At 61.6% G+C, this 229871-nt stretch carries 201 protein-coding genes, 2 tRNA genes and 4 pseudogenes (2 of these 207 cut by a window edge); 108 read left to right on the top strand and 99 right to left on the bottom strand.

All coding sequences use genetic code 11. The features are described 5' to 3' along the window. On the top strand, positions 1-1026 hold the 3' portion of the coding sequence (locus tag EC919_RS02480) for a glycerate kinase (protein WP_133770857.1). The gene continues 123 nt to the left of window position 1, outside the view; 1026 of the gene's 1149 nt are visible here — the last part of the coding sequence; its start codon lies beyond the left edge, outside the window; the stop codon is at positions 1024-1026. A gap of 13 nt (positions 1027-1039) precedes the next feature. Here EC919_RS02480 and EC919_RS02475 read toward each other — a convergent pair whose 3' ends face one another. Continuing rightward, positions 1040-2569: an MFS transporter gene (locus EC919_RS02475; protein ID WP_133770855.1), complete on the bottom strand. Its 1530-nt coding sequence runs from the start codon at positions 2567-2569 to the stop codon at positions 1040-1042. A 150-nt stretch (positions 2570-2719) separates the two neighbouring features. On the opposite strand from EC919_RS02475, the gene EC919_RS02470 reads away from it, so the two are divergent. Then, positions 2720-3595 carry a LysR family transcriptional regulator gene (locus EC919_RS02470; RefSeq protein WP_133770853.1) on the top strand — a complete coding sequence of 292 codons (876 nt, stop codon included), beginning with the start codon at positions 2720-2722 and terminating at the stop codon, positions 3593-3595. 862 nt (positions 3596-4457) lie between these two features. On the opposite strand, the gene EC919_RS02465 is transcribed toward EC919_RS02470, so the two are convergent. Continuing rightward, on the bottom strand, positions 4458-5909 hold the full coding sequence (locus EC919_RS02465; RefSeq protein ID WP_133770851.1) for a mannose-1-phosphate guanylyltransferase/mannose-6-phosphate isomerase: 1452 nt from the start codon (positions 5907-5909) through the stop codon (positions 4458-4460). A gap of 443 nt (positions 5910-6352) precedes the next feature. On the opposite strand from EC919_RS02465, the gene yegS reads away from it, so the two are divergent. Beyond that, positions 6353-7261 carry a lipid kinase YegS gene (yegS, locus tag EC919_RS02460; RefSeq protein WP_133770849.1) on the top strand — a complete coding sequence of 303 codons (909 nt, stop codon included), beginning with the start codon at positions 6353-6355 and terminating at the stop codon, positions 7259-7261. Between the two features lie 49 nt (positions 7262-7310). On the opposite strand, the gene EC919_RS02455 is transcribed toward yegS, so the two are convergent. The 3 genes from EC919_RS02455 to EC919_RS02445 all read right to left on the bottom strand — a co-directional run bounded on the left by EC919_RS02455 (position 7311) and on the right by EC919_RS02445 (position 9666). Next, entirely contained in the window at positions 7311-7967 is a 657-nt protein-coding gene (locus EC919_RS02455) for a response regulator (RefSeq protein ID WP_243842191.1), read from the bottom strand. A 2-nt stretch (positions 7968-7969) separates the two neighbouring features. Next, on the bottom strand, positions 7970-8821 hold the full coding sequence (locus EC919_RS02450; protein WP_243842183.1) for a sensor histidine kinase: 852 nt from the start codon (positions 8819-8821) through the stop codon (positions 7970-7972). Positions 8822-9162: 341 nt separating this feature from the next. Continuing rightward, the gene (locus EC919_RS02445; protein WP_208294939.1) at positions 9163-9666 is read right to left on the bottom strand and encodes a hypothetical protein; all 504 of its coding nucleotides are present in this window, start codon (positions 9664-9666) and stop codon (positions 9163-9165) included. Positions 9667-10239: 573 nt separating this feature from the next. On the opposite strand from EC919_RS02445, the gene EC919_RS02440 reads away from it, so the two are divergent. Beyond that, positions 10240-11166, top strand: coding sequence for a chemotaxis protein CheV (locus EC919_RS02440; protein ID WP_133770845.1), 927 nt, complete (start codon positions 10240-10242; stop codon positions 11164-11166). A gap of 116 nt (positions 11167-11282) precedes the next feature. After that, positions 11283-12089, top strand: coding sequence for an MOSC domain-containing protein (locus EC919_RS02435; protein ID WP_133770843.1), 807 nt, complete (start codon positions 11283-11285; stop codon positions 12087-12089). Positions 12090-12433: 344 nt separating this feature from the next. Here the strand turns inward: EC919_RS02435 and EC919_RS02430 are convergent, their stop codons facing one another. Further along, entirely contained in the window at positions 12434-14362 is a 1929-nt protein-coding gene (locus EC919_RS02430) for a transglycosylase SLT domain-containing protein (protein ID WP_133770841.1), read from the bottom strand. A gap of 214 nt (positions 14363-14576) precedes the next feature. Between EC919_RS02430 and EC919_RS02425 the strand changes: the two genes are divergently transcribed. Next, complete coding sequence (locus EC919_RS02425; protein ID WP_122534495.1) at positions 14577-16487, top strand: ATP-binding cassette domain-containing protein; 1911 nt, start codon at positions 14577-14579, stop codon at positions 16485-16487. A 69-nt stretch (positions 16488-16556) separates the two neighbouring features. Here the strand turns inward: EC919_RS02425 and EC919_RS02420 are convergent, their stop codons facing one another. Continuing rightward, positions 16557-17000 carry a universal stress protein gene (locus tag EC919_RS02420; protein WP_133770839.1) on the bottom strand — a complete coding sequence of 148 codons (444 nt, stop codon included), beginning with the start codon at positions 16998-17000 and terminating at the stop codon, positions 16557-16559. 110 nt (positions 17001-17110) lie between these two features. Between EC919_RS02420 and EC919_RS02415 the strand changes: the two genes are divergently transcribed. The 7 genes from EC919_RS02415 (at position 17111) to EC919_RS02385 (ending at position 25501) form a co-directional block, all read left to right on the top strand. Next, complete coding sequence (locus EC919_RS02415; protein ID WP_133770837.1) at positions 17111-17548, top strand: hypothetical protein; 438 nt, start codon at positions 17111-17113, stop codon at positions 17546-17548. A 572-nt stretch (positions 17549-18120) separates the two neighbouring features. After that, complete coding sequence (gene fadB / locus EC919_RS02410; RefSeq protein ID WP_133770835.1) at positions 18121-20268, top strand: fatty acid oxidation complex subunit alpha FadB; 2148 nt, start codon at positions 18121-18123, stop codon at positions 20266-20268. 23 nt (positions 20269-20291) lie between these two features. Beyond that, positions 20292-21467: an acetyl-CoA C-acyltransferase FadA gene (gene fadA / locus EC919_RS02405; RefSeq protein WP_122534498.1), complete on the top strand. Its 1176-nt coding sequence runs from the start codon at positions 20292-20294 to the stop codon at positions 21465-21467. A gap of 102 nt (positions 21468-21569) precedes the next feature. Beyond that, positions 21570-21806: a DUF1653 domain-containing protein gene (locus tag EC919_RS02400; RefSeq protein WP_065988576.1), complete on the top strand. Its 237-nt coding sequence runs from the start codon at positions 21570-21572 to the stop codon at positions 21804-21806. 108 nt (positions 21807-21914) lie between these two features. Continuing rightward, positions 21915-24518 (top strand): type I DNA topoisomerase, encoded by a 2604-nt coding sequence (topA, locus tag EC919_RS02395; protein WP_133770833.1) that lies wholly within the window; start codon positions 21915-21917, stop codon positions 24516-24518. Positions 24519-24667: 149 nt separating this feature from the next. Then, positions 24668-25189 (top strand): DUF6586 family protein, encoded by a 522-nt coding sequence (locus EC919_RS02390; RefSeq protein WP_133770831.1) that lies wholly within the window; start codon positions 24668-24670, stop codon positions 25187-25189. A 75-nt stretch (positions 25190-25264) separates the two neighbouring features. Then, entirely contained in the window at positions 25265-25501 is a 237-nt protein-coding gene (locus EC919_RS02385) for a hypothetical protein (RefSeq protein WP_037011193.1), read from the top strand. Between the two features lie 99 nt (positions 25502-25600). Here EC919_RS02385 and sulA read toward each other — a convergent pair whose 3' ends face one another. Both sulA and lexA read right to left on the bottom strand, forming a co-directional pair. Further along, the gene (gene sulA / locus EC919_RS02380) at positions 25601-26104 is read right to left on the bottom strand and encodes an SOS-induced cell division inhibitor SulA (RefSeq protein ID WP_133770829.1); all 504 of its coding nucleotides are present in this window, start codon (positions 26102-26104) and stop codon (positions 25601-25603) included. Positions 26105-26115: 11 nt separating this feature from the next. Further along, positions 26116-26724, bottom strand: a complete 609-nt coding sequence (gene lexA, locus EC919_RS02375; RefSeq protein WP_065988571.1) for a transcriptional repressor LexA — start codon at positions 26722-26724, stop codon at positions 26116-26118. Between the two features lie 228 nt (positions 26725-26952). On the opposite strand from lexA, the gene EC919_RS02370 reads away from it, so the two are divergent. From EC919_RS02370 to EC919_RS02360, 3 genes are all read left to right on the top strand, one after another. Next, on the top strand, positions 26953-27663 hold the full coding sequence (locus EC919_RS02370; protein WP_133770827.1) for a TetR/AcrR family transcriptional regulator: 711 nt from the start codon (positions 26953-26955) through the stop codon (positions 27661-27663). Between the two features lie 105 nt (positions 27664-27768). Then, a complete protein-coding gene (nagZ, locus tag EC919_RS02365) occupies positions 27769-28770 on the top strand; it encodes a beta-N-acetylhexosaminidase (protein ID WP_208294942.1) in 1002 nt (333 codons plus the stop codon). A gap of 9 nt (positions 28771-28779) precedes the next feature. Then, the gene (locus EC919_RS02360; protein ID WP_133770824.1) at positions 28780-29520 is read left to right on the top strand and encodes an S-methyl-5'-thioinosine phosphorylase; all 741 of its coding nucleotides are present in this window, start codon (positions 28780-28782) and stop codon (positions 29518-29520) included. Positions 29521-29910: 390 nt separating this feature from the next. Here EC919_RS02360 and EC919_RS02355 read toward each other — a convergent pair whose 3' ends face one another. Both EC919_RS02355 and EC919_RS02350 read right to left on the bottom strand, forming a co-directional pair. Beyond that, the gene (locus EC919_RS02355; protein WP_037011182.1) at positions 29911-30135 is read right to left on the bottom strand and encodes a DUF6555 family protein; all 225 of its coding nucleotides are present in this window, start codon (positions 30133-30135) and stop codon (positions 29911-29913) included. 260 nt (positions 30136-30395) lie between these two features. After that, a complete protein-coding gene (locus EC919_RS02350; protein ID WP_133770822.1) occupies positions 30396-31538 on the bottom strand; it encodes an aldose epimerase family protein in 1143 nt (380 codons plus the stop codon). 334 nt (positions 31539-31872) lie between these two features. Here EC919_RS02350 and EC919_RS02345 point away from each other — a divergent pair, with 334 nt between their 5' ends. From EC919_RS02345 to araH, 5 genes are all read left to right on the top strand, one after another. Continuing rightward, on the top strand, positions 31873-32583 hold the full coding sequence (locus EC919_RS02345; RefSeq protein WP_133770819.1) for a FadR/GntR family transcriptional regulator: 711 nt from the start codon (positions 31873-31875) through the stop codon (positions 32581-32583). A 76-nt stretch (positions 32584-32659) separates the two neighbouring features. Then, a complete protein-coding gene (locus EC919_RS02340; RefSeq protein ID WP_133770817.1) occupies positions 32660-33538 on the top strand; it encodes an SMP-30/gluconolactonase/LRE family protein in 879 nt (292 codons plus the stop codon). Positions 33539-33703: 165 nt separating this feature from the next. After that, positions 33704-34714 carry a substrate-binding domain-containing protein gene (locus EC919_RS02335; protein ID WP_133770815.1) on the top strand — a complete coding sequence of 337 codons (1011 nt, stop codon included), beginning with the start codon at positions 33704-33706 and terminating at the stop codon, positions 34712-34714. A gap of 93 nt (positions 34715-34807) precedes the next feature. Next, on the top strand, positions 34808-36337 hold the full coding sequence (araG, locus tag EC919_RS02330; RefSeq protein ID WP_133770812.1) for an L-arabinose ABC transporter ATP-binding protein AraG: 1530 nt from the start codon (positions 34808-34810) through the stop codon (positions 36335-36337). 45 nt (positions 36338-36382) lie between these two features. Then, positions 36383-37348: an L-arabinose ABC transporter permease AraH gene (gene araH, locus EC919_RS02325; RefSeq protein ID WP_166650464.1), complete on the top strand. Its 966-nt coding sequence runs from the start codon at positions 36383-36385 to the stop codon at positions 37346-37348. 159 nt (positions 37349-37507) lie between these two features. On the opposite strand, the gene EC919_RS02320 is transcribed toward araH, so the two are convergent. The 5 genes from EC919_RS02320 to EC919_RS02300 form a co-directional block, all read right to left on the bottom strand. After that, positions 37508-37978, bottom strand: coding sequence for a helix-turn-helix domain-containing protein (locus tag EC919_RS02320; RefSeq protein ID WP_133770808.1), 471 nt, complete (start codon positions 37976-37978; stop codon positions 37508-37510). A 317-nt stretch (positions 37979-38295) separates the two neighbouring features. Next, on the bottom strand, positions 38296-38916 hold the full coding sequence (locus tag EC919_RS02315; RefSeq protein ID WP_133770917.1) for a PqiC family protein: 621 nt from the start codon (positions 38914-38916) through the stop codon (positions 38296-38298). A gap of 29 nt (positions 38917-38945) precedes the next feature. Then, positions 38946-40622: an intermembrane transport protein PqiB gene (locus EC919_RS02310; protein ID WP_133770806.1), complete on the bottom strand. Its 1677-nt coding sequence runs from the start codon at positions 40620-40622 to the stop codon at positions 38946-38948. After that, entirely contained in the window at positions 40612-41229 is a 618-nt protein-coding gene (locus EC919_RS02305) for a paraquat-inducible protein A (protein WP_133770804.1), read from the bottom strand. The genes EC919_RS02310 and EC919_RS02305 overlap by 11 nt, the downstream gene beginning before the upstream one ends. Further along, the gene (locus EC919_RS02300; protein WP_243842179.1) at positions 41226-41780 is read right to left on the bottom strand and encodes a paraquat-inducible protein A; all 555 of its coding nucleotides are present in this window, start codon (positions 41778-41780) and stop codon (positions 41226-41228) included. The genes EC919_RS02305 and EC919_RS02300 overlap by 4 nt, the downstream gene beginning before the upstream one ends. A gap of 382 nt (positions 41781-42162) precedes the next feature. Here EC919_RS02300 and EC919_RS02295 point away from each other — a divergent pair, with 382 nt between their 5' ends. Then, entirely contained in the window at positions 42163-42609 is a 447-nt protein-coding gene (locus tag EC919_RS02295; RefSeq protein WP_133770801.1) for an SPOR domain-containing protein, read from the top strand. Positions 42610-42683: 74 nt separating this feature from the next. On the opposite strand, the gene EC919_RS02290 is transcribed toward EC919_RS02295, so the two are convergent. Next, complete coding sequence (locus EC919_RS02290) at positions 42684-43004, bottom strand: DUF883 family protein (RefSeq protein WP_074885241.1); 321 nt, start codon at positions 43002-43004, stop codon at positions 42684-42686. 200 nt (positions 43005-43204) lie between these two features. Here EC919_RS02290 and EC919_RS02285 point away from each other — a divergent pair, with 200 nt between their 5' ends. Next, positions 43205-43462, top strand: coding sequence for a hypothetical protein (locus EC919_RS02285; RefSeq protein ID WP_122534790.1), 258 nt, complete (start codon positions 43205-43207; stop codon positions 43460-43462). Positions 43463-43600: 138 nt separating this feature from the next. On the opposite strand, the gene EC919_RS02280 is transcribed toward EC919_RS02285, so the two are convergent. Genes EC919_RS02280 through EC919_RS02270 form a run of 3 tightly spaced genes read right to left on the bottom strand, consistent with a single transcriptional unit; the run spans position 43601 to position 48250 of the window. Next, positions 43601-44545, bottom strand: coding sequence for an aliphatic sulfonate ABC transporter substrate-binding protein (locus tag EC919_RS02280; protein WP_133770799.1), 945 nt, complete (start codon positions 44543-44545; stop codon positions 43601-43603). Further along, positions 44542-45942: an LLM class flavin-dependent oxidoreductase gene (locus tag EC919_RS02275; protein ID WP_133770797.1), complete on the bottom strand. Its 1401-nt coding sequence runs from the start codon at positions 45940-45942 to the stop codon at positions 44542-44544. The genes EC919_RS02280 and EC919_RS02275 overlap by 4 nt, the downstream gene beginning before the upstream one ends. Positions 45943-45988: 46 nt before the next feature. Further along, positions 45989-48250, bottom strand: a complete 2262-nt coding sequence (locus EC919_RS02270) for a TonB-dependent receptor (protein WP_133770795.1) — start codon at positions 48248-48250, stop codon at positions 45989-45991. A 220-nt stretch (positions 48251-48470) separates the two neighbouring features. Between EC919_RS02270 and EC919_RS02265 the strand changes: the two genes are divergently transcribed. Continuing rightward, positions 48471-49517: a LacI family DNA-binding transcriptional regulator gene (locus tag EC919_RS02265; protein WP_243842176.1), complete on the top strand. Its 1047-nt coding sequence runs from the start codon at positions 48471-48473 to the stop codon at positions 49515-49517. A gap of 7 nt (positions 49518-49524) precedes the next feature. Here EC919_RS02265 and EC919_RS02260 read toward each other — a convergent pair whose 3' ends face one another. Both EC919_RS02260 and EC919_RS02255 read right to left on the bottom strand, forming a co-directional pair. After that, positions 49525-50007, bottom strand: coding sequence for an LEA type 2 family protein (locus tag EC919_RS02260; RefSeq protein ID WP_133770793.1), 483 nt, complete (start codon positions 50005-50007; stop codon positions 49525-49527). A gap of 42 nt (positions 50008-50049) precedes the next feature. Next, entirely contained in the window at positions 50050-51507 is a 1458-nt protein-coding gene (locus EC919_RS02255; protein WP_133770791.1) for a nucleobase:cation symporter-2 family protein, read from the bottom strand. A 223-nt stretch (positions 51508-51730) separates the two neighbouring features. Here EC919_RS02255 and EC919_RS02250 point away from each other — a divergent pair, with 223 nt between their 5' ends. From EC919_RS02250 to EC919_RS02235, 4 genes are all read left to right on the top strand, one after another. Continuing rightward, on the top strand, positions 51731-52024 hold the full coding sequence (locus EC919_RS02250; RefSeq protein WP_133770789.1) for an ArsR/SmtB family transcription factor: 294 nt from the start codon (positions 51731-51733) through the stop codon (positions 52022-52024). 480 nt (positions 52025-52504) lie between these two features. Then, the gene (locus EC919_RS02245; RefSeq protein ID WP_133770787.1) at positions 52505-53938 is read left to right on the top strand and encodes an NAD-dependent succinate-semialdehyde dehydrogenase; all 1434 of its coding nucleotides are present in this window, start codon (positions 52505-52507) and stop codon (positions 53936-53938) included. 175 nt (positions 53939-54113) lie between these two features. Next, the gene (locus EC919_RS02240; protein ID WP_133770785.1) at positions 54114-55583 is read left to right on the top strand and encodes an MFS transporter; all 1470 of its coding nucleotides are present in this window, start codon (positions 54114-54116) and stop codon (positions 55581-55583) included. A 98-nt stretch (positions 55584-55681) separates the two neighbouring features. Further along, positions 55682-56269 (top strand): LysE family translocator, encoded by a 588-nt coding sequence (locus tag EC919_RS02235; protein ID WP_133770783.1) that lies wholly within the window; start codon positions 55682-55684, stop codon positions 56267-56269. A 42-nt stretch (positions 56270-56311) separates the two neighbouring features. On the opposite strand, the gene EC919_RS02230 is transcribed toward EC919_RS02235, so the two are convergent. From EC919_RS02230 to EC919_RS02210, 5 genes are all read right to left on the bottom strand, one after another. After that, on the bottom strand, positions 56312-57145 hold the full coding sequence (locus tag EC919_RS02230; protein WP_133770781.1) for an AraC family transcriptional regulator: 834 nt from the start codon (positions 57143-57145) through the stop codon (positions 56312-56314). Between the two features lie 6 nt (positions 57146-57151). Beyond that, positions 57152-58780, bottom strand: coding sequence for a phosphoethanolamine transferase (locus EC919_RS02225; protein ID WP_133770779.1), 1629 nt, complete (start codon positions 58778-58780; stop codon positions 57152-57154). Positions 58781-59010: 230 nt separating this feature from the next. After that, positions 59011-59751 carry a substrate-binding periplasmic protein gene (locus tag EC919_RS02220; RefSeq protein WP_243842174.1) on the bottom strand — a complete coding sequence of 247 codons (741 nt, stop codon included), beginning with the start codon at positions 59749-59751 and terminating at the stop codon, positions 59011-59013. 15 nt (positions 59752-59766) lie between these two features. Further along, positions 59767-61125, bottom strand: coding sequence for a diguanylate cyclase domain-containing protein (locus EC919_RS02215; RefSeq protein ID WP_133770777.1), 1359 nt, complete (start codon positions 61123-61125; stop codon positions 59767-59769). A 2-nt stretch (positions 61126-61127) separates the two neighbouring features. Continuing rightward, positions 61128-61925, bottom strand: a complete 798-nt coding sequence (locus EC919_RS02210) for a substrate-binding periplasmic protein (RefSeq protein WP_133770775.1) — start codon at positions 61923-61925, stop codon at positions 61128-61130. Between the two features lie 751 nt (positions 61926-62676). On the opposite strand from EC919_RS02210, the gene cydP reads away from it, so the two are divergent. From cydP to EC919_RS02185, 5 genes are read left to right on the top strand one after another with little or no spacing between them, the layout of a single operon-like run. Next, complete coding sequence (cydP, locus tag EC919_RS02205) at positions 62677-62874, top strand: cytochrome oxidase putative small subunit CydP (protein WP_133770773.1); 198 nt, start codon at positions 62677-62679, stop codon at positions 62872-62874. Then, complete coding sequence (locus EC919_RS02200) at positions 62871-64463, top strand: cytochrome ubiquinol oxidase subunit I (RefSeq protein ID WP_133770770.1); 1593 nt, start codon at positions 62871-62873, stop codon at positions 64461-64463. Before cydP ends, EC919_RS02200 begins: the two co-directional genes overlap by 4 nt. Before the next feature lie 10 nt (positions 64464-64473). Continuing rightward, positions 64474-65616, top strand: a complete 1143-nt coding sequence (gene cydB, locus EC919_RS02195; protein ID WP_133770768.1) for a cytochrome d ubiquinol oxidase subunit II — start codon at positions 64474-64476, stop codon at positions 65614-65616. A 24-nt stretch (positions 65617-65640) separates the two neighbouring features. Then, a complete protein-coding gene (gene cydX, locus EC919_RS02190; RefSeq protein WP_065988546.1) occupies positions 65641-65757 on the top strand; it encodes a cytochrome bd-I oxidase subunit CydX in 117 nt (38 codons plus the stop codon). Continuing rightward, positions 65747-66049 (top strand): cyd operon YbgE family protein, encoded by a 303-nt coding sequence (locus tag EC919_RS02185; RefSeq protein ID WP_133770766.1) that lies wholly within the window; start codon positions 65747-65749, stop codon positions 66047-66049. The genes cydX and EC919_RS02185 overlap by 11 nt, the downstream gene beginning before the upstream one ends. Positions 66050-66055: 6 nt before the next feature. On the opposite strand, the gene EC919_RS02180 is transcribed toward EC919_RS02185, so the two are convergent. Beyond that, on the bottom strand, positions 66056-67348 hold the full coding sequence (locus EC919_RS02180; RefSeq protein ID WP_133770764.1) for an MFS transporter: 1293 nt from the start codon (positions 67346-67348) through the stop codon (positions 66056-66058). Between the two features lie 303 nt (positions 67349-67651). Between EC919_RS02180 and EC919_RS02175 the strand changes: the two genes are divergently transcribed. The 8 genes from EC919_RS02175 (at position 67652) to pstB (ending at position 75819) form a co-directional block, all read left to right on the top strand. After that, on the top strand, positions 67652-68275 hold the full coding sequence (locus tag EC919_RS02175; RefSeq protein ID WP_133770762.1) for a glutathione S-transferase family protein: 624 nt from the start codon (positions 67652-67654) through the stop codon (positions 68273-68275). A 28-nt stretch (positions 68276-68303) separates the two neighbouring features. Further along, positions 68304-70373 carry a pyridoxamine 5'-phosphate oxidase family protein gene (locus EC919_RS02170; RefSeq protein WP_133770760.1) on the top strand — a complete coding sequence of 690 codons (2070 nt, stop codon included), beginning with the start codon at positions 68304-68306 and terminating at the stop codon, positions 70371-70373. Between the two features lie 29 nt (positions 70374-70402). Beyond that, positions 70403-70606, top strand: coding sequence for a hypothetical protein (locus EC919_RS02165; protein ID WP_133770758.1), 204 nt, complete (start codon positions 70403-70405; stop codon positions 70604-70606). Positions 70607-70785: 179 nt separating this feature from the next. Then, positions 70786-71676: a class A beta-lactamase gene (bla, locus tag EC919_RS02160; protein ID WP_133770756.1), complete on the top strand. Its 891-nt coding sequence runs from the start codon at positions 70786-70788 to the stop codon at positions 71674-71676. A 403-nt stretch (positions 71677-72079) separates the two neighbouring features. Beyond that, complete coding sequence (gene pstS, locus EC919_RS02155; RefSeq protein ID WP_133770755.1) at positions 72080-73099, top strand: phosphate ABC transporter substrate-binding protein PstS; 1020 nt, start codon at positions 72080-72082, stop codon at positions 73097-73099. Positions 73100-73169: 70 nt separating this feature from the next. Beyond that, positions 73170-74165 carry a phosphate ABC transporter permease subunit PstC gene (gene pstC / locus EC919_RS02150; protein ID WP_133770753.1) on the top strand — a complete coding sequence of 332 codons (996 nt, stop codon included), beginning with the start codon at positions 73170-73172 and terminating at the stop codon, positions 74163-74165. Further along, the gene (gene pstA, locus EC919_RS02145) at positions 74162-75040 is read left to right on the top strand and encodes a phosphate ABC transporter permease PstA (RefSeq protein ID WP_133770751.1); all 879 of its coding nucleotides are present in this window, start codon (positions 74162-74164) and stop codon (positions 75038-75040) included. Before pstC ends, pstA begins: the two co-directional genes overlap by 4 nt. After that, positions 75040-75819: a phosphate ABC transporter ATP-binding protein PstB gene (gene pstB / locus EC919_RS02140; RefSeq protein WP_133770749.1), complete on the top strand. Its 780-nt coding sequence runs from the start codon at positions 75040-75042 to the stop codon at positions 75817-75819. The genes pstA and pstB overlap by 1 nt, the downstream gene beginning before the upstream one ends. Before the next feature lie 174 nt (positions 75820-75993). Here the strand turns inward: pstB and EC919_RS02135 are convergent, their stop codons facing one another. Next, on the bottom strand, positions 75994-76917 hold the full coding sequence (locus tag EC919_RS02135) for a LysR family transcriptional regulator (RefSeq protein WP_133770747.1): 924 nt from the start codon (positions 76915-76917) through the stop codon (positions 75994-75996). Positions 76918-77381: 464 nt separating this feature from the next. On the opposite strand from EC919_RS02135, the gene EC919_RS02130 reads away from it, so the two are divergent. The 3 genes from EC919_RS02130 to EC919_RS02120 are packed head-to-tail and all read left to right on the top strand — an operon-like array spanning position 77382 to position 80251. After that, positions 77382-78182, top strand: coding sequence for a glucose 1-dehydrogenase (locus EC919_RS02130; protein ID WP_133770744.1), 801 nt, complete (start codon positions 77382-77384; stop codon positions 78180-78182). Then, entirely contained in the window at positions 78175-80016 is a 1842-nt protein-coding gene (locus EC919_RS02125) for a glycoside hydrolase family 15 protein (RefSeq protein ID WP_133770742.1), read from the top strand. Before EC919_RS02130 ends, EC919_RS02125 begins: the two co-directional genes overlap by 8 nt. A 25-nt stretch (positions 80017-80041) precedes the next feature. Further along, positions 80042-80251, top strand: coding sequence for a DUF2945 domain-containing protein (locus EC919_RS02120; protein ID WP_133770740.1), 210 nt, complete (start codon positions 80042-80044; stop codon positions 80249-80251). A gap of 92 nt (positions 80252-80343) precedes the next feature. On the opposite strand, the gene EC919_RS02115 is transcribed toward EC919_RS02120, so the two are convergent. The 3 genes from EC919_RS02115 to EC919_RS02105 form a co-directional block, all read right to left on the bottom strand. Beyond that, positions 80344-81405 (bottom strand): SDR family oxidoreductase, encoded by a 1062-nt coding sequence (locus tag EC919_RS02115; RefSeq protein ID WP_133770738.1) that lies wholly within the window; start codon positions 81403-81405, stop codon positions 80344-80346. A gap of 123 nt (positions 81406-81528) precedes the next feature. Beyond that, positions 81529-82011 (bottom strand): DUF2938 family protein, encoded by a 483-nt coding sequence (locus EC919_RS02110; protein WP_133770736.1) that lies wholly within the window; start codon positions 82009-82011, stop codon positions 81529-81531. A gap of 246 nt (positions 82012-82257) precedes the next feature. Continuing rightward, positions 82258-82635, bottom strand: coding sequence for a hypothetical protein (locus EC919_RS02105; RefSeq protein ID WP_133770734.1), 378 nt, complete (start codon positions 82633-82635; stop codon positions 82258-82260). Positions 82636-82915: 280 nt separating this feature from the next. Here EC919_RS02105 and EC919_RS02100 point away from each other — a divergent pair, with 280 nt between their 5' ends. Next, the gene (locus EC919_RS02100) at positions 82916-83122 is read left to right on the top strand and encodes a hypothetical protein (protein WP_133770732.1); all 207 of its coding nucleotides are present in this window, start codon (positions 82916-82918) and stop codon (positions 83120-83122) included. Between the two features lie 13 nt (positions 83123-83135). On the opposite strand, the gene EC919_RS02095 is transcribed toward EC919_RS02100, so the two are convergent. Further along, positions 83136-83654 (bottom strand): GNAT family N-acetyltransferase, encoded by a 519-nt coding sequence (locus EC919_RS02095; RefSeq protein WP_133770730.1) that lies wholly within the window; start codon positions 83652-83654, stop codon positions 83136-83138. A gap of 246 nt (positions 83655-83900) precedes the next feature. Between EC919_RS02095 and EC919_RS02090 the strand changes: the two are divergent. Together EC919_RS02090 and greB are read left to right on the top strand one after the other, a co-directional pair. Continuing rightward, positions 83901-84877, top strand: a pseudogene (locus EC919_RS02090) (GlxA family transcriptional regulator). Positions 84878-85014: 137 nt separating this feature from the next. Next, on the top strand, positions 85015-85488 hold the full coding sequence (gene greB, locus EC919_RS02085; protein WP_133770911.1) for a transcription elongation factor GreB: 474 nt from the start codon (positions 85015-85017) through the stop codon (positions 85486-85488). 79 nt (positions 85489-85567) lie between these two features. Here the strand turns inward: greB and EC919_RS02080 are convergent, their stop codons facing one another. Both EC919_RS02080 and EC919_RS02075 read right to left on the bottom strand, forming a co-directional pair. Next, complete coding sequence (locus EC919_RS02080) at positions 85568-88081, bottom strand: ABC transporter permease (protein WP_133770728.1); 2514 nt, start codon at positions 88079-88081, stop codon at positions 85568-85570. Beyond that, the gene (locus EC919_RS02075; protein WP_133770726.1) at positions 88081-88764 is read right to left on the bottom strand and encodes an ABC transporter ATP-binding protein; all 684 of its coding nucleotides are present in this window, start codon (positions 88762-88764) and stop codon (positions 88081-88083) included. Before EC919_RS02075 ends, EC919_RS02080 begins: the two co-directional genes overlap by 1 nt. Before the next feature lie 10 nt (positions 88765-88774). Here EC919_RS02075 and EC919_RS02070 point away from each other — a divergent pair, with 10 nt between their 5' ends. The 4 genes from EC919_RS02070 (at position 88775) to EC919_RS02055 (ending at position 91378) form a co-directional block, all read left to right on the top strand. Continuing rightward, positions 88775-89380, top strand: a complete 606-nt coding sequence (locus tag EC919_RS02070) for an arylesterase (RefSeq protein WP_133770724.1) — start codon at positions 88775-88777, stop codon at positions 89378-89380. 121 nt (positions 89381-89501) lie between these two features. Next, positions 89502-89960 carry a thiol-disulfide oxidoreductase DCC family protein gene (locus tag EC919_RS02065; protein ID WP_133770722.1) on the top strand — a complete coding sequence of 153 codons (459 nt, stop codon included), beginning with the start codon at positions 89502-89504 and terminating at the stop codon, positions 89958-89960. A 71-nt stretch (positions 89961-90031) separates the two neighbouring features. Beyond that, entirely contained in the window at positions 90032-90328 is a 297-nt protein-coding gene (locus EC919_RS02060) for a hypothetical protein (protein ID WP_122534553.1), read from the top strand. A gap of 81 nt (positions 90329-90409) precedes the next feature. Then, positions 90410-91378, top strand: coding sequence for a L,D-transpeptidase family protein (locus EC919_RS02055; protein WP_133770720.1), 969 nt, complete (start codon positions 90410-90412; stop codon positions 91376-91378). A 178-nt stretch (positions 91379-91556) separates the two neighbouring features. On the opposite strand, the gene oprI is transcribed toward EC919_RS02055, so the two are convergent. Further along, positions 91557-91808, bottom strand: a complete 252-nt coding sequence (oprI, locus tag EC919_RS02050; protein ID WP_003199355.1) for an outer membrane lipoprotei OprI — start codon at positions 91806-91808, stop codon at positions 91557-91559. A 647-nt stretch (positions 91809-92455) separates the two neighbouring features. Between oprI and EC919_RS02045 the strand changes: the two genes are divergently transcribed. Continuing rightward, positions 92456-92737, top strand: a complete 282-nt coding sequence (locus tag EC919_RS02045) for a GNAT family N-acetyltransferase (protein WP_065988521.1) — start codon at positions 92456-92458, stop codon at positions 92735-92737. A 65-nt stretch (positions 92738-92802) separates the two neighbouring features. On the opposite strand, the gene EC919_RS02040 is transcribed toward EC919_RS02045, so the two are convergent. Then, on the bottom strand, positions 92803-93879 hold the full coding sequence (locus EC919_RS02040) for a 3-deoxy-7-phosphoheptulonate synthase (protein WP_166650463.1): 1077 nt from the start codon (positions 93877-93879) through the stop codon (positions 92803-92805). Between the two features lie 268 nt (positions 93880-94147). On the opposite strand from EC919_RS02040, the gene EC919_RS02035 reads away from it, so the two are divergent. The 5 genes from EC919_RS02035 to cysB all read left to right on the top strand — a co-directional run bounded on the left by EC919_RS02035 (position 94148) and on the right by cysB (position 98147). Beyond that, positions 94148-94483: a thioredoxin gene (locus EC919_RS02035; protein ID WP_208294938.1), complete on the top strand. Its 336-nt coding sequence runs from the start codon at positions 94148-94150 to the stop codon at positions 94481-94483. A 12-nt stretch (positions 94484-94495) separates the two neighbouring features. Further along, complete coding sequence (locus tag EC919_RS02030) at positions 94496-95464, top strand: putative 2-dehydropantoate 2-reductase (RefSeq protein ID WP_133770716.1); 969 nt, start codon at positions 94496-94498, stop codon at positions 95462-95464. Between the two features lie 46 nt (positions 95465-95510). Next, the gene (locus EC919_RS02025; protein ID WP_133770714.1) at positions 95511-96431 is read left to right on the top strand and encodes a 5'-nucleotidase; all 921 of its coding nucleotides are present in this window, start codon (positions 95511-95513) and stop codon (positions 96429-96431) included. 94 nt (positions 96432-96525) lie between these two features. Then, the gene (locus tag EC919_RS02020; protein WP_133770713.1) at positions 96526-97014 is read left to right on the top strand and encodes a universal stress protein; all 489 of its coding nucleotides are present in this window, start codon (positions 96526-96528) and stop codon (positions 97012-97014) included. Positions 97015-97172: 158 nt separating this feature from the next. Further along, the gene (cysB, locus tag EC919_RS02015) at positions 97173-98147 is read left to right on the top strand and encodes an HTH-type transcriptional regulator CysB (protein ID WP_122534560.1); all 975 of its coding nucleotides are present in this window, start codon (positions 97173-97175) and stop codon (positions 98145-98147) included. 124 nt (positions 98148-98271) lie between these two features. On the opposite strand, the gene EC919_RS02010 is transcribed toward cysB, so the two are convergent. The 9 genes from EC919_RS02010 to EC919_RS01970 all read right to left on the bottom strand — a co-directional run bounded on the left by EC919_RS02010 (position 98272) and on the right by EC919_RS01970 (position 109429). Then, positions 98272-99006: a phosphoadenylyl-sulfate reductase gene (locus tag EC919_RS02010; protein WP_133770711.1), complete on the bottom strand. Its 735-nt coding sequence runs from the start codon at positions 99004-99006 to the stop codon at positions 98272-98274. Between the two features lie 473 nt (positions 99007-99479). Next, positions 99480-100823: an aminodeoxychorismate synthase component I gene (gene pabB, locus EC919_RS02005; protein ID WP_133770709.1), complete on the bottom strand. Its 1344-nt coding sequence runs from the start codon at positions 100821-100823 to the stop codon at positions 99480-99482. Positions 100824-100884: 61 nt separating this feature from the next. Then, positions 100885-101952, bottom strand: coding sequence for an ABC transporter substrate-binding protein (locus EC919_RS02000; RefSeq protein ID WP_133770707.1), 1068 nt, complete (start codon positions 101950-101952; stop codon positions 100885-100887). Between the two features lie 17 nt (positions 101953-101969). Then, complete coding sequence (locus EC919_RS01995; RefSeq protein WP_243842172.1) at positions 101970-104081, bottom strand: TonB-dependent receptor; 2112 nt, start codon at positions 104079-104081, stop codon at positions 101970-101972. An 8-nt stretch (positions 104082-104089) separates the two neighbouring features. Further along, the gene (locus EC919_RS01990) at positions 104090-104854 is read right to left on the bottom strand and encodes an ABC transporter ATP-binding protein (RefSeq protein ID WP_133770705.1); all 765 of its coding nucleotides are present in this window, start codon (positions 104852-104854) and stop codon (positions 104090-104092) included. Next, complete coding sequence (locus tag EC919_RS01985) at positions 104851-105870, bottom strand: FecCD family ABC transporter permease (RefSeq protein WP_133770703.1); 1020 nt, start codon at positions 105868-105870, stop codon at positions 104851-104853. Before EC919_RS01985 ends, EC919_RS01990 begins: the two co-directional genes overlap by 4 nt. A 472-nt stretch (positions 105871-106342) precedes the next feature. Further along, positions 106343-107311, bottom strand: coding sequence for an alpha-L-glutamate ligase-like protein (locus EC919_RS01980; RefSeq protein WP_166650471.1), 969 nt, complete (start codon positions 107309-107311; stop codon positions 106343-106345). Next, positions 107311-108861, bottom strand: coding sequence for an inactive transglutaminase family protein (locus EC919_RS01975; protein ID WP_133770699.1), 1551 nt, complete (start codon positions 108859-108861; stop codon positions 107311-107313). Before EC919_RS01975 ends, EC919_RS01980 begins: the two co-directional genes overlap by 1 nt. Positions 108862-108865: 4 nt before the next feature. After that, a complete protein-coding gene (locus tag EC919_RS01970) occupies positions 108866-109429 on the bottom strand; it encodes an ATP-dependent zinc protease family protein (protein ID WP_133770905.1) in 564 nt (187 codons plus the stop codon). Between the two features lie 297 nt (positions 109430-109726). On the opposite strand from EC919_RS01970, the gene EC919_RS01965 reads away from it, so the two are divergent. From EC919_RS01965 to prpF, 5 genes are all read left to right on the top strand, one after another. Then, positions 109727-110434: a GntR family transcriptional regulator gene (locus EC919_RS01965; protein WP_133770697.1), complete on the top strand. Its 708-nt coding sequence runs from the start codon at positions 109727-109729 to the stop codon at positions 110432-110434. Beyond that, a complete protein-coding gene (gene prpB / locus EC919_RS01960; protein WP_133770695.1) occupies positions 110431-111321 on the top strand; it encodes a methylisocitrate lyase in 891 nt (296 codons plus the stop codon). The genes EC919_RS01965 and prpB overlap by 4 nt, the downstream gene beginning before the upstream one ends. Positions 111322-111487: 166 nt before the next feature. Beyond that, positions 111488-112615 (top strand): bifunctional 2-methylcitrate synthase/citrate synthase, encoded by a 1128-nt coding sequence (gene prpC / locus EC919_RS01955; RefSeq protein WP_133770693.1) that lies wholly within the window; start codon positions 111488-111490, stop codon positions 112613-112615. Between the two features lie 62 nt (positions 112616-112677). After that, complete coding sequence (gene acnD / locus EC919_RS01950; protein WP_133770691.1) at positions 112678-115272, top strand: Fe/S-dependent 2-methylisocitrate dehydratase AcnD; 2595 nt, start codon at positions 112678-112680, stop codon at positions 115270-115272. A gap of 51 nt (positions 115273-115323) precedes the next feature. After that, a complete protein-coding gene (gene prpF / locus EC919_RS01945; protein WP_133770689.1) occupies positions 115324-116505 on the top strand; it encodes a 2-methylaconitate cis-trans isomerase PrpF in 1182 nt (393 codons plus the stop codon). 148 nt (positions 116506-116653) lie between these two features. On the opposite strand, the gene ppsR is transcribed toward prpF, so the two are convergent. Then, positions 116654-117472 (bottom strand): posphoenolpyruvate synthetase regulatory kinase/phosphorylase PpsR, encoded by an 819-nt coding sequence (gene ppsR / locus EC919_RS01940; protein ID WP_074887131.1) that lies wholly within the window; start codon positions 117470-117472, stop codon positions 116654-116656. Between the two features lie 150 nt (positions 117473-117622). On the opposite strand from ppsR, the gene ppsA reads away from it, so the two are divergent. The 8 genes from ppsA (at position 117623) to EC919_RS01900 (ending at position 125942) form a co-directional block, all read left to right on the top strand. Then, complete coding sequence (ppsA, locus tag EC919_RS01935) at positions 117623-119998, top strand: phosphoenolpyruvate synthase (protein ID WP_133770687.1); 2376 nt, start codon at positions 117623-117625, stop codon at positions 119996-119998. A gap of 171 nt (positions 119999-120169) precedes the next feature. Continuing rightward, on the top strand, positions 120170-121162 hold the full coding sequence (locus EC919_RS01930; protein ID WP_133770685.1) for an alpha/beta fold hydrolase: 993 nt from the start codon (positions 120170-120172) through the stop codon (positions 121160-121162). Between the two features lie 238 nt (positions 121163-121400). Further along, positions 121401-121889: a ribonuclease E activity regulator RraA gene (gene rraA / locus EC919_RS01925; protein ID WP_133770683.1), complete on the top strand. Its 489-nt coding sequence runs from the start codon at positions 121401-121403 to the stop codon at positions 121887-121889. A 52-nt stretch (positions 121890-121941) separates the two neighbouring features. Further along, on the top strand, positions 121942-122937 hold the full coding sequence (locus EC919_RS01920; RefSeq protein WP_133770680.1) for a zinc transporter ZntB: 996 nt from the start codon (positions 121942-121944) through the stop codon (positions 122935-122937). Between the two features lie 86 nt (positions 122938-123023). Then, a complete protein-coding gene (locus EC919_RS01915; protein ID WP_133770678.1) occupies positions 123024-123293 on the top strand; it encodes a CrfX protein in 270 nt (89 codons plus the stop codon). Between the two features lie 2 nt (positions 123294-123295). Then, entirely contained in the window at positions 123296-124120 is an 825-nt protein-coding gene (locus tag EC919_RS01910) for a mechanosensitive ion channel family protein (protein ID WP_037011040.1), read from the top strand. A gap of 89 nt (positions 124121-124209) precedes the next feature. Further along, complete coding sequence (gene sigX, locus EC919_RS01905) at positions 124210-124800, top strand: RNA polymerase sigma factor SigX (protein WP_133770676.1); 591 nt, start codon at positions 124210-124212, stop codon at positions 124798-124800. Between the two features lie 107 nt (positions 124801-124907). Continuing rightward, positions 124908-125942, top strand: coding sequence for an OmpA family protein (locus EC919_RS01900; RefSeq protein WP_133770674.1), 1035 nt, complete (start codon positions 124908-124910; stop codon positions 125940-125942). A gap of 160 nt (positions 125943-126102) precedes the next feature. Here the strand turns inward: EC919_RS01900 and EC919_RS01895 are convergent, their stop codons facing one another. From EC919_RS01895 to EC919_RS01880, 4 genes are all read right to left on the bottom strand, one after another. After that, complete coding sequence (locus EC919_RS01895; protein ID WP_133770903.1) at positions 126103-127755, bottom strand: bifunctional protein-serine/threonine kinase/phosphatase; 1653 nt, start codon at positions 127753-127755, stop codon at positions 126103-126105. A 51-nt stretch (positions 127756-127806) separates the two neighbouring features. Further along, positions 127807-129018 (bottom strand): nitrate/nitrite transporter, encoded by a 1212-nt coding sequence (locus EC919_RS01890; RefSeq protein ID WP_133770672.1) that lies wholly within the window; start codon positions 129016-129018, stop codon positions 127807-127809. A gap of 1178 nt (positions 129019-130196) precedes the next feature. Further along, a complete protein-coding gene (locus tag EC919_RS01885) occupies positions 130197-130772 on the bottom strand; it encodes an ANTAR domain-containing response regulator (protein WP_133770670.1) in 576 nt (191 codons plus the stop codon). Between the two features lie 12 nt (positions 130773-130784). Then, on the bottom strand, positions 130785-131993 hold the full coding sequence (locus tag EC919_RS01880) for a CmpA/NrtA family ABC transporter substrate-binding protein (RefSeq protein ID WP_133770668.1): 1209 nt from the start codon (positions 131991-131993) through the stop codon (positions 130785-130787). A gap of 273 nt (positions 131994-132266) precedes the next feature. On the opposite strand from EC919_RS01880, the gene EC919_RS01875 reads away from it, so the two are divergent. Then, entirely contained in the window at positions 132267-133289 is a 1023-nt protein-coding gene (locus tag EC919_RS01875; protein WP_133770666.1) for a quinone-dependent dihydroorotate dehydrogenase, read from the top strand. A 151-nt stretch (positions 133290-133440) separates the two neighbouring features. Here the strand turns inward: EC919_RS01875 and rmf are convergent, their stop codons facing one another. Next, positions 133441-133656, bottom strand: coding sequence for a ribosome modulation factor (gene rmf, locus EC919_RS01870; protein WP_133770664.1), 216 nt, complete (start codon positions 133654-133656; stop codon positions 133441-133443). 571 nt (positions 133657-134227) lie between these two features. Between rmf and rlmKL the strand changes: the two genes are divergently transcribed. Then, positions 134228-136498, top strand: a complete 2271-nt coding sequence (gene rlmKL, locus EC919_RS01865; protein ID WP_133770662.1) for a bifunctional 23S rRNA (guanine(2069)-N(7))-methyltransferase RlmK/23S rRNA (guanine(2445)-N(2))-methyltransferase RlmL — start codon at positions 134228-134230, stop codon at positions 136496-136498. Between the two features lie 100 nt (positions 136499-136598). Here rlmKL and EC919_RS01860 read toward each other — a convergent pair whose 3' ends face one another. Next, positions 136599-136991, bottom strand: a complete 393-nt coding sequence (locus EC919_RS01860) for a RidA family protein (protein WP_133770660.1) — start codon at positions 136989-136991, stop codon at positions 136599-136601. Positions 136992-137215: 224 nt separating this feature from the next. On the opposite strand from EC919_RS01860, the gene EC919_RS01855 reads away from it, so the two are divergent. Both EC919_RS01855 and EC919_RS01850 read left to right on the top strand, forming a co-directional pair. After that, positions 137216-138760: an EAL domain-containing protein gene (locus tag EC919_RS01855; protein WP_133770658.1), complete on the top strand. Its 1545-nt coding sequence runs from the start codon at positions 137216-137218 to the stop codon at positions 138758-138760. Between the two features lie 122 nt (positions 138761-138882). Next, on the top strand, positions 138883-139644 hold the full coding sequence (locus EC919_RS01850; RefSeq protein ID WP_133770657.1) for a carbon-nitrogen hydrolase family protein: 762 nt from the start codon (positions 138883-138885) through the stop codon (positions 139642-139644). A 91-nt stretch (positions 139645-139735) separates the two neighbouring features. Here EC919_RS01850 and EC919_RS01845 read toward each other — a convergent pair whose 3' ends face one another. The 8 genes from EC919_RS01845 to EC919_RS01810 all read right to left on the bottom strand — a co-directional run bounded on the left by EC919_RS01845 (position 139736) and on the right by EC919_RS01810 (position 147320). Next, positions 139736-140002, bottom strand: a complete 267-nt coding sequence (locus EC919_RS01845; RefSeq protein ID WP_065988488.1) for a hypothetical protein — start codon at positions 140000-140002, stop codon at positions 139736-139738. Positions 140003-140297: 295 nt separating this feature from the next. Then, positions 140298-140720 (bottom strand): cupin domain-containing protein, encoded by a 423-nt coding sequence (locus EC919_RS01840; RefSeq protein ID WP_133770655.1) that lies wholly within the window; start codon positions 140718-140720, stop codon positions 140298-140300. A 215-nt stretch (positions 140721-140935) separates the two neighbouring features. Next, the gene (locus tag EC919_RS01835; protein WP_133770653.1) at positions 140936-141250 is read right to left on the bottom strand and encodes a hypothetical protein; all 315 of its coding nucleotides are present in this window, start codon (positions 141248-141250) and stop codon (positions 140936-140938) included. 104 nt (positions 141251-141354) lie between these two features. Beyond that, positions 141355-142785 (bottom strand): DUF2723 domain-containing protein, encoded by a 1431-nt coding sequence (locus EC919_RS01830; protein ID WP_133770651.1) that lies wholly within the window; start codon positions 142783-142785, stop codon positions 141355-141357. A gap of 38 nt (positions 142786-142823) precedes the next feature. Beyond that, positions 142824-143810, bottom strand: coding sequence for a lysylphosphatidylglycerol synthase transmembrane domain-containing protein (locus tag EC919_RS01825; RefSeq protein ID WP_133770649.1), 987 nt, complete (start codon positions 143808-143810; stop codon positions 142824-142826). Then, a complete protein-coding gene (locus EC919_RS01820; RefSeq protein ID WP_133770901.1) occupies positions 143807-144547 on the bottom strand; it encodes an SDR family oxidoreductase in 741 nt (246 codons plus the stop codon). The genes EC919_RS01825 and EC919_RS01820 overlap by 4 nt, the downstream gene beginning before the upstream one ends. Before the next feature lie 8 nt (positions 144548-144555). Further along, entirely contained in the window at positions 144556-145872 is a 1317-nt protein-coding gene (locus EC919_RS01815) for an FAD-binding oxidoreductase (protein ID WP_133770647.1), read from the bottom strand. Further along, a complete protein-coding gene (locus EC919_RS01810) occupies positions 145869-147320 on the bottom strand; it encodes a UbiA family prenyltransferase (protein WP_133770645.1) in 1452 nt (483 codons plus the stop codon). The genes EC919_RS01815 and EC919_RS01810 overlap by 4 nt, the downstream gene beginning before the upstream one ends. 376 nt (positions 147321-147696) lie before the next feature. On the opposite strand from EC919_RS01810, the gene norR reads away from it, so the two are divergent. Further along, the gene (gene norR, locus EC919_RS01805; RefSeq protein ID WP_133770643.1) at positions 147697-149253 is read left to right on the top strand and encodes a nitric oxide reductase transcriptional regulator NorR; all 1557 of its coding nucleotides are present in this window, start codon (positions 147697-147699) and stop codon (positions 149251-149253) included. A 1014-nt stretch (positions 149254-150267) separates the two neighbouring features. Here norR and EC919_RS01795 read toward each other — a convergent pair. Continuing rightward, positions 150268-151700, bottom strand: a pseudogene (locus EC919_RS01795) (MFS transporter). 114 nt (positions 151701-151814) lie between these two features. On the opposite strand from EC919_RS01795, the gene EC919_RS01790 reads away from it, so the two are divergent. Beyond that, on the top strand, positions 151815-153134 hold the full coding sequence (locus EC919_RS01790) for an Nramp family divalent metal transporter (RefSeq protein WP_133770639.1): 1320 nt from the start codon (positions 151815-151817) through the stop codon (positions 153132-153134). A gap of 350 nt (positions 153135-153484) precedes the next feature. Here the strand turns inward: EC919_RS01790 and EC919_RS01785 are convergent, their stop codons facing one another. The 3 genes from EC919_RS01785 to EC919_RS01780 form a co-directional block, all read right to left on the bottom strand. Beyond that, positions 153485-153943, bottom strand: coding sequence for a DUF2214 family protein (locus EC919_RS01785; protein WP_133770637.1), 459 nt, complete (start codon positions 153941-153943; stop codon positions 153485-153487). A gap of 121 nt (positions 153944-154064) precedes the next feature. Next, complete coding sequence (locus EC919_RS27560; RefSeq protein ID WP_279587547.1) at positions 154065-154196, bottom strand: hypothetical protein; 132 nt, start codon at positions 154194-154196, stop codon at positions 154065-154067. A 114-nt stretch (positions 154197-154310) separates the two neighbouring features. After that, on the bottom strand, positions 154311-155441 hold the full coding sequence (locus tag EC919_RS01780; protein ID WP_133770635.1) for a GNAT family N-acetyltransferase/peptidase C39 family protein: 1131 nt from the start codon (positions 155439-155441) through the stop codon (positions 154311-154313). Positions 155442-155530: 89 nt separating this feature from the next. Here EC919_RS01780 and EC919_RS01775 point away from each other — a divergent pair, with 89 nt between their 5' ends. Then, positions 155531-157114 carry a RimK family protein gene (locus tag EC919_RS01775; protein ID WP_133770633.1) on the top strand — a complete coding sequence of 528 codons (1584 nt, stop codon included), beginning with the start codon at positions 155531-155533 and terminating at the stop codon, positions 157112-157114. A 4-nt stretch (positions 157115-157118) separates the two neighbouring features. Next, positions 157119-158051 (top strand): magnesium transporter CorA family protein, encoded by a 933-nt coding sequence (locus EC919_RS01770; RefSeq protein WP_133770631.1) that lies wholly within the window; start codon positions 157119-157121, stop codon positions 158049-158051. Positions 158052-158093: 42 nt separating this feature from the next. Here the strand turns inward: EC919_RS01770 and pbpG are convergent, their stop codons facing one another. The 3 genes from pbpG to EC919_RS01755 all read right to left on the bottom strand — a co-directional run bounded on the left by pbpG (position 158094) and on the right by EC919_RS01755 (position 160140). Next, a complete protein-coding gene (gene pbpG, locus EC919_RS01765) occupies positions 158094-159029 on the bottom strand; it encodes a D-alanyl-D-alanine endopeptidase (RefSeq protein ID WP_166650462.1) in 936 nt (311 codons plus the stop codon). Positions 159030-159367: 338 nt separating this feature from the next. Next, positions 159368-159550: a hypothetical protein gene (locus EC919_RS01760; RefSeq protein ID WP_133770627.1), complete on the bottom strand. Its 183-nt coding sequence runs from the start codon at positions 159548-159550 to the stop codon at positions 159368-159370. Between the two features lie 239 nt (positions 159551-159789). Then, complete coding sequence (locus EC919_RS01755; protein ID WP_133770625.1) at positions 159790-160140, bottom strand: hypothetical protein; 351 nt, start codon at positions 160138-160140, stop codon at positions 159790-159792. Positions 160141-160378: 238 nt separating this feature from the next. Here EC919_RS01755 and EC919_RS01750 point away from each other — a divergent pair, with 238 nt between their 5' ends. Beyond that, positions 160379-161191, top strand: coding sequence for a shikimate 5-dehydrogenase (locus tag EC919_RS01750; RefSeq protein WP_133770623.1), 813 nt, complete (start codon positions 160379-160381; stop codon positions 161189-161191). A 257-nt stretch (positions 161192-161448) separates the two neighbouring features. Here the strand turns inward: EC919_RS01750 and EC919_RS01745 are convergent, their stop codons facing one another. After that, on the bottom strand, positions 161449-162129 hold the full coding sequence (locus EC919_RS01745; protein WP_133770621.1) for a YceH family protein: 681 nt from the start codon (positions 162127-162129) through the stop codon (positions 161449-161451). 109 nt (positions 162130-162238) lie between these two features. On the opposite strand from EC919_RS01745, the gene EC919_RS01740 reads away from it, so the two are divergent. Both EC919_RS01740 and EC919_RS01735 read left to right on the top strand, forming a co-directional pair. Beyond that, entirely contained in the window at positions 162239-162748 is a 510-nt protein-coding gene (locus EC919_RS01740) for a DUF1993 domain-containing protein (RefSeq protein WP_133770619.1), read from the top strand. Between the two features lie 157 nt (positions 162749-162905). Beyond that, positions 162906-164063 (top strand): MFS transporter, encoded by a 1158-nt coding sequence (locus EC919_RS01735; RefSeq protein ID WP_133770617.1) that lies wholly within the window; start codon positions 162906-162908, stop codon positions 164061-164063. On the opposite strand, the gene nhaR is transcribed toward EC919_RS01735, so the two are convergent. Continuing rightward, a complete protein-coding gene (gene nhaR, locus EC919_RS01730; RefSeq protein ID WP_133770615.1) occupies positions 164060-164956 on the bottom strand; it encodes a transcriptional activator NhaR in 897 nt (298 codons plus the stop codon). The two genes, EC919_RS01735 and nhaR, sit on opposite strands and share 4 nt — an antisense overlap. A gap of 118 nt (positions 164957-165074) precedes the next feature. Here nhaR and EC919_RS01725 point away from each other — a divergent pair, with 118 nt between their 5' ends. Beyond that, the gene (locus EC919_RS01725) at positions 165075-165839 is read left to right on the top strand and encodes a TerC family protein (protein ID WP_133770613.1); all 765 of its coding nucleotides are present in this window, start codon (positions 165075-165077) and stop codon (positions 165837-165839) included. A 143-nt stretch (positions 165840-165982) separates the two neighbouring features. Here the strand turns inward: EC919_RS01725 and EC919_RS27065 are convergent, their stop codons facing one another. Next, on the bottom strand, positions 165983-166147 hold the full coding sequence (locus EC919_RS27065) for a hypothetical protein (RefSeq protein WP_166650453.1): 165 nt from the start codon (positions 166145-166147) through the stop codon (positions 165983-165985). A gap of 239 nt (positions 166148-166386) precedes the next feature. Between EC919_RS27065 and EC919_RS01720 the strand changes: the two genes are divergently transcribed. Next, positions 166387-167088 (top strand): peptidase C39 family protein, encoded by a 702-nt coding sequence (locus EC919_RS01720; RefSeq protein ID WP_243842171.1) that lies wholly within the window; start codon positions 166387-166389, stop codon positions 167086-167088. A gap of 170 nt (positions 167089-167258) precedes the next feature. Here EC919_RS01720 and EC919_RS01715 read toward each other — a convergent pair whose 3' ends face one another. Next, positions 167259-168542, bottom strand: coding sequence for an NAD(P)/FAD-dependent oxidoreductase (locus EC919_RS01715; protein ID WP_133770609.1), 1284 nt, complete (start codon positions 168540-168542; stop codon positions 167259-167261). Positions 168543-168789: 247 nt separating this feature from the next. On the opposite strand from EC919_RS01715, the gene EC919_RS01710 reads away from it, so the two are divergent. After that, a tRNA-Val gene (locus EC919_RS01710) sits at positions 168790-168866 on the top strand. 101 nt (positions 168867-168967) lie between these two features. On the opposite strand, the gene EC919_RS01705 is transcribed toward EC919_RS01710, so the two are convergent. Continuing rightward, complete coding sequence (locus tag EC919_RS01705; RefSeq protein ID WP_237253429.1) at positions 168968-169189, bottom strand: hypothetical protein; 222 nt, start codon at positions 169187-169189, stop codon at positions 168968-168970. A gap of 145 nt (positions 169190-169334) precedes the next feature. After that, on the bottom strand, positions 169335-169658 hold the full coding sequence (locus tag EC919_RS01700) for a hypothetical protein (RefSeq protein WP_133770606.1): 324 nt from the start codon (positions 169656-169658) through the stop codon (positions 169335-169337). A gap of 286 nt (positions 169659-169944) precedes the next feature. Between EC919_RS01700 and EC919_RS01695 the strand changes: the two genes are divergently transcribed. The 3 genes from EC919_RS01695 (at position 169945) to EC919_RS01685 (ending at position 171283) form a co-directional block, all read left to right on the top strand. Continuing rightward, a tRNA-Val gene (locus EC919_RS01695) sits at positions 169945-170021 on the top strand. A 254-nt stretch (positions 170022-170275) separates the two neighbouring features. Then, on the top strand, positions 170276-170833 hold the full coding sequence (locus EC919_RS01690) for a DUF4174 domain-containing protein (protein WP_133770604.1): 558 nt from the start codon (positions 170276-170278) through the stop codon (positions 170831-170833). A 78-nt stretch (positions 170834-170911) separates the two neighbouring features. Further along, on the top strand, positions 170912-171283 hold the full coding sequence (locus EC919_RS01685) for a 2-oxoacid ferredoxin oxidoreductase (protein WP_243842170.1): 372 nt from the start codon (positions 170912-170914) through the stop codon (positions 171281-171283). Positions 171284-171410: 127 nt separating this feature from the next. On the opposite strand, the gene EC919_RS01680 is transcribed toward EC919_RS01685, so the two are convergent. From EC919_RS01680 to EC919_RS01670, 3 genes are all read right to left on the bottom strand, one after another. Further along, positions 171411-172043 (bottom strand): DUF5666 domain-containing protein, encoded by a 633-nt coding sequence (locus EC919_RS01680; RefSeq protein WP_133770602.1) that lies wholly within the window; start codon positions 172041-172043, stop codon positions 171411-171413. A 230-nt stretch (positions 172044-172273) separates the two neighbouring features. Next, positions 172274-173740 carry a D-alanyl-D-alanine carboxypeptidase/D-alanyl-D-alanine endopeptidase gene (dacB, locus tag EC919_RS01675; protein ID WP_133770600.1) on the bottom strand — a complete coding sequence of 489 codons (1467 nt, stop codon included), beginning with the start codon at positions 173738-173740 and terminating at the stop codon, positions 172274-172276. Positions 173741-174130: 390 nt separating this feature from the next. Beyond that, positions 174131-174475: a YggL family protein gene (locus tag EC919_RS01670; RefSeq protein ID WP_133770598.1), complete on the bottom strand. Its 345-nt coding sequence runs from the start codon at positions 174473-174475 to the stop codon at positions 174131-174133. A 449-nt stretch (positions 174476-174924) separates the two neighbouring features. On the opposite strand from EC919_RS01670, the gene EC919_RS01665 reads away from it, so the two are divergent. Together EC919_RS01665 and EC919_RS01660 are read left to right on the top strand one after the other, a co-directional pair. Then, positions 174925-179487, top strand: a complete 4563-nt coding sequence (locus EC919_RS01665; RefSeq protein WP_133770596.1) for an RHS repeat-associated core domain-containing protein — start codon at positions 174925-174927, stop codon at positions 179485-179487. Next, complete coding sequence (locus tag EC919_RS01660; protein WP_133770594.1) at positions 179484-179744, top strand: Imm32 family immunity protein; 261 nt, start codon at positions 179484-179486, stop codon at positions 179742-179744. The genes EC919_RS01665 and EC919_RS01660 overlap by 4 nt, the downstream gene beginning before the upstream one ends. 162 nt (positions 179745-179906) lie before the next feature. On the opposite strand, the gene EC919_RS01655 is transcribed toward EC919_RS01660, so the two are convergent. Beyond that, complete coding sequence (locus EC919_RS01655) at positions 179907-181067, bottom strand: cysteine desulfurase family protein (RefSeq protein WP_133770592.1); 1161 nt, start codon at positions 181065-181067, stop codon at positions 179907-179909. Between the two features lie 207 nt (positions 181068-181274). Here EC919_RS01655 and EC919_RS01650 point away from each other — a divergent pair, with 207 nt between their 5' ends. After that, entirely contained in the window at positions 181275-181736 is a 462-nt protein-coding gene (locus EC919_RS01650; protein ID WP_133770590.1) for an Lrp/AsnC family transcriptional regulator, read from the top strand. 95 nt (positions 181737-181831) lie between these two features. Here EC919_RS01650 and pcsA read toward each other — a convergent pair whose 3' ends face one another. Next, positions 181832-182551, bottom strand: a complete 720-nt coding sequence (pcsA, locus tag EC919_RS01645) for a phosphatidylcholine synthase (RefSeq protein WP_133770588.1) — start codon at positions 182549-182551, stop codon at positions 181832-181834. A 286-nt stretch (positions 182552-182837) separates the two neighbouring features. Here pcsA and EC919_RS01640 point away from each other — a divergent pair, with 286 nt between their 5' ends. Next, positions 182838-183167 carry a hypothetical protein gene (locus tag EC919_RS01640; RefSeq protein ID WP_133770586.1) on the top strand — a complete coding sequence of 110 codons (330 nt, stop codon included), beginning with the start codon at positions 182838-182840 and terminating at the stop codon, positions 183165-183167. A gap of 68 nt (positions 183168-183235) precedes the next feature. On the opposite strand, the gene EC919_RS01635 is transcribed toward EC919_RS01640, so the two are convergent. After that, positions 183236-185230 carry a peptidase U32 family protein gene (locus tag EC919_RS01635; RefSeq protein WP_133770584.1) on the bottom strand — a complete coding sequence of 665 codons (1995 nt, stop codon included), beginning with the start codon at positions 185228-185230 and terminating at the stop codon, positions 183236-183238. A 124-nt stretch (positions 185231-185354) separates the two neighbouring features. Then, positions 185355-185735 (bottom strand): RidA family protein, encoded by a 381-nt coding sequence (locus EC919_RS01630; protein WP_133770582.1) that lies wholly within the window; start codon positions 185733-185735, stop codon positions 185355-185357. A 445-nt stretch (positions 185736-186180) separates the two neighbouring features. Between EC919_RS01630 and EC919_RS01625 the strand changes: the two genes are divergently transcribed. Continuing rightward, positions 186181-187038 (top strand): SDR family oxidoreductase, encoded by an 858-nt coding sequence (locus EC919_RS01625; protein WP_133770580.1) that lies wholly within the window; start codon positions 186181-186183, stop codon positions 187036-187038. A gap of 92 nt (positions 187039-187130) precedes the next feature. On the opposite strand, the gene EC919_RS01620 is transcribed toward EC919_RS01625, so the two are convergent. The 11 genes from EC919_RS01620 to EC919_RS01570 all read right to left on the bottom strand — a co-directional run bounded on the left by EC919_RS01620 (position 187131) and on the right by EC919_RS01570 (position 198059). Continuing rightward, on the bottom strand, positions 187131-187970 hold the full coding sequence (locus EC919_RS01620) for a DUF3618 domain-containing protein (protein WP_133770578.1): 840 nt from the start codon (positions 187968-187970) through the stop codon (positions 187131-187133). Beyond that, positions 187967-188398 carry a phage holin family protein gene (locus EC919_RS01615; protein WP_133770576.1) on the bottom strand — a complete coding sequence of 144 codons (432 nt, stop codon included), beginning with the start codon at positions 188396-188398 and terminating at the stop codon, positions 187967-187969. The genes EC919_RS01620 and EC919_RS01615 overlap by 4 nt, the downstream gene beginning before the upstream one ends. Then, positions 188398-189168: a hypothetical protein gene (locus tag EC919_RS01610; protein ID WP_133770574.1), complete on the bottom strand. Its 771-nt coding sequence runs from the start codon at positions 189166-189168 to the stop codon at positions 188398-188400. The genes EC919_RS01615 and EC919_RS01610 overlap by 1 nt, the downstream gene beginning before the upstream one ends. A gap of 290 nt (positions 189169-189458) precedes the next feature. Beyond that, positions 189459-189677: a PLDc N-terminal domain-containing protein gene (locus EC919_RS01605; protein ID WP_133770572.1), complete on the bottom strand. Its 219-nt coding sequence runs from the start codon at positions 189675-189677 to the stop codon at positions 189459-189461. A 25-nt stretch (positions 189678-189702) separates the two neighbouring features. Then, positions 189703-190944 (bottom strand): zinc-dependent alcohol dehydrogenase, encoded by a 1242-nt coding sequence (locus EC919_RS01600; RefSeq protein WP_133770570.1) that lies wholly within the window; start codon positions 190942-190944, stop codon positions 189703-189705. Positions 190945-191413: 469 nt separating this feature from the next. Continuing rightward, a complete protein-coding gene (ligD, locus tag EC919_RS01595; RefSeq protein WP_133770567.1) occupies positions 191414-194131 on the bottom strand; it encodes a DNA ligase D in 2718 nt (905 codons plus the stop codon). A gap of 244 nt (positions 194132-194375) precedes the next feature. Beyond that, the gene (locus EC919_RS01590; RefSeq protein ID WP_133770565.1) at positions 194376-194618 is read right to left on the bottom strand and encodes a hypothetical protein; all 243 of its coding nucleotides are present in this window, start codon (positions 194616-194618) and stop codon (positions 194376-194378) included. A gap of 134 nt (positions 194619-194752) precedes the next feature. After that, the gene (locus EC919_RS01585) at positions 194753-195268 is read right to left on the bottom strand and encodes a DUF4142 domain-containing protein (RefSeq protein ID WP_133770563.1); all 516 of its coding nucleotides are present in this window, start codon (positions 195266-195268) and stop codon (positions 194753-194755) included. A 138-nt stretch (positions 195269-195406) separates the two neighbouring features. Beyond that, complete coding sequence (locus EC919_RS01580; RefSeq protein ID WP_133770561.1) at positions 195407-195724, bottom strand: hypothetical protein; 318 nt, start codon at positions 195722-195724, stop codon at positions 195407-195409. Next, a complete protein-coding gene (locus tag EC919_RS01575) occupies positions 195721-196707 on the bottom strand; it encodes a methyltransferase (RefSeq protein ID WP_133770559.1) in 987 nt (328 codons plus the stop codon). Before EC919_RS01575 ends, EC919_RS01580 begins: the two co-directional genes overlap by 4 nt. Continuing rightward, entirely contained in the window at positions 196704-198059 is a 1356-nt protein-coding gene (locus EC919_RS01570; RefSeq protein ID WP_133770557.1) for an iron-containing redox enzyme family protein, read from the bottom strand. The genes EC919_RS01575 and EC919_RS01570 overlap by 4 nt, the downstream gene beginning before the upstream one ends. Before the next feature lie 292 nt (positions 198060-198351). Here EC919_RS01570 and EC919_RS01565 point away from each other — a divergent pair, with 292 nt between their 5' ends. The 9 genes from EC919_RS01565 (at position 198352) to EC919_RS01525 (ending at position 208034) form a co-directional block, all read left to right on the top strand. After that, positions 198352-199302, top strand: a complete 951-nt coding sequence (locus tag EC919_RS01565; protein WP_133770555.1) for a LysR family transcriptional regulator — start codon at positions 198352-198354, stop codon at positions 199300-199302. A gap of 538 nt (positions 199303-199840) precedes the next feature. Beyond that, complete coding sequence (locus EC919_RS01560) at positions 199841-201301, top strand: NAD(P)-binding domain-containing protein (protein WP_133770553.1); 1461 nt, start codon at positions 199841-199843, stop codon at positions 201299-201301. Continuing rightward, on the top strand, positions 201298-202272 hold the full coding sequence (locus tag EC919_RS01555) for an ABC transporter permease (protein ID WP_133770551.1): 975 nt from the start codon (positions 201298-201300) through the stop codon (positions 202270-202272). Before EC919_RS01560 ends, EC919_RS01555 begins: the two co-directional genes overlap by 4 nt. Continuing rightward, positions 202269-203189: an ABC transporter permease gene (locus EC919_RS01550; RefSeq protein WP_133770549.1), complete on the top strand. Its 921-nt coding sequence runs from the start codon at positions 202269-202271 to the stop codon at positions 203187-203189. Before EC919_RS01555 ends, EC919_RS01550 begins: the two co-directional genes overlap by 4 nt. After that, positions 203186-204211 carry an ABC transporter ATP-binding protein gene (locus tag EC919_RS01545; RefSeq protein WP_133770547.1) on the top strand — a complete coding sequence of 342 codons (1026 nt, stop codon included), beginning with the start codon at positions 203186-203188 and terminating at the stop codon, positions 204209-204211. The genes EC919_RS01550 and EC919_RS01545 overlap by 4 nt, the downstream gene beginning before the upstream one ends. Next, a complete protein-coding gene (locus EC919_RS01540; RefSeq protein WP_133770545.1) occupies positions 204201-205211 on the top strand; it encodes an ABC transporter ATP-binding protein in 1011 nt (336 codons plus the stop codon). The genes EC919_RS01545 and EC919_RS01540 overlap by 11 nt, the downstream gene beginning before the upstream one ends. 55 nt (positions 205212-205266) lie before the next feature. Next, complete coding sequence (locus tag EC919_RS01535) at positions 205267-206832, top strand: ABC transporter substrate-binding protein (protein WP_133770543.1); 1566 nt, start codon at positions 205267-205269, stop codon at positions 206830-206832. 93 nt (positions 206833-206925) lie between these two features. Further along, complete coding sequence (locus EC919_RS01530) at positions 206926-207447, top strand: CMD domain protein (protein ID WP_432213784.1); 522 nt, start codon at positions 206926-206928, stop codon at positions 207445-207447. After that, the gene (locus tag EC919_RS01525; RefSeq protein ID WP_133770539.1) at positions 207447-208034 is read left to right on the top strand and encodes a peroxidase-related enzyme; all 588 of its coding nucleotides are present in this window, start codon (positions 207447-207449) and stop codon (positions 208032-208034) included. The genes EC919_RS01530 and EC919_RS01525 overlap by 1 nt, the downstream gene beginning before the upstream one ends. A 1060-nt stretch (positions 208035-209094) precedes the next feature. Here the strand turns inward: EC919_RS01525 and EC919_RS01520 are convergent. From EC919_RS01520 to EC919_RS27730, 4 genes and pseudogenes are all read right to left on the bottom strand, one after another. Then, on the bottom strand, positions 209095-214710 hold the full coding sequence (locus EC919_RS01520; protein ID WP_133770537.1) for a putative Ig domain-containing protein: 5616 nt from the start codon (positions 214708-214710) through the stop codon (positions 209095-209097). Positions 214711-215177: 467 nt separating this feature from the next. Beyond that, entirely contained in the window at positions 215178-216389 is a 1212-nt protein-coding gene (locus EC919_RS01515) for a GGDEF domain-containing protein (protein WP_133770535.1), read from the bottom strand. A 137-nt stretch (positions 216390-216526) separates the two neighbouring features. Continuing rightward, the gene (locus EC919_RS27735; protein WP_432213783.1) at positions 216527-217291 is read right to left on the bottom strand and encodes a methyl-accepting chemotaxis protein; all 765 of its coding nucleotides are present in this window, start codon (positions 217289-217291) and stop codon (positions 216527-216529) included. Positions 217292-217381: 90 nt separating this feature from the next. Further along, a pseudogene (locus tag EC919_RS27730) lies at positions 217382-218416 on the bottom strand (HAMP domain-containing protein); the annotation flags it as partial. Positions 218417-218830: 414 nt separating this feature from the next. Here EC919_RS27730 and EC919_RS01505 point away from each other — a divergent pair. The 3 genes and pseudogenes from EC919_RS01505 to EC919_RS27720 all read left to right on the top strand — a co-directional run bounded on the left by EC919_RS01505 (position 218831) and on the right by EC919_RS27720 (position 221977). Then, on the top strand, positions 218831-219256 hold the full coding sequence (locus tag EC919_RS01505; RefSeq protein ID WP_133770531.1) for a VOC family protein: 426 nt from the start codon (positions 218831-218833) through the stop codon (positions 219254-219256). A gap of 804 nt (positions 219257-220060) precedes the next feature. After that, positions 220061-221122: pseudogene (locus EC919_RS27725) on the top strand (methyl-accepting chemotaxis protein); the annotation flags it as partial. Continuing rightward, positions 221105-221977 carry a methyl-accepting chemotaxis protein gene (locus tag EC919_RS27720; RefSeq protein ID WP_432213782.1) on the top strand — a complete coding sequence of 291 codons (873 nt, stop codon included), beginning with the start codon at positions 221105-221107 and terminating at the stop codon, positions 221975-221977. The pseudogene EC919_RS27725 and the gene EC919_RS27720, both read left to right, overlap by 18 nt. A 29-nt stretch (positions 221978-222006) precedes the next feature. Here the strand turns inward: EC919_RS27720 and EC919_RS01495 are convergent, their stop codons facing one another. Beyond that, a complete protein-coding gene (locus EC919_RS01495; RefSeq protein ID WP_133770529.1) occupies positions 222007-222882 on the bottom strand; it encodes a LysR family transcriptional regulator in 876 nt (291 codons plus the stop codon). A gap of 127 nt (positions 222883-223009) precedes the next feature. After that, on the bottom strand, positions 223010-224101 hold the full coding sequence (locus EC919_RS01490; RefSeq protein WP_133770527.1) for an NADH:flavin oxidoreductase/NADH oxidase: 1092 nt from the start codon (positions 224099-224101) through the stop codon (positions 223010-223012). A gap of 85 nt (positions 224102-224186) precedes the next feature. Between EC919_RS01490 and EC919_RS01485 the strand changes: the two genes are divergently transcribed. Next, the gene (locus EC919_RS01485; RefSeq protein ID WP_133770895.1) at positions 224187-224486 is read left to right on the top strand and encodes an ArsR/SmtB family transcription factor; all 300 of its coding nucleotides are present in this window, start codon (positions 224187-224189) and stop codon (positions 224484-224486) included. A 107-nt stretch (positions 224487-224593) separates the two neighbouring features. Here EC919_RS01485 and EC919_RS01480 read toward each other — a convergent pair whose 3' ends face one another. Beyond that, positions 224594-225619 (bottom strand): YrzE family protein, encoded by a 1026-nt coding sequence (locus EC919_RS01480; protein ID WP_133770525.1) that lies wholly within the window; start codon positions 225617-225619, stop codon positions 224594-224596. Positions 225620-225883: 264 nt separating this feature from the next. On the opposite strand from EC919_RS01480, the gene EC919_RS01475 reads away from it, so the two are divergent. The 3 genes from EC919_RS01475 to EC919_RS01465 form a co-directional block, all read left to right on the top strand. Continuing rightward, complete coding sequence (locus EC919_RS01475) at positions 225884-226936, top strand: GGDEF domain-containing protein (RefSeq protein ID WP_133770523.1); 1053 nt, start codon at positions 225884-225886, stop codon at positions 226934-226936. Between the two features lie 267 nt (positions 226937-227203). Beyond that, positions 227204-228466, top strand: a complete 1263-nt coding sequence (locus EC919_RS01470; RefSeq protein WP_133770521.1) for an efflux RND transporter periplasmic adaptor subunit — start codon at positions 227204-227206, stop codon at positions 228464-228466. Next, positions 228463-229871 carry the start of an efflux RND transporter permease subunit gene (locus EC919_RS01465; protein ID WP_133770519.1) on the top strand. The gene runs 1810 nt beyond the window's last position, so the window shows 1409 of its 3219 coding nt (coding positions 1-1409); its start codon is at positions 228463-228465; its stop codon lies off the right edge, out of view. Before EC919_RS01470 ends, EC919_RS01465 begins: the two co-directional genes overlap by 4 nt.

Below are 229871 nucleotides of genomic sequence, written 5' to 3'. Positions count from 1 at the left end.
GCCGATGGCGGGGAGGGCACCATTGAAGCCGTATTGGCCGCCTGCGACGGTGAGTGGATGAGCAATCAGGTCAGCGGACCGCTTACTCAGCCCGTGCAGGCACAGTGGGGCTGGCTGGCGGAAACGCGCACGGCGATCATCGAAATGGCCATGGCCAGCGGCTTGCAGCTGCTCAGCCTGGAACAGCGCGACGCGACGGTCACCAGCACCTTCGGCACCGGCGAGCTGATCAAGGCCGCCCTGGACGCTGGCGCCGAGCGCGTGATTCTGGCCATCGGCGGCAGCGCGACCAATGATGCCGGCACCGGCATGCTCTCGGCGCTGGGAGCTCGCTTCCTTGGTCACGACGACCAGCCCCTTGCGCCCGGTGGCCTGGCCCTGGCACAACTGGCGAGCATCGACCTGACCGGGCTCGACCCGCGCTTGAACAGCGTGCAGTTCGAAGTCGCCGCCGACGTCAACAACCCCCTCTGCGGTGTGCAAGGCGCTTCGCATATCTTCGGCCCGCAGAAGGGCGCTTCCCCTGAACAAGTGCTGGCACTGGATGCAGCCCTCGGGCATTTCGCCGAGCACTCGGCTCAGGCGTTGGGCCGCGACGAGAGCGAATACCCGGGAAGCGGTGCAGCAGGCGGGATGGGCTTCGCCGCCAAGGCCTATTTGAACGCGTCGTTCCGCCCCGGTGTGGAGGTGGTGGCCGACCTGACCGGGCTGGCCGACGCACTGGAGGGCGCAGACCTGGTGATCACCGGCGAAGGCCGTTTCGATGCCCAGACCCTGCGCGGCAAAACCCCCTTCGGCGTCGCCCGGATGGCTCAGGGCAAAAATGTGCCGGTCATCGTGCTCGCAGGAACGCTGGGCGAGGGATACGCCGACCTGTATGCCCATGGCATCAGCGCCGCCTTCGCCGTGACCAGCGGGCCGATGACGCTGGAGTTCGCCTGCGCCAATGCGGCGACGTTGCTCCACGACCGCGCGCGGGATCTGGCCCGAGTGTGGGCCCTGGCTGCTCGTCAACGCTCCGCTTGAGTGATCCCCGGGATCAGGCGGTTTTCAGGTGCATCAGTGGAATCGGCTTGCGCATTAACGTGCCCACCAGCACCGCCGCGAACAGGGCGATCAGGCCCGCAACCCACAGCACCGAGCCGAAGCCCGAGACAAAGGCGTCTCGGGCGAGCGGCTGGATCATTCCCCGCGCGCTGGCATCGACGGTTTGCAGCGCAGCGTTCATGTCGCCGGCCACCACCCGTGAGGCGATGTACTCGGCCTGATCGAGAAGGTGGGGGGCGACGGTCGCCAGTGTGCTCTTCAGCGAACCGAGAGTATGGCTGGCGAGCAGCGCGCCGTAGACGCCGATCGCCAGCATGATCGCGCTGAAACGCATGGTCGTGCTCATCCCCGACGCCATGCCGGTACGCTCGCGGGGCACGCAGGCCATGATGTTTTTCTGCGTGTCACCATTGAGTAAACCTGCGCCCGCACCGGTCACCGCCATCGCCGCCGCGAACGCCGGGTAGCCGCCAATCCCTGCGGCCCACGCGCACAGCAGGTTGCCGATGCCCACAAGGGTCAGGCCCAGCGCCATCATGGTGGCCGGCGACAGGTGCCGTGACAGCGTCGGCCCGAAGCGCGGCAACAGCAGCATGGTGATCGCGAACGGCAGCATCCCCAGCCCCGAGTCGATGGCGCTGAAGCCCAGGCCGTTCTGCAGGTAAAACGGCAGCAGCGTCATCATCACCTGGGCGCAGCCGGCGTAGGCGAACATCCCGAGCAGGGCGCCGATGAAGCGCGGGTAGTTGAACAACTGCAAGTCGACCATCGGCCGACGTTGCAGGCGCTCGGCGATGACGAACAGCGCGAGGAGCACCGCCCCCGCTGCCAGGCGCATGGACGTGAGCGGGTGGTCCCAGCCGATTCGGTTGGCTTCGATCAGGCCCCAGATCAGGCTCAGCAGGCTGGCGCTGAAAAACAGGCTGCCCCAAGGGTCTAAACGCGCGGACTGCTCGTTGCGCGACTCGCCGATGTTCCGCAGCACCATCAGCAGCAGCCCCAGACCCACCGGCAGGTTGAGGTAGAAAATCCAGCGCCAGCCGATCAGGTCGGCGATCAGTCCGCCCACCGTAGGCGCTGCGGTCATGGCCACGCCCATGCAGGCGCCCCAGAACGCCCAGGCTTTGGCGCGCTCGGCTTCATCGTGAAAAACGTGGCCGATGGTCGCCAGCGCCGAGGTCAACAGCAAGGCCGCGCCCACGCCCTTGATCCCCCGGGCGATGTCGAGGAACAGAATGTCCGGCGCCGCGCCGCAGCCCAGCGACGCCAGAATGAACAGCACCAGTCCGGTAATCAGCATGCGCTTGCGCCCAAAACGATCGGCCAGGCTGCCCGCTGGCAGCAACAGCGCGGCGAAGGCCAGCATATAGGCGCTGACCACCCATTCGATGTCGGCGAACCCGGCACCCAGATCCCGCGCGATGCTCGGCAGGGTGACGGCGACGATATTGGTATCGAGCACGATCAAGGCACACACGCCGGAGGCCGTGAGCAGTGTCATGCGGGGGCTGGGTTGGGACATGGGTCGGGGCTCCGTCGGTTATTAGGTGCTGGCTAACGCAGATGGGTGAAATACCTGCGTAAACGGTCGGTGTCGCAACAGGGTAAGCGGATATGCCCTATGCTCTATTACCCGCTGCTCGCGTTTTCATTACCTGTCAGGTAACGCTCGATGGAAATCCGTCACTTTCGCTACTTTCTGGCCGTTGCCCGTCATCGGCATTTCACCCGCGCCGCCGAGCAATTGGGCATCGCGCCGCCGACGCTGACGCGGCAGATTCAGGACCTGGAGAACGCGCTGGGCACCCGACTGTTTCTGCGCGAACAGCGGGAGGTGAGGCTGACGGAAGCGGGGCGCGCGCTGCAGGTCGAAGCCGAGCTGGCGGTGCGTCAGTTTGAAACCGCGCAGTACAACGTCCAGCGCGCCGGCCGTGGCGAGGCCGGCAGGATCGAGTTGGGCTACGTCGCCTCAGCGGTTTTTTCGGGGGTGTTGCAGCAACACGTCAGTCAGTTTCGTGAGCGCTATGGGGAGGTTGAGTTCAGCATCAATGAGCATTTGATGCCGACGCTGCCGCGGCTGATCGAGGAGGGGCGACTGGACGTGGGTTTTATCCGCTCTCCCATGCAGCTGCCGGACTCTTTGAGCGCCGTGCAGTTGCTGACCGAGGGGTTTGCCCTGGCGCTGCCGGACAGTTCATGGCTGGGCAAGCTGAAGGTCATCAGTGCGGTGAACCTGCAGAACGAGACGTTCGTTTTGCCCGAGCAGATTTCCGGCACCCTGGAAGTGGCGGCCCACGGAGGTTTCGCGCCGACGCTGGGCCCGCAGCCGGGAGGGCTGGTGTCGGTGATTGCGCTGGTGAGTCTTGGCAAGGGTGTGGCGGTGGTGCCGGAGTCGGTGGTTGATCACATTCGTTTGCCGAATGTGGTGTATCGGCGGATCGAGGATTGCCAGCCGACGTCGTCGTTGTCGCTGATCCACCGACGCCACGAAAAGGCTCCGGCGGTGGTTAGGTTTGTTGAGTACGTCAAAGCTGCCGGGGCGTCGTAAAGTCAATCTCGCCCGGTTGCGCGGTGCTGCTTAGAGAAGATCAAGGGCGTCTGCCTAAGGGCAGACTGTTTCGCCTTCGGCGAGTTACTTGGAAAAGCACCCCAAGTAACCAAGGGTGCCTGCTCTCGGTTGGGCCCGACTTCGTCGGGTTCCTTCACTCCGGTCCCGCTCCGTGGGCCCGCGCCGAACGGACATCCATGTCCTGACGGCGCTCTCGCCGCATCCATGCGGCTCGGCCCACTGCGCGAGACCTGCGTTCAGCCTGCACCCAAGTCGCGATTGGCGGTGACTGAGCCTCTTGTGTATGAAGATCAAGATCAAAGGCTTCCCGGCTGAAGCCGGTCCTACAGTCGAGGTCGCCGCCGCTATTTTTGATCGTTCCCACGCTCCGCGTGGTAACGCCCCTCCGGACGCTCTGCGTCCCGCAGCAGACGCACCTTCAGGCCGGCGAGGTGACGCGGAGCGTCACGGCATGCTTTCCCACGCGGAGCGTGGGGACGATCAAACGGAATGCACGCGGTGTCCTGCAGGACCGGCTTTAGCCGGGAAGCTCTTGATCTGCTTATGCTTTTGATCTTCATGCACAGAAAGTTCAGACGCCACCAATCGCGACTTGGGTGCAGGCCGACCGCAGACGACGCGGAGTGGGCCGAGCGGCATGGATGCCGCGAGAGCGCCGCCAGGACATGGATGTCCGTTCGGCGCGGGCCCACGGAGCGTCGTCGAAGTGAGGGTATCCCGACGAAGGAGGGACCTAGCCAGGAGCAAGCACCCTTGGTTACTTGGGGTGCTTTTCCAAGTAACTCGCCGAAGGCGAAACCGAGGCCGTTAGGCCGACGCTCTTGATCTAATCAGGCCACGCTTAAGCTTTCGCAGCCTCAGGCACCCGCCCATACACATCAGTAAACCGAACAATATCGTCTTCCCCCAGATACTCGCCGCTCTGCACCTCGATCATCACCAGATCAATCACCCCCGGATTGACCAGCCGATGGGTGTGCCCGGGTTTGATGAAGGTCGACTCATTGGTATCGAGCATGAACTCGTCTTCGCCATTGGTAACGCGAGCCATGCCGCTGACCACAATCCAGTGCTCGCTGCGGTGGTGATGCATCTGCAGCGACAACGAGGCCTGCGGCTTCACCACGATCCGCTTGATCTTGAAGCGCTTGCCTTCCTCCAGCACCGTGTAAGTACCCCACGGTCGGGTGACGGTGTTGTGCAACAGGTACGCCGGATGGCCCTGACGCTTGAGCTCCTGGGCGATGACCTTGACCTCCTGACTGCGATCGGCATCGGCGATCAACAAAGCATCCGGCGTGTCGATGATGATCAGGTTATCCAGACCCACCGCACCCACCAGGCGCTTTTTCGAGTCGATGTAGCAGTTGGTCACGTCATGCAACACCACCTCGCCGTTGCATCGGTTACCGTTTTCATCGGCCGGACTCAGCTCGCGAATGGCCTGCCACGAACCGATATCGCTCCAGCCCATCTCGCACGGCACCACCGCGACCTTCCGGGAACGCTCCATCAACGCGTAATCAATGGAGATGTCCGGCGCCAAGGCAAAGGTCGTGCTGTCCAGCTCGATCTGCAACTCGTTGCGGCCTTCCTTGCTGTTGCACTGCGCCAGGCAATGGCGCACGGCGGCCAGGACTTCCGGTGCGTGAATGTCCAGTTCGGCGAGCAGCACGTCGACGCGCATGCAGAACATCCCGGCGTTCCACAAATGCAGACCGCCGGCGAGATAGTCCTGGGCGGTGACGGCATCGGGCTTCTCGACGAAGCGCGCGACCTGATAGGCCTCGCTGCTGAGTGCCTGGCCTTTCTCGATGTAGCCAAAACCGGTTTCGGCGCGGGAGGGGATCAGACCGAACGTCACCAGCCAGCCCTCGTCCGCCAGTTTGCGTGCGCTCTGCACGGCCGTCTCGAAGGCGGCAACGTCATTGATCAATTGGTCCGCCGGCAGAATCAGCAACTGTGCGTCATCCCCGTAACGCGCCTGAACGTGCAGGGCGGCGGCGGCGATGGCGGGAGCGGTGTTGCGGCCGAATGGTTCGAGCAGAAACTCAAGCGCCCGTTGGTGCTTGTTCAGCAGCCGGTAGTCGTCGACGGTGCGGAAATACACCTCCCGATTGGTGACGGTCAGGACGCTTTCCACCCCCTCCAGCTGGCTGGCGCGATTGAACGTCTTCTGCAGCAGGCTTTCGCCGTCCGGCAGGCGCATGAACGGTTTGGGCATCGCCTCTCGTGAAACAGGCCACAGCCGGGTGCCGGCGCCGCCAGCAATAATGCAGGGAATCAGTTGCATGGGGGTTCTCGCCTCTTCGATCCATGAATCAATGACAGGGCTGAATTTCGGGCTATCACGCACAAAGTCAATTTACTGACTTTGTGATGAGATCCGCTCGAATTAGCCAATTATTTGTCGATTAGGCGCTTTTCAGGTGTGCAATTCAAGGGTCTGTAACGCAGAAGTAACGCCTTTCGTCCCCTATTTACGGGACCCAAGGCCACACCAATCTAGCGCTGAAGCCGGGTTGTTGCCGAGCCATCACGCGTAAGTCTCTGCCACCTAAGGCTTTTTGCCATCATCAGGCCCGATACTCGCCCATCCCAAGCCTGTCCGGATGAATGCCTGAGCGTCTCTGATGAATTGATGGGGTTTAAAAGATTTTCCCCCTGACGGGCTTTTTTTGCAGCGCGCGCGGTCAACACATCACGCATCAATTCGTACAGTTAGAAGGAAGGGATATGACAGCGCGCAGGGCATTACTGATTCTTCACGGCAAGCAGGCGCTCAACGAGGATGTCCGCGAGGCGGTGCAGCGCAAGCGCAAGCATGGCTGGGAACTGGACGTGCGTGTGACCTGGGAAGCGGGCGATGCCCAGCGCCTGGTACGTGAGGGTCTGGAGGCCGGGCATCGGCAGATCATCGCCGGTGGCGGCGATGGCACGCTGCGGGACGTGGCGGAGGCGCTGGCGCTGTCTGAAGTCGATGCCAGCCTGGTGATCATGCCGCTGGGTACCGCCAACGATTTCGCCCGGTCGGCGGGCGTGCCGCTGGAACCCGATCAGGCCCTCGACCTGCTGGACGTCCCGGCGCGCCCGGTCGACATGGGGGCCGTGGGCGGGCAGATGTTCCTCAACATGGCCACCGGCGGATTTGGCAGCCAGGTCACCGCCAACACCTCTGAAGACTTGAAAAAGATCCTCGGCGGTGCGGCCTATCTGTTCACCGGCCTGACGCGCTTCAGCGAGTTGAAAGCCGCCTACGGCGAATTCACCGGCCCGGACTTTCACTGGAAGGGCGAGATGCTGGCGTTGGGGATCGGCAACGGTCGTCAGGCGGGCGGCGGTCATCCGTTGTGCCCGGAAGCATTGGCCGATGACGGCCTGCTGGACATCAGTATTCTGCCAGCGCCCCAAGAGGTGGTGAGCACGCTGAGAAGCCTGCTCGAAGGCGGTCTTGGCCTCGACAACATGTTCGTCCGCGCGCGACTGCCGTGGGTCGAGCTGAAATCGGCCCAGGGGCTGAATATCAACCTCGACGGCGAACCGCTGAGCGGCGAAGCAACCCGTTTCGAAGCGCGAGCAGGCGCGTTGCGCGTGCACCTGCCGTCGCATTCGCCGTTGCTGGGGCAGACCCGACAGCTCGCTTGAGCATCGACAACCGCCAGATGAGCCGCGACCGCGTGCTCATCTGACGCCCTCAGTCGTCCAGGCTGATGATTCGCTCTCTCACACAGAACAGCACAAGCCCGGGCACGTCGTAGATGTGCAGCCGTTTCATGATCTGCGCGCGATGGGTTTCCACCGTTTTGACGCTCAGGCCAAGCCCGGCGGCGATGTCACGCGTGGAGGTGCCCCTGACGACCAGCCGCAGGATCTCCAGCTGCCGCGCGGTGAGGTTATGACCCTCGGCGACTTCAGCAGGCGTCGTCTGGCTACCGACCAATGCCTGGCTGATGACCGTGTGAGCGATGGCCGGGCTCAGGTAGCGTGCGCCATCGCGCAGGGCGTTCAGCGCGTGCTCGATCTCGCTGGCGGTTGCATCCTTGAGGAGGTAACCGTGGGCGCCGCACGCCAGCGCGCGCATGATCAGACGCGGTTCGGTGTGCATCGACAGGATCAACACCTTGCTGTGAGGCAGCGTCTGACGCAGACGTTGCAAAGCGTCCAGCCCGTCGCTGTCGCCCATGGAGATGTCGAGCAAAATGATGTCGGGTTCCAGCTGCAGGCTCATTTCCAGCAGCTGATGGCCATTGCTGGCCTCGCCAATGACGGCGTAACCCGGGATGTCCGACACCAGTGCGCGGACACCGGCGCGGATCAGCGCGTGGTCATCGACCAGCAGTACCTTGCACACGCTCACGACGTGCTGCCCCCGGCGCGTCCGCGGACACGCGGGGCCCAGGGGAACAACGCCTGAATGCAAGTGCCTTGCCCGGGCTCGCTGGCGACGCTCAATTCACCGCCCAACAGGCTGGCGCGCTCCGCCATGCCGGCCATACCGCGCTGCCCTTGACCGGCGGGGCTTAGCGCCGGAGCGAATCCTTGACCATCATCGCGAATGCTCAGCGACAACCCTTCCGGGCGGCGCTGCAGTTGCACGCGCAGGTTTTGCGCCTGGGCGTGGCGCAGCATGTTGGTCACGGCTTCCTGCGTGATGCGGAATGCCGCCACCGCGATTTCTTCGGGAATACCGTCCAGGCGCTGCTGGCATTCCAGGCTCCACTGCACGGAAGTGGCCGACAGCGTGCGCAGTAAATGCGCGCGCAGGCTGGCTTCAAGTCCCAGGCTGGTCAGCTGTCGCGGGTTGAGAATGGCGGACAGGTCGCGAACCTTCGCCAGGGTTTCATCGAGGGTGTTGATGAGCATCGTGCACTGTGCGTGCAACTCCTGCGGGGCCCGGCGCTGAAGCCAGTCGCTCTGCATCTTTGCTGCCGTGAGCATCTGGCCGATGTCATCGTGCAGCTCGCGGCTCAGACGATGACGCTCGGTTTCCTGGACCTGCAGCATGTGATCGGCCAGTTCCTTTGGCTGGAACTGGATGGTCCGGTTCGGGCGCATCATGCTGTAGCAGAGGCCTGCAAACGCCAGCCCGTTGATAATCGCCAGCGCCAGCGGCAGAACGCTGCTCGCCAGGTAGGCGATTACATTGCATCCCGTGGTCACCAGGCACAGCAAGGCTACCCAGCGAGCGAGGCTGCCGGGGTTCATTCGCTGAACGCCAGGGAATTTGCTGCTGCCATGCATAGCGAATGAAGCCATCGATAATGGAGGTCTGCACCTGACGGATCTGCCAGGCCATTTGAAAGTGCACTGCGAAAACACAATGCTGAACTTCCTCTGTCGGGGTACAACGTGTCCGAACGGCTCATGGAATGGACAGAAAAAGTGCTGCTTCAAGCGTCCCTTCGAGCGCGCTGATAGTACATTAGTTGCCGGCCTTATTGAGGGCTGAGGTTGAAACCCGACTGACGTCAATAACCAGCCCGATGGTCCGCTCAGTCAGCTTTCAAGTCCGGAATACGAGTGCGTTCCAGGTCATCAACAGGCATTCACCGCGCTTCACTGTGATCGGCGTACGCGGGTGCGGGGACGTCGCACTGCCCGGCACTGACCGACCAGCCCGGCCTTATGGCGACATTGTGTTCGCGTTTGCCGACCCCGCACTGGCAGGCGAATGCGTCCAGCAAGCCGCACTGCTCGCTTTCGTCCAGCGCCAGCGATCCGGTGTGGGGGTCGATGAGCTCAAGCTGCCAGGCCAGCAGCTCGAAACAGCGCTTGAGCGCGTGCAATGCGTCTGGCTGCAATTGTCCGGCCGCGTTGGCGAAGTAAAGGAGATAACGCAAATGGCGAGCGAAACCAGCCACGGTTTCAACGCCATGTGTGTCTGACTTGCCGGCCAGTTGTTGCAATGTGGTGAGCAGACATTCCATCGCGTCACGATCATCGCTGATCAATTCAAGATGACTGAGGCATTCATCGGCGCGGCACATGAGTGTCTGGGTATCGCTGAGAAACTCTGCATGCAGCTGCTGCCATTCATTGCCGTTCAGCATGTGCATTCTCCACTCTTCTCAAATGGCGACGTCAGGTCGCGTGGGGCGAGTGGCCCAAAGTTAATGTTGAAGGCACTGGAAAGTCTGTAGGGCGTTTCTGATTGTTGCGACTGGTCGGGCGGGGCGGGGTGATCGGCATGAACGCGCGAGACGATCATCTGCGCCCAGGCCCCACGAGAACGGGCCTTTTCAAGGATTCGGGCCAGCAGTGGGGGAACTTCCGTGAGCGCAACCGCATAACTGACTCCATTCATTTACGAGAAGGGCGTCACAGTAATGGCTATTGCAAAGGCCGAATATCAGGTTCGCCCCGATTGCCCTTAGGGGTTACCCCTAGTCGCGGTGGCGGGCTCGATCAGGTTCTCATCGGGCCGCGCGTCTGAAAGCCACGCCGTTTGCCGGTCGGCCTGCGCCCAAGTCTGTCGACGGCTCTCGGGTGATGCTAATGTGACATCATTTGCGCGATGCGCATTTCTATTCCGATCAGGCCCGATCAAGCCCGATTAAGGTCTGTCGCGGGGCTGCCGATACAGGGTAGGCGGACTTACTTGAACCCTGCTCCAGGAGCAACAGATGGCTGGCATTCTCGACACAGTAGACCAACGTACACAGCTGGTAGGTGAGAACCGCCTGGAAATCCTCATGTTCCGCCTGGCCGGGCGACAGTTGTTCGCGATCAACGTATTCAAGGTGCAGGAAGTCCTGCAACTGCCCAAGCTGACGTTGATGCCCCAGCGTCATCCGTTCGTGTGCGGCGTGGTCAACCTGCGCGGCCAGACCCTGCCGGTCATCGACCTGTCCCAGGCCATCGGCATGCGTCCGCTTGTGCCGGGGCCTTCGAGCACGATCATCGTGACCGAATACAACCGCTCGGTTCAGGCGTTTCTGGTGGGTGGCGTGGACCGCATCGTCAACATGAACTGGGAGGCGATCCTGCCGCCACCGACCAGCGCCGGGCGTCAGCACTACCTGACCGCCATCAGCAAGGTCGACGACCAGTTGGTGGAAATCATCGACGTGGAGAAAGTCCTCGCCGAGATCGTGCCGTACAGCGCCAAGGTCTCCCGCGACAAGCTGGACGATCCGGTCCTTGCCCGGGCCATTGGCCGCGAAGTGCTGTTGGTGGACGACTCCAACGTGGCGCTTTCGCAATTGCGCGACACCCTGGGTCAGCTTGGCGTGAAGATGCACATCGCCCGTGACGGGTTGAAAGCCCTGAACCTGCTCAAGAGCTGGGCGGACGCTGGCGAGGTCATGACCGAAAAGCTGCTGATGGTCTTCACCGACGCCGAAATGCCGGAAATGGACGGCTACCGCCTGACCACGGAAATCCGCAACGACCCACGTCTGCGCGGCCTCTATGTGGTGCTGCATACCTCGCTGTCCGGCAGCTTCAACGAGTCCATGGTCAAGAAGGTCGGCTGCGATAACTTCCTTTCCAAATTCCAGCCGGACAAGCTCGTCGACGTGGTCCGCGAGCGGCTCATGCTCGACAACTGATCCGGTTCTGTTTCAAGCCCCTTGCTGTATGGAGGGGCTTTTTTGCATCTGTACCGCTTGGTTTTCCGGCGTCTCGTATAGAGTGTGGCTTTCCGCTCTGGCATAAGGACGCGTACATGTTTCACCTCAGCGCACTGTATCGGTACCCCCTCAAATCCTGCATGGCCGAGTCGTTGCAGCAGGCCAGTTTCGATGAATTGGGCATGAGCGGCGATCGACGCTGGATGCTGGTGGATGAAGCCAGTGGGCGCTTTCACAGCCAGCGCGCGCTGCCGCAGATGGCGCAGCTGTCGGTGCTGTGGAAGGGTGACGGCGTCACGCTGTCGGCCCCGGGCCTGGGCAGTCTGGATGTGCCAGTGCCGGTCGATGAAGAGGCCAATCTGCGCGGCATCACGATCTGGCGCGACAGTTTTCGGGTGCCGGACGCGGGCGAGGAAGCGGCGCATTGGGTCAGTGCCCTGGTGGGCAAGCCGACGCGGCTGGTGCATGTGCCGAAAGCCCGCGCTCGCGGGTTGCCTGCAGGCTTCGGGGCGATTGAAGACAGGGTCGGGTTTGCTGACGGGTTCCCGCTGTTGTTGATCGGCCAGTCGTCGCTGGATGATTTGTCGCAGAAGGTGGGCCGCCCGCTGGAGATGCTACGGTTTCGCCCGAATCTGGTGGTGTCCGGCGGCGAGGCATTTGCGGAGGATGGCTGGAAGCGGATTCGGATTGGCAGTGTTGAATTGCGGGTGTTGAAGCCCTGCTCGCGGTGCATCCTGACGACGCAAGATCCGGCAACCGGTGAACGCAGCGCGGATCGCGAACCGATGACCACACTGAAGACGTATCGGGAGCGGGAAGGGGAGATCTGGTTCGGTCAGAATCTGGTCAGCGATGGCCCAGGGCTGGTCGAGGTGGGGATGGAGGTTGAAGTGCTCGAGTGATTGAGCGCTTGCTCTTACGCCTTCCTGGCTAAAGCCTCTCCCGCGGGGGATACGCAATTTCACCGTAGGAGCCGGCGTGCTGGCGAACGTGATTGAACACTCATTGCTGCAGCGCCCGCCCCAACGCCTTCGCCAGCAAGCCGGCGCCTACGGGTTTACATACAGCCCAAACTGGGGTTTAACGCCGACTCATTGTAGGAGCGCGCTTGCCCGCGAATGCGCCGGTTCAGACAACACTGCCGTTGCTGACCCAACGAGTTCGCCAGCAAGCCGGCTCCTACAGGTCCATCTGGCCCGACTGGCCAATGCAATCGGGCTGGCAATCGCAGCCCGATTGCTGTCTTTTACAAATCATCAAAGAACCGCTCATGCCAGTCCACCAGCGGCTGTGGTGAATTGAGCTTCTGGCCGTAGATCACCGCATACGACAGCACGTTCTGCACGTACTGACGGGTCTCGTCGAACGGAATGCTCTCGACCCAGACGTCAAAGGCCAGGTGATTGGCGCCCCTTAGCCACTGACGTACACGACCAGGGCCTGCGTTATAGGCTGCCGAAGCCAGCACCCGGTTGCCGTTGAACTGCGCATGGACCTGGCTCAGGTACGCGGCGCCGAGCTGGATATTCTTGTCCGGATCAAGCACCTGCGCCGGCGAGGCCAGGGGAATACTGAACTTGCGCGCGGTCTCTTTGGCGGTGGCGGGCATCAGTTGCATCAAGCCTGCGGCACCGACGCCAGAGCGGGCGTCGTCCATGAAGGCACTTTCCTGTCGCGTGATCGCAAACACCCAGCTGGAATGCAGCCCGCGAACCTGCGCTTCACGCACCAGGGTGTCGCGGTGGGCCATCGGGAAACGGATGTCGAGATCGTCCCAGTACTGCGCCTGGCTGATGGTGCGAATGGCCGGGAAGTACCAGTGCATGTCGTAGGCCAGTTTGGCTTGGGCAACCATTTCGTCCCGGCTGAAACGACGGGTGACGTGGTACCACTCGCGGCGACCGTCGACGATCTGACCGCGATCATAAAACTCCAGTGCACGGCGCACGCCCGGGGTGTTGCGCACCTTGGTCATGAGCGCCTGGCTCAGCACCAGCGGCTTGTTGTTGAGCATGTACGGCGTCTGGGTGCGGTCGGCGGCGAGGAAGCCATAGAAATCGCGCTCCTTCGCCACCGCCTTGTACAGCCCCGGCAGCAGCGGGCTGTTGGGCTGAGCCAGCTCCAGCGAGCGGGCCTGCCAGTAACGCCAGCGGTTCGTGGTCGCCAGGTCCTGGGGCAGGCGACGTGTCAGCTCGTACGCGTCACTCCAGCGACCCAGTCGCAGCAACAGGCGCAGGCGCCATTCGGTAACGGTGTTGTCGCGCAGGTCCGGGTCGTACCTGGTCATGATCTCAAGAGCCCGACCGTCGAAGCTGCGGGCGAGGGTCAGGCCGATTTCCTTGGCGATCTGCACCTGTTCTTCGTGGGAGAAGTGCAGCACCGGCGCGTAACTGTCGAGCAGTTCCATCGCCCGCTGCGGGTCCTGCTTGGCGAGGCGACGCAGCCCCAGGCCCACCACATCGGACATGGCCTCGTCAGCCGGCATGAACTGCCCCTGGTTGTTGACCATTTCCGGCTTCTGCGCGACGGCAATCAGCAAGCGGCCCTGGGGCGCGAGGGTGGTCATGCTGTTGACCAGTTGATTGGCCAGCGCGTAGTTGCGCACTTGCGCGGCGAGCTTGGCGCGCTGCCAGCGTTTCTGCTCGGTCAACTGACCTTCAACCGCCCACTGGGTGAAAAACGTATCGCAGGCCGCCGGCAGCGTCTTGCCGGTCATCCAAGTCTTCTCGGCGTTGGCATAGCCTTCCGAGCGCTGGTTATGGCTGAGCTGATACGAGCCATACAGGCAGTCAAGCTCGACGAAATTCAGCTTGGGGTCGTAATACTTGACGAAGGGCTGCCAGTCACCGCGCGAAGCCAGCAGTCGCAGCCAGCGCAGCTTCATATAGTTGGCTTGCGGCAGGTCGCCATGCTCGGCGAAGAATTTCTCGACTTCCTCGTCACTCGCGCTGTTCAGGCGGGCGGTGAGTTCGTCGTAGGCCAGATACGGCTCAAGGGGATAATCCGCCAGCGCGGCGGCATACGTGCGATAAGGGCCGCCGTCGCCCTTGGCCAACGCACGTTTGGCTTCATCGTAATACTGACGCTGGGTGGTGAGATCGACCGCTTGGACGGACTGGGCAGCGGTGGCCGACAGAAGCAGGCAGGACAAAAGGCTGAAGAAACGACTGCGCATGAGACTTCCGTGCAGATGCATCGTGAAAAGTGCGGCTAGCTTAGCCTGTTGCCCGCGCGGGTTGAAGCGCTGCCTTGCCCGTCGTGATAGATGGAAACAAACCCCGGCCTGCAGTCGGCCGGCCACCGGGTCCGGACGACGTCCTGTCATCGATTAGCCGCCCCTCTGCCGGGTTATCTCAGGTAGAATGCGCGCCCGGTTTTTGGAGAAGCTCATGACCCTGCTCAAATTCAGCGATGTGTCCCTTGCGTTCGGCGCCATGCCGTTGTTGGACAAGGTGTCCTGGCAGATCGCCCGTGGTGAGCGGGTCTGCATCATCGGCCGCAACGGCACTGGCAAATCCAGCATGTTGAAGCTGGTCAAGGGCATTCAGATGCCCGACGACGGCAATGTCTGGCGCGCGCCCGGCCTGAAGATCGGCGAGCTGCCCCAGGAGCTGCCGGTCGCTGACGGCCGTACCGTGTTCGACGTCGTTGCCGAAGGCCTCGACGGCGTGGGCGAGCTGCTCGCGCAGTATCACCATCTGAGCCAGAACATCGTCACCGCCGAAGACCTCGACAAGCTGATGCACGTGCAGTCGGACCTCGAAGCCCGTGACGGCTGGCGCCTGCAGCAGTTGGTGGACAGCACCCTCAGCCGTCTGCAACTGCCGGCCGACAAGACCCTCGCCGAACTGTCCGGCGGCTGGCGTCGTCGCGTGTTGCTGGCTCAGGCCCTGGTCTCCGAGCCTGATCTGCTGATGCTCGACGAACCGACCAACCACCTCGACATCGGCGCCATCGCCTGGCTTGAAGAAGCGCTGAAGGAATTCCAGGGCGCGGTGTTGTTCATCACCCACGACCGGTCCTTCCTGCAAAACCTTGCCACGCGCATTCTCGAACTCGACCGTGGCGGCCTGATCGACTGGGACGGCGACTACGCCAGCTTCCTGGTGCACAAGGAAGCCATGCTCGCGGCGGAAGAAACCGCCAACGCGCTGTTCGACAAGCGTCTGGCCCAGGAAGAAGTGTGGATCCGTCAGGGCATCAAGGCCCGTCGTACCCGTAACGAAGGCCGCGTGCGCGCCCTGAAGGCACTGCGGGTTGAGCGCAGCGACCGTCGCGAACGCACCGGCAAGGCCAACATCCAGCTCGACACCGCAGACAAATCCGGCAAGCAGGTGATGGTGCTCGACAACGTCAGCTTCGCTCACCCGGGCGGGCCGATGCTGATCAAGGATTTCTCCATGGTCCTGCAGCGCGAAGACCGTATCGGTCTGCTCGGCGCCAACGGTACCGGCAAGACCACGCTGCTCAAGCTGATGCTCGACAACCTTCAGCCCACCAGCGGCAAAGTGGAAGTCGGCACCCGTCTGGACGTCGCTTACTTCGACCAGCTGCGTCACCAGCTCGATCTGGAAAAGACCGTGATCGACAACGTGGCCGAAGGGCGCGACTTCATCGACATCGACGGCCAGAGCCGCCACGTCCTCAGCTACCTGGGCGACTTCCTGTTCAGCCCGCAGCGGGCACGGACGCCGGTCAAGGCGCTGTCAGGAGGCGAGCGGGCGCGTCTGCTGCTGGCCAAACTGTTCAGCAAGCCGGCCAACCTGCTGGTTCTCGACGAACCGACCAACGATCTGGACGTCGAGACTCTCGAACTCCTTGAAGAGGTCCTGTTGACCTTCAAGGGCACCGTGCTGATGGTCAGCCACGACCGGGCATTCCTCGACAACGTCGTCACCAGCACCCTGGTGTTCGAAGGCGAGGGCAAGGTCCGCGAATTCGTCGGTGGCTATCAGGACTGGATTCGTCAGGGCGGCTCGCCGCGTCTGCTGGGCGTCACCGACAGCAAGTCCGGCAAGTCCGAGCTGGCGACTGCCGTGGTTCAGGCAGCACCCGTCGCAGCCGCAGAAATGCCGGTCGCGAAAAAGAAGCTCAGCTATAAACTGCAGCGCGAGCTGGAAGCATTGCCCGCGCAAATTGACGCTGTAGAAGCGCAAATGGCTGCGCTCAGTGCCGAGATGGCCGAGGCCGGTTTCTATCAGCGTCCTGCGGAGCAAACCACTGCCGTCATGGCGCAGCTGGAAAGCCTGCAAGGCGAACTGGACGGGCTGCTTGAGCGTTGGGCCGAGCTGGACGAGTGATCGGGCACCTGGGGCAATAAAAAAGCCCGGTCCTTTTTCAAGGGCCGGGCTTTTGTTTGCAGGCGTGGATCAGTCCGCGCGCTTGACCAGTCGGACGGCCAGAACGTCGCACGGTGCGCCGTGCAGCACGTCATTGGCGGTCGAGCCGAGCAGCAGTGAGAGACCGTGACGGCCGTGGCTGCCGACCACGATCAGGTCGACGTGGTATTCCTTTGCCAGGTTGTGAATTTCCTGACGCGGCTGGCCATAGGTCAGATGGCTGTCGCCGGTTTTCACGTCAGGGTATTTCAGTTTGAGCTTTTCCAGCTTTTCCTTGGCCTGATCGAACTGCTGTTGCTGCAGCTGCGACAGGTCCATGGGAACATCGCCACCAAAGGCCATGGCCATGGGTTCGACGATGTGGACCAGCGAAAGCTTCGAGCCGCCTGCCAGCGCCAGCGCCATGGCTTTTTTGATGACCGGATCGCACTCTTCAGTGAGGTCCACGGCTACCAGGATATGTTCATAGGACATGGGGTGTTCCTTCTGAGGTTTGCGATGGTTTTGATTATGGCTCTTTTCACGCGCCTCTGGCACGCCGATGTGGTCCACCCGCCGCTTGCCGCCGCGGGGGGCGTACAAATATGACGGTGTGGATCATCCTGTCAATCATTGCGGTGGTTTTAAGTCCGCTGGTCTGGCTGCGTCCCTCGCGCTCCCAGAGCGGCAGAATGGCCATGCGCATGCAGGCGCGGCGAATGGGGCTGGCCATGCAGCTGATTCCTCAGGAGTGGCCGCATTGGTTGCCCATCGAGCCACCGAGCCCGTGCCCGCAGTATCACCGGCCACGTACCGCGCGCGAGCCCGATGTCTGGGTGTACTGGCAGATGGAACCGGGTGTGTGGGTCAACCAGTGGCGCGAGCCGTGTGAAGATCCGCGCCTGCTCGAGCAGTTCAAGACGCTGCCGGCAGACGTCTACAAAGTGGACGCTGGCAAGCAACTGATCGCCGTGTACTGGGCCGAGCGTGGCGAGCCCGAAGTATTGCAGCACATTGCGGCAGTGCTGAAGGCCTTGGCGTAACCTGTCCCATGCCCGAATCGCGGGCATTAAAAAGCCCGATAACAACATCGGGCCGGGGTTGGCCAGGCAGGCCGTAATTCATGTGCGATGCGGTGCAATGCCGCTCGCCGGGTTACCTATCACTGCTCGCGACGCTGACAATGACCCGTCTTGATGCGCAGTGCGCTGAATGTAGACCTTAATGGTGCATTTGTCTGCTGCCGCGCCGTTTATTTCATCCTTCGTGCTGAAGCGGAGTCTCGCCGCTGCGGTTGACCCTCGTCAGTTTCAACCTCCTCTGATCATTGCCCTGAATGAGCCCGCATCAGGCGCACGTTTTACCTGCGATTTGCCGGTTTTGCCCGCTGTCTGCTGAATTGACAATTGCTGGAATATGGCAGAAGGTAGCCGCACCCAAATCAAACGGGCGTATGAATTGAGCGTTTGCCGCAAGAACGCTCTGACAGACGCTCGAATCGCGTCGACGGGGTGACTGGCGTTTGGTGTTTCGCCTCGACGGCAACGTCGTGCAGAGCGCCGGATATCAGCGTCTGATGCGTATTGTTCAGCTTCCATATCGTGGAGATCAGTTGATGATTTACGAAGGTAAAGCCATCACGGTTAAGGCTCTTGAAAGTGGCATCGTCGAACTGCAGTTCGACCTCAAGGGTGAGTCCGTCAACAAGTTCAATCGTCTCACCCTCAACGACCTGAGTCAGGCCATTGAAGCCATCAAGGCCGACAGCTCGATCAAGGGCGTCATCGTCACCAGCGGCAAGGACGTGTTCATCGTCGGCGCCGACATCACCGAATTCGTCGATAACTTCAAGCTGCCGGACGCTGAACTCGTCGCCGGCAACCTCGAAGCCAACAAAATCTTCAGCGCCTTCGAAGACCTCAACGTACCGACCCTCGCTGCCATCAACGGCATCGCGCTGGGCGGCGGTCTGGAAATGTGCCTGGCTGCTGACTTCCGCGTGATGTCCGCCACCGCCAAGGTCGGCCTGCCTGAAGTCAAACTCGGCATCTACCCGGGCTTCGGCGGCACCGTCCGCCTGCCGCGCCTGATCGGTGTCGATAACGCCGTCGAGTGGATCGCGTCCGGCAAAGACAACAGCGCTGAAGATGCACTGAAAGTGGGCGCCGTCGATGCAGTGGTTGCCCCGGGCAAACTGCAGGAAGCCGCACTGGACCTGATCAAGCGCGCCATCTCCGGCGAGTTCGATTTCAAGGCCAAACGTCAGCCCAAACTGGACAAGCTCAAGCTCAACGCCATCGAGCAAATGATGGCCTTCGAAACCGCCAAGGGTTTCGTGGCAGGTCAGGCCGGCCCGAACTACCCGGCGCCTGTTGAAGCCATCAAGACCATCCAGAAAGCCGCCAATTTCGGTCGCGACAAAGCCCTGGAAGTGGAAGCGGCCGGTTTCGTGAAGATGGCCAAGACCTCGGCCGCCGCGAGCCTCATCGGTCTGTTCCTGAACGACCAGGAGCTGAAAAAGAAAGCCAAGGTCTACGACGAAGTGGCCAAGGACGTGAAGCAGGCCGCCGTATTGGGCGCCGGCATCATGGGTGGCGGCATCGCCTATCAGTCGGCTGTCAAAGGTACGCCGATCCTGATGAAGGACATCCGCGAAGAAGCCATCGCGCTGGGCCTGGGAGAAGCATCGAAGCTGCTGGGCAAGCGCGTCGAAAAAGGCCGTTTGACCACGGCGAAGATGGCTGAAGCGCTCAATGCGATTCGTCCTACCCTGTCCTACGGCGATTTCGGCACCGTCGACCTCGTGGTCGAAGCGGTTGTCGAGAATCCGAAGGTCAAGCAAGCCGTACTGGCCGAAGTGGAAGGGCAGGTGGGTGAAGACACCATCCTCGCTTCCAACACCTCGACGATCTCCATCAGCTTGCTGGCCAAGGCCCTCAAGCGTCCTGAGAACTTCGTCGGCATGCATTTCTTCAACCCGGTGCACATGATGCCGCTGGTTGAAGTCATCCGTGGCGAGAAGTCCAGCGAAGTCGCCGTGGCGACCACCGTGGCCTACGCCAAGAAGATGGGCAAGAACCCGATCGTGGTCAACGACTGCCCGGGCTTCCTGGTCAACCGCATCCTGTTCCCGTACTTCGGCGGTTTCGCCAAGCTGGTCAGCGCCGGTGTCGACTTCGTGCGCATCGACAAGGTCATGGAAAAATTCGGCTGGCCAATGGGCCCGGCGTACCTGATGGACGTGGTCGGCATCGACACCGGCCACCACGGTCGCGACGTCATGGCTGAAGGCTTCCCGGACCGCATGAAGGATGATCGCCGCACCGCCGTCGACGCCTTGTACGACGCCAATCGCCTGGGCCAGAAGAACGGCAAGGGTTTCTACGTCTACGAGACCGACAAGCAGGGCAAGCCGAAGAAAGTGGTCGACGCTTCCGTGCTGGAAGTGCTCAAGCCGGTGATCTACGAGCAGCGTGAAGTCAGCGACGAAGACATCATCAACTGGATGATGATCCCGCTGTGCCTCGAGACCGTGCGTTGCCTGGAAGACGGCATCGTCGACACGGCCGCCGAGGCCGACATGGGCCTGATCTACGGCATCGGCTTCCCTCCGTTCCGTGGCGGCGCGCTGCGCTACATCGACTCGATCGGTGTCGCTGAATTCGTTGCCCTGGCTGACCAATACGCTGATCTGGGCGCTCTGTACCACCCCACTGCGAAGCTGCGTGAAATGGCCAAGACCGGCCAACGCTTCTTCGGCTAAGTGCCCAACGAACAGGTGAAGATATGAGCTTGAATCCGAGAGACGTCGTGATTGTCGACTTCGGTCGCACACCGATGGGCCGCTCCAAGGGTGGCATGCACCGCAATACCCGCGCCGAAGACATGTCGGCGCACCTGATCAGCAAGCTGCTGGAGCGCAACAACAAGGTCGACCCGGCGGAAGTCGAGGACGTGATCTGGGGCTGCGTCAACCAGACCCTGGAGCAGGGCTGGAACATCGCGCGCATGGCGTCGCTGATGACCCAGATTCCCCACACTTCCGCCGCGCAGACGGTCAGCCGCCTGTGTGGATCGTCCATGAGCGCGTTGCACACGGCGGCTCAGGCGATCATGAGCAACAACGGTGACGTCTTCGTCATCGGCGGTGTCGAGCACATGGGTCACGTCGGCATGATGCACGGTGTCGACCCGAACCCGCACATGTCGCTGTATGCCGCCAAAGCCTCCGGCATGATGGGCCTGACCGCCGAAATGCTGGGCAAGATGCACGGCATCACCCGTGAGGCGCAGGATGCGTTCGGCGTGCGCTCCCACAGGCTTGCTCAGAAGGCCACGCTGGAAGGGAAGTTCAAGGACGAAATCATCCCGATGCAGGGCTATGACGAGAACGGTTTCCTGAAGATGTTCGACTTCGACGAGACCATTCGTCCGGAGACGACGCTGGAAAGCCTGGCCGCCCTCAAGCCTGCGTTCAATCCGAAAGGCGGTACGGTCACGGCCGGCACCTCGTCGCAGATCACCGACGGTGCTTCGTGCATGATCGTCATGTCCGGCCAGCGCGCCATGGACCTCGGCATCCAGCCGCTGGCGGTGATCCGCTCGATGGCGGTGGCCGGCGTCGACCCTGCAATCATGGGTTACGGACCGGTTCCGGCGACCCAGAAAGCGCTCAAGCGCGCAGGGCTGAGCATCGCCGATATCGACTACTTCGAGCTCAACGAAGCTTTCGCCGCACAGGCCCTGCCAGTGCTGAAAGATTTGAAAGTGCTCGACAAGATGGACGAGAAGGTTAACCTGCACGGCGGCGCCATTGCCTTGGGTCACCCGTTCGGTTGCTCGGGGGCGCGGATTTCCGGCACCTTGCTCAACGTGATGAAGCAGAATGGCGGCACCCTGGGTGTTGCCACCATGTGCATCGGTCTGGGTCAGGGCATCACCACCGTATTCGAACGCGTCTAAACGGTGTCAGTGTGCGAGCCGGGGCCTGGTGCCCCGGCTTTTGTTTTTTTCCGGAAATGTATTTTCGCCACTTTTTTTCTTGTCACACCCGAGGTCCCCCGCATGCCGCTACAGCCAGGTCTCTACCGTCACTACAAAGGGCCCGAATACCGTGTTATCGGTGTCGCGCGGCATTCGGAGACCGAAGAAGAAGTGGTGTGCTATCAAGCGCTGTACGGCGAATACGGCCTGTGGGTACGCCCTTTGAGCATGTTTCTGCAGTCAGTTGAGGTTGACGGCGAGCAAGTGCCGCGCTTTGCTTTGGTTCAGGCCGAACCGGATCTTTTTCCCCGGCCCTGAGGCAGGACCTGGCAGCAGCATTGCTTGACCTCACCTTTCAGCCACTATATATAGCGGGGCCTCGACGGCTTCGACGTCTTTTTTCTCGCATTAGGAATTTTCCGATCCATGGGCAAATCGCTGGTCATTGTGGAATCCCCGGCTAAGGCCAAGACCATCAACAAGTACCTGGGCAACCAGTACGTGGTGAAGTCGAGTATCGGCCATATCCGAGACCTGCCCACCAGCGGTTCGGCTAGCGCCTCCAAAGAGCCTGCTGCCAAGCGCGGCAAGACCGCGGCCGAAGCGCCTGCGCTGTCGCCCAAGGAAAAGGCCAAGCGCCAGCTCGTGGCGCGGATGGGTGTCGATCCGGAGCATGGCTGGAAGGCCAAGTACGAAATCCTTCCCGGCAAAGAGAAGGTGATCGACGAATTGCGCCGCCTGGCCAAAGACGCCGACACCATCTATCTCGCGACGGACTTGGACCGCGAAGGGGAAGCCATTGCCTGGCACCTGCGCGAAGCCATTGGTGGCGACGATGCGCGCTACAAGCGCGTGGTCTTCAACGAGATCACCAAAAAAGCCATTCAGGAAGCCTTCTCCAAACCGGGCGAGCTCGACATCGACCGCGTGAATGCCCAGCAGGCCCGGCGTTTTCTCGACCGCGTCGTGGGTTACATGGTGTCGCCGCTGCTGTGGCAGAAGATCGCCCGTGGTCTGTCGGCCGGCCGTGTGCAGTCCGTGGCAGTGAAACTCGTTGTGGAGCGCGAGCGTGAAATCCGCGCGTTCAATCCGGAAGAGTACTGGGAGATCCACGCGGACCTCGGCACCGCCAAAGGCGCCAACGTTCGCTTTGAAGTCGCCCGCGAAAAAGGCGAAGCCTTCAAGCCGCTGAACGAAGCGACCGCCATGGCGGCGCTGGAGAAGCTCAAGGCCTCGGCCTACAGCATCAGCAAGCGTGAAGACAAACCGACCAGCAGCAAGCCGTCGGCGCCCTTTATCACGTCCACGCTGCAACAGGCCGCGAGCAACCGCCTGGGCTATGGCGTGAAGAAAACCATGATGATGGCCCAGCGTCTGTACGAAGCCGGCTACATCACCTACATGCGTACGGACTCGACCAACCTGTCGGCCGACGCAGTGGCCATGGCCCGCACCTACATCGAAACCGAGTTCGGCAAGAAGTACCTGCCGGAATCGCCGATCGTCTACAGCAGCAAGGAAGGCGCGCAAGAAGCTCACGAAGCGATCCGCCCCTCCGATGTCAACACGCACCCAAGCAAGCTGACCGGCATGGAGCGTGACGCCGAGCGTCTGTACGAGCTGATCTGGCGCCAGTTCGTGGCCTGCCAGATGCCGCCTGCGCAATACCTGTCGACCACCGTCAGCGTCGCGGCCGGCGATTTCGAGCTGCGTGCCAAGGGCCGCATCCTTAAGTTCGACGGCTATACCCGCGTGCTGCCACAGATGAGCAAGCCGGGCGATGACGACGTACTGCCGGACATGGCCCAGGGCGACAAGCTGAAGCTGATCAAGCTTGACCCAAGCCAGCATTTCACCAAGCCACCTGCGCGTTATTCGGAAGCGAGCCTGGTCAAGGAAATGGAAAAACGCGGTATCGGCCGTCCATCGACCTATGCCGCGATCATTTCGACCATTCAGGACCGTGGTTACGTGGCCCTGCACAACCGTCGTTTCTATTCGGAAAAGATGGGCGATATCGTTACCGAGCGTCTGTCCGAAAGCTTCTCGAACCTGATGGACTACGGCTTTACTGCCGGCATGGAAGAAAACCTCGACGACGTGGCCCACGGCCAGCGCGACTGGAAGAACGTCCTCGACGAGTTCTACGGTGACTTCAAAAAGAAACTCGAAGTGGCCGAAGCACCTGACAGCGGCATGCGTGCCAACCAGCCGGTGATGACGGACATCCCGTGCAAGGTCTGCGGCCGCCCGATGCAGATTCGTACGGCGTCCACCGGCGTTTTCCTTGGCTGCTCGGGCTACAGCCTGCCGCCGAAAGAGCGCTGCAAGGCTACGGTCAACCTGACGCCGGGCGATGAAATCGCCGACGACGATGAGGGTGAGTCCGAATCCCGCGTTCTGCGTGGCAAGCACCGTTGCCCGATCTGCAGCACCGCGATGGATGCGTACTTGCTGGATGAGAAGCACAAGTTGCACATCTGCGGCAACAACCCGGATTGCTCGGGCTACGAGATCGAAGAGGGCACTTACCGCATCAAGGGCTATGAAGGCCCGAGCGTGGAGTGCGACAAGTGTGGCGGCGAAATGCAGCTCAAGACCGGCCGTTTCGGCAAGTTCTTCGGCTGCACCAACTGCAAGAACACCCGCAAGCTGCTGAAAAGCGGTGAAGCGGCGCCGCCGAAGATGGACCCGGTGAAGATGCCGGAGCTCAAATGCGAGAAGGTCGACGACACCTACATCCTGCGCGATGGCGCTTCGGGGTTGTTCCTGGCGGCCAGCCAGTTCCCGAAAAACCGCGAGACCCGTGCGCCTTTGGTCATGGAGATTGCGCCGCACAAGGACGAGATTGATCCGAAGTATCACTTCCTGTGTGACGCGCCGAAGAAGGACCCCGACGGTCGTCCGGCGGTCATCCGCTACAGCCGCAAGTCCAAGGAGCAATACGTGCAGACCGAAGTGGACGGCAAGCCGACTGGCTGGCGTGCATTCTACGACGGTGGCAAGTGGAAGGTCGAGGACAAGCGTTGATCGTTTGAGCTTGATCCGACTGGTCAGGCCCGACACTTTGCGTTAAAAGAATCCCTCGGCGTGCTCATGCGCACCGAGGGATTTTTTTGTCTGCGGTTGACCGGCCGTAGGCACGCTGCGATTCACTCATCTCTACAGAGGCCGTCTTCATGGCTCACGAACTCTATACCCGCACCAACCAGAAGCTGTTCTTCGCAGGCCTGGCACTTGAAGCGATGGCGAAGGCCAGGGACAGCCGCGCGATGAACGCCCAGGGGCTTGAGCAGGCGGAACGTGAGTCGGCGATCTTCCATCTCTACGGCGCATTGCTCGGGCTGTGCCACGAGATTGCCGGCTATTACCGGCTGCCACAGGCGAGCACCCCGCGTGCCGAGGACCTGCTCTCGCCGAAAGTATTGGAAGCAATCGCTATTCCGGAAATGGGCGAACTGGTCGAGCTCGCCCAGCACCGTGAAACCTGGTTGGCGCAACTGCTGGCTTCCTACCAGGCGCTGTTCATGCCGCCGAGGGCGCCGCGCAAACCCAAGGGCGACGTCACTCAGCCCTTGATCATCGCAGTGGGTGCAGAGGAAGAGCCCGAGCAGGCGTTGACGCGGGAGGAGATGGAAAGCTGGCGTCAGCAGCTCAAAGGCCTGGCCATCCGGTTCAGAGAAGGCCTGAGCGAGTGCTGATACGGAGTGATCGATGGGCTAGGGACTGAGTCATCTGGCTGTTACAATGCGAGCCTTTCGTGGAGAACTGCCCTGATGCCAACTTCGTTTCTGGAAATTGTTGAACTGCCTGACGGTCGCATCGAGCTGCGCCGCGCCGAAGATGAAGGATCGCTGGTCACCCTGAATTTTTCGGAAGACGCCAAGGCGTTCCTGCAGGGTCAGCACGTTGAAGTTGCCAAGGCCATGCTGAGCGTCGGTGTGCAGATGGCAGGCCGTCTCGCCGAAGGTGAGTTGACCAAGGATGAAGAAGGGCCGCGCGTGCTGCATTGATCCTCGGGATTAGCAGCTCGCTAAAAACGCCGTCCCGCTTCTCGATTCGCAAGAAGCGCCAAAACGCTTTACATCCCCTGAATAATTCTGCCGACGTGCTCAGCCCAGACGGATGTTGAGGCTTTGTGCATCGCCGATACGTGCTGCGCTGGCCAGTTGCTGGCGCGCACTGCCTGAGATTGGATTGATCCAGCTGACCACCGTATGACTGCGACCCAAGCGCAAGACCTCACGGGTCAGTTCCAGCGCACTCTGCGTCCCGCGCGGGTGCATCAGGATAATGCGTTCCCGATTCAGGCCCGCGTCACGTAGCCACGCCTGGGTGACGCTGACGGGCGGTGCAACCAGTGTCAGCCAGCGGTCGTTGGTGTCCTCGCTCAACTCACGCAGGATCGGCGCCAGCAGGTTCAGGCAGTTCCCGGCAGCGCCGCGCAATGACAATTCACTAAAGGCTTCTGGTTCGTTGCTCCAGGGCGACTCGGCAATCTCTGCCAGCGTCGGGACCTGCAAAAGCGGAACGTCGAGCATTGGCACGCCGGGCACCATGAATGCTTCGAACAGTGGCAGTTGTGCATGTTGTTGCGGTGTCTGTGGGAACTGCATCTACGTTCTCCTTATCGACGTATCACGCCGACGCTCAAGCCTTCAATGACAAGATCCTGATCTTTGAGATTCACTTCGATCGGTGCGAAGTCGGCGTTCTCGGCCAGCAGCCAGACTTTGTTGCCCTCACGCTTGAAGCGTTTCACCGTGACCTCGTCGCCGATTCGCGCCACGACGATCTGGCCGTTGCGTGCTTCGCGGGTGGTGTGGACGGCCAGCAGGTCGCCGTCGAGAATTCCGACGTCTTTCATGCTCATCCCGTGTACCCGCAGCAGATAATCTGCACTGGGGTGGAAGAAGGCCGGGTTGATGGCGAGGGATTCTTCGATGTGCTGCTGGGCCAGGATCGGCGCACCCGCTGCGACGCGGCCAATGATCGGCAGGCCGCTGTCATCGGGCTTGGCCTCGAAGCCGGGGATACGAATGCCGCGGGAAGCGCCCGGTGTCATTTCGATGGCGCCTTTGCGGGCAAGGGCCTTTAGGTGTTCTTCGGCAGCATTGGGCGATTTGAAGCCCAGCTCCTGAGCGATTTCGGCGCGAGTCGGCGGGTAGCCGTTGTCTTCGAGGCAGCGCTTGATGAAGTCCAGAATCTCGGCTTGGCGTGACGTCAGTTTGATCATGTGCATCGCTCTGGCTTTTTATACAGTGACTGGGATTATATACAGTGCTTGGGTCTTGGCAATGGTCCTTTTTGCCACGCCCTCCGCCAGCCCCCTTCATGAGTGGCTACAGGCCCCGGTTTGTATGGTTAAATGCCCGTGACTGCATGGGCAGAAAGCAGACGTCAGGGTTGACAGTGCGGTGTATGAAACGTATGTTTCAAACACGTGTTTGTCAGGCGTTGAACCATGGCTCAGTCGGAAACAGTTGAACGAATTCTCGATGCAGCGGAGCAGCTCTTTGCCGAGAAAGGTTTTGCCGAAACCTCGCTGCGGCTGATTACCAGCAAGGCGTCGGTCAATCTTGCAGCAGTGAACTACCATTTCGGTTCAAAAAAAGCCCTTATCCAGGCGGTCTTCTCCCGCTTTCTCGGGCCTTTCTGCGTCAGCCTCGACCGCGAGCTGGAACGCCGCCAGGCCAAGCCTGAAAACAAGCCCACCCTTGAAGAGCTGCTCGAAATCCTCGTCGAGCAGGCTATGGTCGTTCAGCCGCGCAGCGGTAATGACCTGTCCATTTTCATGCGCCTGCTCGGCCTTGCGTTCAGCCAGAGCCAGGGCCACCTGCGGCGCTATCTTGAGGACATGTACGGCAAGGTGTTCCGCCGCTACATGCTGCTGGTCAACGAAGCGGCGCCGCGCATTCCCCCCATCGAGCTGTTCTGGCGGGTCCACTTCATGCTGGGCGCTGCGGCCTTCAGCATGTCCGGTATCAAGGCACTGCGTGCCATCGCGGAGACCGATTTCGGCGTCAACACGTCCATCGAGCAGGTCATGCGCCTGATGGTGCCGTTCCTCGCGGCCGGCATGCGCGCCGAAACGGGTGTCACCGACAACGCCATGCTCACCGCGCAACTTCGGCCCCGGACCAAAACCCCGGCACCGGTGCCTGCCAAGGTCTGAGGCGCGCCACCGGTTGGCGGTGGCGTAATTTGCATCACGTCCTTCGATCCCTCACCATGCCGGCCTGAGCATTGGTTGTTGAAGGATCTTCCTATGAGTTCTGGCCTGCAAGGCTCCCTGATGGTGGACGTCGCCGGTACCTGGCTGACCTCCGAAGACCGTCAGTTTCTGCGTCAGCCCGAAGTGGGCGGCCTGATCATTTTCGCGCGCAACATCGAGAGCCCACGGCAAGTTCGTGAGCTCTGCGCGTCCATTCGCGCCATTCGTCCCGAGTTGCTGCTTGCTGTCGATCAAGAAGGTGGCCGGGTGCAGCGCCTGCGCCAGGGTTTCGTGCGGCTGCCGCCGATGCGCGCCATTGCCGATCATCCGAATGCAGAAAGCCTCGCCGAGCATTGCGGCTGGGTGATGGCAACCGAAGTGCTGGCGGTAGGGCTGGACCTCAGCTTTGCGCCGGTGCTGGATCTGGACTATCAACGCAGTGCGGTCGTCGGTACCCGGTCGTTCGAAGGCGACCCCGAGCGCGCGGCGCTACTGGCGGGCGCTTTTATCCGGGGCATGAATGCGGCCGGCATGGCTGCAACAGGCAAGCACTTCCCTGGCCATGGTTGGGCCGAGGCAGACTCCCATGTGGCTATCCCCAACGACGAGCGCAGTCTGGAAACGATCCGCGCCAATGATCTGGTGCCTTTTCAGCGCTTGAGCAAACACCTGGCAGCGGTCATGCCTGCCCACGTGATCTATCCCCAAGTCGATTCGCAGCCGGCGGGCTTTTCCCGCCGCTGGCTGCAGGACATCCTGCGCGGTGAGCTGGGCTTCGATGGCGTGATCTTCAGCGATGACCTGTCGATGGCGGGTGCTCATGTTGTGGGTGATGCCGCCAGCCGCATCGGGGCGGCGCTTACGGCCGGTTGCGACATGGGACTGGTCTGTAACGACCGGGCTGCGGCTGAGCTGGCGTTGAGCGCGGTGCAGCGTTTGAAGGTGACGCCTCCTGCAGCACGACTTCACAGAATGCGCGGCCAGGGCATGGCGTCCACCGAATACCGGCAGCACCCCCGGTGGCTGGCGGCACTGACTGCACTGCGCGCTGCTCAACTGATCGAATAAGGAATCCCCATGACTGTTTACGCGATTATCGGCGGCACCGGCCTGACCCAGCTCGAAGGGCTGACGATCCGTCAGTCACTGGCGGTGAATACCCCATACGGGGCGCCGTCCGGTGAGATCCAGCTCGGCGAATACGCCGGCCGCGAGGTGATGTTCCTGGCCCGCCACGGACACCCGCACCGCTTTCCGCCGCACAAGGTCAACTACCGCGCCAACATCTGGGCGCTGCAGCAGGCCGGGGCTGAAGCGATTCTGGCGGTCAACGCCGTGGGGGGTATTCATCCTGACATGGGCACCGGTCATTTTTGCGTGCCCCACGATCTGGTGGATTACACCAGCGGCCGCGAGCACACCTTCTTTGCTGACGACCTCGAGCACGTGACCCACATCGATTTCAGCTTTCCCTACAGCGCGCCATTGCGGGATCGGCTGATCGCAGCACTGGCGGCCGGAGGGTGCGCCCACAGCGATTTCGGCGTGTATGCCTGCACGCAAGGACCGCGGCTGGAAACCGTGGCCGAGATTACGCGGCTGGAGCGTGACGGCTGCGACATCGTCGGCATGACCGGCATGCCGGAAGCGGCCCTGGCCCGTGAGCTTGAACTGGCATACGCCTGCCTGGCGCTGGTGGTGAATCCGGCAGCCGGCAAGTCGGCGGCGGTCATCACGATGGCGGAAATCGAGCAGGCTTTGCACGACGGAATCGGCAAGGTCAAGGCAACCCTGGCAAGGGTGCTCAGCGCCGCTTGACGCAGGAACTTGTCAGGCTGGCAAAGGCATTTTTCTGGATGCTGGCTAGGCCGGGAAGGGCAACAAAGTCAACGCTATATCGTTGAAAAAGTTGTCCACGGAAAGCGTGAATATCTCTGTGGATAAGTTTCTGTAAGCCTGTATTTGCAAGGCGTTAGCCGTAATGGTCGTTTAATGATCAGGTTTGCCAACGGCGTCGATGCGACGGGTTAATCGTCAGAATTCTCTTCGGATCAGGCTTGAAGGCGGGGGGGAAATCGAAGGACGAATCATGTGTCGGGATGCCCGGCAGCGCGCTGATGATGACGCGCTGCCAAGGCACATTTCCGCAGAGAACACTCAGGTGGGTCAGCGAAGAAGTCCAGTGGATGAGAAGTCCTGATCAGATGATCAGGACTCGGCCCACTCAACGTCGGTCAGACCCAGTTGCTCGGCTTTCGGCTTGGTCACTTTAGGGACCCGGTCCGACCGGTATTTGGGAATCTGACCAAACCCGGCATCCACCGAAGCCCAGTGCCAGGCGGAGGCGTTGTCCATCGCTTCGGCGCTGATGTAGAAGCTTTTGTAGCTGCCATGCAGCAGATAATCGATTCTGAAATGCTTGTACTGTGCCACGCTTGCAAACCTCCCTATCAGTCACTCTCTTTGTAACTGAGTCGTCACCGCCAGGAAAATTCACTCGAAGTTGCCGTTCTAAGCCAAATGGTTAGCTTTAGTACATAACGATGAGCGAGTGGTCAGCCACCCTTACAAACGAATGGCAAACCCCCGGTTTTGAGCGGTTTCAGCGACGCCATGGCGGCATGGGGCACTCTGCGATGCGGCAGTGACGACCTTTGCGGCCGTCCCGCCGAACCGTTTTTACACTCAAATGGTTACTTGTTCAGGAATTTGAACACAGTGGTCTGTGTATAGGCCTTGCCCGGATCCAGACGCGTGGAAGGGAAGGCTGGCTGGTTAGGCGAGTCCGGGTAGTGCTGGGTTTCCAGCGTGAACGCGCCCCAATGCGGGTAGATCTTGCCACCCTTGCCTTTAACGGTGCCGTCGAGGAAGTTGCCCGTGTACAGCTGCACCCCAGGCTCGGTGGTAAACAGCTGCAGGCGGCGCCCTGACTTCGGATCGACCACGTCTGCTGCCAGATTCGACAGCTTGCCCTTGGTGTCCAGCACCCAGTTGTGGTCGTAGCCGCCTTGGGTGGCTTCAGCGAACTTGAGCTGTGCGTTGTCTTCACGGATGCGCTTGCCGAAAGCGACAGGCTTGAGGAAGTCCAGCGGTGTACCGGCCACCGGCGCCAGTTCACCGGTCGGGATCAGCGTCTCGTTGACCGGCGTATAACGTGCTGCGTGCACCACGGCGACCTGATCAAGGATGTCACCGTTGCCAGCGCCGGCCAGGTTGAAGTAGCTGTGGTTGGTGAGATTGAAGACGGTCGGTTTGTCCGTTGTCGCGTGGTACTGAATGCGCAGCTCGTTCTTGTCGTTCAGGCTGTAGGTGACTTCGGTTTTCAGCGTCCCGGGGAAACCCATCTCGCCATCGACCGAAACGTAGGTCAGCTTGACCCCGACAGAGCCTTTGTCCTTGACCTCTTGAGCCTTCCAGATCTGCTTGTCGAAACCTTTCGGGCCGCCATGCAGTGAGTTGGTCTTGTCGTTCAGTGGCACTTGATAGCTCTTGCCATCCAGGGAGAACTTGCCGCCTGCCAGGCGATTGCCGAACCGACCAATCGTGGCGCCGAAAAAGGCGGTGCCATTGACGTAGCCATCCACATCATCGAAGCCCAGGACCACGTCCTCAGCCTTGCCGTGCTTGTCCGGCACCAGCAGCGACTGCAGCGTGCCCCCGTAAGTGATCACTGTAGCCTGCATGCCCTGGCTGTTGCGCAGGGTGTATTTCTCCACCGGGGTGCCATCGGCAAGTTTGCCGAATGCGCCGTGCTCGGTGGACAGCCCGGCGGCGTGGACTTGCAGGGCGGCGGCCATCAGCGACAGTCCCAGGGCAGGTATAAGGGTCTTTCTCATTGCGTCGGTCCTTTTGTTTTTATGGGCATGTGGTTACGAGCATGTTGCTGGCGCGGTGTCACGCGTGTTGCCCGAAAGCAGCACCCCTAATTGCTCGAAGGCGCAGCATCGGTGATTGGTCATACTATTTGAGGCGGGTAGCCCTCATATTTCGAGTTATAGATCAAAAGCACTCGCTTTAAAAATAAATTGTAATACTATTTGGCGAAAGGCAGTGTCTGTCCCGATGCGGGAAGGTCTAGACCAGGATGGCCCGTCTGTACAGGCGTTTGACTCCTAATCGTATGATCATTAGCTTCGATTTGCGGAACACACCGCAAACAGGGGCGGATCAATGAGCAGCAGTTTTCATGCGTCGACGGTAGACCGCCTGGGGGCCTGGATTGCTCAAGGCCATGTAACGCCGGGGCAGTCGCTGAAGGTTGAGGCGGCGTTGGGTGAAGAATTCGGGGTCAGCCGAACGGTGATTCGCGAGGCCATCAAAACACTGGTGGCCAAAGGATTGCTGGAAGTCGGACCCAAGGTGGGCACGCGGGTGTTGCCGGTGCGCAGCTGGAACCTGTTTGACCCGCAAGTCGTGGGCTGGCTGGCAGCGAAAGGCCTGCCGGAAAGTTTTGTGCTGGACCTGCTGGATTTGCGGCGCGCCATAGAACCGATGGCTGTGCGCTGGGCCTGTGAAAGGGCAACACCCGAGCAGATTGCCGGGATTCATACAGCCTACGTGCGGCTTGCGGCGAGCGTCGCAGACCCGGGTGATTACAACGCTGCGGACCAGCGCTTCCATGAGGCGGTGCTGGCAGCGAGTCATAACCAGTTCATCGAGCAGATGTTGCCGGCACTGGGCGCCTTGCTGGCGATCTCGTTCGAAGTGTCCTCGGCGGTGCCCGGAGAGCTGGGCAGAACCTTGCCGTTGCACAAGGATCTGGCGGACGCCATCGCCAACCGGGATTCGGCGCGGGGTGTGTGGGCGTGCATGAGCCTGATTGAAAACGCCGGTGAAGTGATTGCGCGTTCTCGGGAACAACCGTTATCGCGCCACACATGACCGGCCGAGTTTGACGTTTTACAGGTGAGCTTTTTGAGTGGCTCACGGACCTACAATAATAAGCAGGAAGTTTTCCATGAATTGGCTGCCGGTCTGCGACCAGCGTTTCAAATTGGCCGAAGGGCCGTTCTGGGACCATGCCCACCAGGCGTTGTACTGGGTCGATATCGCCGGCTTCCGCGCATTGCGCCTGCGCGAAGGCCAGCTGTCCCACTGGCAGTTCAGCGAGCCGGTTTCTGCCTTCATACCCACCACCCAAGGCGACGCACTGGTCACCCTCGCCAGTGGCGTCCACCGTCTCGACCTTGACTCCCCAGCCGATCAGCCCGCTGTCTCTTTGCTGTGTGCCGCCGATCCCGTAGCGGGCAATCGTGCCAATGAAGCACGTTGCGACAGGCTTGGCCGATTGTGGCTCGGGACCATGCAGAACAACCTGGACGAGGAAGGCGGCGACCTGCCGATCGAGCGTCGCTCGGGCGGGCTGTACCGTGTGAACAGTGATGGTTCAGCCACACCTCTGCTAAGCGGGCAGGGCATCGTCAACACCCTGGTCTGGCCGCACAACGATTCAGCCGTGCTGACCGCCGACACCCTGGACGGCGTGATCTACCGCTACCCCATCAACGACGATCACTCGTTGGGCGACCGCGAAGTCTGGGCCCATGAGCATTCTCGGGGCGCACCCGATGGCTCGGCGATGGACGAAGACGGTTTTGTCTGGAACGCCCGCTGGGGTGGCGGTTGCCTGATCCGCTTTGCCCCCGATGGCAGCGTTGACCGAATCGTCGAACTGCCGGTCAGTCACCCGACCAGCTGCGTGTTCGGCGGGCCGGACATGAGCACATTATTTGTCACCAGCGCACGGCCTGCAGAAGGCGCGCTTGAGCTGGATGGGTCTGTGATTCAGATGGACATCGGCGTCAAGGGTATGGCCTCGCACCGCTTCGCGGGGTGACCGAAAACCCGGTGCCGATGAGGTGTGACACTCGGTTACATAGGCTTCATTGATAATATGATATGACTGTTTTCAGTTGATTGGCCTGCGGTGTTTCTTGCTGCATGCCGCTTCGACACTCACTGCTGAACGCTGTAGCTAGTCAATAAAAATAAGGAGTTAGCTATGTTGAGTCGCCACGGGATTCGTTCCCTGTGCTGTGCTGCTGTTGCCACCGCCATTCTGGGCATGAGCGCCGGTGTATCCGCCGCTGATGCCGAAAAGGTCAAGATCGGTTTTCTGGTGAAGCAGGCTGAAGAGCCCTGGTTCCAGACCGAATGGCAGTTTGCCGAGAAGGCCGGTAAAGACCACGGTTTCGAAGTCATCAAAATCGCCGTTCCCGACGGTGAAAAAACCCTCTCTGCCATCGACAGCCTCGCCGCCAACGGCGCCAAAGGCTTTGTCATCTGCCCGCCTGATGTGTCCCTCGGTCCGTCCATCGTCGCCAAAGCCAAGGCCAACGATTTGAAAGTCATGGCCGTCGATGACCGTTTCGTCGATGCCAAAGGCAAGTTCATGGAAGACGTGCCGTACCTGGGGATGGCCGCATTCGAAGTTGGCCAGAAGCAGGGCGCGGCCATGGCCGACGAGGCGAAGAATCGCAAGTGGGACTGGAAAGAAACCTACGCGATCATCAACACCTACAACGAGCTGGACACCGGCAAGAAGCGCACCGATGGTTCAGTTGATGCGTTGAAGAAAGCCGGTTTGCCTGAGGATCACATCCTCTTCGCTCCGCAGAAAACCCTCGACGTGCCAGGCAGCATGGATTCCACCGGCGCTGCCCTGCCCAAACTGCCAAGCGGGGCGAAAAACCTCATCGTTGGCGGCATGAACGACAACACCGTTCTGGGTGGCGTGCGTGCCACAGCGGGCGCAGGCTTCGCGCCGGCCAACGTGATCGGCATCGGCATCAACGGTACTGATGCCATCGACGAGTTGAAGAAGAAGGAAAGCGGCTTCTTCGGCTCGATGCTGCCCAGCCCTGACAAAGAGGGCTACAACACCGCCCTGCAGATGTACGAGTGGGTTACCACCGGCAAAGAACCTGCGAAATACACCGCGATGGACGACGTGACGCTGATCACCCGCGCCAACTTCAAGGAAGTGCTGACCAAGATCGGTCTGTACAAGTAAGCGCGGCAGTCGAGTCGGGACGCCTGGCAATCAGGCGGATATCTGCGAGGCCCCGCTCCACCCGGCAAGGGTGGGGCGGGGTGGAGGTGGTTCATGCAACAGGCATCGGTTCAGCAACAGGTTCAGCACGGCGGCAGCCTGCGCTTCAACGGGATCGGTAAAACCTTCCCCGGTGTGAAGGCGTTGTCGGACATCAGTTTTGAAGCTCGGCCAGGCAGCGTTCATGCGCTGATGGGCGAGAACGGCGCGGGTAAATCGACGCTGCTGAAGATTCTCGGCGGCTCGTACCAGCCCAACAGCGGCGATCTGCAGATCGGCGATCAGCATCTGGCGTTCAAATCCACTGCCGACAGCATCGCGGCCGGGGTGGCGGTGATTCACCAGGAGTTGCACCTGGTCCCGGAAATGTCGGTGGCAGAAAACCTGCTCCTCGGCCACATGCCCAATCGCTGGGGCATGATCAACCGTCGGGCCATGGTTCGCCGCGCGCGGGAGTTGCTCAAAGGCCTGGCCGACGAAATCGACCCGAACACGCGCCTGGGTGATCTCTCTCTGGGACAGCGGCAACTGGTGGAAATCGCCAAGGCCATGTCGCGCAACGCCCATGTCATCGCGTTCGACGAACCCACCAGCAGCCTGTCGGCGCGGGAGATTGATCGTCTGATGGCGATCATCATTCGGCTGCGTGACGAAGGCCGGGTCATTCTTTACGTTTCCCACCGCATGGAAGAAATCTTCCGCGTGTGTGACGCCGTCACCGTGTTCAAGGATGGTCGCTTCGTGCGCACCTTCGAGGACATGGCCGATCTGGACCATGATCGCCTGGTGACCTGCATGGTCGGCCGCGACATTCAGGACATCTACAATTATCGAACGCGTCAGCATCAAGGGCCGAGCCTTCGCGTGACCGGGCTGATGGGCCCAGGCTTGCAGGAGCCCGCCAGTTTTGCGGTGGAGAAGGGCGAGATCCTCGGCTTCTTCGGCCTGGTCGGCGCCGGCCGGACCGAGATGTTCCGGATGCTGTCGGGGCTGACGCGCAGTCAGGCCGGGACCTTGCAGTTGGAAGGCAAGCCGTTGAACCTGCGTTCGCCCCGGGACGCCATCGACGCCGGCATTCTGCTGTGCCCGGAGGACCGCAAGAAAGAAGGCATCGTGCCGCTCTCCAGTGTCGCCGAGAACATCAACATCGGTGCGCGGCCTCGGCACGTCAGCCTGGGTTGTCTGATTCAGGGACGCTGGGAGCGCGACAACGCCAGGCACCAGATCAAATCGATGAACGTCAAGACGCCTTCGCCGGAGCAGCAGATGCTGTTTCTGTCGGGCGGCAATCAGCAGAAGGCCATTCTCGGCCGCTGGCTGTCGATGCCAATGAAGGTGCTGTTGCTGGACGAACCCACCCGTGGCATCGACATCGGCGCGAAATCCGAGATCTATCAGATCATCCATAACCTCGCCGCCGACGGCATCGCGGTCATTGTGGTGTCCAGCGACCTGATGGAGGTGATGGGTATTTCCGATCGCATTCTGGTCATGAGTGAAGGCGCCATCACCGGCGAATTGTCCCGGGAAGAGGCGAATGAACAGCGTCTTCTGCAACTGGCATTGCCGCGTACGCGCGGTTGAACCTGGCTATGAAAACTGGCTATGAAAAATAAGAACGAGGTGCGTATGTCTACCGAATCCAGCCTGACGGCTCCCCGCCAAGGCATGAACCTGCGTCGATTCGTCGACGACTGGGCCATGCTCATGGCCGCCCTGGGCATTTTTGTGCTCTGTGCGCTGCTGATCGACAACTTCATGTCGCCGTTGAATATGCGCGGCCTGGGCCTGGCGATTTCCACGGTCGGCATCGCCGCCTGCACCATGCTCTACTGCCTGGCGTCCGGGCATTTCGACCTGTCGGTTGGCTCAGTGCTGGCGTGTTCAGGCGTCATTGCCGGTATCGTCATTCGCGACACCGACAGCGTGTTTCTCGGGGTATCGGCGGCGCTGGCCATGGGCTTGCTGGTCGGGCTGATCAACGGCATCGTCATCGCCAAGCTGCGCATCAACGCGCTGATCACCACGCTGGCGACCATGCAGATTGTGCGCGGCCTGGCCTACATCTTCTCCAACGGTAAAGCGGTGGGCGTTGGCGACGAGGCCTTTTTTGTGTTCGGTAACGGTCAGCTGTTCGGCGTGCCGGTGCCGATCCTGATCACGATCGTGTGCTTTGTATTCTTCGGCTGGCTGCTGAACTACACCACCTACGGCCGCAACACCCTGGCCATCGGCGGCAACCAGGAAGCGGCGTTGCTGGCAGGCGTCCACGTTGACCGGACCAAGATCATCATCTTCGCCGTGCACGGCTTGATTGGTGCGCTGGCCGGTGTGGTGCTGGCCTCGCGCATGACCTCGGGTCAGCCAATGATCGGCCAGGGCTTCGAGCTGACGGTGATTTCCGCGTGCGTACTGGGCGGGGTGTCTTTGAGCGGTGGCATCGGCATGATTCGTCATGTCATCGCCGGGGTGTTGATTCTGGCGATCATCGAGAACGCCATGAACCTGAAGAACATCGACACCTTTTACCAGTACGTGATTCGCGGCACGATCCTGCTGCTGGCAGTGATCATCGACCGGTTGAAGCGTCGCTGATTCGCGGTCGTTGAGAGGGCGCTGGGTGGGGCAGGCATCTCCCCACACAGCGCTGCTCCATTCTTGATCCCCCTGTGTACGTTCCGGCTCACTTCCCGAGCAAACCAAGCCCCGCAGGTCGCAAGTGCCGGATGCCTTCCGCTGCCGTAAGAAGCCGCGTCACACGAGTTTCGAGGTCTCGAAAATCAGCTTCATCGTCGCCTGGGCCAGCGACTGCGCTTCAACCCGTATCGTCTCCAGCTGCTCTTTTGCTTCTTTGAAACGGGCGTCGTGGTTACGCACTTCGATGAGCTGTGTCAGCTGCAATGAAGCGTCAATGAGGCCGTACAGATTACGGTGCAGCTGGTGGGTGACTTTCGTGAGATGAGGATACACATCCGGCTTTTCTTCAAGGTCGATCACCCCTGCCATTTTCAGCGCGTCTGCAGATGATCTGGTGCCGCTCATGACGTAGTTCAGGTCGACGCCCGCCTCCGCGATGCGAAGCAGATAATCGGCCTTCGGCGAGCGGGTGCCGTTTTCGTAATTGCCCTGCGCGTTGGTCTCGACGCCGCCGATGGCGCCAAGTGCGCTTTGCGACAGTTTGAGTCTGTTGCGTTCCTGCCTGAGTCTCAGGCCGATGCCGTTCATGTGCTCAACTCCATTTGACCATCCTTTACGATAGGCAGCTGATTGCGAATTCATGAATCGACTCGGCTGGAAATTGAGCAGATCAACGCAAACGGATGCCGCTCTTGAGGCTAAGCCTAGCTATAGCGGGCCAAACAATAGCTTTTTATGCTGCGAATGTGGATCCAAATGTAGCCTTTTGTAGGACTTTTCTCAAACAGTCGTATGACCACTATCCATACGGGTGAGTCTGTTTCGCCTGCTAAACGCTTTGGATGGGGATTGGAGGGCAATGAGGGCCGGTGACCGGGCATAGGGTATGCCCGGTGTGGATCAGGTCAGGAAGGGCAGCGAGCGTCAGGTTGGCGCACCCATTGTGAGGCCGTGCGAGCGATGGTGTCGGCCAGCGTTGAAACGGCTTTCTGGTGCGCGATCACCAGACTTTCCATGCCGATGCCCGCCGGCTGGCGAATGACGCTGCTGCACGTCAGGGTCTGCCGCTGAGTACCGGGACCGGCCCCGGTGCCGCGCAGGCTCAGGTTCCAGACCACGTCGATCAGCGCGTATTGGTCCAGCACCGATTCAAAGCGACGCACGTCGGTGCGCACCGACAGTACGGGCTGGTCGCTTTGTTTCGGCAAGCCCGCCAGGTCCCGGGAACCGAAGCGCTGCTCCAGCTGCCCGGTCAGGGCGTCATGGAATTCATCGCCCAACGGCGCGCCCCAGCGCTCATTCTCCAGAATCGCCAGACTGCCATTGCCCTGGCGAATGACCAGGGGCGGCTGATCGACCTGGACCGCCATGAGCACCGCCTGCATTTCGAACTGAAACGGCGACGGGCTGGCATTCGCCGGAGCCTGGGTCGCCGGTGCGATCAGCGTGTAGTAATGGGTCGGCGTGGAGGCGCAGGCCGTCACGCCGAGCACGCAGGCCAGGGCGAGGAGGGATTTACCCAACATGGATTTACCCAACATAAAGTTACGCAAGGTCATTGAGCAGGCTCCGGAGCGATTTCACGTGAAGAGGATGATCCTTTGTACGAGCCGGGCGCCGCGTCGCCGGTGCGACCGCGGATCAGCGATTCAGGGTGGCGACTGAGGAAGTCGGTCAACACCCGCACAGAACGTGCCGTACGCTGCACTTCGTCCATGGCCTGACCCAATTGCTGACGCGCCGGGGAGTCATCCGACAACGCTTCGTTGGCCGTGCCCAGGGTTTTCTGCGCCTGCTGCAACGCGCCGCGCATCTGCGGCAACACGTCGCTGTTCACCTGCTTCATGGTTTTTTGAAGTTCGATCAGGCTGCCGTTGAGGTTCTTCGCCAGGTCGTCGAGGGGGATTTTGCCGAGCTTGTCGACGAACGCCTGCAACTGCTCCTGCAGTTTATCGAAACTGCCGGGCACCGTCGGGATCTCCATTGGCCGCGCTTTGGCGTTGTAGACAACTTTCGTCGCTTTGGGGTCGAAATCCATGGCGACGTACAACTGGCCGGTGAGCAAGTTACCGGTGCGCACCTGTGCTCGCAGGCCGCGCTCGACGAATTGGCCGAGAATTCGAGACGTCTGCTCTTCCTCGTCACCACCGCCCGCTTGCTGTTTCAGCTTGTCATTCGCTGCACCCAGACGTTGCGGATAGATCACGGCGCCCACGATGCCCGGGAATGTGCCCGTCGCCGGGTCGTAATCGAGGTCCACCGACACGACACGGCCCACATTCACGCCAAGAAAATCCACCGGGGCATTGACCACCAGGCCGCGCAACGACTGGTTGAAGCGCATGCGGATGTATTTGGGCTCGCCATCGGGCGGCGCCAAGGCAGTGGCCTGATCTTCGAACAGTTTGAATTCAGCGTTGCCATTGGCCGGCTTGGCATCCGGGCTGTATTTGGGTTCGCGGAAGGCGATACCGCCTGAGAGGATCGAGGCCATGGACTGGGTGGAGACCTTCAGGCCCGAGGCGCCAAGGGTGACGTCGACGCCGCTGGCGTTCCAGAAGCGCGAATCGTCGAGGACGAACTGATCGTTTGGCGCGCCGACAAAAATTTCGACGTCCACTCCCTTGCCGTCCTTCGCCAGTTCGTAGGCCACCACCTGGCCCACCTGGATGCGGCGGAAGTACACCGGCGAGCCGATGTCCAGTGAGCCGAGGTCGTCAGTGTGCAGGATGAAGCGCTTGCCTTTCTCGCCGAAGGTCACGGCCGGCGGGGTTTCCAGGCCGGTGAAGTCTTTTTTCGTTTCTTCCGAGCTGCCGGCGTCGGCGCCAATGAAGGCGCCCGACAACAAGGTATCGACGCCGGTGACGCCGTGGGCGCCGATGCGTGGACGCACCACCCAATACTGGGTGTCGGCGCGGGTGAACGGAGCCGCCGACTGGTTCAGGTCGATGCTCGCCAGCACATGGGTACGGTCATCGCTGAGTTCGATGTCGGTGACCATGCCGATAACCACGTTCTTGTACTTGACCTGGGTTTTCTTGGCTTCCAGGCCCTCGGCGGTGAGGAAGCTGACCACCACTTTGGGGCCAACGTTGAGGAAGTCATGGATCACCATCGACAGGCCGATCAGGGCCGCGACGATCGGCACCAGCCAGACCAGTGAGACGCGCACCTTGCGGGCCTTGACCTGCGGTCGGGTCGGCGGGGCGGGGGGTAGGGTGTTATCGGACATCTTCAACCTCTGCGTCCCAGATTAGCCGGGGATCGAACGTCATGGCGGCAAGCATGGTCATCACCACCACCAAACCAAAAAACAGAATACCAAGGCGCGGCTCGATGGTGCTGAGCCCGCGGAACTGCACCAGCGCTGCCACCAGCGCGACCACCAGCACATCGAGCATCGACCAGTAGCCGATCAATTCAATGAAGCGGAACAACCGCGAACGTTCGCGCATGGCCCAGGTGCTGCGGCGCTGGCACGTGATCAATAACAGCCCCAGCACCAGAAACTTGATGCAGGGCACCACCACACTGGCGATGAAAATCAGAATGGCGATGTCCCACGAGCCGCCTTCGGCGAACTCGATCACCCCGCTCATGATGGTGTTCTCGCTGCTGCTGCCGAGCATCGTCGTGTACATCACCGGCAACAGGTTGGCCGGGATGTAGAAGATCAGACCGGCGATCAGAAATGCCCAGGTGCGCGTCAGGCTGTTGGGCTTGCGCCGATGCACCGGCGAATCGCAGCGCGGGCATTCGTGGGTGTCTTCCGGGCAGACGTAACTGCAGACGTGGCACAGGGTAACTTTGTACTCGCGGGCGTAGGGGATGCCGTTCATTCAGGGCCGACTCCCAATTCGTCCCACAGCCGGCGGATGTCTTTACCGGCAATCAATACGATCAGCACCATCAGCATGGCCATGGCCCACAGGCCTACGCCCGGATGCACATCCAGCATGCCGGCCAGCTTGACGATGGCCACCAGAATCCCCAGCAGGCATACCTCAAGCATGCTCCAGGGCCGAAGGTGTTCGAGGGTGCGCATGCACAGCTTGAAACCAGGTGCGATATCGCCGCGATTGGCGTGGGCCAGCACCCAGAACAGCAGGGCGATCTGCAGCGCCGGCGCCAGGATGATGGCCAGCCCGGCGACCAGCGCGATCAAGGTGATCTGCCCCTGGGCCAACGCCTGTACCGAGCCCCACAGGGTCACTTCGTTATGCAGACCCTGCATGCTGATGCTGATGACCGGAAATACATTGGCGAAGATGAACAGCACGCACGCGGCGATGCTCAGGGCGAGCAGTTGTTCGATGTTCAGTCGGTGACTGCGACGCAGGATCGCGGCGCAGCGCAGACAATACGCCGCCTCGCCTTTGTTAAGGGGCATGGCCTCATAGACCGAGTCGCAATGCTCACAGATGATCCACTGATCAGCGCGCGTCTGCGTCTGCGCGAGCGCTGGAGCAGGCGGCTGCCCGGATGAATGAACCTGGCGGTGAGAACTGTCGGTCATCGGCGCGTGCGTCGCGGAATTCGTCGGTGTGTTCACGATAGGTTGGCTTTTGTCGGTTGCGCGCCTGAGTGGCAGGCGGGCAACGATACCCTGTCGGCGAAGCGCAGGCTCGCATTTGCTGAAGTGAATGTCATGAAAGGCGCGCCTGCGAAAAGACTTGAGAGATTGACCACAGTGCCATCATCGGGTTCGGTTAATTGTAAGGCGAGCAGCAATCTTTCCGGGCGCTGTGACCGGGAGTGCTGAAGACGGGTTCATGGCTGCCGCCGAGCAGTGTACCGGCTGGACGTTCAACTCGCACTCGCCTGCGGTGGTAGACTCCCGCCACTTCAAACGAGGAGCAACAGACGTGCGCAAGATGGCAATGATGGTGGCGGTGTTGATGCTGGCGGGTTGTGATGGCGGCAAGCCAGCGACGCCCGCCCAGGTTCCGAGCACTGATTCGACCGCAGAAGCGCCGACGCCGGCTTCGCAGCAATGGACCATTCGTGTCCATTTGAAAGAAGCGCTGAGCGACATGGCCTATTGGCTGGTCGAGCACCATTACCCGTCCTACGTGGTGAAGGTCGATGGCAGGGAAGTCGTGATGATCGGGCCGTTCGGGTCTCAGGCAGATGCCGAGAAGGCCAAGACAGAGATCGATGCCGCGATGGTCAAAGGCCATCGCCTGTCACAGCTGGAAGTGATTGCGCCGCGGTCTTGAGGGATCTAAAGCCGGCGGCATTATGCGATGCCCCCGGCCAAGGCCAATCTTGCTACAGAGTCAGACGTCGTTTATCAACGACGGCCCAGCAACAGACCCACCACCAGACCAAAACCTGCGGAGACCGCTACGGTCTGCCATGGGTGGCCGCCGATATAGTTTTCAGTGGCATCGACCGCTGGCTTGGCGCGTTCGCGCACGCTGCCCACGGATTCCAGCGCCTGCTTGAGCTTCTGGCTCAGTTGGGCACGCATGGTGTCGGCTTCTTCGCCCACCAGTGAAGCGCTGTCCTTGAGCAGTTTGTCGGACTCTTCGATGAGGGCGGCCAGTTCGCTGAACGCTTGATCCTTGATCTGTTCGACAGCGGCGTTTTGGGCAGCAGTTTTACGAGCCATGGCAAATTTCCTTTCAATAGTTATGGCAGTGTGCAATGGAGTTATGAGCGTCTGAAAAGTTGCAGCACATTTCCGACAGCGGCCAAAAAGTACAACGATGGAGTCGGGATTCACCCTCGACGGGTGTAAGATGCTGACGTTTTTCGAGCCCTTCACCGGCTCCGTTCAAGCGTTTCGTTTTGCACATCGAGGTACATACCATGAGCTACAACCTGGCCAATAAAACCCTTCCGGAACGTGCCGCCATCGAGGACGAAAAGTCCCGCCTGTTCGATCTGTGGCAGAGCAATCTGGGCAAGGCCAAGGGTGACGCCGCCCGGCTGATGGGCGAGCGGGCCAAGCGCAAGGGCAAATGGTCGGAGTGGGTGCGCGGCGAACTCGACGCCATGTCGCCACCGGAGTACGCCAACATGGTGCGCGCCGAGGTCAATCGTCTGGTGGCAGCGGCGCGGGGTTAAGGGATACGCCTCCGATGTTTTGGTAGGACCGGCTTTAGCCGGGAAGAGGTCAGTTCAGGCGACATTATTCTTGCCCGTTTTTGCGGTGTTGCGCCTGACGCCTTCCCGGCTAAAGCCGGTCCCACTGACAGAGTACGGCTACGGCCCGGCTGCCGCGCTCACGTCGAGGCGCTTGGGCAGCAAATGGTTTTCGAAGAACAGATCGGCTGTCTGCTGCTGCGCCGCAATGATCTGCGGGGTGATCGGCAGGATCGGCGAAGCGGGGCGGTTGTCCATGTAGCGGGCAATCACCGCTTGAGGCAGGCCCATCGAGCGGGTCAGCACGTCCAGGCTCAGCTGCCGCTGGCTGCGGGTCAGCGCCTCGGCATGTGTCAGCTGTTCCAGCACCGCGTTGATGAAGGGTCCGTGCTCACTGGCGTACGAACGTCTGGCCGTATAGACCGGCCCGGACAGTCCCAGGCCTGAGCCGTCCGCCAGCAACCGAGCCCGGCCGCCGCTCAGGGCCAGCGACGAAAACGGTTCCCAGATCGCCCAGGCATCGACGCTGCCTTGTTCGAACGCCGCGCGGGCATCGGCGGGGCTGAGGTAGACCGGCTGGATGTCGGTGTATTTCAGCCCGGCATGGTTCAGGGCGCGGAGGATCAGGTTGTGCGAGCTCGAGCCTTTCTGGAACGCCACCTTCTTGCCCTTCAAATCCGCCACCTGATGCAGCGGGCTGTCGGCCGCGACCAGCAGCGTTTCCGCCTGCGGCTTGGCCGGTTCGGCGCCAATGTAGAGAAGATCGGCGCCGGCGGCCTGGGCGAACAGCGGCGGAATATCGCCGGTGGAGCCCACGTCCAGCGCACCGATGTTCAAGGCCTCCAGCATCTGCGGCCCGGCCGGGAATTCGATCCACTGCACGCGGGTGTCCGGGAAGCGCTTCTCCAGCAGGCCCTGTTCCTTGGCCAGCACCAACGCAATTGAGCCCTTCTGATAGCCAATTCGCAGCTCGGTCGGATCGGCGGCAGCCGCCAGGTTCGCGTACGCCAGGTTGATGCCGATCACGGCCAGTAAAGCGCCGACCACTGTGCGCAATGTCCTCATGCCTTCAAACCCTCTTCGTCCGTTTGTGTCAAGCGATGCCCTGGCGGCGTGCTGAACCGGTTGGCCGGACGCTGCAAACCCAGGTGCTCGCGCAAGGTGATGCCGGTGTAATCCCGCCGGAACAAACCCCGCCGCTGCAGCTCCGGAATCACCTCTTGCGCGACGTCTTCCAGCCCGCCCGGCAAGTGCGGCACGAGCACGTTGAAGCCGTCGGCCGCGCCTTGCTCGAACCAGGCCTGCCACTGATCGGCAATTTGGCTCGCGGTGCCAATGACGCTGAAGTGCCCCCGGCCGCCAGCGATTTTTCGGCCGAGCTGCGCCAGGGTCAGGTGTTCGTCCTGCACCAGTTGCGAAAGCAGGGCCTGGCGGCTTTGCTGACCGCTCTGGGTCAATGGCAGCGGGGGCAAGGGTTCGTCCAGCGGGTAACCCGACAGGTCGAAATTGCCCAGCATTCTCCCCAATAAGGCGACACCGACGCGTGGCTCCACCAACGCCTGGAACGCTTCGAATTTTTCCCGGGCCTGGGCCTCGCTGTCGCCAACCACCACAAACATGCCGGGCATGATCTTGAGCGTTTCGGGATCTCGGCCGAATCCGACGGCGCGGGACTTCAGGTCTTGATAAAACGCCTGGGCGGCGGCCAGCGAAGGCTGTGCGGTGAAGACTACTTCGGCGGTTTGCGCCGCCAGCGCTCGGCCCGCCTCCGACGAGCCGGCCTGAACCACCACTGGCTGACCCTGGGGGGAGCGGGCCACATTGAGCGGCCCTTTCACTTTGAAGTGTTTACCCTGATGATCGAGCACGTGCACGCCGTCTGGGCGGTAATACGCGCCACTGGCCTTGTCTCGGACGAAAGCATCGTCGTCCCAGCTGTCCCACAGGCCGGTCACCACCTGATGAAACTCCCGGGCGCGGCTGTAGCGCTCGGCATGATCAATGTGCTCGTCGCGACCGAAATTAAGGGCCTCGGCAGCGGCGTCCGACGTCACCAGGTTCCAGCCAGCACGGCCTCCGGACAAGTGATCCAGAGAGGCGAATTTACGGGCGATGTGAAAGGGCTCGTTGTAGCTGGTGGTGGCGGTGACGATCAGACCGATGCGCTCGGTCACGGCACTCAGCGCCGAGACCAGCGTCAGGGGTTCAAAGTGGTCCGAACGCGCCATGGAGCTGGCGGCGTCTCCGGTCGCGGCCGCCACGCTGTCGGCGATGAACAGCGTGTCGAACTTCGCCGCTTCGGCCACCTGCGCCAAGTGTTTGTAGTGCTTGAAGTCCAGGCCCGCATCGGCCGGCACGTCCGGGTGACGCCACGCCGCAACGTGGTGCCCGGTGGCCATCAGAAACGCGCCCAGTTTCATTTGCCGGGGCTCAGTGCTTGTTTGCCGGGAATCAGTGCTCATTGCCGATGCCTTTCATGCAGTGTCCTTGTGGAGATTCGCCCATGGTTCAGAAATCCTTGCGCACTTGCACGCCGAAGTAGCGCTCGTCGTCCCGTGGCACGGCGCGGTAGATGTAACCCGTTCCGCTGGCAAGCAGGGGGGAATAGGATTTGTCGGTCAGGTTTTTCGCCAGCACCGCGACGCGCCAGCCATTGCTGTAGTCGGCCACGGCGGCGCTGGCGTTCCACAAGCCATAGGCGCCCTGTTGGGTGTCAGGGTTCTGGCTGATGTCGTACTGCACTTCGCTTTGCCAGCTGTAGTCAGTGCCCAGTTCAATGTCCAGCCCGTTGTCCAGCGGGAGGGTGTAATCGGCGCGCACATAACTTTTCCAGTCCGGCGCGTAGGGCAGCGTCTTGCCGTTCACGTCACAGGACGCCGCCGCGCCCGCCGGGCAGCTGAACTGGTCGATGCGTGCCTTGGTGTAGGCGATGGCGCCGGAGAATTTCAGATTGCGGGTGGCCTGCAAGGCGTAATCGGCCTCGACCCCTTCGGTGCTGACGCTGCCGGCGTTGATCAGGCGGGTCACTACCTGGCCGGCCACGCTGTCGAAGAAATTTGCCTGATAGTTGCTGTACTCGCTGTGGAACACCGCCACGTTGGTGGTCAGGCGGTGGTTCCAAGTGGTGGCCTTGATGCCCAGCTCCCAGTTGTTCGAGGTCTCGGGTTTGAGGGCGCCGGTGTCCCGGGGCTGCATGTTGAAAAACACGTTGTAGGCCGGGCCTTTGTAGCCGCGCGAGTAGGTGAGGTACGCCATGACCGAGTCGCTCAGGTCATATTGCGCGCCCAGCCGCCCGGACCAGCCGTCTTCGTCCACCGAACCGGAGCTGCTGGTGCCGGGCTGGATGCCACTGACCGTGGTGGCGGAAGTCGAGACGCGGCGGTGATCGTATTCCAGGTCGTCGTGGGTCCAGCGCAGCCCGGCGATGCCGCGAAACGCCGAGGTGAAATTCAGCGTGCTTTCGCCGAACACCGCGTAGCTGTCGCTGATGGTGCTGTAGTCGGCGACGCCGGTGTGGGTCGCGGTGGGCGTGATCAGCGTGCGGCGGTAGGTTTCGTCGTCTTTGCCGTGCATGTAATACAGGCCGCCGACGTACTCGAGAAACTGCCCTTTCGGCGAGGCCAGTCGCAGCTCCTGGGAGTACTGGTTGAAATCCAGATCGCCCTTGTCTTCGGTGCCGGGGAAGGCGGCGCTGACGTTGGCCAGTCTGTCGCCATCCTGCCACTGGGTGTTGTTCCAGCCGCGCCAGGCGGTGATCGAGGTCAGTGTGTAATCGCCCAGGTTCCAGTCCAGTTGCGCCGACAGGCCTTTGTTGATGTCGTCGACATGGCTGCGGTAATCGCTGACCAGATCGCGGTTGTCGTTGCCGGCGCGCACCGGGGACAGCGCGTTGGCGAAGGTCGGTGTCAGCGACTGGCTGATGACGCCGTTGGGGGTGTCGTCATGGGACTGCATGTAGTCGCCAATGACGGTCAGTTTGACGTCTTCGTTGGGGGTGAACTCCAGCTTGCCGCGCGCGCCTTTGTGGTTATAGCCGTTGACCTCCTGCCCGTTGGCCTTGTTGTGCACGTTGCCGTCGTAGGTGCCGAACAGGGTGGTGACCGAGGCCTTCAGCGTATCGGGAATCAGGCTGCCGCCAATGCCGAAACGGGTGCGGCTTTCGTTGCCGCTGTAGTACGACTGATCGATGTAACCGTGGGTCTCTGTGGTGGGCGCCTTGCTGACGATGTTCAGGACACCGGCCGAAGCGTTCTTGCCGAACAGCGTGCCTTGAGGGCCGCGCAGGACTTCGATGCGCTCCAGGTCCAGCAGGTCCAGGGTCGCCTGGCCGGGCCGCGCGTAGACCACGCCGTCCACCACCGTCGCGACGGTTGGCTCGACGCCAGGAGAGGTGGAAATCGTGCCGACCCCACGCATGAACAATGAGGTGTCCTTGTTCGAGGCGCCGGTGCGGAAATTCAGCGCAGGGACCTGTTGCGCGATACTGGCGACGCCATTGCGGTTGTCACGCTCCAGCTGTTCACCATCCAGCACGGTGACGGCAACCGGGACCTGCTGCAGCGGTTCTTCCCGGCGTGTCGCGGTGACCGTCACGGCTTGCAGGGTGGCGGTTTCGGGTGATTGCGCCGTGACTGACGCCGCGGTGGACACATCCGCCGCGAAGGCCGGCAGTGCGCACAGCGGCAGTGCCAGTGCCAATGACAAAGGCATGGCTGCCGCAATGGCCTGGCTGAGGTGACTCGGTGAAGGGAACGCCCCTGTTTGTCGCATGATCGTTGCTCGCTGATGAATGCCTGTCGGAAGGTGGCTCTGCGGCCACTGGCTGTGCTGCGCGGCAGAGAGGTGGGCATTCGCTCAAGCGAGTAGCTGATGCTTTCAGTTAGCGCTAACATCGCCAGTATCAGTAATCATTGGATAGACCGTCCAATACTGAAAAATCAGCTTTAAATAATCTCTGGTTATAACCAGTCTTTCGGCAGGAGTGGGCGTTTTGACCGATCCAGCAGATCCGCCACGCAAGCGACGCGGTGCCGGGCGCGTGACCCAGGACGCCGTTGCCCGCCATGTCGGTGTGTCGACGATGACCGTGTCGCGCTATTTCAATCAGCCTGATCAGGTGTCGGACGAGCACCGCCAGCGCATCGCGGCGGCCGTTGCCGAATTGGGTTACGTGCCCAATCTGGTTGCCGGAGGGCTGGCGTCGGCCAAGGGCAGGATCGTGGCGATGGTGGTGCCGAACATCTCCGGGCCGATTTTTGCGGACACCATTCAGGGTTTCAGCGACACCCTGGCGCAGCACGGCTATCAGTTACTGCTGGCGTCGAGCTACTTCTCCACCGAGCAGGAAGAACGGGCAATCCGCGCGTTTCTTGGTTGGTCACCCGCTGCGCTGGTGGTCACCAGCCACTTCCACAGTGAGGCGACGGAGAAGATGCTCGCAGCGGTGGACATTCCGCTGATTGAAACCTGGGACTACCAGCCCGGGCGTGCGCCGATCCAGATCGGCTTTTCCCACCACGAAGTCGGCCTCACCGGTGCGCGTTATCTGCTTGAGCGCGGCTATCAGCGGATCACGTTCGTGCTCAACAGTGCGGCGGGGGACTTCAGCGCGCAAGAACGCTGTGCCGGGTATGTCCAGGCGCTGGAAGAGGCCGGGGTCAGTCCGCAGATTTTCACCCCGGCCGCCGATCTCGCACCGTTCGAAGCCGGCAAGCAGGCGCTCACCGAATTGATGCAGCGCGCCGCGCCTCCCGATGCGATCTTCTTCGCCAACGACAACCTCGCTGCGGGCGGTTTGCTCGCGGCCCAGCGTGCCGGGGTGAACATTCCGGGTGATTGCGCGATGCTGGGTTTCGGTGATTACCCCTTCGCCGAAATGCTCATGCCCAGCCTCAGCACGATCAAGCCGCCCGCATTGCAGATCGGTGTGCTCGCTGCCGAGCGGGTGCTGCAACGGCTTGGTGTGATCGGCGCGGACGAGGTGTTTCAGCGTTTGAATCTGCTGCAGTGCCGGTTGATCGGGCGGGAAAGCAGCTGAGTCGTAATCACCAGGTACCGCTGGCCGGTTTCGGCAGGCTCAGCGTGCCGCTGTCCTCAAAGCGCATCGTGCCGAACAATCCGCCGGCCAGCTTGCCGTGCAGTTCGTAAGGCAGGTTGTCCAGCCGTTGCTGATCGGCGAGGCCCACCGCCTGACGCAGGGCGGCAAAGGCTGACACGGTGACGGGCACCGTCAACACGCCTTCGGAGAACCGGCCGATCGTGCCTTTCTGGTCACTGACGCCTGAGGCCAGCAAGCGGCCGTTGACGTCCAGGTTCAGCGCTACGCCATCGTACTGGATGTCGGTGTCGTTGGGGTTCTGCAGGCGCAGCTTCACGGCGAAGCGGATTTCCAGATCCTGGCCGGGCAGGGGGTCGATACCCACCACGTTGATGTTCAGCGGGTCGCGGTTGGGAAACAGCGCGCAGGCAGTGAGTGCGAGCACCATGGCCAGGCTGGCGAGGAGGGTGCGGATCGGGCGTAGCGGCATCGGTGACTCCCGTGGCAGGTCGCTGGGGCGCAACACGCCCCTTTAAATGTCCTGACCATTCAAGTGTGCGACCTCGCGCGCTGGCAGAGGTTCTGCTTCAGGGCTGGTGGGCGGGTCCTGCAGCACCGTGAAGGTCGCGGCTTCCGGGTCGAACTCGGTGAGCTCCGGCTCCTGGTATTCCTCCGGCAGAAAGATATTGAGGATGATTGCGCAAAACGCGCCGACAGTGATGGGCGATTCGAAAATGTTGTGCAGCGCCTTGGGCAGCTCGCGCAGGACCTCCGGCACGGCCGCGACGCCCAGGCCCATGCCCAGGGAAATCGCCACGATCAGCATGTTGCGCCGATGCAGGCCGGCCTCCGAAAGGATCTTGATGCCCGCCACCGCCACGGTGCCGAACATGATCAGCGTCGCGCCGCCCAGCACCGGCTTGGGCATCAGTTGCAGCACGGCGCCGATGATCGGGAACAGGCCCAGCAACACCAGAATCCCGGCGATGAAAAACGCCACGTAGCGGCTGGCCACGCCGGTCAGCTGAATGACCCCGTTGTTCTGCGCGAAGGTCACCATGGGCAGGCTGTTGAACGTCGCGGCCAGGGCCGAATTCAGCCCGTCCGCCAGCAGCCCTGACTTGATCCGGCGGATGTACACCGGCCCGCTCACCGGCTGCCGGGAAATCATCGAGTTGGCGGTGAGGTCCCCGGCGGCCTCCAGCGGCGACACGAGAAAGATCACCGCAATCGGGATGAACGCCAGCAGATCGAAGGAAAACCCGTATTTGAACGGCACCGGCAGGCTCATCAGCGGGACATGGGGCATCTGCGCAAAATCCACCCGCCCCATGAACCAGGCGACGGCGAAGCCCAGGGTCAGGGCGATGATGATCGCGCTCAGGCGCAGCAACGGAATGTTGAACCGGTTGAGCACCACGATGGTGATCAGCACCAGACCGGCCAGGCCCATGTTCGACGCGGAGCCCAGGTCGCTGGCGCCAAAGCCGCCGGCCATGTCGGTCATTGCCACCTTCAACAGCGACAGGCCCATCAGGGTAATGATCGTGCCCGTGACCACCGGCGTGATCAGCTTGCGCAATTTACCGATGAACTGGCTGAGGGCAACTTCGACGAACGCTGCGCAGAAGCACACGCCGAAGATCGTCGAAAGGATTTCATCGGTGCCGCCGCCGCGACTCTTGACCAGAAACCCGGCGCTGAGAATGACGCTGAGGAAGGAGAAACTGGTGCCTTGCAGGCACAGCAACCCTGAGCCGATCGGGCCGAAGCGCTTGGCCTGAACGAAGGTGCCCAGTCCGGACACGAACAGCGCCATGCTGATCAGGTAGGGCACTTCGCTGTCGAGCCCGAGCACGCTGCCGACGATGAGGGTCGGGGTGATGATGCCGACGAAACTGGCCAGCACGTGCTGCAACGCCGCGAAGATCGCGGCGGTGAAATGCGGCCGGTCTTCAAGCCCGTAGATAAGGTCGGAGGGTGCAGGCATGGCAATCGATCGCAGGGGAAAAGGGCGCGCAGGATGCCAGAAAACCCTTCGCAGGTCAGCGGGGGACGTGGAGTGGTTCGCCGGCAAGTTCTTCCGGCGCTGAACGATCTTTTGTCCTGAGCCTCCATAGTGTTGACCGCCGGTGCTGACCGTCATTAGCCTGTCGATTTAGTTCTGCAGTATCTCTGGACAAGGAGGTTTTTACTGAGGCTTCACGATGATCATGAGCACGGCACAGCAGTTTCCGTTGAGTGAGTCGCAAATCGCGTTGATAGCCCGGGCGCTGGCTGACAGCCGCCGCTTCCGGATTCTGGTCCAGATCGGTGACAGCGAACAGGCGCTGCCTTGCGCCGAGGTGCTGAAGGTTCACCCGGTCAGCGCCGCCACCGTCTCCCACCACACAAAGGAGCTCGAGCGCGCCGGCCTCATCGCCACCCTGCGTGAAGGCAAATACGCCAGCTTCATGATCCAGCGCGAGGTCCTGCACGCCTACGCTCGGCAGTTGATGCAGATCTAGCAGGCTCGTGACCTGCGAGACGCGGAGCGTCCGGGGCAGTGTTACCACGCGGAGCGTGGGAACAATCAGCATTCAGTAGATCGTGATGGCGCCTGTACCGGCCTCTTCCCGGCTGAAGCCGGTCCTACAAGGGCACTGCGCGCAGTCAGTGGGACCGGCTCGGACTGTAGGACCGGCTTCAGCCGGGAAGCTTTTGATCTGCGCAGGGCTTTTGATCTTCGTACGCAAAAAGCCCAGTCACCGCCAATCGCGACTTGGGCCCACGGAGCGAGACCGGAGTGAAGGAACCCTGACGAAGGAAGGGCCCAACCGAGAGCAAGCACCCTTGGTTACTTGGGGTGCTTTTCCAAGTAACTCGCCGAAGGCGAAACAGTCGGCCCCCAGGCCAACGCCCTTGATCTCCTCTGGATCTCGGCAGCCCCATTGAAAATAGCCCTGACCACCCTTATGTCTTCAACAGTCCCGCATCCGGAGTTCCCCATGTACCCAGACGTTCAACTGTTCATCGATGGTCAATGGCGTGCCAGTGAAAACGGCCGCACTATCAACGTCATCAACCCCGCCAACGGCGAAACCCTCGGCACCGTGGCCCATGCCGACATCGCCGACCTGGACCAGGCACTGGCAGCAGCCGAGCGCGGCTTCGACACCTGGCGCAGCACCCCGGCCTACGACCGCTACAAAATCATGCAAAAGGCCGCCAACCTGCTGCGCGACCGCGTCGACCACATCGCCAACATCATGACCCAGGAACAGGGCAAACCCCTGGCCGAAGCGCGCATGGAAACCCTGTCCGCCGCCGACATCATCGACTGGCTGGCCGAAGAAGGCCGCCGTGCCTATGGCCGCCTTGTGCCCTCGCGCCATGTTTCCGTTGAGCAGAAAGTCATTAAAGAGCCGGTCGGCCCGGTGGCGGCATTCACGCCGTGGAATTTCCCGATCAACCAGGTAGTGCGCAAGCTGTCCTCGGCGCTGGCGGCGGGCTGCTCGATCATCGTCAAGGCCCCGGAAGAAACCCCGGCCTCGCCCGCCGAGCTGGTCCGCGCCTTCGTCGATGCCGGCGTTCCGGCGGGCGTCATCGGCCTGGTTTACGGCGATCCGGCGCAGATTTCCAGCTACCTGATCGCCCACCCGACCATCAAGAAAGTCACCTTCACCGGCTCGACCCCGGTCGGCAAGCAGCTGGCGGCGTTGGCAGGGCAGCACATGAAGCGCGCCACCATGGAGCTCGGCGGCCACGCCCCGGCGCTGGTGTTCGACGACGCGGACATCGACCTGGCGGCGCGCACCCTGGCCACTGCCAAGTTCCGCAACGCCGGGCAGGTCTGCGTGTCACCGACGCGCATTCTGGTCCAGCGCGGCGTGTTCGATGAATTCGTCGAGAAGTTCGTCGGCCACACCCACGAGCTGAAGGTCGGCAACGGCCTGGAGCAGGGCGTGACCATGGGCCCGGTGGCCAACGAACGACGCATTCCGGCGTTGAACGCGTTGATCAAGGACGCCAGCGACAAGGGCGCCAAGGTTCATGTCGGCGGCAAGGCCATCGAAGGGCCGGGCTACTTCTTCCAGCCCACCGTTATCAGCGGACTGACCACCGAAATGCGCATCATGAACGAAGAACCCTTCGGCCCTGTGGCGCTGCTGGTGCCGTTCGACACGGTGGAAGATGCGGTCAAGGAGTCCAACCGCGTGCCGTTCGGCCTGGCGTCGTATGCCTTTACCTCGTCGATGAAAACCACCCACATCCTCAGCACCCGCATCGAAGCCGGCATGCTGTCGATCAACCACCAGGGCATCGGTCTGGTGGAAGTGCCGTTCGGCGGCATCAAGGATTCAGGCTACGGATCCGAGGGCGGTACCGAAGCAATCGAGGCGTACCTGAACACCAAGCTGGTGACGGTGTTCAACGTTTAACGCCTACTGTGGGAGCCGGCTTGCTGGCGAACCGTGACTGCCAGCCACCCTTGAGGCGACTGCCCCAGCGCATTCGCCAGCAAGCCGGCTCCCACAGGTATGGAGTGCGGCTGAACTCCCGCGCACCCCGCGAACTCTGAACCCACAGATCACTTCCGATCCACGGGGACGAGTCATGGCGATCAGCAGCGAGCAGGCAGTAGCGGCAGACCCCAAAGGCGCAGTGTTTGAGACGGATCTTCCCGCCCGGCTCGATCGATTGCCGTGGGGGCGGTTTCATACGTTGCTGGTGTTTGCGCTGGGCATCACCTGGCTGCTCGACGGGCTGGAAGTGACCCTGGCCGGCTCGGTGTCCGGGGCGTTGAAAGACAGCCCGGTCCTGCACCTGACCAACGCCGACATTGGTCTGGCCGGCGGCGCCTACATCTGCGGCGCGGTGCTCGGGGCATTGTTCTTCGGTTGGCTGACCGACCGTCTGGGCCGGCGCAAGCTGTTCTTCATCACCCTGGCGCTGTACATCACCGCGACCGCCGCCACGGCGTTTTCCTTCAGTCTCTGGAGTTTCCTGCTGTTCCGGTTTCTCACGGGGATGGGTATCGGCGGCGAGTACACGGCGATCAACTCAACCATCCAGGAATTCACCCCGGCACGGTTTCGCGGCTGGGTGGATCTGACCATCAACGGCACTTTCTGGATCGGCGCGGCCTTGGGCGCAGTCGGCTCCATCGTGTTGCTGGACGCCTCCTGGGTCGGCGCGGACATGGGCTGGCGCCTGTGTTTCGGCATCGGCGCGGTGCTCGGTCTGATCATCCTGTTGATGCGCCTGTGGCTACCGGAAAGTCCGCGCTGGTTGCTGATTCACGGCCAGGGCGAGGAGGCGAGGGTGATTGTGGAAGGCATTGAAGACCGCCTGCGCCGCCAGGGCCACGACCTTTCCGCGCCAACGGGCTCGCCATTACGTTTGCACGCGCGGGGCCACACGCCGCTGAAAGAGATTTTCCACACGCTGTTCAACACCTACCGCTGTCGCGCGCTGGTGGGGCTGACGTTGCTGACCGCCCAGGCGTTCTTCTACAACGCGATCTTCTTCACCTACGCGCTGGTGCTCACCGAGTTCTATCAAGTGCCGTCGGCTTCGATCGGCTGGTACGTGCTGCCGCTGGCCCTGGGCAATTTCTGCGGGCCTTTGCTGTTGGGACGGCTGTTCGATGTGGTGGGGCGGCGGGTGATGATCAGCCTGACCTACGCGGTCTCCGGGGTCCTGCTGACCCTCAGCGGCTATCTGTTTGAGCAGGGTGTTCTGGATGTCACGCAACAGGCCATCGCCTGGATGATCATTTTCTTCTTCGCGTCGGCAGCGGCCAGTTCGGCGTATCTGACCGTCGCCGAAACCTTTCCGCTGGAAATCCGCGCGCTGGCGATTGCTGTGTTCTATGCGTTCGGCACGGCGCTGGGTGGCATCGTCGGCCCGATGCTGTTTGGTGAGCTGATCGACACCCACGAGCGGGGTCCGGTGTTCTTCGGCTATCTGATCGGCGCCGCGTTGATGTTGCTGGCCGCCGTGGTGCAGGCGATCTGGGGCGTGGCCTCCGAAGGCAAATCCCTCGAAGAAGTGGCGAGGCCCTTGTCCCAGGCCCACGACTGACCCAAGCACGCCGTCGGCGATTGGTCAGTTTTGTTCAATCGCCGGCTCGTGTCCCCTTCGTACACTCACCTCACAGTCAATGAAGGGTGAGACGAACAATGAATCTGATGATTTCCATGGCGGCGTTCGCACTCGCCGCGTCCATATCGCCAGGGCCGGTGAACGTCGTGGCGCTCAGCTCGGGCGCGCAGTTCGGCCTCATCGCCAGCTTGCGCCACGTGCTTGGCGCGACGGTGGGCTTTGTCGTGCTGCTGATGTTCACCGGGTTTGGCCTGCATGAAGTGCTGCAGCGTTACCCGATGCTGACCGAAATCATTCGCTGGGCCGGGGTGGCCTTTCTGCTCTATCTGGCGTGGAAGCTGGCGATGGACGACGGCCGCCTCGACGTTGCCAAACCGACCCGCGAGCCGTCGTTTCTGCACGGTGCGGCGATGCAGTGGCTGAACCCGAAGGCGTGGCTGGCGGCGGTGGCGGGGATGGGTGCATTCGTGGCTGACGGTGAGGCGCGACTGATCGGTCTATTTGCGCTGATCTACTTCGTCGTGTGCTACCTGTCAGTGGGCTGCTGGGCCTGTGCCGGCGCCTTTCTCGGCCCGTATCTGCGCAGCCCTCGGCGCATCCGCGTGTTCAACCGCAGCATGGCGGCGCTGTTGGCAGGCTGCGCGGTGTCGCTGTTTTACGTCTGAGCCTTCTCTTGCGAGCAACATCCTGCGAGCAACATCAGGTGATCAAGGCTTGTACTGACCCGGCGTTGCCGCCAGGTGCTTTTTGAACGCCCGCTGAAAGTGCGCCTGATCGGCAAAGCCACTCTGCTGTGCGATGTCGGCGATGGGCTCGCCGCTGCGCAATTGCGCCTGACCGTGCTGGATGCGCCGGTTGACCAGCCAGGCGTGGGGCGTCATGTGGTAATGCTGTTCGAACGCACGAATCAGGTAGGCCTCGGACAGATTCGCCACCGCGCACACGTTTTCCAGCCGAATCGGTTGCAGATAATGCGCATCGATGTAACGCGCCGCACGTTCGACCTTGGGATTGGCCTGTCTTGGCGTCAGCGTCGAGCCGCCCAGACGCTGCTCGACCCGCGTGAAAAACCCGACAGCGGCCTCCTGTTTCGCCAGCGCATCCCGCTGCGAATCCACCAGGTGCCGATGAAGCTCGAGCAGCCCCTCGAACAACAGCGGGTCGCGACTGTGGGTGGCCGGATAACCCCGAAACAGGCCCCCGTTGCTGACCCCGCAATCACGCTGAAGCGCGCCCAGCCACTGCGCGTTGACGTACAGCATCAGGTAGGACCAGGGCTGATCGTCGATGGGATTGCAGGCGTGGACCTCGCCGGGGTTCATCACCACAACGGTGCCGGTGGCGATGGTCTGGGTGGTTTTCTCGTGCAGGTACGTGCTCTGCCCGGCGGTGATCGCGCCGATGGAAAACACGTCGTGGGAATGGCGGGAATAGCAGACCTTGCGGCCGTCCTCGATGGAGCGCGCTTCAATGAACGGCAGTTGCGCGTCCCGCCAGAACACCGGTTGATCAAGAGGTTTAACCGGGTTCTGGCAGGTCATTTCAGCTCATCCCTTATCGCGTTTGCAGCTGTGAAAGAGGTCCAGCGCCGGCTGGTATTCCGTGCTGGTGACGCCGAGCAAGCCTAGCACCGAATGAAACAGGTAGTCATGGCTCAGGTCCGGCTGGTCTTGCCTGGCGGCCAGACAGTGGCGATCGACGTTGGCGTCTTCCAGGGTCGAGTGGCCGAACCACATCACCATCGGCACGTGGGTCTGTGCTGACGGGGCGATGGCGTATGGCGCGGCGTGCAGGTAGATGCCGTTTTCGCCGAGGGATTCGCCGTGGTCCGAGACGTAAATCATCGAGGCATCGACCTTGTCCTGATTGCGCTTGAGCAATTCGATGGTCTGGGACAGGAAGTGGTCGGTGTAGAGAATAGTGTTGTCGTAGACGTTTTTCAGTTCATCGGACGTGCAACTGCCCAGCTGATTGGTGTGACAGACGGGCGTGAAGCGCTCCAGGGTCTTGGGGTAGCGATCGTAGTATTCCGGGCCGTGGCTGCCGTCGGAATGGAGGACGATGATGGCGTTGTCCTTCAGCGAATCGATGTAGTCCTGCAAGCCCACCAGCAGCGATTCGTCCAGGCAGTTCTTGCCATCACAGAACGGGCTCGGCTGGCTTTTCGGGATATCGCTGTGGGGCACGCGCAGGCAGGTGCCTTTGCAATCACTGTTGTTGTCCAGCCACAGCACCTTCAGGCCGGCGCGCTGGAGCATGTCCAGCAGGCCCTCGTAGGTTTTGCCCTTCTTGTCGCTGTAATCGGTACGCGGAAACTTCGAGAACATGCACGGCACCGAGACAGCGGTGGAGGTGCCGCACGAGGCCACGTGGGTGAAATTGAGAATATCCTGCTGCTTCAGTTCCGGGTTGGTCTCCCGCCCATAACCGTTGAGGGAGAAGTGGTCGGCCCGGGCGGTTTCGCCGACGACGAAGATCATCAGGCTCTTTTTCGGCCGCTGTTGCGCTTGCGGGCTGAGCACAGCATCGGCGCCGACGGTCTGGACTTTCAGCGTCTCTTTGATGGCGACGGTCTGCTTGGTCAGCTTGCCGATGGCGTAGAGGTAATTCGTCGGGTTGATGAAGTGGGTGAGCTTGTCTTCATCGCGAAAGATCGGCGCATAGGTCGAGTAGAAGGGCCCGACCGCAGCGGCGATCACCAGCAGACAGCCGATGCAGACGAGCACTTTGTTGACCAGCCCGGGCAGCACGCGGCGGTAGGTCACAGGAACCCACCAGATCAGCGCAATCGGCACTACGCCCAGCAGGCCCAGGTAGATAAACAGCTTGCCGCTCAACAGAGCCTTGGCCTCACCGGGGTTGGTCTCGAGCACGTTCTGCATCATCGTCGTGTCGATGCTGATGCCGTAGGTGTTCATGAAGTACGCGGCGCCGGCCGAGCACAGCGCGACCAGGCTCAGCACCGGTTTGAGCGTGGGACGAAACGAGAAGGGCGTGAGCAGCAGGGTGATCGCGGCCCACAGCAGGAAGGCAAACGACACATAGAACGCAACGGCCTTGACGCCTTGCAATTGCGCCAGATCAACCAGTGCGCGCCAGGTCGCCAGGTTGTAAAACACCACCAGAGACAGGGAAAACAGCATCACCAGACGAGTAGACGTAACCGGTTTGAGCATCGATTCATTTCCGTATAAGGGACCACGCAGCGCCTGGCGTGCGGGTGCAGCAGGCATTTCCATCCTTGGGGCCGAGACGTCAAACACGTCCAGTCATTGGCTGCCGGGAAGGTAGGCGGGGCAGATCGCGCGGAGTTTTCCAAAACGATTGTGAAGGATTTGTGAAAGCGTCAGCTCGGCGGTTCCTCCTGCTTCAAACCCGCTTTTGCGGGGCTGTCGAGTGCTTGTGTTTACTGCCCCGCAATCACTCTGTCGACCGTGCCTTCCTGTTTCAGGCGGGCAAATGCGGCGGCGATTCGCTGCACCGTTTCGTCCGGCGTGGTGGCGCTGAGGGCGATGTAGAGGCCTTTGGACAGTTCGTCGAGGGTGAAAACGCTTTCCAGGTCCTCGAACGCGATGTGCAGATCGGCACATTGCTCGCGGGCCTCGCGCTCGGGCATGGGGATCAGCTCGACCTGGCCGCTGATCAGCTTGCGCAGGTTGTCGAGATTATTGGCCGAGACCACCATCCTGCTGAAACCCTTGCCCTCCAGGTACTGCTGCCGCGAATCGTCACGCACGACCCCGACGGTGTAATGGCTGGCGTCCTGCAAGTCCTTGACCTGCACATCGCGGCGCTCGCGAAGTTTATAAAACGAGGGAGTGACGTGCTCCAGCTCACCGACCCATTTGAACAGCGCCTCCCGTGCGCTGCTGCGAATCATCGGGTAGATCAGCACATTCGCTTCCAGGCGAGCGATGTCGTAGGCCCGCGCCCAGGGGTAGAGCGCCATGTGGTAATCGGTGATGCCCGCATTGGCGAGGGTCATCTCGACCACTTCGCTGGCGACCCCGACCACTTTGTCGCCGTCAAGGGCGCTGTAGGAGGAGTCTTCGGTCACCACTTGCAACGTCGCGGCGTCTGCGCTCAGGCACACGAGCAGCATCAGGAAAGTGACCAGAACGCTGCGCTGACGATGAATTTTTCCCATGGCATTCCTCTCGGTTCAGATCACACAGCGGTCCCGGCCCTGGCTTTTCGCCCGGTACAGCGCCCGGTCGGCACTCTGCAGCAGTTGATCGAAGTGCTCCATGTTCGCCGGGTCGAGCTCGGCCACGCCGATGCTCAAGGTCACGAAAGGCGAGACCGGTGAAGCGCTGTGTACCAGTTGTTGCCGGGCCAGCAGGCCGCGCAGGCGATCGGCCGAGGCCAGCGCCTGGTCCTCGTCCTGCCCCGGCAGCAGCACGGCGAACTCTTCGCCGCCGAGCCGCGCCACCAGTTCGCCGGAGCGCGAAAACAGCGCGCTCATGGCCAGCGCCACGTCGCGCAGGCATTGATCGCCCCGGGCATGGCCATAGGTGTCGTTGTAAAGCTTGAAGAAATCGATGTCGCACATCAGCACCGACAGCGGCTGGCGATGACGCAAGGCGCGGTTGAATTCCAGCTCCTTGAGCTCGTCGAAATGCCGGCGGTTGGCCAGGCCCGTGAGGGGATCGAAGCGGGTCAGCGCTTCCAGTCGCGTGTTGGCGGCCTTGAGCTGCGCGGTGCGCTGCTCGACCAGTTCGGCGAGCTGGTCGCGGCTGGCGGCCAGGGCGATTTCGTCGCGGGCCTGACGTTCCAGGTGCGCGGCCAGTTTGTCCTGCAGGTCATTGACGCCCGCTTCGAGCAGGTCAAGCTCGTCACCGGCCTTGCCGCGGCGCTCCAGGGTCAGATGCTTCTTGAGGTTGAGCGGCGTGAGGTGTTCCAGGTGCCGGGCAATGTGCCGCACGTGCAGGGTCACCGAGCGGTTGAACATGCCCATGATCAGCCCGGCCAGTGCCAGGGACTGGATAATCTGGGTGAGCATAATGACCGCGACTTCTTTCCACAGGCGTTTCCACAGCAGGCTCTCGTCGCCCTCGATGGTCAGTTCGCCGACCACTTCGCTGGCGCCGGGGTAAGGCGAGACGGTCAACTGTCGATGCAGCGCCGGGGCGCGGATCGAGCCGGTGTGGCCGGGGTGTTGGCGTTCCAGAATTTCAGGGGCGCGACCGGGGCGCAGGATTTTCAGCTGGACCCGGCCCACCGGCGCCGCCGTGGCGACGCTGTCGATCTGGGTCTGCAGCGCCTGATCATCCATTTCCCACACCGCTTTGGACAGCGTGCCCTGGAACACCTGATCGATCAGGGTCAGCTCGGCGTTCATGTTCGCCAGATTGGTGTTCCAGGCGAACCAGGTACGCACCAGCACCGTCGCCGCCGTGAACAGCACGCAGAAGGCCAGCGTCGCCAGCACCAGACGCCGCGCCAGCGAACCGGTGCGCTGTCCGGTGCGTGGGGTAGGGCGGGTCTCGCCGGGGGGTTGGGAAGGCGTTTCGAACGGCATGCTCATTGCCACTTGCGCGCAATGGCGTCGTGGGTACCGTTGGCGCGAATGGTCTCCAGGGCCTTCTGAAACCGCTGCACCGTCGCGTCGGGTGTGCCGGCGCTGAACGCCATATTGAAGCCGCCGGCTTCTTCGAGCTCTTTGATGCGCAGGGATTGCACCAGCGTCCGGGTGGGGTCATCGCCGACCTGCCGGGCGAGGTAGTAAGCGTTCAGCTCGTCGGAGATCCACAGGTCGACGTGGCCGGTCTGCAGTTTCTGGTAGTTGAACTCGTAGCGGTTGCTCGATTGCAGCTGATGGCCGATCTGGAATGTGCGCGCCATCAGGTACTGTTCGCCAACGTCTTCGTTGACCGTCGCGGTCTGCCAGTCCCGGGCGTCGTCCAGGCTCAGCAGGGTGACGGGATGACTGGCGGACGAATACAGAAACCAGCGCGACGCAGCGATGGTGCCGACCCACTTGAACAGCCGCTCGCGCTCGGCGGTGCGGGTGATGGAGTAAATCAGCACGTTGGGGGTGTGCAGCGCCAGATCATAAGCCCGCGCCCAGGGCATGGACTGAATAGCGGCCTGCACATTGACCTCCTTCAACACCGCCTGAACCACCTCGGTGCTCATACCGGTGAGCACCCCGTCGCGGGTCATGTTGTAGGGCGGGAGTTCTTCGGTGACGACATGGATCTCGACCCGGGCCGCGTCCGAGTTAATCGATTCAGCTCCCGACGCGTCAGTGCCCACGCACAGCAACAGCGCCACACAGAGTGCGCTGCCCAGTGTGTGAATGAGCGAATGGAGTGTCATCGATAACTACCTCATGGGTGCAAAAGCGACAGATGCCGGGCTCTGAACCATCCGGCACAGCCGTCACCGACTGCCTTGCACACCGGGATATCGGCTGAATAATCCGTCACTTGAGACGGCATCCTGCCGGCCATCCTAACAGCTTGAACAGACGAACCCGGGGTCGCTGACCCTGCGCCCACCCTCCCGTAACCTCGCCGCCCTCCAGACCAGGCACATCGCGCGCCTACCACCGCCTACCGTCCAGAAATGCCGGCGCCTGCGATGGCCTCTTCCCGGCTGAAGCCGGTCCCACTAAAAAACCGTGTGCAGTCAGTGGGACCGGCTTGAGCCGGGAATGAACGCGGAGCGTCCCGGGATGCATACCCACGCAGAGCGTGGGCACGATCATGTGGACTGGCGGTGGCTCAGACCGTAGGACCGGCTTCAGCCGGGAAGCTGTTGGTCTGCTGCGCTCTTGATCTTGATCTTCATACACAAAAGGTCCAGTCACCGCCAATCGCGACTTGGGTGCGGGCCCACGGAGCATCGTCGGAGTGAAGGAACCCCGACGCAGGAGGGACCTAACCAGGAGCACAAGCCCTTGGTTACTTGGGGCTTTATCAAGTAACTCGCCGAAGGCGAAACAATCTGCCGTCAGGCAGAGCTGTGGCGATCTGCCACATCCGAGTAAACGCGCCTTATTGATCTGGATCAACGGTATCGGAAGGCCCTGTAGGAAAAATACCCCGCACCCCGACGAGTCCTCAACATGCCCGGTCCTTTCGACTTCCTCAAACACCCCCTGGCCAAAGACATCAGTCTGATCCTCCTGATCAAACTCGTCCTGCTCATGGGCATCCGCAGCGTCTGCTTCGACGCCCCGGTCGAAGTCAAGGACGACGGCGTGCAAGCCGGCCTGCATCTACTCAGCACCCCACCCGCACCCTCTGAGAAAACCCCAAAATGATATCGGAATCAGTCGTCGACCTCTCCCGGCTGCAGTTCGCGATGACCGCGCTGTACCACTTCCTGTTCGTCCCGCTGACCCTCGGCATGACCTTCCTGCTCGCCATCATGGAATCGGTCTATGTCATGACCGGCAAGCAAGTCTACAAAGACATGACCCAGTTCTGGGGCAAACTGTTCGGCATCAACTTCGCCCTCGGCGTCACCACCGGCCTGACCATGGAATTCCAGTTCGGCACCAACTGGGCCTACTACAGCCACTACGTCGGCGACATTTTCGGCGCACCGCTGGCCATCGAAGGGATGATGGCGTTCTTCCTTGAATCGACCTTCATCGGCCTGTTCTTCTTCGGCTGGGACCGCCTGACCCGTGTCCAGCACCTCAGCGTCACCTGGCTGGTGGCGATCGGCTCCAACCTGTCGGCGCTGTGGATCCTCATCGCCAACGGCTGGATGCAGAACCCCGTCGGCGCCGAGTTCAACTTCACCACCATGCGCATGGAACTCACCAGCTTCAGCGACCTGCTGTTCAACCCCGTCGCTCAGGTCAAGTTCGTTCACACCGTGGCGTCCGGCTACGTCACCGGCGCAATCTTCGTCCTGGCGATTTCCAGCTGGTATTTGCTCAAGGGCCGCGACATCGCCTTCGCCCGGCGTTCGTTCGCCATCGCCTCGGCATTCGGCATGGCCTCGATCCTGTCGGTGATCGTGCTGGGTGACGAATCCGGCTACGAAATCGGCGACGTGCAGAAAACCAAGCTCGCCGCCATCGAAGCCGAATGGGAAACCGAGCCGGCCCCGGCGGCGTTCACCTTGTTCGGCCTGCCCAATCAGGCCGAGCAGCGCACCGATTACGCCGTGAAGATTCCCTACGTGATGGGCCTCATCGCCACCCGCTCGGTGGATAAACAGGTCACCGGGATCAAGGACCTGGTCCGCGAACACGAAGGCCGCATCCGCAACGGCATGACCGCCTACAACTTGCTCGGCCAACTGCGTGGCGGCGACAAGAGCCAGCAGACCCTCGACGCTTTCAATGCGGTGAAGAAGGACCTCGGCTACGGCCTGCTGCTGAAGAAGTACACCGACAAAGTGGTCGACGCCAATGAGCAGCAGATCAAACAGGCGGCGCTGGATTCGATCCCGCAGGTGGCGTCGATCTTCTGGACCTTCCGCCTGATGGTGCTCAGCGGGATGCTCATGGCGCTGTTGTTCGCCTGTGCCTTCTGGGCCTCGGCGCGCAAGAACGAGACCCGCAAGCGCTGGCTACTCAAGTGGGCGCTGTTCAGCCTGCCGCTGCCGTGGATCGCCACCCAGACCGGCTGGTGGGTCGCCGAGCACGGCCGTCAGCCCTGGTCCATCGGTGAAGTGCTGCCCGTGCATCTTTCAGCCTCGACCCTGTCGGCGGGGGATGTGCTGGGTTCGATCGTGGCGCTGGTCGGCTTCTACACCGTGCTGCTGATCATCGAGATGTACCTGATGATCAAGTTCGCCCGACTCGGCCCGAGCAGCCTGCATACCGGCCGCTATCACTTCGAGCAAGGCGCCCACGGCAACGCGGCCCTCGCCAAACAACCGGCCCTGGCCTGAGGAATCACCGATGTTCGATTACGAGACACTGAAAATGATCTGGTGGGTGCTGGTCGGCGTATTGCTGATCGGCTTCGCCCTCACCGATGGCTTCGACCTGGGCGCGGCAATGCTGATGCCCTACGTCGGGCGCAGCGACACCGAGCGACGCGTGGTCATCAACACCATCGCCCCGCACTGGGACGGTAATCAGGTCTGGCTGATCACCGCCGGCGGCGCGTTGTTCGCCGCATGGCCGCTGGTGTACGCCGCTGCGTTTTCGGGTTTGTATTGGGCGCTGCTGCTGGTGCTGTTTGCCCTGTTCGTGCGCCCGGTAGGGTTCGACTACCGCAGCAAACTGGAAAACACCCGCTGGCGGCAGAGCTGGGATTGGGGCCTGTTCGTCGGTGGCGTGGTGCCGTCGCTGGTCTTCGGCGTGGCGTTCGGCAACCTGTTGCTGGGCGTGCCGTTTCAGTTCGACGACACCCTGCGCTCCAGTTATCACGGCAACTTCTGGCAGCTGTTGAGCCCGTTCGGCTTGCTGGCGGGCGTGGTCAGCCTGAGCATGCTTGGCCTGCACGGCGGCAGCTGGCTGATGATGCGCACCGAAGGGGCCATTGCTCAGCGTTCGCGTCGGGCAGCGCAGTGGCTGTCGTTGCTGTTCCTGTTGTCGTTCATCGGCGCCGGCGTGTGGCTGCTGCTCGGCGGCATTCAGGGCCTGGCGATCACTTCAGCGTTCGATCCCGGGTCGGCGCTCAACCCGCTGGCGAAAACCGTCACGGCCAGCAACCACGGCTGGCTGGGGAATTATCAGCAGCACCCGCTGACCGTTATCGTGCCGCTGCTGGGGATTTTCGGTGGCTTGCTGGCCTTGCTCGGAGCCAGTGCGGGGCAGGGCAGAACCGCGTTCCTGGGCAGCAGCCTGGCCATCGTCGGTGCGTTGTGCACCGCAGGTTTCGCGCTGTTCCCGTTTGTGATGCCTTCGAGTCTGGACCCGGCCTCCAGCCTGACCGTGTGGGACGCCGTTTCCAGCCATAAAACCCTGATGATCATGCTGATCGCGGCGTCGATCTTCGTGCCGTTGATCCTCTGCTACACACTTTGGTGCTACGCCAAGATGTGGGGCAAGGTCACCACCGCGCACATCGACCACAACCCCCACGGCCTGTACTGAGCCGGTTTCAGAGGAGAGACAATCATGTGGTATTTCGCCTGGATTCTTGGTGTGTTGCTGGCCTGCAGCTTCGGCATCATCAACGCGCTGTGGCTGGAGTCATCCGACGCCGCCGCGCTGGAGAGCGGCCGTGACCGCTGAAGCGCTCAACGGGCCCTTCAGGCACGCCGTCGGCCGGGCACTGTCCCTGCTGATGGCCGTGCCGCTGAGTCTGGTGCTGCTGATTCACCCGGCGTCGATGCTCGACGCCAACGGCCATTATTCCCACGGCCTGCTGATGCTGATCATGTGGGGCGTTGCCGGGGGGTTCGTCCACGGCGTCGGTTTCGAGCCGCGGGCGATGGCCTGGCGGGTGGTGTTTCACCCGCTGCTGGCCTGGGCGCTGATGGCCTTGGGGTACGGTATGTGGCTGACCGCGCGGCAATGGCTTTAAAGCCGTTTATGTGATAGCAGCCTTTGTCGTCTTCGCCGGCGGCACGATGGACAACGCAATCAACGCGGCAATCGCGCACAGCAGGCCGGAGACGAAAAACGCCGGCAGGTACGTGGCGAAATGCGTGCGTGTCCAGCCGGCGCCGAAGGCGGCAAACGCAGCGCCCAGTTGATGGCCCGCGAACACCCAGCCAAACACGATATTGGCGCGTTCTGCGCCAAATCGCTGGGCGGTCAGCTTCACGGTTGGCGGCACCGTGGCAATCCAGTCCAGCCCGTATAACAAGGCAAACACCGACAGCCCGAACACGGTGAAATCCAGGAACGGCAGCAGCACCAGCGACACGCCGCGAAAGCCGTAGTACCAGAACAGCAGCCAGCGGTTATCGAAGCGGTCCGACAGCCAGCCGGAACCGATGGTGCCGAAGAAATCGAAAATCCCCATCACCGCGAGCATTCCGGCTGCCGTGGTCGCGGCCAGGCCGTAATCGCCGCACAGACTGATGAAGTGCGTCTGGATCAGGCCGTTCGTACTGGCGCCGCAGATGAAGAACGTCATGAACAGCACCCAGAACGTCCAGGTCTTCGACACGTCGCGCAGCACCCGCAGCGGCGTGATCAGCAACTGAACGAAGGTCTGGGTGCTGGCCGCAACCGGTTGAATGTCCTCATCGCCGTAAGGCGGCAGTTGCAGATCAGAAGGACGGTTGCGCATCAGCGCCAGCACCGCAACGCCGGCAATCACGATGGCCGTGCAGACACACGCCAGTGCCGTGCGCCAACCGAAGTGCTCGGTCAGGTTCGCCAGCATCGGCATGAACACCAGTTGTCCCGTGGCGGAGCTCGCCGACAGCAAACCCATCGCCAGCCCGCGACGCTTGGAGAACCAGCGCGTCGCGACCGTTGCGCCGAGCACCATTGCCGTCAGGCCTGTGCCAAAGCCGACTACCACGCCCCACAGCAGCACCAACTGCCAGAACTGCGTCATGAACAGCGACAACACCAGACCGCTGGCGACCAGCGTCAGTGCGGTTAGCACCACTTTGCGTACGCCGAAGTGGTTCATGAACGCGGCGGCAAAAGGCCCGACCAGCCCGAACAAGGCGAAACGTATCGCCAGCGCCGAAGAAATCTCGGCAGTGTCCCAGCCGAATTCCGCTTGCAGCGGGCGGATGAACACACCCGGCGCGCCCACTGCACCGGCCATGACCAGCATGGTCAGGAAGGTGACGGCCAGGATCACCCAGCTGTAGTGAATGCGACGGCGCGACAGCGAAGCCGCCAGAACGGACGAAACCATGGGAATTCACCAGAGAGCAAGGCGGTTGGATGATGGCTGTACTTCAATATGAACCCTCAGCCATCGCGCCTGCGTCAAGGGGATATTTCTGAATGTTGCAGATAGGCAAGTTGCCAGCCGTGCAAGTGGCTTGAGCGGCGGAATGTGAGGCTCGTCATTTCACTAGGTGAAACAGTGGATTGCTTTTTCTGGTCATTCCCCAATCCGGCGGGGAGGCCCACTATCCGTTCCACCAGCGCGGCCCACCGTTACGGCACCGCCGCCCCACGCTGAGTTGATCCACTTGCCCAGGAGCCCACCCCCATGACCGCCATCACGCTCTATCACTTCCCGCTGTCCGGCCACTCCCACCGCGCCGAGCTGATGTTGTCGCTGCTGGGCCTCGACCCGAAGATTCAGTTTGTTGATCTGGCCAAGGGCGAGCAGAAGACACCCGAATTCCTCGCCATCAACGGCTTCGGCCAGGTGCCGGTGATTGATGACGACGGGGTCATCGTCGCCGATTCAACCGCGATCCTGGTGTACCTGGCGAAAAAATACGACCCGTCGGGCCGCTGGTTGCCGAATGATCCCGAGGGTGCCGCGCAGGTGCAGCGCTGGTTGTCTGCCGCGTCCGGCGCGATTTACCTGGGCCCGGCGCGGGCGCGTCTGATCACGGTGTTCAGCGCAGGCTTTGATCCGAAAGACACACTTCAGCGGGCCCATGACGCGCTCCGCGTCATCGATCAGCACCTGAGCGGCCGCGAATTCCTTGTCACCGATCACCCCACCATCGCCGATGTCGCCGCCTACAGCTACATCGCCCACGCGCCAGAGGGCAACGTCTCGCTGGATGATTACGGCAACGTGCAGGCATGGCTTTCGCGCATCGAGAACCTGCCGGGCTTCACGCCCATGCCACGCACGGCGGCAGGGCTGGTCAGGTAACCATCCGGGATTCCAGGGAGTTCGCGCCATGAACGAGATTCGCACTGAAACAGCATCGCCATGGCATTCCGGCGAGCGCGCTTTGCAGGCCAGCGTCGGCGTTGCGGAGCGCATGGAGACCCTGGGCAAGCGCGTCATTCGTGATCACATGCCCGATCAGCACCGAGAGTTCTACGAGCATCTGCCGTACCTGATCATCGGCGCCGTGGACACCGAAGGCTGGCCTTGGGCGAGCCTGCTGGACGCGCAGTCGGGTTTTATCCATTCCCCCGATGCCAGGCGTCTGGACATTACTCGACGCTCCGATGCCGAAGATCCGGCCGGCACCGGATTTGCGCCGGGCGCGGCGGTGGGCATGCTTGGCATCGACCTGCACACCCGCCGTCGCAACCGCCTCAACGGCCGCATCAGCGACGTGTGGGAAGACAGTTTTTCGGTGAGCGTCGAGCAGTCGTACGGCAATTGCCCGCAGTACATTCAGCTGCGGGGGTTGAAACAGCTGCCGTTGCCCCCGCCGTTGCAGGAAGCGCCGCAACGACCTGCCGCGCAACGCTTGACCGCACTGGATGACGCCGCGATTGCCACCATTCGTGGTGCCGACACCTTCTTCGTCGCCAGCTATGTCGACCTTGAGGGCGCCCAGCCCCATCGTTCGGTGGACGTGTCCCACCGTGGCGGTCAGGCCGGCTTCGTGCGGGTAGACGGCGATGTGCTGACCATCCCGGATTTCGCCGGCAATCTCTTTTTCAACACGCTGGGTAACTTCCAGCTCAATCCCAGGGCCGGTCTGCTGTTCGTTGATTTCCAGACCGGCGAGCTGTTGCAGGTGACGGGCACTGTAACGCTGATTCTCGACGGGCCGGAAATCGCGGCGTTTCAGGGCGCCGAGCGGCTCTGGCAGGTGCGCGTGGAACAGGGGGTGCGTCGGCCGGCGGCGTTGCGCTCGCGCTGGGAATTCCAGGGGTGGTCGCCGAACAGCCTGATGACCGGCGACTGGCAGCAGACCGCCGCCCGCTTGCAGGCCGATGCCCTGCGTGATCAATGGCGGCCGATGGGGGTAACGCGGATCGAGGACGAAAGCGACGGCATTCGTTCCTTCTATTTCGAGTCGGCCGACGGCGCTGGTTTGCCCGCGTTCAAGGCCGGTCAGCACCTGCCGCTGCGCCTGGCGCCTGAAGGCCGTACGTCGCCGTTGATTCGTACCTACAGCCTGTCCAGCGCGCCGTCCGACGGATTCTTGCGCATCAGCGTCAAGCGCGACGGCCTGGCCTCGGCGTACCTGCATGATCAGGTCAAGGTCGGCGATGTGCTTGAGGGGCGGGCACCCCAGGGCAGCTTCGTGGTGGACCCGCAGGAGCGCCGGCCGCTGGTGCTGCTGGGTGCGGGCATCGGCGTCACGCCCATGCTGTCGATGCTGCGAGAAGTCATCTACGAAGGCAAACGGGTGCGGGGAGGGCGGGCGACCTGGTTCGTCCAGAGTGCCCGTCGTCTGGCCGACCTGGCGTTTCGCGAAGAAGTGGACACACTCATTGCCAGGGCCGGCGATCAGTTGACGGCGATTCGCGTGCTGAGCCAGCCGGAAGCGTCGGCGCGTGTGGGTGAAGATTTCCACCTGACGGGCCGCATCGACCTCGATCTGCTCAAGGCGCTGCTGCCGTTCAATGACTTCGATTTCTATGTGTGCGGGCCAGCTGCGTTTACCCAGGAAATCTACGATGGCCTGCGCGCCCTGCAAGTTCGCGATGAGCGTATTCATGCCGAAACGTTCGGCCCGTCCGGCCTCAAGCGCAGCAGTGATTCACAGGGGGTTGCCTTTGAGCAACCAGCCGCTGCCACCGAACCGGTGCCGGTGGTGTTCGAACGCTCCGCCAAGGAGGCGCGCTGGCAGCCCGCCGGTGGCAGTCTGCTGGAACTGGCGGAGAGCCGAGGGCTGAACCCCGAATTCAGCTGTCGCGGCGGATCCTGTGGCACCTGCAAGACCCGGCTCATCAGTGGCCAGGTGCATTACCCGGTCCCGCCCCCTGAAAGGCCGGCGCCGGACCACGTGCTGATCTGCTGCGCAGTCCCGGCTTCAGGGCCGTTGGTGCTCGATCTGTAACCATCCACGCGTGTGCGGGAGAGACGGCGATGAACCCATGGCCAGCGTTCGAGAAAGAGGAAACCCCGATGCCCTTTCAGGCAACCGAACAGGAGATTTCCTGGTTGCTGCCGCAATCGCTGGCATCCCTGGCCGGCGAGATGGCGGCAAGCCACGAACAGATCGACACCCCGGCGACCCTGCGGTTGTTCCAGTGGGTACGTTCGGTGTCGGGATTTGACCGGCCGCGATAACGGCAAAGGCGGGGCGAACAGGACGTTCGCTCCGGCAACGGTTGAAATGAGGCAGCGTCTGGTCGGATGATGTGCGCCGATTTGCTCACCCTTCGCAGCGGCTCACCGGCGGCGCCTCCCGGCGGGGTGAGTGGCCATGACCCGTGCGGCACTCGTTGCCCTTCACAAGGACGTTCATCTTGATCACCCGCAGAACCCTCCTCGGCGCATCGTTGCTGGCTGTCCCCTCATTATTGAGTCTTCCCTCACTGGCTGCCGAGCGTCGCTCCGGGGCGTCTTCCGACCCAGTCATCCAGCAGCAGCTGGCCGACCTTGAACGTCGCCACGGTGGCCGGCTGGGTGTCGCCATTCTGGACACGGCCAGTCAGCGCCTGATCAGCCATCGCGGCGATGAACGCTTTGCCCTGTGCAGCACCTTCAAATGCCTGGCCGCCGCCCATGTGCTGGCGCGGGTCGATCAAAAGCAGGAAGACCTGTCGCGGCGCATCGTCTATTCCGCCGAGCAACTGGTGGCGTATTCGCCGACCACCGAGCTGCACGTGGGCGGGCAGGGGCTGAGCGTGGGTTCGCTGTGCGAGGCGGCGATGACGCTGAGCGATAACACCGCCGCGAACCTGCTGCTCGACAGCATGGGCGGCCCGGACGGTCTGACGGCGTGGCTGCGGTCTATCGGTGACACGCAAACCCGACTCGACCGCCGCGAGCCCGATCTGAATGAAAACCGGCCGGGTGATCTGCGCGACACCACCACGCCTGTCGCCATGCTGCAGACATTGAATACGCTGGTGCTGGGCGACGAACTGAGGCTGGCGTCCCGCGATCAGCTGACGGCGTGGCTGGTGAACAACCAGACCGGCGACAAGAAGCTGCGCGCCGGCATCCCCGGCGGCTGGCGTGTAGGGGACAAGACCGGTTCGGGTGCCAACAACGCCAGCAACGACGTAGCGGTGATCTGGCCCGGCGACCGGCCACCGATTCTGGTGACGGTCTATTACACCGGCTCGAAAGCCAGCGGTGATCAGAGCAACGCGCTGATGGCCGACATCGGGCGGCTTGCCGCTGCGGTTTAAGCGTTGGTCGTCGAGGGGATCGTGACAAGCCGCAAAATCTCGATACACATTGCCCGGAATTAATCTGTTCTGCGGCACCGCCGGTGGTTTCTGCTTACGCCCGATGACGGACCTGCGCCTGCTCTGCGGCGCCCGATGCGCCGCTCAATGGCCACACATTCCATCACTCCACGTTGATGTGTGGCGCATTGATATTAAATTCCCTCCGCTAGACAACTTTAGCCTGACTCAACAAAACCGGGCACTTCAGCTTTACACGCTGTAGGAAATGACTGACAGACGCCTCCGTTTTTGCGCGCAGTCTCAAGACTGTCATCAAACAGAAATGTTTCCAGTTTTAAATCTGCCTCGGGTCGTCAACTGTGACCACACACACACAAAATTCTCTTGTTGAGGTATTGCCGTGATTCTGCTGACTAAAAAACGCCTGTCGCTTCTGATGGCTTCGATGTGCCTGTCGGGTATGGCACACGCCGTTGATGTGACTGGCGCTGGTTCGAGTTTCGTATTCCCGGTTATCTCCCAGTGGTCGCAGGAATACAGCAAAACTGCTGACAACCGTATCAACTACCAGTCGATCGGTTCGGGCGGCGGCATCGCTCAGATCAAGGCGGCAACCGTAGACTTCGGCGCTTCCGACGCTCCTATGTCGGCTGACGACCTCAAGGCCGCTGGCCTGGGTCAGTTCCCAAGCGTCATCGGCGGTATCGTGCCGATCGTTAACCTGGAAGGGATCGAAGCCAACGGCGTGAAGCTGAGCGGCCAGGTTCTCGCCGACATCTTCCAGGGCAAGATCACCAAGTGGAACGATCCTGCGATCGTCGCACTGAACTCGGGCGTGAAACTGCCTGAAACCGCTATCACCGTCGTTCACCGTTCGGACGGCTCGGGCACTTCCTTCAACTTCACCAGCTACCTGACCAAAGTCAGCGACGCATGGAAATCGGGCCCAGGCACCGGCTCCGCCGTTCAATGGCCAGTGGGCGTGGGCGGCAAGGGTAACGAAGGTGTGTCTGCTTACGTAAAACAGATCAAGGGTTCGATCGGTTACGTCGAGTATTCCTACGCCACCCAGAACAAAATCGCTTACACCCAACTGCAGAACGCTGCGGGCGAGTTCATCAAGCCTGACGCCAAAGCCTTCGCCGCTGCTGCTGACACGGCTGATTGGGCAAACGCCAAAGACTTCAACCTGATCATGACCAACGCTCCGGGCAAGACCGCATGGCCGATTACGGCGACCACCTGGATCATCATGTACAAGCAGCCGAAGAACGCCGAGAAGAGCAAGGCGGCATTCGACTTCTTCAAATGGTCCCTGGAAAAGGGCCAGAGCTCGGCTGAAAAACTGGAATACGTACCTCTGCCTGCATCGCTGGTTAGCAAGATCGAAGACTACTGGAAAACCGAGTTCACCAAGTAACTCGATGTCATCCGGCTAACCCCTGTCACCGAGCGCTCGGTGGCAGGGTTTCCTTGCGAGTGGACCTACCATGACTGAGAACACCCAATACATGTCCGCTGTGATTCCGGATGCAATATCCGAGAGCGATAAACGCGCGGCCCGCGATCACCGACACGACGCCTGGTTCAGGCGCACGATGCTGGGAGCGGCTCTGTTGGTGCTGCTGTTGTTGGCGAGTATCGCCGGCTCGACACTCTGGGGCGGTGCCCTGGCGTTCAAGACCTTTGGCTTCGAATTTCTTACCAGTACCGAATGGGACGTGGTCAACGGCAAGTTCGGCGCGTTGGTGCCGATCTACGGCACGCTGGTCACTTCCTTTCTCGCCCTGCTGATCGCCGTTCCGGTGAGCTTCGGCATCGCGGTTTTTCTGACTGAAGTCGCACCACCTTGGTTACGCATGCCCATCGCTTCGGCGGTGGAACTGCTGGCGGGCATTCCTTCGATCATCTACGGCATGTGGGGCCTGTTCGTGTTCGGCCCGTTGATGGCGCAATACATGGCCCCGTGGATCAACGACAACCTTGGCGCGCTGCCGCTGATCGGCCCCGTGTTTCAGGGCCCGCCATTGGGCATCGGCATGCTCACTGCCGGCATCGTGCTGGCGATCATGATTATCCCGTTCATCACCTCGGTCATGACCGAAGTGTTCCGCAGCGTGCCCATTGCCCTTAAAGAATCGGCCTACGCGCTGGGCGGCACGACCTGGGAAGTGGTCTGGGACATCGTCCTGCCTTACACCCGCTCAGCGGTGGTCGGCGGTGTGTTCCTGGGCCTGGGTCGTGCGCTCGGTGAAACCATGGCGGTGACCTTCGTGTTGGGCAACGCCCATCAGTTCTCGGCATCGCTGATGATGCCGAGCAGCTCGATTGCCTCGGTGATCGCCAACGAGTTCAGCGAGGCCTACACCGACCTGCACCGTTCTGCGCTGATCGCCCTGGGCTTCCTGCTGTTCGTCGTTACCTTCATCGTGCTGGCGATCGCCCGTCTGATGCTCTCTCGTCTGTCGCGCAAGGAGGGTCTATGAGTAAGGCCGATAACGAAAACCTGTACCGCTCCCGCGCAATCAAGAACAAGATCGCGATGGTCCTCAGTTGCGCCGCGACGGCCTTCGGCCTGTTGTGGCTGGTGTGGATTCTGCTGACCACGATCGTCAACGGGTTCGAGGCGCTGAACCTGCGGCTGTTCACCGAAATGACCCCGCCACCCGGCTCGTCGGGCGGTCTGGCGAACGCCTTCTACGGCAGCATTCTGATGTCCGGCATCGGCCTGCTGATCGGCACGCCGATCGGTTTGATGGCCGGTATCTGGCTGGCAGAGTTTGCGCGCAACACCAAGCTGGGCAATGCGGTGCGCTTCATCAACGACATTCTGCTGTCGGCGCCGTCGATTGTGCTCGGTCTGTTCGTGTACACCGCGGTGATCCTGCCCCTCAGCGCCGTGACCAACCATCAGGTCGGTTTCTCCGCCATCGCCGGCGCCCTGGCCCTGGCACTGCTGGTGATCCCGGTAGTGGTGCGGACCACCGACGAAATGCTTCAGCTGCAGCCGTCGACCATGCGCGAAGCCGCATTGGCGCTCGGTGTGCCGCAATGGAAGCTGACGCTGCAGATCGTCCTGCGTGCGGCCAAGGCCGGCGTGGTGACCGGGATCCTGCTGGCGCTGGCGCGCATCACCGGCGAAACCGCGCCGTTGCTGTTCACCGCATTTGGTAACCAGTTCTGGAGCAGTGACATCCTCAAACCGATCGCAAGCGTGCCTGTGGTGATCTTCCAGTACGCGATGAGTCCGTTCGATGACTGGCATTCTCTGGCCTGGGCCGGCGCCTTGATTATGACCATGTTTGTACTGGTACTGAGCCTCAGTTCCCGTCTTCTCCTTTTGCGCAATAGGGCGTCCTGATGAACAACCTTTCCCTCGCCGACGAAAAAACCAAAATCCAGGTACGCGGTCTCGATTTCTTCTACGGCACTCAGCGCTCGCTGAAGTCGGTCGACATGATCATCCCCGAGAAGCGCATTACCGCGATCATCGGGCCGTCCGGCTGCGGCAAGTCCACGCTGCTGCGGGTGTTCAACCGTATTTATTCGATGTACCCGAAACAGGAAGCCAAAGGCGAAGTGATGCTCAACGGGGAGAATATTCTCGCTCCGGGCTACTCGATGAACCGTCTGCGCAGCAACGTCGGCATGGTGTTCCAGAAGCCGGTGCCGTTCCCGATGTCGATCTACGACAACATCGCCTACGCGGTGCGTCACCACGAAAAACTCTCCCGTCGCGAGATGGAAGAGCGTGTCGAGCAGGCCCTGCGTGGCGCGGCGTTGTGGGATGAAGTCAAAGACAAGCTCAAGCAGAGCGCCCAGAGCCTGTCCGGTGGTCAGCAACAGCGTCTGTGCATCGCCCGCACCATCGCGCTGCGCCCGGAAGTGCTGCTGCTCGACGAACCGACTTCAGCCCTCGACCCGATCTCCACGGGGCGCATCGAACAGCTGATCACCGAGCTCAAAGAGCAATTCACCGTGATCATCGTGACCCACAACATGCAACAGGCCGCGCGCTGCTCGGACTACACCGCGTTCATGTTCATGGGCGAACTGATCGAGCACGGCGACACCGACACCATCTTCACCAAGCCGTCCAAGACTCAGACCGAGGATTACATCACCGGTCGTTTTGGCTGATCGGGAATATTGCTGGGGTTTTCCCGGCTGAAGCCGGTCCCACATTTGATCGCGGATTATCTGTAGGACTGGCTTTAGCCGGGAACGCGTCAGGGGCTACACCGCAAATTCGATGGCGTCCAAACCGGCCTCTTCCCGGCTGAAGCCGGTCCTACTATGGGAACGCGTCGTGCATTACGGCGCGGCATTCGAAGCGCCGGCATCCCCCATGAATTCCTCCAGCCGCTTGCGCAGCCAGCGTTCGGCGGGGTCGGTGTCCATGACGCTCAGCCAGACCATTGACAGGTCCAGATTCGGCGTCACGAACGGCAGCGGCTCGCCGCGCAGACCGGTTCGGGCCATGGCCCGGGTCAGGTGATCCGGCAGATTGCACAGCAGGTCCGTTCCCTCCATCAACGCCGGCAACGTGCTGTATTGCGGCACCGACAGCACGGCAGTGCGCTTGCGCCCGATTGCCGCCAGCCACTCATCGGCAAAGCTCGAAATGTTCGCCACGTGGGACACCACGAAGTGGGGCCGCGTGCAGTACTCATCCAGGGTAATCGGCTCGGGCGAAGCGTCGGCGCGCACCACCATCGGCTTCACGCTGCGCAGCATTTTTCGCTTGGCGTTGGCCGGCAGTTCACGGGTCAGGCAGACGCCGACGGTGATGTCGCCGGACATGAGCAATTCCGAGACATTCCAGAAATTGACCTGCTTGATCACCAGCACAATGCCGGGCGCTTCCTCACGGATCGCGCGCAGCATCGGCGGCAACAGGCTGTACTCGACATCGTCGGACAGCCCGATGCGGAAGGTCATGTCGCTGCTGGCCGGATCGAATTCCCGCGTGAGGCTCAAGGCCACGGACATCGCATCCAGCGCCGGCGACAGGTGACTGATGATCTCGTTGGCCCGCGCCGTGGGTTCCATGCGGTGACCAACACGAATGAACAGCGGGTCGTTGAACAGTGCACGCAGGCGGTTGAGGGCGGCACTGATGGTGGGTTGGCCGAGGAACAGCTTTTCGGCGGCGCGGGTCACGTTACGCTCTTGCATCAAGGTCTCGAACACCACCATCAGGTTGATGTCGGCCTTGCGCAGCTCATTGCGATTCATACATCGTCCCCGTTACCCGACATTCGTCACCCTGCTGTGGAAGGCCTGCGACATGATAAGCGCCAGTTTATGGAGCGCAGTCGTTCGGCGTCCAGCCTTCCCGGCTAAGCCACTTCTGCCGGATGTACGCGTGCTTCGATGGGGATCGGCTGGAGCGCGAATTGTAGGACCGGCTTCAGCCGGGAAGAGGTCAGTTCGGGCACCTTTGATTTTGCGGCATGACTACTGACGCCTTCCCGGCTAAAGCCAGTCCTACTGATAGTCTGCGGTCCAAAGTAGGACCGGCTTCAGCCGGGAAGAGGCCAGTCCGGGCTGCCACGATTTTGCGGCGTGACTATTCAAACCTTGCCTGCCAACGCCAGAGCCTGCCGCGTTTTTGCCACTGGGGTGGACCTTTTCCGGATGAACTTCGGCAGAACCCCATGAGTCAGCATTAAAACGCTCACCATGAGGCTCCACATTCCATGCAGATTTCCTTGAAAGGCCAGGTTGCCCTCGTCACCGGCGCGAGTTCCGGACTGGGTGCCGGCGCGGCCAGAGGGCTGGCGGCGTCTGGCGCGGCAGTGGTCGTCAACTTCCACTCGCAACCCGAACCCGCGCAAAAGCTCGCGCAAGAAATCGTCGATGCCGGCGGCCAGGCCATCGCCATCGGCGCTGATGTGTCCAACGAGCAGGACGTGGAGAAGCTGTTCGCCGAGACCCTCAAGGCGTTTGGCCGCCTGGACATCCTCGTCGCCAACTCCGGGCTGCAGAAAGACGCGGCCATCGCTGACATGACCCTCGAAGACTGGAACACCGTCATCAACGTCAACCTGACGGGGCAGTTCCTCTGCGCGCGCGCCGCATTGCGACAGTTCGGCAAACAGGACATCCGCCCCGAGGTGTCCCGCGCCCGGGGCAAGATCATCCACATGAGCTCGGTGCATCAGGTCATTCCGTGGGCCGGCCACGTCAATTACGCCGCCTCCAAAGGCGGCGTTGATCTGTTGATGCGCAGCATTGCCCAAGAGGTGGGCGAGCAGCGCATTCGCGTCAACAGCATTGCGCCGGGGGCGATTCGCACGGCCATCAACACCAAGGCCACCAGCGGCGACGCCGAGAAAAAATTGCTGGAGCTGATCCCGTACGGCCGCGTGGGCGAGGCCGATGACGTGGCCAACGCCATCGTCTGGCTGGCCTCGGATGCGTCCGACTATGTGCATGGCACGACGCTGTTCATCGACGGTGGGATGAGCCTCTATCCGGAGTTCCGCAACAATGGCTGACCACACCCCGAACCCCGATGAACAGGAACCGCAGAACGCCATCGAAAACCACGGCATCATCGGCGACATGCGCAGCGCCGCCCTAGTGGCGGACACCGGCAGCATCGACTTTTGCTGCTGGCCCGATTTCGACAGCCCCAGCATCTTTACCGCGCTGCTGGACACCCCTGATGCGGGGATTTTCCAACTGGCGCCGATTCTCCCCGACGCCCGTCGCCAGCAGCTGTATCTGCCGGAAACCAACGTGCTGATGACGCGCTGGATCGCCGAAGACGCGGTGGTCGAAGTCACCGACCTGATGCCCATTGCGTCGGAAGTCGACAACCTGCCGCGCCTGATCCGCCGCATTCATGTTCGCCACGGCCAGACCGCCGTGCGCATGCTGTGCCGGGTGCGCCACGATTACAGCCGCGCTGAGACCACTGCGCAGATGGACGGCGAGGACGTTTGTTTTGAAGCCGAAGGCCAGCCTGCCATGCGTCTGGCGGCAACGACCCAGTTAAAGCTCGAGGGCCAGGCTGCGGTGGCCGAGTTCGAGATGAAACAGGGCGATGTGGTCGAGTTCATGCTCGGCGGCGCCGACGATCCGCTGGTCAAGGCGACGAATTGCGACTGCGATCTGAAAAACACCGTCACCTACTGGCAGCACTGGAGTCGTCATTCCAAATACCGCGGGCGCTGGCGTGAAGTGGTCAATCGCTCGGCCCTGGCGCTCAAGCTGCTGACTTCGCGCAAGCATGGCGGGATCGTCGCTGCAGCGACCTTCGGCCTGCCGGAAGAAGAGGGCGGCGAGCGCAACTGGGACTACCGCTATACCTGGATCCGTGACGCATCATTCACCGTCTACGCCTTCATGCGTCTGGGCTACACCGAAGAAGCCAACGCCTTCATGCACTGGGTACGTGAGCGCATGGGCGACTGCTGCGAAGACGCCAACAAGCTCGGGATTCTCTACGCGCTGGACGGCCGCGAAGAATTGCCCGAAGAAGAACTGGATCACCTCAGCGGTTACGGCGGCGCGTCGCCCGTGCGCATCGGCAACGAGGCCTACAAACAGACGCAGCTGGATATCTACGGCGAGCTGCTCGACGCGGTGTACCTGGCCAACAAGTACGGCGAGGCCATTTCCCACGAGGGCTGGAAGCACGTCACCCGGCTGGTGAACGAGCTGTGCGAAACCTGGAACAGCAAGGACGTCGGGATCTGGGAAATGCGTGGCGCCGATCAGCATTTTCTGCATTCACGGTTGATGTGCTGGGTCGCTCTGGACCGGGCCATACGGTTGTCGTTGAAGCGTTCGCTGCCGGCGCCTTTTGATCGCTGGGACAAGGCGCGTCAGGCCATTCATGACGACATCTGGGAGAACTTCTGGGACGCCGAACTGGGCCATTTCGTTCAGTACAAGGGCAGCAAGAACCTGGATGCGTCGATGCTGCTGATGCCGCTGGTGCGCTTCGTTGGCGCCAGTGATCCCAAATGGCTGAAGACCCTGGACGCTATCGAACGAACGCTGGTGCGCGATGGCATGGTGTTCCGCTACCGCAATGACGATGACCATCAGGATGGGCTTGAGGGTGAGGAAGGTGCATTTGTTGCCTGCTCCTTCTGGTACGTCGAGTGCCTGGCCCGCGCCGGGCGGGTTGAGCAGGCGCATCTGGAGTTTGAACAGCTGCTGCGCTACGCCAACCCGCTGGGTCTGTATGCCGAGGAGTTCGATGCCCACGGCCACCATTTGGGCAACACGCCGCAAGCCCTCAGTCATCTGGCGCTGATCAGTGCGGCGAGTTTTCTGGATCGCAAGCTCGAAGGCACCCAGACCCTCTGGCAGCCCTGACGTCCTGAACTCAAGGAGAAAATCGATGGCTCATGCATTCAAGGTAGGCGACCACGTGCGCTGGAATTCCGAAGCCGGGCACGTCGTGGGGAAGGTAACGAAGGTTCACACCAGGGAGGTCGAGTTCATGGGCCGTCATCGCCATGCCTCGCCCGACGCGCCGCAGTACGAGGTCAAAAGCGACAAGACCGGTCACCTGGCGATGCACAAAGAGGACGCGCTGGAGAAGGCCTGAGTCCTGCCGCTTCACCAACAAAAGGTCCGGATACGAAAACGCAGCGATGACGGCAATCATCGCTGCGTTTTTTGTGGCCGTGATCAGCGCCGTTACGGAATCAGGCGCTGCGCCCGCAAGGTGTCGAATACGTCGAAAAAGGCTTGGTCACTGGCTTGAAACTCCTTGAAGCCCAGGGTCCGGCTTTTCGACATGTCGGTCACCACTTCGATCGGCCGGCCCAGGTCGGCGTCGGTGTGCCACGGCGAAATGAGGCGGGTGATATCGGCTTCTTTCAGACCGTGGGCGCGAACGAGTTCATCCCATGCTGCCTGATCGTTGGCCATCTGCTCTTCCAGCGGAGAAACCTTCTCCGGGAATTCTGCAGGGTGCACGCCGAAGTACTCAGCGATCTGGCCCCACATCCACTTCCAGCGAAACACGTCGCCGTTGGTGATGTTGAACGCCTGGTTCGCCGCAGCAGGCGTCGTGGCCGCCCACAGTTGCTGTTTGGCCAGTTGCCGCGCGTCGGTCATGTCGGTGAGGCTGTCCCACTGCACGCGGGAGCCGGGGAATACAAACGGGCGGCCGGTGGCTTTGCAGATCGACGCATACACCGCGAGGGTAGTGGCCATATTCATTGCGTTGCCTACCGCGACGCCGGTGACGGTGTGCGGACGGTGTACGCTCCAGGTGAAACCGTCGCGTTTGGCGGCGGCAAACACTTCATCTTCCTGGGCGTAATAGAAATTCTCGATGTCCAGCCGACCCTGGGATTCGCGGAACGGCGTCTGCGGCAGGGTGCCTTTGCCGTAGGCTTCGAACGGGCCGAGGTAATGCTTCAGGCCAGTGACCAGCGCGACGTGCTTGACGCTCTTCGCCGGCCTCAATGCGTCCAGCACGTTGCGGACCATGGCGGCGTTGACGCGGATGTTTTCAGCTTCAGTGGCCTGACGCGACCAGGTGGTAAGGAAGACATGGCTCGGTTTCAGGTCGGCGAGGGCCTGTTTGACCGATGCCGGGTCTTGCAAGTCCGCTGCAACGGGGATCACGCCTGGCGTTTGGGAGGGACGGCGGGAGAGGGCGGCCACCTGCCAACCGTTATCGAGCAACAGTTGAGTGGTTGCGCTGCCGACGATGCCGCTGGCGCCGACGACCAAGGCCGTTTGAGTCATGGGAATCTCCTGATTGATCGAGTGGAAAGGGCTGGATAACGATGCAGCCCTCAGGTTTCAGAACGGCAGCGGCGCCGATAGGTTCACCGCGATTGGCCGGGTGCGACCCCACACCGCGCCTGATCACCCGACCAGCAGCGCCGTCCCATACATGCCAATGGCAAAAACCACATGCCCGACCACGTTTTGCAGCCGCGCCACGTTTGGCTTCGGTGCCTTGTTGCAGGCCACGCCAACGCCCATTCCGGGCTGCAGAATGAACCAGCCGGCGCCGACGGTGACCAGCCCGACGATCAGTGCCGGCAGAAATGTCGGCGCGTGCGCCCACTGCACGCCCCAGATGAATAACAGCGCGGCAGCGAACAGCACGCCGACGCTGTAATGCATGAACCAGCCAATCGCCCGCTCACTGGGCACGGGAGGAGAATTGCCGATGCCGTCGCGGTGCACGAACTGCCCCTTGGGCATCCCGGCAAACCAACGCCCGACGAGGTGCCAGGGCGGGGTCGGCAAACCCAGCAGCGCCTTGAGCAACAACGCCCAGAGATCCAGCAGCGCGGTGCCGCCCATGCCGATGAGTATTGAAAGGTAGATAAATTCGAACATGTCCGTCCCTGCGTGGTGTCAGTGGTCGATGGGCGATTGATGGCCGGACACGTTAGCAGTTTTGTCAAAGAAAGCGGTGGTGCAGACAATGCGGGCGCTATGGAATGAATGCCCCGCTTTTTGTGGGACCGGCTTCAGCCGGGAAGAGGCCCGCATGCACACCGCTGGATTTGCGGTGTGGCGCCTGCCGCCTTCCCGGCTAAAGCCGGTCCCACATTTGTTTGAGGCCCGCATCAGCTCAAACGCTTACCAGCGGTCATTGCCACGACCGTGATCAAAGGCCCTGCGGTAGCCGCCGTCGTAATAGCCATGGGGCGGAGGTGGCGCGAAACGGCGATATTCGACCCGCTCACGCACCGGCACATAGACAACCTGCTGGTACTGAGGCTGGTACTGAGGCTGGTACTGCGGCTGATAACGCGGCGCATAGCGCGGTTGCGGGCGGTAATCCTGATAGCGATCGTGACAGTCGTTGTTCGACTGACTGATCACCGCGGCCAAAACGGCACCGACAGCGGCTCCGGCGATGACAGGCACAATCACGTTGCGTTCGCTGGCGGACGCCGCACCGGCGCTGGCGAGCAGACCGGACAGGATCAGGGCTTGGGTCATCTTGGACATCATGGTGTCTCCTTTGGCGAAAGAGTGGGTTCGCCATGGACGTATGAAACACCGGATCCGTGTAAACCCACGTCTAGGATCGGTAAAGGTTGGGTAAATCCGGATCGCCCCCGATACCACCCGTGGTGCTGGTCCGGACCTCGGGTTGTACGGCGCGGCGCTTCATATCGCCGGGCCGAACCAGCAAAAAACAATGACCGTCGATCAGCCAGGGGCTCTGCGCAGGAAACCTCCTGCGCCACGTGGAATCAACTGGTTACGTATGTGAGGGTGAGGGGAAGTGATGATGGTGACCGACGATCTGGTCCGGTGGAACAGCCACTGGCGGCTAAATGACCACACAGTATTGTGCAGGACGTGCAAAGCCAGGCAGAGCGAAGCGGAACGCGAAGCCACCTTCGTGCATTTGCCCACCTGCGGCTATGCTCGCGAGGCGGCGCATCCGTGGGATGAACTGGACGCGAGTTGCGGTATGCAGACCGCGCACTGAACAGCACCGCCCTTCACCTTGCAGCCACGGCCTCAAACATCAGGCTCGGCGCCTGGCCCGGTACGTCATCCAGCTCGCCGCAGCGTTGCATACCGACTTTCTCCAGCACGCGGATAGATGCAGTGTGGGCCGGACGCACGTAGCCGTACACCGCGTCCAGCTTCAAGCTGGAAAACCCGAACGCCAGCGCCACTCTGCCCATTTCCGTGGCAAACCCCTGTCCCCATGCCTCAACGGCAAACCGATAGCCCAGATTGACCCGCTGCTCGCCCATAAAATCATGAAGCCCGATGCCGCCGAAGCCGATGATGTGTTCGGGTGTATCCTTTTGCGCGATTGCCCACCAGCCGTAGCCGTGGATCTGCCAGTGCTCGATCCAGCCTTCAAGCATGGCCGCTGCCTGTGCCTCGTCGGTCATCGGCCCGAACGGGTTGAACAGCTGGGTTTGCGGGTCGCTGTAGATAGCGAACAGGCGGGCCAGATCATCGGGATTCGGGGCGCGATAGATCAGATGAGCGCTGCTCATGGGCATGGCGGGTGATCCTTGGAGGTGTGCGCAGCGGATCGCTGTCATTGACGCTCTGATCTACCAGTTGATTGCGGTTTCGTCCACCCCGTTCAGCGCACGCATTGCGCATCAGGCACGAACGCGCAGCGCTTCGCCGTTCCGCTAGAATGGCGCGCATCCCGGTGCAGTCCCGGTGGACAATCGGCAGCACACCAGGCAGGACGCAAAAGCGAGGCGGCAGTGATCGAGCGGCGAGAATTCAGCGCAGGCATGAAAGGCAAGAACCTTCGCTACGTGGATGAGAACAGGCGAAGCCTCTCGGCCCAGACCCGAACCGGCTTCGTGCTGCTGGAGCACTTCTCGTTGCCGGCCTTCACCCAGGCCCTGGACACATTCGTCACCGCCAACCTCCTTCGTCCCGAGCTGTTTACGTCACGGACATTCGGCTTGCACGGGGGCGAAGTGGTCAGCGATCTGGGGCTTGTGATCCGGCCCGACGCGCCGCTCGACGTATCGGCGCTCAAAGACCTGGACCTGCTGGTGATCTGTGGCGGTTATCGCACGGAGCTCAAGGCCAACTGGCGCAGCTGCTGACCACCGCCGCCGAGCATGGCATTTCCCTCGCCGGGCTGTGGAATGGCGCCTGGTTTCTCGGCTCAGCAGGTCTGCTCGATGGCTACCGGTGCGCGATTCACCCTGAGCACCGCGCTGCCCTGGCGGAGATCTGCAAAGTCAGCGAAGTGACCAGCGAAGCTTTCGTCATCGACCGCGATCGCCTCACCGCCGCCAGCCCGGCAGGGGCGTTTCATATGGCGCTGGAATGGATCAGGACGCTGCACGACAAGGCCCTGATCGAAGGCATCGAGGACATTCTGTCTTTCGAGGAATCGCGTTATCGGCGGATCAAGCCGAGCCGGCACATGACGGTCAGCGCGCCGCTCAAGGAAGTGGTCAAGTTGATGGACGCCAATCTGGAGGAGCCCCTTGAGCTTGAGCAACTGGCGGAGTACGCCGGGCGTTCGCGGCGACAGATCGAGCGGCTCTTTCAGGAGCAGTTGGGCACCACCCCGCAACGCTACTACCTGGAGTTGCGCATCACCGAGGCCCGGCGCCTCCTTCAGCACACCGAGCTTTCCCAGGTGGAAGTGCTGGTGGCCTGCGGGTTTGTTTCGCCGAGCCATTTCAGCAAATGCTACAGCGCGTACTTCGGCTATCGGCCTTCAAAGGAAAAGCGTCTGGTCAAATGAGCGCTGCCTTGATTTACCCACCCGTCAGCCCAACCCTGTAGGCTTCGTTTTGATAAAGACAGGGCCGGGCCAGGCAAGTACTGACCGGTACTGCCGGAGCCAGGCTCGCCCGCACAGAGACAGCGTTAATGAGTGAAATCAGTACCAAGATAATCACCGTCGAGGGCCATGCCGCTCTGAAGAAGGAGCTCGACTACCTCTGGCGCGAGCACCGGCCTGACATCACGCAAAAAGTGGCGTGGGCCGCTTCCCTGGGTGATCGCAGCGAGAACGCCGATTATCAGTACAACAAGAAGCTGCTGCGCGAAATCGACCGGCGAGTGCGCTATCTGCGCAAGCGTCTGGAAGACATGCGCGTGGTTGCCTATTCACCTGAGCAGGAAGGCCGGGTGTTCTTCGGCGCCTGGGTTGAAGTCGAGGACGAAGAGGGCGAGAGCAAGCGTTTTCGCGTCGTCGGTTATGACGAGATCTATGGGCGCATGGACTACATCTCCATTGATTCGCCCATGGCTCGGGCGCTATTGAAGAAAGAAGTCGGCGACGAAGTCTCGGTGCCGGTTCCGTCCGGTAGCAAGCAGTGGTGGATCACTAAAATCGAATACCAGCAATAGCCGCAGCGTTGCAGTCGCCGGCCTGGCTATCTGGGTGGATGTAGGACGGTACAGTGCCGTCCTCCGTCATAACCCGCCGCTAACCCTCGCGCAGCACTTGCAGGGGACTGGCGTTCAGCGCCCGCCGCGTGCCGAACACGCCCGCGCCGCCGACCAGCAAGGCGCCGATGAGTGGCAGCACCAGCAGCCAGGCGTGGGGGTGCCATTGCAGGTTGAAGGCGTAGCGGTACAGCGCAAAGCTCACCAGCTCACAGCCAATCGCCGCCAGCACACCGCTGACCGCCCCGAGCAGGCCGAACTCGATGCGCCGGGCCTTGGTCAGCAAGGCGCGGCTGGCGCCCAGTGCCCTGAGCAGGGCGCCCTGTCGAATTCGTTCATCCAGCGTCGCCTGCAAGCCGGAGAACAACACCGCCATTCCCGCCGCCAGCACGAACAGCAGCACGTACTGCACCGCCATCGTCACCTGATCGAGGATGCTGCGCAGTTGCTCCAGCAACGCCTCCACCTGCAGGATCGTCACGGCCGGGAAGGCGCGGGACAGTTCAACGATTTGCTGATCATTGCCCGGCGCCAGATAGAAGCTGGTCAGGTACGTGGCCGGCACGTCCTTGAGGGTGCCGGGCTGGAAGATCATGAAGAAGTTGGGCTGAAAGGTGTCCCAGTTGATGTCACGCAGGCTGGTGATCTTGACCTCGCGTGTCAGCCCGCCGATCACGAAGCCGAGGGTGTCGCCCAGCTTCATGTTCAGGCTGTTGGCCAGCTTGGTTTCAACCGACACACCGGGAACCACGCCTTCCGCAGGCGGCTGATCGCTCGCCCACCACTGGCCGGCGGTGATGCTGTTGCCTTCCGGCAGCGTTGCCGCCCACGTCAGGTTGAGATCGCGCTGTGTCGCGTTTTCACCACGGGAGTCCTTGGTGACGAACTTGCTCACCGGCTCGCCGTTGATCGTCATCAAACGCCCCGGAATCATCGGGTACAACGGCGCGCTGTGGGTCGACAGGCGGCCCATGCGTTCAGCGAAGTTGTCCTTGTCGTTGGGCAGGATATTCAGCGCGAAGTAGTTCGGTGCATCCTTGGGCAGCTGGTTCTGCCAGGTGTCGAGCAGCTCGCCGCGCAGCAGCGCAATCAGCCCCATGGACAGCAGGATCAGACCAAATGCCAGGGACTGGCCCGCTGCGGCCATGGGATGGCGCAACAGCTGACCGAGGCCCAGACGCCATGGCAGCGAGGCCCCGGCCAGCAAGCGCCGCAGGCTTTTCAGGGCCAGCAGCAACACAGCGCCCAGCACCAGCGCTGCGATCAGACCGCCGCCGAGCAGGGCGAAGGTCAGCACCAGGTCCAGACTCAGGCGCCACATGATCAGGCCCAGTGCGAAGAGCGCCGCGCCGTAGACCAGCCTGGTGCTCGCCGGGATTGGCAGCATGTCCCGACGCAGCACCCGCAGCGGCGGCACGCGACCCAGGGCTGCCAGCGGCGGCAGCGCGAAGCCGGCAAGCGCGACGAGCCCGGTGCCGATTCCTGCGACGGCCGGCAGCCAGCCACCCGGCGGCACGGCAGCGGGCAGCAGGTTTTCCAGCAGATGAAACAGCCCGAGTTGGGCAAACCAGCCGAGCAGGGCGCCCGCCGCGCTGGCCGCAACGCCCAGCATGGCCAGTTGCAAACCGAACAGCACCAGCGCTTCATTGCGTGACAGGCCCAGGCAACGAAGCAGCGCACTGGCGTCAAAGCGGCGCACCGCGAAACGCGCCGCCGACAATGCCACCGCCACGCCGGCCAGCAGCACGGCGACCAGACTGGCCATGTTCAGGTAACGCTCGGCCTTGCCCAATGCGCCGCCGATCTGTTGATTGCCATCGCGGGCGTCATCGATTTTTTGATTCGGCGCCAGCCCGGGCTCGACCGCCTTGCGATAGGCGGCGAGGTCCTGCGGCGTGCCGCGCCACAGATCCCGATAACTGACGCGGCTGCCCGGCTGGACGACCTTGGTGGCTTCAAGGTCGGCCATGTTGATCATCACCCGGGGCGTCAGGCTGTAGAAGTTGCCGGCGCGGTCGGGCTCGTAGGTCAGCACCCGGGTCAGTTTCAAGGTCTTGGACCCGACGTCAATGCTGTCGCCGACTTTCAAGTTCAGCGCCACCAGGATCCGCGCTTCCGCCCAGGCTTCTCCGGCTTGGGGCTCACCGCCAACGGTTTCGGCTTCGTAGGGAGCAGGGGCGCTTTTCAGCTCGCCGCGCAACGGATACGCCCCATCGACAGCCTTGACGCTGGCCAGCTGGATGCCGTTATCGGTGGCCACCACGCTGGAGAAAATCACGATCTGCGAGTGATCCAGCTTCAGCGCCTTGCCGGCGTCGATCTGCGCAGGGGTTGCCGGTGCGGAGCCGCCGAGAATGAGGTCAGCGCCGAGAAACTCGGTCGCCCGCAGCAGCATGGCGCTGTTGAGGCGCGCGCCGAAATAACCGATGGCCGTGCTGGCAGCAACCGCCACCACCAATGCGAAGAACAGCACGCGCAGCTCGCCGGCGCGGGCGTCGCGCATGAGTTGCCGGGCCGCAAGGCTTAGCAGGCGTGAAAAAGGCAAACGTGCCATCAAGGCTCCATTGGGGCGACCAGCCGGCCACCCTCGAGACGGATCAGACGCCGGCAACGGTGGGCCAGACGCTCATCGTGGGTGACCAGCACCAGGGTGGTGTTGCGTTCCTGGTTCAGCTCGAACAGCAGGTCGCTGATGCGCTCGCCGGTGTGGCTGTCCAGGTTGCCGGTGGGCTCATCGGCGAACAGCACGTCCGGGTCGGCGGCAAACGCGCGGGCGATGGCGACCCGTTGCTGCTCGCCGCCCGACAGTTGCCGTGGCGTGTGGGTCAGGCGCTGACCCAGGCCAACCCGTTCCAGCAGATGCCGGGCCTGATCACGGGCGTCTTTGCGGCCTTCCAGCTCCATCGGCAGCATGACGTTTTCCAGCGCATTGAGGCTGTCGAGCAGCTGGAAGGACTGGAAGACAAAGCCCACGTGTTCAGCGCGAACCCTGGCGCGCTGATCTTCGTCCAGCTCGCTGAGATTGAGGCCGGAGAGGACGACAGAGCCGGCGCTGGGCAGGTCGAGGCCGGCCAGCAGGCCGAGGAGAGTGGATTTGCCCGAGCCCGATGCGCCGACGATGGCCAGCGTGTCGCCCTTGTTTAGTTCCAGGGAGAGTTCGTGCAGGATGGTCAAGTCACCTTCGGTGCTTGGGACCACTTTGCTGAGGTTCCGAGCACTGAGAATACTTTCGCTCATGGAGAATCCGATGCGTGCGTGGTTTTTAAGTGCTGGCCTGGGTTTGCTGCTGGTATCACAAGGCGCGATGGCAGGCACGGTGCTGATCGTAGGGGATAGTATCAGCGCGGCTTTCGGCCTGGATACCCGGTTGGGCTGGGTCAGTCTGCTGGAACAGCGTCTGGCGAAGGAAGGCTTCAAGGAAAAAGTGGTCAATGCGTCGGTCAGCGGCGACACCAGTGCCGGAGGCCAGGCGCGGCTGCCGTCGCTGCTTGCCGAGCACAAACCGGATCTGGTGATCCTCGAACTGGGGGGTAATGATGGCTTGCGCGGGCAGCCGCCTGCACAATTGCAACAAAACCTTACCGACATGGTTAAGCAATCAAAAGCGGCCGGGGCCAAGGTGCTTTTGCTGGGCATGAAAATCCCGCCCAACTACGGTGAGCGCTACACGACTGCTTTCGCCGCTGTGTACCCGAAAGTCGCCGAAGCCACCCATGTCGCGCTGGTCCCCTTCATGCTGGAAGGCGTAGGCGGCAGGCCGGACATGACGCAGCAAGACGGCATTCACCCCAACGTCCCGGCTCAGCCTTACTTGCTTGATAACGTCTGGCCGGTCCTGAAGCCGTTGCTTTAGTCGCCGCCGCCGGCATCAGGCCGATACAGGCGGGGCGTCGGTCATCAGGTGTGAGGGACCGCTCATTGCCAGCAGTCGGGTTTGCGCCTATGGTGGCCCAAACCTATACAGGACCGAAAAGATGTACAAGAAAGAGCAGTGGCCACTCACGCTGTACTTCGACGGTGACTGCCCGCTTTGCGCGCGGGAGATCAAGCTTCTGCGTTCCCACGCTTCGGCGCATCTGTCCGCAGGCGCAACAACCCCGCGACTTCTGTTGGTCGACATGAGCGAGGAGGGCTTTGATGCACAGGCTCTCGGATTCACCCATGAGCAGATGCAGTCTGTGTTGCATGCCCGTTTCGACGATGGCACCTGGGTCACGGGACTGGACGCCACCCTGTGGAGCTGGCGCGCAGCCGGGCTGGGCGCCTGGGCTGCGCCGCTGTCGTGGCGGCCGCTGAGGCCCTTGCTGAATCTCGGTTATCGGCTGTTCTGCCGCTTTCGTCCCCAGCTGGCGTGGTTACCTCATCCGGATGGCCGCCGCCGATGCCGCGACGGCAGCTGTACGGTTTCCAGACCCTCAGACCAAAACCGCTGATTTAAAGGCCTGCAGGCCTTTTCCGGACCGGGGCTTTCGGCTAATGTGGCGCCCCCGATCTGGAGCCCCCCATGCCGCGCCGTCCTGCCTGGTCCCTTTACGCCTATCAACTGATCGAGCCTGACGAACAGCTCGACCTGTTCGCGTGCCAGGAAATCCTTGTGCATCTGGTCGCCCGCCAGCTCGAACTGGCAGGCTCTGCCGACCGTACGCTGTGCGGCACCTTGCTGCCCGCCCAGCCACGCTGGTCCGAAGTCCAGCAGACGGTTTATCAGGATGAGCGGCTGTGCCCGCTGTGCAGGGCGATCATCGACGCGCAGCGGCGCGGCTGGCACCCGATCTGGCCGGAACTGGAGACCGGCGTTTAAGGGCGCGAGCACTCCCTGACGGGCAGGCGTGCGTGTACAATCGCGCTCAATCAAGCCTTCCGTTTACCAAGGATTCTCCGGATGTTGTCGCGCATTCCAGCTTTCGCCCGCTGTCTGTCGCTCGCCGCGCTGTGCGCGGCCGGCCCTGTCTTTGCCCTGGAGTTTCCGTTGCCGCCGCCGGGTGAGGACATCATCGGCCAGGTGCAGACCGTCACCGCCAAGTACGAAGACACCTTCGCCGACCTGGCGACCCGCTACGATCTGGGCTACCTGGAAATGATCGCCGCCAACCCTGGCGTCGATGCCTGGCTCCCGGGTGCAGGCACCCAGGTGGTGTTGCCGACGCGTTTCATCCTGCCGCCGGGCCCACGCGAAGGCATCGTCATCAACCTTGCCGAGTACCGTTTGTACTACTACCCGAAAGGCCGGAACGTGGTGTACACCTTCCCGCTGGGCATTGGCCGCGAAGGCTGGGGCTCGCCGGTTTCCACCACCAAAGTCACTGCCAAAACGCCGAACCCGACCTGGACACCCCCTGCCTCGGTCAAAGCCGAGCACGCTGCCGACGGCGACATCCTGCCCAACGTGGTCCCGGCCGGCCCGGACAATCCGCTGGGTCCGTTCAAATTCGGCCTCGGTCTGCCGGGCTACCTGATCCACGGTTCGAACAAGAAGTTCGGCATCGGCATGCGCACCAGCCACGGCTGCTTCCGCATGTACAACAACAACGTGCTGGAAATGGCGGACATGGTCCCGGTGGGCACCCCCGTGCGCATCATGAGCGAACCGTACAAATTTGGCGTCAGCGGCGGCAAAGTCTACCTCGAAGCGCACACGCCGCTTGACGAGAGCGGCAAGCCGTCGGTGGTCGACAAGCACACCGCCGTGATCAACGCACTGCTCAAGCGTGAAGACCTGGCCAACAGCCTGCGAATCAATTGGGATGAGGTGCGGGACGTAGTGGCTGCCGAAGACGGCATGCCGGTCGAGATTGCCGTGCCGACCACGCCGGCGCCCGTGGTGGGCGGCGCGCCGATGACGCTGCAATAACCCTCCCGCTGTAAACAGGGTGATGCCGATGCCCGCCCGTCCTGCGACGAGTGCGCAGGGGGGGGCGGGTTTTTTATTGCCTGAATAACGCCTCCTCAAGAGAGACTGCCGGCAAACGCCGGGCAATAAAAAAGCCGACCCGTTAACGGGTCGGCTTATCAATAATCCCGAGGGATTATTACTTGCGGCTAGCCTTGTCCAACATACGCAGAGCGCGCTCGTTGGCTTCGTCAGCAGTTTGCTGAGCTTTTTGAGCTGCAGCCAGAGCTTCATCAGCCTTGCGGTAGGCTTCATCGGCACGTGCTTGCGAACGAGCGGCTGCGTCTTCAGTTGCAGTCAGACGAGCTTCGGTTTCTTTGGATGCGCTGCTGCAACCGGTAGCCAGAACTGCGGCCAGGGCCAGAGCAGAGAATTTCAGAACGTTGTTCATCGTGTTCCCCTTAAAGGACTTCTATCAAATTAGTCATCTCTCGAGAGTGAGAAAATGACCGGCGTACATCTTACTCATTGTTTGTAGTAAGTAAACGGACCGTGCGCAAGATCTGCAGAAAATTCTTGGGTTTGAACGTGTTCCGCGCAACTCCTCACGCTTTTTCTTTGCACAAAAAAAGCCCCGGATGAAGGTGCCTCTCAGGTGACGCCGGTCCAGGCAATTTCACAGTACCGGCGACCTTTTTTGTATAGTCGATTATCGTGACAGGCGCATCACTGGCGGCCGCTTGAAGACCATCAAGTGACTTGACGCCAGGCGTTGCGTCTCAATGGACATTGCTCGGCGACAACAGGTTCCGTGGGTCACGCCGTCAGATGTGCGGCAGTGCAATTAACCGTTGATTCACTTGAGCGCACTTGCTCAGGGCGCCTACTATTTATTTGCCTGTGCTCAACTTGTTTGAGAACAGCGATGCGCTTCGCGGTGTCCAAACGGCACAGGGTAGGCCAGGGTGGCGCAGTCAGCTCTATTGCAGAAGGCTCTATTGCAGAAGCCAATAGTACTCATACTGCCTGTAGAGGTTCCTTCGCCGGGAAAATGTCGATAAGGTAAGGGTCCAATTCCAAGACCCGCGAGGAGTAGTGATGAGCGAGGCGTTGTCCATCCACCATGACGAGACAGGTCACCAGTTCGAAGTCAACATTGACGGTTACCGTGCCTATCTGACGTACATGGACCTGGGTAAAGAGACCCTGGATATCTACCGTACGTTTGTGCCTAACGAGTTGCGCGGACGGGGGATAGCGGCGGCCTTGACCAAGGTGGCCCTCGACTATGCCGACCGGATCGGCTACACCGTGATTCCTTCGTGCTCCTACGTGGAGCGCTATATGGAGCGCAATCAACGGCAGGCCGCGAAGATCTGACCGAATCGCGCCTCACACACTAAAACGCCGAGCATGTGCTCGGCGTTGTCGTTTCTGCGGAACGGTCAGTCGCGTGTGCGCTTGGGCAGTACGTCCTTGAGCTTGGTGTGCATGCTGCGCAGGGTTTTTTCGGTGCTTTCCCAATCGATGCAGGCATCGGTGATGGACACGCCGTATTGCAGGTCGGCGAGGTCTTTGGGAATCGCCTGACAGCCCCAGTTCAGGTGGCTCTCGACCATCAGGCCAATGATCGACTGGTTGCCTTCGAGAATCTGGTTGGCGACGTTCTCCATCACCAGCGGCTGCAGCGCCGGGTCTTTGTTGGAGTTGGCATGGCTGCAATCGACCATGATGTTCGGCTTGATCTTCGCCTTGTTCAGCGCCTGTTCGCACAGGGCAACGCTGACCGAATCGTAGTTGGGCTTGCCGTTGCCGCCGCGTAATACCACGTGACCGTAGGCATTGCCCTTGGTGGTGACGATGGACACGCCGCCTTCCTGGTTGATGCCGAGGAAACGGTGGGGGCTGGACACTGATTGCAAGGCGTTGATGGCCACGGTCAGGCCGCCGTCGGTGCCATTCTTGAAGCCGACCGCCGAGGACAGGCCCGAGGCCATTTCGCGGTGAGTCTGGGATTCAGTGGTGCGCGCGCCGATGGCCGACCAGCTGATCAGGTCCTGCAGGTACTGAGGCGAAATCGGGTCAAGGGCTTCGGTCGCGGTCGGCAGGCCTTTTTCGGCCAGGTCGCGCAGCAACTGACGGCCGATGTGCAGACCGTCCTGGATCTTGAAAGAGTCGTCCAGGTACGGATCGTTGATCAGGCCTTTCCAGCCGACGGTGGTGCGCGGCTTCTCGAAATACACGCGCATGACCAGATACAGGGTGTCGGACACCTCGGCCGCCAATGCTTTCAGGCGATCGGCGTATTCGTGGGCGGCCTTGAGATCGTGGATCGAGCAGGGCCCGATCACGATGAAAAGGCGGTGATCCTTGCCATCGAGGATGTTGCGGATGACTTCGCGGCCCTGGCTGACAGTGGCCTGGGCGGCGGCGGTCAGCGGGATTTCGCGTTTCAGCTGATCCGGGGTGATCAGTGTCTCGTTGGAGGCAACGTTGAGGTCGTCAATCGGTAAATCAGCCATCGTGTTACTCATCAGGTCACGGATGCTGGCCGCCAGCGTCCCCGTGCGGCGGAGCCGAGCATGATTGAGCGCAACGGGGGAGCCGAACCTTAGCGCGTTAGCCGGTGGTTCGACAATGGGTAAACGTGGCTTTCGTCCAACGGTTGCGGCATTGTCTGACCTGTCTCAGGCTGCAGAACCACATGATGGATATTCCCGGCTAAAGCCGGTCCTACTAAAGTCGGCGACTGACACTCAATCACCCGAACATCATTCAGAGGAGAAGTGCGTGGATCAATTGCAACTGACGGACTTCGACCTCGACCAGCAACTTCTCAACCTGCCCGGCGTCTCACTGCTGATTTTCACCAGCCTGGGCTGCTCCAGTTGCCGCTGGGCCCGGCATCATTTGCCCGGGCAATCCCTGCCGCTGGATCGCCTGTGCTGGATCGATGCCGAAGAAAACGGCGGCGCGGTGGAGCGCTACGGCGTGTTTCATCTGCCGACGATGTTTGTGGTACGCGACGGTGCCTTCTTCGGGCCCCTTCGCACGCAGATGTCCGCCGAGGCCATTGCCACGGGCCTGGCACACGCGCTGGCGACGCCGCCAGACGAATTACCCTGAAACGGAGTGTCCATGAGCGAAAGCACAGCGAGCGAAAGCGCAGCTAAACCCCGGATCGGCATCATCGGCACCGGCGCGATCGGCGGCTTCTACGGCGTGATGCTGGCCCGGGCCGGCTTTGATGTGCATTTTCTGCTGCGCAGCGAATTCGATGCCGTCGCCCGCAACGGCCTGCGCGTGGACAGTCAGGTGCATGGTCCGTTAGCGCTGGAAAATGTCCAGGCCTACGCCTCAGCGGCCGACATGCCGCCCTGCGACTGGCTGCTGGTCGGCGCCAAGACCACCGGCAACAGCGGGGTGGCCAACGCTATCGTTCAAGCCGCAGCGCCGGACGCCAAGGTGTTGCTGCTGCAAAACGGCTTGGGTGTCGAGGAAGAACTGCGAGCAGCCTTACCTGATTCCCTTCATCTATTGGGCGGCCTGTGTTTTGTTTGTGTGCATCGCACTGGGCCAGGGCAAATCACCCATCAAGCCTTCGGCGCCGTGAACATCGGCTACCACAGCGGGCCGGCCGATTTGGCAACGCGCGGGCACTGGGTCGAGCAGGGCGCTTCGCTGTTTCACCAAGCGGGCATTGACTCCGTGGCGATGGACAACCTCGACAAGGCGCGCTGGCAGAAACTGGTGTGGAACGTGCCCTATAACGGGCTTTCCGCGCTGCTCAACGCCAGCACCACACCGCTGATGGCCGACGCCGACAGTCACGCGCTGATCCAGGGCCTGATGGCGGAAGTGGTGCAGGGCGCCGAAGCGTGCGGTCACGTGCTGCCGGAAGGTTATGCCGAGCAATTGCTCAAGGTCACCGGCCATATGCCGGATTACCGGCCGAGCATGTACCACGACTTCACCGAAAAACGACCATTGGAACTCGATGCCATTTATGCCCGACCCCTCGCAGCTGCGCTTGCCGCCGGCTGCGACATGCCCAAGGTGCGCGCCCTGTACCACGCGCTGGCGTTTATTGACCGCAGCAATCGTTGACGGCCACTGCCGTGCGCTTGCCCACCTCCTGCGTTAAGGAAACCTGATGAGCACTGAGCTGAACGTTAAAACCCCGGGGAGCAAGCTGGTGCTGGCGATTTCCTCGCGGGCGCTGTTTGACTTGCGGGAAAGCCATGACGTTTATATGGCCAGCGGAGTCGCGGCCTATCGTCAGTACCAGATCGACCACGAAGATGAAATCCTCGAGCCCGGTGACGCGTTCCGTCTGGTGGAAAAACTGCTCAGCCTGAACGCCAGCCTGAATCAGTCCCGAGTGGAAGTGGTGCTGGTCTCGCGCAACAGCGCCGACACCGGCTTGCGCGTGTTCAATTCCATTCAGCATTACGGCCTCGACATTTCCCGCGCCGCGTTCGTCGGCGGGCGCAGTCCGTTTCCCTATCTGGCCGCTTTCGGCAGTCATCTGTTCCTGTCCACCCACGCCGAAGACGTGCGCAGCGCGCTGGATGCGGGGTTCGCCGCCGCGACGATTCTCTCCGGTGGCGCCCGTCGCGCGGCCAGTGCCGAGTTGCGCATCGCGTTCGACGGTGACGCCGTGCTGTTTTCCGATGAGTCCGAGCGTGTGTATCAGTCCGGCGGGCTTGAGGCGTTCCAGGCCAACGAGCGTGAGGCGGCGCGACGGCCATTGCCCGGCGGGCCGTTCAAACCCTTTCTCGCGGCATTGAACGCCCTGCAGCGAGAATTCCCCGAAGAGTCCTGCCCGATTCGCACGGCGCTGGTCACCGCACGTTCGGCCCCGGCTCACGAGCGGGTCATCCGTACGCTGCGCAAGTGGGACATCCGTCTGGATGAGTCGCTGTTTCTCGGCGGCCTGGACAAGTCGGCGTTTCTCGAAGCTTTCGCTGCGGACGTGTTCTTCGACGATCAGCCAGGCCACTGTGAACGCGCGCGCGACGTCGTGGCGACCGGGCATGTGCCCCACGGCATCAGCAACGAGCTAAAACCCTGAGGCGTTAGACCGAAAAGCAGCAGTCGGCCGTCGCAGTGGGCGGCGCGCTGCTACGCTGATTAAGTCTTCATTTCAAAGGCTGGCCGGGGGTCCCATGATCCGCTCGATGCTCTACGCCACGGACCTCGGCGCTTATGCGCCGTATACGCTGCAGCACGCCCTGGTGCTGGCGCGGACCTTCGATGCCGAGCTGCATGTCGTGCATGTGGTGGAACCCATGGGCCTGTTCGCCGAGTCCGTGCTGCAGAGTTACCTGGCCGCCGACGTGCTCAAAGAGCTGCACAGCGAGGGGGTGAACACGGTGATCGACAGCATTGAAGCGCGGGTGCTGGCCAGTTTCCGTGAAGAACTGGGCGAGGGCCATGAGGACCTGGCGCTGATCCGCAGTGTCCGCGTGGTCCAGGGCGACCCCTCCAATGTGATACTCGATCAGGCACGTCTGCTGGGCGTCGACCTGCTGGTGGTGGGCAGTCGCAGCAAGGGCGGGGAGGGCGATACGCCGATTGGCCGGACGGCGGCGCGGGTCCTGCAACTGTCGGACGTGCCGGTGTACATGGTGCCGATGCTGCAACGGCGTACATAAACGTGACCGCGTTCCGGGAATGTGCCAAGCGCGTTAAAAAGCTGCGTGCCATTACCGGGTAAAAGTGATAAAAAGTTCTAGCTTTGCCTTCCTGACCAATAATCCAGTTATATACCGTCGCTGATGCCCGTGGCGTCTTCCGGCTTTGAGGGATACATATGAAGCTTCAACAACTGCGCTACATCTGGGAAGTGGCGCACCACGACCTCAACGTTTCAGCGACGGCGCAAAGCCTCTACACCTCGCAGCCAGGCATCAGCAAGCAAATCCGCCTGCTGGAAGACGAGCTGGGCGTCGAAGTCTTCGCCCGCAGCGGCAAGCACCTGACCCGCGTCACTCCGGCAGGGGAGCGCATCATCACCACCGCCGGCGAGATCCTGCGCAAGGTCGAGAGCATCAAGCAGATCGCCCAGGAATTCTCCAACGAGAAAAAGGGCACGTTGTCCATCGCCACCACCCACACCCAGGCGCGTTATGCGCTGCCGCCGGTGATCAGCAATTTCATCAAGCAGTACCCGGACGTCGCACTGCACATGCACCAGGGTTCGCCGATGCAAATCGCGGAAATGGCCGCCGACGGCACGGTCGATTTCGCCATCGCGACGGAAGCGCTGGAACTGTTCGGTGATCTGGTGATGATGCCGTGCTACACCTGGAACCGCTGTGTGGTTGTGCCCCAAGGCCATCCGCTGACCAAGGTGCCGAAGCTGACCCTTGAGATTCTCGCCGAATACCCGATCGTGACCTACGTGTTCGGCTTCACCGGCCGTTCCAAACTCGACGAAGCGTTCAGCCACCGCGGCCTGACGCCGAAAGTGGTGTTCACTGCCGCCGACGCTGACGTCATCAAGACCTACGTGAGACTGGGATTAGGCGTGGGTATCGTGGCGAAAATGGCCGTCGATCCGAAGCTGGACAGCGATCTGGTGGTGCTCGACGCCAGCGAATTGTTCGAAGCCAGCGTGACCAAGATCGGCTTCCGGCGCGGCACCTTTCTGCGCGGCTTCATGTGCGATTTCATCGAGAAATTCGCCCCGCACCTGACCCGCGACGTCATGGCCAAAGCCATTCAGTGCCACAACAAGCAGGAACTGGAAGAGCTGTTCGCCGGGGTTGAACTGCCGGAGCATTGATAGAGGGCGCATGCCAAACCTGTAGGAGCGCGCTTGCCCGCGATTGCGGTCTGTCAGTCACCTGGATGTGACCGGTGTATCGCATTCGCGGGCAAGCGCGCTCCTACATTGGGTCGGTGTCTGCTCAGGACTTCGCGATCATATTCCCGGCATGCAGCCCGCATTCCTTCTGCGTCGCTTCTTCCCACCACCAGCGGCCTTCGCGTTCGTGCTGATTCGGCAGCACCGGGCGCGTGCAGGGTTCGCAGCCGATGCTGATGAAGCCGCGTTCGTGCAGGGTGTTGAAGGGCAGTTCGAGCATGCGGATGTAATTCCACACATCGGTGCTGCTCATCTGGGCCAGCGGGTTGAATTTGTACAGCGTGCGCTCCGGGGTCGAGAAGGCGCTGTCGATTTCCACCACGGCGACGTTGTTGCGCGTGCTCGGGCTCTGGTCCCGACGCTGACCGGTGGCCCAGGCACTGACGCCTGCCAGCTTGCGGCGCAAGGGCTCGATCTTGCGGATGCCGCAGCACTCGCCATGGCCGTCGCGGTAGAAGCTGAACAAGCCCTTTTCCTTGACCATCGGCTCCAGCTTTTCGCGGTCCGGGCTGACAATGTCGATGTCGATTTTGTACTGCTCGCGGACCTGATCGATGAAGCGATAGGTCTCCGGGTGCAGCCGACCGGTATCCAGGCTGAACACCTTGACGTTCTTGTTGATTTTCCAGGCCATGTCCACCAGCACCACGTCTTCCGCGCCACTGAAGGAAATCCACAGGTCGTCGCCGAAGTGCTGAAAGGCGAATTTGAGGATGTCGGACGGGGATTTGTTGGCGAAGGTGGCGGCGATGTCGTCAACGTCGAAAGGGTGGTTCATCTGGACGGCTTCCTGATCAGGGCTGGCGCTTAGGCGCTCGTAATGGCGCAGATGGTAACAAAAAACCTGACCTCGTTTGCCCGAAAGCAATGGCGCGGAGAGGTACACGCGGCTGCGGCCATTGTCTGTAGGAGCCGGCTTGCTGGCGAACGCATAGGTTTAGCCAGTTTTCCGTCGCCTGACACGACCCATTCGCCAGCAAGCCGGCTCCTACGGATCTCATACCCGAAGTTGACTCCCGGCGGCTGCCTCCGTTGATTGTCGCTGGCATGCTCTCACTGGGCGGACGCATCCCTCTGTAGGAGCCGGCTTGCTGGCGAACGCGTCAGGTCAGGTGGTGAGGTGTTCAATGACCCACCCCATTCGCCAGCAAGCCGGCTCCTACGGATCTGCGCACGCTCACGCCCCATCGGCGGCCCCCAGGCCATGATTTGCGTATGCGCGCTATCCACCGTCGATCGCTGATCAGTCGTTCACATCCCCTCAAGCGTCTCCATCAACACCCGCACTTTGGTGAAGGTCTCCTGATATTCCGCTTCCCACTGCGAATCGGCGACGATGCCGCCGCCGCCCCAGCACGCGATCTGGCCGTCTTTTGCCAGCAAACTGCGGATCGCGATGGAACTGTCCATGCTGCCCCGCACGTCCAGGTACATCAGCGAGCCGCAGTACAACGCCCGGCGGGTAGGCTCCAGTTCGTCGATGATCTGCATCGCGCGGATCTTCGGCGCTCCGGTGATCGAGCCGCCCGGAAAACTGCCGCCAATCAGGTGCAGCGCGTCCTTGCCGTCGGCCAGTTCGCCCGTCACCGCGCTGACCAGATGATGCACGTTGGGATAGCTCTCCAGGCTGAACAGCTCCGGCACCTTCACCGAACCAATCTGGCAGGCGCGGCCCAGGTCGTTGCGCAGCAGGTCGACGATCATCAGGTTCTCGGCGCGATCTTTCGCGCTCGAAAGCAGCTCCTGAGCAAACGCGGCGTCCTCAACGGCATCCCGCCCGCGCGGTCGCGTGCCTTTGATCGGCCGCGTCTCGACCTGACGCTGACTCACTCTGACGAACCGCTCCGGCGATAGACTCAATACCGCATCGCCTTCAGGCAAGGCCAGATACCCGGCGAATGGTGTGGGGCAGGCCATTCGCAGCGCTTGATACGCCGCCCACGGATCACCGAGGTACTGCCCGCGAAAGCGCTGGGCGAAATTGACCTGATAGCAGTCGCCGGCCTGAATGTAGGCGTGAATCCGCTCGATGGCCTGCCGGTACTGCTCGGCATCTATGTCCGGCGCGAAGGGCGCTGTCAGCTTGAACGATGGGTTCGGTTGCGCCACCGGTTGCTCGAACAGCGCGATCAGCCGCTGGCGTTCGGCTTGATCAAGGGCGGGGTGAAACACCAACTGGCTGGTGTGCTTGTGATGGTCGCTGACCAGCGCCCAGGCGTAGAGCCCCAGCCGTGCGGAGGGCAGATGCAAGTCATCGACGGCCTGATCGGGAAGGGGCTCGAACAGGCGGCCGAAGTCATACGCCAGATAACCGATCAATCCACCGGCGAACGGCAGCGCGCAGTGCTCGGGCAGCTCGGCTTCACCCAGGCGGGCCAGTGATTCACGCAAGCGCTGAAGAAAGGCCGGGCCGGATTCGTCCGCCACCGGCTGCAGGGTTTCCAGCGGCCAGGCGCTGAGCAGATCGAAGCGGCCTCGGTCTGCCGTCGGGCGGCCGCTGTCCAGCAGCACGGCGCCCGGGGCAACGCGCACGCGGGCGAAGTAACCGCTGGGGTCGGCGTGATAGGGCAGTGGGTGTACAGAGCAAGTTGGCATGCGAGGCGTGGATCAGTCAGTGCGCGAGGACGGCGATTGTAGTCTTCCCCAAGGGCGAGTCCTAGGGGGAAGGCGCAGTCGCTGGCGGCTCACCGTGCAGAATTCTCCGGGCATCCTCTGGCGTCAGCGGGTAACCAAAAAAGCGCCGGTAGAAGTCCATCGTCTGTGCCGCCATGTCCACATCCGCAAACAACGCCGGATGCAACTGCTGCGCCGCCCACGCCACTTGAAGCGCCACCTCGGTGCCGTATCGATCCCACGGGAAAACCCCGGCCGGATTGCGCAGGACGCGCCCGTTGCGCACCGCCTCAAGCTGGTTCAGCAGTTGCGGCTGCGCCGCGTGATCCAGCCGGCCCGCATTGGCAGCGAGAATGACCACATCCGGCTGCCAGGCCACCAATTGCTCGCTCGACACGATCTGCATATTGCCCTTGAGCCCCGTCGCGGCATTGCGGCCGCCGGCGATCTTGATCCAGTCGTCGATCAGCGTATCGGCGCCATCCACCTTCAACGGATTGACCGACGCGATGTGCAGCACTTTGGGTCGCTGCTCCGGCGGGATAACCGCCACCACGCGATTGACTGCTGCCAATTGCTGATCCAGAAACCCGTTGTAGGCGAGGGCCCGCGTGCGTGGCTCAGCACCGCCCAGGGCCTCGGCCGTGTTGAGCATCGAGCGTTTCAGCCCGGCCAGGTCGGTGTAGCCCATCTGCATGACCGGCAGGCCAAGCTGTCGGTAGGCAATGGCCTGACGATCGCCGAGGGCGGTGAACACCAGGTCGACGTGCTCGGCCAGCAAGGTCTCGGCATTGAACGCCGTGCCTTCGATGGCCGTGGCCTGGTTCAGCGCGGGGAGGACCTTGAACATCCACGGTTGGCTTTCGGGATGGTTGACCGTCGCAACGATGCGCGACCCGGCCCCCAGCGTCATCAGCAGCACGTGATGGGCGTACCAGGCGTCAGCGATGCGCGCGGGTGCCACCGGGACGTTGACCTGATGTCCGCCATCGTCCTGCACCTGTCCGGGTTTCAGCGAGCTGGCCTGAATGTTCTGTCCGACATCACCCGGATCAGCCAAAGCGCTGCCACTCAGCCCGACGAGCAGAAAACTGCTCAGCAAACGGCCCATGCCGACCCGCCGCGCCTTCACAGGTCCACCTGAATCGACGCCTGCACCATGCGCGGCGCGGCTGGCGTGGCGCTGGCTTGCCCGGCACCGGTGTAGCCGTTCAGCCCGCCAGGGACGATGTTGGTCCAGTAGCGTTCGTTGGCCAGGTTGGTGACTTCGAGGCGGTAGACCGTGTCGCGCTTCATCAACCGGGTGCTGTAGCTGGCGCCGGTGTCGAAGGTTGTGTAGCTGCCCACCCAGTGATCGTTGCTGTCGTCGGTGGGGCGGGCGCTGGCGTAACGGGCGTTGAGGTTGACGGCGAGGCCCGGCACCTGGTCGATGCGGTATTCGGTCAGCAGGCTGGCGGTGACCCGCGACAGCCCGACGATGCGCGTGTCTTCCGTGCTGTCGTTGCCGGTGGACAGCAGCTTCGGGTCCAGCCAGGTGATGCCGCCGAACATCTTGAGATTCTGGCTCAGGTCACCGTCGGCCAGGAATTCCACACCGCGATTGCGCTGATCGCCCGCCACGGCATAGACGTTATCCGGCTGGGTGTAGGCGAAGGGGCGCTTGATCTGAAACGCCGCCAGCGACAGGTTGACCCCGCGCGCCACCCATTTGCCGCCCAGCTCCCACATGCGGCTGCGATACGGCGACAGGATCGCCCCGGCGTTGCTGCTGCCCGCCGCCGCGCTGTCGCCCTGTTGCAGGCTGTCGGCGTAGGTCAGGTACAGCGTCAGGTCGTCCACCGGCTTGAACATTACGCTGCTGGCCGTGCTGATGCCCGAGTCCTGCGATGAGGTGTGGACGCCCGCTTGAGAATAATTGTCCGCGTTCAGGCGGCTCTGGCTGCCGCTGAGCATCAGGCTCCATTTCGGCGTGAAGGTCAGGGTGTCGCCCAGCACGAACGAGCGTTGGCGGGCGTTGGCCGAGTGATAGCGGTCGGTGAAGTCCGGGAAGTCCGGCTCGTCGAAGCCGACCGGGTTGCTCAACGACGCGCTGCCGAGGGTTTTCGTGCCACCGGCCACGGGGTTGTAGTTGTCCCAGTCAAACCCGGTGACGCCGACGGTCAGGTCATGCCGAATGCCGGCGGTGTAGACGCTGCCGTTGAGGTTGGCCAGATAGCTGTTGATGGTGAAGCGGCTGGCAGTGGCGCTCGCCACCGAACTGCGATACGTCCCCGCCTTGTTGATCAGGGTGTTGGTGACGGCGGTGGACTCGCGGTCGGCGATCTGCCGAAGCGCGCCGATGTCGAGTTTCCAGTTGCCGTCGAAGTCATGCTTGAAATGCGCGCTGGCGGTGTCCGTGGTGTTGTTGTCACCGGAATAATTCTGCCCGAGGTTGCTGCGGGTCGGGTCCGGCGCGTGGGGGAGCGTCACCCCTGAGGCGACGGCGAACTTGCCCGGCAGGCCCTTGGACAGGTAGTCGTAGTGGCTGAAGTTGGTTTCGATGACGCTGTCATCACTGATCTGAAAGTCAGTGGCAAGGCTCACCAGTTGCCGGCGCAACGTGCTGCCGGGCGCATAACTGTGGCCTTGTTCGTCGACCAGGTTCAGGCGGTATTTGATCTTGCCGTCCGGGTCGAACGGGCCGCTCAGGTCAGCGGCCTTGAGCCAGGTCAGACCGGTGCCCACGCCGACGGTCACCCGATTGCGGGTGAAATCGGTCGGTCGCTTCGACAGCAGGTTGAAGGTGCCGGCCGGATTCGCCGGGCCATACAACGACCCCGACAACCCGCTCAGCACTTCGACGCCGCCCAGTTGCTCGGCCGGGTAATCGGTGGTCGAGACCACGTTGAGGCCGTCCAGCCGGCTGTTCTGCACCACGCTGCCCTGCAGGCCCCGGGTCTGCGGCCGGGCGCCGTCAGCTTGCACGGAGGGCATGTAACTGATGATGTCCTTGAAGCTTTTGAGCTGCTGGCTGTCGATCAGGTCCGAGGACAGCACGCTGATGGAATAGGGCGTGTCCAGCAGCCTGCGTTCACCCATCGGGCCGAGGGTCGCCGACTTCTCCCGCGCCTGATCGGCAATCGACTGTTCGGCGCTGATGTCCAGCGGCGCCAGGGTCATTTCTTGCGCCAGGCTGACCTGGGCGAAGCCGCCAAACAACAGCGGTGCCAACGCCAAGCGCGATGAGAAGGATCGGGTCATGTAAACACTCAGCAAGGAATGAAAAAGCGGTGGCCGTCGGTGTCGATCTGCTCGACGGCGACCTGGTAAAGACGCGCCATCAGGGCGCTGTCGACGACGTCGTGGGGGGCGCCGTCGGCGATGAGTCGGCCTTCGTGCAGGACCAGCACGCGATTGGCCGAAGCGAGCGCGTGTTCAGGGCGGTGGGTGCTGGACAGAATGCTGATGCCTTCGGCGGCGAGGCGCTTGAGCAACGCCAGCAGGCGCAGCTGATGGCCGTAATCGAGACCGGTGACCGGCTCGTCGAGAATGATGGTGTTGGCGCGCTGGACCATGGCCCGGGCGATCAGCACCCGCTGACGCTCACCGCCGGACAGCTCGGTGTACGGCCGGTCACTCAGGTGCAGGATGCCCAGCTCGGTCAGGGCCTGCTGCACCGAGGTGATTTCGTCGCAGCTGGGTGCATGGCCCAGGCCCACGGTCGGCAACCGGCCTTGGCCGACGATGTGGGCGACGCTGAACGGAAAGCTCGGCACGTGACTTTGCGGCACGTAGGCGACCTGCCGGGCCACTGCGCGGCGCTTCATCGAGCGTATCGGCTGGCCGTCGATCAGGACCTCACCTGAGTGGGGCGTCTGCAACCCCAGCAGCAGCCTCATCAACGTGCTTTTTCCGGCGCCGTTCGCCCCCAGCAGGGCAATGTTGTCGCCGGCGGCAATGTCCAGCGAGACGTTGTCGAGGATCACACGGTCGCCGATCCGATAGCTGAGTTGACGGGCCTGCAAGCGCTTCATAACCAGCCCTTGCGCACGCGGTGCAACACCAGCACAAAGGCGATCGCGCCGAACAGCTCGGTGATGATGCCGAGGGGGATTTCTCCCGCCGACACGCTGCGAGCGACGCCGTCGGCGGCCAGCAGGAAGATTCCGCCCAGGCAGGCGCTGAGGGGCAGCAGACGCGTATTGCCGGGGCCGACCAGCAAGCGCGCCAGGTGCGGAATCAGCAGGCCGATCCAGCCGACCATGCCCGCCAGACTGACAGTGAGCGCACAGATCAGCGTAGTCAGGACAATCAGGCCGCCACGGATCTTCTCCACCGGCACGCCCAGGCTCAGGGCCTCGTCATCACTCAGGGAAAGCGCATCGATGGCGCGGCCGGTCAGGCACAGCAGCAGGATGGCCATAGCCAGAGTCGGGCCGATGATCCACAGCGCCTGCACGTCGACGGCACTGAGGCTGCCAAGCAGCCAATAAACGATGCTCGGCAACTGATCCACCGGATCGGCCATGTATTGGGCGATGGACAGCAGCGAGGTGAAGAGGGCGTTCGCGACAATGCCGCCGAGCACCAGCAGCAGAATCGAGGGGGACTCAAACATATGGGCAATGCCCAGACCGACCGCCACGGCGATGAGCCCGGTGACGCACGCCACCAGCGCAACAGCAAGGGGCGGCAGGTGCCCGATGATCCCCAGCGCAGCGCCGAACGCACAGCCGCTCAACACCCCCAGCAAGCCTGGCGACACCAGCGGGTTGCGGAACACGCCCTGATACGCCGCGCCCGAAACAGAAAGCCCGGCGCCCACCAGCACGGCGGCGATGACCCGAGGCAGCCGCGACTCGATGATCAGGCTGTGAAGCAGGTCGTAGCGCTGGGCGGGCATGTCGCTGAGGCCCACCATCGTTGCGATGAATGTGCTGAATTCGTGGATTGAAATTTGATAGCGGCCCAATGACAGCGCACAGACGGTCGTCATGATCAACGCCAACAGGCTGAGCAACAGAGGGGAATAAAGCTTGGAAGGGGACATCTGTTACTCATTGTTTCGGTGTGTAAAAAACTATACAGCGATGGGCGAGGGTTCTCTAGGGACGGGATGCCGCATGGGGTGAATCTTCATTTTCAATGGGGTGGGCTATGAACGGCTACACGCGATCCCGGCGAGATTTGGGATCTTCGATCTTGAACACCTGACTGCTCAACGCACGCACAATTTGTAGGAGCCGGCTTGCTGGCGAATCCGCCGGGTCAGGCGATATCGTCGTTTCTGACTGACCGCGTTCGCCAGCAAGCCGGCTCCTACGAATTTTCATCCGCCGAAGAGCTGGACGTTGCCGATATACCGGGTAGGAGCGCGCTTGCCCGCGAATGCGGTGGGTCAGGCACGTAGGTGTCAGGGCAGATATTTTCGCGGGCAAGCGCGCTCCTGAAGTCGATTCGGCGATCCCCATAGCGCGAGGCTGGAAGGCAAGTGCCGAACAGGGTAACCAACAGGCGAATGCTCAAACGTGCCCGAACAACCCCTGAGCAAACTTGACGCGCTCTTCCGGGCTTTCCTGAACACCGTCCGCCGCCAGCTCTTCGAGCCGCTTCTCCACCGCCACGGTCCGGTGAGTCAGCCCGCAGTCGTTGGCGATCTGGATGTTGAGCCCCGGCCGCGCGTTGAGCTCCAGAATCAGCGGCCCACGGTCCTGGTCCAGCACCATGTCGACGCCGATATAGCCCAGGCCGCACAGCTCGTAGCACTCTGCCGCGAGCTTCATGAAACCGTCCCAGTTCGGCAGTTGCACGCCATCCACCGCATTGGTGGTGTCGGGATGCTTGCTGATGATGTTGTTCAGCCAGGTGCCGCGCAGCGTCAGGCCGGTGGCCAGATCAACGCCGACACCGATGGCGCCCTGGTGCAGGTTGGCCTTGCCGCCGGACTGCCGGGTCGGCAGGCGCAGCATGGCCATCACCGGGTAACCCATCAGCACGATCACGCGGATGTCCGGAACGCCTTCGTAGCTGATGCTCTTGAAGATCTGGTCGGGTGTGACCCGGTATTCGATCAGCGCACGATCGCGATGGCCACCCAACGAATACAGCCCGGTGAGGATGCTGGAAATCTGATGCTCGATTTCGTCGTGGCTGATGATGCGCCCGGAAATCGTGCGGAAACGCTCTTCGAAACGGTCGGCGATGACCAGAATGCCGTCGCCGCCCGCGCCTTTGGCGGGCTTGATGACGAAATCGCTGCGCCCGCCGATAATCGTGTCGAGCGTGTCGATTTCCTTTTCGGTGGAAATGATCCCGTACATCTCGGGCACATGAATGCCCGCCGCGACGGCCCGCTCCTTGGTGATGATCTTGTCATCGACGATGGGGTAGAGGCTGCGCTTGTTGTATTTGAGCACGTAGTCGGCGTTACGCCGGTTGATGCCCATGATCCCCTTGGCTTCCAGCGCCTTCCAGGTTTTCCACCAGCCGATCATTTATGGTGTTCCCGCTCGGCGTCTTCCTTGAGAAAGGCCTTGAAGCGGACCAGCTCGGTCAGCCGATAACCGCGATAACGCCCCATCGCCAGCATGAAGCCCACCAGAATCAGCAGGATGGCCGGGAACGTAAACACGAAGTAGATGAACTCCGGGATGCTCATGATGATGTGCGCCAGAGACGCCGCGAACAGCGTGCCGATGGCGACCTTCATCGCATGGCCGCCGCCGCGTTCTTCCCAGGTGATCGACAGGCGTTCGATGGTCATGGTCAGAATCACCATCGGGAACAGCGCCACCGACAGCCCGCGCTCCAGGCCCAGCTTGTGGCTGAACAGGCTGATGGCGGCGATCAGCACCACCACGAAGGTCAGCACCACCGACAGCCTCGGCAGCATTTGCAGCTTGAGGTGTTCAAGGTACGAACGCAGGGACAGGCCCAGCGCCGTGATGATGGTGAACAACACGATGCCGAATCCCAGCTGGGTCTCGCGGAACGCCAGCGCAATCAGCACCGGGGTGAAGGTCCCGAGCGTCTGCAGGCCTACGAGGTTACGCAGGATCAGGATCACCAGCACGCCGATCGGGATCATCACCATGATCATGAAGGTCTGCTGGGTTTGCAGCGGCAGGCTGTAAAGCGAGTACTCGAGGAAGTCGGCGTCGGTGCTTTCATCGGTCAGCTTGGCCAGACGAATCGCGTTCATCTCGCTGTTGTTCAGGCTGAAGTTGACCGTGGCCTTCTTGCCGCCTTCGACGGAGATCAGGTTGTCGTTACCGATCCACCACAGCAGGCGGTCCTGGGGCAGGCCTGCTTCGCCGGTTTCCGGATTGAAATACAGCCAGTCCTTGCCATTGAAGCTGCGCAGCCACAGTTCGGGCGACTGCGGCTGATCGGCGACCAAACGAATGGTATGGGCTTTCTCCACCGGCACATGGGCGATGGACAGCAGGATCTCGGTGATCCGCGCCTTGTTCGCCACCGACGTATCGCCGGCCAGTAGCAGCTTGACGTTGTCGTCGCTCAGATTGTTGACACGCTTGATGGCTTCGCTGACGAAGGTTTCGACGTCGGCGGAATGCTGCCGGATCGGTGCCAGCAGGGCGTCGGCGGCGATTTTTTCCGGGCCTTCGACAACCACGCTGTCGCGAAAGATCGGCCCCTTGATCTTGGCTTTCTCGCCGCTGTAGCGCTTGGTCAATACCAGTCGGTAGTACAGCGTCTGATTACCGGTGGCCCGTCGCGCGGACCAGGTGACCTTGCGGTTGCCGTCGGCACGGTTGACGTTCACGCCATAGTTATTGGAGATGAAGCTTTCGTTGAGGCTGATGTAATCGCGGGACAGCGGCGGCACGTACATCTGCACCTTGACCGTGTCTTTCGGGTTGGCCACGAACTCGACCTTGGCGTCGATATTCCACAGGTCGTCGGTTTCGTCTTCGGTCACCGGAATGCCGAGCACCAGTATCTGATAAGCCGTGATCGCGATGCCCAGCGTGACGAGGGTCGCGATCAGGATCTTCAGATGGAGGGTAAGAGAGCGCATGTCGTTACTCTGCGGTTTTAGCGTCGGTGACGCAGGCAGGCTTGCCTGCTGCGTATTTCAGGCTTGGATCGACCAGCGCGTCGAAGTGCTTGAGGGCTTCGGAGCCAATCAAAAGCGGGTATTGGAATGCACTGCGGTCGGTCAAGTTCACTTCTATGGTGCGCAGCGCCGCGCCCATGCAGACATCCAGGCTGATGACCGGGCGGGCGGTGTATTTCTTGTCGTCATCGGCGTCGATATCACCCGCGCGGCGCTTGATCTTGCTGACCCGGGCCAGGGGGCGTTCGATGGGGTGTTCGTGGGCGTCGTCGATGGCCAGGTAAAAGCGCACCCAGGATTCGCCATTGCGCTTGAAGCGTTTGATGTCGCGGGCGCTCAGGGAAGCGGTTTTGGCGCCGGTGTCCAGCTTGGCTGCGACCTGCAGGTCGATGTCGGCAAGCTCGGCATATTCGTTCAGGCCGTACACCGTTTTTTCAGCGGCCAGGACGATCCCGGGCAGAAAAAGTCCGGGCATAAAGAAGCCTGGCACGTACAGGGATAAGAGGAAGAGAAGAGGGTGGCGGCTCATAAGTCCAGGCGCGATGAAGAGAGAAAGAGCTGCTTTGACGTCGAAATGGGGATTTGGTTTGACCCAGGGCTGCCGTTCCTGCAAAAGCGGCCTGCTGCCCGCGTCGGCGGTCTGAAGCGGCCGGCATTCTAGCATGAAGCTTTTATGGCGCGAGCGAAGGGCGGTGTGGATAGGCACTGTCTGGCACTTCGTGAAAATGTGTCGCCCTTAGACGATTGTCGACAATCACCCTTTTAGCTTTGACGGATCTGGCTTCTTTCGCTAGATTTGCTGGCATTCAGTCAGTAGGTGTCAACAATGTTGGATGCAGCAGCAATCCTGCCTCCCTCGCCGGTCGATGCCGAGACGCTATCGGAGAATGTTTTTCGCCGTATACAGGCGGCCATCGTCAAGGGCGACATCGCCCCCGGCAGCAAGATCTCCGAGCCCGAACTGGCGCGCACCTACGGCATCAGCCGCGGACCGTTGCGCGAGGCCATTCACCGGCTTGAAGGCCAGCGCCTGTTGGTGCGCGTCCCCCACGTCGGCGCTCGCGTGGTTTCCTTGAGCCATGCCGAGCTGGTCGAGCTGTACGAAATCCGCGAATCCCTCGAAGGCATGGCCTGTCGCCTGGCCGCCGAGCGCATGACCGTTGAAGAAGTCGACGAGCTGCGCCGGGTGCTGGAAACCCACGAATGCGACAGCGCCTTTCAGGCCGGTGTCGGCTATTACCAGCAAGAAGGCGACTTCGACTTTCACTACCGGATCATCCAGGGCGCGCGCAACAGCACCCTGACCCAGATGCTCTGCGATGACCTGTACCAACTGGTGCGCATGTACCGCATCCAGTTCTCGACGACGCCCAACCGCCCGCGCCAGGCGTTCGCCGAGCACCACCGTATTCTCGACGCCATCGCCGAACGTGACGGTGAGCTGGCCGAGCTGCTGATGCGCCGTCACATCGCCGCGTCCAAACGCAATATTGAGCAGCACTTCCACGCTGCCACTGCCCGAGGTGAACAATGACCACAAGAACCACTCCCGGCCAACGCTTCCGTGACGCCGTTGCCAGCGAGCACCCGCTGCAGGTGGTCGGCACGATCAATGCCAACCATGCGCTGCTGGCGCAACGGGCCGGCTTCAAGGCGATTTACCTGTCCGGCGGGGGTGTCGCGGCGGGTTCGCTGGGCGTGCCGGACCTCGGCATTACCGGCCTGGACGACGTGCTCACCGACGTGCGCCGCATCACTGACGTCTGCGACCTGCCGCTGCTGGTGGACGTCGACACCGGTTTCGGTGCCTCGGCGTTCAACGTGGCGCGTACGGTGAAGTCGATGATCAAGTTCGGCGCGGCGGCGATGCACATCGAAGACCAGGTGGGCGCCAAGCGCTGCGGTCATCGGCCCGGCAAGGAAATTGTCTCGCAGCAGGAGATGGTTGATCGGATCAAGGCGGCGGTCGATGCGCGAACCGACGACAGTTTCGTGATCATGGCGCGCACCGATGCGCTGGCGGTGGAAGGGCTGGAATCAGCACTGGACCGTGCCGCCGCGTGCATCGAAGCGGGCGCGGACATGGTCTTCCCGGAAGCGATCACCGAGCTTGAGATGTACAAGCTGTTTGCCTCACGGGTGAAGGCGCCGATTCTCGCCAACATCACCGAATTCGGCTCGACGCCACTGTTCACCACCGACGAGCTGAAGTCCGCCGAAGTCGCGCTGGTGCTGTATCCACTGTCGGCGTTCCGGGCGATGAACAAGGCTGCCGAAAACGTCTACACCGCAATCCGCCGCGACGGCACCCAGAAGAACGTCGTCGACACCATGCAGACGCGCATGGAGCTGTACGAGCGCATCGACTACCACGCCTTCGAGCAGAAGCTCGATGCACTGTTTGCGCAGAAGAAGGGCTGATTTCGCACCTTTGCAGGAGCACGCTGGCCCGCGAATGCATTCAATCAGCTGACCTTGTGGGTGCTGACACGACGCCTTCGCGGGCAAGCGCGCTCCTACAGATGAAGCATCTTGCGAACTGGAAAGAATTGCCGATTCCCACACAACTACAAGACTGGAGACAGCAATGGCTGAAGCAAAAGTATTGAGCGGCGCAGGCCTGCGGGGCCAGGTGGCCGGGCAGACCGCGTTGTCCACCGTCGGCCAGGCCGGCGCCGGATTGACCTACCGCGGCTATGACGTGCGTGAACTCGCCGCCGACGCCCGTTTCGAGGAAGTCGCCTACCTGCTGTTGTACGGCGAACTGCCGACCCAGGCGCAACTCGACGGCTACCTGACAAAACTCCAGGGGCTGCGTGACCTGCCCCTGGCGTTGAAAGAAGTGCTGGAGCGCATTCCCGCCGACACCCACCCCATGGACGTGATGCGCACCGGCTGCTCGATGCTCGGCAATCTCGAGCCCGAAGCCAGCTTCGCCCAGCAGCTCGATTCCACCGACCGGCTGCTCGCCGCGTTCCCGGCGATCATGTGCTACTGGTACCGCTTCAGCCACGAAGGCAAGCGCATCGACTGCGTCACCGACGAGGTGTCCATCGCCGGGCACTTCCTGAAGCTGTTGCTGGACAAGGCGCCGAGCGAACTGCACCGCAAGGTCATGGATGTGTCGCTGATTCTCTACGCCGAGCACGAGTTCAACGCCTCCACGTTCACCGCCCGGGTCTGTGCATCGACCCTGTCCGACCTGTTTTCCTGCATCACGGCGGCCATTGGCACCCTGCGCGGGCCTTTGCATGGCGGCGCCAATGAAGCGGCGATGGAGATGATCCAGAAGTTTTCCTCAGCCGAAGAAGCGACAAAGGGCACTTTGGCGATGCTGGAGCGCAAGGACAAGATCATGGGCTTCGGCCACGCGATCTATAAGGACAACGACCCGCGTAACGAGGTGATCAAGGGTTGGTCGAAAAAGCTTGCGGAGGAAGTGGGCGACACGGTGCTGTTCCCGGTCTCCGAAGCCATCGACAAGACCATGTGGGAGCAGAAGAAACTCTTCCCCAACGCCGACTTCTATCACGCCTCGGCGTACCACTTCATGGGCATCCCGACCCAGCTGTTCACCCCGATCTTCGTCTGCTCGCGCCTGACCGGCTGGGCCTCCCACGTCTTCGAACAGCGCGCCAACAACCGCATCATCCGACCGAGCGCCGAATACATCGGCGTCGAACAGCGCAAATTCGTGCCCATCGAACAGCGCTGATGGGGAAAGGAGAGTTCCACGGGGCTCTCCACCCGTAACTTTTCCGTGATCGAGTCCTGACGATGAACACTGAATACCGCAAAGCCCTGCCCGGCACTGTGCTGGATTACTTCGACGCCCGCGCGGCGGTCGATGCGATCAAGCCCGGCGCCTACGCCACGCTGCCGTACACCTCCCGCGTGCTCGCCGAAAACCTGGTGCGCCGTTGCCATCCGACGACGCTGACGGCCTCGCTCACGCAGTTGATCGAACGCAAGCGCGATCTCGATTTCCCGTGGTTTCCGGCCCGCGTGGTCTGCCACGACATTCTCGGCCAGACCGCGCTGGTTGATCTGGCCGGCTTGCGCGACGCCATCGCCGACATGGGCGGCGACCCCGCCCAGGTCAATCCGGTGGTGCCGGTGCAATTGATCGTCGACCACTCGCTGGCCGTCGAATGCGGGGGCTACGACCCGGACGCGTTCAGCAAGAACCGGGCGATTGAAGACCGTCGCAACGAAGACCGTTTCCACTTCATCAACTGGACCAAGCAAGCCTTCAAGAACGTCGAGGTGATCCCGCCGGGCAACGGCATCATGCATCAGATCAATCTGGAGCGGATGTCACCGGTGATTCAGACGCTGAATGGCGTCGCCTTCCCGGACACCCTGGTCGGCACCGACAGCCACACGCCTCACGTTGATGCGCTGGGCGTCGTCGCCATTGGCGTCGGCGGCCTTGAAGCCGAGAACGTCATGCTCGGCCGCGCCTCGTGGATGCGCCTGCCGGACATCATTGGCGTCGAGCTGTCGGGTCGTCCGCAGCCGGGCATTACCGCCACCGACGTGGTGCTCGCGCTCACCGAATACCTGCGTCAGCAAAAGGTCGTCGGCGCGTACCTTGAGTTCTACGGCGAGGGCGCCCGCGCGCTGACCCTCGGCGACCGCGCGACCATCTCGAACATGGCCCCCGAATACGGCGCCACTGCGGCCATGTTCAGCATCGATCAACAGACCATCGACTACCTCCGGCTGACCGGTCGCGAAGACCAGCAAGTGCAGCTGGTTGAAGCCTTCGCCCGCCACACCGGGCTCTGGGCCGACAGCCTGGTCACCGCCGAATACGAGCGCGTGCTGTATTTCGACCTGTCCAGCGTGGTGCGCAACATGGCCGGGCCGTCCAACCCCCACGCACGTGTAGCCACCGCCGATCTGGCCGCCAAAGGCATCGCGGCGCCGTGGGAAGAAACCCCGGGCGAAATGCCGGACGGCGCGGTGATCATCGCTGCCATCACCAGCTGCACCAACACCAGCAACCCGCGCAACGTCATCGCCGGAGGCCTGCTGGCGCGCAACGCCAATCGCCTAGGGCTGACGCGCAAACCATGGGTCAAATCGTCCCTGGCGCCGGGCTCGAAAACCGTCGCGCTGTACCTGGATGAAGCAGGGCTGACCGGCGAGCTGGAGCAACTGGGTTTCGGCATCGTCGCGTTCGCCTGCACCACCTGCAACGGCATGTCCGGCGCGCTGGACCCCGTGATCCAGCAGGAAATCATCGACCGCGATCTGTACGCCACGGCGGTGTTGTCGGGCAACCGCAACTTTGACGGGCGCATTCACCCTTACGCCAAGCAGGCGTTTCTGGCCTCACCGCCGCTGGTAGTGGCCTACGCCATCGCCGGAACCATCCGCTTCGATATCGAGAAAGACGTGCTGGGCCTCGGCCCCAATGGCGAAGAAATCCGCCTGAAAGACCTCTGGCCGAGCGACGCGGAGATTGACCAGGTGGTGAAAGCCTCGGTCAAGCCGGAGCAGTTCCGTCAGGTGTACATCCCGATGTTCGCCATTCACGAAGACACCGGCCCGAAAGTCGCGCCGCTGTACGACTGGCGCCCGATGAGCACGTACATTCGCCGCCCTCCTTATTGGGAAGGCGCGCTCGCCGGTGAGCGAACCCTCCGTGGCATGCGCCCGCTGGCGGTGCTGCCGGACAACATCACCACCGATCACCTGTCGCCGTCCAACGCGATCATGCTCGACAGTGCCGCCGGCGAATACCTGGAAAAAATGGGCCTGCCGGAGGAGGACTTCAACTCCTACGCCACCCACCGCGGCGATCACCTGACGGCCCAGCGCGCCACGTTCGCCAACCCCAAGCTGTTTAATGAAATGGTGGTGGAGAACGGCAAGGTCAAGCAGGGTTCCTACGCGCGCGTCGAGCCGGAAGGCCAGGTCACGCGGATGTGGGAGGCCATCGAAACCTACATGGCGCGCAAGCAGCCGCTGATCATCATTGCCGGCGCCGATTACGGCCAGGGTTCGTCCCGGGACTGGGCCGCCAAGGGCGTGCGCCTGGCGGGCGTCGAAGTCATCGTCGCCGAAGGCTTCGAGCGCATCCACCGCACCAATCTGGTGGGCATGGGCGTGCTGCCGCTGGAGTTCAAGCCGGGCACCAATCGCCTGACCCTGGGCATCGATGGCAGTGAAACCTACGACGTGATCGGCGAGCGTACGCCGGGCGCCACGCTGACCCTGATCATCCAGCGCAAGAATGGCGAGCGCGTAGAGGTGCCGGTGACCTGCCGTCTGGACACCGGGGAAGAGGTGTTGATCTACGAGGCCGGCGGCGTGTTGCAACGCTTCGCCCAGGACTTCCTCGAATCCTCGGCCGTCGCCTGAGCCGCCGCGCGCTCTGCTCTCTATATAAGAAAGAATTAGAAGGAACAGTTCATGGCTTCCACAGCACAGATCAAGATTCCCGCGACCTATATGCGCGGCGGCACCAGCAAGGGCGTGTTTTTCCTCCGGGACGACCTGCCCGAAGCCGCGCAAGCTCCAGGCCCGGCCCGTGACGCCTTGTTGCTGCGGGTGATCGGCAGTCCCGACCCCTACGCCAAGCAGATCGATGGCATGGGCGGCGCAACGTCGAGCACCAGCAAAACGGTGATCCTGTCGAAGAGCGAGAAAGCCGATCACGACGTCGATTACCTGTTTGGCCAGGTTGCCATCGATAGACCCTTCGTCGACTGGAGCGGCAATTGCGGCAACCTGTCGGCGGCGGTCGGCCCGTTCGCCATCAGCAACGGTCTGGTTGACCCGGCGCGCATTCCCCGGAACGGCGTGGCGGTGGTGCGCATCTGGCAGGCCAACATCGGCAAAACCATCATCGCCCATGTGCCGATGACCGACGGGGCGGTTCAGGAAACCGGCGATTTCGAGCTCGACGGCGTGACCTTTCCGGCGGCGGAAGTGCAGCTGGAATTCATGGACCCGGCGGCGGACGAGGAGGGCGCAGGGGGTTCGATGTTCCCCACCGGCAATCTCGTGGACGAGCTTCAAGTGCCGGGTGTGGGGACGTTCAAGGCGACGATGATCAATGCCGGTATCCCGACGATCTTCGTCAACGCCCGTGATATCGGGTATACGGGCAGCGAATTGCAGGACGCGATCAACAGCGACCCGAAGGCCCTGAGCATGTTCGAAACGATCAGGGCCTACGGCGCCGTGCGCATGGGGCTGATCGGGACGGTTGAGGAGGCAGCCACGCGTCAGCACACGCCCAAAGTGGCGTTCGTGGCCGCGCCCGCCGAGTACCTGTCTTCCAGCGGCAAGCGGGTCGCCCCCGAGGACACCGATTTGCTGGTCCGCGCCATGTCCATGGGCAAGCTGCACCACGCGATGATGGGCACCGCGGCAGTGGCTATCGGCACGGCGGCAGCGATTCCGGGGACGCTGGTCAATCTGGCAGCGGGCGGCGGCGAGCGCTGCGCCGTGCGTTTCGGCCACCCCTCCGGCACCCTGCGCGTTGGCGCTGAGGCGGTGTCGGTCGACGGCGAATGGCAAGTCAAAAAAGCCATCATGAGCCGCAGCGCGCGGGTGTTGATGGAAGGATGGGTGCGCGTGCCGGGCTGAAAGCTCGGTTTCATTGAGCACGGAAATCCGTAGGAGCCGGCTTGCTGCGGGCCGCGTTCGGACGAATGCGGTGTGTCAGGCACTGAAAACAGTGTGTGATGGATCGGTTCGCCAGCAAGCCGGCTCCCACAGTGTTTGAGCTGCGCGCTTATTTAAACCGCCGCTCGACGCCTTTCTCCACCAGCACCTTCGCCGAGATTTCCTCGACCGAAAAATGCGTGGAATTGATGTGCGGGATGTTTTCGCGGCGGAACAGGCCCTCAACTTCGCGTACCTCGAACTCGCACTGGGCGTAGCTGGCGTAACGGCTGTTGGGTTTGCGTTCGTGGCGGATCGCGGTCAGGCGATCGGGGTCGATGGTCAGGCCGAACAGCTTGTCCCGGTGCAGCTTCAGCGCAGCGGGCAACTGCAGGCGCTCCATGTCGTCTTCGGTCAACGGGTAATTGGCCGCGCGGATGCCGAACTGCATGGCCATGTACAGGCAGGTCGGGGTTTTGCCGCAGCGCGACACACCCACCAGAATGATGTCGGCTTTGTCGTAGTAATGGGTTCTGGCGCCGTCGTCGTTGTCCAGCGCGAAGTTCACCGCCTCGATCCGCTCCATGTAATTGGAGTTGTGCCCGATGGAGTGGGATTTCCCCACCGAGTAGGAAGAGTGTGAACTAAGCTCCAGCTCCAGCGGGGCGAGGAAGGTCGAGAAGATGTCGATCATGAAGCCGTCGGAGGTCGCGAGAATCTCGCGGATGTCCTGATTGACGATGGTATCGAAGATGATCGGGCGGGCTTCGTCCTTCTCGGCGGCCTTGTTGATTTGCTGCACCATGGCCCGCGCCTTCTCGACGCTGTCGATGTAGGGCCGCGTGAACTTGTTGAATGTAATGTTCTCAAATTGCGCTAACAGGCTCTGGCCCAGTGTTTCGGCGGTGATGCCGGTGCCATCGGAGATGAAAAAAGCGGATCGTTTCATTTGCGCCCCGGGGCCTTAAGCTAATGACCATTTGTGGATATGATAGGCCGGCTTGTGGGCCATGGCTGGCCGCAGTCTACCCGTTTTCAATCGCCGCGATTCCCGCACCAAAGCGTTTCCCAACAATAACCGGTTAGTGGAGAGATCACCTTGGTAGAGTACGTAGTTTCCCTCGATAAGCTCGGCAAACATGATGTTGAGCACGTGGGGGGCAAGAACGCATCCCTCGGCGAGATGATCAGCAACCTGGCGGGCGCAGGCGTGTCCGTTCCCGGTGGCTTTGCCACTACCGCTCAGGCCTACCGTGATTTCCTTGAGCAGAGTGGCCTGAACGATCAGATCCATCAGGCCCTCGACGCACTGGATGTCGACGACGTCAACGAGCTGGCGAGAACCGGCGCGAAGATCCGTCAGTGGATCATGGAGGCTGAATTTCCCGAGAAGCTCAACGCCGAAATCCGCACCGCCTTCGCCGAACTCTCGGCGGGCAACCCGGACATCGCCGTGGCCGTGCGCTCTTCCGCCACCGCAGAAGATTTACCGGACGCTTCGTTCGCCGGTCAGCAGGAAACCTTCCTGAACATCCGCGGCGTCGAAAACGTGATCCGCGCGGCGAAAGAAGTCTTCGCGTCGCTGTTCAACGACCGCGCCATTTCCTACCGCGTGCACCAGGGCTTCGACCATAAGCTGGTGGCGCTGTCCGCTGGCGTGCAGCGCATGGTGCGTTCTGAAACCGGCACCGCCGGCGTCATGTTCACCCTGGACACCGAATCCGGTTTCCGCGACGTGGTGTTCATTACCGGCGCCTACGGCCTGGGCGAGACCGTCGTTCAGGGCGCGGTCAACCCGGACGAGTTCTACGTTCACAAAAACACCCTTGAAGCCGGTCGCCCGGCGATCCTGCGCCGCAACCTGGGCAGCAAGGCAATCAAGATGATCTACGGCGAAGAGGCCAAGGCCGGCAAATCGGTCAAGACCATCGACGTCGACCTGGCCGATCGCGCGCGTTTCTGCCTCAGCGACGAGGAAGTCAGCAACTTGGCGCGCCAGGCGATGATCATCGAAAAGCATTACCAGTGCCCGATGGACATCGAGTGGGCCAAAGACGGCGACGACGGCAAGCTGTACATCGTGCAGGCGCGTCCCGAGACCGTGAAAAGCCGCACCTCGGCCAACGTCATGGAGCGTTACCTGCTCAAAGAGAAGGGCACCGTGCTGGTGGAAGGCCGCGCCATCGGCCAGCGCATCGGCGCCGGCAAAGTGCGGATCATCAAAGACGTGTCCGAGATGGACAAGGTCCAGCCCGGCGACGTGCTGGTCTCCGACATGACCGACCCGGACTGGGAACCGGTCATGAAGCGCGCCAGCGCCATCGTTACCAACCGCGGCGGGCGTACTTGCCACGCGGCGATCATCGCTCGCGAGTTGGGCATCCCGGCGGTAGTGGGTTGCGGCAACGCCACTGAGCTGTTGCAGGAAGGTCAGGGCGTCACCGTGTCCTGCGCCGAGGGCGACACCGGTTACATCTTCGAGGGCGAGCTGGGCTTCGACATCAAGCAGAACTCCGTCGACGCCATGCCTGATCTGCCGTTCAAGATCATGATGAACGTCGGCAACCCCGATCGCGCTTTTGACTTTGCCCAGCTGCCCAACGCCGGTATCGGCCTGGCGCGTCTGGAATTCATCATCAACCGCATGATCGGCGTGCACCCCAAGGCGCTGCTGAACTACGCCAACCTGCCCCAGGACATCAAGGAAAGCGTCGACAAGCGCATCGCCGGTTACAACGATCCGGTCGGGTTCTACGTCGAGAAGCTGGTCGAAGGCATCAGCACCCTGGCGGCGGCGTTCTCGCCGAAGAAAGTCATCGTGCGCCTGTCGGACTTCAAGTCCAACGAATACGCCAACCTCATTGGCGGCAAGCTCTACGAGCCGGAAGAAGAAAACCCGATGCTGGGCTTCCGTGGCGCGTCGCGTTACATCAGCGAAAACTTCCGCGACTGCTTCGAGCTCGAATGCCGCGCCCTCAAGCGCGTGCGCAACGAGATGGGCCTGACCAACGTCGAAATCATGGTGCCGTTCGTCCGCACCCTGGGCGAAGCAAGCCAGGTCATCGATCTGCTCGCCGAAAACGGTCTGGCCCGTGGCGAGAACGGCCTGCGCGTCATCATGATGTGCGAGCTGCCGTCCAACGCCCTGATGGCCGATGAATTCCTCGAGTTCTTCGACGGTTTCTCCATCGGCTCCAACGACCTGACCCAGCTGACCCTGGGTCTGGACCGTGACTCCGGGATCATCGCCCACCTGTTCGACGAGCGTAATCCTGCGGTCAAGAAGCTGCTGTCCTACGCCATTCAGGCCTGTAACAAGGCCGGCAAGTACATCGGCATCTGCGGCCAAGGCCCGTCCGATCACCCGGATCTGGCGCGCTGGTTGATGGAGCAGGGGATCGAAAGCGTTTCCCTCAATCCTGATTCGGTACTGGAAACCTGGTTCTTCCTGTCTGGAGAGGACGCTCCAACCTGATGCAGATCGAGTAAGATGCCGGCCCGTTTCCATGGGCCGGTTTCCCGAAAGGGCGGTTTTTAACGAATCCGCCCTTTTTTGTGGGTGATTTTCAGCGCGCTGGCAGCGTCAACCTGCTGTCCCAGCCTAATTGCCAGCCCCCATCCATCGAGAGCGTCCAGCAAGAGCACCATGCAAAGCAGCAGTCTTCTCTTCCCCGTGGCCCTGATCAGTGCCGAGCGTCGTGGCGACCTGACCGAGGACGTCTACCGTTTGAAGCCCGGCAATAGCCCGGATTTCACCGTCGAAATCGCCGTCACCCGGCTGGGTCGTGTTTCGGCCCCGGATGCCCGAGGCGTGCCGGTGGTCCTGCTGCACGGCAGCTTTTCCAACCGGCGCTTCTGGTATTCGCCCAAAGGCATCGGCCTGGGTGCCTATCTGGCCCGTGCCGGGTTCGATGTGTGGATCCCGGAAATGCGTGGGCACGGTCTGTCGGCACGCAACAGTGCGTACAAAACCAATTGCGTCGCGGACTACGCGCGCTTTGATCTGCCGGCCATCGCCGCATTCGTGCGTGAGCAGACCGGCGACGCGCCGCACTGGATCGGCCATTCCCTCGGCGGCACGACCCTCGCCGCGGCGTTGGGTGGGCAGTATCTGACCGCCGGCGACGCGGCGTCGGTGGCGCTGTTCGGCAGTCAGGTCACCCGCAGCCACTGGCCGCTCAAAGTGCCGCCGCTGCAATGGGCTGCACGACTGCTGCTCAAGCGCTTCGAGCACGTTTCGGGCTCGCGTTTCAAGCGCGGCCCGGAAGACGAGCCCATGGGCGTCCTTCTGGAAAGCATGCGCTGGCATGGCCTGTTCGGCGGCTTCGGGCACAAGAAGGATGACTGGTGGGGCGGGCTGCAACAGGTCACAGTTCCGCTGCTGTGTGTGGCGGGCGCTGGCGATCATCAGGACCCGGAATGGGCCTGCCGCCAGCTCTTCGAGCGTTTTGGCAGCGATGATCGGACCTTTCTCGTGCTCGGCCGCGAACATGGCTTCAGCGAAGACTTCGGTCACGTGCCCATGCTGGTCAGCAAAGCCGCGCAAACTCAGGTCTGGCCCCGTGTGGCGGACTGGCTGAACCGGCACGGTGCGGTGGTAAAGCCTGAATCAATGCTGAACATGATGGCAACTCCGTGATTGTCACGGGCCTGGCCATTCCTTGCACACAGCGTTGGCGATAAGCTGCATCCATTCTCGACACCGGGGCCGAACGGCTGGTGGCGACTCGTTGGTCAGATTTTCTGTTGTGCCTGAGGTGCTATATAAAGGATGCAATGCGCGTGGAGGGTCGGTCGTTTAGGCCGCCTATTCTCGTAGCCGTCTATCCTAGTGGCTGTCTACCCTCATCACAGAGCTTTCCTGACAGGAGTTACCCATGCATTACATCACCCCGGACTTGTGCGACGCCTACCCTGAGCGGGTTCAGGTGGTAGAGCCGATGTTCAGCAACTTTGGTGGCCGTGATTCATTTGGCGGCGAGATCGTCACGCTCAAGTGCTTCGAAGACAATTCTCACGTGCGCGAGCAAGCCGACCAGCCCGGACACGGCAAAGTCCTGGTAGTGGACGGTGGAGGTTCTCTGCGTTGCGCTCTGCTCGGCGACATGATCGCTGAAAAGGCGGCGAAAAACGGTTGGGAGGGCATGGTGATTTTCGGCTGTGTGCGTGACGTCGATGTCCTGGCACAGACCGACCTCGGTGTGCAGGCATTGGCCAGTCATCCGCTAAAGACCGAAAAACGTGGCCTGGGTGATGTGGGCAAAGTGGTGACCTTCGGCGGTGTGACGTTCAGGCCGGGTGAGTTCATCTATGCCGACAACAACGGCATCATCGTCTCGCCCAGCGCACTGAAGATGCCGGACTGACCGGCCTCAATATTCTTTTACGCCATTAGCGATTCACTCAGCAAGGATAGGAATGTTCGACGATACAAACGCGCAGTGGGGGCTGGTTCATGCCCTCGTTTTGGACGGAAAGGGCGGGGCGCGTTCAATCCCCCGAACTGCACTGGATGGCCTGCAGCTGGAGCCCCACGAAAGTGTGTGGCTCCATTGGGACCGCAGCCACCCGCAGACTCAGACGTGGTTGCGCAAGACCAGCGGTCTTAGCGAATTCGTCTGTGACCTGATGCTCGAAGAGAACACCCGGCCCCGCCTGCTGGCCTTGCCGGACAACGAGTTGCTGCTGTTCCTGCGCGGGATCAACCTGAACCCGGGCGCCGAGCCGGAAGACATGGTCTCGGTGAGGATTTTTGCTGCCGCCCAGCGCGTTATTTCGTTGCGCCTGCGCTCACTGCGGGCAACCGATGAGCTGATTGCGTCATTGAATGAAGGAAAGGGCCCGAAAACGGCGTCCGAATTGCTGCTGTATCTGGCTCAGTTTCTGACCGACAAGGTCCAGGCGGTGGTCAGCGAGCTGACCGAACTGGTCGATGACATGGAAGAACGCATAGATGCCGACGAGCGGTATCTGCCCGAGCACGGCAACATGGTTCACATCCGCCGGCGAGCGGCGGGATTGCGTCGGTTCCTTGCGCCCCAGCGTGAGATCTACGCGCAGATGACGCGCAGCAAAATGCCGTGGTTTGTGGAGGACGATGCCGATTACTGGAACGAATTGAACAACAGCCTGACGCGCTATCTTGAAGAGCTGGAATTAACCAAAGAGCGCGTGGGGCTGGTGCTTGAGGCCGAAGACAGGCGTCGCAACGAGCGCATGAACAGGACCATCTATCGGTTCGGGGTCATCACTGGCATCTTCCTGCCGATGAGCTTCCTGACCGGTTTGCTGGGCATCAATGTGGGCGGCATCCCGGGGTCGGAAAATCCCTACGGATTTGTGTACGCCTGCCTGTTGATACTGGCCGTCGCCGTGGGACAAATGTGGCTGTTCAAGCGATTGCGCTGGGTATGAGGATCAAAAAACGGAAGGCGTTCAGGTGTGTCGTGTGACTCAGGCAGAATTGGCTGCGTCTTTCAGTGACATTGCGTGAGGTGCCTATGCACGACCCGTTTGAAGAATCACTGCGCGACATGCTCAACGCTTCGTCCAGCAGCCGGGACGACGATGCCGTTCTGGGCCGAGTGTTGAAGACCGCCAACCGGCAGGTGGGCGCTGGTGATCTGTTCAGTCTTCTGGGGCGTTGCACGCAGGCTTTGATGATCGCCGTGAACAACGGCTCCGCTCACGTTTCACCCGTTTCTCGCCGCAAGGCGACACGTGCCGGTACCACGTTTACCGGTACCGGTGCACAAGACAAGGCTGATTGAATATGGAATTGGATCTCTGGACGCAGAGCCTGGTTACTGCAATGACTGCGTTGTGGACCAAAGTCGCGAACTTTATTCCGAATCTGTTCGGGGCGCTGGTCGTGGTCCTTCTGGGTTTCGTGGTTGCAAAACTGCTCGACACCCTGCTTTCCAAGTTGTTGGCCAAACTCGGTCTGGATCGCCTGATGGGCGGCACCGGTTTGACCAAGCTGATCAGCCGCGCGGGCATTCAGGTCCCGATTTCGACCTTGATCGGCAAGATCGTCTATTGGTTCGTGCTCTTGATTTTTCTGGTGTCGGCGGCAGAATCGCTGGGGCTGGAGCGGGTTTCCGCAACGCTGGACATGCTGGCGCTGTACCTGCCGAAAGTTTTCGGCGCCGCGCTGGTGTTGCTGGTCGGGGTATTGCTGGCGCAGTTGGTCAACGGTATCGTGCGTGGCGCCGCCGAAGGCGTAGGCCTGGATTACTCGGCCGGCCTGGGGCGAATCGCCCAGTGGCTGGTGATTATCATCAGTATATCGGTGGCGATCAGTCAGCTGGAGGTCAAGACCGACCTGCTGAACCATGTAATCGTTATCGGTTTGATTACCGTTGGTCTGGCCGTTGCACTGGCCATGGGACTGGGAAGCCGCGAAATCGCGAGCCAGATCCTGGCAGGAATTTATGTACGTGAGTTGTATCAGGTAGGGCAACAAGTGCGTGTGGGTGAGGTTGAAGGGCAGATCGAAGAGATTGGCACGGTGAAGACCACCCTGCTGACCGAGGAAGGCGAGTTGGTGTCTTTGTCCAACAGGATACTCCTCGAGCAGCGAGTGAGCAGCCGTTGAGCCGGCGAATCTGCTAATGTATGCCGCCGCAAAACCCGGGCGATTCCCGGGCGCGGCAGACATCTACCCGACTGTCGGCACGACTTGTTTTGAATAACGCTCAAACGCCCTCTCTGCGCTACGACCCACGCGAGCTCTCCGATGAGGAGCTGGTTGCGCGTTCGCACGCCGAACTGTTTCATGTGACGCGGGCCTACGAAGAACTGATGCGTCGTTACCAGCGGACACTTTTTAACGTCTGTGCACGGTATCTGGGGAACGATCGCGATGCTGACGATGTCTGTCAGGAAGTGATGCTTAAGGTGTTGTATGGCTTGAAGAACTTCGAGGGTAAATCGAAGTTCAAAACCTGGCTCTACAGCATCACGTACAACGAATGCATCACGCAGTACAGGAAGGAGCGGCGAAAGCGTCGGTTGCTGGACGCTTTGAGTCTTGACCCCCTCGAGGAAGCGTCGGAAGAAAAGACGCCGAAACCAGAAGAAAAGGGCGGGCTTGATCGTTGGCTTGTGCATGTGAACCCGATCGACAGGGAAATTCTGGTGCTACGATTCGTCGCAGAGCTGGAGTTTCAGGAGATCGCGGACATCATGCACATGGGCCTGAGTGCCACGAAAATGCGTTACAAACGGGCACTTGATAAATTACGTGAGAAATTTGCAGGCTTTACCGAAACTTAACTCGGTGCAAATATCTCTAACGAGCAGGCAAGTTCTGATAGACTTGCCGACGAGTTGTCTCTCGCTGAGGGGGACTGCTTTACAATCACCAGATGGGGATTTAACGGATGAAACTGAAAAACACCTTGGGCTTGGCCATTGGTACTATTGTTGCCGCAACTTCGTTCGGCGCTCTGGCACAAGGCCAAGGCGCAGTCGAAATCGAAGGCTTCGCCAAGAAAGAACAGTACGACAGCGCTCGTAACTTCAAAAACGACGGCAACCTGTTCGGCGGTTCTGTTGGCTACTTCCTGACCGACGACGTTGAATTGCGTCTGGGCTACGACGAAGTGCACAACGTCCGTAGCGACGACGGCAAGAACATCAAGGGCGCTGATACCGCTCTGGACGCTCTGTACCACTTCAACAACCCGGGCGACATGCTGCGTCCGTACGTCTCGGCTGGTTTCTCCGATCAGAGCATCGGTCAGAATGGCAGCGGCGGTCGTAACCGCTCCACCTTCGCCAACATCGGCGGCGGTGCCAAGCTGTACTTCACTGACAACTTCTATGCCCGTGCTGGCGTTGAAGCTCAGTACAACATCGACCAGGGCGACACCGAGTGGGCGCCAAGCGTCGGTATCGGTGTGAACTTCGGCGGCGGTTCGAAGAAAGTTGAAGCAGCACCGGCTCCAGTAGCTGAAGTGTGCTCCGACAGCGACAACGACGGCGTTTGCGACAACGTTGACAAGTGCCCAGACACCCCAGCAAACGTGACTGTCGACGCTAACGGCTGCCCAGCTGTAGCTGAAGTCGTACGTGTTGAGCTGGACGTGAAATTCGACTTCAACAAGTCGGTTGTGAAGCCAAACAGCTACGGCGACATCAAGAACCTGGCTGACTTCATGAAGCAGTACCCACAGACCACCACCACTGTTGAAGGTCACACTGACTCCGTCGGTCCTGACGCTTACAACCAGAAGCTGTCCGAGCGTCGTGCAAACGCCGTTAAGCAAGTCCTGGTTAACCAGTACGGTGTTGGCGCTAACCGCGTAAACTCGGTTGGCTACGGTGAAACCCGCCCAGTTGCTGACAACGCAACTGACGCTGGCCGCGCTGTAAACCGTCGCGTAGAAGCACAAGTAGAAGCCCAAGCTAAGTAATTAGCCTCGCTTCACGAAAAACCCGGCTCAGGCCGGGTTTTTCTTTGCCTGCGATTTGACCCCGGTGATCCTGCTTCATTTGCGGTCTGGCTGTCTAAGCGAAAAAAACGGATGAATCTGGATCCATCTAAGCGAATACCCTTGAACGACTAAGCCCTCATTAGCGTTTCAGTACCAACACCCACAACACCAGATTGAACAGCAGCGACACCAAGGCAACTGCGCGCCAGACTTTAAGCGGCTCACGCTCCAGCAGTGGGATTGTCCGTTTATTCAGCGGCGATAGTTCGCCCTGTTGAAAGTGCACGAGCCAGTGCTCGGCGGTCTCGAAGCGCTTCAGCGGATCAGCCTGCAGGGCACGCTCTAGATGCTGTTCCAGCCAGTCCGGGACATCCGGTCGGTAACGACTCACCGGCAGCGGCTTGCCGAAGCGGCGGCGCTGGAAGGGTTCAATCTCGCCGTAAGGGTAGTGGCCGGTCAGCAGGAAATACAGCGTGACGCTGGCGGCATACAGGTCGAAACCTGGGCTGGGTTCCGCGCCTTCGAAGGCTTCAGGGGCCATAAAGCTGGGCGTGCCGGGCACGTCGCTACTGTGATTCAGTGACAAACCCGGGCTGTAGGCCAGCCCGAAATCCAGGATGCGCAAACTTCCCGCCTGCTCGAGCAGCAGATTCTCCGGCTTGATGTCGCGGTGAATAATGTTGCGCCGGTGCAGCAGACCAATTGCAGCGATCAATTCCCTGGCCAGACTCAGCCAGGGCGACAGTGCCATCGGCCCTTCCTCATCAAAGAGGTCAGCCAGGCTCTGGCCGGCGTACTCACGCATCACGTAGTACAGATGCTGGCGCTGCCCTAGCGGGTGAAGCTCGGGAAAGAAACGACCGGCCACGCGACGCAGGAACCATTCTTCAAGCAACAAGGCCTCCGCCGCGCCGGCCTCGTCAAGGCGCGAGGGCGGCAGTGTCTTCAATAGCCACGGGTGCTGTTGGCTGTCGCGTACGCGATACAGAAGGGATTGTCGCGAGTCGCTCAAACGGGTTTCGACCTGCCAGCCTTCAAAGGTCTGTCCTGCCTTGAGGATCGGTGGGACAGGCCATTGCTGAAGTTGCAGCAGCGTTTCGCCCAGGCTGTCCGAGCCCAACTGTTCCACCTGTAACAGCAAGGCGCTCGCGTTATCGGCGCTGCCCGAGAGATGCGCGGCGTTGACCAGCGTTCGGACAGCCGTATCTAGGTCTGCCTGTTCATTGAGAATCGAGCCGATTCGGTCATCGCCCAATGTTGCCCACACGCCATCGCTGACCAGCAGCAAGCGCTCGCCCTGGCGCAGCTCGCCGTCCAGATAATCCATGACCACGTATTGATCCAGACCCAGCGCGCGCTTCAAGACGTGCTGCATGTCCGGCTGTTCCCAGACGTGGTCCTGGCTGATTCGCTGCAGCTGCCCTGAGTGCCAGCGATACACGCGGCAGTCGCCGACATGGGCGAGGGTGAAGCGACGCCCGCGCAGGACCAGCGCACTGAGGGTGGTCAACAAGCCGTTGGCCAGCAGCCAGCGGTTTTGCGCCAGCAGCAGGCGGTCAAGGGCCTGGGCGACGCTCCAGGTTTCCGGCGTCGCGTAGTAATCCATGGCCAGCGCCTGGAGCGTGGCCCGGGACGCCAGTCCGCCGTCGGCGCATTGACTGACGCCGTCGGCCAGGGCGAACAGGCAACCCTTGCTGGCGGCCAGCGCCGGGGCAGGAGTTACTACGCGTATAGCGTCCTGATTCTCCTTCCGCGGACCGGTCGCGCTGAACTCGGCGACGCGCAGTTGCAAGCCGGTCGCAGTGCTCGCGACCGGCGTCAGCGGCTGATTGACGCTCACGGTCTAGACACGGGCGGCGGTGACAGCGGCCGAGCCCCAGGTGGTTCTCCAGCGACGCTTGACGTTCATCAGGCCGAACCAGGCCAGCACGCCAAGGAACGCGAACAGCCACAAGCCCAGTTGGTACTCGCCGGTGTTCTGCTTGATGGCGCCAAGTCCGGCGGCGAGCAGGAAACCGCCGATGCCACCGGCCATGCCGATCAGGCCGGTCATGACGCCGATCTCTTTGCGAAAGCGTTGTGGCACCAACTGGAATACCGCGCCGTTACCAGCGCCGAGGCCGAGCATGGCCGCGACGAACAGCGCCAGTGCGGCCCAGGAGCTGGGCAGGTTGAAACCGACGGCAGCGATGCAGATCGCAGCGACCGCGTACATGCCGGACAGCGTGCGAATCCCGCCAAAGCGATCGGCAAGGGCGCCGCCCAGTGGCCGCATCATGCTGCCGCCAAAGACGCAGGCGGCGGTGTAGTAGCCTGCGGCCACCGGGCTCAGGCCGTATTGATCGTTGAAATAACCGGGCAGGGCGCTGGCCAGGCCGATGAAACCGCCGAAGGTCACGCTGTAAAAGAACATGAACCACCAGCTGTCGCGGTCGCCCAGGGCTTTGAAATAGTCACTCATGGATTTGGCTTTGGGGCGTTCGGGAGCGTTTTTTGCCATGAGCGAGAAAGCGATGAGGGTCAGCAAAAGCGGCGCTACGGCGAAGCCGAACACGTTGTTCCAGCCGAAACTGGCGGCGAGCACTGGGGCGATCAATGCCGCGAACACCGTTCCGGAGTTGCCGGCCCCGGCGATGCCCATGGCTTTGCCCTGATGCTGCGGCGGGTACCACTGCGAAGCCAGCGGCAGGGCCACAGCGAAGGACGCGCCGGCCATGCCAAGGAATACGCCGAGCAGCAGCGCTTGTTCATAGCTGTGAATGCCCAGTTGCCAGGCGCCCAGCAGCGCGGCGATGACGATGACCTGGCCGATGATCCCGGCGGTCTTCGGTGACAACTGGTCGGCGAGCATGCCCATGATGAAGCGCAGCACCGCTCCCGCCAGAATCGGTGTGGCGACCATCAGGCCGCGTTGCTGGGTGGTCAGGTGCAGGTCGGCGGCAATCTGCACGGCTATCGGGCCGAGCAGGTACCAGACCATGAAGCTCAGGTCGAAATACAGGAACGCTGCGAACAGTGTCGGTTTATGGCCGGCTTTCCAGAAACTCGTGTTCATCTACCACCTCATCTGCAGGGATTCGTGTTCGGTGGAGGTGTTGCTCGCACCGCTACGGGTCAGGTCATGCAGGCGAAGCACCAGACCGGCACTCCACCCACCCCGATGTGTTCAGGGCAAAAACGAAAAAACGCCGCAGCCCTGTGCGCTTTCGCGAAGGGGTGCGACGTCTTTGTCGTGAGTGGGCAACCGCCGTTGGCTACCTTTGGGTTCTACCTAGCAATCCGTGGGCCAAATGCGCGCCAGGCTCCCGGTTGCATGAATCCGGCGGGCCCTGGGCATTTTTCGTAGGAGCCGGCTTGCTGGCGAAGGCAGTGGGTCAGTCGACATGTGAAGAGCTGACCGACCGTGTTCGTCCGATCGCGGCCCGCAGCAAGCCGGCTCCTGCAGTGGGCGTGCGTCAAACGAGCAAATGGCGTCGGCCACTCAACCTGTAGGAGCGCGCTTGCCCGCGAAGGCAGAGTGTCAGGCGATTTCTTCGTCACAGGCACACCGCGTTCGCGGGCAAGCGCGCTCCTACAGTGGATCTCGGCAAGGCACCCTACCTTCGGGATGACCAAAGCCGGCAGATGCTGGCTTGCTGGCGAATACAGCGTGTCAGTCGACATGTGAAGAGCTGACAGACCGTCTTCGTCCGATCGCGGCCCGCAGCAAGCCGGCTCCTGCAGTGGGCGTGCGTCAAACGAGCAAATAGCGTCGGCCACTCAACCTGTAGGAGCGCGCTTGCCCGCGAAGGCAGAGTGTCAGGCGATGGGTTCGTCACAGGCACACCGCGTTCGCGGGCAAGCGCGCTCCTACAGTGGATCTCGGCAAGGCACCCTACCTTCGGGATGACCAACGCCGGCAGATGCTGGCTTGCTGGCGAATGCAGCGTGTCGGTTGACATGTGAAGAGCTGACAGAACGTCTTCGTCCGATCTCCCCGCAGCAAGCCGGCTCTACAGTGGGCATGCGTCAAACGAGCAAATGGCGCCGGCCACTCAACCTGTAGGAGCGCGCTTGCCCGCGAAGGCAGAGTGTCAGGCGATGGGTTCGTCACAGGCACACCGCGTTCGCGGGCAAGCGCGCTCCTACAGTGGATCTCGGCGAGGCACCCAACTTTCGGCGTACCCAAGGCCGGTCTCTACAGAGAGAGTGGGTGTAGCCATTCATACCGAGGTTGTCCGGGCCTGGATGCGCTCAGCCCAACAGCTCACTCATGGCGATGATCTGCTCTGCCACCTGAATCAGCTTCTGCTGCCGGCTCATGGCCTGGCGTCGCATCAGGGTGTAGGCCTCTTCCTCGTTGCACTGCTTCATCTTCATCAGCAGACCCTTGGCCGTCTCGATGCGCTTGCGTTCGGCCAGTTGCTGATCGCGGGCATGCAGTTGCGCGCGCAGGTCCTGATCGCTTTCAAAGCGGGCCATGGCGACGTCCAGAATCGGCTGCAGGCGTTGCGCGTGAATGCCTTCCACGATGTAAGCGCTGACCCCGGACTTGATCGCCTGACGCATTACAGCCGGATCATGCTCGTCGGTGAACATCACGATAGGGCGTGGCAGATCGCGGGTGACCAGCACCACTTGCTCCAGCACGTCACGGCCCGGCGACTCGGTGTCGATGAGGATCACGTCCGGGCGCACGGCCTGGACCCGTGCGGGCAGGTCGATGATCAGCCCGGATTCGTCGATGACCTCAAAGCCGGCTTCGGTCAGCGCCGCTTTCAGGCGACCGACCTTTTTAGGGGTGTCGTTGATCAGCAGGATTCGCAGCATCTTGGCGTCCCCTCAGCGATCAGCATGAGAAAGGGCGGCATCGGCCAGCGCGTGCAGCTTGAAGCTGCGGGCGTAACGCGCCGGTTCGCTGCCGTCCCAGATTTTGCCGTCGATCAGCTGGCTGCTGCGCATGGGCGACGGCGGCACGGCGATGCCCAGTGATTCGGCGGCCTCGCGGTACAGGCCAAGCTGCTGGACGCTGCGGGCGACGCCGAGATAATCCGGGTCTTCGCGCAGCAAACCCCAGCGGCGGAACTGGGTCATGAACCACATGCCGTCAGACAGCCACGGCATGTTCACCTGACCGTCGCCATGGAAGCGGATGGCGTGATGGTCGTGCCATCGGTTGCCGAGCCCGTCGTCGTACTCGCCCAGTAGCCGCGATTCGATGGCGCCGACGGGTGCATTGACGTACTCGGCGGCGCTGAGCAATTGCGCGGTGCTGCGCCGGTTGTCAGCGCTCTCTTCGATGAAGCGACTGGCTTCAAGCACCGCCATTACCAGCGCCCGCGCCGTGTTCGGATATTGCTCGACGAATTCCTGGCTGCACGCCAGCACCTTTTCCGGGTGGTCCGGCCAGATGGCCTGGGACGTCGCGAGGGTGAAGCCCAGATTCTGCTGAACCGCGCTGGCACCCCACGGCTCGCCGACGCAAAAGCCGTCGATGCGCCCGGCCTGCAAGTGCTCGACCATCTGCGGCGGCGGCACCACCACGCTGTCGACATCATGAAGCGGGTGAATGCCTTGGCTCGCAAGCCAGTAATAAAGCCACAGGGCGTGATTGCCGGTGGGAAAGGTCTGGGCGAAGGTCAGTTTTGAGTCGCTTTGGTGCGTGCGCCGATCGAGTGCATCAGGAGTGGTCACGCCGGCATCCTGCAGCGCCCTCGACAGGTTGATGCTCTGGCCGTTCTGGTTCAGCCCCATCAGCACCGCCATGGGCTTCGCCGGCCCGGCCAGCCCCAGTTGCACGGCGTAGACCAGGCCATAGAGGCTGTGGGCCGCGTGCAATTGTCCGCTGACCAGTTTGTCGCGCAGGTTGGCCCACGAGGTCTGACGGTGCAGGTTGATGTGCAGGCCATAGGGCTGGGCGAAGCCCTGGGTCGCGGCGACGATGAGCGAGGCGCTGTCGGTGAGCGCCATGAAACCGAGGTCGACGCTGGCCAGTTCCGGTGCGTCGCTGCCGTTGACCCAGGCCAGCGAGGGGGTGAGCGTGTCATTCATGGTTGCCATTCCGCGTGGAGGCCGAAGCGCGAGTCAGCGCTGCCGATCGTCCAAAAAAAACGCCGCCTCGCCCAGATTGAACCGGGGCGACAGCGACGTCATTGTCCTGTGTCTCGCTCCGCCATTGGATCGAGTCGATACGGGACACTAAGCAAGCCATATGCCAGCGCGAGTCGAGGTTGTAAGCAAAGTTCTCGACATGCCTCGCGCTTCGCCCGCAGCGGCGTTTATAATCCGCCGCTGATCCCAGCCGCAATCGAGCCGCCCCCGCCCATGTATAACCTGGCCCGCCAGTTACTGTTCAAACTCTCCCCGGAAACCTCCCACGATCTGTCCATCGACCTGATCGGAGCGGGCGGGCGTCTGGGGCTCAATGGCCTGTTCAACAAGGCACCGATGCAGCTGCCGGTGACCGTCATGGGCCTGCGCTTCCCCAACCCGGTCGGGCTGGCGGCGGGGCTGGACAAGAACGGCGCGGCCATCGACGGCTTCTCGCAACTGGGCTTCGGTTTCGTCGAGATCGGCACCGTCACGCCGCGCCCTCAGCCGGGCAATCCGAAACCGCGCGTCTTCCGTCTGCCCCACGCCGAAGCCATCATCAACCGGATGGGCTTCAACAACCTGGGCGTCGACCATCTGGTCAGCCGAGTGCAGGCCGCGCAGTACAAAGGCGTGCTGGGCATCAACATCGGCAAGAACGTCGACACGCCCGTTGAGCGCGCCGTGGATGATTACCTCATCTGCCTGGACAAGGTGTACGCCCACGCCAGTTACATCACCGTCAACGTCAGCTCGCCCAACACCCCGGGCCTGCGCAGCCTGCAATTCGGCGATTCACTCAAGCAGTTGCTTGAAGCCTTGCGCTTGCGTCAGGAAGCCTTGACGCAGCTTCACGGCAAGCGCGTGCCGCTGGCGATCAAGATTGCCCCCGACATGAGCGATGAGGAAACGGTATTGGTCGCCAGCGCCCTGCTGGAGTCGGGTATGGACGCGGTGATCGCCACCAACACCACCCTCAGCCGTCAGGGCGTTGAAGGGTTGCCCCACGGCGACGAAGCGGGCGGGCTGTCGGGCGCGCCGGTGCGCGAGCAGAGCACGCACATCGTCAAGGTGCTGGCCGGTGAGTTGGGCGGGCGCTTGCCGATCATTGCTGCCGGCGGCATTACCGAAGGCAGGCACGCAGCCGAGATGATCGCTGCCGGGGCGAGTCTGGTGCAGATTTATTCGGGCTTTATCTACAAGGGGCCGGCGCTGATTCGCGAGTCAGTGGACGCGATCGCGTCGATGTCCCGCTGATCCATCCCGCTTCATCCGGACAAAAAGAGGGGTTCCGACTGGAACCCCTCTTGGGCGTTAGCCCGCCGCCCGGGTGGGGCGTGCGTGGTAATGGTGGAGCGATCAAGAATGTCGAAGAAGCTTTAGGTCAGGCTGTAACGTGAGGGTGGCGTCAGCCGACCGCGTGAAGTTCGTTGAGTCTGTGAATGCCCGCAGTGCCGGTCATACCGTCCCAATTGTCGCCGCGTCCTTCTCGCCAGCCATTGATCCAGGCTTGACGCACTGACGGTAGAGTAAAGGGGCAAAGCTCACGGGATTTACCGGATACGCCAAATTGGTATCCGCGCGAAAATGCTCTTTCCATCGGATCACGCTTAAGTCTTCTCATAGGGTGTTGCCCTCGTTTGTTGACTGTAATGTCCCTGGAGACCTCAGGTTGAGGTCCGGCAGAAAATCTTCTGCCGTTAGCGGCCCGCTGCCGGCGTCGCGGGCTTGATGCCACCGCCGTTGCGGCGATGACCTTGGTTGATTTCTAACCAATGAAAGATGCGCTGTGAATGATCGTTTTGTCATAAGAACGTAACCATTCAGGCATTACGACCATAAGCATCCACTCGTTTGACAAGTGTTTTTCGAGGGGACCCCTTTCTACCGGGGCTTTCCCGTGGCAGTGCAAGTGTTTCGCAATTGAGAGTGCTGGCCGTTTGCAGTCAGCGGAAAAACGACGAAGGGTCAGCGATGTGACTTTTTATTGCAGCCGCCGTCGTGCTGAATAGTGGTTTTTTAACATCAAAACGTCGGCGCTCACGTGCTGGCGGACCGTCGCACTCGAAATGTATCGGTGCGAGGGACAGGCACAAACTGTGTGCCGCGCAGGCGTCCTCCTTGAAAGGCGTCTGTTGGAATCGGGCCGGACAATGCGTTGTCCGGCCGCTATAGCCCAAGGCTCTGGAATACTCATGTCGGACCGTTACGAACTTTTCCTCACGTGCCCCAAAGGCCTAGAAGGCTTGCTGGCTGAGGAAGCCACCGCCCTTGGTCTCGAGGAAACCCGCGAACACACTTCCGCCATCCGCGGCACCGCCGACATGGAAACTGCCTACCGGCTGTGTCTGTGGTCGCGGCTTGCCAACCGGGTGCTGCTGGTGCTCAAGCGTTTCCCGATGAAGGACGCCGAGGACCTGTACCACGGCGTGCACGACATCGAGTGGGCTGACCATCTTGAAGCCGAAGGCACGCTGGCCGTGGAGTTCAGCGGTCACGGTTCGGGCATCGACAACACCCATTTCGGCGCATTGAAGGTCAAGGACGGCATCGTTGACCGCCTGCGCACGGCAGACGGCGTACGTCCGTCGGTCGACAAACTCAACCCGGATCTGCGCGTGCACCTGCGTCTGGACCGAGGCGAAGCGATTCTGTCCCTTGACCTGTCCGGTCACAGCCTGCACCAGCGCGGCTACCGTCTGCAGCAAGGCGCCGCGCCGCTCAAGGAAAACCTGGCCGCCGCGATCCTGATCCGCTCCGGCTGGCCGCGCATTGCCGCAGAAGGCGGCGCGCTCGCCGACCCAATGTGCGGCGTGGGCACTTTCCTGGTTGAAGCAGCGATGATTGCCGCCGACATCGCGCCCAATCTCAAGCGCGAGCGCTGGGGCTTCTCCGCCTGGCTGGGCCACGTTCCGGCGATCTGGCGCAAGCTGCATGACGAAGCACTGGAACGTGCGCAAGCGGGTCTGGCCAAGCCGCCGCTGTGGATTCGTGGTTACGAAGCCGACCCGCGCCTGATTCAGCCAGGCCGCAACAACGTCGAACGCGCCGGCCTGAGCGAGTGGATCAAGATTTACCAGGGTGAAGTGGCAACCTTCGAGCCGCGTCCGGACCAGAACCAGACCGGTCTGGTGATCTGCAACCCGCCGTACGGCGAGCGCCTTGGCGACGAAGCCAGCCTGTTGTACCTCTATCAGAACCTCGGCGAGCGTCTGCGTCAGGCCTGCCTGAACTGGGAGGCGGCGGTGTTCACCGGTGCGCCCGATCTGGGCAAGCGCATGGGCATTCGCAGCCACAAGCAGTACGCATTCTGGAACGGCGCACTGCCGTGCAAGCTGTTGTTGATCAAAGTGCTGCCGGACCAGTTCGTTACCGGCGAGCGTCGCACTCCCGAGCAGCGTCAGGCCGAGCGTGAGCAAGCCGCCTACGATCAGACGCCGGACGAGCCGCAAGAGCGCCAGTACAACAAGAATGGCAATCCGATCAAGCCGACGCCGGCCCCTGCGCCGGTCATCGAGCAGCCGCGCCTGAGCGAAGGCGGGCAGATGTTCGCCAATCGCCTGCAGAAGAACCTCAAGGCGCTGGGTAAGTGGGTCAAGCGCGAAGGCATCGATTGCTACCGCGTCTACGATGCGGACATGCCCGAGTACGCGATGGCCATCGACCTGTACCACGACTGGGTCCACGTTCAAGAGTATGTGGCGCCGAAGTCCATCGACCCGGAAAAGGCCTCGATCCGGATGTTCGACGCCCTGGCGGCCATCCCCCAGGCGCTGGGCATCGACAAGAACCGCGTGGTGGTCAAGCGCCGCGAGCGGCAGAGCGGCACCAAGCAGTACGAGCGCCAAAGCGCCCAGGGTAAATTCAACGAGGTCAACGAAGGCGGCGTGAAGCTGCTGGTCAACCTCACCGATTACCTGGACACCGGTTTGTTTCTCGATCACCGGCCGATGCGCATGCGCATCCAGCGTGAAGCGGCGGGCAAGCGTTTTCTCAATCTCTACTGCTACACCGCGACCGCCAGCGTGCACGCAGCCAAAGGCGGCGCGCGCAGCACCACCAGCGTCGACCTGTCGAAAACCTATCTGGACTGGGCGCGTCGCAACCTGTCGCTGAACGGCTTCTCGGACAAGAACCGTCTGGAGCAGGGCGACGTGATGGTGTGGCTGGAGGCCAGTCGCGAAGAGTACGACCTGATCTTCATCGACCCGCCGACCTTCTCCAACTCCAAGCGCATGGAAGGGGTGTTTGACGTGCAGCGCGATCAGGTTCAGCTGATCGACCTGGCGATGGCGCGCCTGGCGCCGGGCGGCGTGCTGTATTTCTCCAACAACTTCCGCAAATTCCAGCTCGAAGAGACGCTGGTGGAGCGTTATGCCGTAGAGGAAATCACCCAGCACACCGTCGACCCGGACTTTGCCCGTAACGGCAAGATCCACCGGGCGTGGAAAATCACCGCGCGTTGAGGCGATGGCCAGGCTGACGTGTCGGAATACCCGGCGGGTCAGCCTGCGTTGTCCAAGCCCTTTCGCCTTGCGTGTCCCGCGCAAGGCACCCCCTTCATGATCAGCGCTGCACCGCGACGCATTTGATTTCCACCAGCAGGCCAGGCTTTGCAAGATCGCTGACGCCCAGGCACGTCCACGCACAGGTGCCACGAGGGAAGACGCTGTCCTTCACCGCCCTGAACACGGGCATATGCCGGTGCAGATCGATGTGGTAGGTGGTCAGGTCGACGACATCCTCGAAGGTACATCCTCCGGCGGCCAGCACGAGCCGCAGGTTCTCCCACGCCGCCATGAACTGCTGCTCCGGGTCTTCGATGACGGTCAGCTCGTGGTTGCGACCGACTTGCCCGGCGCAGTAGAGGGTTTTGCCGACCTTCACGGCGGGCGCGTAGCCCGCGCGCTCGGCGAGTAAATGCATTTCATCGGGGACGATGAGTTGACGGTCGGTCATGGGGTGGACGCCTTGAGTCGTGTGGGAGGGGCACGCTATCTCAGGTGCCGGACTTCCGTCCAGTGAGTGGCTTTTGGGTTTTCGGGCGGCGACGGGATGTACAGATTGTTTGGGTAGGTGAAAACCTTGCGCGCCTCCTTGCTCGGTAGTCCAGGATAAATCACACTCTGAGCGAAAGGTAACGAGCATCAGTAAAGGATGAGTCCACTTTTCGAGGCAAGGGAATGCGTAAATCCAGAGTCATCTTAATAGCCACCCTGTCAGGGCTGATAGGGGCTGTTTTGCCTATGATAGCGATGGCTTACATTTCTTGGGAAAGGGCCCTTGCCAAAGAAAGAACTCATTTGGCGACCTACTCCGAGCGAGCACTCAAAAACATTAGCCTGTCATTGCAACAAGGACTAAATGTTATATCGGACATGGAGGGCTCGTCTGGAGTGCCGTGTTCTCCCGAGCATATTTCCTTAATGCGAAAAGCGACCGTTAATACCCGTGCGGTGGAGGAAATTGATTATCTCGAACAAGGGTCTATTGCCTGCACATCATGGGGAAGCACGTCGATACTGTCTGGCCCGACGACGTCGACCTATACCGATGCGAGAGGCTATCAAATCAATGTTCGCCTCATCCCCAGAGACCAAGGGATCCAGCCGATTACGATCATGCATCGTGGCGCCTACACCGTCCTTATAAATGCAGGAAGGCTCAGCGACATTATTCTGGATGAGCGAATGCAGCTCGGTGTTTTTTACCAGGGCCAATTGGTGAATATGTCTCAGGGCGCGGATGAAAAGACCATCTCCCGACTCGTGTCAAGTCCAGATCCCAAGCGTAAAGACTATCTGTACGCTGTTTCCACTCAAGACGACTGGTCCGCCCTTGTGGCAGAGCCCATAAAAAGCGTCGATACCAGTTTCTATAGCGAGCTGGCCTGGATGCTGCCCATAGGCCTGGGGATCGGCATCATTGTTGTGTTGTCAGTCATCCGAGTCATGCAAAACCGACTCTCGCCGACTGCGGAGCTGCAGATCGCGATCAATCAACGTGAGTTCACTGTTCACTATCAACCGATCATTGATCTTGAAACGCAAGAATGTTTAGGGGCCGAGGCGTTGGTCCGGTGGGTGAGACCAGACGGAACGGTTGTGGCCCCTGATCAGTTCATTCCGTTGGCTGAAGAAACAGGGCTTATTCTGCCCATAACTGACCAAGTCATCTATGGCGTCGTCAGAGACATGGCACAACTTCTGCGAGATAACCGCAACCTTCATGTGGCGATTAACATCTGTGCGGAGGATCTTAAAACCGGGCGTTTTCTTGACACGCTTGATCATGCGTTGAAAGGCTCGATGATTGACAGCAGTCAAATATGGATAGAGGCCACTGAGCGAGGCTTCATCGATGTTGAGTCGGCCGTTACGACACTTGAAAAAGCTCGGGCGCTAGGATTCAAGATTGCAATCGATGACTTTGGTACGGGGTATTCCAGTTTGCAATATCTTGAGCGGCTTCCTGTCAATGTGCTCAAGATAGATAAGTCTTTCGTGGACGCCATCGATAAGTCCTCAGCGTCCAGCTCGGTGGTGACGCATATTATTGCGATGGCTAAAACCCTGGGTCTTGAAATTGTGGCCGAGGGAATCGAGAGCCCCCATCAGGCCGATTACCTGCGAATGTATAAAGTGGATTACGCTCAAGGGTGGTTATATTCGAAGGCATTGCCTCCCCATGATTTTCTAAACTTCGTCACTTCGAAAAACCACAGCTAGGGAATCTCGGCGATGCAACCCAGGTCGAGGCGCTGTTGCAGGGTAATGACGACGTGCCGCCGCTGCAGGGCAGGTTGCTCGAAGCATTCTCAACTCCCGCACTTTCTGAAAAATGAGCCCTTATGACAACCCTCGTAATGTGCGCTGCGCAGTACTGCTCGGTCGCCGGTGATCTCAACGTTAATATCGACCGGCATTTTCAAATCATGCGCCGCGCGGTCGAGCATGGCGTTCAGTTTCTGCTGTTCCCCGAGTTGTCCTTGACCGGCTACGGGCCGTCCATAGCGCGCGCACTCGCTCAGGCACCTGACGCCGAGTGTTTGCAACCGCTGCGGGAGCTCGCGGCGCAGTCAGGGATGACGACTGTGGTGGGGCTGCCACTGCGCCAACCCGGCAGCGAAATCATCCTGATTGGCGCGCTGGTGATGGCGGCCGATGGATCGCAGTCGGTCTACACCAAGCAGCATCTTCATCCGGGAGAAGAGGCGGTTTTCAGCGGGGGGGAGGGCGGTGCGCCGGTGAACATCGGGGCTGAGCGCGTTGCGCTCTCGGTCTGTGCGGATTTCACCCACGCCAGCCACGCCCGGGCAGCCGCGCGTGGCGGAGCCAGTGTATACGCCAGCAGCGTGCTGATCAGCGAAGAAGGCTATGCGCGAGATGCCGAGGTGCTGCAGGGCTACGCCATCGAGCATTCAATGGGCGTGTTGATGGCCAACCATGGCGGACCGTCGGGAGGCTGGGCCTGCGCGGGACGCAGCGCATTTTGGTCACCCGGAGGTGAGCGGGTGGTGAGCGCGACGGGTACGGGCGACTGCCTGCTGATTGCCCGTCGGCATCAAGGTATCTGGCAGGGGGAGCTCGTCGAGTGGCCGACGATGTTTTGAGTCAGTTCTGCTGACGAGCCAGCGTCGGAAAATCACAAAAAGCGGGGCACCTTGGCGGTGCCCGCTACGTTGAGTTTCTACTCAACAGGGATCAATGCACCGCCCAGGAGCGGGGCGCCGGAGTATGGCTGAATTTGGAAATGCCTTTGACCCAGAACCGACGATGAGCCGTCTGGTCAGGCGGCAGCAATGGCTGGCTTGACCATTGGTGATGACGCTTGGCTTCATCGCGATACGCTTTCCACTCCATGGCCTCGGCGGTGTCCTGCGCGGCGCGTTCGTCATCGAACCAGCCCAAAACAGAAACTTCACCTTGATCGCGGCCATGCTCTACCAGCAGAAAAATGTTTGTGTACATACTTTTGCCTTTCACTGATTCGGTCCGACCCGATATTCGGGCTCTACGAATAGCGTATCGACAGCGGCGGCGGAAAATTTAGCCCCGGCTTTCCATGCCCGGTGTTGCAGTGCTTGGTCTGACGGCTTCCCGGCTAAAGCCGGTCCCACTGACAGCACGCGGTCGTGTAGTGGGACCGGCTTCAGCCGGGAAGAGGCCTGCATGAACATCCACAATATTGCGGCGTAACGCCCAACGCCTTCCCGGCTGAAGCCGGTCCTACGGAGTGCCGCGGCCGGTTTGATCACCCTCAACGTCACTTCGGCAGCGGCGTGAGGATGTCGGCCTTGTCGTCCAGCAAAATGAACACCAGCAGTTTCGCAGGCTTCGTCGCGCTGGCGTTTCGCGATTCGTAGTGCCCGGACCCGGCCGGTTCGTACCATGTCTGGCCTGCCTTATAGGTCATCGCCTTGCCGTCGTTGACTCTCGAAATCACCTCACCCTCCAGCACGTAGGCAATCGCGCTGCCGCTGTGACTGTGGGCGATGGAGGCCTGGCCTGGCGTGTACTCGACGGTCAGGACCATGGCTTCTTTACCCGGCGCGTTGAGCATCGGGTGCTGTTCCAGCACGGTGACCTTTTCCTGCTCGGCATCGTGGGCCTGGGCGCTGCCGAAGGACATCATCCCGGCAAAGGCCAGGCAATAGAGCGGGGCGACGACGTGTACTAGCGGTTTCATGAGTGGCTCATCCGGCAGCGATTGATGACCACCACGCTAAGCTCGCAGCTGCCCGACGCACACGTCCAATTCCGGGGAAGATCAGGGGGCCAATCGCTTTATCCCGGAAACCAGACCGGAAACGAAAAAAGGGCCGAATCAGATTCGGCCCTTCATCGTATTCAGTGCAGCCCTGGCGCTACTCTCGCTCAAGGGCACAAGGTCAGCACAGCGATTTACTTGCTGCCGCTGGAACCGCTCGCGCCACCGCCGGTGCCGCCGCCGCTGCCGCCCATGCCACTGCCGTTGGTCATCCCACCGCCGTCAGCGTCGGTGCGGTTGGTGCCGTTGGTGCTGCCCATGCCTTTGGTGCCTGGGGTCGAAGTGCCTGGCGAGCTGCCGTCACTGCTCTGGCCGCTGGTCGAGGTGCTTGGCTTCGGACCGTTTTTGTCGATCGGGTCGGTTGGGCCGGTGGAGCCAGCGAACGCAGAGCCAGCAGCAACAGCCATCAGGCCAGCGAGTGTCAGGGCAGTCAATTTAGTCTTGATCATGATGTGAATCCCTTTGTTGTCATGGATACCTATTGGTCTACCGGCCAACGCAAGAGGTGCATTCCACCCGACGGACGGTCATTCCATGATCAACACGGTTTTAGCTATTTCGCGCGCAGTTCGTATCCCACCGCCAAGGTCTGCAGATCAAAACGATCTGAAATGCTCGAGCAATAACTGGTCCGCGCCAGAAAGGCACCGGGGCCGTTGAGGTATGACTCGATATCCTGCGCGCCTTCGCACAGCGCAATCGTCCGGCCCTTGAGCAGGCCGCTGGCCTGGGCTGAACGCAATGCGCCGTTGGGCGTCCAGTCGGCGACGATCAGCGCGCCTGCGGGAGCCGATTCTTCGTAACTGTGCACGAACGCCTCCGCCGAACGATCCCGCAGATACGGTGCCATGAAGTAATGGATATCGTCACGGAAAGGCAGCGGTTCCTTGTGGGTCGGCAACGCCACGACGCCGCTCGCATAGATCGCGTAGACCGCCAGGATCGTCACCGGTCCGCCGAAGGGCAGGGCGTAGGCGACAACGGCGGCGTTGTGTCGCGCCAGCCACGCCTGCACCTGGATCACGCCGATGATGCTCAACAGCACGGCACCCGGCAGGAAAAACGTAAACCGATCGGTGACGTTGTACGACACCGCGAAGAGGAAGTTCAGCACTGCCGCGCACCACAACAGTCGCAGACGCCTGCTTTTGGGGAACAGCACCAGCGCCACCAGTTGCGGGCCGAGCAGCGACAGCATCAACAGCACCACCGAGTTCTTCTCGTGCCACATTTCATCGAAGCGAAACAGCGAACCCTGCCAGCTTTGCTCGGTGGCTTTGTCGGGGATGCCGATCAGGTAACGGTGGCCGATATCAATGAGGCTCAGGCCGTTTTGCAGCTCCTGCAGAATGCCGGGGATCGCCACCGCAAAGCCCAGCACAAAACCTGGAATCGTCAGCAGAACCCGCGCTCGATGCTGCCACACCAGTTGCACATACAGCGGCAACAACACGATGAACGTCAGTTGATGAATGGCGGCGGCGAGGCCGGTGAGCATGCCGATGACGAACAGTGCGGTGAGCAGGCCCAAGCGCGATTTATCGCGGAAATGCACCATGTACGCCAGGGTCACCAGCAGCGTGTGCAACAGGTAAACCTCGGCCTTGGTCGAGACCCAGAACACGCAATGGCACAACACTGCAGCGGCAATCGCCAGCAAGGCCTGCTGCGAGGTCGCGCCGACGCCCTTGGCCAGACGGAAGATCGCCCAGCCCAGCGGGATCAGCAGCATCGAGTTCATGAAACTCAGCAACAACGGGCCGAAATTCGCGAACAACGCGGTGGTAACGAACAGGTACAACGGGTGATCCAGTGGGCCGAGTGTTTCGCTGAAGTAGCGGCCCTCCGAGGCGTCGGCGATGAAAATGCCGTTGTCCATCCACTGAATCGGTCCGCTGGAGGCCAGAAAACTCCAGAGGACGGCGGCCACCGCCAACAAGAGGGGAATGCCAAATAACGCTCGATAACGTACTGCTGCCACCATGACTTGCACTCCTGTCCCTTTAATCCTGTCGAAAAGCGTTATTGAATGGGTTGAGCCTGAGGCGTCTTGGCCTCGTTTTTGAGTCTGATCAGCATCACCGCGCCAATGGCCACGGCGAACCACAGGGTGGCCAGACGAATCAGCACGGTGGCGGCCACGGCATCGGCGCTGTCCATGCCTTTCCAGACCAGCAACCCGACCATCACCGCTTCTGCGCCACCGAGCCCGCCGGGCATGAAACTCACCGCGCCGGCCAGCATCGCCAGGGCGTAGACGAACACCGCGAAGGTCAGCGGGATGTCTGCGCCCATCCATTTCAGAATCCAGTCGAACGCCAGGGCTTCGGCGCTCCAGGCGACGACGCTCAGTGCGGTCAGCCCGAGCATCAGGCGCAGGCGATGGCATTGCTGCGCATGCACCAGCACCTGCAGCAGATGGCGCAGCAGCCCGAGCACCTTGCCGCCACCGGCCGGGACCTTTTCGGTGATCCGCTCAAGCAGGCGACGTTGCGACAGCACCACCAGCCCGACCGCGACCAGCGCCACGCCGACCACGATCATCGGCCATGCCTGGGGGTACAGTGACAGGCCGAACAGGGTCAGCAAGACCACCGCAAACAGGTCCGACAGCCGCTCGCTGAAAAACGCCGCGAAGCTCTGCGGGTAGGGCACGCCCCAGCGTTTGAGCAGCACGCCGCGCAACGCCTCACCGGCCTTGCCCGGCGTGGTGGTCAGGGCGAAGCCGGCCAGGTAAATGTTCAGGCTCGGCCGCCACGGCATGGGATGGCCGAGCACCTTCAGGTAGGTCTGCCAACGCACAAAGCGCAGGCCGTAATTGACCGACGACATAAACAGCGCGATGAAAATGCCGATCAGCCCGACCTCGCTCACCGCGGCGCCCACCGCCTGCCAGCCGCCCCATAGCGAAAAACCCAGATAGCCCAGCGCCGAACCGACCACCGACAGCACCACTGCGCGGTAGCGCCAGCCGGACAGGTGCGAAGGCTCAGATACGGCTTCGCTCATAGGTTCAGCCTCTTGAACACCGGCTGCGGGATCGACCGAATGACCAGCATGATCAACGCCCAGAAACCCGGTGCGTAGAGCGTCGGCACTTTATTGGCGATGCCTTTGACGATGCGCTGGGCGACCTGCGCCGGTTGCGCCAGCAAGGCCGCCGGCAGAGACAAGCCCTGGGTCATCGGCGTGTCGACAAAGCCCGGCTTGATCGTGGTGACGTGTACGCCGACCTTGAACAGGCGCGCCTGCAAGCCTTCGCAGTACGTCGACACCGCCGCCTTGGCGCTGCCGTAGAGGTAGTTGGAAGGGCGGCCTCGGTCAGCCGCCACCGAAGAAATGATCGCCAGACTGCCGCAGCGCTGGGTTTCGAACTGCATCGCCAGCACGGTGAGCAGGGCGATCACCGAGGTGCAGTTGTTGGCGAATTCCTTCAGCGCCATGTGCACGTCACGCTCGCAGGCCTTCTGGTCGGGCAGCGTGCCGTGGGCGATCAGGGCGATGTCAATCTGGCCGAGGGCCGTCAGGCAACGGCCCATCATCAGCGGGTGCGCCTCGATGTCGTTGGCGTCCATCTCGTGCAGCGTGACGTTGGTCGCCCCGCGCGCCTTGAGGTCGGCGGCGGTCTGCTGCAACTTCTCGACGTTGCGCGCCACGAGGAAAAAATCGCTGCCTTGCGTGGCCCACAAACGCGCGCAGGCACTGGCGATGGCGGAGGTGGCGCCGATGATCAGGACTTTCTTCACTGCAGTTTTCATAAGATCACACGGCTCCAGAAACGGGACATCAAAGAGGGGTCGCGCAGCGCTTCCAGCTGCTCCCAGGCGGGGTACGCGCGACGGAAATCGGCGCCGCTCATGTGCGCGTCCTTGGCCGGATACAACCGGCCGCCGGCGGCGCGAACAATGTCGTCCAGACGCGGAAACAGCACGTTCTCCAGCGCCTCGCTCTGGGCAAAATCCAGTGCCAGGGAGACGCCTTCCAGCGGGAACGACAGCAGGCCCGGCGAGGCCATATCGCCACAGCGCTTGAGCACGGCGAGGAACGAGCCCTGGCCGGCCTCGGCGATGGTGCGCAGCAGTTCGCCCATGGCGGCCTCCGCATTCGCCGCAGGCACCACACACTGGTATTGCTGAAAACCGCGACGGCCATAAATGCGGTTCCAGTGCAGGATCCGGTCGAGGGGGTAGAAGAAGGGTTCATAAGCGCTGCGGCCCTGCTTGCGCTGGCCAGGGTGCAGGTGCCAGTACAGGTTGTTAAAGGCGCTCAGGGATATCTTGTTGATCAGCGACACCGGCGGCGTCAGCGGCACGCTGAGCTTCTTGCGCTGGCCGACTTGGAGGGAGCCGTATTGCGCGTGGTCGCCGACGATGAACACACCGCGTCCGGTCTGCGCACCCTTCGCCAGGCAGTCGACCCAGGCGACGCTGTATTCGTGATGCGCGTCGAGCTCGGCAGACAGCGCAAAGAACTCCGCCAGATTGGCGAAGCGCACCGTGGTGGTGTCGATCTGGCTGGCGCGGATCGGCATCAGCTGAATCTGCGCCCAGTGAATGATCCCGGTCAGACCGAGGCCGCCGATGCTGGCGGCGAACAACCCGGGCTGTGAGACGGGCGTGCAGACCCTCTCCGGCTCGCCGTGGCGCAACAGGCCGAAGCTCAGCACGTGGCGGCCAAAGGTGCCACGCACATGATGGTTTTTGCCGTGAACGTCGTTGGCGATGGCACCGCCCAGCGTGGCGAACTGAGTCCCGGGCGTTACCGGCAAAAACCAGCCCTGTGGGATGGACACGGCCAACACTTCGGCCAGGGTGATACCGGCTTCGGCCTTGATCACGCCGGTGCTCCAGTCGGTTTGGATCAACCGGTCCAGCGAGCGCATGTGCAGCACTTCATCGCTGGCGGCCAGGCAACTGTCGCCGTAGCTGCGACCGTTGCCGTAGGGCAGGCTGCTGCGGTGAGCGCCGATCACGCGGTCCATCTGCGCAGGCAGTTCGTCCAGCCACACGCAGCCGTGCCCGCGTTGCGGACGGCGGGGGAAACGTCCCCAGGAATACAACGGCGTGCTCATGCGGCGATCCAGAACATCATCAGAAACGCAGCGCCGATCAACTGACTGGTGCGGTCGCGGATGGCGAACACCACCGGGTCTTCGTTCATCTGCCCGCGATGGGTCAGCATCCACACCCGCGTCACCCAGAACAGCAGCAGCGGGCAGGCCAGCCAGATGATGTGCGGCGTGACGTACAGCTCGGTGGTTTTCGCGTCCTGGATGTACAGCGCCAGCACCATCACCGCGAGGTAACCCGACGACGCCCCCAGCGAGGCGATTATGTCCAGGTCGCCGGGGTGGTAGCCGCGGCCGCGGGCCAGGGTGTTCACCTCACGGACGCGGGCATCGCGCAGCTCGGCGTAGCGCTTGACCATCGCCAGGCTGAGGAAAATGAACATTGAAAACGCCAGAATCCAGAACGTCAGGGTCAGGCTGAACGCCGCCACACCGGCGATGATCCGCGCGGTGTAAAGCATCGCCAGGGCGATCACGTCCCAGGCCATCAGGCGTTTCAGTCTCAGGGAATACGTCAGGGTCAGGCCGTAATACGCCGCCATCACCGCTGAGAATTGCCACGGCAGGAGCAACAGGGCGGCGCCAAAGGCCATCGCCAGCAGCGTCGGCACCATCACCAGCCCGGCTTTGATCGACAGACGCCCGCTGGCGAACGGCCGGTTGCATTTGCTCTTGTGATGGCGGTCGTCGCACAGGTCCAGCAAGTCGTTGAGGATGTAGACGCTGGACGCGCACAGGCCAAAACACAGAAATGCGATGACGCCGTCGCGCATCAACTCGAATTGCGCCAGACGATGGGAGGCCAGCAGCGGCACGAAGATCAGGGCGTTTTTCAGCCACTGGTGCAAGCGCAGGGCCTTGCGCCAGTCCCGCAGGCTGGGCGTGTTGCTGCGGATGGTCGGCTCGACGCGGACTTGCGCTTTTACCTTGGCTTCCACGCCTCGGTCGGGATTGACGACATAGGCCTGGCGCGACACGTTCCATATGGGCAGGTCATCTTTGGAGTTGCCGATGTAATCGAATCCGCCTTCACCGAAGTGCGCAACTAACAGGTCGCGCTTGTTGTTGCCGGACAAGTTGCGGTTGGTATTGGAGGCCAGCACCAGATCGAATAACTGCAGGTGTTCGGCGATGCGCTCGGCGAGGCTTACATGACTTGCCGTCGCCAGTACCACCATGCGGCCGGTGTCTCGCTCGCGCTGAATCATCTCGATGATCTGCGGATCGTAAGGCAGCACGGAGACGTCTATTTCCGAGTTGAGCGCCAGGCCTTCTTTCAGCGCGGCTTTGCCTCTGAACAGCCAGCCGAGCATGTTCAGGGCTTTCAGCGGCTGTCCTCGAATAAACGCCATGGCCGTTTCCATGAGCAGGTCCGAGCGCAATAACGTGCCGTCGAGATCAACTACCAACGGAGGGGAAGTTTCAAGAACTCGTCCCTGAATTCTGGCCATGGTGAGTGCTCCTGTAGGGTCACCGGACTATAAACAAAATAGAATTTTCACCACTTCATTTAAATTAAAGAGCCTCGCCCGTCACGTCGGCGGGGTGGCGTCAGAATTAAATGGCGCGTTTTCGAGGAAAGTCCGCGAGCTTGTTTCACACTAACGAGACTGGCGCTGCCGGGGAATTGGCGACCAACTAATGACTTCGCAGGCGTGACGGTTTAGTGCCGTGATTAATTCGGCGATCTCTCTTTGGCTGTATTGAAACCGCTTGCTGGGGGATGGACAGGAGGCGATGGGTTGACGGCGCTGTCGTTTCGACTCACATCGCAGTCATAATGACTCGCCCCTGCGCTCCCTTAGCACCCCATTACCGAGAGCTTCCATGACCCATCCATTGCTGCTCGCGCTGATTCCGCTGGTCGCCGACCTGTCCCGGGACCTGCCGGACGATGAGCGGTACCGCCGTCTGCTGCGGTCGCTGCGCCAGCTGTTCCCGTGCGACGCCGTGGCGTTGCTCAAACTGGAGGATGACGTGCTGGTGCCGCTATCGGTCGAGGGCTTGAGCCCGGACTCGCTGGGGCGACGGTTTCGGCTGGGGGAGCACCCGCGGCTGGACATCATTCTGCAAAGCCGCGAACCCACGCGTTTTTCCACCGACTGCGACCTGCCGGATCCCTACGACGGGTTGGTGGAAGGCGTGCATGGCGACCTTGAAGTGCACGATTGCCTCGGCTGCCCGCTGTATGTGCAGAACACGCTGTGGGGGGTGATTACGCTGGACTCCCTTGATCCGGCGCGCTTTGGCCGTGTCGATCTGGGTGATCTCCAGGCGTTTGCCAGCCTTGCAGCGGCAACGGTCATGGCCAGCGAACGGATCAGCCAGCTGGCGCGCGGCTTTGAGGATCAACGCACGCTGGCCGAGGTTTACAAACGCGCCGCTGGCGGACGCGGGCCCCGGGAGCTGATCGGGCAAAGCCCGGTGCACAAGCGTTTGCAGCAGGAAATCCAGCTGGTGGGCAATAGCCCGCTGACGGTGTTGATCACCGGCGAAACCGGCGTGGGCAAGGAACTGGTGGCCGAGGCCATTCACCTGCAGTCGGCGCGGGCGGCGAAGCCACTGATCAGCCTGAACTGCGCCGCACTGCCCGAGCTGCTGGTGGAAAGCGAGCTGTTCGGTCACGTCAAAGGCGCGTTCTCCGGGGCGGTCAGCGGGCGCAGCGGCAAGTTCGAGCTGGCCCACGGCGGTTCGTTGTTCCTCGACGAGGTGGGCGAGCTGCCGCTGCCTGTGCAGTCGAAGTTGCTGCGGGTGTTGCAGAGCGGTCAGTTGCAGCGCGTAGGCTCCGATCAGGAGCATCGCGTGGACGTGCGCATCATCGCCGCGACCAACCGTGATCTGGCAGAAGAAGTGCGCGCCGGGCGCTTCCGCGCGGATCTCTATCACCGTCTGAGCGTTTACCCGTTGGTAGTGCCGCCGCTGCGCGAGCGGGGGCGCGACGTGTTGTTGCTGGCGGGATTTTTTCTCGAGGAGAACCGCGCGCGAATGGGGCTGCGCAGTTTGCGTATGAGTGCGCAGGCGCAGGCGGTGTTGCTGGCATATGCATGGCCGGGGAACGTGCGGGAGCTGGAGCATCTGATCAGCCGCGCGGTGCTCAAGGCGTTGTCGGTTCACGGCGAGCGGCCGCGGATTCTGACGATCGAGGCGGGCGTGTTGGGTCTTGAGGAGTCGGGGGTGCCTGCGTCTGCTGTGGTGCATCCGAATGGCGTCATGCCGGTGATTCGGCCGGGCGAGGGGTTGAAGGGGGCGGTGGACGGGTTTCAGAAGCAGTTGATCGGGGAGGCGCTGGAGCGGCATGGCGGGAGATGGGCGGATGTGGCGCGGGAGCTGAATGTGGATCGGGCAAATTTGAGTCGGCTGGCCAGGCGCTTGGGGATTCGGTAGGGTTTTTCGATCAAGATCAAAAGCGTCTGCCTGGGGGCAGACTGTTTCGCCTTCGGCGACTTACTTTTGAAAAGCACCAAAAGTAAGCAAAAGTGCCTGCTCTCGGTTTGGCCCGACTTCGTCGGGTTCCTTCACTCCGGTCTTGCTCCGTGGGCCCGCGCCGAACGGACATCCATGTCCTGACGGCGCTCTCGCCGCATCCATGCGGCTCGGCCCACTGCGCAAGACCTGCGTTCAGCCTGCACCCAAGTCGCGATTGGTGGTGACTGGTCTATTTGTGTTTGAAGAGCAAACGCGCTTTTAAAGCAGATCAACGGCTTCCCGGCTGAAGCCGGTCCCACTGACTGTACCCAGCTCACACTGTAGGAGCCGGCTTGCTGGCGAATGCATTCTGTCAGTCGATGGATTCATACCTGACCCATCGCGTTCGCCAGCAAGCCGGCTCCTACAGAAAAACTGCGTTCATCAGGTACGACGACGGATCGTTCCCACGCTCCGCGTGGTAACGCCGCCTCGGACGCTTCGCGTCCCGCACACGACGCGCATTCAGGCCTTGGAGGATGACGCGGAGCGTCGCGGGATGCATTCCCACGCGGAGCGGGGGAACGATCAACTGAAGGCACGCGTTGTCCTGTAGGACCGGCTTCAGCCGGGAAGCCTTTGATCTGCTTGTGATCTGCTTGTGATCTGCTTTTGATCTTCATACGCAAAAAGTCCGGTCACCGCCAATCGCGACTTGGGTGCAGGCTGAACGCAGGTCTCGCGCAGTGGGTCGAGCCGCATGGATGCGGCGAGAGCTGCCCCCCGCCATGGATGGCGGATGGCAGCGGGCCTACGGAGCGAGACCGGAGTGAAGGAACCCGACGAAGTCGGGCCCAACCAGGAGCAAGCACCCTTGGTTACTTGGGGTGCTTTTTCCAAGTAACTCGCCGAAGGCGAAACAGTCTGCCCTTAGGCAGACGCTCTTGATCTTGATCTTAGCCGCCGCACCGATTTCCTACGGAAACACCGCTACTAATGAGCAATATCCTCCAACGCCAGGTTCCGGGTCTTCGGGCCAAACCCGCCAATCGTAATCATCACAATCAACATACTCATCACAATAAACGTCAGCACCCCCGGCGTGCCGAAGTGATCCAGAAACAACCCGATCAACAAACTGCTGAACACCGTCGACAGGCGACTGAACGAATAACAGAACCCCACCGCCCGGGCGCGGATATTGGTCGGGAACAACTCGCTCTGATACGAGTGATAACTGAAACTCAACCACGCATTGCAGAACGTGATCATCACCCCGCAAAAAATCAGCCCGGCCGCCGTGGTCTGCTGCGCGAACAATGTGCCGAAAATCATCGAGCCCAAGGCCGAGCCGACAATCTGCCACTTGTTCTCGAAATGGTTGGCGAACTTCACGAACAACAACGGCCCGAGGGGATAGGCGAGGGTGATCACGAAGGCATACGCGAGACTGTGGGTCACGCTCACGCCCTGACCCGAAAGCAGCGCGGGCAGCCAGTTGCCGAAGCCGAAGAACCCGATTGCCTGAAACACATGAAACACAATCAGCATCAGCGCCCGACGGCGATACGGCGGTTGCCAGATATCCGCGAAGCGGCCTTTGCCTTCGACCGCCACGTTGTGGGTTTCCGGTTCGTCCAGCGCCTGGCCGTGGTCCTTGATGCAGCGGGCTTCGAGGTCGTCCATTATTTTTTCCGCCTCGCTGAAGCGGCCGTGTTGCGCCAGCCAGCGCGGTGATTCCGGCAGGCGCGAGCGCAGCCACCAGATGAACAGCGCGAACACCGCACTGGCCAATACCACCCAGCGCCAGCCGGCAACGCCGAAGGGGTCCTGTGGCACCAGCCACCAAGACATCAATGCCACCGACGGCACCGAGAGGAACTGCACGAAAAACGCGAAGGCGAACGCCGAGCTGCGCATGCGCTTGGGCACCAGTTCCGAGAGGTACGCGTCGATGGTCACCAGTTCGATACCCAGGCCGATGCCCACCAGAAAGCGCATGCAGATGATGCCCAGAGCCGAGGTCTGAATGCCCATCAGCACCGTGGCGACGGTGTACCAGATCAACGCGAAGGTAAAGATCGCGCGGCGGCCGTAGCGGTCGGCGATAGGGCTCAGCAGACTGGCACCGAGGAACAGCCCCAGAAAGGTCGCCGAAGCAAACGCCGCCTGGTCGGAAAAGCCGAACACGCCCTGCGCCCCGGTGGCGAACAGCCCGTCGCGGATCAGGCCGGGGCTGATGTAGGCGGTCTGAAACAGATCGTAGAGTTCGAAGAAGCCGCCAATGGACAGCAGCGCCACCAGCTTCCAGATCGTGGCGACGGCGGGCAGTCGGTCGATGCGGCGGAAATTCGCGCTGCGCGTATCGGGTCGATTCCGTCAGGGGGCGAACGCGCGTTGTCAGGGCTATCGGGCACGGCATGCATTATTGTTTTTTCCGGATCGGTGAGACGCAGCATGTTAGTGCCCCAGAGATCCAAGACAAAACATTTCTGCGCGTTTAAGCTCCGGGGCTGACCGCCACCACGTTTCGGATTCCCGTGAAGTACAAACTCCCGACCACGGCCACCGCGCCATTTTGCCCGTCGGCGACCACCGACAGCGTCGCCATTCCCGCCAATGCGTCTTTCCTGCGCAAGCTGATGCTGTTCGTCGGCCCCGGCCTGTTGATTTCCATCGGCTACATGGACCCCGGCAACTGGGCCACCGCCATTGAGGCCGGCTCGCGCTTCGGTTATTCGCTGTTGTTTGTGGTGGTGCTGGCCAGTCTGTCGGGCATGGTGCTGCAGAATTTGTGTTCGCGCCTGGGCATCGCCACCGGCCGCGATCTGGCGCAGCTGTCCTCCGAGCATTACAGCCGCCGGGTCGGCATGGGCCAGTGGATTCTTGCCGAGCTGTCGATCCTGGCGACCGATCTAGCCGAAGTGCTGGGTGCGGCGTTGGCGTTTCACTTGCTGCTGGGGGTATCGATTACCACCGGTGTGGCATTGACGGCGTTCGATACGGTGATCGTGCTGGCCTTGCAGGGCGCCAATTTCCGGCGTCTCGAAGCCATCGTGCTGGGGCTGATCGCGACCATCGCGACGTGCTTCTTTATCGAACTGGTGCTGATCAAACCGTTCTGGCCGGACGTGGTGGCGGGGCTCAAGCCGTCGTGGGAGATGCTGAGCAATCAGGAACCGTTGTACATCGCCATCGGCATTCTCGGCGCGACAGTGATGCCCCATAACCTCTACTTGCATTCATCGGTGGTGCAGACCCGGGTCAACGGCACGTCGGTCGAAAGCAAAGCCAGCGCCATTCGTTACGCCCGGGTCGACACCATTGCCTCCCTGAGCCTGGCGCTGGTGATCAATGCGGCCATTCTGATTCTGGCCGCCGCCGCGTTCCACGGCACAGGCCATACGGACATCGTCGAAATCCAGGACGCCTACCATTTGCTCGATCCGCTGGTGGGCGGCGCCGTCGCCAGCGTGCTGTTCGGCGTCGCGCTATTGGCGGCCGGGCAGAGTTCGACGTTCACCGGGACTATCGCCGGGCAAGTGGTGCTGGAAGGGTTTCTCAAAGCGAAGATCCCGTGCTGGCAACGCCGCCTGGCCACCCGCGGGCTGGCGCTGATTCCGGCATTCATTGGGGTGATCTGGTTTGGCGATGGCGCGGTGGGCAAGATGCTGGTGCTGAGCCAAGTCGTCCTCAGCCTGCAGTTGCCGTTCGCGCTGTGGCCGCTGATCCGCTTCACCAGCGACCCCCAGTTGATGGGGCCGTTCGCCAACAGCCGCCTGACCAAAACCCTGGCCTGGGGGTTGTTCGGACTGATCTCGGGCGCGAACCTGACCTTGATGTATTTCTGGGTGACCTGACCATTGCGCTGTGAGCCGGCTTGCTGACGAATGCACGCTAGCCTCGCCGGCCGGCCGCCCACCTGTATGAGCGCGTTTGCCCGCGAAGGCGGTGTGTCAGTCCATCGATTCGTCACGGGGACGATGCTTTCGCGGACAAGCGCGCTCCTACAGTGATCTCGGTACCCCGCACAATCTCGGGCGTGCGCAAAATCCGGAGCCGGCTTGCTGGCGAATGCGGTCTGTCAGCCGACATGTTCATGGCTGATCCAACGGATTCGCCAGCAAGCCGGCTCCTACAGGCTGCGTGGTGGCGGCACCACAGGCGAAATCGGCAGATCCCTCTGCATGTCGCGGTGGTCCGTAAGAGTTCAACTCAGCAATATCCCCCGCGCCATGCCTGTGGCGGCGATGACGATGATGACCATCAGCAGCGCTTCCATGTGGCTGATCCGCGCGAACCGGCGCGACAGGGATGTATCAATGGGCTGGTTCTTCTTGAACGCGATGCGCCATTTGATCAGCGCAAACATCGGCACCACTTCCAGCGCAAGAATGGCCACGAACGCCGCCATTTTCAGATGAAACAGTGGCTGATGCAGGTAGTAATACGAGCCTTTTTCCAGCCCGCCGAACGCCCGAAACGCCCCGGTGATCAGCAGAATCCCGGCCGAGACGCCCCAGATATTGTCTACCACGAACACATCCCTGAACGATCGCGGATCATCCGTGCGCAACCGCCGCAATGCCCGTCCCCTTGCCAGCACCGCCGCTATCGCAAAACCGAACGCCAGCAGGTGCAACGCAGCCAGTACCCATTTGATGAGCATGTTTCAACTCCCCCGAGCGATGTGCAAAGCAAGCGTCAACGTCTCAAGCTTAGCGGGTCGTTGGCGTTACGCCTTGGGCGATCAAGTGGGGCAAGAAAAATAATCCGTCGGGGGGCCTGGCTCATTTCTGCAGGTTGCGTCGTTTTTCCAGGCGTGGCTTGCGACGCGGATGAACGAAGTCAACGTAAAACGCTGAAAAGCCAAACACCGCTATCACCGAAACAATCACCAGCCCGATCACCGAGTTATCCATCACGCTTATCCCACCAGTCGCCCAAAGGCCGAGCGGCCATTCATTCCGTTTACCGGTGCGACTGCAATCACTACGACGGGATCTTTACGCGAACAGCGCCTTGCCTGACGCCGTTTATAGAGGCGCCTGCGCCTGCGGACTCTCCTGCGGATATAAAACAACTGCGGCGCGAAGTTTGTCGGCACCAAAACAACTCATGCCGGCGAACTCCTTATGACTGACCGGCATGTATTGGCAGTCCATGGCCTGACGCTGTTGGCTGTGATCGATGTCGGGGTCGTGCAAGTAAACGAAATCGTCATCGCACCCCGTGACCAGCACCCAATGCGGCGCCTTGGAGCGGGTTAACCGATAGCTGCTGATCAGCACCAGGGCCAGGCCGTTGTCCTGTTGCAGTTGCCAGAGATTGAGCGGCGCACTGCCCAGTTGACGGACCGCGCTGCCGGCCAGTTCGCGGCTGAATTCTTCATGCACCAGGCGCATGACTTCGCGCTTTTCTTCGCTGCGCACGCCGGCAAGAAATAACGGCCCGCGCACCGACACCTGCAGGCCGACCTCGAACCCACGTCGCAACGCCGCCAGCGCCAAACCTTGTGGGCTGCAACCGCCATGGCCCGAGGTCATGAACACCGTGGTCGCTTCGCGCCAGATCTGCAGCTCTTCGTGGCGCTGCATGGCGCGCGGTGGTTGCAGGGCTTTCATCGCCATCAGCAGGCACGCCGGACCGCAGCTGAAGTCCAGTGTTTGCGGGTAGTAGGGCACATGGCGGGCGACGCCGGTGGCGTGTTCGCGGATGCGTTTTTCGTAGCGCAGTGCCGGTGCGTGGTCTTCGTAGTAGTCGTCGATGCGGTCGAACAGGCGATAGCCGTTGCGCTCGTACAGGCGAATCGCCGGGGCGTTGTCCGGCCGGACTTCAAGGCGCAGATAGGCGCACTCACGCTCAAGGGCATGCTGTTCGGCCTGGGCCAACAGCTGTTGCCCAAGGCCCTGGCCCCGAGCCTCGTCGCTGATTGCCAGCGAGTAAAGCCGGCCCAGGGACGTGCCGCGATGGAACAGCACCAGCGCGTAACCGGCCAGGCGTTGTTCGGGCTGATCACCCTGCGCCACGATCAATCGCGCATTGGCCCGTGTGACCATCCAGTGAAAGCTGCGGGCATTCAGCCGGTCGGATTCGAAGCACTGGTTTTCCAGCACCAACAGTTCATCCACATCGGCAGGCTGGGCGAGGCGATATATAAAGTTCATGTCCGACACCGTAAAGAGTGAGTAACGAAACGGGACATTTCTACAAAGCCATGTTTTATAGAAAGGACTGTTTCCCGAAGGATCAACTCATGAATGCGGTGCCGGTGAAGACCGACGAAGTATCAGCACAACCTCAGCGTTCGGCAACTTTTAATGTCAATCCGCTGAGACCTGTTTCAACCAGAAGCCAGCTGTTGATTGTGGTGGAGCGGCTCGAAGACTGGTCGTCTTACTTGCCCAGCGAACACTTGATCAGCGCCCAGGACTATCTGGAAAATCCGCCCCAGGACACTGCCGGCCAGCGGGTGCAGGTGATCAACCTGTGCCGCAGTTACCGCTACCTCGGTCACGGTTATTACTGCTCGCTGCTGGCCGAAGCCCGGGGTCACCACGTGATTCCGTCGGTGAAGACCATCAGCGAGCTGACCCGAAAATCCCTCTACGGCCTGGCCCTGGACGACCTCGACAAGCGCCTTGAGCACGCGCTGCGTGACCATCCGTATGACGAAACCGAAGGCTTCACCCTGAGCCTGTATTTTGGTCAGACCGATCTGGCGCCGTTGCAGGATCTGGCCCGTCAGCTGTTCGAGGCGTTTCCGGCGCCGATCCTGCTGGTGGAGTTTCGCAAGCGCGACAACTGGCACATCGTCGGCATCAAGACCGGCGCCTTGACCCGGCTGCGCGATCATCAGCAAGACCAGTTCGCCCAGTCCCTCGACAGTTTCAGTCGCAAGATCTGGCGCCAGCCCCGATCGCCTCGCACGTACCGCTACGACATGGCGATTCTGCACGACCCGCAGGAAGCGTTGCCGCCGTCGAACCGCAAGGCGCTGGACAACTTCATCCGCGTCGGCCAGCAACTGGGCGTGGACGTGGAGCTGATCGAGAAGAAGGACTACTCGCGGCTGGCCGAATACGACGCGCTACTGATCCGCGAGACCACCAGCGTCGACAACCACACCTACCGCTTCGCCAAGAAGGCCGAGAGCGAAGGGTTGGTGGTAATGGATGACCCGGCGTCGATCCTGCGTTGCACCAACAAGGTCTACCTGACCGACCTGCTCAAAAGCCACAAGCTGGGCATGCCGGCCACGGAAATTCTCTACAAGGAGCGACCGGATGATTTGGAGCACGTGGCGGCACGACTGGGCTTTCCGCTGGTGCTGAAAATCCCCGACGGCTGCTTCTCCAAGGGCGTGATCAAGGTCCAGGACGCGCAGCAATTGCAGGAAGCGGCGCGGGAGTTGTTCGAGCATTCGGTGCTGCTGCTGGCCCAGGAATACCTATACACCGAATACGACTGGCGCATCGGCGTTCTCAATCGCAAGCCGGTGTTCGCCTGTCAGTACTTTATGTCCAAGGGGCATTGGCAGATTTACAACCACAAGGCCATCGACGCGGAGATCAACGGCGAGTGCCGCACCCTCGCGGTTCACGATGCGCCGCGGGCGGTGGTGGATCTGGCGGTGAAGACCGCAAACCTGATCGGCGACGGGCTGTATGGCGTCGACTTGAAGCAGTCCGGTGATCGCGTGGTGGTGATCGAAGTCAACGACAACCCCAACCTCGACGCGGGTATTGAAGACGCCTGGCTGCAGGACGATCTGTACGCGCTGGTGCTGGAAGAGTTCATTCGCCGCCTCGACATCAAACGTCGCGGTCTGGCGGGTTAGGCCGATGATCAAGGGCCACCGCCTGGAGGCGGGCAGGTTACGGGCGTGCGCCGAAGCCGAGGCCAGCGTGCTCTGGTTCAGCGACCCGGACGCAGCGGAAAAGACGCTGCTGCTGGAGCGCTTTAACCTCGACGACCACGCCCTGGCCTCGGCGCTCGACCCCGACGAGGTGTCGCGCATCGAGTTTCATCCGGACGCGCTGTTCATGATCTGGAAGCGCCCGGAGAACTATTCGGGCAAAGACACCTTTTCGTTCGATGTTTCATCGTTCGGGGTGCTGCTCAGCCCCCACCACATGGTGCTGATCTGCGCGGACAGCAAGCAGATCAGCGACCTGGGACAGCACCGTCCGATGCACACGCTGCTGGACGTGTTGCTGGAGGTGCTGTTCCACAACATCCATCATTACCTGGGTCACCTCAAGGTGATCAAGATGATCGCCCGGGAGCTGCAGCAGCAGTTCAATGCGTCGATGGACAGTCGCCATCTGGTACAGATGTTCAACCTCAGCGAAAGCCTGGTCTATTACATCAACGCCATCGACAGCAACGGTTCGGTGCTGACCCGCCTGCGCAATCACGCCCACAAGCATCAGTTTTCCGGCGACAGCCTGGCGCTGATCGAAGACATGATCATCGAGAACGAGCAGTGCCACAAACAGGCGAACATCTACTCCACCGTGTTCGCCAGCCTGATGGATGCGCGGGGCAATCTGGTCAACAACAACACCAATAACCTGCTGCGCAAGCTGACGTTGATCAACGTGGTGTTCTTGCCATTGAATCTGGTGGCGGGGATTGGCGGGATGTCGGAATACAGCATGATGACCACGCCGGTCCCGTGGTGGATCAGCTACCCGGCGTTGCTGGTCGGCATGGCCGGGCTGGGCGTGGGGATGGTGGTGATACTCAAGCGCATGGCGCGGGCGAGTCAGTGATCAGTGGGCGCCCGACGGGTTCCCACTGAACGTGGCGCAGTCTTATTCCGACGCCTGCAAACCCTTCTGCCTCATCACCTGGTTCTTGTCTTTCTTGTATTGCAGCGCGACTTCCGGCGCCGGGCCGCTCTTGCCGGTTTCCATCCACAAGCGCATGCGGCTGGCATCGGCGAAGTGGGTGTATTTACCGAAGGCGTCGAGAATGACCACCGACACCGGCCGATTGGCCATGCTGGTCAGCAGGACCAGGCAGTGACCGGCCTGGTTGGTGAAACCGGTCTTGGTCAGCTTGATGTCCCAGTTGGATTTACGCACCAGATGGTCAGTGTTGCTGAAGCCGAGGATGTAGTTCGGCTTGCGGAAGGTCACGGTTTTTTCCGGCGTGGTGCTCAGCTCGCGCAGCATCGGGTAGTTGCGTGCGGCGAGGGCCAGCTTGGTCAGGTCGCGCGCCGTGGAAACGTTGTAGACCGACAGCCCGGTGGGCTCCATGTAAACGGTATGGTTCATGCCGAGCGCCTTGGCCTTGGCGTTCATCGCCCGGATGAACGCCGGGTAACCACCCGGGTAGCTGTGGGCCAGGCTCGCGGCTGCGCGGTTTTCCGACGACATCAGGGTGATCAGCATCATGTCGTGGCGGTTCAGCTCACTGCCGAGCTTGACCCGGGAGAACACGCCTTTCATTTCGGCGGTCTGGGAGATATCGACCTTGATCATCTCGTCCATGGGCAGCTTGGCGTCGAGGGTGACCATCGCCGTCATCAGCTTGGTGACCGAGGCGATCGGAACGACGATGTCGGGGTTGCTGGCGTACAGCACCTGACCCGTTTGCAAGTCGGTAATCATGGCGCTGCCGGAGGCCAGGTGCAGATTGGCCGGGTCACGATTGATGGCCGGTGATTCTTTGGCCAGTGTGACGGTGGAAAGTGCGCAGCCTGTAAGTGCAAATAATAGGCCGATGACGGTTGGGCGGATTTTCAAGAGCAAAGCTCACTAAAGGATGGAAATAGCATGGAACGTCGGACTTTCTTCAAGCACGACAACAAGTTCGGCGCATTTTAGGAGCAAGTTTCTGAAGTTGTCGATGGGGCAGCAGGAGGTTTCGCTAATAAAGCGCTGTCATATGGCTCAGGTTCAGGTAGCGGATCCAAAAAGCCTGTATTTAAAAGGGTCGAATGAGCTTTTTATTGCGCCCCTGACGCGCAGCGCAGTCACTAAAAGCCCGGTCATTGGGCAAAAAAAAGCCCGCCTCATTAAAGAGGCGGGCTAAAGGGGTGTGCGGAGCAACGCACGATTTACAGGGAAGAGCGAATAGGGTTTCAGCTGTTGAGCGAGCGGCATTCAAGTTGTTGCGACAGGGCCTGCGCCACCGGCAGTGAAGGCAACGGACCGCTGACCGGCTCACCGTTCTGCATCAAGTACCAGCACGCCAACAGACCGCGCTCACGAAGCTGGGCGGGTACTGCGCTGCCGACAACCGACATGATTTGAACCTTGGTCATAAGTGCCTCCATCAATCTATGGCGCTACTGTACGGCGCGACCGGTTGATGCAGAAATCAACGCTCTCGATAGTCGTCATTGATGAGCGGGTAGGGACGGTGATGGGCAGGTTGTCGAAGCCGGGTTTGGATCCGGCCTGAAAGGCGCGGAAACAAAAACCCCGCCGGGGAGGCGGGGTCAGTGTCAGGTGAGGGCTGCGACCCTGGGTCGAGAGCCCTCCGGCCGGGGGCAAACCGCTGTTACCAGCGACCGCCACCGTGGTAGTAGCCCGGTGGTGGGCCGTAATAACGTGGCGGGCCGTAGTAACGCGGTGCGTAGACGACCGGACGTTCAACGACATAAGCCGGCTGGTAATAAACCGGCGGTGGCGGCGGTGGCGCGTAATAGACGGGCGCCGGGGCCGAATAATACACGGGAGCGGGTGCTGCATAGACCGGACCGGACGCCACTGCCGCGCCGACGACACCACCAACGACCGCACCGATTACGGCTGCTCCACCCCAGCCCGGGCCGCCGCCATGGGCTTCAGCCTGGCCTGCAAGGGCGAGGGCGCCTAACAACAAGGCAACTTTGGGGATCTGACGAATCATGACTGTTCCTCGGTGTTCAGTCCCGTTGTCGCGAGCCTGCGTTACGCTCAGGCACTGCCACGGGATAACTTCTCAGACAACGGTTTCGGAAATATCTGCGAAGCCGTTGGGTAAATTTTGTGTAAGGTATTCGACAACTTTCATGACAATGGCTGGCGCGGTTGTCAAGAATGAGCGCCAGAGCGCTGCGATTCTACGCCTTTCCCCAGGCGTCTTCTAATACCACTCGGGAGATTTCATGTTGGTCACTGCCAGTAAGGAAACGCTGTTGTGCATGTCGCTCGCCGGACGTCCGGGCAACTTCGGCGTGCGCTTCCATAACCACCTCTATCAACAGTTGGACTTGAACTTCTATTACAAGACTTTCTCGCCAAACGACCTGCCGGCAGCCATCGCAGGGATGCGCTCATTGGGCATTCGCGGGTGCGGCGTGTCGATGCCCTTTAAGGAAGCCTCCATTGCACTGGTCGATGAGCTGGATGCGTCCGCCGCTGCTATTCAATCCATCAATACCATCGTCAATACCGATGGCCACTTGAAAGCCTATAACACTGATTACATCGCCATCGCCCAACTGGTGGACAGCCATGACGTGCCGCGGACTCGGTTTGCCCTGCGCGGCAGCGGTGGCATGGCCAAGGCCGTCGCCTGTGCCCTGCGCGACGCCGGTTTCACCGACGGCTTGATCGTGGCGCGCAACGAACAGGCGGGCAGGGCGCTCGCGCAGACCTGCGGCTTTGAGTGGCAAGCCGAACTGGGCAGTGAGCGACCGCCGCTGCTGGTGAACGTCACTCCCCTCGGGATGACCGGCGACCAGGCCGATGCGCTGGCCTTTGACGTGGCCGCCATCGAGCAGGCCGACACCGCGTTTGACGTCGTCGCCACGCCTGCGCGTACGCCGTTCATTGTCGAAGCCGAGCGCATGGGCAAGCGCCTGATCACCGGTGATCAGGTCGCAGCAATTCAGGCGCTGGAGCAGTTCATCCTTTACACCGGCGTGACGCCGAGCGAGGCGCAGTACCAGGCAGCCGCGGCGTTCGCCCGGGGTTGATGCGTCTGCCGCTTGCCGCATACCAATGGGACATGCGGCCGTCGGAAAACCTGTGGGAGCGTGCTTGCCCGCGAATGCATTGTGTCAGTCGACATCTCCACGTCTGACACGCCGTCTTCGCGGGCAAGCGCGCTCCTACAGTGGATCTCGGCAAAGATCATGGTCTTGGGCGGACGCAAAACCTGTAGGAGTGACCGGGGTGGCGCTCCACCTTGCCCGCGAACGCGTTGTGTCAGTGCTAGCTTGTCGGGCCGCCTTCAACCCTCCAGCAACGCAAGCCGTTCTTCCAGGGCGGCGATGCGGGCTTCGAGGGCTTCGACCCGCTCGGCCAGCGCCGAGCTGCCCGAATTGCTGCCGCCGCTGCTGCGCTCCGCCGGGTGCGCGCGGGCGGCGAGAATGGTCTCCCTGTCGGCCGGATCACCCAATGCGTGCAGGTAGCGGTCTTCGCGCTGGCCTGCCTGTTTCGGGACCAGCACCGCCAGCCCGCGCCCGATCAGCCGTTCAAGCTGATGCACCACGGCGTCGGCGTCTTCGAAATCGTGCATGCGGTTGCTGCGGGTCAGCAGTTCGTTGACGGTCTGCGGGCCGCGCAGCAACAGCAGGCCGGTGAGGATCAGTTGCGCCGGAACCAGTTCCAGCGTCTTGTCGACGCGGTGTTCCCAGCGGTCCGCCCGGCTGCCCATGACCAGACGCGTCAGTTGCAGGCTTTCCAGCGCGCGCAGGCTCTGGCCAACCTGGCCGGGGGTCAGGTTCATCACCGGCTCGCGACTGGTTTTCTGGTTGCAGGCCAGCACCAGCGCGTTGAGGGTCAGGGGGTAGGTCTCGGGATGAGTCGCCTGCTTCTCGATCAGGCAGCCCAGAATGCGCACTTCGGTGCTGCTCAGCTGCAGCGCATCCGAGGCTTCAACGGTGTTTTCGGAATCCAGCTCGTCAGACATGACCCATTCCCCAAGCGTTGAAAAGGCTATGAGGGTAGGGGGTGGATGAGGTAAAAGACAAGCCGCGTTCGCGTCCGCCGCCGTGCGACTCATTTCCCGAGGAACTGCCATGACCCTTTCTCTGTACGCCGCTTCCATCCCAGTCTTCAAGCAAATGCTCACCGCCCTCAGCGCCGTTCTGGCCAAAGGCGAAGCCCACGCCACCGCCAAAAACATTCAGCCGGATGCCCTGCTGCAGGCGCGTCTGTTCCCTGACATGTTCCCGCTGGTGCGTCAGGTGCAGATTGCCGTTGATTTCGCCAAAGGCGCCGGCGCACGACTGGCAGGCCTTGAGCCGCCGAAGTACGAAGACACCGAAACCACCTTCGCCGACCTGCAAGCGCTGCTGACCAAGGTGCTGGCGTTCCTCGACACGATCAAGGCCGAACAGGTCGATGGCAACGAAGCGCGCGAAATCGTGCTGCGCCCGGGCACCGACAAGGAAAAGCGTCTGAACACCCAGACCTATCTGCTGCATTACTCGCTGCCGCAGTTCTTCTTCCACGTTACCACCACCTATGACCTGCTGCGCCACAACGGGGTGGAAGTCGGCAAGCGCGACTACATGGGCGCTTACTGACAGGTCTCGCTGCCCGTCTCGGCGCGGGCAGCGACACGTGTTTCATCCGGCGTCTGCCAGCCAGACGTTCGGCTCTGTTACCCTCCGCGTCCTGATTCAAGCCACATCCGATCGACCGCTCCGCGAGGACTGGTCGTTTTGTCGTTCTGGAGATTTCATGTTTTTCCCCATTTACCTGCTGTCGGCCGCCGGCTTTACCGTGCTGACCACAGAGTTCGTGATCGTCGGTCTGCTGCCCGCCATTGCTCGCGATCTGGCCGTCACCATTCCCCAGGCGGGCTTGCTGGTCACGCTGTTCGCCTTCACGGTGGCCTGCTTCGGGCCGTTCCTGACCGCGTACTTCTCGCGCTTCGAGCGCAAGCGCCTGTTCATTTCGGTGCTGATCATGTTCGGCGTCTCAAACGTCGTTGCAGCGCTGGCGCCCAACACCTGGGTGATGGCCGCCGCGCGGTTGATCCCGGCGCTCGGGTTGCCGGTGTTCTGGGCCCTGGCCAGCGAAACCGCCTTGGACATCGTCGGACCGGACCATGCCGGCCGCGCCATTGCCAAGATCGGCTTCGGTATTGTCTGCGCCACCGTGTTCGGCATCCCCGTCGGCACCTTGATCTCGGACGCCATCGGCTGGCGCAGCGCCTTCGCCATCCTCGCGGTGATGGCGTTCGCCAAAGCGTTGCTGCTGTTCATTTACCTTCCCCGCAGCGTGCACAAGGATCAGGCCTCATTCCGCAGCCAGTTTCGTATTCTGCGCAGCCCGTTGATGCAGGGGCACGTGCTGCTGTCGGTGCTGGTCTTCAGCGGCATGTTTACCGCGTACACCTATCTGGCGGACATGCTCGAACGCCTGGCCGGTTTCAATGGCACCGTGGTCGGCTGGTGCCTGATGGGCTTCGGTGCCGTGGGCTTGCTGGGTAATTCCCTGGGCGGGCGGCTGGTGGATCGCCATCCGTTGATCGCCAGCCTGACCTTTTGTACGTTCATGATTGGCGGCATGGTCATGGTGGTGCCGAGCATGCACTCCCTGCCTGCGCTGGCTCTGGCGCTGGCCGTGTGGGGCGCGACCCAGGCGGCGCTGTTTCTGGTCAGCCATGTCCGGCTGATGAAGGCCGCGCCACAGGCCCCGGCCTTTGCCGCCTCGTTGAATATCGCCGGGGCCAATCTGGGCATCGGCATTGGCGCAATCATCGGCGGGCGGGTGATTGATCATCTGGGCCTTGGCAGTCTGGGCTTCGCGGCGGCCGGCATCATTCTGCTGTCGATCCTGCTGGCCCTGTTGCTGATGACCGTCCGCCCACACCCCGCCACCTGCGACGCTTAGTCCGGGAACAACTGATTGCGTGCGCCCTCGGTAATCGCCACGATGCCGGGGTGCTTGACCTTGCGCTCGACCGAGATCGCGTAGAACGACTCGGTCACGGCGTCGGTATGGCCGATCAGCTCAACGTCGTATTGCTCGATCACTTCATCGGCGATCACGCTAGGCGCAATGAAAATTCCGCTGCCGGACTTGCCGAAGGCCTTCATCAGGGCGCTGTCGTCGAATTCCCCGACGATTTTCGGCTGGATATTCTGCTCGGCGAACCAGCGCATCAGACGGCTGCGCACCACCGTTTGCTGACCGGGAATCAGCAGCGGCGCGCCTTGCATGCCGTGGGGGAAGTTCTCGCCGTAGCGGGCGGCGAGGGCGCGGGTGGCGAAAAAACTCACGCCGCATTCGCCCAGTTTCTGGCTGTAGCCTTTAATGTCCAGATGAGAGGGCATCGGGCTGTCGGATATCACCAGGTCCAGGCGCTGAATCGCGAGGTCCGCCAGCAGGCGTTCGAGCTGGTCTTCCCGGCAACTGATGCGCACCAGTTCGTTGAGTGCCATGCTCGGGGCAATGAGCCGATAGACAATGGATTTGGGCACGACATCGGCGACGCCGACGCGGAAGAGGATTTGCTGTTCGTCCGGTTGCGCGCGCAACACAGCTTCGAGCTCGCCACCGAGCTGGAACATTTGTTCAGCATATGGGAGGGCGACGCGACCGGTTTCGGTCAGCTCCAGTTGACGGCCGACACGCTTGAACAATTCGACGCCGTAGGTCTGCTCCAGCAGGCTGATTTGCCCGCTGATGGTCTGTGGCGTGAGGTTCAATTGCTCGCAGGCGCGGACAATACTGCCAGTCTTGGCCACGACCCAGAAATAATGCAGCTGTCGGTAGTTGAGCATGGGTGCCGTCACTTCGGGAAAACCGAAGTATACGCCTGAAAAATACGAATTTTGCTGAAGTGTTTCCGTCCCTAGAATGCCGCCCTATCCCCTGAACTGATACCGGACACTCGCTTATATGGAATACCTTCTGGAACTGGCTGCAAGCCCAACGGCGTGGATCGCTCTGGCGACACTGGTCGTCATGGAAATCGTGCTCGGCATCGACAACCTTATCTTCATCTCGATTCTTACCAATAAGCTGCCGGTTCATCAGCGCACCAAGGCGCGCCGGATCGGTATCAGCATGGCGCTGATCCTGCGTCTGGGCCTGTTGACCACCGTGGCGTGGATCGTCCAGCTGACCGCGCCGGTGGTTGAAGTGTTCGGCCAGGCGTTTTCCTGGAAGGACATGATCCTGATCGCCGGTGGCCTGTTCCTGGTCTGGAAGGCCACCACCGAGATCCACCACAGCGTCGACATCAAGAGCGAAGCCGAGAAAGCCGCTTCCAGCACCGTTACCCTGGGCATGGCGGCCGCGATCGGTCAGATCCTGATGCTCGACCTGGTGTTCTCCATCGACAGCATCGTCACCGCCGTCGGCATGACCGAGCACTTGCCGATCATGGTCATCGCCGTGGTGGCTGCCGTGGTTGTGATGCTGGTGGCGTCGGAGCCCCTCGCCAAGTTCATCAACGATAACCCGACCGTGGTCATGCTGGCTCTGGGCTTCCTGATCATGATCGGCATGACGCTGATCGCCGAAGGCTTCGGCGCCCACGTTCCGAAAGGCTACGTGTATACCGCCATGGCGTTCTCGGCTCTGATTGAAGTGTTGAACATGCTGGTTCGTCGTTCTCGCCAGCGCCATCTGGACGCCGAAGCGCAGGGCCAGAAGGTCTGACGCTGAGGTGGGCTGCGCCCGGCGATCAAGGGCGGAGCAGGAAGGACGAAGGAATAAATGGCAGGGCAATAAAAAACGGTCGGGAATGGAATGCCATTACCGACCGTTTTCATTTGTCTCTGCGTGTTCAGCTCACAAGATCATCAGTGCGCAGTGACATGACGGATTTTGCGCTGTGCACGCTCTACGGATTTCGCGGCTTCGGTTTCCCGATAATGCGGATGATGGCGACGGGATATCCGCATCACCCCCCACAACATGGCGGCCGCAACGGCCAGCCAGGCAGCGATCAACATCACAATGGTCATTCCGAGGCTCATGGCTTCCTCCGGCTCTTCTCTTCGTCTCTTAGTAACCGACAGTCTAGTCTGCAGGTTGTTGCCAAAAATTGACCGATGGCACGAATTGCGTGACCGATTCGTTCTATCCACTCGCGTTGACAGCGTTTCGGGCTATACCGCATCCGGCGGCGGCTCTATCATCCGCGTTCCGGCCGGGTCTCGGGATCCGTTGCCATCAGTCAAGTGAGTGAAGAAACGTGCGGGCATTGACGCGATTGGATAGCGGTGCAGGTCGACGCAAATGGCTGGCGCTCGCCGCCGTGCTGGTCTTGGCAGGCTGCTCGAACGCCCATAACTGGAAGCCCGGCTACCCGCCGATGTACAAGACGCTGCCCGACCGGGTGGAAATCAACGCGGTGCCGTCGTTCCGTGGCAAGGATTACCAGAGCGCACCGTTCGCTCTGGCCAGCATGCTGACGGTGCATGGGGTACAGACCACGCCGGGGCTGCTGGAAAAACCGCTGAAACTGCCGGGCGCCGAAGACAAGCTTGACCGCAGCATGCTGGAACTGGCCCGCGAATACGGCTTCGTCGTGTACCCCGTCGATCATGGTCTCCCGGACTTGCTGGCCCAGGTGTCGGCGGGGTACCCGGTCATGGTGCGGTTTTCGGACGGCTCCCTGTTGTGGAAAGAGCAGCGCTACGGCGTGCTGGTCGGGTTTGACCAGAACAAGCGCACGGTGCTGATTTACACCGGGCCAGGGCGAGTGACGGCGAGCTTCGATTCGTTTACGTCGGACTGGAACGACGCGGGGAACTGGGCCGTGCTGATCCAGAGCCCGCGCCAGGTGCCGGTGCCGGTGGACCGCGAACGCTGGCTGAAAGCCGCCAATGATCTGGCCCAGGCCGGGCAGGAACAGGCGGCGGGCGAGGCGGTCAAGGCGCTGAACGGCAAAGCTGACCGCTAAGATGAATGACCAATGATCCCGGTCTGGAGGCAAAACCTGTAGGAGCCGGCTTGCTGGCGAACGCGGTGGGTCAGTCGCCCCTTTAGCGCCTGATCGATGGCATTCGCGGGCAAGCGCGCTCCTACAATGGGACGGCCATCCGAGCCCGGGAGACTTACCGGCGTGGTCCGTCAGAACCCCAGCTTGTCCCGCAGGCTGTAATACCACGCACCCAATGCTGTCAGCGGCGTGCGCAACAATTGCCCGCCCGGGAACGGGTAGTGGGGCAGGCCGGCGAAGGCGTCGAATCGTTCTGCCTGTCCGCGCAAGGCTTCGGCCAGCACTTTGCCGGCCAGATGGGTATAGGTCACGCCGTGGCCGCTGCATCCCTGGGAGTAATAGATGTTGTCGCCCAGTCGGCCGACTTGCGGCAACCGCGATAAGGTCAGCAGGAAGTTGCCGGTCCAGGCGTAATCGATCTTCACGTCCTTCAGTTGCGGAAACGCCTTGAGCATCTTGGGCCGGATGATGGCTTCGATGTTCGCCGGGTCGCGCGCGCCGTACACCACGCCGCCACCGAAGATCAGGCGCTTGTCGCCGGAAAGCCGGTAGTAATCCAGCAGATAATTGCAGTCCTCGACGCAGTAATCCTGGGGCAGCAACGTGCTCGCCAGTTCCTCGCTCAGCGGCTCGGTGGTGATGACCTGGGTGCCGCAGGGCATCGATTTGGCCGCCAGTTCAGGGACCAGATTGCCTAGATAGGCATTGCCCGCGACGATGACGAACTTCGCCCGAACCTTGCCCTCGGCGGTGTGCACGACCGGGCTGGCACCGCGATCAATGCGGGTCGCTGCCGACTGTTCGTAAATGACCCCGCCCAGGGATTCGACCGCCGCCGCTTCGCCCAGCGCCAGGTTCAGCGGGTGGATGTGCCCGCCGCTCATGTCGAGCATGCCGCCGATGTATTGGTCGCACGCCACCACTTCACGGATGCGGCGTTGGTCCATCAGCTCCAGCTGCGTGTGGCCGTAACGTTCCCAGAGACGTTTCTGCGATTCCAGATGGCCCATCTGTTTGGGCGTGATTGCGGCGAAAACACCGCCGTCTTTCAGGTCGCACTGGATCTGGTATCTGGCGACGCGGTCGCGGATGATCTGCGCGCCTTCGAAGGCCATATGCCCGAGCAGCTGCGCTTCCTTGGGCCCGACGCTCTTTTCGATGGTGTCGATGTCGCGGCTGTAACTGTTGACGATCTGCCCGCCGTTACGGCCCGAGGCGCCGAAACCGACTTTTGCGGCTTCCAGCACAGTCACCTTGAAGCCGTGTTCCAGCAGAAACAGGGCGCTGGAGAGTCCGGTGTAACCGGCACCGATGATGACCACGTCGGTTTCGACGTCCCCTTGCAGCCGAGGCCGAACCGGAACGGGGTTGGCAGAAGCAGCGTAGTAGGAATGTGGGTATGGCGTGTTCGTCATCCTGTAACCCCTGTTTTATATTTTTTACGAATGGGCGGATCCTACCTGAGATGAAATTTGGCGGCCAGACACTGCCGCAGGTTTGCGTTCTCGACGAGAGGCTGGCAAGGCATTGGCTACCGACGCACAGGCGCATGCTCTCAGTCCGATTCGTCAGCGCAGGCGCAAATTGCCCGGACATTCATAGGCTTAGGGATGAATCGAAGTTGACAGCGATCCGAATCCCGGTAGAATGCCGCCCCACAGCAGGCACGTAGCTCAGTTGGTTAGAGCACCACCTTGACATGGTGGGGGTCGTTGGTTCGAGTCCAATCGCGCCTACCAAACAAATCCGCTCTGCTGGGCGGTAACGAAAAAGGGTGGCCCGAGAGGGTCACCCTTTTTTGTTTGCCCGAACCTGATCCCTTGGGGTTTCCCCCTGCCGATCACTCGGGCTTGGCGCGGGTAATGCGCCCCGCTCTGATCTCGTCCACATAGGCGCGCAGCCGGTCAGCGTCCTTGTACTGCTGATTCATCAAGTGCAGCACCGCGACCACATCCACATCATTCACCCGTTCGGCCAACCGGCTGATTTCGCCAGCAGTGCTTTCCAGATTGGCTGCAATGGTGCTCAGGTCACGCTTGAGTTCCAGCGCTGATTTTTTCATGCCCACGGTGCCGCTCTCCACTGTTGATGACGCCCGTCCTGCGACCCTGACTCGGACGCGGCGGCGACGCACTATACCAAAGCACGTAGGACGGACACGAAAAGGGCGCTGTTCAAGCGCCCTTTGCTGTCTCGCGTGAGTGGCATCAGCCGCCCGCGCCGCCGGCACTCGACGAACCCGAGCCTTTGCTGCCGCCACCGTTGGTGGTATCGCCACCTGGCAGGTCCGCATCGTTTTTGTTGCCGCTGCCGTTGCTCATCGACGTGCCGCCACCGATGCTGATGCCTTTCCTGGTTTGCGTGTCCACATCAGAGCCCTGGCGGGCCGGGTCGCTGCCCTGTACGCGTGGGTCTATACCGGTTTGCGACGGTGGCGGGCCCATATCAGGCGATGTGGCGCCAGCCAACGCTGCAAGGGAGGTGCATGTCAGCGCACAGCCCAGTGCGAGTGCAGCAAGTGATCTGTTCATCAGGTGATCTCCGTGTCGTAATGCCTTATCCATTCGGCATCTGGAGTTTGACTATAGTGCTATCACGGCGACAAGCGGCACACGCCCGTCAATTGCACTCGTCTTTTTGCAGTAATGGAGACTCGTCAGGCGTAAGTCGCTTGAGAAGAACAGGGCTGACGTGCCGTCCCGGAGATCAATCGGTGGGTGTCTGCACCGCGCCTAAATAATTTGCATATTCATAGGCTTACTGGGCGAAAAAGACGTTGACAGCTATTTGAATATCCGTAGAATGCCGACCCACAGCAGGCACGTAGCTCAGTTGGTTAGAGCACCACCTTGACATGGTGGGGGTCGTTGGTTCGAGTCCAATCGCGCCTACCAAACAAATCCGCTCTGCTGGGCGGTGACAAAAAGGGCGAATCGAAAGATTCGCCCTTTTTTATTGTCTGAAATTTCCCCGTCGAGCCAGCCTTGCGCACGTCAGCCATAGCCCCTATGGCCGGACGTTTCGACCCGATTCGATACCCATGAGCCACCGCGCGCCATGAAATAAATCCGGTTTTTTTCCCGCTACCGTCTGGACCTTTTCCCATGATGCGCGATGATCAGTGCATGGAAATCCAGAGGAGGTGTGTATGTTTAGCCGGTCGTTGACCCTTGCCGTTTTGTTCGCCCTGTCGAGTCCCTTATTGGCTGCCGACGGTGACGGCCCACTTTCCCAGGAGCGCGGCAAGACTCGTCCGCTGATCGTTATCGCGTCGAGTTCTGTGGACTCGACGCTGGTGGGCCTGAAGAAAAACCTGGACGAGCCCGCTAATAAGGAGGGATTCGCCAAGCGCGACATGGTCCTCTACACCATCATCAACACCGTGGGGCAGCGTAACGGCAAAGACCTCGACGCCCAGACCACCATGGCCCTGATCCGCGAGCTCAAGCTCGGCGCCCAGGCAGGTGGGCAGGCTCAGGTGATTCTGGTGGGCAAGGACGGTGAGAAGAAAATGACTCACAACGGTCCTATTGATCCGAAGGACATCTTCAGCACCATCGACCAGATGCCGATGGCCGAGAAAGAAGCGGCTGCTGCTGCGCCACCTGCGCCGGTCGCCGAGCCGAAGGGCGCCACGCCGTCGGGCAAACCGGCCAAGCCTGGCAAGGCCGCCCCCGCTGCACCGCCCGCCGGGCTGGATGATTAATCCCTCAGACGGCTTATCCATGGGGCTCGCTTGAGGTTGCTGGTAACATCGCTCCTTTTTTAGCGAAAAGGACTTTTGATGAATGGGACTGGCATGAAACATTGGGCGGGCGCTGTGGCACTGATCCTGTTATCGGGTGGGTTGACGGGGTGCATGAGCCTGAACCAGACGCGCTCGGCAGGGCCGGCGCAGGTCTACACCAGTCAGAAACCTGCGGTCGCCGTCGCCGAGTGCATCAAGGTCACGTGGGCCAACGTCCAGCTGTTCGGCGATGTGGCCGACGTGTTCATGGCCAAGGGCGATCCTGGCGCCTTCACGGTCTACACCACCGAAGGCGAGTATTTCGCTGATGTGGCGGGCAAGGCCGGCATGACCAAGGTCAATTTCTACGCCAAGCCGGGCGCCAAGGTCGTCGAGCAGCGTGGCGCGGTGCTCGCGACCTGTCTCTGAGTTCACCCTGCATTCAATGACCTGCGCGTGCCGAGCGGTGCTGTTTCATCTGCCGGCCCACGCAGGTGTTGAACGCTACAGCCTTTCGCATCGGCCGCTTTACATCGGCCGCGGTACATCGGACGCATCACATTGGCGGGACCACGCCATTTTCCCCGGCTGAAATCGACAGCGCGGTCAGCGTGTTGTCCGAGCCTTTCTGCGCTTGCAGCACTACCTTCACCCCGGGCTTGAGCAAGCTGCGATCGCCTGGCACCAGGTTGACGATCGGCACGTCATCAGGGATGACGATCTTCTTCTGCCCGCCTTTGTAATTCACCGTGATGGTGCGGCCATTGCTGGCGACCAGATCGCCAACCGATCCGTTGGTCATCGTGCTGTCCGGCGTCAGGTCAAAGGCCCGGTGGCCATCCCCCGTGCCCGCCATTGACGGCGGGAACACATGCACCTCCAGCGCTTTCAACGAGCCGTCCGGCAGCGGCACCGCGGCGGAGCCGATGTAGCTGCCCGGTTTGATTTCCGACACCTGGGCCAACGTGACGCCGCGAATCTGCGTGTCAGGGGTCAGCACAACCTGCAGGTCCTCTCCGCGATTGCTGTGAATCTTCAGCGCGTCGCCTTCGACCGCCGTGATGGCGCCGCGCACGCGCGTGGGTTTGCCATCTTCGGCGTGGGCGGGCAGCGCTGCCGACAGCAGTGCGCTGAGCAATGCGGAGATGAGAAGGGAGTGACGGAGGGTCTGGGTTCTGGACGTCTTCATGGGCAGGGGGAATCCTGTGATGGGCTTAGCGCTGAGAATAGCGATAGTGCCCGATCAAGTGCATGACAATGCCGTCAGCAAGTGCGGTTTGATAATGCTGGCGTGTCTGATCGACCCGAGCATACAGATTCCCGGTTAGCCGGGGTTGGGGCAGAGCTGGTAGGCAGGGAGGTGACAACCGGGGCTGTGCGCACGTCGTCGAACGACTTTGCACAGCCCGGTGCAGGAGGTTACTGCTGGAGCGAAATGGACGTGCTCGCCAGCTTCGGCTGGTTGTACAGGCTGACCAACACTTCATCCAGCACCGAAGACGCGCCCCATGGACGCGGGTCATTGAGGATCGCCACGACCACCCAGGTGTTCCCGTTGCTGTCGCGGCTGAATCCGGAAATCGCCCGAACCGTGTTCAATGTGCCGGTCTTGATGTGGGCTTCACCGCGCAGGGCCGTACGCTTCAGGCGTTTGCGCATGGTGCCGTCCATCCCTGCCAGCGGCAGCGAGCTCATGAACTCCGCCTGAAACGGACTGTTCCACGCAGCCTGAAGCATCTGCGCCATTTCCCGGGCGCTGACCCGTTCGGCGCGGGACAGGCCTGAACCGTTTTCCATCACCAGGTGCGTCGCGATGATGCCTTTCTTCGCCAGCCATTGGCGTACGACACGCTGTGCGGCTTTTGCGTCGTCACCGTCGGCTTCGTTGCGGAATTCAGCGCCCAGACTGAGGAACAGTTGCTGGGCCATGGTGTTGTTACTGAATTTATTGATATCGCGGATGATTTCCGCCAGGTCCGGCGAGAAGGCCTTGGCCAGCAGCTTGGCGCTGCCCGGCGTCACGTCCAGACGGTCCTTGCCGAGAATCGTCCCGCCCAGTTCCTGCCAGATGGCGCGCACGGCGCCGGCGGTGTAGGTCGGGTGGTCGAGCAGCGACAGGTACGTCTGGGAATTGCAGCCGTCACCCAGCTGGCCGGACACCGTGACGTTGATGCCGCCATCGGCTTCCGGCACCGGGTTGTACAGCACGTCGCCGCTGCATTTGCTGGAAGACAGCGCTTTGACCTGATTGTTGATGTGGATCGCGGCGATGGGCGGCTCCACCGAAACCAGAATCCTGCCGCCGTCGTTGCGGGTGACGAAACGCAGGGCCTTGAGGTTGACCATCAAGGAGTCGGGACGTACCAGAAACGGCTTGTTCTTGTCGTTGCCATCGTCGTCGAAGACGGGCAATTGCGGTTGCACGAAATGGCTGCGATCAAGCACCAGGTCGCCGGTCACCTGCTGCACGCCGTTGGCCCGCAGATCCCGCATCAGCAGCCACAGACGCTCCATGTTCAGCTTGGGATCGCCGCCGCCCTTGAGGTACAGGTTGCCGCGCAGAACGCCATTGCTGAGGGTGCCATCGGTGTAGAACTCGGTTTTCCACTGATGGGTCGGGCCGAGCATTTCCAGCGCCGCGTAGGTGGTCACCAGCTTCATGGTCGAGGCCGGATTGACCGACACATCGGCGTTGAAAACGGTCGGGGTGCCGGGGCCGCTGACCGGCAACATCACCAGCGACAGCGCATCGTTCTGCAGCTTGCTGGCTTTGAGTGCTTCCTGAACCTTGGGGGGCAGGGCGGTATTGATAGGGGCGGCGGCGATGGAGAACGAGAGGGGCAAAAGCAGGGTGGCGATAAACAGCGGACGCAAAGACTTGATCATTCAATAAACCCTACTGCAGCAAACAACGGAGATGAAGAGGGGATGAATTCCCTCGCACTGTGAACGAATCGTCAGAAAATGCCCGATGGCAGGGCGTGACACTGACGTTTCGGTAAAGCGGCATTATGCCTCAGGCTTTCGTGACTTGCGCCGGGGTACAGCCGTCAAACGGCGCTATTTTTTGCCCTTCTCCATTCAAAGTCACGTTAAACCGTGGTTTTTCCGTTTAACGCCGGCTGCAGGCCGCCACTTCGCAGCAGTGTTCATGACGTTCGGCTACGGTTTTTGTCTCTTGAGCACATCAAATCCCCGAACGCCGGACACAAAAAAGCCATCCCGAGGGATGGCTTTTTTGCGTATATCAGCTCGGCAGGGAGGCCCGCCAGCTCATCAGACAGCCGCGTTGATCGGCTTTTCCGGGTACCAGGCGTCCTGCAGCGGGCTGACTTCAACTTCAGTCAGTTCGCTGCGGCCTTTGAGCCAGGCTTCAACGGCAGCGCGCTGTTCTTCGCTGACCGAACCACGGTTCGCCAGGCAGACCAGGCCGAAGTCGTCGCCGCCGACGTAGTCCAGACCGTTGGCGTCCATGGCTTCTGCCAGGAAAGCGTCGAGGAAAGCGTCGATGGCCTCGTCATCCAGGTCCTCTTTGAAGCCCAGCTTCAGCTCGAAGCCCAATTCCTGGAACTCGTCGACACAGAGTTTTTTGCGCAGACGACGGGAGCGGTTAGTGGCCATGAAGCGTTCCTCTTAAGTAATTTCGGGGCGCAGTCTATCAGCTTCGTCCGGATGGCGCCTGCTTGATGCTTATCAGGCGTTTTGCATTTTTGACTGTGCTCTGGGTTGGGGGGGCTGGCGGGCTGGCGTAGAGAGGCTGGGGGATGACTCATTGCCATGATGCGCAAGAAGTTGCGCACACATTTGGTGAGAAAAGGGAGATTGATGGGTTGGAGGCCCCGTCGTCCGCGGTATGCAGACGCGTGCGCAAGAAGTTGCGCAGGGGTGCGCAACTTCTTGCGCACTTTTGCTTTGTTATCGGGTCTGGCGTTCGCTAAAACCTGTTGTTTATTTCTTAAGCTATTGATTTTGCTTGGATAATTCATAGCTGGCACAGCCCTTGATATCTCCGTGGCCCCGGATCGGCATTCACGCCTTTTCGGATGGTTTTTTGAGCACGGAGAGCATCCTTGGCGACCCCCCTAAATCCGCCTGTTGGTGGCGAGAAACGCGAACCCCAAGTGGCGATCGTTCCGCTTGATCTAATTCAGCTTGAGGACGTTGGCGCCGGTGCGGCCAACGTCGATGTTTGGTTACAGGAGATCAGCGGCGGGGTTGTTTCGCTTGATCGAATCAAGGCCCAGGCAGGCGGACTGCCGGTGGTAGGCAACATCATGGCGCTCGTTGATGCGCTGAATGACATCGCCAGGTTATGGAGCAGCGAGAAGCGCGATCCGCTGGATTGGGTGAGTCTGGGCATCAATCTGATCGGAGTGATGCCACGCCCGCCTCGCATGGCGGCGGCACGGATGAGCCTGCGGCCAATGCTGTTTCTGGTGCGCCAGGAGATGCGTCGGAGCGGGAAATTGGTGTTGGGTGACGTGCTGATCGAGATTCTGATCGGGCACCTCAATGCTGACATCGTGGGGACGCTTGATGACTTTGTCACGCAGGCCCAGGCCAAGCTCCCCGGGATTCTTGACGATGCGGGGAAGCTCGGTGAAGGCGTGCTTCTTCAGATCGCTGCTGGCTTGGAGAGCTTGGTCGACCCGAAGCTAAACGCCAACGCGGATTTGCTGGAGGCGGAGCAGCGGGTCCATGCAGCCGGTGACTTGTGGGCTTATGACCCGCAGGGGGCGATTGGCAATATCTTCGTCGCGGCTGCAGATATTTGTGTTGCTGCGGGCAAGGGTGCTGTTAACAGTGCTGCCGAATATCTCGTACCTGAAGCGCTGAAAGAGCAGGTATGCAGACACGCCGACTCGTTACGTGCCTTGGGACCGGAGCTTCGGGATCAGATCAATCGTCTGGCGGATCCTGGGGTTCAGAATTCCATTGGTTCGCTCCTGCTCACGCTGGGTGATGCGGTGGTCACCTGGCGGTCGCGCAACGGGCATGGCCAGTCGTTCAACATCAAACCGGGGATGGTTAATCAGGCCAAGCGCAAGGCGAGTGAGGGCAAGCTTGAGGCTGTTCAGTTCGAGAAGCCTGCAAAGGGTCGGCCCAACGAGCAGAAGAATTGCGCCTGTGCGGCGACGATTAAGAGCATTAGCTTTGCGATGGGTTCGGAGTCGGTTAGTCATACCGATTTCAGCCTGCCGGGTCCGTTTCCGATTGAGTGGACGCGGACTTACTGTTCGAGTCTTGATGCTTACGATCATGACGTGGTGGGCGCGCGTTGGATCACGCCGTTTACTACACGTTTCGATCTCGTCGGCGACGGTTTGGTGTTTCATGACTTCGACGGACGCAGCCACGAATTCCCCCTTCCCAAGGTCAAACTGTTCCACTTCAACGCCATTGAAAATCTGACCGTCATTCGCCTCAGCAAAGATCGGTTGGTGCTGATGCGGGGTCTTGAGCACCGGGAAACCTATCTTCGCCGGGGTGATCGTTTTGTTCTGATCAACAAGGTGTTGCCGAATGGCGCCGGGGTGATGCTGCATTACGAGCATCGGCACGGTGATCAGATGGTTCTTTCCGAGTTGGTGACTTACTCGGAGAAAGATGTAAACAAAGTCCATCTGCGACTTGGCACGTTGATCGATTATCAGGGGCGGCTGACCGGTGTCTGGGAAATACGTGATGGCGACGTTAAACGCCAGCTGTGCGCGTATCAATACGATGATTATGGCGATCTTGTTCTGGCTCAGGACGAGAATGGCGCTGCTTGGCGCTACCAGTATCAAAATCACCTGATTACTCGTTACACCGACCGCACCAATCGTGGTTTGAACCTTCAATGGCAGGGCTCCGGTCCCGACGCCAAGGCCATTCGCGAATGGGCTGACGACGGCAGTTTTGATACTCGGCTGGCGTGGGATGAAAACATTCGTCTGACCTACGTCACGGATGCCCTCGGTCACGAAACCCGGCACTACTACGACAGCCTCGGCTACACCTATCGCATCACTCATGCCGATGGCCGTTCGGAGTGGTTCTTCCGTGATGCCGCCAAGAACATCATCCGCCACGTCCATACCGATGGCAGTACCGACCGTTACCGGTACGACAGGCTCAGCAATTTGACCGAGCACACTCGCGCTGATCACAGCGTGGTGAATTACGCGTACGACGATAAAAGCCATCTGATCAAGATCAGCGATGGTGAGGGCGGCTTGTGGAAGCGGGACTACGACCTTCGTGGAAATCTGATCGAGGCGACCGATCCGCTAGAGAACGTTACCGAATACACCTACAACACGTTTGGCCTTCCTACAGCGATCAAGGACGCCAACGGTAACACCAGGTCGTTGGCCTACAACGACGCCGGACAACTCGTTGAATACACCGACTGCTCGGGCAAGGTCAGCGTTTGGGAGTACGACGATCGCGGCCAGATAATTCGCTTCACCGACCCGGCCGGGTACAGCACCACCTACGAATACAAGTCAGGCCAGCTTGTCCTGATCAAGCACCCCGACAAGACCGAAGAACGGTTCAGTCGCGACGCCGAAGGTCGGTTGCTGGCCCATTCCGATGGCCTCGAACGCTGCACCACCTGGCGCTACACCGCTGCGGGTTTTATTGCCGAACGCGTTGATGCCGCCGAACAAACCCTGCGCTACCGCTGGGACAAGCTGGGCCGCCTCGTCGCGCTGGAAAACGAAAACGAGCGCCGGGCCCACTTTCACTACGATCCGGTCGGAAGACTTTTGGAAGAGCGCGGCTTCGACGGTCGCTCGACTCGCTATCAGTACGATCCCGAGACCGGTCGGCTGGCTCAGACGATCAACGGCCAGCGCACCATAGCGCTGACCTTCGATCCCGTGGGCCGCCTGACCGAGCGTCGGGCCACGTTGGGCAAAAAGTCCCAAAGCGAAACCTTTGCCTATGACGGCAACGGCCATCTGGTCATGGCAACTAACGCCGCCAGCCGATTGCAATGGTTTCACGACCCGGCCGGCAATCTGCTGCGCGAGCACCAGCATTATTCGAATCTGGATAAACCACTGGTTGCCGTCTGGCAGCACGAGTACGACGCGCTAAACAACCGCGTCGCGACCATTCGCCCGGACGGCCACCGCGTCAGTTGGCTGGCCTATGGCAGCGGCCATCTGCTGGGTCTAAAGCTGGATGAGCACGAACTGCTCAGCTACGAACGCGATGACCTGCATCGCGAAGTCGCCCGCTATCAGGGCAACCAACTCCTGCAAACCCAAAGCTGGGATCCGGCAGGGCATCTGCACGAGCAACTACTCGGTCGCACCGACGACAAATCCACGCTCATCAAACGCGCCTACACCTACGATGCTGCTGGGCAGCTCACCGACATCAACGACAGCCGTCGAGGCCCGCTCTCATACCGCTACGATCCGGTCAGTCGCCTGCTCGCCGCAACAAGCCGCCTCGGCACTGAAACCTTCGCCTTCGACCCTGCAAGTAACCTGCTCAACGACAGCGCTGCCCCCGTCCGCCGCCCTTTAGATCCGGAGCCTGTGCGCCCCAAGGTGATCGACAACCTGCTGCGCGACTACGCCGGCAACCACTACGAATACGACGAACGTGGCAACCTGACCGAGCGCTGGACCAACGGCCTGCGCAGTGAACTGCACTGGGACCTCTTCGATCGCCTCGTGCATTTCTACGATCCGCGCCTCACCGTCGACTTCGGCTACGACCCCCTCGGACGCCGCCTCTATAAACTCTCCAAAGCCCACTACCGCCCGCGCGCCGAAGCCGGCACCGGCTGGAACGAAAACGAACACGCCCGCAAAGAGCGCGAACTCGGCTGCGGCTTCACCCTGTACGGCTGGGATGGCGACAACTTGGCGTGGGAAAGCAGCCCACCGCCGTACGCCGGCGCCGTCGGCCGAACCGTCCACTACATCTATGAGCCCAGCACTTTCGTCCCGGTGGCCCAGGCCATCCGCCATGAAACCATCCGCCTCGTAAGCCAACCGACTTACACCGGACGGTACAACTTCAAAGAAGATCCGCTCTGGAACTACAAGCCAGTCGCGCTGCCGATTGACGCACTCGCCTGGTACCAGTGCGACCACCTCGGCACCCCGCAGGAAATCACTGACCAAAACGGCAACACCGCGTGGAGCGCGCAATACAAAGCGTGGGGCGAAGCGAGAGAACAGTGCTCCGAATTCGCCCAACAGGTCGGCCTGACCAACCCGGTCCGATTCCAGGGCCAATACCACGACCACGAAACCGGCCTGCACTACAACCGCCATCGATACTATGATCCAAGGGTCGGGCGGTTCATCAGCAAGGATCCGATCAGCTACGCGGGCGGATTGAACCTCCATGTTTATGCGCCGAACCCGATATCGTGGATTGATCCAACGGGCTTGGCGAGCTCGGGGCGTTGGGAGCCTGTAGGTACAGGCCGAATACGACTCGACCCGCCCCATGTGGAAAACACTAATCAGCAGGTTCACGCGCACTGCCAATGCAAGTCCAGAAAGAAAGAAATTGTTGTAAACCGAGACGGCTCACAGAGTCACGGCTCACGTGGTGATGTAGATGATTTGACGCGTAAAGAGAAAGATTACCTTCGATCGCAGGGATTCAACCTATGAAAAATCTCACGGCTTTTACCGTACATGGCACGGCCACTGGCAGTAATAAAAATATTCAACTCGATGAGATATCAATTCTCGCGGATTCCGAAACCATGAGAGCTTTAGGAAATTTTCTAATCAATGCGGCGGACGAAATGGCACAGTTCGGATTGGAGCACCTCCACCTCCAAGACTTAGTTGAAAATTTTTCCCATGAAACTCATGTAGATTTCATCGCCCTGAACCGTGAAATTGTTGAACCTACAAAAGGCTAGCCAACGGCTAAAGGGGACGGCCCCATGCAATTGCGCAAAGAAAAGGGGAAGGGCGCTCACCCCCTCAAGCTGGTTTAGAGCAGCGCCCCCGGGGACAGATTAATTTACGGTGAAGCGCTGTAAATAAATCAGATCCCCTATCTGCTATCTGACTTTAATTGATCACCAAAACGTCGTAGCCGGCGCACTCAACTTACCGGCAATCACCGCAATCGCCTTTTCCACATCACTCACCTCGGTGTACCGCCCCAGGCTAAGCCGCAAGCTGCGCCCGGCTTGAGCCTGACTCAACCCCAGCGCCAGCAACACGTGAGAAACGCTGCTGCTCGCCGAGTTACACGCCGAAGTCGAGGAAACGGCCAGTTCGCTGGCAAGACTGGCAACGTTAAACCCCGGGCTGTTGATGCAGACGTTGAGCGTATGAGGAACGCGTTGCTGCGGATCACCGTTCAGGCTTACGCCGTCCAGGCTCAGCAGACCTTCGCGCAGTTGCGCCGACAAGGCACTGATGCGTGCAACCTCTTCGTCCATTTCAGCGCTGGCCAGTGCGTACGCCGCGCCCATGCCGACGATCTGGTGGGTGGCGAGGGTGCCGGAGCGATAACCCTGTTCGTGGCCGCCGCCGTGCATCTGTGCTTCGAGCAGCGGCCGTGCGTGTTCGCCGATGTACAAGGCACCGATACCTTTCGGGCCGTAGGTTTTGTGTGCGGAGAAGGACATGAGGTCTACCGGCAATGCGCTCAACTCGATCGCCAGTTTGCCAGCGCCCTGGGCGGCGTCGACGTGGAACAGGGCGCCGTGTTCACGGACGATTTGGCCAATGGCAGCGATATCAGTGACGGTGCCCAGCTCGTTGTTGACCAGCATCAGCGACACCAGCAGGGTGTCGTCGCGCAGTGCCTCGCGCACGGCGTCGGGGTGAATCAGGCCGCGGTTGTCGGGTTCGAGCCAGGTCACCGGGCAACCGGCCTGCTCGAGCTGGCGGACGGTGTCGATGACGGCTTTGTGTTCGATGGTGCTGGTGATGAGGTGGCGGCGGGCGCCGTGGTTGGGGTTAAGCGCGATGCCCTTGATCGCAAGGTTGTTTGATTCGGTCGCGCCTGAGGTCCAGACCAGCGCATCGGCGTTGCAACCCACCAGTTCTGCAACCTGCCGGCGCGCCAGTTCAACGGCCTGGCGGGCTTGATTGCCGTAGGCGTGGGAGCTGGAGGCCGGGTTGCCGAAGGTACCTTCGCGGCCCAGGCAGGTGACCATGGCCTGGATGACGCGGTCATCGACTGGTGTGGTGGCGGCGTAATCGAAATAACAAGGGAGTGTTTTCATTGGGAGGTTCTGCGCTGTCCGTCGTGCAGAAAATACTACTAGCGTCAGGCTGAAAAAAAATTGATTCCTCCACGGAGATTTGCGCAGCACGTAGAATTTATTTCCGTTAAATGGAGTCTTATCGGAATATTATTTTCAGCTTCGCGTTTTTGGGCCTATCTTTATCGCTTCCCGGCATATGACTTCACTGAGGCCACTGCGCATTCCATGGACAAATTCGACCAGGCCATCCTCGGCATTCTGCAAAACGACTGCACCCGCCCGATCGCGGAAATCGCTGACAGCGTCGGTCTCGGCAGCACCGCGTGCTGGCGTCGGGTACAAAAGCTTGAAGAGCAGGGCATGATTCGCGGACGGGTCGCGCTGCTGGACCCGGGGCAATTGAACGTCGCCGTGACGGTGTTCGCCGCCATTCGCACCAACCAGCACAACGCCCAGTGGCTGGGTCGTTTTCACGACCTGATTGCCACGTTGCCCGAAGTGGTGGAGTGCTACCGCATGGCTGGCGACACCGATTACATGCTGCGGATTGTGGTGCCGGACATCGCCGGCTATGACGCCGTCTACAAAAAGCTGATCCAGTTATCCGGCATCACTGACATGAGTTCCAGCTTCGCCATGGAGCAGATCAAATCCACCACCCAGTTACCGTTGAACTATACGGTGTGAAATTCGCGTCGCCGTGAATTGCAAACACCCGGTCTAAACACCGCCCAAAAAAAAGCAGCCATACGACGACGGCTGCTTTTTTATGCTTGGAGAGGTTAGACGCGGGCTTTGTCGATCCATTCCATCGACGTGCGCCAGATGCAGATCCCCAGGAAGTACGCCGACATGGCCAACCATACGAACAGCGTCACCGACGCGTTGTACGGGTGATTCATCACCAGCAGGAAGCTGCAGAAGAACCAGACGGCGGTGACTGCAATGTTGAGGGGCATGAAGCGGCGCACGCGGAACGGGTGCAGGAACTTCATGCGTGTAACGGTCAGCAGCGCCAGGCAGATCACCGTGATGAAGGTCAGCCACGGTGCCGGGGAAAGGATGTACACGCACAGGGCAACGACGTTCCAGGCGGCGGGGAAACCCTGAAAGTAGTTGTCCTTGCTCTTCATCTCTACGTTGCAGAAACAGAACAGCGACGACACCAGAATGATAGAGGTGGTCAGCAGCAGGGTGTATTCCGGCAGCGGTATATAGCGATAGATGAACAGGGCAGGGATGAACACGTAGGTCAGGTAATCGATCACCAGGTCGAGAACGGAGCCGTCGAAGTGCGGCAGGACCGACTGCACGTTCAGCTTGCGCGCCAGGGAGCCGTCTACGCCGTCGACGATCAGGGCAAAACCCAGCCAGAGCAGGCACGCCTTGGGTTGGTTATCGAACAGAGCAATGGTCGCGAGAAAGGCGAGCACCACCCCCGTGGCGGTAAAACCATGGGCGCCCCAGGCCTTGAGCCAGGCGATGCGTTGAATCGGAATCATGGACGGTCCTTCTGGAAATAAGCGGGTTCGGTCGGGTACGGCAGCGGTCGACGGAACCAGAGGTGCATCTATCGACCGGGAATCGATCGATAAGGTTCAGACGTAACCCCTACACGGTAGCAGGCGGCGCAAGCTTTCGTTACCCAAATGTGACGCCACGCGATGGAACGGGGCGGCGCAGGTGTCATTGGTCGGCTGACCGAAAAAGCAGGCCATATGCTGGCCCCTTCGAAACATATACCTCGTCAGAATCCGCGCCTGATCAATCACTTAGGCAAGGAATCGCATGTCATTTCTCAGGGCTCTATTGACCTTCTGTCTTCTCGCATTGATGACTTCCCAAGCCTTCGCGCGCAGTCCGAGCAAGAATGAGCGCGACCTCTGCACCTGGGGCGCGGGGATGGCCGGCACCGCTCAGCAATACAAACTGTCCGGTCTGACGCTGTATGGCGCCCGCAAGAAGATGCAGGCCCAGCACTTCGCCCAGCAATGGATGCGCATGAGCGCACTCGGCATTACCGAACAGACCTACGACAGCCCGTCGCGGCTGCGGCCGGAAAGCGTCAAGCAGGTGTATTACGAAGGCTGCATCAAGCACGAAGTCGCCCGGCGCTGAATCACCGCGCTGCATCCCGGAAGCTCCATTCCGAAAAGGTGCAGCGCGATCAGCGCAATACGACAGGATCAGTGCGGCGCGCGCGGGATGGTTTTCAGCAAGTCGGCAGGGCTGATATGCCCCACCACCTGCACGCCGCTGCCCGGATGGGGCAGACCAAGGATGTGCCCCTTGATCTTGCCGATCACGTGCATCTCGCACGGCTTGCAGTCGAACTTCAACGTCAGCACTTCATCGCCATGCACCAGCTGCATCGGCGCCACCTTGGTGCGCACGCCGGTCACGCCCTTGGCCTGCTTCGGACACAGGTTGAAGGAGAACCGCAGGCAGTGTTTGGTGATCATCACCGGCACTTCGCCCTTTTCTTCATGGGCCTCGTACGCGGCGTCGATCAACTGCACGCCGTGACGGTGATAGAAGTGCCGGGCCTTCTCGTTGTAGACGTTGGCCAGGAACGACAGGTGCGCCTCAGGGTAAACCGGCGGCGGCGAGGTTTCCGGCTTGCGGGCGCCGCGCGGGTGCGCCTGGATGCGCGCGGCGGTCAAGGATTCGATGACTTCACGGCGCAGCGCTTTGAGTTGCGAGTTCGGAATGAAGAACGCTTGCGGTGCGTCCAGCTCGATGGCGGTCGCGTGGTATTCGGTGGTGCCGAGCTGGCCGAGCAGATCATGCAGTTGCTCCAGCGCCTGTTCCGGTTTGTTGGCCACGCCAAACGGACCGTTCAGCTCGACGCAGGCGCTGATGCCTTCTTCGCTGGTGGCGACCAGTTCCAGACGCTCTTCACGCAGACGCGCCACCCATGCCAAACCGATACGGCGTTCGGCCGAGGTCTTCTGCAATGCCTGCTGCCAGTTGTGATCGAGGTTGCGGCTGAGCGGATGGTTCGGCCGTAGTTGCAACCCCTTCGGCATCTCGTTCGGCTCGACGCGGTAGCGGTAGCGCTTCTCGCCGTCTTCTTCGAACTCGCCTTTGGGCTCGGCGATGTTGGCGCGGAAACCCACCACTTCGCGCTTGACCAGCACGTTGAGACCGTCACCGTTGGACAGCGGCTCATGGGTCACCACCTGCAAATCACGCTTGCCGACTTTCTCGACCACGCCGACCAACAGGCCGGTGAAGGTCGGGGAATCGAATGCGCCGATGTCGATCTTGCGGTCAGTGACGAAGTAGTCGGTGCTGCCCCGGTGGAAGGTCTTGTCCGGGTCCGGCAGGAAGAAGTGTGCGGTGCGGCCGCTGGAGGCGCGGGCCAGGTCCGGACGGTCTTCGAGAATGTCGTCCAGACGCTGACGGTAATAAGCCGTGATGTTCTTCACGTAACCCATGTCTTTGTAGCGACCTTCGATCTTGAACGAACGCACGCCTGCATCCACCAGTGCGCGAAGGTTGGCGCTCTGGTTGTTGTCTTTCATCGACAGCAGGTGTTTTTCGTACGCAACGACGCGGCCCTGATCGTCTTTCAGCGTGTAGGGCAGGCGACAGGCCTGGGAGCAATCGCCACGGTTGGCACTGCGACCGGTGTGCGCGTGGGAAATATTGCACTGACCGGAGAAGGCCACGCACAGCGCACCGTGGATGAAGAACTCGATGGCCGCATCGGTCTGGTCGGCGATGGCGCGGATTTCCTGCAGGTTCAGCTCGCGGGCCAGCACCAGCTGCGAGAAGCCGGCCTGATCAAGGAAACGGGCGCGTTCCAGGGTGCGGATGTCGGTCTGGGTGCTGGCGTGCAGCTCGATGGGCGGAATGTCCAGCTCCATCACGCCGAGGTCCTGCACGATCAGCGCGTCGACGCCTGCGTCGTAGAGCTGATGAATCAGCTTGCGCGCCGGCTCCAGTTCGTTGTCGTGAAGGATGGTGTTGATGGTGGTGAAGACGCGGGCGTGGTAACGGCGGGCGAACTCGACCAGTTGGGCGATTTCGCTGACGTCGTTGGCCGCGTTGTGGCGCGCGCCGAAGCTGGGGCCGCCAATGTAGATCGCGTCAGCGCCATGCAGAATGGCCTCGCGGGCAATGGCCACGTCGCGGGCAGGGCTGAGCAGTTCCAGGTGATGTTTGGGCAGAGACATATTTTTTTAGTCGGCACGGTCACGGTCAAGGCGCGCATTGTAGCGGCGAAACGCCTGACCGGCACCCGTCTGCTGCCCGATGGCGCCCGCCTTGAATGACAGAGGCGCCGGGAAACCCGCCTGATCAGGCCTTGGCGGCCATCGCCGTGACTTCCACGCGCATGCCGTCGACGGCCAGCGCGGCGACGCCCACCGCGGCGCGCACCGGCCAGGGTTTGGCGAAAAAGCGTTTATAGACTTCGTTGAAAGCGGCGCGATCGGCCATGTCGGTGAGGTAGATGGTCAGGTGCAGCACACGGTCCATGGAACTGCCGGCCCGCTCCAGCGCCACTTTCAGCGCCTGCAGCGTGCACTCGCTCTGCTCGACGATACCGCCCAGCTCAAGACTGCCGTCGGCACGGGTGGGGATCTGCGTGGAAACCAGCAGGCCGCCGAAACCGGCCACGTCCGAGGAGATGGAATCGGCGTCGGGATCCGGCGTGAAGGTGATGTCGTGGTTTGCCATGGGGATGCTCTTCTCCGAGTGTAGGAATGACAGGCCAGCAAACGGCCGGCGGTCATGATGTCCGACTCGGATGGGAAAAGGGAGGCTTGACAGCGTTTGCGGCGGGACGAGTCAGCACGGAACCGTTCAGGCTTCATACCGATAAGCCCTGGGGCCGGCACAAAAAAGCAAGCCGCCGTCACGTTATCTCTGACGTGAAGGCGGCTCCGAGGGGGGTGTCAAATCGGCGGATTCAACGTGATTGAAAGTAGCAGCGCTTAATTCCGTTAGCTAGCTAACATTTAGCAATACAGTGTTGCGGATGTGGAAATAATCGACGCCGCGGCGATACCCGCGATGAAACCGCCTGGCACAGCCATTTCGAAAAACTCCGAACTCATCCCCCGGGCCTTCAGTCCACCCTTCACGCTGACCGTTTGCGTTGGACAATTTCAAGGAGAGCCCCATGACCGATTACCCGAAACCGCCGTTCAAGCCTCAGCAGCAGCCGGTGCCTGGCGATCAGAGCAAAATGGACCCCTACCCGGATTGCGGCGAGAAGAGCTACAAGGGCTCGGGCCGCATGAGCAACAAGATTGCGCTGATCACCGGCGGCGACAGCGGCATTGGCCGCGCAGTCGCGATCGCTTATGCCCGCGAGGGTGCTGACGTCGCGATTTCGTACCTCGACGAGCACGAAGACGCCAAGGAAACCGCGCGCTGGGTGGAAGAGGCGGGCCGTCAATGCCTGCTGCTGCCGGGCGATCTGGCCGAAAAGGCCCAGTGCCTGGCGATAGTCGATGAAACGATGAAGAAGTTTGGCCGCATCGACGTGCTGGTCAATAACGCCGCGTTCCAGATGTCCCACAAAACCCTCGAGGAAATCCCCGATGAGGAGTGGGTGAAAACCTTCGATATCAACGTCACCGCGATGTTTCGCATCTGCAAAGCGGCGGTGCCCCACATGGCCGCGGGCAGCTCGATCATCAACACCAGTTCGGTCAATTCCGATTCGCCGAAGCCGACGCTGCTGCCTTACGCCGCCACCAAGGGCGCCATTGCCAACTTCACCGCCGGCCTGGCGCAATTGCTGGGTGAGCGCGGCATTCGTGTGAACAGCGTCGCCCCCGGCCCGATCTGGACGCCGCTGATTGTGTCGACCATGACCGACGAGGACGTGAAAAGCTTCGGCGAAGAAACGCCCCTCGGCCGTCCTGGCCAACCGGTGGAAGTGGCACCGATCTATGTGCTGCTGGGCTCCGACGAAGGCAGTTATATCTCCGGGACGCGCTACGGCGTCACCGGTGGCAAGCCGATTTTGTAAGGGTTGCAAACGCTGGGCATAGGCACGCTCGTCGTGCTCATGCAAAGGGGCTGCCTGCGCAGCCCCTTTTTTCGTCCCTCGTTTTTACACTGTCAAACCCCCTTGGCGGTGTTCTTCAGGTCATCTGCCATGTTCCTCCCGGCGTCAGAGACTGTCTCCCATGTCTCGCTGACGGTCGCCTTGGCTTTCTGCGTAAGGTTGTCGCTGGCCTTGCCGAACGCCTTGTCTTCTTTCTCGGTGCTCGGCAGTGCAGCCCCCAGGGCCGCCCCCAGTGCGATGCCCATGGCGGCGAGCGCCAACGGTTGTTCCCGCAGCAGGTACTGGAAGGTGCCCTGAACGTTTCGGCTTTGTCGCAGAAGCGCCTCCTGGGCATCGCCCGCGGTGGACGACAGCGTGTCTTTCATCGCCGCTGCCTTTTCGCCGGCCTGCTGCTTGAGATCGTCCAGTGTCTGGCTAGCGGACTCACCGAGATGGCCGACCTTGTCGCTGGCCTGATGCGCCGATTCCCGTGCGTGATCCGTCGCGCCGCTGAACGCCTCGGTCACGCTGTGGGCTGCTCCGCTGAGCTTCTCGCCCAACTGACCGAGCATCGAAGCACCGCTGCCACCGGACCCGGCGCTGGGCTTTTGGTTCTGGCCGAGCATCAGCCAGGAAATGCCCACCGTGGTGAGCAGCATCGGCATCGGGTTGTTCCTGATCGAGGTGCCGAGATTGCCGAAAAACTCGCCGCCGTTTTCCTTGGTGAACGTCAGCGCCTGGTCGATCAGTTGTCCGGGCGACAGCTTGCTTTCCAGGGCGTCGACGAGGTTTTCGATGTTGGCCCTTCGCGCGTCGATGTTGCGCTCGATCGCGTCCGGGCTGTTCGCTAGCAGCGGATCGGGGATGTCGCGGTTCAGTTCATCTTCGTTGGCAAAGCTGCTGTCGATGCTCATGAGACTTTCCTCTGGATAGCGTCTTTGTCCTTGCTGAGCGAGTGCATCGTGCGCTCAGGGGCCAGTTGGGTGGCTTCGAGGTGTTTCTTGCCGGATTGCACCATCAACAAACCGACGATCATCGCCGCTACGCCCACGATCAGCGCGGCCAGCCAGGGAGCCACGACCATCGCCAGCGCATAAACGGCCGCCAGCAGCAGGATCACCAACCCCGCCAGCATGATGACCATACCGCCGACAAGGGCGGCGGACGCGGCTTTGGCCGTGGCGACCGAAGCGCGGATTTCGGCTTTGGCCAAGGCGAGTTCTTCGCTGATCAGCGCGGGGACTTCGTGGGCCAGCTGGCGGATGATGCCGAGCGCCGAAACGTCGGTGTCGCCGTTGTGGCTGCTGGTGCCGCGCGGCGGGAGTTCAGAATTGATCGACATCAGAATTCTCCTCGTGGCGCGGGCTTGTCAGGCGTCGGCGAGTGGGTGGGCGCCGGGCTGGAGGCTGTGCCGGGGTCTGCATTGAAGCTGCCCAGTTCTAACCCCGATTGCTGAATGCCGCCGCCCTCTTCGAGGTCCGCTGTGGCCGAGCCGTGAGCGGCGGGGTCGCGGGGGGCGAGTGGGTCCGGCCGCTGGATCGGCGCACCGTGGGCTGCCTCGCCTTCGTGGGCAGGACGAGCGCTCAGCCCATCACCTTCGCTTTCGCCGGCCTTGACACCGGTATCCCGATCGCCTGAGGGGTACTGCGGCGAGTCAGTGGCGGCTGACGACGTGGACGAGGTCGACGCCGTCAGGTCCGGACTGCTGGCGCGGAGGAATCGCGACAGCCCGAAGCCCACCGCGACACTGCCCGTGACGAATAGCGCAGGGTTCTCCCGCGCCAGGCGCCCGGCCTGTTGCAGCATTTCTTCGGCGCTCTTGCCGCGGATGCTGGTCGCAAACGCGCTCAGGCTCTCGGCGATGTCACTGATGTAATGGGAGATGCCCAAGGCGTCCTTGTCCTGCAGCTCTTCGGCTGCAGCGCTTGCTGTCTTGGCCAGGTTTTCGATCTGCTCGGCGGCGCCGTCGCGGTAATTGCCGAACTGCTCGGTGCCGTGATCGCGGGCCGTGTCGAGCAGGTCTTTTGCGTCTTCCTGCAACGTGTGCAGCGCCTCGCCGGGAGACGCGGGGCGCGCTTGAGCGCCTGCGGTGTCTTCGCTGAATGTAGGCATTTGATCATCATCCTTAAATCAATCGGGACATCATTCGGGGCAAAGGCACACGCTGGAGCGGGCGCACCTGGCCATCTCACGCTGCCGGGAATCTGCAGGCTGTGTAAGGGTGGAGGGGCCGAGAGAAGCGCGAGTTCGGGGTCGAAGACGGACGGTCGAGCAGTTGGTCCGACCGCCGCAAACGCGGGCGATTAATCGATCTGTTCGAGCGTGGTTTGATTCGAACGAGGGGAGGGTGCGGGAAGCAACGGCGCGCGGTCATTGCGACCCCGCGCCGGGGATGGGCCAGTTCAGCCCTTGCTGTGTTCCTTGGACGTAGGGGCCACGGCGATGCCCCTCGGTCCGGCGATGCCCCAGATGGCAACACCGATGACGGGGAAGATGAAGATCAGTACCGCCCAGCCGATCTTCGTGCCAACCGATCGGGTGGTGCGCCATACACTGGCGATGGCCCACACGTCCACCAGCAGAATGATGAGCGCCACGGCAATCGAAAACAGCGTTTCCATGTCCTTGTCCTCGGTGCGCGCGGGATCACATGGCGGGGATGCCGGTGACCGTTCCAGTTTCAGTTTCAGTCACGGATGCCGTCAGAGGGATTTCCGGGCTGCCGGGGGTCAGGATGACCTTGCGGCAGTCCTCCTGCTTCTTGTCGAAAATCTTGTAACCCTCGGCGGCCTGCTCCAGGGACATGCGGTGGCTGATGATCGCTTCGGGCGCTAGACGGCCGGCCTCGATGTGCTCGAGCAATTCCGGCAGGTAGCGCTGCACGTGGGTCTGGCCCATTTTGAAGGTCAGGCCCTTGTCGAACGCATCGCCGAACAGGAAGCCGTGGATGAAACCGGCGTACACACCCGGCACGCTGACCACGCCGCCACGGCGCACGGCGGCGATGCACTGGCGCAAGGCCTTGCCGCTGCTGCCTTCCATCTTAAGGTTGGTCAGGATGGTTTCGGTGGTGCTGCCCTTGGCTTCGAAGCCCACCGCATCAACCACGCCATCCACACCACGCATGCCCTTGGTCTGACGAATGATGGTATCAGCCGGGTCATCGTCTTCATCGAAGTTGATCGGGATAACGCCGTAGGTGGCCTGGGCGTACGCCAGCCGGTAAGCGTGATGGTCGACCATGAAGATCTGATCGGCGCCGAGCATCCGGGCCACGGCCGCTGCCATCAACCCAACAGGCCCTGCGCCGTAGATGGCGATGCTCGAGCCTTGGCCGATGCCGGTGTTGAGGACCGCCTGGTAACCGGTGGGCAGGATGTCGGAGAGGAACAGCACCTTTTCGTCCGACAGCGTGCCGGGGACTTTGAACGGGCCGGTGTTGGCCTTGGGCACGCGCACGTACTCGGCCTGGCCGCCGGGTATGCCGCCGTACAAGTGACTGAAGCCGAACAGCGCAGCCCCCGGTGGAATGGCCTTCTTGTTCATGATCGCGCCGCGACCGGTATTGGTGGTTTCACAGGCGGCATACAGGTCCATGTTGCAGAAGAAGCATTCGCCGCAGGCAATGACGAAGGGGATCACCACCCGGTCGCCGCGCTGCACGGCGGTCACGGCAGAGCCGGTGTCCTCGACGATGCCCATGAATTCGTGGCCGAAGATATCGCCGTGTTCGACGGTGGGGATCTTGCCGCGGTACAGGTGCAGGTCGGAGCCGCAGATCGCGGTGGCGGTCACGCGCAGGATGATGTCGTCAGGTTGTTCGAGGACCGGATCGGCAACGGTGTCGACCTTCACATCATGGGCGCCGTGGTAGGTGAGTGCTCTCATTGTGGTTTTTCTCCGCGATTAATTAGGGGCAACTATGTAGCGGAGCAGGTAACGAGAGGTTTAGTTCAGGACTTTGCAGTGATGGGGGATTAGCGGCGCGTGCGGTGCCTCGGTGGGACTGGCTTTAGCCGGGAAGAGGTCGGTGGGAGCGCCATCAATTTTGCAGTGTGGCTGCCGCCGCCTTCCCGGCTGAAGCCGGTCCCACTCTATGATCGGGGTGTTTCAGTAGGACTGGCTTTAGCCGGGAAGAGGTCGGTGGGAGCGCCATCAATTTTGCAGTGTGGCTGCCGCCGCCTTCCCGGCTGAAGCCGGTCCTACCAGGTGATCGCGGTGTTTCAGTGGGACTGGCTTTAGCCGGGAAGAGGTCGGTGTAAGCGCCATCAATTTTGCGGTGTCGCCACCGACGCCTTCCCGGCTGAAGCCGGTCCTATCAGGTGAATGCAGGGCCCCCGCGGTGTGCGCGGTTGGGCTATTTGAGCCCGACGCGCTTGCGCATTTCTGCGGTAATGGTTTGGCGGGTTCTGCCCAGGTCGGCCCAGGGGTCGCTGTCCAGTTCGGCGAGGCGTTCGTGGACGGTGTTGATGTCCCACGCGTTGGCGCCTTTTATCTCCAGCAGCTCTTCGCGATAGATCGGCACTGACACCGGCAGGCCTTCCCGTGTGCGCACCGAGTACGCGCAGATGGTGGTGGCGCCGAGGCCGTTGCGCAGGTAGTCGATGAAGATCTTGCCAATGCGGTTCTTCGGCCCTGACACCGCCGAGAACCGCTCCGGCAGCAGCCTGGCGATGTGCTTGACGATGGCGTGGCTGAAGTCTTTCACGGCGTCCCAGTCTGCTTTCGGTGTCAGCGGAACGACCACGTGAATGCCTTTGCCGCCGCTGGTTTTCAGAAAGGATTTGAGCCCCAGTTCATCCAGCACGGCGAGGGTCAGTTGCGTCGCTTCGACCATGGTTTTCCAGGGCAGCGCCGGATCAGGGTCGAGGTCAAGAATGAAACGGTCCGGCCGCTCAAGGTCCCTGGCGACGGCGTTCCAGGTGTGCAGCTCCATGGCGCTCATCTGCACGGCGCCGATCAGTGCTTCGATGTTATTGATCAGCATCACCGGGTGGCCGGTGTATTCCTTGCCCATGGTCTCGATGCCGGGGATGGCAAGGCGGTCGGCGTTTTTCTGGAAGAACAGCTCACCGCCGATGCCCTCCGGCGCTCTTACCAGCGCCACCGGGCGTTGGGCCAGTTGCGGCAGGAGCCAGTCGGAAATGCGGATGTAATAATCGGCGAGGTCACGCTTGGTCGCGCCGCTGGTAGGGTCGATCACCCGCTCGGGGTGGGTCAGGCGGATCTTGCCCGTTGTGGTGTCGGTGGAGGCCGCAGATCCAGGCCGGCTTTGTTCAGACTTGACCGCCTTTGATGCTGGTGCGCGTTTACGCTTGGCCGAGGGTTTTGGCGCCTCTTCCGGCGGCTCTGATACTTGCTCTGGCTCGGATGTTTGACCGGCGGAAGACGCCGGAGCGGCGAGCTCTTCGGTGATCGACTCGGCTGGCTTGTCGGTGCGCAGACCATGGAACACCGCGTGCCGCACCGATCCCTCTTTGGTGATCTCGGCGAAGGCCACTTCTGCCAGCAGCACCGGTTTGAGCCAGTGCACGCCTTTGGCTTCAAAGCCGGTGGGCGGATTCACCACCGCAGCCTTCCTGGCGTAGAGCGGCGTCAGTTGGTCGTAGATCGTGCCCAGTGTCGCTTCATTGAAGCCGGTGCCGACCTTGCCGGCGTACCTCAGCTCGCCACTGTCGGCATCGTGCAACCCCAGTAGCAACGCGCCGAATTTGCTGCGTGTGCCCTTCGGATCGGTATAGCCCACGACGACGAATTCCTGGCGGCGCTTGCACTTGAGCTTGATCCAGTCACCGCTGCGGCGCGACACATAAGGGCTGCCAGCGCGTTTGCCGATCAGGCCCTCCATCTTCATCTGGCAGGCGCTGTTGAGCAGAATTTCCGGCACTTCGGCGAAGTCTTCGGAATACCTGAGTACCTCGTCGTCGGTCCGCTCGAGCACCTTGGACAGTGCGGCGCGACGCTGCTCCACCGGCACTTCGCGCAGGTCCATGCCGTTCAGGAAAGGCATGTCGAACAGGTAATAAATGATGTGGCCGCTGCGGCCGGCCTCGAAGGCATTCTGCAGGGCCTGGAAGTCGGGCACGCCATCGTCGTTGGCAACGACCATTTCGCCGTCCAGCCAGGCCGACTCAAGGCCCAGCCCGGCGATGGCTTCGGCCTGGCGGGGCAACTTGTGCGTCCAGTCATGGCCATTGCGGGTGAACAACTGCACCTTGCCGTCGGCGACCCGCGCCATGACCCGGTAACCGTCGAATTTTATCTCGTAGCGCCAGTCGCCCTCGGGCGCCGACTCCACCAGGGTGGCCAGTTCCGGCTTGATCAGATCCGGCAGTTCGGCGGGCTCGGCACCCACCAGTTGCGCCCTGGTGGATTTTTTCCGAGGGGCCGGGACCTTTTCTACCGGCTTCGGCTCCTCAGGCGTGGACGTTGCCGACCTGGATTTTGCCGAGCCAGATGAAGCCGCCCCGGATGACCCCGTTTTGGCCCCGCGTTTTTTGGGAATCAGGGTGCGCTCGCTGAGCACGCTGTCGGGCAGCGCCTTGACGACGTCGTAGTCGGTTTCCGGGCGGGCGAATTCGTCCTGATGCTTGATCAGAAACCACTGCTCCTGCTTGCCGGGAATGTGCGTCTTGACCAGGTTCCACACGCCGCCGAGCTTCTCACCCTGCAAGGCAAATTTCAGCTTGCCCTTGGCGTAGGCTTCGGTCGGGTCGGAGAGGGGCGTCCAGACGCCGCGATCCCAGACGATGACGTCGCCCGCACCGTAATGCCCCTCGGGAATGCTGCCTTCGAAGGTGGCGTATTCGACCGGGTGATCCTCGACGTGCACCGCCAGGCGCTTGGCTTTGGGGTCCAGCGAGGGGCCCTTGGGCACGGCCCAGCTTTTCAGCGTTCCGTCGATTTCGAGACGGAAGTCGTAATGCAGGCGGGAGGCATCATGCTTCTGGATGCAGAACTGAAGGGCGTGCGCTGCCTTTTTGGTCGACGCACGCTTTTTCTTCGTATTGCCTGACGGCTCCGGCGTCGCGTCGAAATCGCGCTTGCGGTTGTATTCGTCCAGTCCGGCGCTCATGGAAATCCCTCACCCTGCGGCATGTGTCTGTTAAAGGCAGAGTTCGCGGGAAGGGCGGAGTTCCGGGGTCGGGGCCCATCGCCCAACACATTCAATAATGAAGGTGTCTGCACGGGCCTGTTCCCGGCTGAAGCCGGTCCTACCGGTGAAGCGTGGTCTGGTAGTGGGACCGGCTTTAGCCGGGGGGGGGGGGCGCCAGTGGAGGCGCTGCAAAATCACTGCTCAGGCCTTGGTAGTGGCGTGGCTAAATAACCCCACGCTGCTCGGTCGCTTCGGCGAGCATCGCCAGAGTCTGCTCCATGTCGACGATGGAGGCTTCCAGCGTGGCGAAGCATTGGGCGATGCTCTGTTTGTCGTCCACCGTCTGGTGGCCGGTCAGCTCGGTGACTTCGGATAATTCAAGCCGGAACAGTTCGTTTACGCTGCTGCGAAGTTCGTCGAGCTGATTCAGGACAACAGCCATTTGATTGCGGGTTGCATTGCTCATGTCGTGCCTCACGTACTAAGGGGCGGGCGTGTGTCGCATGAAGACACTCTGACAGATATGAAAAAGGCAGGGTATCTACACCCTGCCTCTCTCAACTAAACCTTCGGATCAGCCTGTGACAGGCACCGGCCGAATTACTTGGCAGCGTCACCGCCGTGTGCTTTGGCCAAGGCCTTGGCGTGGGTCAGGTGCTCTTCCAGCTTCGGCAGGGTCGCGGTCGCGAACGCCTTCAGATCAGCGTCTTTGCCCTCGGCAGCTTCCTTCTTGAACAGCTCGATGGTTTTTTCATGGGCGACAACCTGGTTGTTCGCATACGCCTGATCAAACGACTTCGAACTGCGCAGCTCAAGGATCATGGCTTTCGCTTTGTCCAGGAGCATGGCGTTGTCAGACACTTCCAGCTTCTTGCTGTCAGCAATGCCCTTCAATTTGGTGTTAGCGGCGGTGTGATCTTTAACCATCATTTCAGCGAACGCTTTAACGTCCGCAGAACTGCCTTTTTCCAGCGCAAGTTTGCCGGCCTCAACTTCTGCCACACCTTTGGCGGATGCATCTTCGACAAAGTCATCATTGTCTTGAGCAGCGAACGCACCTTGGCTGCCGATGGCCATCAACAATGCGAGTGCGGAAGTCTGAATAAGATTTGCCATAGTGAAGTTCCTCTTCTGTCCTTGACGTGGCTTGAGTGCCCGTACTAATTCCGACGCAATGAACCCATTAATCGTTCAGCGAATTTAATAAGGAGCCGCTGACAGGTCATCTTTCGCCCGTCTTGATTCAGTCACAACTCACGCTTGCAGTGACTCAAACCATTCCCGATAGGGCGTGTTAACAGCCTTGTGGCGATTGAAGTCCGCTGCACCGTCCGACCACCACACCGGACCGCGCTCACCCAAGGCGATCTTCGCTTCATTGACTGAAGCGCGAGCCGACTTGAGCGCGCCGACATCCTCGGTGCGCTTCGCGAACTTGACGGCTTGCCGCGCCTTCATCAACGCATTGACCCACTCCTGCCGCTGCTCCACACCAAGGGCCGGGTTACTGCAGCGCCATAGCTGGCCCTTGACGACGAAATAACGTCCGTCCGGCGTGGTCGGATACTTCACTGAATCCGCGTGACCGTCAGCACTACCGCAGCGATGCGGTCCGCTGCCTGATAAGTCTCCGTTTCCAGTTCTTCACCGAACACGTCAGGGTCCATCTCGCGGTAGGACCAGGCGAGGTCGGGACGGTCGACAAGTTTGCGCGCCTGCTCCAGGAAGAGGTCAACCCCGTCCACTGACGGCGCGCCGGTGTACAACAACACGCTGCCGCCCGGCGCCAGGCGTTCGATGGCTCGTGCCAGGATGCGTACGGACAGCTCGGAACCCAGCTGCTCGCCCCCGTGGCGGTAGGCGCGTTCCTGTGTGTCCTTCATGTACGGCGGGTTGGCGACGATCAAGTCGAACTCGCCGGTGGTCCCCGCCAGAATGTCGCTGTGGTAGGCCACAACGTTGTCGGCCTTGGCCAGCGACGCGTTGACGGCGGTAAAGCGCAGGGCAGTGGGGTTGATGTCCACCGCCAGCACACTGGCATCCCGGCGGGCCCGGCCAATCAGGATCGCGCCGACGCCACTGCCGCAGCCGATGTCCACGGCGGTGCGAATCGGGTGCGTCGACGTGCGCAGGTGCTCATCAATGGCTTGGGCAAAACGATAAGTGTCGGGGCCGAAAAACACCGAATCGTGGGCCACGGTGGGGAAGGCGGAGTGGACGAACATCAAGTCATCAAGGCTCGACCAACGCACTTCACTGGCCCACATGCCGGCATGGGCACGCAGCACACCGGCGGCGAGCAACCCTTCGAGCTCGGCTTCGTCCAGCAGGCCGGTCTCGAAGGGGCGGCTCCAGCCGAAGACGTCGCGCAGGCTGCGGGCCTTGCGGTTTTGCTCACGCCCGTTGACCCGCTGATGGGTCAACGGTGTGACCGTCGTAAAGCGATAGCCAGCGGCCTGGAGGCGCTGGCCCAATTGCAGCAGCGCCAGGTCGTGGCCTTCGTCGTTTGTTTCCGGGGTATCGAGTGTTGGCTCAGGCAATGTCTGCAGGTTCATCGTGTCAGGCTTCCTTGCGCCAGCTGGCGAGCATAGATTCGAGTAGCCGCCAGACCTTCGGGCGTCGGATGGGAATCGGGAGCGATCAGCTCGACCAGTTTCTCGAACGACAGGGCAGGGACGTTGCGTGGCTGTGCGATGTCGGTTGCTGCCACAGGGCGGCGGCGAAAGCGGGTGCGGAAAGGGTTGCCTGGCTCCGACGCCTGCCAGTCTCCGGCGATCCAGTCCTTCAATAGCTGCATTTCATAGCCGCTGAACACGCCGAACATCACGGCGCCGGGACCGTCGATCAGTTGCCAGAAACGGCTGTCCTGCGGGTCTTGATTGCGCTTGATCCAGCCGCGATCTTCCAGCGCGCTCAGCAGCTGACGGCTTTGGCCAGGGGTGGCGAGCCAGTCGTTGATGGTGCGGCCTTCAAGGCGGCAGTAATCGGAGTGCATGTGCTGGCCGAAGGTGCTTTTGGTCTCCAGCATCGAGACCACTTCTTCTTCCAGATCGAATGCGCGGACGATGTCCGTCGAACCAATGCCAAGATCGTTGAGCAGGTAACCCGCGCGCAGACGCTGGAGAAATGCACCCTTACTGTCGTCGTTCGGCAACAGATCCAGCACGGCCTCCACGGCCTTGTGGGCGTGGCCCGAACTGGCGTTGTCGATGGTCACGTGCAGGGTGAAGTAATACGGGTCGATGCCCAGCTCACTCAACTCGAACGACGTGATCAGAAGGTGCAGTGGTAGCTGTTCATAACCGAGGTTATAGCCAAGGATTTCCGGCAGGAACTCGTCGCTCAAATGGCCGAGACCCAGCTGAATGGCGCCCTGCAGATAGAGCGCATCGTCGAGCGGCGCAATGGGCGCGCAATCGTGTTCGGTGAGCAGATTGCGGTACAGCACGACGTGGTTCAGCGCAGGCTCACCGTCGCCCAATTCTTCGAGGTAGGTGCGGATCAGGCCGTGATAGCGCCAGTCATTGGCATGTCTGACCGTGCCGTATAACCAGGCGCCATCCACCAGCTTGCTCGGCGCAACGCTTTGCAGGAAATACAGCGCGTGAGCCTTGTTGGTGAAAAACTTCCGGGGTCCGCCGGCGCGGCGTTCTTGCAGATAGACACCATATTGCTCGGCCACGGAATGACTGTTGCTGGCCACCCATGAGGACAGGTCGTTCAGGTCAGCAGGCAGGTTTGACGGCAGCGTTTTCGCCATCTCCAGTTGGTCCTGGAGAAAATCACGGACGTTATCCCGCTCAGCGTCCACCTGTCCGCGCAGCAGACGGGAGTACAACGAGTAGTGGGCGCCTGTGGATACATGCGCCGTGGCAGAACGCTCGGAAAGTAGCTGTAAAGAGGTCATGGGTAGCCTGCTGACTTTTCTTGATATGTAGGTCAGAGGGAGGCGGTTCGGGAAAATTCCATCGGGTTGCAGGTCAGTCGATGATCGACACCCGTGGCGGATGAATGGCCGGGATCTGTACTCAAATGACGATCACTGGATTCAGGATCGTACAAGGACCGGCCCCGTACCGAGGGTCGGATAGACGACCTCGCGCCGTTTTCGCCTCACCGTGTAGACTTCGGCCACTCGCGAACCCGCGGCCTCGCGGGTTGCGCGCAGTCTTCATTAACCCTGTGGTAAGGCTCTTTTTATGGATCTGCGTCAACTGGAAGCATTTGCGGCGGTGATGTCCGCAGGGAGTGTCACTGCCGCCGGCAAGATGCTGGGCCGCTCGCAGCCTTCGGTTACGCGGGTCATTCAGGAGCTGGAGCAGGAACTGGGGTTCGCGTTGTTCGAGCGCAGCGGCCCGAAAGTCACGCCGACCCACAAGGCGTTCATGATGTACGGCGAGGTCGAGAGCGCGCTGCTGGGTATCCGCAACATTCGCCAGCGCGCTGCGCATATTGCCCAAGAGGAAAACCATCAGATCAAGCTGGTGGCGATTTCGGCGCTGGCGGCGGGGCTGCTGCCCGCTGCGCTGGCGCGTTTGCCCGAGCATCTGCGGCCGCAGCAGGTGCAGCTGCAAAGCATGTCGCCGGAGAACGTGGTCCAGGCGGTGTTATCCAAGACCATGGACCTGGGCGCGGTCAGCCTGCCGCTGGAGCATCGCGGCCTGGACATCCACTGGATCGGCGAAGCGCCCTGTTTGGCAGTGCTTCGAGCGGATTCCGAACTGGCGCGTCATGACGCGCTGTCGATGGAGCTGCTGTCTCAGCAAACGCTGGTGACCATGGCCAACCCCTACCGCTTCCGCCGACGCATCGACAAGGCCTTTGCCGACGCTGGAGGTGGAACGCCGCGTATGCTCGACACCAATACCTCGCTGATCGCCATGCAGATGGCCCGGGCCGGGCTGGGCATTGCGCTGGTGGACCCGTTTACCGCGATGGGTGTTCCGGTGGAAGGTGTGGTGGTGCGGCCTATCGCCTGCAATATTCCCTTCTTCTTCGGCCTGATCTCCGCGTTCGCCCACCCGCTGTCAGATGTTGCCCAGGCACTGATCGAGGAAATCGCCCGCTCGGCCAGACAACTGCTTCCGGACATGCTCATGCACGAGGCCAGTGCACACGATGCGCTGCTGCAGAGCATTTATGCGGAATAGATCACCCGCAGGGAAATCTCGGGCGCGCCCCATGTGAGTCGGTTGGAACACTTCTTGTGGGACCGGCTGTAGCCGGGAAGGGTGCGTCATTGGCGCTATAGATGTGTCGGGTGTACTGGCCTCTTCCCGGCTGAAGCCGGTCCCACAATTCTGCGCTCGGCGCATGAATGTGTAACAACGCATAACCCCAGTGGGACCGGCTTTAGCCGGGAAGGGTGCGTCATTGGCGCTATTGATGTGTCGGATGCACTGGCCTCTTCCCGGCTGAAGCCGGTCCTACATTTCCGCGTACGACGCAGCGACTTCGCAATGACCCAGATTCCTGTAGGACCTGCTGTAGCCGGGAGGGCGGCATAGCGGACACTCATCCTACGTTTAGCTATATCGATATGCTTTTTTGCGCGTTGCGAGAATAAGGAGTGGCTTTTAGTATTCGGATTAAGCATTCAAAGCAGTTATGAATTCATTATTCGACAGTTCTGGAACGTTTCTTGAATTCAACATCCAGCATCACCCGATCGATTCCCGAGTACTCCCGATGTTTGACACGCTGATTCCCTCAGGTCTTGCCGCACTGGAAAGCCGTCTGCAACAGGACCTGACCTGGCTTGATCTGCCAGCCAGCCCATGGGTCAAACCCGTTTACAGCGAAGGTGCGCCGGTGCTGGACGTGGCGATCATCGGCGGCGGCATGGCCGGCCTGGCCCTGGCGGCGGAGCTGAAACATGCCGGTGTGGCCGCAGTGGTGTTCGATCAGGCGCCAGCCGGTTTCGAGGGGCCTTGGGCGACGACGGCGCGAATGGAAACCCTGCGCTCGCCCAAACAACTCACCGGCCCGGCCCTTGGCCTGCCGGCGTTGACGTTTCGGGCCTGGTACGAGGCTCAGTTCGGCAGCGAAGGCTGGGCGGCGCTGGACAAGATTCCGCGCCTGCAATGGGCTGAATACCTGCGCTGGTACCGCAAGGTCCTGGCCCTGGACGTGCGCAATGAACACAGGGTCAGCCATGTGGCGCCGCGTGCCGACGGGCTGGTCGAGCTGGACATCGAAACTGCCGGCCACACCCTGCATTTGCGCGCACGCCATGTGGTGCTCGCCACCGGACGGGACGGCCTCGGCGGGCCGTGGGTGCCGGATTTCGCCCACACACTGCCGCGCACGCTCTGGGCCCATTCGGCGGACGGCCTCCAGCCTGCGTGGTTCGAGGGCAAGCGTGTGGCCGTGGTCGGCGGCGGGGCATCGGCGATGGACAGCGCCGCGACTGCACTTGAATCGGGCGCGAGCAAGGTGGACCTGCTGATTCGTCGTGCCGAGCTGCCGCGCATCAACAAGGGCAAAGGCGCTGGCAACCCGGGCATGACCCATGGCTACTGGCGTCTGCCGGATGCCTGGAAGTGGCGCATCCGCAATTACCTCAATACCCAGCAGGTGCCGCCGCCACGGGGCAGCACATTGCGCGTCTCCGGCTCCGGTCGTGCGCGGTTCCTGCTCAACAGTCCGGTGGTTTCGGTCGAGCAGAATCCAGTGGGCGGCGTGTGGCTGAACACACCGACCGCACGCATCGAGGCCGACTTTGTGGTGTTCGCCACCGGTTTTCGCACGCACTTTCAGCAGCGCCCGGAGTTCGCACCGTTCGCCTACCACGTCCGCGTCTGGCGCGACCGTTATGTGCCGCCCGCAGGGGAGAGCGATGCCGAACTGGCGGAGCTTCCCGATCTGGGTACGTGCTTCGAATTCCAGGAAAAGAGCCCCGGCGCCTGTCCCGGCCTCAACCATATTCACTGCTTCAGTTACCCGGCGGCGCTCAGCTTTGGCGCGGTGTCCGGCGACATTCCGGCCATCAGCGAAGGGGCTAAGCGGTTGGCCCAGGCGCTGATCGGTCAGCTGTTCGTCGAGGACGTCGAGGTGCACTTCGACGCCATGCGCAACTACGCCGACCCCGAGCTGTTCGGTGACGAGTGGGTAGCGGGACAACCAACCGCCGACGAGTTGCTTCGATGATCGGCTGGACGCTGCGGCGACTGACTCAGTCGTTCCTGGTGGTGTTGCTGATGACCCTGGTGGTGTTCGTCGGCCTCAATGCCATCGGCAACCCGATGGACATTTTGGTGGGCGAAGACCTCAATCAGGCCGAGCGCCTGCAAGCCATCGCTCATCTCGGTCTCGACAAGCCGCTGTGGGAGCAGTACCTGATTTTTCTCAAGGGCGCAGTGCACGGCAATCTTGGTCAGAGCTTCGTTTATCACGAAGACGCCATGCGCCTGATTCTGCAGCGCCTGCCGGCCACCTTCGAACTGGCGTTCTGCGCACTGTTCCTGGCGGTGGTGATCGGCGTGCCCCTGGGCATGTTTGCCGGCACCTACCCGGATCACCCGCTGTCGCGAATGATGATGGCCGCCAGCATCGTCGGCTTCTCGCTGCCGGCGTTCTGGGTCGCGCTGATGATGATCATGCTGTTCTCGATCAAGCTGGGCTGGCTGCCGGCCAGTGGCCGTGGCGAAACCCGTGAGCTGTTTGGCGTGCAATGGTCGTGGCTGACCCTTGATGGCCTGCAGCACCTGCTGCTGCCGGCGTTGAACCTGGCGCTGTTCAAAATCTCGCTGGTGCTGCGCCTGACTCGCGCCGGTGTGCGCGAAGTGCTGCCCCAGGAGTTCGTCAAGTTCGCCCGGGCCAAAGGGCTTTCGCCGATGCGGGTGATGTGCATGCACGTCATGCGCAACACCATGATTCCGGTGGTGACGGTCCTGGCGATGGAGCTGGGTTCGACCATCGCGTACGCGGTGGTCACCGAAAGCATTTTCTCCTGGCCCGGCGCCGGCAAGTTGATTCTGGACAGCATCAACATGCTGGATCGCCCGGTGGTGGTGGCTTATCTGATGGTCGTGGTGGTGATTTTCGTGGTGCTTAACCTGATCGTCGATGGCCTGTATTACCTGCTCGATCCCCGGGTTCGTGTGGAGGGCTCGCGATGAACGCCGCTTCCAAACCGGTCCCGTCCCACGTTGGCCTGCAGGCGCAATCACCCTGGCGCCGCGTCGTTCTCGAATTCATCAGTTCGCCCACCGCTGTCGTCGGCTTGCTGGTGCTTGTGCTGATCATGCTGGTGGCGGTGCTGGCACCGTGGATCGTGGTGCAAAACCCCTACGACCTCATGCAACTGAACGTGCTGGATGCGCGGCTCGCACCGGGCAGCGCCAACATGGACAGCGGTTACACCTATTGGCTGGGCACCGATGGGCAGGGCCGCGATCTGGTGTCGGCGATCCTGTACGGGCTGCGCATCAGCCTGTGGGTCGGCATCGGCTCGGCGCTGATCGCGGCAGTCATCGGCACCCTGGTCGGGCTGGTCTCGGCCTACGTCGGCGGCTGGCTGGACGCCTTGCTGATGCGGCTGGTGGACCTGCTGCTGTCGTTCCCGGTGATTCTCATGGCGCTGATGATTCTGGCGTGGCTGGGCAAAGGCGTAGGCAACGTCATGCTCACACTGATTTTGCTGGAATGGGCGTACTACGCTCGCACCGCGCGGGGCCAGGCCCTGACCGAAAGCCGCCGCGAATACGTGGATGCCGCACGCGGCCAGGGCATCGGACCGTGGCGCATTGTCGTCGGCCACATTCTGCCCAACTGCCTGCCGCCGTTGATTGTCATCGGCGCGCTGCAGATTGCCCGGGCGATCACGCTGGAAGCGACCCTGTCGTTTCTCGGCCTGGGCGTGCCGGTCACTGAGCCGTCATTGGGGCTGCTGATCGCCAACGGCTTTCAATACATGCTCAGCAACGAGTACTGGATCAGCCTGTTTCCCGGCCTGGCACTGTTGATCACCATCGTCGCGATCAATCTAGTGGGCGACCGTCTGCGCGATGTCCTCAACCCGAGGTTGCTGCGATGAGCCTGCCCGAACGCAATGCGGCTGCCATGTCCACACAAGCGCCAACGCAAACGCCAACGCTGGAGGTGCGCAATCTGTGCACCTCGTTCTACACCCGCGCGGGCGTGTTGCCGGCGGTGCGCGACGTGTCATTGCGGGTCGCGCCCGGCCGTATTCTCGGTCTGGTGGGGGAGTCCGGTTCGGGCAAGTCGGTCACTGGCTTTTCCATCCTCGGCCTGGTTGATGCGCCTGGCCGGATCAGCGGCGGTCAGGTGCTCTTCAAGGGGCGTGACCTGACGCAGCTCAGCGCAGCCGGCTTGCGGGAACTGCAGGGCAACCGCATCGCCATGATTTTTCAGGACCCGATGATGACCCTGAACCCGGTGCTGCGGGTTGACACGCAAATGATCGAGGCCGTCCGTGCCCATCGTACCGTCAGCAAACGCGAAGCCCGCGCCCATGCCGGTCGAACCCTGGCGCTGATGGGCATTCCCAGCCCGGAAGAACGCCTGCGTGCCTACCCGCACCAACTGTCCGGCGGCATGCGCCAGCGAGTGGCGATTGCCATTGCGTTGCTGCATGCCCCGGACTTGATCATCGCCGACGAGCCGACCACGGCGCTGGATGTGACCATTCAGGCGCAGATCCTCAGCGAGGTGCAGAAGCTGGTGCGCGAGCAGGGCACCTCGCTGATCTGGATCACCCATGACCTGTCGGTGGTCGCCGGCCTGGCCGATGACGTGGCGGTGATGTACGCCGGGCGCATTGTCGAGCAGGGCTCGGTGGCCGATGTGCTGGACCGTCCGCAACACCCTTACACCCAAGGCCTGATCGACAGCCTGCCGAGCCGCAACAAACGCGGCCAGCGCCTGCGGCAGATTCCCGGCATGGCGCCGGACCTGCTGTCGATGCCGACCGGTTGCGCGTTTGCCGCGCGCTGCTCGCGCGCCACGTCGGTCTGCGCTCAAGAACCGCCCGAGCGCGAAATCGCGCCGGGCCAGACCGTCCGTTGTTTTCATCCTGGAGCCGCCGATGCGCAGTGAATCAACCCCGCTCATCGAGCTGCGCCAGGTCAGCAAGACCTTCGGCAAAGCCGCAGACAGTTCGGTCCAGAGGCTGCTGCAACGCCTGCACGTGACCCGTCCACGGCCGGTCACCCACGCCGTCGACAAGGTGGACTTGCGCATTCAGCGCGGCGAAGTGGTGGGGCTGGTCGGCGAGTCCGGCTGCGGCAAGTCGACCCTCGGGCGGATGGTCGCGGGCCTGTTGCCGGTGTCGTCGGGCACCGCGCTGGTGGACGGCCAGCCGCGGGACAGCCTGACCCCGGAAGAGCGCCACGCCATGCGCCTGAAAGTGCAGATGATCTTCCAGGACCCGTCGTCGAGCCTGAACCCGCGCCTGCGGGTGGACCGCATCGTCGGCGAGGGCGCGCTGTTGCACGGCTTGACCGACAAACATGGCTTCGACGATTACGTCAGCGCGCAACTGCAGCGGGCCGGGCTCAGCCCGCAACTGCGCCAGCGCTATCCGCACCAGTTCAGCGGCGGCCAGCGCCAGCGCATCGGCATCGCCCGGGCGCTGGCGGTGCAGCCTGAACTGTTGGTCTGCGACGAGTCCGTGGCGGCGCTGGACGTGTCGATTCAGGCGCAGATCCTCAATCTGTTCATGGACCTGCGCGACGAACTGGGGCTGACCTATCTGTTCATCAGCCATGACCTGGGCGTGGTCGAGCACCTGTGCGATCGCGTGGTGGTCATGTACCTCGGCCGGGTGGTGGAAAGCGCCTCGGTCGATGACCTGTTCGCCCGCGCCAATCATCCTTACACCCAGGCGCTGTTGGCGCAGATCCCGCGTTTCGATGTGCGCAGTACCCGTTATGACGCGATTCAAGGGGAAATCCCCAGCCCGCTGAACCCGCCCGCCGGGTGTCATTTCCACCCTCGCTGCCCGCATGCCACGGCGCGCTGCCGCGAGGAAGTTCCGGCCCTGAGGGAGGTTTCGCCGAACCACCTGAGTGCGTGTCACCTCAACGATCTGTCCTGAACGCGCCCGTCGAAGCGCGTCCTGAATCCTAGCCATTGCGTACAAGGAATCTCCCATGCAACCACGTGTTCGCTCACTGATCGCCACGGCACTGCTGCTGGCCGCCGGCGGTGTCTCGGCTCAGGATCTGCGGATCGGTTACGCCGACCCGGTCTCGTCCCTGGACCCGCAACTGAACAACTATGCCGGCGACCGCTCGGTGGCGCTGCACGCCTTCGAATCCCTGGTCAACCGCCACGATGACAAGACCCTGCCGGGCCTGGCCAAGAGCTGGAAAGTCGTGGACCCGACCACCTGGCAGTTCGACCTGCGCGATGACGTCAAATGGCAGGACGGCACGCCGCTGACCGCTGATGATTTCGTGTTCTCCTTCGAGCGCGCGCGCAACGTGCCCGGCAGTGTGGCGTCGTACGCCGGCGCCATGCGCACGGTCGAGTCGGTCAGCGCGAAGGACGCCCACACGCTGATCATCAAGACCCGCACGCCGAACGCCAATCTGCTGCCCGACGTCGATTCGATCTACATCGTCAGCCGCCACGCCGGGGCGAACGCCAGCAGTGCCGATTACAACGCAGGCAAGGCGATGATCGGCACCGGGCCGTATCGCTTCGTCTCCTACGTGCCGGGTGACCGCACGATCTTCGCGCGCAACGACAGTTACTGGGGCGGCAAGCCGACCTGGGACAAGGTCGATTTCCGCTTTATCGCCAACGCCGCCAACCGCACCGCCGCGCTGCTGGCGGGCGATGTCGACGTGATCGACAAGGTTTCGCCGACGGACGTGGAGCGGTTGCGCAAGACCCCGAGCGTCAACGTGTTTGCCTATCAGGGCCTGCGTGCGCTGATCATTCAACCGAGTTTCCGCGAAGGGCCCAACGAGTTCATCCGCGACAACGCCGGCAAGCCGCTGGCGGAGAACCCGCTGCGTGACGTGCGCGTGCGCAAAGCGCTGTCCCTGGCGATCAACCGCCAGGCCATCGACGAACGCATCATGCAAGGCACCGTGACCGAGGCCAATCAGTGGATGCCTGCCAATACGTTCGGCTACAACCCGCAGGTGAAAAACATTCCCTACGACGTCAAGCAGGCCAAAGAACTGCTGGCTCAGGCGGGCTTTCCCGAGGGCTTCCAGTTGACCGTGCACGTGCCGGGCGACCGCTACCCGCAAGCGCCGGAAGCGATGCAGGCCGTGGCGCAGTTCTGGTCGCGGATCGGCGTCAAGGTGCAGCTCGAAGTGCTGCCGTGGGCGGTGTATGCCGGCAAGGCCAACAAGAATGAACTGGCGATCAGTGTCATCGCCTGGGGCAACGGCACCGGCGAAGCGGCGTACGCGCTGACCAACATTCTTACCACCGTCGACAGCGCCAAGGGGCAGGGCGCCTCGAACTGGGGGCATTACAGCAACCCGCTGGTGGACAAGGCCCTGGTCGATTCAACCGCCGAGTTCGACGAAGCCAGGCGCCGGCAGATTCTGGAGGACTCGGTGAAGGTGGTCAGCGATGACGTCGGCATCATCCCGCTGTTCCACTACCAGAACATCTGGGCGGCGCGTAAGGGCCTGAAGGTCGAGCCGCTGGTGAGCGACCGCACCGCCGCGACCATGGTCACCGAGCAACCTTGATTCTGCATGTCCCTGCTGCGACACAGGTGCGCGGCGGGGACGACGTCCCATTTACTGTCAGGAAACGTCATGTCATTGAACGCCTCTCACCCGCTGGACACTGTGCCGGGCACTGAGCCCGATGTGCTTGATGGTCTGCTCGGTATTCAGCCGGGCTCGACGCTTCACACCGTTCGCCATGCCCGCGACAAGGTCGCCTCCGCCACCCAAGGCAGTCAGGATTTGTTTTTTGCCCCCGAACTTCCGGGCAATCTGTCGCTGACCGAACGCCTGTGGGTGGCTTATTACGCCGCCCATTTGACCCCGCACCCGAGGCTGGCGGCGCACTATCTGGCGCAGTTGCACGCGCAGGGTGTGGACGCGTTGAGCGTGGCGAGCGTTGACTCCGGTTCGCTGGATGAACTGAGCGACCCTCGATTGCGCGGCATTCTGGAATTCACCCGCACATTGATCGAGTCGCCAGTGCATGGCGATCAGGCGGCGGTGCAGGCGCTGCATAATGTCGGGCTGGGCACTGAGGAAATCGTCGTGCTGGCGCAGCTGGTTGCGTTCATGTCCTATCAAGTGCGTCTGGCCGCAGGGCTGGGTGCACTGCTTTCTGCTGGAGAAGCGTGATGAGCGAGCCGATTCGCGACAATGGATTCACCAACGAGGTACTGGGCTGGAAGGCCTGGCTGCCGACGGTTGATCTGAACAGCGCCACCCCCGAGCAGATCGCGGTGCTCGAAGAGAGCCATCCCCAGGCGAAGACCTCGGACTATTACCTGACCCTGGCCCATCACCCGGACATTCTTCGCCAGCGTTCCCAGGCCTTCAACGCCATCATGTACGCACCCGGCGGGCTGTCCCGAGCCGAGCGTGAACTGGCGAGCACCGTGGTTTCGTGCGTCAACCGCTGCGTGTACTGCGCCTCGGTGCATGCTCAGCGGTTTGAGCAGTTGGCCAAGCGCAACGACGTGATCCGCGAGGTCTTCGCCGACCCTGCCACGGCGGGCACCAATGCACGGGAAAAAGCCATCGTGCGCTTTGCGATAGACCTGACGCTGGCCCCGGCCTCCATCGATGCCAGCCACATCAAAGCGCTGCGTGAGCAGGGCCTGGACGATGGGCAGGTGCTCGATTTGATCCACGCGATCTCGATTTTCGCCTGGGCCAACCGCCTGATGCTGAATCTGGGTGAGCCGGTGTTTCCGGCGGATTAACGCTGATAGATGGATGCGGCTGTTGGTGTGGGGTGGCGCTCTGCCCCCTCGCTGTCGTTCAGCAAACGCATGACCTGTAGGAGCGCGCTTGCCCGCGAACGGGCGGTACATCCGACTGATTTTTATCGTCTGTACCGACGTCTTCGCGGGCAAGCCACGCTCCTACAATGGATCTTCGCCCAACCGGATGATCCCGGTGAACGCAATGGATCTTCGCCCAACCGGGTAATCGCGGTGAACGCAATGGATCTTCGCCCAACCGGGTAATCGCGGTGAACGCAATGGATCTTCGCCCAACCGGATAGTCCCGGTGAACGCATGACCTGTAGGAGCGTGGCTTGCCCGCGAATGGGCGGTACATCCGACGCATATTTATCGTCTGTACCGACGTCTTCGCGGGCAAGCGCGCTCCTACAATGGATCGTGGCAACCGCCGGGAATCTGCGGCGTACGCATAACCCGTAGGAGCGTGGCTTGCCCGCGAATGGGCGGTACATTCGACGGATTTTTATCGTCTGTACCGACGTCTTCGCGGGCAAGCCACGCTCCTACAATGGATCTTCGCCCGACCGGATGATCTCGGTGAACGCAATGGATCTTCGCCCAACCGGATGATCCCGGTGAACGCAATGGATCTTCGCCCAACCGGATGATCCCGGTGAACGCAATGGATCTTCGCCCAACCGGATGATCCCGGTGAATGCAATGGATCTTCGCCCAACCAGATAGTCCCGGTGAGCGCAATGGATCTTCGCCCAACCGGGTAATCGCGGTGAACGCATAACCCGTTGGAGCGTGGCTTGCCCGCGAATGGGCGGTACATCCGACGCATATTTATCGTCTGCACTGACGTCTTCGCGGGCAAGCGCGCTCCTACAATGGATCGTGGCAACCGCCGGGAATCTGCGGCGTACGCAGCTCCCATTCCCGGCTGAAGCCGGTCCTACGGGGGATATGCGGTCCCACCTAGTCATGTGCTGCATCAGTGGGACCGGTCCCGCTGGGCGTGCGAAAAAAACGGCCTCCATTGCGGAGGCCGTTTTTGTGTTGCCGCGATCAATCAGGCAACCAGGTCAGTCACGTGCAGCTCCTTGACGCCGACCAGCTGGATTTCGAAGTCCGGGGTCGCGTCGGCGTTGATGCTGCCGTAGAGAATCCCGTCAGCGAAGCGTATTTGCCCGGTCGCATCGTTGCTGTCAAAGGCGTTGCTGCCGATGAAGGTAAACGCGTCGATCCCCGGGGTCTGCGGGTTGGCGTCCAGGGCGCTGAAGTCGAGCAGGTCGCCTTCGGCGCTTTTGAAGCCAGTGATGACGTCACGCAGGGCGCCGACGCCCATGTCGGCGACAGAATCGAACACATAGGTGTCCGCCCCGGTGCCGCCGGTGAGCGAATCGGTGCCTGCGCCGCCGATCAAACGGTCGTTGCCCGAGCCGCCGATCAGCGTGTCGTTGCCGGCACCGCCGTTGAGCACGTTGGCGCCGCTGTTGCCGGTCAGGCTGTCGGCGAAGGCGCTGCCGATCAGGTTCTCGATGCTCTTCAGCGTGTCCAGGCCTGAGCCGCCAGTGTTTTGCTGCGCAGACGTCGAAAGCGTGGCGGTGATGCCGGCTTGCGCGCCATAGTAGGACACCGTGTCATTGCCGTCGCGCCCGTCCAGCACGTTGTTGCCGCTGCCGGCGAACAGCATATTGTCCAGCCCGTTACCGATGCCATTGGCCGCCTCAATGCTGTCGATGTACAGGTTTTCGACGTTGCTGCCCAGGGTGAACGTCGCCAGGGTGCTGTGCACGCTGTCGATGCCCCCCGAGACGCGATCGGCGTTGCTTTCAATCACGCTGTCGCCGCTGTTGTCGACGTAGTAAGTGTCGTTGCCGTTGCCGCCACTCATGCTGTCGGCACCGCCTGCGCCATCGATGACGTTGGCCGCCGCGTTGCCGGTGATGAAGTTGCGCAGCTCGTTGCCGTTGCCGTCGATGGCCGACACACCGGTGAGCACCAGGTTTTCCAGATTCGCGCCGAGGGTCCAGCTGACCGACGCCTGCACGGTGTCGATCTGCGACGGTGAGTCGCTGCTCTCGGTGATGCTGTCGAAGGCGTTGTCGACGATGTAAATGTCATTGCCGTCGCCGCCCGTCATGCTGTCGGCGCCAAGGTCGCCGTCCAGCGTGTCGTTGCCGGCCGATCCCACCAGGGTGTCGTCCTGATCGGTGCCGAAGATCAGGCCGCCTTCGTTTTGCGCGCCGTCGAAGATCGCCTGCACGCTGTTGTTGTCGCTCGGGTCCCCTTTGAAGCCCAGGTCGTCGGCGATGTAGTCGGCCAGACGCTGACCGACGATCTCGGCGGACTCTTCGTGCAAGTGCCAGACGTCATCGGGGTAGACCAGCGGGTCGACTTCGTGGCGCAGGGGCAGGTCGGTGTAATCCACCGCGATCTTCACATCGTCACGCTGGGCGGCGATCGCTTCCTGGGTGGCGCGCACATAGCCGACGCCCTCGACGATGCCGGCGATCTTCTCTTCCGAGAAGCCGCGCGCGCGGGCGGCGTCCTGGTCGTAGTGACCGGTTTCCATCATGTACACGTTGAAGTTGCCGAACTGCGCGTGCAGGTAATCGAACACCGACAAGGTCGCTGCCTTGTACGCCGCCGCAGCGGCGTCCTTGTCCGAAGCGCGGGCGATTTCCTGCGCCGCTTCCTCGCCCTGGCCCCAGATGATGCCCATGGTCACGTTATCAACCGCTTTCAGCTCGGTGAGCTGGTCGTTCAACAAGGCCACGGCGCGCAACAGGGCCGGGCCCGGCTGGTCGGTGTCGGTCAGCCACCAGCACAGTTTCAGTTCTTCGGCGCCGAGGGTCGACATGCCGTTGACCGTGCTGCCGCCCACCGCGATGTCGATGCCATTGCCGTCGGCGTCGTTGAACTGGCTGCGCACATCATAGGTGGTGTACTTGCTCAGGCCGTCCACCAGCATCGTGGTGCCGGACTGGCTGTCGTCTTCGGTCATGCGCAGCAGACGCGCGTTGGATTGACCGAGGGTCGGCAGGAACAGGATGTCCTGGTCGGCCCGCGAGCCGAACACGAAATCGTCGGCCGTAAGGGTGTTCATGTAGTTGCCGCTCAGGGCGATCTCGAAGCGATGACCGTCAGCGTCAGGCACGCTGGATTTGATGTAGGTCTTGTCGCCAGCCGCGTTGAGGCTCAGGTACAGCGTGCCGTTGCTGCCGTCGCCCAGGCCGAGGAAGCCGAGGGCGGACACGTCGATCTTGTCCACGCCGTGGGTGAAGTCGTAGATCGTGTCGGTCGCCGTGACGCCGCCAGTGTTGTAGTCGCGGTAGCTGTCCTGGACGCTGGTGTAGCGGAACGTGTCGGCACCGTCGCCGCCGTACAGCGAGTCGCGGCCTGCACCGCCGTCGATGATATCCGCGCCTGCACCGGCACGAATGGTGTCGTTGCCGCCCAGGCCGAGGATCAGGTCGGCGCCTGGCGTGCCGGCGATGGTTTCGCCATTGGCCGTACCGGTGATGGTGCTGGCCGGCGCATCGGCCACGGCCAGGGCAAAGCTGTCACTGACCGACGCGCCCGACGGGTCGGTCGCCTTGATCAAGAGCGTGTAGTTGCCGGAGGCGGTGCTGGTCGGCGTGCCGCTGAAGGTCAGGCGGGTGCTTTCGAAGCTGAGCCAGTCGGGCAGGGCGCTGCCATCGGCCAGGGTCGCGGTGTAGGTCAGCGTGTCGTTGTTGCCGTCGGAGAAGCTGTTGCTGGTGACCGCGTAGGTAAAGGGCGAGTTTTCCGTCGCGTTCTGGTCCAGCAGCGGGATCGCCACCACCGGCGCCACGTTGCTCGGCACATTCTGGCTGGCGAAGACGAAATGGCTGGCGTTCAGGCTGCCGGCCAGATTACCCGCCAGGGACAGTTCAAAACGGTTGCCGCTGGCGTCCGCCACATTGTCTTTGACGTAGGTGCGGTTGCTACTGGCGTTGTAAGTCACCTGCAGCGTGCCGTTGAGGCCGTTGCCCAGACCGCTGTAGCCCAGGCCCGAGACATCGATCTTGTCGGCGGCGACATCGAAATCGAGAATCTGATCGCTGGCGCTGGTGGTCGCCGTGCGGTAGCTGTCCTGGGTGGAGGTGAAGCGGAACACATCCGCCCCCGCGCCGCCGGTGAGTTTGTCGGCACCCGCGCCTCCGATGAGAATGTCGTTGCCGTCGCCGCCGTTCAGGGTGTCATTGCCCGCGCCGCCGAAGAGCTGATCGTTGCCGGTGGTGCCGTTCAGCGTGTCATAGCCCGGCGTGCCATTGATCACGCCCGGCGTCACTGGCACGTCCTGCACGGCGAGGGTGAAGCTGTCGCTGACGGTGGCGTTGCTGGCGTCGCTCGCGGTGATCTTGATTGCGTAGGTGCCCGACGCGGTGTCGCCCGGGGTGCCGCTGAAGGTGCGGGTTGCCGCGTCGAAAATCAGCCAGGTCGGCAGGGCGGTGCCGTCGGCCAGGGTCGCGGTGTAGCTCAGGGTGTCGTTGTCCGGATCGGTGAAGCTGGTGCCGGGCACGACGTAGCTGAACGGCGTGTTCTCGGTGGCGTTCTGATCCAGCAGCGGGTTGGCAACCACCGGCGTCTGATTCGCCGTCGGGGCGGTGGCGAACACGAAGTTGGCGCTGGTCAGTTTGTCGAGGTAGTTACCCACCAGCGCGACTTCGAAGCGGTTGCCTTCGGCATCGGCGGTCAGCGACTTGATGTAGGTCTTGTCGCCGGCGTCGTTGAGCACCGCATACACGGTGTTGTTCATGCCGTCGGCAAGGCCGGTGAAACCCAGTTTGGAGAGGTCGATCTTGTCGGCGGTGACGTCGAAATCAGTGATCACGTCACCCAGATTCGCGCCGCCGGCGTTGTAGTTGCGGTAGCTGTCGGTGCGGCTGGAGAATACGAAGGTGTCAGCGCCGGCGCCGCCGCTCAGGGTGTCCTGTCCGGCGCCGCCGTCGAGACGATCGTCACCGGCGCCGCCCGCCAGGCTGTCGTTGCCAGCCAGGCCCAGCAGCGTGTCGGCCGAGTCAGTGCCCTGCAGCGAGTCGTTGCCCGTGGTGCCGGTGAGGGTGCGGTTGAAGATGAAGTTGTCGGCGGTCAGCGCGCTGACCAGATTGCCGGCCAGGATCAGCTCGAAGCGATTGCCGTTGGCGTCTGCATCGTAGTCCTTGATGTAGGTGCGGTCGTTGCTGGCGCTGTAGCTGACCTGCAGGGTGCCGCCACGGCCGTTGCCCAGCCCGGTGAAGCCGAGGCCGGCGAGGTCGATCTTGTCCTGGGTCGGGTCGAAGTCGGTGATGGTGTCGTCGAAGCTGGTGGTCGCGGTGCGATAGCTGTCGGATTCGCTGGTGAAGCGGAAAATGTCCGCGCCCGCGCCGCCGGTCAGCTTGTCGATCCCGGCGCCGCCGACGAGGATGTCGCTGCCGCCACCGCCGTTAAGGGTGTCATTGCCCGCGCCGGCATAGAAGATCTCGTTGGCGTCGCTGCCCGGCAGGGTGTCGTTGCCGTCGGTGCCCTGAACCGCCACCACTGGCACGGTCGCGCTGACGTAGCTGCCATCGCCATACAACAGGGTGTCGCCCTTGGTGGTGTGGCTGATGGTGTTGCCGATGATGCTGTTGCGGTCGGTGCCGTCTTCGTTGCGCTCGGCGACGCCATAGGTCGACAGCGCACTGCCGTTGATGGTATTGCCCTGAACGGTGTTGTCGCTGCCGTTGTAGTACTTGCCGGAAACGCCCTTGGTGTCGTCGTAGGACTGGATGATGATTTCCGGTACGCCGCCGCCCAGCGAGTTGTTGCTCAAGGTGTTGTTGATGACGTCGACGTTGTTGCTGCCGTAGATGCGCACGCCGGCGCTGGCGTTGTCGTGGATGTCGACACCGGTCATGGTGACCTCGCTGGAGAGCTTGATCAGCACGCCTTCGGCACCGTTGCCATACACCTCACCGCCGGTGATGGTGATGTTGTTCGGTGAAGGGATGTTCTCGCTGCCGCGCTGCACGACGATGCCGCCACCGCCGTTGCCGTAGGCGACGTTGTTGCTGAGGGTGAAATCGTGGCTGCTGGTGACCACGTTGAAGCCGTGGCGATCGTTGTCGTAGGCGATGTTGTTTTCGAAGGTGCTGTCGCTGAGGAAGTCAGCGACGAAGCCGTCCAGGCCGTTGCCATGGGACACGCTGTTCTTGATGACCATGTTCACGGTCTGTTCGTGAGGGTCGAAGCCGTAACCGGAGCAGTCCTTGATCTCCACGCCGTCGAGGGTGACGTTGGAGTCGTAGCCTTCTTTGCCGGGGATGAAGCCGTTGAACCAGCCATCGATCTTGCCGGTGGTGTTGTCGCGGTTGCCGTCGATGGTCAGGTTGCTCAGCCCGAAGTCGTGGGTCTCTTCGCCGTAGGCAGAGCGGATGACACCGGTAATTTTCGTGTCGGAGCCGTCTGCGACCTTGATGTTGGAGACGCCCATGCCATCGCCGTACATGTAGACATTGCTCTTGAGCATGAGGCAGCCGTCGGAAGGCTCCTCGCCGCCTGACACGATGTAGGTCCCGGGGGGTACATAGACTTGTCCTCCGCCAGCCGCCGCAGCTGCATCAATCGCTTGCTGGATGGCTGCGGTGTCGTCAGAAACGCCATCTCCTTTGGCGCCAAAATTTTGGACATTAAAAATCATGTACTTATCTCCGGTCACAGGCTGAGGTCACGCTGAGTGCCAATTTCCAATCGGCACTGCAGCAGGTATGACCTACCTGAACGGAAAAGTTGTCGCCGTATGTCGGGAAACCGTCGTTTTGTGACGGTCGGCACATTTGGCTCGTTATATGTGTCACGCAATTGACGTTTAAGGGGGTGTGCTTTTTTGGCACTTTCGCAGGCGGGGGGTGGATCGGAGGGGGATGCACGCGCAATCCTGCGGTGAGAATACCGACGTCTTCCCGGCTAAAGCCAGTCCCACGAAGTTCGCGTTCAGCCAGTCCCATCTGGATGCATGCGATGCTTTTTAGTAGGACCAGCTTCAGCCGGGAAGGGGCCAGTGTGTGCGCCGCAAATTATGCGGCGTGACTGCCGACGCCTTCCCGGCTAAAGCCGGTCCCACAGGTGATTACGGTCAGTCAGACCGCAGACGGTTAGCAGGGCCCGCTACGCCACTTCGGCCGGGGCGCAGCGCAGGCAGTCGCGGCCTTCGCCTTTGGCCGTATAGAGCGCCTTGTCAGCCATGGCGATGAGCACTTCGGCGCTGGCCTTCGGTGCGCTGGCGATGGCGACGCCGAGGCTGATAGTGACTCTGGCGCCGTCGCCCAGAACCGGGTGAGGCACATTCAGCGCGGCGACCGCCGAGAGCAGGTTTTCCGCCAGCGCCCTGGCTTGGGCCGGGTGGGCGTGGGTCATGAGCACGAGGATTTCTTCGCCGCCGAAGCGGAAAGTGAGGGCGTTGGCCTTCTGCGCGGTTCGCTGAATCACACCGCTGAGTAACCGCAGGCAGGTGTCGCCCTGCATGTGCCCGTAGTTATCGTTGTAGGATTTGAAGTGATCGATGTCCAGCAGGATGACCGCGACGTTCATGGGCGTCTGCGCTGCGCGGCTCCACGCCGAAGCCAGCACCTCGCCCTGAAAGCGCCGGTTGAACAATTGCGTCAGCGAATCGATGCGCGCCAGTTCCACCAACTGCGATTGCAACAACCGTCCGCGCAAAGCAAACAGATAGCTCAAGCGGCTGCCGTGCTCCAGAAACCACGACGCCATCATGAGCAACGCTGAGGTTGAGAAGAACAGCAGCGCATTGGCCTGCCAGATCTGAAAGTCGGCGAAATCAGCTAGGTAAGTGGTCACCAACTGGATAACCAGCATGCAGCCCATGGCCACTGCCGCCGTGCGAACCGGCACCTGCTGGATCACCGTGCAATACACCATGATCAGCAGCATCCCCAACTGATAGTGCAAGCGGAACGGGCTTTCGCTGTAGATCATCGCAATCAGCGGCATCACCGAGCACGTCACGGTGCCGATGGCTGCGGTCGCCTCCACAATACCTCGGGTGCTGGCGCGCCGCGCGATGACCAGGAGCACCATAAAGATTGGCGTCATCAGGCAGATACGGCCCAGCGCCACGTAGGTAAACATGTCGTTCAGGCTGAGCCAGTCACTGACCATGAACAGGTTGTAGATGAGGATGCCGCCAATGCCGACTGCGGTCAGGAACTGGCGACGTTGCTCAAGCGTCTCTGCCTCGTAACGGCGCTCTAGCTCGGCGCTGAAACGCAGACTGCGAAAGCGCGACGCGATGGTGCGATCGACCTCGGCGAGAAGGTGCGCGTCATTGGGGCCAGGTCGATCGAGGACAAAGGAAAGCATGTTGCACCAAGAGGGTGGGTTACCGGACTATGACATCACGAGTGATATCTTAGTGCCATCATTTCGTCGGAGCGCTGATTTCGCAAGGGCTGACCGATCAACCGTCAGTTTTGCGATGAACAGCGCTCCGGCTTGCCTCAGATACGGAAGCTGCCCACCAGCTGCGTCAAGCGCGCCGACTGGCGTTCCAGGTCGGAACAGGCACGCAACGTGGCTTGCAGGTTTTCCACGCCCTCCTGGTTCAGCGTGTTGATTTCAGTGATGTCGACATTGATCGCTTCGACCACCGAGGTCTGTTCCTCGGTGGCGGTGGCGACCGACTGGTTCATCGCGTCGATCTCGCCGATCCGCACGGTTACGCTTTCCAGGCTGGTGCCGGCCTGATTGGCGATGCTCACGCTTTCATGGCTCTCGCGCTGGCTGTCATTCATGATCGCCACCGCCTCACGGGCACCGTGCTGCAGTTCCTCGATCATTTTCTGAACCTGGCTGGCCGACTCCTGAGTGCGGTGAGCGAGGCTGCGGACCTCGTCGGCCACCACGGCAAAACCGCGCCCGGCTTCCCCGGCGCGCGCCGCTTCGATGGCCGCGTTGAGTGCCAGCAAGTTGGTCTGCTGGGAGATGCCGGTGATGACTTCTAGAATCTGCCCGATGTTGGCGGTCTTGGTGTTGAGCTGTTCGATCTGCTCGCTGGCGCCGCTGATGCGCGTCGACAAACGGTTCATCGCCTGAATGTTCTGACCGACCACGGCCTGGCCGTTGGACGCCAGATTGCGGGCGTCGCTGGAATGCCCCGAGGCCATGGCGGCGTTCTGCGCAATTTCCTGCGCGGCTGCGCCCAGTTCGTTGATGGCCGCCGCCACACTGCTGGTGCGGTTGGCTTGCTGGTCAGAGTTGAGCATAGACGAGTTCGAGGCACTGACCACTCGCAGCGCGACTTCGTTGAGCTGCACGGTGGAGGAGGCCACTTCGCGCATCGAGTCATGGATCCGCTCCACGAACAGGTTGAAGCCGTTGCCCAGGTAACCGAACTCGTCCTGGCTGAGGATTTCCAGGCGTTTGGTCAGATCGCCTTCACCGGCCGCGATGTCGTGCATGGCGCGGCCCATGGTGTTCAGCGGACGCATCAGCACGTTGAGCAGCACGCCCAGCAGCAGAATGATCAGCACCACGGCAATGATCGTTGCAACGATCGCCGAGTTGCGGAAATCACCCAAGGCGGCGTAGGCCTCGGCTTTATCGACCGCGATGCCGACGTACCAGTTGACCGACGGCAGGCCGTCAACGTGAGCAAAGGTGACGACTTCGGTCTTGCCAGCGTGCTCGCTCTCGCTGACGTCATCGGACAACCGCGGCGTGCCGTTCGGGTAGACCTCGGCCAGGGTCTTCATCACCAGCGAGGTGTCCGGATGCACGAGGATGCGGCCGTTGGCGTCGACCAGGAAGGCATGACCGTCGTTCTGCAGGCGCAGCGCGCTGATCATCTTCACCAGCACTTCCAGGCTCAGGTCGCCGCCCGCGACGCCAGCGACGCCCGAAGGGCTTTTGACCGGCGTGGCGATCGTCACGATCAGGCCCTTGGTCACGGCGTCCAGGTACGGCTCGGTCAGGGTGGTCTTGCCGGCCTTCAGCGCATCGGTGTACCAGGGGCGGGTGCGCGGGTCGTAATCGCCGGGCATGTCGTCCGGCGGTTGCGTCACGAACGAGCCATCGGCCTTGCCCAGGTAGATGCTCATGAATGTCGAGATCAGCGTTGGCTGACCGAGCAGGCGGTTGAACACTTCAGGCGAGGGCGAGACGGCGGCCCCCTCGGCGACGTTTTCCACCAGCAGGATGCGTCCGGACATCCAGTTCTGGATATTACCGGCCGTACTCTCGCCCATCTGGTTCAGACTTTCCCTTAACTGATCCCGGATCGCAGTGCGTTGCAGATAATCGTTGTAGAGGGTGAACAAAGTAAATGCAGCGATTACCACCAGCGAGGCCGCCAGCAGAATTTTGTGGCTGAATTTCAGGGATTTGGTCATGCCGTAGAGCCTTCAAGCGATTGCAGGGAAAGGATTGCAGTCTGTCTGCCGGTCTATCGGCGGGCGGTGCGATAGATGAATGCCTTCCTGCGTAAACAGGCCTCTGTTTGACTGGAATCTGACCATCGGTCGTTGATCTGCGCACGGCGCGTCATGTAAGGGTGGTAGTCAAGCGGTGTGCAAGGCGAGGATGAGTGGCTTGGCGAGTGTGGCTACCAGCTTGCAGCACGATCGGCATGGCCACGGCGCGTCGTCGAGCAGGCAGAGCTTCGAGGGTGGGCCCTGGCAAGCGTCGGTGACTGATCAAAATAGTTGAGGCTCAGTGGCGCAAATATCCGCTTTTCCACCGCCTGTTTACGATCAACACTTTGGTCACGTCACCGCTGACGTACTACCCGTCTTTAAGGATCGACCATGAGCCTCTCGCCATTCCACCTCGCCATTCCCGTCTATGACCTCGCCGCCGCGCGCCACTTCTACGGCGACGTATTCGGTCTTTCCGAAGGCCGCTCCAGCGAGCAATGGGTCGACTTCGATTTCTACGGCCATCAACTGGTCATCCACGAGCACCCGAAAACCACTTCCCAGGAATCCGTGCATTCCAACGCGGTGGATGGCCACGATGTGCCCGTCCCGCACTTCGGCATCATTTTGCACTGGGCGGAATGGGAAGCGCTGGCGCAGCGGCTGCGAGCCCGCGAAACGAAGTTTGTGATCGAACCCTACATTCGCTTTCAGGGCCAGGTCGGCGAGCAGGCGACCATGTTCCTGTTCGACCCGTGCGGCAACGCGCTGGAATTCAAGGCGTTCAAGGACATGAGCCAGGTATTCGCGAAGTAACCCGGTTTTTACAGGCAATCTCGGGCAAGCGCGCGCCTGCATTGTTTAGCGCCTGGCGCCGCCGCGCGAGGCTACATTGTCTTGGGCCTGGCGCCGCAGTTCTCAATCCGTAGGAGCCGGCTTGGTGGCGAACGCAATATGCCAGTCGCCGATGATGTTTTTGACCCAATGTATTCGCCAGCAAACCGGTGCCGACGGGTAATGGGCTGGTGCGGCCTTTGGATTCAACACAGCCCACTTGTAGGAGCGCGCTCGCCCGCGACGGGGAATATCAGCCACTGGATGCGTTGACTGACCCACCGCAATCGCGGGCAAGCGCGCTCCTACAGCGTTCTGCGCCTGACGCCGCCGCGCGAGGCTACATTGTCTTGGGCCTGGCGCCGTAGTTCTCAATCCGTAGGAGCCGCTTGCTGGCGAACGCAATATGCCAGTCGCCGATGATGTTTTTGACCCAATGTATTCGCCAGCAAACCGGTGCCGACGGGTAATGGGCTGGCGCGGCCTTTGGATTCAACACAGCCCACTTGTAGGAGCGCGCTTGCCCGCGACGGGGAATATCAGCCACTGGATGCGTTGACTGACCCACCGCAATCGCGGGCAAGCGCGCTCCTACAGCGTTCTGCGCCTGACGCTGCCACGCGCTCCCGCATTGTTCTGCGCCTGACGCCGCCGCGCGCGACAACGCAGATCTCCCAACGCCGCCCGTTTCGTTTAAGGCGCACTGCGGCCACTTCAACTTCCCTGTCCAGCGGCCGATAAATCGATTCAGCGTCTCTTTAATGATCGGATCGGACTGGAATACTTATGCTCACTGCGATGAACAGGATGCTGGAAAACATCAGCGTCAGATCCAAGCTGTCACTGGGCTTTGGCGCAGTGCTGGTGTTGACCCTATTGATAGCGCTGGCAGGTTGGTCCGGGATTGGCGGACTGAGTGAAAGGGGAGACCGGATTCTCGACATCGCAAAACTCAATGATCTGACGCGGGACATGCGCATCGCGCGGCTGTCCTACACGCTCAACTACGATGCAGAGCACGCCGCTGTGGTGGTCAAGGCGCTGGACGACCTTGACAGTCACCTGGCGTACTGCCGCGACAATTTCGATTCGGCGCTGAATATTCCGCATATTCAGTCGGCGACGGAGTCGGTCAAGCGTTACCGCGCGCACTTCAGCGATTACGTTCAATCGGTGCAGAAGCGCGAAGCCTCTCGTGGGGTTTTCGGCAGCAATGCGGATGCCGCAGTGGAGCAATTGCAGAAAATGGAAGCGGCTATTGCGGCGAACGCAGACGCTGTGCAGACCGCTGCGGTGGTGAAAGCGCAGGCCATGGTGGAACAGGCGCGCTTTCAATTGCGCGGCTACACCTACAGCCTGAAGCCCGAGCTTGAAGCACCGGCCAAAAAGGCGATTGCTGACGCCCGTGCGTACACCACGGTGCTTGCCCAGGCGCTGCCTGCGGCACAAAACGATGCCATCCAGCGTCTGGGTTCGGCCCTCGACGCCTATCTGTTGACGGTAAGCCAGTTCAGTGAGGCTCAGGCGGGAGCTGCCAAGGCCCAACTGGGCCTGAACGATGACATCGCCGGTCTGTTTGCCGCGAGTAATGCGCTGGCAAAGAACCAGGCGGTACTGCGCGGCGAAGACGTGGACGATGCCCGCAACCTGTTGGGTGGCGCGACGCTGGGAGCATTGCTGCTGGGCATTCTTGCGGCCTGGCTGATCACTCGCTTGATTGTCCTGCCCCTGATAGACGCATTGCGCACCGCCGAGCAGGTGGCCGGTGGCGACCTGACCAATGCCCGTGTAGTGACGCGCAACGACGAACTGGGCATGTTGCAACGCAGCATGGCGCGGATGACGGTCAACCTGCGCGAACTGATTGCCGGACTGCGCAATGGCGTGACACAGATCGCCAGCGCCGCCGAGGAGTTGTCAGCGATCACCGAGCAAACCAGTGCGGGCGTCAACAGCCAGAAAATCGAGACCGATCAGGTGGCAACGGCAATGAACGAGATGGCCGCTACCGTGCAGGAAGTTGCCCGCAACGCGGAAAGCGCTTCCGAGGCCGCAGCCACTGCCACCCGTGAGGCCCGTGACGGCGACGAGGTGGTGCGTCAGGCCATCAACCAGATCGAGCGCCTGGCCACCGAAGTCGTTAACTCGACGGTGGCAATGGCGGACCTGAAAACCGAGAGTGGCAAGATTGGCAGCGTCCTCGACGTCATCAAGTCGGTCGCTCAGCAGACCAACCTGCTGGCGCTGAACGCCGCCATCGAGGCTGCGCGGGCGGGCGAGGCGGGAAGGGGCTTTGCGGTAGTCGCTGATGAGGTGCGCAGCCTGGCCCAGCGCACACAGTCTTCCACTGAAGAAATCGAGCAACTGATCACCGGTCTGCAAAGCGGCACGCAGCAGGTGGCAGGGATCCTCGAAAACAGCCGCGTGTTGACCGACAGCAGTGTTGAGCTGAGCCGTCGCGCCGGGGTGTCCCTGGGTGGCATCACCCGCTCGGTGTTGTCCATCGAGTCGATGAACCACCAGATCGCCGCTGCCGCTGAAGAACAAAGCGCTGTCGCCGAAGAAATAAACCGCAGCGTGATCAGCGTTCGCGAAGTCTCCGAGCAAACCTCGGCAGCCAGCGAACAAACGGCAGCTTCCAGCGTTGAACTCGCGCGGTTGGGCGTGCACCTGCAGACGCTGGTCGGAAAATTCAAGGTGTGAGCGCATGACGCGCGCTCCCGTGACAGGCGTCAGCGTCGGTGGGGGAGTGCGTCCACAACGCAGCTTCTGAACAATTCCCGCAGCGGCGTGTGCCGCTGCAGGTATTTGCTGACCAGCACGATCTCGCGGAAAAACGTCATCTCACCCAATTCAATGACCCGCACGTCCTCCGCATGCTCCAGCCACAAGCCTGCCATGGGCACCAGCGCTACACCCAACCCGGCGCGGACCATCTTGACGATGGCGTCCAGCTCGTCGAGCTCCAGGGTTTGCCGCACCTCAAGCTTGCGTTCGCGCAGAAACTGCGACACCCGGCGACCGCCGAAGGAGCGTTGATCGTAGCGAATGAAGGGGTTGTCGCTGAGGATCTGCCGTGGGTCGTCGCCTTGCATGCCAGACGGCGTGATCAGCACGAACGGCTCTCTGGCGATGACCTCCGCATGCAGCTCCTTGGGCAGGGCGAATGGCGGCTTGATCATGATCGCCAGGTCGAGCTCGCCGGCGTCCACCTGACTGAGCAGGTTCAGCGACACCCCCGGCACCAGACTGGCTTCGATGAAGGGCGCCTTGCTGCGCAGCGCCACCAGGGCCTGGGGCAGAATGCCAGTCTGAGCGGTGCTGATGGCGCCGATGCGCAGCGAACCCCGAAAGTCGTTGGCGCTGTCCGGGCTGCCCATGCGCCCGAACAGCTGCAGCATTTCTTCGGCCAGTGCCACGGCGCGCTGTCCGGCGGCATTCAACGTGGCGGCGCGACCGGTGCGGTCAAACAGGGTGACGCCCAGGGTGTCTTCGAGGTTCTTGATCTGCGCGCTGACCGCCGATTGGGTCAGCCCGACCTCGCGTCCCGCCGCCGCGAAGGTGCCTCGGCGCGCCACGCAGACGAAGGTTTTCAACTCTCTGATCATCGTCAGGTCCTGGGAGGGGAATTCAAATCGGCCAGGGCGCATCAAGCGGCCGGCAGCGGATAGTAACCAGTGCCGCCGACAAATAAAAATGCCGCCTCAATGGGCGGCATTCTTTATCGCGGGACGCTTAACGGTAGCGTTCCAGCCAGTGCGCGTAGGGCGCAGGCAGGGTCCACGCGGCGTTGTCGACGCCCAGCTCCTTGGCGGCGAAATACGCCCAATGCGGATCCGCCAGGTGCGCACGGCCGATCGACACCAGGTCCAGCTGACCGTTCTGCACAGCGGCCTGAGCCAGTTTTGGATCGCCAAAACCCCATGCCGACGTCACCGGGATGCCGGCTTCGCGGCGTACGCGTTCGGCAATCGGGCCCATGAAGGCCGGGCCCCACGGAATGTTGGTTTCCGGGATGGTGAAACCGACGCTGACGCTCAGCAGATCGAGACCGCCGGCCTTGAAGCGGCGCGCCAGTTCGATGGATTCGCTGAGGGTCTGCTCGTCACGGCCGTCGTACTCGATCACGCCGAAGCGCGCGGTCAGCGGCAGGTTTTCCGGCCAGACTTCACGCACGGCGGCGAGGGTTTCCAGCAGGAAGCGGCTGCGGTTGTCGAAGCTGCCACCGTAGGCGTCGGTGCGCTGGTTGGAGTGTTCGGAGAAGAAGCTCTGGCCGAGGTAGCCGTGGGCGAAGTGCAGCTCGATCCACTCAAAGCCGGCTTCACGGGCGCGGCGCGCGGCGTCGACGAAGTCCTGCTTGACCCGGGCGATGTCGTCGAGGGTCATTTCCTGCGGGACTTTCGGCAAATTGGCGCCGAAGGCAATGGGGGAGGGGGCGATGGTCTGCCAGCCGCGGGCGTCATCGGCGGCCATGTGGTCATCGCCTTCCCATGGGCGGTTGGCGCTGGCCTTGCGACCGGCGTGGGCGATCTGGATACCCGGAATCGAACCGGCGGCCTTGATCGCTTTCACGGCAGGAATAAATGCCTGGGCGTGCTCGTCGCTCCAGATACCGGCGCAACCCGGGGTGATGCGGCCTTCAGGGGAGACGGCTGTGGCTTCGACCACCACCAGACCGGCGCCGCCGCGGGCCATGCTGGCGAGGTGAACGTGGTGCCAGTCGTTGATCACACCGTCGTCTGCCGTGTACTGGCACATTGGAGGAATGGCGATGCGGTTACGCAGGGTCACGTCCTTCAGCGTGAAGGGTTCGAACAATGCAGACATGAAAATACTCCTGATGATTGAATTCGCTTGTTCGATAGTATTCGAAATATGGCGAAGGATGAAACCCCCCGCTATGATGCGCGGCATGCGCGCCTTCAAACATCCGTTACCGACCGAACTCACGCTTGAGCGTTTGCTTTACGCTTTAAGTGACCCTGTGCGTCTTGAAATCGTTCGCTGTCTTTCCTCGGTGGCCGAGGCGACCTGCGGTGAGCTCGACGGCGGGCGGCCCAAGTCCAGCATGTCCCATCACTTCCGGGTGCTGCGCGACGCGGGCCTGGTGCACACGCGCAACATCGGCACCACGCACCTGAATTCACTGCGCACTGACGAGCTGGATATCCGCTTCCCTGGCTTGCTGCGGTGCATTCTGGCGCAGGCCTGAACCGGCGTTTTCAGACGCACGGGGCAGTCCGTTGCACAGCCTCGGCGCACACAAAAATGGCCCGATCTAGCGATCGGGCCATTTGTTTGCGGGCTTGAAACTGACGCTTAGACGGCGGTAACGATCTTCGCAACCGGTTGGGTACGACGACCCATTGCACCGGCACCTGCCGCGACCAGGGCGGAAACCACCAGGGTGATCAGCAGAATCCAGGCGGCGCGGGAAATGTTTTTCGCCGCGACGTCAGCCGCTTCACGGGCCTTCTGTTCGGCTTGGGCTTTCAGCTCCTGATACTTGGCGTACGCCTGACGGTAGCTGGCCTGGGCCTGATCGACGATCTGGTTGGCTTCGGCGTCTGTCTTGTTGCCACGGGCCTTGATCAGGTTGACGAACGCCTGACGGTCAGCCGCATCCCACGCCTGATCACCTTTGGCTTTCAGACGGTCCAGCAAGCCGCTCAATTGCTCGTCGGCCTGTTGCGGATCTTGCGCGCTGCGTTGTGCGGTGTTTTTCGCGTCTTGCTGGGTAGTCGCGACGTCCTGCTTGACCGTGTTCGGGTCCAGCTCAGGCTTGCCGGTCTGACGCATGGCTTGTTCGATCTCACCCTGAATGTCGTTCAGATTGAAGTCGATGCCCTGGGCACGCAGCTGCTCTTGGATCTGGCCACCAACGGCCGGAGCAACTTGCGCGATACCGCTGCCCACTGCCGACAGGCCGCTGCCCGCCAGGTTCAGACCGCCGCGCACGACGCCGGTTACGGCGCTGGACACCAGATACACGCTGATCAGCGAAACGCTGGCCCAGACCAGGATGCCGTGGAACGCGCCTTCGCGATGGGCCAACCGGCCAGCGGCCCAGCCCCCGACGAACAGGGAAATGACCATACTCACACCCAACCAGATGCCGGTGCCTTTGCCCATGCCCGCCAGCGGGTCAGCTTCTTGCAGCGGATCGATGCTCGCGGTGCCGATGGCGGTGCCCAGCAAGCTGAGCATCAGCGATACGACCAGAGCGAGTACCACACCGGCCAGGATGGCGCCCCAGGAAATACGTTTGAGCAAGGGGGCAACAGCAGTCCCCCGGTAGACAGGATCGTCGTAGCCGGCAGGTGTCACTCGGTCATCGCGAATCATAGTGGCAGTTCCTTTGGTCATTGGCAGAACGCAAGAATCGTTGCGCGTACTTCAATGACCCTTGAGCTTTTTAATTAGTTTTATGCCAGTGCCAAATAAAAAGCGGGTAAAACGCCTAAACTTTAAAACCCATGAAAATCAAAGTCCTGCCGTCAGATTAAATGGCGATTAAAGCTAAAACTTAGCGCGATATGACGCCACGCCGGGCACTGTTCCTGGAGAGTTCCTCTCCTCACCGTATTTACTTCCCCCCGAGACACCCTGATGAACAGCCTTACCGCCGATGACCGCACTCAGGTCACTCGCGAAGCCACCGTTGAATACTGGAAACACATCATCCCGATCGTGCAGATCGCGTTCGCGATTCACGTCCTGTTGCTGGGCTTGTTCCTGATCGTGGATCTACCGGTGATGTGGGTCACCAATGCGGCGAGTGTCACGGCCTATATCGCGTGCCTGATGGCGATCAAACGCCGGCTGTATCGGTGCGCCGGCATGCTGATCTGCGTCGAAATCATTGCCCACGCCGCCATCGCCACCTGGGTGCTCGGCTGGGACAGCAACTTTCACCTCTACGTGTTTTGCATCGTTCCCATCATCGCTTTCGGCTTTCACTCCTCGCCGGTGCGCCGAGGATGCCTGAGCGCCGCCGTGCTCATCGTCACGGTGGGCGGGTATCTGCTGCGCAACAAAGTGCCCGTCATCAGCCTCAGCGAAAACGCCCATGACCTGTTTGGCGCAGCCAATGCATTGACCGCCACGGCATTACTGCTGCACGCCACGGCGCTGTCGGTGCGTTTCAACCTGTCGATGCACATGAACCTTTATCACTCTGCCCACCGCGACAGTCTGACCAACCTTTACACCCGGCGGCGGGTGCTGCAGCGCTTGCGTCAGCTGGGCGGGGGCCGCCGCGAGCTCCCCACGGCGCTGGTGCTGATCGACATCGATCATTTCAAGCAAATCAACGACCAGCACGGTCACGACCTTGGCGACGTGGTGCTGCAGCAGGTGGCCGACATCATCGCCAAGTGCGTACGCACCACGGACATCGCCGCGCGCTGGGGCGGCGAGGAATTTCTGGTACTGATGCCCAACACCCCCTTCAAGGACGCCCGGTTGATCGCCGAGCGCATTCTCACGCACATTCGCGAAGAGGCCGGGGAGATCGGGCAGGTGAGCCTGAACCTCACGGCGACCCTCGCGGTGGCCATCCTGAAAGACGGGGAGACGTTCAGGGATGCGCTGAACCGGGCGGATCAGCGTTTGTATGAGGGTAAGCAGGAGGGGCGCAATCGGGTAATGCTGGCGGAGTGAGTGCGCTCGCTTTCATGAATGCCTCCCCATAGACCCGCCGAATGTAAATTCTCTGCAAAGGTCGGGCTCGCGGCTTGTTCCCATCGATCACCCAAGGCTAAATGTCGCAACAATTCGAAACACCTCAATCCGACCTTCAGCCAAGCGGCAGCCGCTGCACGCATCGACGTTGCCTGATGCAGCGATGCGCTCGCGTGGTGTACCGATCCGCCCGGTGACGCCGGCTGACGGCTTCCCTTTTGTCCCTTGGCCACAAAGAAGTACCACATGACCCAGATTTCGGCAGCCCGCTCACGAAAGCGCCTTGTCCTTGCGCTCCTCATAGCCGCAGCCGTTGGGGCTGTTTATGTCTACTACCGGCATGCCTCCAGCCAGACCCCATCGACCGATGCCGGCGCTGCCGTTTCGGCCGGCCCCGGCGGTCGCCACGCGGGTCCCGGCATGGCGGACCCCAATGCAGCGGTCAGCGTCGCCGTGGGCTCGGCCGGTACGGCAGACGTTCCGGTGATCCAGCAGGCGCTGGGCACGGTCGTGCCCAACTACTCGGTCACCGTGACCAGCCGGGTCGACGGTGAGTTGATGGCCGTGTATTTCACCGAAGGGCAGTACGTGAAGAAGGGCCAGTTACTGGCGCAGATCGACCCGCGTGCCTACCAGGCCACGCTGGACCAATACCTGGGCGACATGGCCCAGAATCAGGCACTGCTGAAAAGCGCACAACTGACCGCCGAACGCTACAAACGGCTGTTCGCCAAGGACTCCCTCGCCAGGCAGGACCTGGACACGCAGATCGCCACCGTCGGCCAGTACGCCGGCGCGGTCAAGGCGGATCAAGGCCAGATCGATGCGGCGAAACTCAATCTGCTGTACGCCAAAATCGTCTCGCCGATTGATGGCTACGTCGGGTTACGTCTGGTGGATCCGGGCAACATCGTGGCGTCCAGCAGCACCACCGGCATCGTCACCGTGACCCAGACCAACCCGATCGCCGTGACCTTCAGCCTGCCCCAGGCGCAATTGGCAACTCTGCTGCCCAAGGTCCGCAAAGGCGAGACCCTGAGCGTGCAGGCCCTCGATCAGTTGGGCAACACGCCGCTGGCCAACGGCGCGCTGAAATTCATCAGCAACGAAATCGACACCACCACCGGCAGCATCAAACTCAAGGCGCTGTTCGATAACCCCGCCGAAAAGCTTTACCCCAACCAGTTCGTCAACGTGAAGCTGACCACCGACACCCTGCACAACGCCGTGGTGGTGCCGTCGGCCGCCGTGCAACTGAGCAGCGACGGCGAGTTTCTGTACGTGGTCAAGGACGGCAAGGTCGCCCGCCGAAGCGTCAAGGTCGGCCCGGTGTTCGGGGAACAGACGGTCATCAGCCAGGGCGTGGACAAGGGTGATCAGGTCGTCACCCGAGGCATCGATCATTTGCGTGACGGCAGCACGGTGACCATTGAGGCGGACAAACCGGCCGATGCAAACGCCACCATGGCCAGCGCCAAGCTGCCGGCTGCCGGCAACGCTGCTCCATGAATCCCTCAAGACTGTTTATCCAGCGCCCGGTGGCAACCGTGCTGCTGATGCTCGCGGTCATGCTGGCCGGTATTTTCGCGTATCGCCTGCTGTCGACCTCGGCGCTGCCGGAAGTGGACTACCCGACCATTCAGGTCACCACGCTGTACCCCGGCGCCAGCTCCAGCGTGCTGGCCTCGGCGGTCACGGCGCCATTGGAGCGCCAACTGGGGCAGATGTCCGGGCTGGCGCAGATGTACTCGACCAGTTCGGCCGGGGCGTCAGTGATTACCCTGAAGTTCTCCCTGGACTTGTCGCTGGATGTCGCCGAACAGGAAGTGCAGGCGGCCATCAATGCCGCCGACAGCCTGCTGCCCACCGACCTGCCGAACCCGCCGACCTATAAGAAGGTCAACCCCGCCGACACCGCCGTGCTGACCCTCGCGGCGACGTCCGACAGCCTGCCGCTGACCCGCGTGCAGGATCTGGTCAACACCCGTGTGGCGCTCAAGCTCTCGCAGATTTCCGGCGTCGGCATGGTCAGCCTGGCCGGTGGTCAGCAGCCCGCCGTGAAGATCGAAGTCAACCCCACCAGCCTCGCGGCCCACGGCCTGACCCTGGAAGACGTCTACGACAAGGTCAACGCTGCCAACGTCAACGGTTCGAAGGGCGGCTTCGATGGTCCGTCGCACTCCATCACCATCGACGCCAACGACCAGCTGCGCGATGCGGTGGAGTACGGCGAGCTGGTGCTGGCCTACGAGAACGGCGCTGCGCTGCGTCTCAAGGATGTCGCCACCACCTCCGAGGCGCCTCAGGACCAATACCTGGGTGCCACGGCGAACGGGCAGCCGGCGATTGTCATTGCGGTGCAGCGTCAGCCGGGTGCCAACGTCATCGACGTGGTCGACAGCATCAAGCAGAAGCTGGCGACGCTGCAAACGGCCTTGCCCGACTCGGTCAAACTGACGGTCATCAGCGACCGGACCCAGACCATCCGCGCCTCGATCAAGGACGTGCAGATCGAGCTGCTGCTGTCCATCGGGCTGGTGGTGCTGGTGACCTTCGCGTTCCTCGGCAATTTCACCGCCACCCTGATCCCGAGCCTGGCGGTGCCGCTGTCGCTGATCGGCACGTTCGGCATCATGTACCTGGCCGGCTTCAGCGTGAACAACCTGACGCTGATGGCACTGACCATCGCCACCGGATTCGTCATCGACGACGCCATTGTGGTGGTCGAGAACATTTCCCGGCACCTGGAGGAGGGCGAGGAGCCCATGGCCGCGGCGCTGAAGGGCTCCCAAGAAATCGGCTTCACGATCATTTCCCTGACCTTCTCGTTGATTGCGGTACTCATCCCGCTGCTGTTCATGGGGGATGTGGTCGGGCGGCTGTTCCGCGAGTTCGCCATCACCCTGGCGGTGGC

This window comes from Pseudomonas graminis, assembly GCF_004364335.1.
In the GTDB taxonomy this organism is placed as follows: domain Bacteria; phylum Pseudomonadota; class Gammaproteobacteria; order Pseudomonadales; family Pseudomonadaceae; genus Aquipseudomonas; species Aquipseudomonas graminis_D.
Note: the sequence above shows the minus strand (reverse complement) of the source record. Positions and strands in the feature narration are given on the sequence as shown.

Excerpts from the sequence above, each read along its gene's own strand:
- prpC (WP_133770693.1), top strand. The coding sequence starts at position 111,488 with ATGGCTGAAGCAAAAGTATTGAGCGGCGCAGGCCTGCGGGGCCAGGTG.
- EC919_RS01835 (WP_133770653.1), bottom strand. The coding sequence starts at position 141,250 with ATGATCAAGACTAAATTGACTGCCCTGACACTCGCTGGCCTGATGGCT.
- EC919_RS01545 (WP_133770547.1), top strand. The coding sequence starts at position 203,186 with ATGAGCCTGCCCGAACGCAATGCGGCTGCCATGTCCACACAAGCGCCA.
- EC919_RS02125 (WP_133770742.1), top strand. The coding sequence starts at position 78,175 with ATGGCTGACCACACCCCGAACCCCGATGAACAGGAACCGCAGAACGCC.
- EC919_RS01660 (WP_133770594.1), top strand. The coding sequence starts at position 179,484 with ATGAAAAATCTCACGGCTTTTACCGTACATGGCACGGCCACTGGCAGT.
- EC919_RS01700 (WP_133770606.1), bottom strand. The coding sequence starts at position 169,658 with ATGAACAGATCACTTGCTGCACTCGCACTGGGCTGTGCGCTGACATGC.
- cysB (WP_122534560.1), top strand. The coding sequence starts at position 97,173 with ATGAAGCTTCAACAACTGCGCTACATCTGGGAAGTGGCGCACCACGAC.
- EC919_RS02295 (WP_133770801.1), top strand. The coding sequence starts at position 42,163 with ATGGCTGCCGCCGAGCAGTGTACCGGCTGGACGTTCAACTCGCACTCG.
- EC919_RS02060 (WP_122534553.1), top strand. The coding sequence starts at position 90,032 with ATGCCGCGCCGTCCTGCCTGGTCCCTTTACGCCTATCAACTGATCGAG.
- EC919_RS02300 (WP_243842179.1), bottom strand. The coding sequence starts at position 41,780 with ATGCCCCTTAACAAAGGCGAGGCGGCGTATTGTCTGCGCTGCGCCGCG.
- EC919_RS01630 (WP_133770582.1), bottom strand. The coding sequence starts at position 185,735 with ATGGCAAACCACGACATCACCTTCACGCCGGATCCCGACGCCGATTCC.
- EC919_RS01640 (WP_133770586.1), top strand. The coding sequence starts at position 182,838 with ATGTCATTTCTCAGGGCTCTATTGACCTTCTGTCTTCTCGCATTGATG.
- EC919_RS02210 (WP_133770775.1), bottom strand. The coding sequence starts at position 61,925 with ATGACACTCCATTCGCTCATTCACACACTGGGCAGCGCACTCTGTGTG.
- EC919_RS02055 (WP_133770720.1), top strand. The coding sequence starts at position 90,410 with ATGTTGTCGCGCATTCCAGCTTTCGCCCGCTGTCTGTCGCTCGCCGCG.
- EC919_RS02215 (WP_133770777.1), bottom strand. The coding sequence starts at position 61,125 with ATGCCGTTCGAAACGCCTTCCCAACCCCCCGGCGAGACCCGCCCTACC.
- cydB (WP_133770768.1), top strand. The coding sequence starts at position 64,474 with ATGTTCGATTACGAGACACTGAAAATGATCTGGTGGGTGCTGGTCGGC.
- EC919_RS01990 (WP_133770705.1), bottom strand. The coding sequence starts at position 104,854 with ATGAAGCGCTTGCAGGCCCGTCAACTCAGCTATCGGATCGGCGACCGT.
- EC919_RS01585 (WP_133770563.1), bottom strand. The coding sequence starts at position 195,268 with ATGGCAAATCTTATTCAGACTTCCGCACTCGCATTGTTGATGGCCATC.
- EC919_RS01785 (WP_133770637.1), bottom strand. The coding sequence starts at position 153,943 with ATGCTCATCAAATGGGTACTGGCTGCGTTGCACCTGCTGGCGTTCGGT.
- pabB (WP_133770709.1), bottom strand. The coding sequence starts at position 100,823 with ATGCCAACTTGCTCTGTACACCCACTGCCCTATCACGCCGACCCCAGC.
- EC919_RS01715 (WP_133770609.1), bottom strand. The coding sequence starts at position 168,542 with ATGACGAACACGCCATACCCACATTCCTACTACGCTGCTTCTGCCAAC.
- rmf (WP_133770664.1), bottom strand. The coding sequence starts at position 133,656 with ATGAGAAGACTTAAGCGTGATCCGATGGAAAGAGCATTTTCGCGCGGA.
- EC919_RS01860 (WP_133770660.1), bottom strand. The coding sequence starts at position 136,991 with ATGACCGACCGTCAACTCATCGTCCCCGATGAAATGCATTTACTCGCC.
- EC919_RS01575 (WP_133770559.1), bottom strand. The coding sequence starts at position 196,707 with ATGAACCTGCAGACATTGCCTGAGCCAACACTCGATACCCCGGAAACA.
- EC919_RS01590 (WP_133770565.1), bottom strand. The coding sequence starts at position 194,618 with ATGAGCAATGCAACCCGCAATCAAATGGCTGTTGTCCTGAATCAGCTC.
- prpB (WP_133770695.1), top strand. The coding sequence starts at position 110,431 with ATGACCACAAGAACCACTCCCGGCCAACGCTTCCGTGACGCCGTTGCC.
- EC919_RS01810 (WP_133770645.1), bottom strand. The coding sequence starts at position 147,320 with ATGGCCAGAATTCAGGGACGAGTTCTTGAAACTTCCCCTCCGTTGGTA.
- EC919_RS02220 (WP_243842174.1), bottom strand. The coding sequence starts at position 59,751 with ATGGGAAAAATTCATCGTCAGCGCAGCGTTCTGGTCACTTTCCTGATG.
- EC919_RS01485 (WP_133770895.1), top strand. The coding sequence starts at position 224,187 with ATGCGCGCCTTCAAACATCCGTTACCGACCGAACTCACGCTTGAGCGT.
- EC919_RS02180 (WP_133770764.1), bottom strand. The coding sequence starts at position 67,348 with ATGGTTTCGTCCGTTCTGGCGGCTTCGCTGTCGCGCCGTCGCATTCAC.
- EC919_RS01540 (WP_133770545.1), top strand. The coding sequence starts at position 204,201 with ATGCGCAGTGAATCAACCCCGCTCATCGAGCTGCGCCAGGTCAGCAAG.
- EC919_RS02250 (WP_133770789.1), top strand. The coding sequence starts at position 51,731 with ATGAGCACGGCACAGCAGTTTCCGTTGAGTGAGTCGCAAATCGCGTTG.
- sulA (WP_133770829.1), bottom strand. The coding sequence starts at position 26,104 with ATGCAGTTCCCACAGACACCGCAACAACATGCACAACTGCCACTGTTC.
- EC919_RS01900 (WP_133770674.1), top strand. The coding sequence starts at position 124,908 with ATGAAACTGAAAAACACCTTGGGCTTGGCCATTGGTACTATTGTTGCC.
- araH (WP_166650464.1), top strand. The coding sequence starts at position 36,383 with ATGTCTACCGAATCCAGCCTGACGGCTCCCCGCCAAGGCATGAACCTG.
- EC919_RS02255 (WP_133770791.1), bottom strand. The coding sequence starts at position 51,507 with ATGCCTGCACCCTCCGACCTTATCTACGGGCTTGAAGACCGGCCGCAT.
- EC919_RS01560 (WP_133770553.1), top strand. The coding sequence starts at position 199,841 with ATGTTTGACACGCTGATTCCCTCAGGTCTTGCCGCACTGGAAAGCCGT.
- EC919_RS01920 (WP_133770680.1), top strand. The coding sequence starts at position 121,942 with ATGTTCGACGATACAAACGCGCAGTGGGGGCTGGTTCATGCCCTCGTT.
- EC919_RS01490 (WP_133770527.1), bottom strand. The coding sequence starts at position 224,101 with ATGTCTGCATTGTTCGAACCCTTCACGCTGAAGGACGTGACCCTGCGT.
- yegS (WP_133770849.1), top strand. The coding sequence starts at position 6,353 with ATGACAGCGCGCAGGGCATTACTGATTCTTCACGGCAAGCAGGCGCTC.
- EC919_RS01600 (WP_133770570.1), bottom strand. The coding sequence starts at position 190,944 with ATGAGAGCACTCACCTACCACGGCGCCCATGATGTGAAGGTCGACACC.
- EC919_RS02095 (WP_133770730.1), bottom strand. The coding sequence starts at position 83,654 with ATGCCCATGAGCAGCGCTCATCTGATCTATCGCGCCCCGAATCCCGAT.
- araG (WP_133770812.1), top strand. The coding sequence starts at position 34,808 with ATGCAACAGGCATCGGTTCAGCAACAGGTTCAGCACGGCGGCAGCCTG.
- EC919_RS01845 (WP_065988488.1), bottom strand. The coding sequence starts at position 140,002 with ATGTACACAAACATTTTTCTGCTGGTAGAGCATGGCCGCGATCAAGGT.
- EC919_RS01520 (WP_133770537.1), bottom strand. The coding sequence starts at position 214,710 with ATGATTTTTAATGTCCAAAATTTTGGCGCCAAAGGAGATGGCGTTTCT.
- EC919_RS01525 (WP_133770539.1), top strand. The coding sequence starts at position 207,447 with ATGAGCGAGCCGATTCGCGACAATGGATTCACCAACGAGGTACTGGGC.
- EC919_RS02040 (WP_166650463.1), bottom strand. The coding sequence starts at position 93,879 with ATGGCTGATTTACCGATTGACGACCTCAACGTTGCCTCCAACGAGACA.
- EC919_RS02470 (WP_133770853.1), top strand. The coding sequence starts at position 2,720 with ATGGAAATCCGTCACTTTCGCTACTTTCTGGCCGTTGCCCGTCATCGG.
- EC919_RS02420 (WP_133770839.1), bottom strand. The coding sequence starts at position 17,000 with ATGTCCTATGAACATATCCTGGTAGCCGTGGACCTCACTGAAGAGTGC.
- EC919_RS01555 (WP_133770551.1), top strand. The coding sequence starts at position 201,298 with ATGATCGGCTGGACGCTGCGGCGACTGACTCAGTCGTTCCTGGTGGTG.
- EC919_RS02100 (WP_133770732.1), top strand. The coding sequence starts at position 82,916 with ATGATGGTGACCGACGATCTGGTCCGGTGGAACAGCCACTGGCGGCTA.
- EC919_RS01840 (WP_133770655.1), bottom strand. The coding sequence starts at position 140,720 with ATGAAACCGCTAGTACACGTCGTCGCCCCGCTCTATTGCCTGGCCTTT.
- EC919_RS02080 (WP_133770728.1), bottom strand. The coding sequence starts at position 88,081 with ATGGCACGTTTGCCTTTTTCACGCCTGCTAAGCCTTGCGGCCCGGCAA.
- EC919_RS01655 (WP_133770592.1), bottom strand. The coding sequence starts at position 181,067 with ATGAAAACACTCCCTTGTTATTTCGATTACGCCGCCACCACACCAGTC.
- EC919_RS02225 (WP_133770779.1), bottom strand. The coding sequence starts at position 58,780 with ATGCTCAAACCGGTTACGTCTACTCGTCTGGTGATGCTGTTTTCCCTG.
- fadA (WP_122534498.1), top strand. The coding sequence starts at position 20,292 with ATGAGCTTGAATCCGAGAGACGTCGTGATTGTCGACTTCGGTCGCACA.
- EC919_RS02465 (WP_133770851.1), bottom strand. The coding sequence starts at position 5,909 with ATGCAACTGATTCCCTGCATTATTGCTGGCGGCGCCGGCACCCGGCTG.
- EC919_RS02270 (WP_133770795.1), bottom strand. The coding sequence starts at position 48,250 with ATGCGACAAACAGGGGCGTTCCCTTCACCGAGTCACCTCAGCCAGGCC.
- EC919_RS02450 (WP_243842183.1), bottom strand. The coding sequence starts at position 8,821 with ATGAACCCCGGCAGCCTCGCTCGCTGGGTAGCCTTGCTGTGCCTGGTG.
- EC919_RS02320 (WP_133770808.1), bottom strand. The coding sequence starts at position 37,978 with ATGAACGGCATCGGCCTGAGACTCAGGCAGGAACGCAACAGACTCAAA.
- cydP (WP_133770773.1), top strand. The coding sequence starts at position 62,677 with ATGCCCGGTCCTTTCGACTTCCTCAAACACCCCCTGGCCAAAGACATC.
- EC919_RS02430 (WP_133770841.1), bottom strand. The coding sequence starts at position 14,362 with ATGCGCAGTCGTTTCTTCAGCCTTTTGTCCTGCCTGCTTCTGTCGGCC.
- EC919_RS02175 (WP_133770762.1), top strand. The coding sequence starts at position 67,652 with ATGACCGCCATCACGCTCTATCACTTCCCGCTGTCCGGCCACTCCCAC.
- EC919_RS01635 (WP_133770584.1), bottom strand. The coding sequence starts at position 185,230 with ATGTCTCTGCCCAAACATCACCTGGAACTGCTCAGCCCTGCCCGCGAC.
- EC919_RS02275 (WP_133770797.1), bottom strand. The coding sequence starts at position 45,942 with ATGAGCACTGATTCCCGGCAAACAAGCACTGAGCCCCGGCAAATGAAA.
- oprI (WP_003199355.1), bottom strand. The coding sequence starts at position 91,808 with ATGAACAACGTTCTGAAATTCTCTGCTCTGGCCCTGGCCGCAGTTCTG.
- EC919_RS01610 (WP_133770574.1), bottom strand. The coding sequence starts at position 189,168 with ATGCCTACATTCAGCGAAGACACCGCAGGCGCTCAAGCGCGCCCCGCG.
- EC919_RS01705 (WP_237253429.1), bottom strand. The coding sequence starts at position 169,189 with ATGAAAAAATCAGCGCTGGAACTCAAGCGTGACCTGAGCACCATTGCA.
- norR (WP_133770643.1), top strand. The coding sequence starts at position 147,697 with ATGACCCATCCATTGCTGCTCGCGCTGATTCCGCTGGTCGCCGACCTG.
- EC919_RS02390 (WP_133770831.1), top strand. The coding sequence starts at position 24,668 with ATGGCTCACGAACTCTATACCCGCACCAACCAGAAGCTGTTCTTCGCA.
- EC919_RS01495 (WP_133770529.1), bottom strand. The coding sequence starts at position 222,882 with ATGATCAGAGAGTTGAAAACCTTCGTCTGCGTGGCGCGCCGAGGCACC.
- EC919_RS01780 (WP_133770635.1), bottom strand. The coding sequence starts at position 155,441 with ATGAACTTTATATATCGCCTCGCCCAGCCTGCCGATGTGGATGAACTG.
- EC919_RS02030 (WP_133770716.1), top strand. The coding sequence starts at position 94,496 with ATGAGCGAAAGCACAGCGAGCGAAAGCGCAGCTAAACCCCGGATCGGC.
- EC919_RS01910 (WP_037011040.1), top strand. The coding sequence starts at position 123,296 with ATGGAATTGGATCTCTGGACGCAGAGCCTGGTTACTGCAATGACTGCG.
- pstB (WP_133770749.1), top strand. The coding sequence starts at position 75,040 with ATGAACAACCTTTCCCTCGCCGACGAAAAAACCAAAATCCAGGTACGC.
- EC919_RS02285 (WP_122534790.1), top strand. The coding sequence starts at position 43,205 with ATGAGCTACAACCTGGCCAATAAAACCCTTCCGGAACGTGCCGCCATC.
- cydX (WP_065988546.1), top strand. The coding sequence starts at position 65,641 with ATGTGGTATTTCGCCTGGATTCTTGGTGTGTTGCTGGCCTGCAGCTTC.
- EC919_RS01615 (WP_133770576.1), bottom strand. The coding sequence starts at position 188,398 with ATGTCGATCAATTCTGAACTCCCGCCGCGCGGCACCAGCAGCCACAAC.
- EC919_RS02435 (WP_133770843.1), top strand. The coding sequence starts at position 11,283 with ATGTTTCACCTCAGCGCACTGTATCGGTACCCCCTCAAATCCTGCATG.
- EC919_RS01750 (WP_133770623.1), top strand. The coding sequence starts at position 160,379 with ATGTTGGTCACTGCCAGTAAGGAAACGCTGTTGTGCATGTCGCTCGCC.
- nhaR (WP_133770615.1), bottom strand. The coding sequence starts at position 164,956 with ATGCTCAACTACCGACAGCTGCATTATTTCTGGGTCGTGGCCAAGACT.
- pcsA (WP_133770588.1), bottom strand. The coding sequence starts at position 182,551 with ATGATTCCGATTCAACGCATCGCCTGGCTCAAGGCCTGGGGCGCCCAT.
- EC919_RS02120 (WP_133770740.1), top strand. The coding sequence starts at position 80,042 with ATGGCTCATGCATTCAAGGTAGGCGACCACGTGCGCTGGAATTCCGAA.
- EC919_RS01620 (WP_133770578.1), bottom strand. The coding sequence starts at position 187,970 with ATGAGCATCGACAGCAGCTTTGCCAACGAAGATGAACTGAACCGCGAC.
- EC919_RS01680 (WP_133770602.1), bottom strand. The coding sequence starts at position 172,043 with ATGAAGACGTCCAGAACCCAGACCCTCCGTCACTCCCTTCTCATCTCC.
- ppsR (WP_074887131.1), bottom strand. The coding sequence starts at position 117,472 with ATGAAACGATCCGCTTTTTTCATCTCCGATGGCACCGGCATCACCGCC.
- rlmKL (WP_133770662.1), top strand. The coding sequence starts at position 134,228 with ATGTCGGACCGTTACGAACTTTTCCTCACGTGCCCCAAAGGCCTAGAA.
- EC919_RS01850 (WP_133770657.1), top strand. The coding sequence starts at position 138,883 with ATGACAACCCTCGTAATGTGCGCTGCGCAGTACTGCTCGGTCGCCGGT.
- EC919_RS01535 (WP_133770543.1), top strand. The coding sequence starts at position 205,267 with ATGCAACCACGTGTTCGCTCACTGATCGCCACGGCACTGCTGCTGGCC.
- EC919_RS02370 (WP_133770827.1), top strand. The coding sequence starts at position 26,953 with ATGGCTCAGTCGGAAACAGTTGAACGAATTCTCGATGCAGCGGAGCAG.
- EC919_RS01830 (WP_133770651.1), bottom strand. The coding sequence starts at position 142,785 with ATGGTGGCAGCAGTACGTTATCGAGCGTTATTTGGCATTCCCCTCTTG.
- EC919_RS02045 (WP_065988521.1), top strand. The coding sequence starts at position 92,456 with ATGAGCGAGGCGTTGTCCATCCACCATGACGAGACAGGTCACCAGTTC.
- EC919_RS01725 (WP_133770613.1), top strand. The coding sequence starts at position 165,075 with ATGGAATACCTTCTGGAACTGGCTGCAAGCCCAACGGCGTGGATCGCT.
- EC919_RS01670 (WP_133770598.1), bottom strand. The coding sequence starts at position 174,475 with ATGGCCACTAACCGCTCCCGTCGTCTGCGCAAAAAACTCTGTGTCGAC.
- pstA (WP_133770751.1), top strand. The coding sequence starts at position 74,162 with ATGAGTAAGGCCGATAACGAAAACCTGTACCGCTCCCGCGCAATCAAG.
- EC919_RS02305 (WP_133770804.1), bottom strand. The coding sequence starts at position 41,229 with ATGAACGGCATCCCCTACGCCCGCGAGTACAAAGTTACCCTGTGCCAC.
- EC919_RS01755 (WP_133770625.1), bottom strand. The coding sequence starts at position 160,140 with ATGATTCGTCAGATCCCCAAAGTTGCCTTGTTGTTAGGCGCCCTCGCC.
- EC919_RS02345 (WP_133770819.1), top strand. The coding sequence starts at position 31,873 with ATGAGCAGCAGTTTTCATGCGTCGACGGTAGACCGCCTGGGGGCCTGG.
- EC919_RS02425 (WP_122534495.1), top strand. The coding sequence starts at position 14,577 with ATGACCCTGCTCAAATTCAGCGATGTGTCCCTTGCGTTCGGCGCCATG.
- EC919_RS02105 (WP_133770734.1), bottom strand. The coding sequence starts at position 82,635 with ATGATGTCCAAGATGACCCAAGCCCTGATCCTGTCCGGTCTGCTCGCC.
- EC919_RS01825 (WP_133770649.1), bottom strand. The coding sequence starts at position 143,810 with ATGAGCGAAGCCGTATCTGAGCCTTCGCACCTGTCCGGCTGGCGCTAC.
- EC919_RS01650 (WP_133770590.1), top strand. The coding sequence starts at position 181,275 with ATGGACAAATTCGACCAGGCCATCCTCGGCATTCTGCAAAACGACTGC.
- EC919_RS02415 (WP_133770837.1), top strand. The coding sequence starts at position 17,111 with ATGACGGTGTGGATCATCCTGTCAATCATTGCGGTGGTTTTAAGTCCG.
- EC919_RS02075 (WP_133770726.1), bottom strand. The coding sequence starts at position 88,764 with ATGAGCGAAAGTATTCTCAGTGCTCGGAACCTCAGCAAAGTGGTCCCA.
- EC919_RS02245 (WP_133770787.1), top strand. The coding sequence starts at position 52,505 with ATGTACCCAGACGTTCAACTGTTCATCGATGGTCAATGGCGTGCCAGT.
- EC919_RS02335 (WP_133770815.1), top strand. The coding sequence starts at position 33,704 with ATGTTGAGTCGCCACGGGATTCGTTCCCTGTGCTGTGCTGCTGTTGCC.
- ligD (WP_133770567.1), bottom strand. The coding sequence starts at position 194,131 with ATGAGCGCCGGACTGGACGAATACAACCGCAAGCGCGATTTCGACGCG.
- EC919_RS02385 (WP_037011193.1), top strand. The coding sequence starts at position 25,265 with ATGCCAACTTCGTTTCTGGAAATTGTTGAACTGCCTGACGGTCGCATC.
- EC919_RS01985 (WP_133770703.1), bottom strand. The coding sequence starts at position 105,870 with ATGTCCCCTTCCAAGCTTTATTCCCCTCTGTTGCTCAGCCTGTTGGCG.
- EC919_RS02475 (WP_133770855.1), bottom strand. The coding sequence starts at position 2,569 with ATGTCCCAACCCAGCCCCCGCATGACACTGCTCACGGCCTCCGGCGTG.
- EC919_RS01605 (WP_133770572.1), bottom strand. The coding sequence starts at position 189,677 with ATGGAAACGCTGTTTTCGATTGCCGTGGCGCTCATCATTCTGCTGGTG.
- EC919_RS02340 (WP_133770817.1), top strand. The coding sequence starts at position 32,660 with ATGAATTGGCTGCCGGTCTGCGACCAGCGTTTCAAATTGGCCGAAGGG.
- topA (WP_133770833.1), top strand. The coding sequence starts at position 21,915 with ATGGGCAAATCGCTGGTCATTGTGGAATCCCCGGCTAAGGCCAAGACC.
- EC919_RS02315 (WP_133770917.1), bottom strand. The coding sequence starts at position 38,916 with ATGTTGGGTAAATCCCTCCTCGCCCTGGCCTGCGTGCTCGGCGTGACG.
- EC919_RS02260 (WP_133770793.1), bottom strand. The coding sequence starts at position 50,007 with ATGCCGCTACGCCCGATCCGCACCCTCCTCGCCAGCCTGGCCATGGTG.
- lexA (WP_065988571.1), bottom strand. The coding sequence starts at position 26,724 with ATGATCAAACTGACGTCACGCCAAGCCGAGATTCTGGACTTCATCAAG.
- EC919_RS02230 (WP_133770781.1), bottom strand. The coding sequence starts at position 57,145 with ATGACCTGCCAGAACCCGGTTAAACCTCTTGATCAACCGGTGTTCTGG.
- acnD (WP_133770691.1), top strand. The coding sequence starts at position 112,678 with ATGAACACTGAATACCGCAAAGCCCTGCCCGGCACTGTGCTGGATTAC.
- EC919_RS01930 (WP_133770685.1), top strand. The coding sequence starts at position 120,170 with ATGCAAAGCAGCAGTCTTCTCTTCCCCGTGGCCCTGATCAGTGCCGAG.
- EC919_RS01760 (WP_133770627.1), bottom strand. The coding sequence starts at position 159,550 with ATGACCAAGGTTCAAATCATGTCGGTTGTCGGCAGCGCAGTACCCGCC.
- rraA (WP_133770683.1), top strand. The coding sequence starts at position 121,401 with ATGCATTACATCACCCCGGACTTGTGCGACGCCTACCCTGAGCGGGTT.
- EC919_RS02130 (WP_133770744.1), top strand. The coding sequence starts at position 77,382 with ATGCAGATTTCCTTGAAAGGCCAGGTTGCCCTCGTCACCGGCGCGAGT.
- EC919_RS01855 (WP_133770658.1), top strand. The coding sequence starts at position 137,216 with ATGCGTAAATCCAGAGTCATCTTAATAGCCACCCTGTCAGGGCTGATA.
- EC919_RS01745 (WP_133770621.1), bottom strand. The coding sequence starts at position 162,129 with ATGTCTGACGAGCTGGATTCCGAAAACACCGTTGAAGCCTCGGATGCG.
- dacB (WP_133770600.1), bottom strand. The coding sequence starts at position 173,740 with ATGATCAAGTCTTTGCGTCCGCTGTTTATCGCCACCCTGCTTTTGCCC.
- EC919_RS02200 (WP_133770770.1), top strand. The coding sequence starts at position 62,871 with ATGATATCGGAATCAGTCGTCGACCTCTCCCGGCTGCAGTTCGCGATG.
- EC919_RS02000 (WP_133770707.1), bottom strand. The coding sequence starts at position 101,952 with ATGGGCCGTTTGCTGAGCAGTTTTCTGCTCGTCGGGCTGAGTGGCAGC.
- EC919_RS02115 (WP_133770738.1), bottom strand. The coding sequence starts at position 81,405 with ATGACTCAAACGGCCTTGGTCGTCGGCGCCAGCGGCATCGTCGGCAGC.
- EC919_RS01505 (WP_133770531.1), top strand. The coding sequence starts at position 218,831 with ATGAGCCTCTCGCCATTCCACCTCGCCATTCCCGTCTATGACCTCGCC.
- EC919_RS01570 (WP_133770557.1), bottom strand. The coding sequence starts at position 198,059 with ATGACCTCTTTACAGCTACTTTCCGAGCGTTCTGCCACGGCGCATGTA.
- EC919_RS02065 (WP_133770722.1), top strand. The coding sequence starts at position 89,502 with ATGTACAAGAAAGAGCAGTGGCCACTCACGCTGTACTTCGACGGTGAC.
- EC919_RS01480 (WP_133770525.1), bottom strand. The coding sequence starts at position 225,619 with ATGATTCGCGATGACCGAGTGACACCTGCCGGCTACGACGATCCTGTC.
- EC919_RS01735 (WP_133770617.1), top strand. The coding sequence starts at position 162,906 with ATGTTTTTCCCCATTTACCTGCTGTCGGCCGCCGGCTTTACCGTGCTG.
- EC919_RS02070 (WP_133770724.1), top strand. The coding sequence starts at position 88,775 with ATGCGTGCGTGGTTTTTAAGTGCTGGCCTGGGTTTGCTGCTGGTATCA.
- EC919_RS01970 (WP_133770905.1), bottom strand. The coding sequence starts at position 109,429 with ATGAGCCGCCACCCTCTTCTCTTCCTCTTATCCCTGTACGTGCCAGGC.
- EC919_RS01875 (WP_133770666.1), top strand. The coding sequence starts at position 132,267 with ATGTATAACCTGGCCCGCCAGTTACTGTTCAAACTCTCCCCGGAAACC.
- pstC (WP_133770753.1), top strand. The coding sequence starts at position 73,170 with ATGACTGAGAACACCCAATACATGTCCGCTGTGATTCCGGATGCAATA.
- EC919_RS27560 (WP_279587547.1), bottom strand. The coding sequence starts at position 154,196 with ATGGATAACTCGGTGATCGGGCTGGTGATTGTTTCGGTGATAGCGGTG.
- EC919_RS01915 (WP_133770678.1), top strand. The coding sequence starts at position 123,024 with ATGCACGACCCGTTTGAAGAATCACTGCGCGACATGCTCAACGCTTCG.
- EC919_RS27720 (WP_432213782.1), top strand. The coding sequence starts at position 221,105 with ATGGCGCGGATGACGGTCAACCTGCGCGAACTGATTGCCGGACTGCGC.
- EC919_RS27735 (WP_432213783.1), bottom strand. The coding sequence starts at position 217,291 with ATGCTCAACTCTGACCAGCAAGCCAACCGCACCAGCAGTGTGGCGGCG.
- EC919_RS02025 (WP_133770714.1), top strand. The coding sequence starts at position 95,511 with ATGAGCACTGAGCTGAACGTTAAAACCCCGGGGAGCAAGCTGGTGCTG.
- EC919_RS01770 (WP_133770631.1), top strand. The coding sequence starts at position 157,119 with ATGATCAAGGGCCACCGCCTGGAGGCGGGCAGGTTACGGGCGTGCGCC.
- EC919_RS02440 (WP_133770845.1), top strand. The coding sequence starts at position 10,240 with ATGGCTGGCATTCTCGACACAGTAGACCAACGTACACAGCTGGTAGGT.
- EC919_RS01690 (WP_133770604.1), top strand. The coding sequence starts at position 170,276 with ATGTTTAGCCGGTCGTTGACCCTTGCCGTTTTGTTCGCCCTGTCGAGT.
- EC919_RS01625 (WP_133770580.1), top strand. The coding sequence starts at position 186,181 with ATGACCGATTACCCGAAACCGCCGTTCAAGCCTCAGCAGCAGCCGGTG.
- EC919_RS01515 (WP_133770535.1), bottom strand. The coding sequence starts at position 216,389 with ATGCTTTCCTTTGTCCTCGATCGACCTGGCCCCAATGACGCGCACCTT.
- EC919_RS01880 (WP_133770668.1), bottom strand. The coding sequence starts at position 131,993 with ATGAATGACACGCTCACCCCCTCGCTGGCCTGGGTCAACGGCAGCGAC.
- EC919_RS01475 (WP_133770523.1), top strand. The coding sequence starts at position 225,884 with ATGAACAGCCTTACCGCCGATGACCGCACTCAGGTCACTCGCGAAGCC.
- EC919_RS01965 (WP_133770697.1), top strand. The coding sequence starts at position 109,727 with ATGTTGGATGCAGCAGCAATCCTGCCTCCCTCGCCGGTCGATGCCGAG.
- EC919_RS01685 (WP_243842170.1), top strand. The coding sequence starts at position 170,912 with ATGAATGGGACTGGCATGAAACATTGGGCGGGCGCTGTGGCACTGATC.
- EC919_RS01550 (WP_133770549.1), top strand. The coding sequence starts at position 202,269 with ATGAACGCCGCTTCCAAACCGGTCCCGTCCCACGTTGGCCTGCAGGCG.
- EC919_RS02165 (WP_133770758.1), top strand. The coding sequence starts at position 70,403 with ATGAACCCATGGCCAGCGTTCGAGAAAGAGGAAACCCCGATGCCCTTT.
- EC919_RS02135 (WP_133770747.1), bottom strand. The coding sequence starts at position 76,917 with ATGAATCGCAATGAGCTGCGCAAGGCCGACATCAACCTGATGGTGGTG.
- EC919_RS02110 (WP_133770736.1), bottom strand. The coding sequence starts at position 82,011 with ATGTTCGAATTTATCTACCTTTCAATACTCATCGGCATGGGCGGCACC.
- EC919_RS02235 (WP_133770783.1), top strand. The coding sequence starts at position 55,682 with ATGAATCTGATGATTTCCATGGCGGCGTTCGCACTCGCCGCGTCCATA.
- EC919_RS02170 (WP_133770760.1), top strand. The coding sequence starts at position 68,304 with ATGAACGAGATTCGCACTGAAACAGCATCGCCATGGCATTCCGGCGAG.
- EC919_RS02240 (WP_133770785.1), top strand. The coding sequence starts at position 54,114 with ATGGCGATCAGCAGCGAGCAGGCAGTAGCGGCAGACCCCAAAGGCGCA.
- EC919_RS01775 (WP_133770633.1), top strand. The coding sequence starts at position 155,531 with ATGAATGCGGTGCCGGTGAAGACCGACGAAGTATCAGCACAACCTCAG.
- EC919_RS02010 (WP_133770711.1), bottom strand. The coding sequence starts at position 99,006 with ATGAACCACCCTTTCGACGTTGACGACATCGCCGCCACCTTCGCCAAC.
- EC919_RS01885 (WP_133770670.1), bottom strand. The coding sequence starts at position 130,772 with ATGCTGCGAATCCTGCTGATCAACGACACCCCTAAAAAGGTCGGTCGC.
- EC919_RS27065 (WP_166650453.1), bottom strand. The coding sequence starts at position 166,147 with ATGACCATTGTGATGTTGATCGCTGCCTGGCTGGCCGTTGCGGCCGCC.
- prpF (WP_133770689.1), top strand. The coding sequence starts at position 115,324 with ATGGCTTCCACAGCACAGATCAAGATTCCCGCGACCTATATGCGCGGC.
- EC919_RS01470 (WP_133770521.1), top strand. The coding sequence starts at position 227,204 with ATGACCCAGATTTCGGCAGCCCGCTCACGAAAGCGCCTTGTCCTTGCG.
- EC919_RS02400 (WP_065988576.1), top strand. The coding sequence starts at position 21,570 with ATGCCGCTACAGCCAGGTCTCTACCGTCACTACAAAGGGCCCGAATAC.
- EC919_RS02445 (WP_208294939.1), bottom strand. The coding sequence starts at position 9,666 with ATGCTGAACGGCAATGAATGGCAGCAGCTGCATGCAGAGTTTCTCAGC.
- EC919_RS02280 (WP_133770799.1), bottom strand. The coding sequence starts at position 44,545 with ATGAGGACATTGCGCACAGTGGTCGGCGCTTTACTGGCCGTGATCGGC.
- fadB (WP_133770835.1), top strand. The coding sequence starts at position 18,121 with ATGATTTACGAAGGTAAAGCCATCACGGTTAAGGCTCTTGAAAGTGGC.
- EC919_RS01995 (WP_243842172.1), bottom strand. The coding sequence starts at position 104,081 with ATGACCCGATCCTTCTCATCGCGCTTGGCGTTGGCACCGCTGTTGTTT.
- EC919_RS02350 (WP_133770822.1), bottom strand. The coding sequence starts at position 31,538 with ATGAGAAAGACCCTTATACCTGCCCTGGGACTGTCGCTGATGGCCGCC.
- EC919_RS02360 (WP_133770824.1), top strand. The coding sequence starts at position 28,780 with ATGACTGTTTACGCGATTATCGGCGGCACCGGCCTGACCCAGCTCGAA.
- EC919_RS02290 (WP_074885241.1), bottom strand. The coding sequence starts at position 43,004 with ATGGCTCGTAAAACTGCTGCCCAAAACGCCGCTGTCGAACAGATCAAG.
- EC919_RS01740 (WP_133770619.1), top strand. The coding sequence starts at position 162,239 with ATGACCCTTTCTCTGTACGCCGCTTCCATCCCAGTCTTCAAGCAAATG.
- EC919_RS01890 (WP_133770672.1), bottom strand. The coding sequence starts at position 129,018 with ATGAACACGAGTTTCTGGAAAGCCGGCCATAAACCGACACTGTTCGCA.
- EC919_RS01815 (WP_133770647.1), bottom strand. The coding sequence starts at position 145,872 with ATGAGCACGCCGTTGTATTCCTGGGGACGTTTCCCCCGCCGTCCGCAA.
- EC919_RS02020 (WP_133770713.1), top strand. The coding sequence starts at position 96,526 with ATGATCCGCTCGATGCTCTACGCCACGGACCTCGGCGCTTATGCGCCG.
- EC919_RS02310 (WP_133770806.1), bottom strand. The coding sequence starts at position 40,622 with ATGTCCGATAACACCCTACCCCCCGCCCCGCCGACCCGACCGCAGGTC.
- EC919_RS01565 (WP_133770555.1), top strand. The coding sequence starts at position 198,352 with ATGGATCTGCGTCAACTGGAAGCATTTGCGGCGGTGATGTCCGCAGGG.
- EC919_RS01975 (WP_133770699.1), bottom strand. The coding sequence starts at position 108,861 with ATGCGCTCTCTTACCCTCCATCTGAAGATCCTGATCGCGACCCTCGTC.